Below are 229664 nucleotides of genomic sequence, written 5' to 3'. Positions count from 1 at the left end.
TCGGGCGAAAATTCAGGCGGGCCTGCCAGCGCCGGAAGAACGCAAACTGGCCGATGCGCCCTATTACAGCCTGCAAAGCAAGAACAGCGCGCCCGCCGATGTGGGTATTCTGCGCGAGGCAATCCGCACGCAGCAAGTGGTTGAGATAACTTACACAAACGCGGGTGGAAGCACCTCAACCCGCCGCCTGCGCCCTCTGGTGATCTGGAACCTGACTGACGGCTGGATGTTCTCCGCCTGGTGCGAACTGCGCCAGGACTTCCGCACCTTCCGCTTCGACCGCATCGCCCAGCTCACCGTCACCAACGAACACTTCATCGCCGACGAAGACACCAGCCTGACTGCCTTCATGGAACGAGAAGGCTGCGAGGAGCAGGTTTAGACAGTCACTAAGTTGGCTTCTTCAACATTGCTGTATTTTGAGTGCTGGTGGGAATACAGATTTCAGAATCCAAGACAGTCATGAATGGTAATGCTTCCAAAGAATGCATACCTTCTTCACCAATTGGGTGGACCTCTCGACGGATCTTTGAAGTAGCTACGGCTTTTCGCAAATGTTTGGCATCAGATGACGAACAAGTTAGTGAGCCCAGGCTTTGAGAATCTTCAAACAGCCACTTTTTGTAATCCTTCTTAAACTCATCAAATGTGATTACATCAATCACGGCCTGTTTTTGCTTGAACCAACTTGTACGGGGAGCAGTGTCTTTGCGATATACTATAACAATATCTGCACGCGGGCAGAGCATAGGGATGCCATCACCCCAAACAATGCCAGTCTTTAGTTCCCCATCAAACCTAAAGAAATCGATTTTGGGTACAAACAGGTCTTCGGATAAACTCGCAGTGAGGGCATCACGATTGAAATTCCATTCCCAGATAGAATCTAAGAGTTGCTTTGGACGTACCTGAGGCTTAGGCATCTCAGGGCTGGATTCAATCATTGCTGATAATGCACTTTGTGCGTGTTTGGCGTAAGGGGCTGTAAGTTGCTCAGCATTTATGAACTTATCATAAATGCTGTCCTGTTGAAGGTCATAGAACTGAACTGGAAGTGATTGGGAAAGAGCCAGAAGTTCTAACGCAGCTTCTTTGGCAAATGCTGTCGGACGGGCAAAGTTCAGGCGAAGATGCCCGATATCCTTTGCATGTATCGAGGTGGTCTCTTCATTTAGATCATCCTCATGATAGGGGGTGAAGATCCATTGAAAATGTACACCTGTTTCAGGATTCTCGTACATTATGTCATTGGTTGAAACTTCGTAATTTGGACGCGCTGAAAAGAAATCATAAACAAGTTTACGCATTTCCTCTCCTTTTTCAGAGAGTAAAATTACATCGTAGCTCAAGTTATCAATCCTTCCTGCAATCATCTTGGTGAATAATAATTTTTGTAGGAAAAGAGATGCCGAAGCAACTTTTAGTTGTCAAATAAATTGTAATAAAATCAGGAATTTAACTTCAGCTATGGCTGGATGTTCTCCGCGTGGTGCGAGCTGCGGCAGGACTTCTGCACCTTCCGCTTCGACCGCATCGCCGACGAAGACACCAGCCTGACAGCCTTCATGGAACGAGAAGGCTGCGAGGAGCAGGCCTAGTCCTTTTCGCAGATCAGTAGGTCTGTAGCCTACTTCACCATTTTGACATCGCTTGATTTTGTTCGTTTTTTTGTCTCGGCAATAGCCGCGTCGCCAATCTTCTTGGCCTGTTTGTTTTCATCGCCTTTCAGCGAGGCATAACTTCGGTCCATTTCGATATCAAAGGTTCCATTTGAAGCAGGAAAACCAACATCTTCATAGCGGAACGTCCAGACTGCCTTTTTACCAGCGCTTGAGGCGTTGTGGTAAAACTTGGGCTTAGATTGCTTTACAACTTTGACCGTGAATGATCCGGTTGGCAGCTTCAGGCCAGCGCTCAGCTTGTGCGCGGCTTCAAACAGTTTCATGACTTTTGGTTTGATGTCATCTGCTTGTCTTTGCTTGTTTGGATCAGCCCTCTTCGCATCAAAAAGCAAGAAATTTCCAAGCTTTTGTAATGCCAGATCTGCCAGTTTTCGGGCTTGTGAGTCTCCGGCCAGCTTTGCACGGGCCTGAAGGATCTTGATGCTTCTTCTGGCCTCATTCTCACTAGGAATATTACCGCTTGGCCAGCTTTTGGGGAGATCCGGTGCTTTTGTTAGTGTTGGCATCTTCAGCAACCTTTACGCAGACAATCCTCAAACAATCTCGTCTGAGCAACTGTCACTGCCTCCCCAACCATGTTCAAGAGGGCGGTTTCAGTTAAGCTTAAAGGCGGCAATTAGAGGTTTCTTTGAGTGAACCTGCGAGTGAGCTGATGAGTAAATGTCGGTTTCGTTCTGGGTGTACCGGCGATCAGGTGACTGCAACTGCGGCTTTACTCCTCCTCAACGCGATCCTTCTCATAGGTCTTGGAGACCGGAAATTCTGGCAACCAGTTTTCGCGGCGGGTGGTCCAGAGTTCGTAAGTTGGGACCATCTGGTTGGGCTCGTCCAGAATGCCCAGATGAACCTCCACCTCGCCTTCGCTGGTGGAATAGACGGATGAGCCGCAGTGTGGGCAGAAGAAGCGGCCTTGATAGCTGTTGGTCTCCCCCTCAACGCTCACAGCATCTTCCGGATAAATCGCCGAGGCATGAAACACCGCACCATGCTGCTTGCGACAGTCCATGCAGTGGCAAACACCAACCCTGTCCGGCTCCCCAGACGCCACGACCCGAACCGCCCCACACAAACAACTCCCTGTTATGCGTTCCATCTCAAATCTCTCCCGCTTTCCGGTGGGCAGGGTACTGCGGAAATGTGCAGCAGCCAACTACCCCCGTCTCATCGCCCATCTGACAATGAGGGCGGCTATGATCATTTCTAGCCAGGCGAGGGGTAGGGCGGTGAGGATGACTTGGGTTGGGGCGAGGTTCATGTTCCAGAGGCCGAGCCAAAGGATGACGAAGACCGTAGCCCAGATTGCGCTGCCTGCGTAAAGTGCGTTGCGGATGGTTGGGCCGAACCGCTCGAGCAGCACCCAGCTGAGGCCGGTTGCAGCGAGTACAAGCACCGTGTCCCACATACCCCACACCATAAACACCGGCAGGTTCATTGGCGCGACATCATGGATTTGCGGCAGTGCGCTGCGCATGAGCGGCATCACAAATGCAAAGTAGCGAAACACTTCGGAAGCGTTGATCCAGAGGAAGTTGAGCAACACGGCAAGCCAAAAGGCTCGCTTGGGGTTTGAGAGAGCGAGTGCGGTCATGGGGCGGTTATCCGTGTTTTGATTGTCTGTAAAAACTGATTTGCGCTGGTGCGCAGAAACTTGCCGTCTTTGGTGAGACGAGAGGTAGACCAGAGGCCATTGGTGAACACCACCAGCAGTCCAGCAAGCATTTCCAGCTCCTCGGGAGGCACATCTGGCTTCTCGTTGTTCAATGCATTGAGGAAGCCCTGCTTCAGGCGGGTGTTGTGTGCGTCCACCTTGGCATGCACCTCAGTGTCGTGCGGGGCGACTTCGGTGGCGGAGTTGGCAACAAGGCAGCCGGGGCCGGGAAGACCAGTTTCCTCTGCGCGGCTGATCTGAATTTCAAAGTAACTGGCAACTTGTTCCAGTGTCGCGCCGTCCTGTTCTACCTGTGCGAAGGCGGGGGAGACGACCAGATCCTGATAGCGCTGAAAGCAGGCCAGAAACATCTGCTTTTTTCCGCCAAATGCGCCGTAAATGGCGTGACGGGTGGCACCGGTTGATTTCACCAGATCATCCATGGAGGAGGCGTGGAAGCCGTTCTCCCAAAAATGCTCCAGTGCGCGGTCGGTCAAATCTTGTGTGCTGATATTGGCTTTTCTTGGCATGAATCAGTTTATATCAGAATGATCATTCTGATTCAAATGAGCCGCATTGATGCTGGTTTCATTAGCCAGCTCCACCCGATCACTCGGCCTTCATCGCCCCTGTGAGAAGCAGGGGGTGAGAAACGAAGGGCGATAAGGAAGAGGAATAGAATGCTGCTCTTGAAGAAGATCGTTGGTTGGCCTGCTGTGGCGCTGCTTGTGCTGGTGGTTGCGGCGTGTGGGTCCGTGGAAGATGATTATGAGATCGCGCGGTTTGATCGGCTGGGTGATGAGCTGGTGATGAATGGGGTGATCAGCACCTCTACACCGGATGACCTGCTGGTGGCGCTGCAAAAATACCCGAAAACCAAGCGCATCGTGATGCTGGATGTACCGGGGTCTGATGATGACTATGCCAATCTGGAAGCGGCCCGCATCGTGCATGAGCGTGGTCTGACGACTGTTATCCCGTCCAACGGCATCATCGCCTCTGGTGGAACGGACTTCTTCCTGGCAGGCAAAACCCGCGTTGTTGTGAAGGGCGCGCGCATTGGTGTGCATTCGTGGTCCTCTGATGAGTTCAGCGCGCTGGATTTGCCCAAGTCACACGAAGAGCACAACAAATATCTCAACTACTACAAGAGCATCGGCATTGATCCGCAGTTCTATTGGTACACGCTGGAAGCAGCCCCGCCAGAAGATGTGCATTGGATGACAGAAGCTGAAATGAAGCGCTACAGAGTTGGCACGCAGTATACGTCTGTGCTGTAAATCTGCATCGGGAGCCACGTGTCGGTGGCTCTCGTGTTTTATCTGTCTTGCGTCTCCCCCTGTTGCTTTTTAAGGATACTTTCCAGAGCAGAGGAGCGTGGGATGACTGGAACAGATCTGCAAACCAAAGGCATGCTGTGTGATCCGGGTGATCACTTCGTCGGAGCCTATGAGGTGGAGCGCAAATACGCTGTTGCCGACCTTGAGGTGATCCGCAGTCAGCTGGAAGCCCGCGGAGCCGTGCCCTTCACCCTTGGCAACACCGAGCAGGATATCTTCTACGATCTTGCCGACAGACGCCTTGCTCACAACGATCAGCAACACGTGCTGCGCATCATGCGCCCGTCAGGCCGTGCGCTCTGGATCAGCAAGGGGCCAGGGCCGGATAAGTGCGTTTCCATGGATCTGCCGGAGGCTGATCAGGCTCACAAGATGATCGTGTCTCTGGGCTTTGAGGAAGTTGAGCGGTTTGAGAAGAACCGCGATATCTATTTCCTTGGCAAGTTCCACGTAACCCTTGATGACGTGCCCGGCCTTGGCCGCTTTATTGAGCTGGCGATCATGACAGATGACGCCGATAAGCTTGCTGAGTATGAGCAGGAGATCGCCGATCTGGCGGATACCTTCTCCCTGTCCCCCGAAGCCCTGCAAACCCAATCCTACCGCGCGATGCAGCAGGCTTTGAAAGCCTAAAACGCTGCAAAATATGACGGTTTTGCCTGCCAAATGCACTGCGGGCTTTAGCTGGAACTGCATGCTTTCGCTTTATGCAACAGAAAAGTTGCATTTGACTATGCAACGAAATTGTTGCATAAGGGCGTATGACTGCATCAGATGATCATCTTAACGCACTGTTCAAAGCACTTGGCGATCCCACACGGCGGCGCATAATTGACGAATTATCTCGGCGTGACAGGCAATCGCTCTTCGAAATCCATACTCGGGTTTTACAGGAATACGGTGTCGACTTAACGAGGCAAGCCTTCTCGCGGCACCTTTCAGCATTAGAGGCAGCGGGCGTACTCACCATCGAGTGGCAGGGAACAACGAAGTTGCATTCGTTGAACACCAAGCCATTGGCAGAGTTGCGCTCCGGTTGGCTCGCTAGGTTTGGAGAGAATGAATGAAGATCTATGTCACAAGCGTCTTTGTCGATGATCAGCAAAAAGCGCTGGAGTTCTACACCGAGAAGCTCGGTTTTGAGACAAAACACGACATCCCTCTGGGCGAAAGCCGCTGGCTGACTGTGGTCAGCAAAGAGGATGAAAACAGCATTGAGCTGCTGCTGGAACCAAGCAGCCATCCGGCGGTTCCTCCCTTCAAGAAAGCGCTTGCGGCAGACGGCATTCCAGCGGCCTCTTTCAGCGTGGAAGATCTGGAGAGAGAGCACCAGCGCCTGCAAGATCTTGGCGTTACCTTTGTTCAGGCCCCAACTTCATTTGGTGAAGTAAAACTTGCAGTATTTGATGATACCTGCGGAAACCTGATCCAGCTGGTTCAGCTCGCCTGATTTCTGGTATTTGCGTGCCTCTGCAAATGGTTGTGGCGATCGCAAAACATCAAAGCCGCCAGAGCTTTAAGTAGGATAATGAGAATGGGCATCTGCCGGGCGCAAGGGGCTTTAAGGCTTCTGTGAACCTGTTCGGCTGCCCATTTTTGCCGTTTGACCCCACTTTTCTATGCGTAAAGGCTGAAAATATTCCCAAAGGTAATATTGGGGTTAAGTCAGGTTGTTTAGTTGATACTAAAAATATGCGCTAGGTATAAATGCATAATGAATTTAATTTTGGAATAGTTATGACTGGAATTTTAGATGCAATCAGAAGGGTCCTATTTGAATGACGGACATTTTCGCAAGTATTTTGATGCATCTGCCCCAATATACGTAAATAATGAAAATGTTTCCGCGATAATAAGTAATATAGAGTATAGCCAAGAGCTTCAGGTCAGAATTGCCAAAATACTTCCAAAGCGTGATTTTAGCGCTTGCTATACTTCCTTCAGAAACAAGGCATGTACAATATCAGGAAACTTTCTCCTGCAAGGTTCATTAGTTGCAACTGTAGCGGGTGTGGAGCAGTTCTCACTTAGTGCGGACAGAGCGAATCTAGTCAAATACGGACCGTCTACAACCAAGTTTCAGATTGCTCGTGGAACGGACCTGCAGATGCTCTCCTACTCCATTTCGGAGGAGTATCTGATGCGGGCGCTGGAGAAGGATCTTCCGGCGACTTTTTTGCCCTTTGTGAAAGAGGGGGATGAGGAGTTCAGCCTGCTGGAGTTTCGCCCCACACCCGAGATGCGGCGGCTGGTGCGCTCCGTCATCAGCAGCCCGCTGGTCGGGTCCATGCGCAGCCTTTTTATTGAAGGCGCGGTGCTGCAACTGATTGCCTTGAAGGCCAGCTTTCTCAGCAACCAGGTGTCCAGCAGTGGCAACCTGAATGAGTATGAGGTCGCCAGCGTGCAACGGGCCTACAAGCTGCTGATGGGCAGCCTCAGCACGCCGCTGTCTTTGAGTGAGTTGGCGTACAAGGTGAACCTTGGCGAAAAGCGCCTGAACAGCGGATTCAAGCGAATATTTGGCGGCACCGTGTTTGAGGTCTACCGCAATGAGCGGCTGGAGATTGCGCGCAAAACCATTGAGCAGAGTGATGCCTCGCTCTCCAAAATCGCGCAGCACATCGGCTACCGCCACTACAACAATTTCATCAGCGCATTCACGCGTCAGTTTGGCGTGTCTCCTGCAAAATACCGAAGGCACTCGCGGCATAACCAGAAAATGGAGTAGCCGCTCAACGACAAGCATAGGGGGTAGGTACATGGCGGAATTGGACTTTTTGAAAGAGGAAGGCTCCTCATTTTGTCAGGAGTTGGAAAGCCTGCAGCTTGCCTCCTGTCACCTGAACAACCTTGTTGAGGCACTCAACATCGTGCTGACCAACAGGCTGGAGCACACGCGGGAATACGACATGCTGCTGACCATCAATCAGGCCATTCTTGGTCACAATGATGAGCTGCAGCTCCGGTCCAACCGGGTTCTTGAGCTTCTCCAGCATCCCCACGCCGATTGATCTGATCGCAGCAGCACACCCCTGTGCCGGGTGGTGCGGAGAGGCCGTCAGCGGGCATACGGGCATCCCATCCTGCCTGCCCGCTGACACCCGCTTTTGCGAGATGAGGCAAAGCATTTGAAAAAGGATCGAGGCAATGACCCAGAACAACCCTCGGCAACAACAGCAACAGATTGAATCAAGCAGCATTCGTGTGCCCGGGCTGGTGGTGAGAGAGCAACCGCGCATCAATCGCATTCAGTTTATTTTTGATGAGCAGCCAGGCGAGGATATCTGCCGTATCTTGAAGAACCATGCCTTCCGCTGGTCTCGCCATGAGGATGCATGGCAACGGCAGCTCAGCGTCACCAGCCGCAAGCTGGCCGTGAAGGTGCTGCTGGAAATTCAGGAGCTCGCTAAAGCGAAGAACGGCGCTGGATAATCCGTGTCGCTTACTTCTGCTCTCCGGTTTCCACCCACCACTTGTGCATGGCGTGGAACATATCTGTCAGGGCTATGGCACGCTCAGTTGCGGAGTACTCCACGCGTGGTGGCACCTCTGCGTAGATCTTCCGAGACACCAATCCGTCCCGCTCCAGGGCACGAAGCTGGCTGGTCAGCATGGTCTGGGTGACCCCGTCAATCATCCGCCTCAGCTCGTTGAAGCGCTTGGTGCCCTTGAAAATCAAAATTTGCAGGACAATCAGTTTCCACTTGCCGCCGATGAGCTGAGCGATATCCGGCATCGGGCAAAGCTCTTCAGTTTCAGTAGGTTGGCATTCCGGTTCAGTTGTTTTCTCTGCGATTGTCATTGGGGACAAGTCCTCAATAGTATTGTTTTCCGTACTATCTACGAAAAAACTGCCTTCTTGCTCTATAATACCACAGGTCTATCTTTCTCCCCATAGCAAACGGGAGAAATAAGATGGTTTTATCATTGTACACGATCAGTGGAGCTCCTCGTGGCTGGCGGGTTTTATTGGGTCTCGCCTTTAAAGGACTTTCTGCTGACGTCATTTACTTAAAAGCCTCTGAAAAAGAACATAAGCAACCGGAATTCACGGCGCTCAACCCACGCGCAACCGTGCCGGTGCTGACCAGCGACCATGGGGTGCTGCGGGATTCCATCGCGATCCTCGCCTGGCTCGATCGTGCTTATCCTGAAAGGCCGCTGTTTGGCGACACGCCAGAGGCGGCTGCCGAGATCTGGCAACTGACGATGGAGTGCTGCGACTACCTGCGGGAAGCCAACCGGCAACTGCTTGTGCCCGTGTTTGCCGGAGATGGCAGCACGCCAGAGGCAGGCAGTGATGCGGCGAGGCAGCTGACCGCCGCCGCTGAGCTCGCCCACGCAGAGTGTCGCTATCTGGAAGGCATCCTCTCCGACGGCAGGGCGTATCTGTGCGGTGATGAGCCAAGCGCGGCTGATGCCATCGCGTTTCCTGAAGTCAGGCTCATCCAGCGGGCCGTGGAGACAAAGCCCGACCTGATGGTCTCCCTCGGATTTGGGCATCCGCCGGACCTCTACCCCTTTGTGGCGGCGTGGAAAGCACGGCTGAACGAGGACCCGCGTGTAGAGGCGACCATGCCGACCCATTGGCAGGCACCGCAACCAGCGCATTAACAGGAGATGACTGCAATGAAACCGACACTGATTGCATCACGAGAAGACTGGCTTTCTGCCCGCAAAGCCTTGCTGGAGCAGGAAAAAGAACTGACCCGCAGAAAAGATGAGATCACCCGCCTCCGCCAATCCCTGCCATGGGTTGCGCTGGAAAAATCCTATGTATTCCAGAGTGATAAGGGTAAGGTGCCCCTCGAAGATCTGTTTGAGGGGCGTGACCAACTCATCATCTATCACTTCATGTTTGGCCCCAAATGGAAGGCGGGCTGCGTCAGTTGCTCGTTCTGGGCTGATGGCTTCAATGGCCTCGATCCGCATCTGGCCGCCCGGGATATCGCCTTTGCCGCGGTCTCCAGCGCGCCTATGTCTATGATCACGCCGTTCAAAGAGCGGATGGACTGGGACTTCACCTGGGTCTCCTCAAATGGCACTTCGTTCAACCGAGACTTTGATGTAGGCTTTCCGGAGGACATGCCAGCAGATGAGCCCATCATCTACAACTTCCGCCAGTTGGAGAAAGCGCCTCATGATGAAATGCCGGGCGTCAGCGTGTTCGCGAAAGGGGAGGATGGCACGATCTATCACACCTACTCCGCCTATAGCCGCGGCCTCGACAGCACTAACGCAGCGTACACCTTCATGGACCTGACGCCGATGGGGCGCAATGAGCCAACCTCTGGCAACCCGATGGCATGGGTCCGCCACCACGACGCTTACTAGGCTCTGCGGTGTGTGCAGGCAAAGCTTCCCTTTGTCTGCACGCCTCATAAGCTTGACAGCAGCGCATCCATCCCTTCATCATTCCTAAAATTTTAAATATTTGAGGCGGTTTGCTTTTATAGGGCCGCAACCAAACTGCTTTAAGCGATACCTGCGTGTTTTACCCAGTCAATATTTGAGTTTTGAGCGAGACGCGCGCAAAGATTTGGGGTGAATATGATTGAGATTCCAACACTTCTGGACGCGCGAATGGTTCAATCGGCTCGGTTGAAAACACGGGTTCTGTTTTCCGGCCCTGAGGACGGCGTGCCGATCATCTTCGTTCATGGCAACCTTTCCGCCGCCACATGGTTTGAAGAGACCATGCTGCGCCTGCCGAACATCTTCCGCGCCATTGCGCCAGACTTGCGCGGGTATGGCGGCGCTGACCCGGCTGCACTGGTGGACGCCACGCGTGGCACCAAGGACTTCTCGGATGATTTGGCCGCGCTGATGGATGAGTTGGGCGTGAAAGCCGCGCATATGGTGGGGCATTCCCTTGGCGGCGGTGTGCTCTGGCAGTTCCTCGCCGATTACCCGCAGCGTGTGCTCTCCCTCACGCAGGTGAGCCCGTCTTCTCCCTACGGTTTCGGCTGCTCTAGCGCCGATGGAACACCGTGCTTTGAAGATGGTGCAGGCAGTGGCGCGGCAGCAGTAAACCCGGAGTTCGTGAAGCTGCTGATGTCGCAGGATACCAGCACAGACAGTGATTTTTCTCCGCGCAACATCCTGAACACGTTTGTCTGGAAGCCACCCTTTCAGCCTAAGCGGATCGCCGACTACATGGCCACCGTTTTCGCCCAGCATACCGGCGACAAATCCTATCCGGGAGATGTGATCCCCTCCGCCAACTGGCCGGGGGTCGCGCCGGGCAACTTCGGCAGCATCAACGCACTCGCCCCCAACCGGCAGGCTGATCCGCTGGGTTTTTGCCGGGTTCCGGTGAAACCGCCCATGTTGTGGGTGCATGGAGCAGATGATTTGGTGGTCTCTGATGCTTCCATGTTCGACCTCGGCTCACTGGGCAAACTGGGCTTCCTGCCCAGCTGGCCGGGAGAAGCCGTCTTCCCGCCGCAGCCCATGGTCACCCAAACCTCCAACGCGCTCGACCATTACGAGCAAACCGGCGGCACCACCGAGCGCCACACCATCCCCAGCTGCGGCCACACCGCCTACATCGAAAAGCCCAAAGAGTTCGATCACCTCTTCCACGCCTTCCTCCAAAAACACGCCAGCGTGGCTGAGGCGGGGTGAGGTGGAGCCTCGCAATACTATTGGGTTTCAGAGTTGAAATCTCGCCATTGAAAATAGTCTAGATAAATCATGATGTTGCTGGTCTGTTCCGGTCAGCATACGCTCACCAATACCACCCCTTTGCAAAGCAGCAGCACGCGCCAGTCCGTGCAATCGGAGAGGTTAGGCACTCCGACAGTAGCAAAGCCTGGTCAAAGGAGGTGGTGGTTAGGTGAGGTTTGAATTGAAACTCAAAATAAGGAAGGCCCGAAACAGACTGGTACTCTGGTTCCGGGCCATCATTAAAGTAACCTAACAACTGGGGCGGGGAGTTGAGGCTTCCCGCTCCTAGTCTCTCTAATATACCCTGTCTTCCCTAGTCCTTCAAGAAACCTGCCGGTCTTCCAGCCCCCTGAATGTTGCTGGGACAAGCTATACACCCTCGGCAAACTCTTCAAATTCGGGGCGGTCCCGCCAGGAGCCGTCGGGCCAGAGGGCTTTGAGGGCTTTGGCGATGGGATCGCTCCAGCCTTGTTTGCCTTGAGATTGTGCGTCCAGCAGTTCGTCGCCGATCAGGCCGGGGCAGGCTTGTTCCAGTACCTCAATCAGTGCCTTAGCCTGAGCTAGGTCCTTGGTGACCTTGGTGGCCGTATGCGTCCGCTTTTGTGAGAGGATGAGCTTGTGCACGGCGTAGCGGGCCGGACGCGGCACGAACACCGGAATGCCTGCGCCGTAAGGCAGAGCAGCGGGGGAAGCATCGTCGATCAGCCATGCCAGATACTGCAGGCTCATAGCACCAGCATCTAACCCTTGCAGCTCCAGTGGCTGTTTTTCGCCGCGTTTGCGTGTTGGCGTGAGCAGATCCACCACAAAGCCGATGCCAGAGCGAAAGCGCGAGGATTTAGCGCGCCCATCCAACTCCGGAATAGGCTCGAATGTGGGGTCGGCATCCTTCAGGATGGAGAGCATATCAATGCCTTCATCCGCTTTGATCGCCAGTGAGGCGGCCACGAGATCTGCGTCGTCTGTCGCCAGCTGAGTGGAGGGCAGCGTGCAGCCCAACAGCAGCGGGTAGCATTGATAAGCCAGCGTGCCCACCAGAATGGCGCCATTGCGGAACAGACCGTGATAGGCCATGGCATCCAGCACACGCCCGGCATAACTGTGGGTGGAAAGCACGCCAACTTTGTTCAGCACGCTCAAGTCTTTACGGCGTGCACGGGCACGCTCGCTGGCCTGTTTGATCCGCTCCACTTTGGCCTGCGTTTCCGGCTGCAAAGCTGGCCCCACATAGAGGCTCTTGCGTCCGGCACCCACGGGCATTTTGACGAAGACGTTCTCAACATTCCCCTTCGCTTGCTGATAAACCGAGCCCCGAAGAGCCCTGCTATCATCATGCGTTTTCTGAATGTAATCCGCAGCGAGGTTTTGATAAGCGAGAGGAAGATCTGTCATGGGAGTAGTATAGACAGTTTAATTTGAAAATGTCTATACCGCGATTAAGTGCCCAGAACAGTGTAGCAGGAATCGATTTTCTCAAGTAACATATTGCATGGCTTATGAGAATTCATGTGATTAATGCATGTATTATGATAGAATACCTGCACCTTTGATTACGTCGTTTTCTTAGAAATGGATTTCGTTATCAGGTTTGCTGCAGACTTTCGATGAAAGAGCATGAGGCTATTCTGCAGACTCGGATTAGCCGAGATGTCCCGTTGTTTCCAGAAAGGGACAGAAACATGAATTCTGTTGGTTTAAATAATAGTAGTGTCCAGCTTTTTGAGGCGCAAAACCCCACGCAGACACCCAACTCCTCTGCGGTTCAGCAAGATGCGGAGGAGGGCCTCAAGATTCTTCGAGAGAATGCAACAGGGATTGACTTTAAGCCTGTTGCAATGGGTGAAGGAACTTCGGATAGCCTGATTTCTGAAGAAACCAGAAATGTGCTGGCCGAGATGACGCTCAAGTATCATGCTGCGGAACTTCAGTTTGAGCTTGCCCCAGTTCGTGCTGCATTTACCGCGATGAACACATCACTTGCGGAAAATAATGGAAACTATTCAGAGCTTGCGGATCACCTCGAGAATTTTCAAGAAGGCGTCAACAGCCTGCTTGCGAATGGCATCGAGTTTAATCCAGCCAATCCCTTTCTCAAGGATGAAGAACTTCTCAACGCGCTGGTAGATATTCTGCCAGGCAGCACGGATGGTGAGCCAAACGACTTAACTGGCTTGCAGACTTGGGTTCTTCAAGGGGAAGCTGCTGAGAATGCAGGCTTGGCCGGGGTAAATATCCTTACCTTTGATTTCTCCGAGATGCTTGAGGGGGATGATGCTGAAAGCGTTGTAAGTGTTCTGGGAGAAGCCTTTGCTAACTGGCAAGGTGCACTTGATCAGGCTTACAACAAGATTGGTGCGATCCGCGATGAGAAGATTGCTGGGTTGTCTCAGCCAGCAGAATCTGTCGTTTCTGAGGCTGCCGCTAACGTTGAAAAAGACATGAACGTGGATCAGGCGCGGGAGAAAGCGCAACTGACGCAGTCTGAGCTCGCTAAGCAGGCCTTCTCTCTGGTCAACGCGACCTCTCCAAGCGCTCTGGCGTCCTTCAGCTTGTAAGATGCGTTGGACTGCGCTTGCCTCAGGTGAGCGCAGTTCTGAAACCGCCGAGGGTTCTACAAAGGGTTGGTATAGACAGTTTGGCTTGGAAGTGTCTATACCGTTTCTGGATGACTGCTTCTCCCAGCACCACCCGCTGCATCGCATGTCATATCTACCTATGCTTGTAATTTCTTCTTACCTCGCCAAATATTATTTATGCGGTGAACAGGGAGAAAGCTTTTGGAGAGCGATGGTGGAAAGAAGAGGCCGAGTAAAACGCTTATTGTTACAGGTGTGCTTGGTTGGCTCCTCTTTATTGGGGAATGCATCTACGCCCTCACACGCCTTCCTGTCCTAATAATACTGGCAGCAGGTGCTGGCTTCTTTGCTCTTGAGAAGACACTGGATGTCGTGCTTGGGCGCATCTTCCGGAGAAAGCCTAGGGAGCAAATTCCCCATAATCGTCGGAAGGATTAGAACTCCACCTTTGAATGGCTGACGGGGCTTGTGAAGTTCTGCTAGGCTTCTCCGTGCATTTTAGGGGAGGGGATAATGGCGGTTCATTTTGAGTTTGAGGGGACGACGGCGATCATCACGCTGGACCGGCCCGAGCGGCGCAATGCGGTGGATGGAGAGACGGCGCAGCTGCTGGTGGATGCCTTCACCCGTTTTGATCAGGATGATAGCCTTTCCGTTGCCGTGTTCACTGGATCTGAAGGCACATTCTGTGCAGGCGCTGACCTGAAAGCGATCTCTGAAGGCAACCTCAACATCTTGAAAGAAGAAGGTGACTTCGCTCCGATGGGTCCCTCCCGCATGCGGCTCTCCAAGCCCATGATTGCGGCTATTGAAGGCCATGCGGTGGCTGGCGGGCTGGAGCTGGCGCTCTGGGCGGATATGCGTGTTGCGGGAAGATCAGCAGTGTTTGGCGTTTATTGTCGCCGGTTTGGAGTGCCGCTGATTGATATGGGCACTATTCGTCTTCCGCGCCTGATCGGCCAGTCCCGTGCCGCGGATATGATCCTGACAGGGCGTAGTGTGAGCGGGGAGGAAGCGGTTGCCTTTGGTCTCGTCAACCGGCTCGTGGAAGATGGTGAGGCGCTCTCTAAAGCAAAGGAGCTTGCCACGCAGATCGCGCAGTTTCCGCAAATGTGCATGCGTAGCGACCGACTTTCCATGTTTGAGCAATGGGACATGACAGAGGCTGAGGCCATCAAAAATGAAATGCGACGTGGGCTTTCGGTCATTTCTAGCGGAGAGACTGTTTCCGGCGCAACGGCTTTCAGCCACGGCAAAGGGCGCCATGGGGCAGGCGTGGAAAGCTGATGTGCGTTGAGCAAAAGTAAACGGGCATACTGCAATTTTGCGGGCTGAGCTAAGCCTGCTTACACCTAAACTCAAACAAGCATTACTTAACGGAAAGCGTTTCTCTTAGCATGACACAATATGTCTCTCAGGACCGATTGTGGGAGGAACGCCGTGCCTGCTCAACCTCAAAACCCCGCTGGAAATCAGGAAAACCTGCCGCCAGAGCAAGAGCAATGGCTGGATGCCGTGGAACGGGCGCTGAATGTTCGTCTGGGTGAGATCCCGCCTCAGGGTGACAATGACGTCGAGCCTATGATTGTCGATGGGCCTGAGGAAGAGCGCGGCGAGTTCATGGCCATCGTTGAGGATGAAGAGCAGGAAAATATCGAGGAAGGCATCGAGCAGCGGGCAACGCATGATCAGCAAGGTCGTGTCATTGAAGAGCGGGGTGAGTTTCTGGCGCTTGGAGATGATGAGGACGAGCGCGATATTGAGCGGGGCATTGAGCAACGTGGTATAGACCTGCGGCAACCTGAAATCCCGTTCGAGGCCCCACCGCCTTACGATCCTCCGCCACCTTATGAAGCGGGCGAGCACGAGAATATGGAGGACGAGGAGTTTGAGGAGCTGGAACTGCCCGAGCATCGTGAGTTGCATCAGCATGACCCGCAGCCGGGTGATGGGGAGCAACCGCCTCAGCCTCGTGTTTACAACGAGATGCCGCAGGCCGGCAGTCCAATCCGTGTCAACCGCCGCAATGATGGCACCATGGTGATTGATCGCAGATCCGTGCCTGCAACCATCAAAGCAAGGCGTCAACGCCGGCGTGGGCAGCCTGATAAGGTGACTTATGAGCCCACACAGCATTCGATGAACATCGAAGGACTGATTACGCCGCCCAATCAGATAGAGAACGATCGCCTGCAAAGCGTGTTTGCCACGGGGGCGACGGGCTACCTGCAGAAGTTTCCGGATATCGAAGACTCCGTGATCAAGCGGTGCCATGCGATGAAAAACGGAGATGGCTCCTTGCAGTTTATCGGTGCCGACCAAGTGGTCCATGAGACCAAAATCCTCACGGCCCTCTCGCACTTTAAGGATGCCAAGGGAGCTGAAAACATCATCGAGTATCGCGGCTCGGGTATCTCGCAGTTTGGCGAACCGTTCCTGATTATGGAGGAGATGAACGGTGGCACGCTGGCAAATCGCATTCCTGATGATCGCGGTCTGGAAGAGCCTCAACTGAATGATTTTGCAAAAGGCGTGCTCTCCGGTATGGCGTTTTTGCAAAAGCGGAACATCATCCATCAGGACTTGAAGGCGGATAACATTCTGTTCCGTGACAATGAGAGCACTGTGCCGGTGATCAGTGATTTTGACACAGCCTCCGCCCATGAAGGCATTGCATCTGACAACGAGAATGGCCGGGACTATCGCTATAGAAGAGGTGGTTCTCCAGACATTCAGCCGCCGGAAGTTTATGATGCCAACGGGCAGGCAACTGGCAAAATCGACTCTTGGAATGGTGGCATTTTGCTGTTGCAAGCGGCAATCGGTAACGATGGACGGCAGGAATTTCTCGATGAAACGGCAGCGTTTCGTGCGCAAGACGGGCAAAGAGACCAGGGTGTCTACGATGCCTTTCTGGAGCCCCGCATCGCCAATGTGCCGCCAAACATTCAGGCAGTGATCAAGGGCTTGCTGAAGGTGGATCTCAATGAGCGTATGACCGCGGAGCAAGCACTGGCGTTGATTGAGGATGAGCCCGAGGAGGAGCAGCAGTAGCTGCAATTCTCATGATTTTGGTAGGTCCGCTTACACGCTGTTTTGGCTGTTTGCTTTTCAGCGCATGGGTGAACAACGATACTTCCCTTCACGGCAGGCTGAGAAGAGGAGATCTCGAGTGGTTCGCAAGGCCGGTGAAGTTCCCGGAGGTGACAATGGCTGATTATGACCAGTGGCTCAACGCCGTCGCCAAAGTGCTCAGTATCGACCTTCCGCCGGATCCCTCCGGAGCGGGCGGCAGCGTGCGCGGTGAACCTCGCGAAACCCCTCCTGATGACAGCCCAATCAGAGTGCAGAACAAGCCAGATGGCAGCATGGTGATTGAGCCCAGCTCTGTGCCCACCGCTTTCCAGCCCGGTAACACCAATGGTGGCAAGCAGCCTTATGGCAACATGTTCAGCATCTCTGAAGAGCATGCCGTGGATGTTACCGGCAAGGTGAGCCCGCCGATTACGGGCGGTGCAGCCAATGCTGAAAACGTGTTGTCCTATGATGCCTCCGGTGTGGTGCAGGACTATCCGCATATGGAAAATGCGGTGATCAAACGCCCCAATGCTTACGCCGCAGGACCGGATTCTCCGCCAACCTTTGTGGGGGCTGAGCTGCTGGTGCATGAGGCCAAGATCCTCACCGCGCTTGGTGAGTTTGACGAGGCGCCTGGCAGCGAAAACATCCTGAAGCTGAAAGGCGCTGGCCTCACCGAGTTTGGTGAGCCTTTTGTTATTCGCGAGAAGCTGAACGGTGGCTCGCTCGATGATCGCCTGCCGGAAGACAAAGGCATGGACGAAGAGCCGCTGAATGACTTTGCTGGTGGCTTGCTTGCCGGCGTCGCGTTTCTTCAAAAGCGTAACATCTTCCATCAGGATTTGAGCACCGACACCATCCAGTTTCGTGAAGACGAAGACACCTCACCGGTGATCACCAGCTTTGACTGTGCAACAGCGCATGAAGGGGTTGCAGCAGATTGTGAAGACGGCCAGCATTTTGAGCTGGAGATCGGCGGTACACCCAACAACCAACCACCCGAGCGCTTTGTTGATGGGGCGGAACTCTCCTCCAAAGTGGATTCTTGGGCAGGCGGCCTTGTGTTGGTGGCAGCGGCAGCAGGCAAGAACGCGCAGCAGGAACTGATTGAGGAGCTGCAGGAGTTCCGCAGTGGCAGCAGCACCGACCAGTCCGAACTGGATGAAAAGCTGGAGGCGCGGCTGAATGGCACGCCTGAAAACATCAAGGGTGCGATCAAAGGCCTGCTGAAGCTCTCACCAGAAGAGCGCCTTTCTGCAGAAGAAGCGCTTGGAGTTGTTGGCGAGCGTCCCGAATAGGCGGTTTGAAAATTTATTCCTGAAAGTAGTTACCTGAGGTTGGTCGTTAGATTATTCTTCTGTCAAAGGCCCTGATTGCGCTAAACGCTTTTATGCACTATGCCAAAGAAGCACGCATTTTTGAGGGCGTCTCGGGAGGGGATCATGACAACTGCTGCAGCCAACTGGATCGATCGGTTCCAAGGCCTTTCCAAACTGGAAAATCACATCAGAGAAATTCTGGTCAACCGCAGCACCATCGTTTCTGTCCCTGCTGGTACCGTCATCTTTGGCCCCGGTAAGGCCCCGGAAAACCTGCTTCTTTTGCTATCTGGTTCCGTGCGCGTGCAGCAACTCTCTGAAGGCGGACGCGAGATCATTCTTTACCGTGTGCATGCGGGCGAAAGCTGTGTGCTGACCACGGCATGCCTGCTGGCCTACGAGGATTACTCCGCAGAAGGCATCGCGGAAACGGACACACAGGCTGTCGCCATTCCGCGCATGGTGTTTGATGATCTCATCGCGCAATCCGAAACCTTCCGCCGCTTCGTGTTCTCAGCGTACTCCAAGCGCATCACGGACCTGTTTCTGGTGATTGAGGAAATCGCCTTCCAGCGCATGGATATTCGCCTCGCCCAGAAACTGCTGGAGCTTGCAGGCAGCGGCACTCAGGTCGCCACCACCCACCAGCAAATGGCCGCCGAACTAGGCACCGCCCGCGAAGTCGTCTCCCGCCAGCTGCGAGAGTTCCAACGCCGCGACTGGATCACCCAATCCCGCGGCACCATCGAAATCATCGATCGCTTAGGACTGGAAGTTCTGGCAAAGGCGTGATCTGACGCTTAGCTCTTGAGAGTAACCCTCGGATCGCGCGCCATCCATTTTTGGATTTCATGGTTCTCGCGATCATAGTCATGATCGGACCGTGCTTTTTCGGGCTCGATGTGATTGGTGTTTGTGGGCGAGGCGAAGAAATCAAAGCCGTAGATATCTATCTGCTTGTAACCGCCCAACTCCTCCAACAAGCACAGCAACCGGAAGCCTGTGCTGGGTTTTTTCTCGGTTCGGGCGTGATAGCGCTTCAGTTCCGCTGTCTTTAGCAGGTAGACAATGTCGCTGTGTTTGGCGAGCCAATGAGGCAGGGAGAAGCTGCGTTCTGCCGGTGTCCAAATGACCCGCTGTGTCCGCTGGCTATAGACAAAGCTTTTGGGAATATCGAGGCTGGTTGCCACCCATGACAGCTTCTGGCCGTGGCTTTTGATGTGCGGGATTGCACCGCGATTGATCCGGATAACGATGTCATGCTGATCAATCTCCGGCCCGTAATCCTTCGCGCACAATGATTGCGCGTTGCCAACCACGGCTATGCGTTTACCGGCAATGTCATTCTGCAGTTCGTGTTTCGGAACATGGCCTCTCAGCAAGCGCATGCGCAACATACGTAGGATGTGCTTGCGTTTGGCAACAGAGTGCGCCCGCCTGCGTTGGCGGTACACCATCTTCAGGTTCTGTCGTGCCTCAGCCGAAACATCCCAGGTGACATAGAACTGCTGGTCGTTGTTGATGCTGCGCAAGACCTCAACATAAGGGAAATGCTGGGCAAGTTTCTCCTGCCACCATACGGACGAGTGCACAGTGCAATGCGCGTTGGAGCCATCGGCCAGCAAAGCTGTGGCGTAGAGTGTCGGGATATGGAAGATCACATTCTCTGATTTAGCGCGAATGTCGGCCAGTACAGCATCCAGCTCCGTCTCCGGCACATGCTCCAGCACATCGGTGTTCAGCACAAGATCAAACGCTCCTTCGGGAGGCGTGCTGTATTCGGGAATGCAGGGATCATAGCGGTGGGAGGCACAGCCAAGCTGAGCAGCAAGCTCTTCTACCAACGAGCTTTTGCCGCAGCCATAGTCGAGAATTCTTGCTGGCTTGAGATCAGCGGCCAGTGGCAGGATCACGTCCATCAGGTAGGACGAGGATGTACCATAACCGGGGTTGGATTTATGAAGCTGCGTGTAAAAATCTTTGTTCGTGACGGAAACTTCGGTCAACTGGAACCCCAACTGCTTTCTGGCCCACATTCCGGGTCACAGCGCGTACCGCGCATGCAACCTTCGCCGCCATGCTAGCCAGAAAACGTATCTCTGAAACCTACGGATTGTTCTGGGATGGGCAGCTGGCATTATGAGCTGTAGGCATTTCGCGTTGATTTTTAAGGTGCTTCTACAAAAAGCAGCGATTGAGGCGGAGTTTGGTGACTTCGTCACTGAAGCGATAGAAAAGACTCGTTATCCGTTGAGCCACGTACCTGGAGGACGAGACTATGACGGCTAACGTTGGAACTATTGATCGCATTCTTCGTTTTATCATCGGTGTCGTGCTGATTGCACTGCCGCTGTCAACCACAATTTCTTTGTTTGCGCAGCCACTTTTCTTCTATGGCGCAATCATTGTCGGCATCGTAATGCTGCTGGTTTCCGTTGTGCGGATTTGTCCGCTCTACTCCATTTTCGGAATTAAAACCTGCCGCGTTTAAGCTTGCCCGCGGAGATCGCAAACTGATTTCCGACAAAAAATTATAATAAGAAAAGCTTAGGCGGCTGTGCAGGCGGTCGAACACGAAAACAACTTTGGTGCACGTACCATCGACCGCCACTGCGCACATGTTAACTTATTGAGGAAGTTATGACTAACTACCCCGTAAACATGGCTGTCGAGCCTGAAGTGAAGGCCTTTTTTGACCCGGCCACACACACGATCAGCTATGTTGTGAAAGACCCTGCCTCGTCGTCCGTTGCCATCGTGGATTCCGTCATGGATATCAACTATGCAGCGGGCCGCATCACCTATGACAATGCAGATGAAATCATCAAATACGTGCAGGACAACAACCTCACTGTTGAGTGGTTGATTGAAACCCACGTACATGCGGATCACCTTTCTGCTGCGCCTTACATTCAGCAAAAGCTGGGCGGTAAGATCGGCATTGGTGAGCACATCATTGTGGTTCAGGACACCTTTGGCAAGGTGTTTAATGAAGGAACCGAATTCCAGCGCGATGGAAGCCAGTTTGACAAGCTGTTCAAGGACGGTGACAGCTATCAGATCGGCACCATGACCGCGTTTGCAATTCACACGCCGGGCCACACACCAGCCTGTATGGTGCACGTGATCGGTAATGCTGCTTTTGCAGGTGACACCCTGTTTATGCCAGATGGCGGTTCTGCCCGTGCAGACTTCCCGGGTGGTGATGCTGGAACGCTCTACGACAGCATTCAGAAAGTGCTGACACTGCCAGACAAAATGCGTCTGTTCATGTGCCACGACTACGGCCCCAATGGCCGCGACATCGCGTGGGAAACCAGCGTCGGTGATGAGAAAGAGCACAACATCCATGTTGGCAAAGGCCATTCACGTGAGGACTTCATCAAGTTCCGTACAGAACGTGATGCGCAGCTGGATGTGCCGAAACTGATCATTCCTTCCTTGCAGGTGAACATGCGTGCAGGCGAAGTGCCGACCGATGAGGACGGTGTTCCAATGCTTAAAGTGCCAGTCAACGCACTTTGATCTGATGATGTGAGGAGGGGAAACATCATGGATATCAAGAGTATCAGCTCATCACTTTCTGTCTGTCCGCAGATCACTGCGCAAGACGTTCAGAAAATTGCGGACCTGGGCTTCCGCAGTATTGTTTGTAACCGCCCGGATGGGGAAGGTGCAGACCAGCCGGTGTTTGACGAGATTGAAGCAGCGGCGAAAAAGCTGGGTTTGGAAACTCGCTATCTGCCGGTGATCTCCGGCAAGGTGTCTGATGAAGATGCCGAGGCCTTTGGCAAGGCCATGAACGAAATTCCGCGCCCTGTGCTGGCCTACTGCCGCACTGGCACACGCTGCGCCACCCTTTGGTCTCTCAGTCAGGCTGAGACGATGACCGTGGCTGACATTCTGGCAGCGACCAAATCTGCTGGCTATGACATGGCAGGCGTTGTGCGCCGCATTGCCAATGGCGGCAGAACCCCGACAGATCGCGCGGATGCGTCCTATGACGTTGTGATTGTTGGTGGCGGAGCCGCGGGCATCGCCGTGGCAGCCAGCCTGAAATCCCGAAAGAGCGATCTTGATATCGCTGTTATTGATCCTGCTGATATTCATTATTATCAGCCGGGTTGGACCATGGTTGGCGGTGGCGTCTTTAAAGCCTCCCAGACCGCCAAAACCATGGGCTCCCTGATACCGCGAGGCGTGCACTGGCTCAAATCTGCGGTGGCCGCGTTTGAACCGCAAGACAACGCGGTCATTCTGGATGGCTGCCGTGTCGTGAAATACGATCGCCTTGTGGTGTGCCCCGGTCTGAAGCTGGACTGGCACAAGGTGGAAGGTCTTGTGTCCACGCTTGGCAAGCACGGCGTAACCTCCAACTACCGCTACGATCTGGCGCCCTACACCTGGGAGCTGGTCAGCGGCATGAAAGAGGGCCGTGCGATCTTCACCCAGCCGCCGATGCCGATCAAATGCGCTGGTGCTCCGCAGAAAGCGCTTTATCTTTCAGGCGATTACTGGCGCAAGCAAGGCGTGTTGAAGAACATCGACATCCAGTTCCACAACGCTGGTGGTGTTCTGTTTGGCGTGAAGGAGTATGTGCCTGCGCTGGAGAAGTACATTGATCTGTACGACGCAAACCTCAACTTCTTCAACAATCTGGTTGCCATTGATGGGCCAGCGAAGAAAGCGTGGTTTGATGTGGCCAAGCCGGATACGCCGGTGGAGCGGGTGGAAGTGGACTTCGACATGATCCATGTCTGCCCTCCACAGTCCGCACCGGATTTCATCCGCGTCTCGCCACTGGCTGATGCAGCAGGCTGGGTGGATGTTGACCACATCACCCTGCGCCACAAGACCTACACCAACATCTGGTCACTGGGTGATGTGATGAACGCGCCAAATGCCAAGACAGCAGCGGCTGCGCGTATGCAGGCACCGATTGTTGCAGAAAACCTTGTGGCCGATGTGGAAGGCAAGACACCATCTGCACAGTACAACGGCTATGGCTCCTGCCCGCTGACCGTTGAGCGGGGCAAGATCGTTCTGGCCGAGTTCGGGTATGGCGGCACTTTGCTGCCGAGCTTCCCCACATGGCTGCTCGATGGCACCAAACCAACTCGTGCTGCGTGGATCCTGAAAGAGCAGATCCTGCCACCGGTCTACTGGTGGGCGATGCTGCGCGGCAAGGAATGGATGATCAAGCCTGAGAAAGTTAGCGCAAGCTAAAATACAAGTTGCAGCCTTTGCTGAATCAATATCATGTATCCGGGGGAGCTTCTTCCCCGGATTAATCAAAAGCACTTTGAAGGCAGACCCATGTTTTCCTCGGCCTTTCGGCGATACCTGCCCGTTTTCGATTGGGGCAGAAACTATAATAAAGACAGTTTTTCCAATGACATGATTGCTGCAGTGATTGTGACGATCATGCTGATCCCGCAATCTCTTGCCTACGCTCTGCTTGCCGGTCTGCCACCGGAAATGGGGCTCTACGCATCCATCCTTCCGATTATTCTTTACGCCATTTTTGGCACCAGCCGCGCTTTGGCCGTTGGCCCTGTGGCTGTTGTTTCTCTGATGACTGCCGCTGCCATTGGCCAGATCGCAGAAAGCGGAACAGCCGGCTACGCCATCGCCGCGCTGACGCTTGCCATGCTCTCTGGCGGCATTTTGCTGCTGATGGGTGTGTTCAAGCTCGGCTTCCTCGCCAACTTCCTCTCCCACCCCGTGATCGCAGGTTTCATCACCGCCTCCGGTGTTCTGATCGCCAGCAGCCAGCTCAAGCATATTCTGGGCGTGGATGCCAAAGGGCATACGCTGGTGGAGATTGTGGTATCCATCTTTGAGCATCTGGGTGAGGTGAACCTAGCCACGCTCCTGATTGGTGTGTCCGCTACGCTGTTCCTGTTCTGGGTGCGCAAGGGCATGAAGCCTATGCTGCTGGAGATGGGACTGAAGCCACGTCTTGCTGATGTTCTCACCAAAGCTGGTCCAGTGGGTGCTGTTGTGGTGACAACTGCAGTTGTCTGGATTTTCGGGCTCGATCAGTCAGGCGTAAAGATCGTCGGTTCTGTGCCACAAAGCCTGCCACCGCTGACCATGCCAAGCTTCTCCAGCGAGTTGATCGGCGCTCTGTTTGTGCCAGCTCTGCTCATTTCCATCATCGGCTTTGTGGAGTCTGTCTCTGTTGCCCAAACGCTTGCTGCCAAAAAGCGCCAGCGCATTGATCCGGATCAGGAGCTGATCGGCCTCGGCGCTGCCAACATCGGTGCGGCCTTCACGGGTGGTTATCCGGTAACCGGTGGGTTTGCGCGTTCTGTGGTGAACTTTGATGCTGGTGCCGAAACACCTGCGGCGGGCGCTTACACAGCGGTTGGCCTGGCTATTGCGGCTGTTTCCCTCACGCCTCTCATCTTCTTCCTGCCCAAGGCAACATTGGCGGCGACCATCATTGTGGCTGTGCTGTCCTTGGTGGACTTCAGCATCCTCAAGCACAGCTGGAGCTACTCTAAGTCAGACTTCTCAGCGGTGGCTGCAACCATTCTGCTGACGCTTGGTTTTGGGGTAGAAACCGGTGTGTCTGCGGGCGTGATCCTGTCTATCGCGCTCTACCTCTACAAGACCTCGCGGCCTCACATTGCTGAGGTTGGTCTGGTGCCAGGGACTGAGCACTTCCGCAATATCAACCGTCATGAGGTGCTCACCAGCCCGCAACTGCTGACCATCCGCATCGATGAGAGTCTCTATTTCGCCAACGCGCGTTTTCTGGAGGATTACATCTATGATCGTGCGGTGGATGATGACTGCCTCAAGCATGTGGTGCTGCAATGTTCTGCGGTGAATGAGGTAGACTTCAGCGCTCTGGAATCTCTGGAAGCCATCAACCACCGCCTGCAGGATGCCGGTATCCAGCTGCACCTTTCTGAGGTGAAAGGCCCGGTGATGGATCGTCTGCAACGCTCGCATTTTCTGGATGAGCTCTCTGGCCGGGTGTTCCTCTCGCAATATCAAGCGCAAGAGGAACTCGCTTCCGTCTGTACCCGCCAAACAGCTCAAGCTCCTGCCTGATTAACCCCCCTTATCAGGCAGTGCTAAGAGACCCCGTGGATCCCCTCCACGGGGTTTTTGTGTGATAAGGAGTAGGTATCTACGAGGAAGATCGATGGCACCTGAAGCAGAATTACTCTCCAGCCTATGTTTTCAAGTTGCTCGTGTTTTGAATGAATCTCTCGTTGATCCTCAAGCAAAGGATGGTGCTGAAGATATATACGATTACGGTCAAGCACCTTACACGAGCGCTTGCTGGTTGTTGGTACGTTTTGATGTCCTTCAGGATGTCACCAACAACACGTTCAATGTCATTGTGCCTTTTGAAAAAATCAAAGAGCACCTCGATCTGGTCGATCCAGAAAAGCTCTTAAAAGAGAAAGACGAAATCTTCCGGATCTTTCTGCGCTGTATGCTGGATTATCGAGAGGATCTCTCCTCAGAACTAGATCCATTTGATGTTGCGACGATAATGGTGCCAACGATGGAGCTGTTAGTGCAGTGTGGCTATGCCGAAAAAATGCAGGATATGTATCGTTGGACGCCGGAAATCACGGATCATATGATTGCGGCACTCGAATGGGTTGAAGATCAAGGGCGTGCCTTTGCGCTTCGAGATGTAGATACGTCAATTAGGTGTGATGAAGTTTGGTTTCGTATCACACCGTGGCATCAGCATTTTTTGGCTTTGAAGTGTGCCACAATGAGCGATGATCAGCTTTGGGATTACATTTACAAGCGCCTGAGAACAGACCGGCTATGTTTCTTTGAGATCCCGGATGAGGAGCGATGCATACCACCTCGAAATCAAGATGAACTCGTTGCTGAACTGCGAGCGCGACTGGAAAAAGTAAGGTCACGCCAGCCGTTCTGGACGTGGCTCTAAGTTCAGTTAGGGATATTACCCGAATACCTCCCTTCGCCCACTTGCCGATCAGTGCTCCTGATTTATGCTGTGCGGCAAGATGTTAGGTGTGGATGGGCGTGGGAAGCAGCTGTGGGGCGTAAGAGCTTAAAGGTAGAGAACACCAACCGGATCCTCGATGCTTTTGAGAGATGCATTGAGGCTTACGGCTTACGCGGTGCGACGCTGGAAGTGGTTGCCAAACAGGCGGAGATGGACCGGCGCATGGTGCTTCACTACATCGGCAAGCGTGAAGCCCTGGTGACTGCGTTGGTGGAGCGGATTGTTGCCCGTTTTGAAGAAAATGCATTGGACTTTCTGCGGGATCAGCAAAGCGAAGATCTGCAAAGCGTTCTGCTGGAGTATCTGTTCAGCTCAGAGTTCAATACGCACCCAAGCACGCGACTGGTCGCGGCCTTGCTGCCGGAAGCGTTGCATGATGACCAGATCCGGCCTGCGGTGAAATCCATCTACGATGCCTTTCACCAAAGCGTCGCGGGTTTCCTTCGTGAGATTGCTCCCCAAGCAGACGAAAGCCGTTTGGAGCACACGGCATTCCAGATCATGTCACTCTCATTCGGTGGCGGCTGGATGACCAACATCGGCTTCCAGCCAACTCTGACCGAGGCAAACAAGGCATTGGCGAAAACACTGTTAGCCGATCTTGCTGCCTCTTAAGGCGTAATCAGTTCTTTTCCAGCTCTTCAGTTTGCGGGACGATGTTGTTCTCCCTAACCCATTGATCAAACTCGCGCATTGTGTTCTTGAGCTCTTTGCCCACCATCATCACGTGATCGGAGTCAGGCAGAACCACAAGCTTGCCGTTTTTCTTGTAGCGGTTGGCGGTGACGCGGGCGATGCGTGGGGCGACGACGCGGTCTTTGGCGCCGCCAAGGATGAGCACGGGAGTGGTGATCGCATCGACGTCCACCCAGGAAGAACGCTGCGGATCAAGGAACCAGAAGCCCATATCCATGTAGGCGCGGCCAGATTCCAGCTTGAGGGAATAGAAGAACTCTTTCGCCTTCTCTTCAGTCTGCTCGTTGACCACGGACCAGCGGAATTCCTCCCAATGTGGGTAGAGCGGTTTGCGCCAAAAGCCCCATTGCAGGAAGTGCTTGTAAAACGTGCGCAGCATGGATGGGTAGAACGGGAACATACCCCAGGCAGGTGCGGGGGAAAGCAGCAGAAGGCCTTTGTTTTCAACGCGGGCAGCCACAAGCTGAGCCAATAGGCCACCCATGGAAACCCCGCCAATGATTGGCGGCTCATCCAATGTTTTCACGAAGTCCACCAGATCATTCACATAGTCCATCAGCCGCACTGTGCCCAGTTTGAGCGCCCCTTCCCAAACGGGTAGATCATGATAGCGCAGAATAGGCGTGTGCACGGTGTAGCCTCGTGCTTCCAGCTCTGCGCGCATCTCATCCCAGTTGCTGGCATGCCCCCACGTGCCATGGATGAGAACAATCCCTTTCTTAGCCATCTCTTCGCCCCCTCCCAGTGCAAAGTTTATCCCATCAAGCTTAGCTTGTGCCCGTCCCAACAGGCAGAGCGATGCATAATAGATTCTCTATGATGGGAATTTATGCAGAAATGATGAGAAGGGTCAACAATACGCCAACTGATGCTAATGGTGCAGTCCGAGAGAATTGGCGGGTGTCGGGCATTGGTTGTGGCGGGGTAAGCTGGTGCCATTCGGCTGGGTTCAGCGTTTGTGGCAGGCTTCATTCTCTATGAAAGATAGCGAGACTTCTCAGCTTCAAAAAGGAGCAGCGGGCTGGTTTTTACTGGCAACGCTTGGGGTTTCCTATGTGATTTCGGGCAGCTTTGCGGGGTGGAACTTCGGGTTCGCAGTGACAAGCTGGTTCGGCATGATGATCGCCGTGGCGCTGATGGGGCTCATGTACTTCTGCCTCGTCCTGTGCCTCGCGGAGATGTCTGCGGCTTTGCCGAGCGCTGCGGGTGGTTATCGGATTTCGCGGAAGGTTATGGGCGATACTGGAGGCTTTGCGACGGCGCTTGCAGTTTTGCTGGAATACTCCATCGCACCCGCAGCCATTGTGATCTTCATCGGCCAGTACCTTGAAGCGCTGCTGGGGATCAATGGACCCGTCGTCTACGCCGTGTTCTATCTCCTGTTTATCGGAGTGCATCTGCTTGGCGTGGGCGAAGCCCTGCGGTTTATGCTGGTGGTGACAGCCTTTGCGGTGCTTGCCATCGCAATCACTCTGATCACCCTCGGCCCACACTTCAGCCTCGCCAATCTGGTGGTCGCTGACAGCACTGAACCGGCACAACAGAATCTTCTCGCGTTTGATGCGGTGTCCATTTGGACGGCGTTTCCGTTTGCGATGTGGCTGTTTCTGGCTGTGGAGGGGGTTCCGTTGGCAGCTGAGGAAGCCAAAGACCCTGCCGTTGATCTACCGCGTGGGATTATCGGGGCCATGCTCTTTCTGCTGATAAGCGCGTTTCTGATTGTCGTGCTCGTGCCCGGTGCCGCGACTTCTGAAGAGGTCGGCTATTATGGCGCCCCACTGGTGGATGCAATGAAGCATGTGCTGGGAGAGGACTCTGTTCTGGCAGACTTCGTCAATCTGGTTGGGCTTGCCGGTTTGATTGCCTCCTTCTTCTCCATCATCTTTGGTTACAGCCGTCTGGTCTTTGCCATGTCTCGTGAAGGGTATCTGCCACGCTTCATGTCTGCAATCAGCTCGCGAAAAGTGCCTCACTGGGCACTGATCATTCCCGGCGTGATCGGGTTCATTTGCTCGCTGACGGGGAAGGGCGAACTGATGATCAACATCGCTGTTATTGGTGCGACGCTTTCTTATGCGCTGCAAAGTGTCAGCTATATTTTGCTGAAGCGAAATCATGCTGATTTACATCGGCCTTACAGCGCTCCGGGCGGACAGAAGACGGCTTATGTCACGCTGGCACTCTCATTCTTAGCGCTCACTTCGTGCTTTGCGTATGATGTAGGCGCAGCCTTAATCGCGCTGGGGCTGATGGGGCTGGGTGTTGGCTATTATGTTGTGCTGGGCAGGCGGGCTTAACGCCGGTTACGCCGCTGGCTTGGAACCATAGAGCTTGATGGTTTTCACAGTGCCGGAAAGCTCGTTGACGGCTTTGGTCAGCATCACCTCTCTGGAAAGGCCCAGATGTTTGGAGAGTTCGTCCAGAGCGATCGGCAGTTCTTCTTCGATCAACTGCTTCAATGCGGCATCCTCATAAGTCATGCGGTCGAGTATTTTCAAGCCTGTGAGGCCAGCCTGATGAGCAAGCTCAAGATAAGCCGCCTCAGACACGGCGCCCGAAATGCAGGCGGAGAGAAGGTCCTGATGCAAATGCATCCAATTAGGCAGCGCCTCCGCAATCATGTCGGAGATCATGAGATGCCCACCGGGTTTGAGCACCCGGTAAACTTCCGCAAACACTGCAGGTTTGTCTGCTGACAGGTTGATAACGCAGTTTGAGATGACCCAGTCTATGGAGCTATCCGGGAAGGGGAGATCTTCTATAACACCCTGATGCAGTTCGATGTTCTGAAGGCCATGCTTGTCGCAGTTGCTTCTGGCCTGTGCGATCATATCTTCACTGACATCGATGCCGATTACTTTGCCTGATGGTCCGGTTTTCTCTGCTGCAAGAATCAGGTCAAGCCCTGCACCAGATCCTAAATCCAGTACTGTCTCTCCTTCTTTAATCTGAGAAAATGCCAGTGGGTTGCCGCAACCAAAGCTGGAGCCTAGGAGGTCCTCGGAGATTTCTTGAGCATCGTAATCCGGCGCAAGAACCTGCTGAAAGGTGTTCCTGCCTTTCGTGTCTGCAAGCTTCTCCGCATAGAACGCTTCGATGCTCGCGACATGAGCTGATTTTGCTTTGTGGCCGGTCATTGGCATCACCTTCCTGATGAGGTGGTAACTCCGCTTCGGTCTGGATGCATAGGTAATCTTAGTTTGCGCAAGGGTGAGCGGGCAAACGCCAAGCAATGTTAGGCAAAAGGAAGCGTTAAACACCGATGAGATCCACTCGGGGAATGCACTAAGCAGTTTGTGCGGGAGAGGATCGGGGGACGCGATGAAATTCCCGGCTTGATAGGCTCTTTCCAGCCACTTCCTTACGAAGCAGCAGCGCGTGTCAGTCCGCGCAATCGGAGAGTTAGGCACTCCGATCGAAGCAAAGCCTGGTAAGGAGGTGGTATGTTAGATGAACCTTGCAATAAAGCTTAAACTAAAGCTGAGCATGACAAGAGCCCGGAACCGACTGATCATCCTTTTCCGAGCTCTTATTCAAGTCGTCTAGCGACGGGAGTGGGGGGCGAGAGCCTCCCATTCCTATCTTCCTCAATATAAACCTCAAAGCTTAAGGCTTCAACCACGGGTCTTGGCAGGCAAAATCAGCCAGTTGTCTCGTCCGGCAGCAGCACTGCCATGCGTTTGGTGAACTCATCCCAGCTGCGGGTAAAGCCGATCAGGGAGTAATTCAGCGCCAGCTTTTTGCGGTCGCTGGACTTGGTGACCACAATGGACATAGCTTTGCCGCGTTTGAGGAAGTTGACGATGGCCTTGTTGGCGTTGAAGGCGGCCTCGCACCCGTCTGGCTGACAGGTGATCAGCTTTGCGTCGAACAAGGCATCATCATCGATACCAATCTGGATCCCACTGGGAATGTGAATTCCGAGCGGCAGCTTGAGAATTGCGGCGTAAACATCTTTATCAAGTTTGCGAAACATGATGGAGTTGATGAGAGCGCCGTTATCAAGCCGGATCTCAGCGTAGACTTCGCACAAGTCGCTGCTGCATTTGACGGACCAGTCCTCTTCATTGGAAGGCTCAGTGGTGCTGTACGCGCTTGCACTCTGAAAGAAAAAGAAAAGTGCCGCTGTCAGCAGGGTCCAGATCGGTTTCATGATCTACATCCTCGTTAGAAGGAGAAGCCCAGACCAGCGCCAGCAGTGACGTTGTTGCTGAAGTCTGTTGCCACAGATGCAGTGACAGCCATGTTTTCAGTTGGCCGGAAGGCAACCTTCAGAGCAGAAGCGCCTTTGCCTTTGAAGTGACCGAAACCGCCGGATACGGAGAAGCCATGCTTGCCACCCTGAAGGACTGGCGCGTTTGCAATCGCAACTGCCATGGCCACACCACTGCGCAGTTCATCAACATCGTTCTCCAGTGACACGATGCGATCGGTGTTGGAGGAGATGTTGGCAGCGTTGGTTGCGATGTTGGTGGTGTTTGTCGCGATGTTCTGCTCGTTCACACCAATACGGGAGGTATTAGACGCGATATTGGTGGTGTTGGTGGCGATGTTGGCTTTGTTCTGGTCGATGGAAGCCAGGTTGACTGCAATTGCATCTGCATTGGTTTTGATGTCGTCAACGTTGGTTTGGATGTTAGTTGCATTCAGCTCGTGTGCAGCTTTGTTTGAAGCGATTGCGGTTTTGTTGGTTGCAATATCGCTCAGGTTTGTGCTGATTGCAGACGCATTTGCGTCGATACGCAGCTTTTCTGCATTAAGCGCGCTCTGGTCAGCTTTGCCGTTGATCTTTGTTGCAAGTGCAGAGCTCAGATCCGACTCGTCAACGGAGTCGTTGATCTTCGCCTGAAGAGCACTGCTGAGGTCCGACTCATTAATATCACTTATGGTTGCAGTGATGCCGGTTGCTGAACCGGTCTGACCAGCAGTTGTTGAACCGCTTGCAGAGCCACTGGTGACGGAGCCACCGGTGGTGGTTACGGTGCCGTCAGATACGGTGATATTAGCGGCGTGAGCGGTGCTCATGCCTGCGATGAGGGCCACGGCAGTAGCGGAAAGCTTCAATGCGTTCATCTTCTTATGTCCTTTCAGATGGGTGAAGCTCGCGTGCGCGTCACCCGTTCCAAATTCTGTCAGGCGCGGCGTGTCGCTTGCCGGCCTGAACTGAAGACGAGTTTATTAGTTCCGCAAAATCAACGACTTGCAGATGGGGAATGCTCTAATATTCTCGATTTCCCAGAAGCATATGGCGCTGGTATTTTACCGGAGTGTCAAAAAGCACTTGCGTGAAACTGGGGAGGTTACCTTGGGACATAGGGCATAACCCTAGGGTGAAATTATCAAGAAAAATTCAGGCGGATCTTGCAAAGGTTAATATTTGTAAACATTCGTAAAATGGCTGGAAATGAGGTGACTCTGGGGTATTTTTCAGAAAATTCTGAGATGAGTGATTTTCTTATAATTTTAATTGATAAAATATGGGAATAGGTGTGGACAAGAAAAACCCCGCGGTTTCAAACCGCAGGGTTCTTGGATCTGAGCTGGTGACAGGCCCCGGATATCTCCACGTGCACTTGCACTTCACGCTTTGATGTCCAGTTATGTTGCCAGAGCTGTTTGAGGTGTTTGACCGTAACCAATCAAACAACCGTGCTCTTAGTGACCTTCTTTCAGCAGGCTCAGATCTGGTAGCTTGTGTGCGATGCCTTTGTGGCAGTCGATACAGGTCTTCTCGCCAGTTACGAGGAATTTCTCGTGCTGTTCAGAAGCCCTCACACTCTGACGTGTAAAGTCCATGGACTCTTCACTGTGACAGTTACGGCACTCGAGGGAGTCGTTGGCTTTGAAGCGAGCCCACTCGTGGCTTGCCAGCTCAAGACGCTTGCTCTCGAATTTCTCTGGCGTGCTGATTGTGCCAAAGATTTTGCCGTAAACTTCCTTGGATGCCTGGATCTTACGGGCAACCTTGGATGTCCAGTTGTGAGGCACGTGACAATCAGGGCAAGTCGCACGCACACCAGACCGGTTGGTATAGTGAATGGTGGTCTTGAGTTCCTGATAGACAGTGTTTTCCATCTCATGACAGCCAATACAGAATTCTTCTGTGTTGGTGACCTCCAGGGCGGTGTTGAAACCACCCCAGAAGATGATGCCGGCGACAAACCCGCCAAGTGTCAGAAAGCCGAGGCTGTAATGGACACTAGGTTTGCTGATGATCTGCCAGAACCGTTTGATAATTGAAATCATGCCTGGCGCTCCTACTTCTTAGCTTCGCCTTTGAGCACTTCATCAACGTCAACGAATGTGTTCTCAACCAAAGGCTTGGATTCGGTCTGAGGCACGTGACACTGGGTGCAGAAGAAGCGGCGAGGGGATACAGACGCCAGGAACTGGTTATCACGGTTCATGAAGTGCGTGATAGAGATCATTGGAGCCTGAGACTGCTCAATCGCTTTACGGCTGTGGCAGGTCATGCATTTGTTCAGACGCTTATCGATCTGGTAGCCGTCGATCTTGTGAGGGATCAGAGGTGGCTGCTCAGGGTAGTTACGCACCTGACGTTCGTCGCTGTTCACGACTTTCGGGATACGCGGTGCGGCATCCTGAGTCAGGATGTCCGCGTTGCGCAGTTCGTTGATGGAGTCAGCTGCAAAAGAGCTTGCTCCACCGAGGACTGAAAGTGCAAAGAGGCTTGCTACAACAAGTTTCAGAAGTTTCATGGCGTACCTCACACGGCTACGATCTTGACCGCGCACTTCTTGAAGTCGGTCTGTTTAGAAAGTGGATCGGTTGCATCCAGTGTCACCTTGTTGATGAGCTGGCTTGCATCGAAGAACGGTACAAACACGAGGCCTTTTGGCGGCTTGTTACGGCCACGGGTCTCAATGCGGGTGGTGATTTCGCCACGACGGGAGATCACGCGCACTTCAGAACCACGGCGCAGGCCTTTTGCTTTCGCATCATCCGGGTGCATGTAGCACAGAGCGTCTGGAACTGCTTTGTACAGCTCAGGTACGCGCTGGGTCATGGTGCCGGTGTGCCAGTGTTCGATCACACGACCGGTGCAGAGCCAGAAATCGTACTCTTCATCAGGCATTTCCGGTGGTGCTTCGTAAGGCAGTGCGAAGATGCGAGCCTTACCGTCTTTATGACCGTAGAACTCGTAACCTTTGCCCTTGCCAACGTACGGGTCAGAACCTTCGCGGAAGCGCCACTGGGTTTCTTTGCCGTTTACGACAGGCCAGCGCAGACCGCGCTCCTGATGGTATGTGTCGAAGTCTGCCAGATCGTGCGCTTTGCCGCGACCGAAGGTGGCGTATTCTTCGAACAGGCCTTTCTGAATGTAGAAACCGAAGTCTTTTGCTTCCTGGTTCTCGTAATCAGGGTTCAGCTGAGACACTGGGAACTTGTCAACCTGACCGTTTGCGAACAGGACGTCGAAGAGTGTCTTACCGCGGTATTCTGGTGCTTTTTCAAGCAGTTCTTCAGGCCATACGTCTTCAACTTTGAAGCGTTTGGAGAACTCAACAGTCTGCCAAAGGTCAGACTTTGCTTCACCCGGTGCGTTTACCAGCTGGTTCCAGAACTGGGTACGACGCTCAGCGTTACCGTATGCGCCTTCTTTTTCCACCCACATAGCGGTTGGGAGGATCAAGTCAGCAGCCATTGCAGAAACGGTTGGGTATGGATCAGAAACCACGACGAAGTTTTCTGGATTTCTCCAACCTGGGTAGATCTCTTCAACAACGTTCGGGCCAGCCTGCATGTTGTTGGTGACCTGGGTCCAGTAGAAGTTCAGCTTGCCGTCTTTAAGCATACGGGACTGCAGAACAGCGTGATAACCAGGCTTTGCAGGAATTGTGCCTTCTGGCAGTTTCCAGATTTTCTCTGCAATTTCACGGTGTTTAGGGTTCTTCACAACCATGTCTGCTGGCAGACGGTGTGCGAAGGTACCAACTTCACGTGCAGTACCACAAGCGGATGGCTGACCAGTCAGTGAGAATGGACCGCAACCTGGCTTGGAGATTTTACCGGTGAGCAGGTGGATGTTGTAGAACATCTGGTTGACCCAAACACCGCGTGTGTGCTGGTTCGCACCCATGGTCCAGAGGGACATAACCTTCTTGTTTGGATCAGCGTAAAGCTTCGCCAGTTCCAGCAAGCGGCTTGCAGGAACACCTGACATCTTCTCAGCGTATTCGAGAGTGTATGGCTTAACAAACTCAGCATACTCTTCGAAGGAGATCTCTTTAGAACCACCTGCTTTGTCTGCGTTTTTCGCAGCTTTCTGCAGTGGATGCTCAGGGCGCAGGCCGTAACCGATGTCTTGGTTGCCAAGACGGAAGTTGGTGTGCTTGCTGACGAAGTCCATGTCCACGGCTTCGTTCTCGATGATGTAGTTTGCGATGAAGTTCGCAATCACGAGATCGGTCTGTGGGGTGAAGACCATTGGGATGTCAGCAAGGTCAAAGCTGCGGTGTTCGTAGGTGGACAGAACAGCAACTTTAACATCCGGGTTGGACAGACGACGGTCAGTCAGACGGGTCCACAGAACCGGGTGCATTTCTGCCATGTTGGAACCCCAGAGCACGAATGCGTCTGCGTTCTCAAAGTCGTCATAGCAGCCCATTGGCTCATCGATGCCGAAGGTACGCATGAATGCGCCCACAGCAGAGGCCATGCAGTGACGTGCGTTCGGGTCAATGGTGTTGGAGCGGAAGCCGGCTTTCCAGAGCTTTGCAGCTGCGTAGCCTTCCCAAACAGTCCACTGGCCTGAGCCGAACATGCCTACAGAGTAAGGGCCGTTCTTTTTGATCGCTTCTTTGGCTTTGTCAGCCATGATGTCGAAAGCTTCATCCCAGGATACTGGAGTGAACTCGCCTTCTTTGTCGTACTTGCCGTCTTTCTTACGCAGCAGTGGCTGCTCAAGACGGTCCTTGCCGTACATGATCTTGGAAAGGAAGTAGCCTTTCACGCAGTTCAGGCCGCGGTTAACCGGGCTCTTCGCGTCACCATGTGTTGCAACAACGCGGCCGCCTTTGGTTGCCACCATGATGGAACAACCGGTGCCGCAGAAACGACAAGCAGCTTTAGACCATTTCAGGTCGGTTTTGCTGGAGTCAGTAACAAGGTTAGACGCTTGTGCCGGAAGGCTTGCCCCGGCCGCGGCTGCTGCAGCTGCAACGGCCTGCGCCTTGATGACAGCGCGTCTTGTTAGTTTAATCATGAGCAAGTCCCCTCGGGTTGAATGTCACCCTGATCAGAAATCACAATTGAATTGAGGTCGGTGGTGTCGGTCTGATGGAAAATGAGTGATGCGGTGATCACGTGATCCATTTTCTGGATCTCGGTCAGCGCATTGGCGATGTCGCGCTCGCTCGTGGTTTCCAACGTCACGATAATCTTTTCGGTGTCAGGCACATCCGCGATCTCAGCAGAAGGCATCTGTTCGATGGCCGCGCAAACCTGGTCCCGCTTTTCCGGGATTGCCTGGATCAGCACACTGGAAATGTGCCAGACCCCGGCAGGTTCTTCGCGCTCAACGGCTGTTGCATTACGCATTTGCTAAGCTTTCCTGGCTCGTGTTGCTTTGGTCGTTCAAACTGATGGCATCCACTGGGCAGGCCACGAGGCAAGCGCCGCAACCGCTGCACTGGTCTGCGTCCAGTTGGATCTGTCCTGCTGGTGGTGTGCGCAGGTCAAACCGGAGAGCTCTTGGGTCACAGCAGTCAGTGCAGGTCCGGCAGGAAACGCCTTTCTGCAGCAAGCAGGCCTCTTGCTTTAAGTCTGCTGTAAGTCTCCAGGGTGCTTCTGAAAGGTCGAAGAGACCGTCTTCAGGGCACGCTTTTGCGCACTCTTCACAAAATGTGCATTCGCCAACACCAGGTTTCAGAAATGGCCGGTTATCATCGCTGAACAGAATGCCTTCCGGGCAGGCTTTGACGCATTCAAAGCAACCGGTGCATTTGTCTTCAATCCGCTGTTCGCTGGTCCATGGCGGACGAAACGGGTTCGCCACTTCTGGTTTAGCGCTTAAACGGGTAAAGAAAGCTCTGCGAGATAGATTGGCCACTGTCACCTCTTAGAATGATGGTGGGCCAAGCAGGATCTGCGACATCCAGATAAGGAAACCATATCCGGCAACCGCTGCTGTCATCAGAACTGGAGCCAGGACAACTGCCAGCAACAAGAATGCTGCGCGCTCGCGACCTTTGCTCACTTCTGGAGTGGTAGTCTGGGTGTTTTGGCTTATGCCAGCCATTTGCGTACTCCGGTCTAACAGCTGCTTTTGGCAGCTATTGATTGGAGCAGACACCGTTACGTTATACGTGCCCGCTCGTACGCGCAGGAACCTAGAGGAATTGTAAAAAGTACAAATTGAGTGCAATCAATTTTGAATTAGTAGATTTTTTCTCTTTGATATTTCGCAATATATAAGTGCATGATGCATTTCTAATATATAATCTATATTAGTATATTCAAATATAGTGAAGTTTAACCTTTGAGGAATCGCTAATATATACTTAGTGGCGAAATTCTGCGGATTCACAGTGGGTTAAATAGCAGATTTCGCAAGGTAAGTCCTTAACAAAAAACGGCCTCCGCTAGGGGAGGCCGTATCGTAAGGTTCATTTAGGCTTTTTCTAGAGGGAAACCCTCAGGTTTTATATCTCCGTTATTCTTTGGGGATTTTTCTAAAATCGCCTGCTTTTCCTCTGCCTCGCGAGCCTCTTTTCGCTCCATTTGCGCATATTCCAATGCCTTATCGCGTTTGCCGAAGAAAAAGACGCGAATATCTTCTGCTGTGGCGACAAGTACTGGAATCAGGATCAAAGTAATAAGCGTCCCGAAAATCTCCCCGTAAGCAAGAGAGACAGCAGCCGGGATCAGGTACATGGCCTGCTCGGAGGTTTCGCTCATCAGCGGCATCAGACCAGCAACAGTTGTTGCCGTAGTCAGGAAGATCGCCTGGAAGCGATCCATGCCGCTGCGCTCCGTCGCCTCGATGTGCTCGACACCCTCCTCACGCAGATGAAGGTAATGAGTGACCATGACGAGGGAGTCGTTGACGATCACACCGATCAGCGCCAGCAAGCCGAAGATCGACATCATGCTGAACGGGATGCCGATGATGGCGTGGCCCAATATGGCCCCGACAACACCGAATGGCACCACGGACATAATGATCAGCGGCTTGAAGTAGGACTTCAGCGGGATCGCCAACAGCACAAAGATGAGGAAACAGGTGATGATCAAGGCGCGGTTCATGTTGCCTTTCACTTCACCCATTTCCTCCAGTTCGCCACCCTGCTTAATTTTCACGCCGGGATACTTCTGTTGTAGTTGGGGCACAACGGAGGTGAAGATATCCTGACCCAGCTCAGCAGGAGCAACGATCTGTTTGTTGATGTCAGCTTCGATGGTGGCGACCTGATCGCCGTTTCTGCGGTACACGAACCCGGGCACATATCGTGCCTCGATGTTGGCGACAGATTGCAGGGTGACCCAATCCCCGTTTGCGCTGCGCAAGCGGGATTGCAGCAGGTCTTCAATGGCGTCACGTGCGTCCAGTGTGTTCCGGACAATGACGCGGACCTCTGAGTTGCCACGCTGGATACGCTGAGCCTCACCACCACCAAACTGGTTGGAGACCTGACTTGCGAGCCGCTCAGCGGTAAAGCCGAGATGGCGTGCTTCAGGTTTCACTGTCAGACGCAGCTCTGGCTGGCCTGCCTTAAAGGTGTCGCGCAAGTTGCTGACACCGGCACGTTTGCCAAGCTGTTCCATCAGCTCAGCACTTGCCAGCTTTAATTGCTCTGCGTCTTCGCCAAACAGACGGATCTTGAAACCGCCACCGATTTCTTCAAAGCCCGAGAAGGTGAGTTTGGAAACACCTTCCAAAGTACCGGTACGGTCCTGCCATTCACGCAGAATATCTGCTGTCTTGGCTTCTCCGCGTTCTTCCAGAGGACGCAGCTCTGCGTAGATGGTCGCATTGGTGCTGTCCGAAACAATGCGGAAGATGTTCTGGATGACGCCACCCACATCCGGCTGTTCCTCGGCATATCGCCGATCTACCGCATGGGCCATGTCTTCGATCAGCGTGATGTTGCTCTGTGTCAGGTTGAACGGAGCCCGTGGATCCATCTCCATATTCACCACGATGTACTGTCCTGGAATTTCCGGGAAGAACACCGAATGGATTTTGCCCTTCCACATCAACCCAAACACGAGCGCGGCCACAGCAATGAAACCGACCAACACAGCATAGCGCTGGCGGATCGCCCATTTGAGGGTAGGAAAGTAGATGGTGTCACGGAACCAGAACAAGCCGCCGCGTGCCACACCCTGCACCTTGCCCCAGGAGCGGGAGAAGATGTTTTGCTTCTTCTCATCCAACGAGATGTAAGCAAGGTGTGCTGGCAGAATGAACTTACTCTCAAACAACGAGAACAGCAGCGCCAGAATGACAATGCCGGAGAAGCTGCCAAGGATCTTGCCGAGCTCGCTCTTCATCAGCAGCATCGGGAAGAAGGCCGCCGTTGTTGTCAGCACACCGAAGATGGTGGCAACAGCGACTTTATGGACGCCCTCAGCTGTTCCCTTCAGTGGGTTCGCATAGCGCTTGCGTTGTTCAAAAACGCTTTCCCCCACGACCACGGCATCATCGACGAGGATACCGAGGGCAATGATGAGGCCGAACGTGGTGATGTCGTTGAGCGAGTAGTCGATCCAGCCCGTGGTGGCCACAGCAAACGCACCAGCCAGCGAGATCGGGATCCCCATTGCAACCCAGAAGGCCAGCTTCATGTTGAGGAACAGCGACAACATCAGCAGCACAAGCGCCAGCCCCTGAAGGGCGTTGGAGCTGAGAAGGCTGAGACGATCCTCAATGTAATCACTGGAGTTGCCCCAGACATCCACCTTTACACCGCTTGGCAGTGTGCTGCGGAAGTCCGCGATGATGCTCTTCACATCCTCAGAGACATTAATAAGGTTGTCTTTGCGGCCAATCAGAACTTCCAGCCCGACAGACTCTTTGCCGTTGAAGCGGGCTTCCATATCAATGTCAGCAAACGCATCTTCTACCGTGGCGATATCGCCCAGAGTTGTCGTGGTACCATCTTCCCATTCGATGATCGGAATACGCTCGAAGTCGGCTTTATAATAGGCCTGACTGTCAGCGCGCAAAGAGATGTAGCCACCCTCGGTCTTCAGCGTGCCACCCGGGAAGTAAAGGGATGACGCGCGGATGCGGTTCATCACCTGCTCAGGCGTCAGGTTCAGGCGCTCAAGCGTGTACGGCTCCAGCCCGATCTTGATCTGCTCAGTTTGTAGGCCCCACTGTTTCAGGCGGGACACTTCCGGGCTGGCCAGCAGCTTGTTGCGCAGTTGACGTGCAATGCGCTGCAAGGTTTTGAAATCAGCATCCCCATAGACCTGCACAAACATGGCAGGCATATCCATGCTCTCTTTTTCAATAACAGGCCGCTCCGCTTTCTTCGGCAGATTGTAGATGCCGTCCACTTTGAGGCGGATGTCATCCAGAAGCGTGCTGAGTTTGGTGTCGCTGGTCTTCTTAACAGAGACAGTCGAGAGCCCCGGCTGCGAAAGTGAGCTGATGTGTTTGACACCGGCCAACCCTTCCAGCGCCTTCTCCACCTTGCGCGTGATCTGCTTATCAACCTGCTCCGTGTAGCCATTGGGTAGAACAGTGGTGATCGTCACCGTATCCGCAGGCAGCTTAGGGAAGCCCTCGATGCGGATGTTCATAAGAGAAGACACCCCGACAAGCAGGATGAACGCCATTATGAGATTGGCAGCGACCGGATTTCGGATGAACCAGTTTGTGAGCCACGACATGGGTTAGTGCCCCGCTGGTGTTGGGGCAACATGCTGACCCGGCAGGAATGCAGCCATTGGCAACTGAACAACGCGTTTTTCACCTAAATCGCGCAAAACGTCGGGCATATGAACGATGATGTCTGTGTCATCGCGGAAGATGACGTCAGCTTCAAAACGTTGCAGTTCGTCTTTGTTGTTCAGGAACCATATGAAGCCTTCCTGTGTCAGCGCCGTTGCTGGCAGCTTCAAGCTGTCTAGAACGGTTCGGCTTTGCAGTTCCACGGTGACGAACTCGCCCGGTAGAATGGAAGTCTCAGGCGTGTTGACCACTTCCAGAAACAGCTGATACCGGCGGGATTTAGGGTCAAGAAACCCACCTCCGCGCTGGATTTTGGCAAGGCCAACCATTTCCTTGCTGGAGTTATAGATCTTGGCCGGAAATTCCTGCCACGCCTTCTCCAACAGATCCCACTGGTCTTTATCCAGCGAAACGGTGATGTCCAGCTGCTCTGCGTCCAATAGAGTAAAGAGCGTATCACCCACAGAGATGCTTTGGCCGATGCTGACATGGCGCTTGGTCACAAAACCGCTGAACGGAGCTTTGATGGTGGTCGCGTTCACATCATACTGAGCGACTTTCACCTTCTGAACCGCGGCTTCCAGCGCTTTCTCAGCAACGCGTAACTCCGGAATGTGCACTGCCATTTCCGGCGGCTCTTCCTGCGGATTTACGGCACGCCAGTTTTTCAGCGCAAGTATGTGCTTGTTCTGCTTTTTCTTCAGATTGAATTCGGCGGTGGACTGCTGGTATCTGGCGTCTTCCAGCTGGGCTTCATAGGTATGCTTTTCCAATTGAGCCATGGCATCGCCTTTGGCAACCTGCTTGCCTTCCAGTGCCTGGGGAGCAACTGAGAGCAATTTGCCGGAGACCTGTGCTTTCAGGTCAGCCGTCCAGCGTGGGCGAACTTCCGCAAAAACAGAGATATGGCCGGTGTTGTCGTTTGCCTGTGCAGTCACATAGCTGACAACCGGCAGCGCAACTTCTTTTTCTTCAATGTCGACATCACTTGTGTCTTCGAGCGAAAGAACATAGGTACCAACAGCTCCCAGCAGCACCAGTGCCGCTGACAACCACACAATCCGCTTGGACATTCAGTGCTCCTGAGCAATAGGTTAAATGAGGCAGATTTCAGAGTTTGTTGAAGGCCTATGAAATGACCGGTTATCGCTGAGTGAACGCCTCGTGATCACACAGATCTTGATTTATGAGACGGGTGTGTATCATAATATTTACATGTGAGACAAGTATGTCTCATAAAATGAGGGTAAAAATGTTGTTGCGTGATAAAAGGGCTGTTAAGTCCCGCAGAGCCCTGATTGAAGCCGGACTGGCAGAACTGCCTGTAAATCCAACGGCTTCTCTCACGGAAATAGCGGAGATTGCCGGAATTGGCCGTGCCACGCTTTACAGACACTTTGCTTCTCGTGAAGCGCTGATTGAGGAAATTCTGGCGGTCAGCTTTGATGATTTGGTCAACGCGTTGATGCCGATGGAGAACGAAAACCTCCGCGGTAAAAAAGCCATGCTGCGTGCTGTGGAGCTGATGATGCCGCTGGCCAACAAGCTGCGCTTCCTCTCGACCTTCTGGGTGGAAGGAGAACGCGTTCTGAGCAAAGACCCTCGCTATGCGATGATGGAAAACGAGACCATCCTGGCCATTGAGCAAGCCAAGGAAGATGGTGACATCCGCAAAGATATGCCGACGCGGTGGGTGATGAACACCTACGACATGCTCATCTTTACTGCGTGGGATATGAACGCCAGAGGAGAGGCTAGTATTGAGGAAGTCACGCGGTTGCTGACAACCACGTTCTTTGAAGGGGTTAGCCCTAAGTCCTGACGGCTCAGGCGAGCCGCTTCACGTGCTCACGCATCATCAAGCCGTGCTACTCTTTGCGGGGCGCGCTTGAATGGGCCGGTTGCCGTGGCAATCAGCTGGTTCTTCTCATCAAACAGCTCTGCTTCAGCAAACAAGGTAGACTTGCCACCACCAATCACTTTGCCTTTGGCCACCAACCGCTTGCAGATTGCCGGGGCGACGAAGTTGACGGTGAGAGACAGCGTCACAAACGGCTGTTTCCCGGTTGGATCAACAGAGGCACTGCATGAGGCTCCGCAGGCGTTGTCCAGCAACATAGTCACGATTGCTCCGTGAACCACCCCGCTGCGGTTGGCGTACTTCGCATCGATATCCAACGCACAAATTGCCGTGCCTTCTTCTGGAAACAACTCCAGCTCATACCCAATAAACCGCTGAAACTCGGTCTCGTCGCGAATGGAAATGGATTTATCGGTGTTGAATGAGTATGTCACAGCAGCCTAGTTCCCCTCAGGTCCTAGGCATATCAGTAGCTTACTCTCTCTCAGAAATCCATCTGACCATCCGGCTACGGCATCAGGATTTCCATGCGTTTGTGGAACTCGTTCCAGTTGCGGGTGAAACCCATGAGGGAGTAGTTGAGGGCCAACTGCTTTCTGTCGCCTGCCTTGCGTACAAGGATTGACATCTTTTCACCGCGCTTAAGGAAGTCGACAACCGTCTGGTTCGCAGTGAATGCAGCTTCACAGCCATCCGGATTGCAGGTGATCAGCTTCGCCTGAATAATAGCAGCCTGATCTATGCCGATGTTGATGCCGCTTGGGATGTGAATGCCCAACGGCAGTTTTACAATGCCGGCGTAAGTGGTCGCGTTGAGTTTGCGGAAGGCGATGTTGTTGAACAGCGTTCCGTTTTGCAGGCGGATCTCGGCATACATCTGGCATTGCTGCCTGCTGCATTGCACGGACCACTCTTCTTTCGCTTGAGCGGAGGAAGGAGCGAGAAGACCCCCGCCATGGAAAACCATGGCGAAGGCGACACAGAGAAATGTGAGAAGTCGGCTCATTTGCCTCTCCTGCTAAATTAGAATGAGAAACCCAGACCAGCACCGGCTGCGACGTTGTCATCAAAGTCGGTTGCGACGGAGGCGGTGATTGCCATGTTGTCCATCGGCATGAACGCAGCTTTCATGGAACCCGCAGATTTGCCTTTGAAGTGACCGAAGCCGCCTGAGAGGGAGAGGCCATTATAGCCGCCCTGAATGATTGGCGCGTTGGCAATTGCGATTGCCATGGCGACACCTGCTTGCAGTTCGTCTACATCTTCTTCCAATGAGACGATGCGCGAGCTGTTGTTGGCGATAGCGTCGCTGTTAGCAGTAATCCGCTCTGCATTGCTGTTCACAGCGGCAACAACGCTGTTGCGTGCCGTGCCGGTGAAGGTTGAGTTCAGATCAGCCAGTGAACCGACCTTTTCGTTCAGCTTGGTGACTGCAGATACCACGGTGGTGTCTGCCGGTGTTGGAGCCTGAAGATCGCTTGGCAGTGTACTGATGTCGCCGATTTTGGCATCAACGGCGTTGAAAGAAGCCAGAATACCGTTCGCCAAGCCTTCGCCATTTGCCAGCGCCTGAGCGGTTGCGCGGCCTGATGCATTGGCACCATTTGCGGTGGTGAATACGCTATAGTCTTCGTGAGGCTGTTGCTCAGTGGTATAATCGCCGACAGCAGTCCCAAGTGCAGCCAGATCTGCGGCCATGTCAGCCGGCAAAGCGCCACTGGTGAAGTCAGCTGCTACCGGGTCCGCCGGGGCGTCCATGGTGATCTTTTCGCCGGCAGCTGCTTTGGCTTCCACGTGATCCAGATAGGCTTTCCATTCGGTCTTGGCTGTCGTTCCGTCTTTCAGCGCCCCTTCAATCGCACGGACATCTTCAACCGGCGTTCCGGTTGCATTTTTCAGCGGGTCTTTCACTGCATCCGAGATCGCTGCAGGGGCTGTTGTCTGAACAGTGCCGAACAGTTTTTCAAAATCGCTGATGGTCTGAGCGTTGTTTGCGATGTTCGCGGCGTTATCGTTGATCTCGTTTGCGAAGATGCGGTCGACCCTTTGGTGTTGAGTGAGTTGGGCTGCAGTGCTTTCATCAAAGGCGGTGGCCGCATTGTCGGAAGAGCCTGTGTAATGGGTCACCACATTGCTGCCGTCAGTGGTGATGGTAATTGTGCCCGCGTGTGCCATGCCTGCACTCGCCAATAACGCGATGAATGCACATGAGTATTTAAGATGAGTCATAGTATAAACCCTGTTTTAAACAATAGAAACTGAGTTAAATACTGCCGCCAGAACCTGTTGAGTTGGCATGCAGAAATTGTTCTGTCGCGTCAGGCGAGCAGTTGGTGGAATGCAATTTGTGTTCGTGTGAAAGAAACCTGTGATCAGCTGGCTTCATCATGTGCTTACTTATATTCTCAGGATCTGGCGAAGAATATTAGTGAAACAAAGCCAATATTATTTAGGGCTATTGTATTTAAGGAATAAGAAGCTAGAGATTTCCTGAATCTCAGTGGTGTCATCTTGAGGGAAATCTATGCTTTCAAAGACTTTCCATCGTTTATGGTCCGCCTGAATCGAGGGGGTATAGCTGACAGTAGGTGGTTTGGAATAACGCTGCTCAGCAAAAGCACGTGCGAGAAAATAAAAACCCCGCCTCATGGAGAGACGGGGCTTTTTGAGTGTGCGAGCGCCACATGAACATGTGCCCGATGTGGGGCCTATTATTGTTATTGTTCGTTCTTATTGTTTTTATTTGGCTCTAAATGGCTTCACCAATGGCAAAGCCGCTTAGATTAGTCGCCCGCAGGAAAGTTTTTCTGCACGTTGTCCAGATCAAGGACGGTCGGCAGAGAGGCCTCGTTGCCGAGGAACTGAATGGCGTGTGCAGAAGCCGCACGAGCCAGTTTGAAATGGTCTTCCCAGGTGCCTTGAGGATCTGCCAGATAGCCGTACACATAAGCGCCGTGGAAGGTATCACCTGCACCGTTGGTGTCGAGGACGCGTTCCTTTGGAACTTTCAGAGCAGGCAAGCGCTTGATTGGGCACTTGTCTTCGTACCACAGCAGGCCTTCTTCACCCTGTGTAACACCACCCACCTTCACACCTTTGGCACGCAGGTACTCAAGGGTGTCTTCTGGTGATTTGCCGAGCTGCTCGCAGAACAGTTCGGAGACGATCGCTACATCAATGTAGTCGAGCAGCTCTTCGGTGTTCTCACGAACGGCACCACCATCCAGAGAGGTGAGGATACCGTGCTTACGGCATAGCTTTGCGTAGTGCAGAGCAGCATGTGGGATGTGACCATCCACGTGCAATGCCTGACAGCCAGCAAGGTTCAGTTCAGGGAACGGATGCAGGAAGTCGTTGTCACGGCAGCGTACGATGGCACGTTTGCCGTCCTTTGGCATGATGAAGGAAAGGGAACTTTCCTTCACTTTAGCACCGTGGATCGGAATGGAATACTTGGCTGCCATGTCACGGAACATGCGTGACAGCCAATCATCTGCCATGGAGCACAGCAGATCTGGGGCGATGCCCAGTTTTGCGCAGACGAAGGCTGCAGTTACAGCGTTGCCACCAAAGCTGACAGCGTAATCCTGCGCAATTGCCTTTTCATCACCTTCTGGCATGGTTTCTGACAAAAAGGTCACGTCAATATAGGACTGGCCAATAAATAGCGCTTTCATCCTGTACTCCATTAAAGTCCGGGCCACACCCCCAACGTGTGGCCGGAGAGGTCATTCTTACTGCGCCAGAGATTTACCAGCGCTGCGAAGGTCGTCAAAGGCTTCTGTCAAACGAGTGATGATGCCTTGTTCACCTTCCCGCAGCAATTTGCGCGGATCGTAGACCTTCTTATAAGGTGTGCCGGTCTCTGGGTCGATCTGGTGTTTGAACGCATTTGGCGTTTCGAACACATAAGCGCCCGCTTTTTCAGAGAACGCGAACTGAGTGTCGGTGTCGATGTTCATTTTGAACACGCCATAGCCGAGGCTTTCCGCGATTTTCTCTTTTTCAGAGCCGGAACCACCGTGGAACACGAGTGGCAGTGGGTTTTCACCCAGGTTGTGGGTTTCGCGAACCAGTTTCTGGCTTTCACGAAGAATCTCAGGGCGCAGCTTCACGTTGCCTGGCTTGTAAACGCCGTGCACGTTGCCGAAGGAAGCAGCCACAGAGAAGTGACCCAGTGGGTTGAGGCGGTCGTACGCTTCCAGCACATCTTCTGGCTGGGTGTACAGTTTCGGGTTGTCTGCTCCGATGTCTTCATCAGAACCAACGCCGTCTTCTTCACCACCGGTGCAGCCCAGTTCAATCTCAAGGCTCATCTGCAGTGGAGCCATGCGCTTCAGCAGGCGCTCACTTTCAGACAGGTTGTGTTCCAGAGTTTCCTCTGAAAGGTCCAGCATGTGAGAAGTAAAGAGTGGACGGCCATTTGCACGGAAGTAGTCTTCACCGTGCGAGATAAGCGCTTCCAGCCAAGGCACCAGTTTACGGTTTGCATGGTCTGTGTGCAGAACAACGCAAACACCGTAGTGTTTTGCCAGCAGGTGCACGTGTTGGGCTGCAGATACTGCGCCAAGAACACGGGCCTGGAAGCTATCCGGCATGCCTGCACCAGCGTAGAACTGTGCGCCGCCGTTTGAGAGCTGTACGATTACGTCGGATTTGTTGGCTGCCGCAGCTTCGAGCACTGCGTTGATTGAGTTGGTGCCAACTACGTTTACTGCTGGAAGAGCGTACTGCCCTTCGCGTGCTGCCTGAATGAGGGTTTTGTATTCTTCGCCAAAAATGACGCCTGGACGCAGCTTCGTCACCTTAAAGGTCTCCCGATCGCATGTTGAGTGAGTAAAAAGCGAAGCCCGGGAGGAGGGAACGCTGCAATATAACAGCTGGGAACGAGCTTCGCTTTTACTCATGTGGTTCGGTTGTTACGCACCAGCTAAAAGGGGGTATAGCTGGCTGTAAGGCCCCGAATGAGGCTTGCCGAGGGTGGCGGCAAACCTTGCAGGTGAAAAACTTTTCACCGGGTGCAAAAAGATTTGACTGGAAAGTGCATCGAAACGCGTTGGAATGAAATAAGTAGGAATACGTATATGATGCAGGCGCATATCTGCGTGATTTGAGGAGATTATAACGATTTAAAATCCGCTCATATGACAAATCACAAAATGACTGAGGGGAATGTGCGGGTTAGTTGCAATATTATTTGTACCAAAGCGCTTTGGCGACACATATATCAGTATTACCTCGAGTAATAGGTATTGAACCCCATGACAGATTGTCGCCGAATATTGTGCGCTTTGGGGGAAAACCCGGGTGATTTTTCAGTTTCTCAGGCATTTTGCCGGAGCACTACAGAAAAACCACCCGAATTGACGATTAGGTCAACTTGGTGAGTCGCTTACTTTACTCGTTTGAACGACTCATATTCTCCACGTGTTTGCAGAGATAAAGTGACAGGGCTGTTAGTTCTGTTGCGCCAGAACCAACCATGGTTGCCATCAAATGCAGCTGTGAGCTCTCCCTCATCCTGCGGCACACCACGACCTTTCACGTAGGATATGGAGCGACCGCCTCCGTCACCGTGGGTGTCGTAATTCAAAACACTGCCGTTGGCGGTCCAGCGATAAGTCGCTGTCTTGCCTGCCTTCATCACCAGCTTGATCTCAATGCCTTGACCCGGCTCCAACTGAACCGTGGCCTGATCGCTTTTGAGTGCAGGCGTTGGGGCTGGAGCCTGAACTACGGGAGCTGTTGCAACTGCCGGAGCCGGAGCTGTTGGCGCGCTTTCGGCTGGATGACGAGTGGTCGATACACGTTCGCGTAGCTGTTGTTTCAGCATCACTTCAGCCAGCTTGCGCTCAATCTCATCCACACGGCTGGTCAGCTCCGGTGAGGTTGCTGCAACAGGTTGATTGATGGCAGAAGGAGCAGAGGCTGTTGTCGCAGCTGCATCGGCGGCGCTTTCTTCTGCCAACTGGGTTTTGATCTCACCCATTTCCGTCAGTCCCAGAACACGGCCCATTCCAGTGGCATCTACACCATACTCGGAGGGCAGGATCACCACGACCAGAATAACCAGTGCGGAAAGAGCGGCGATGATAGTGGAGCGTTTCAGTTGTGCAGAAGATGGTAGATCAGAACGCTTTGGTGGAGTTGTGTTGTACATGGAGCCTCACATTAAAAAGATAGGATGAGGCCCGTGAGCTGGTATCCAACCAGCGCAAAGCCTGCTGTCATCATGGTGGTGTTCAGAGAATAGGCGTAGCGCCAGAAAGTCTGCGTGCGCCGCCAATAGCCCATAACAATGAGAATGCCGCTCAGCGCCAGCAACTGCCCCAGTTCAACGCCCACATTGAAGGCCAGAAGGTTTGGCACCAGTCCATCCGGCGAGATCTCATACTCGAGGATCTTGGTGGACAGGCCAAAGCCATGAAAGAACCCAAAGATTAGCGTGGTGAGGCGGGTGTTCGGTTGATACTTAAACCAGACCCGATAAGCCCCCATGTTATCGAGTGCCTTATAAACCACCGAGAAGCCGATGATCGCGTCGATGATGTAGGCGTTGATGCCGATGTTGAAGTAGACCCCGAGCAGCATCGTTGTGGAGTGGCCGATCGCGAACAGGCTCACATAAATACCGATGTCCTTGGTCTTGTAGAGGAAGAACACGATCCCGAGCAGGAACAGGATGTGATCGTACCCCGTGACCATATGCTTGGCCCCAAGATACATGAAGGGGATGATGTTGATCCCAGAGATCTCTTGAATGTAGCCCTTGTCACCGGTCGCAATGCCGTGGGCCGCCGCAGGCAATGTGAATGTCAGCAGAAGAATGCAGGAAAGCAGCAGAAGACGCGTAAACGTCCACCGCTCAGCGCCTGCGCGCTGAAGATGTAAGTTCATGGAATATCCAACTGTAGTTTATGGGATTGGTGCTACAGAAGGAAAGGACGGGGAGGGCGCTCCAGCCGGGAAGCAAGATCAAACCGCAGGCTTTTGATGGGCAGAGCAGAATGCGTGCCTACTTCAGCGGTGATAACCAGGCGTGTGGAGACAGGTTCAGCGGGTGCTTCATGAGAGTGATCTGCGGAATTATGTCCGTGCAGGTGCCCAGAGATTTGCAGATCATCCTCCAACATATCGTGGCTATGATCCGCATCCTGATCATGCGCGTCTGCCATCATATGTTGCTGATAGGTTGTCTGTGCCAATGCATTCATATCATGCGACGGTGTTGAGCGGCCCATGACTGAAAACACGAGCATCAAAGTGATGCACGTGAGCAGGGCAGTTCTCAGCAATGACACAAGACGAAACGGCATGCAGCAGTCGTTCAACTCTCAAACAATGAATAGCGCTGATTAGTCAGAGGACTATGGCAATAGCATGGACTGAACATGAGAAAAAGACCGGAAAGTTGAGTGGCTTGGAAAACAAACGGTGTTGGGTTAGCTTGCAGCCATTACCTCATATTTATTGCCAGCATGAAGTTATAGAGCCATGTCGAAGAATAAGAAAAACAAGAGCACCGAGATCAGCAAGTTCCTTAGTTTTGTGTTGAGACACAAACCGCAGGAAATTGGACTGCAGCTGGATCCTGAAGGTTGGGCCAGTGTTGCTGAACTCATAGAAAAGGCCAGGCCTCAAGTTGACCTGACACCTGAAGTGATTGAGCAGATCGTGATTGAAAGCGATAAGCAGCGCTTTAAGTTGTCTGATGACAAAACCCGTATTCGCGCCAATCAGGGGCACTCAGTTCAGGTTGATTTGAAACTGAAACCAGTTGCTCCACCAGCAATTCTTTATCACGGCACTACGGAGCGAAACTGGTCTGCTATTTCCGAGCAAGGTTTAAAACCGCAGGCCCGTCATCACGTACATCTTTCCCAAGATACGGAAACCGCCACCAAGGTTGGCCAACGACATGGTAAGCCTATTGTTCTGATCATAAATGCAGAGCAAATGCACCAAAAAGGTATCGAGTTTTTCCAGTCTGATAATGGCGTGTGGCTGACTGAAGCTGTGTTGCCAGAGTTTATCTCGCGGTGAGTTTAGTATTATTATTTATCTCGCAACAGGTTTGCCTGATCTCGCAAATCTGAGCAGCATGCCTCTACATCTTTGAAATTTGTCTGCATAACCCACTGAGAGTGAGTGCGCTAAGATCAGGTGGCTGAACACATATGTAAGTCTCTAACGGCTTAAATGCGCGCACTCTGCTGATGTGTTTTCAAAGTATTGGGCAATAAGAATGATTGGTTATTTGGGTACCAACAACCTTGAGCAGTCTGCCTCATTTTATGATGAGGTGCTTGGCACAGTCGGCGGCAAACGAGTTGCAGAGGCTGATAGATACGTTGCATGGAGCATCTCATCGGATCTCCCCGAATTCATCCTTACAAAAACATATGACGGCGAACCGGCAAATCCGGGCAATGGCAATATGCTGGCATTGTTGCTCGACGACATTGAGAAGGTGCGGCTCATATACTCAAAAGCATTGGAGTTGGGAGCTCATGACGAGGGACAGCCTGCCGAAAGGGCTGCTGGCGGGTTTCGTGCTTACTTTAGAGATCTGGATGGAAACAAGTTTGGTGCCTTCCACTTTCCAGAATGATCTTTGATTAGGAGTAACAGCTCATGAGTTTTTCGCTTGCTGACGTCCCTTCTCAAAAGGGCAAGATTGCCATCATAACCGGGGCTAATGCTGGCTTGGGTTTTGAAAACACGCTCAGGTTCCTGCAAAAGGACATCAAAGTCATCATGGCCTGCCGGAGTGCAGAGAAAGCCCATACGGCCCGAGCCAAGCTCTTTGCGATCGTGCCAAATGCAGATCTGGAATTCTTGCAGCTCGATCTGTCTGATCTTGCGTCAGTAAGGAAGTTTGCGCAGGTCTATCGCTCAAAGTACTCTAAGCTGGATTATCTGGTGAACAATGCGGGCATTATGGTTCCGCCATATTCTAAAACAGTTGATGGCTTCGAAAGCCAGATGGCAGCAAACTATTTCGGCCATTTTCTACTGGTGTCATTACTGTTGGATCTTATGCCGGGCACTCCGGAATCCAGAGTTGTCTCTCTCAGCAGTATGGGGCACCGGCAGGGACAGAAAAGGATCTTCTTTGAAGATCTGCAATGGGAAAAACGCTACTCCAGCTCAGAAGCTTACCAGCAAAGCAAGCTGGCATGCCTCATGTTTGCTAATGAACTTGATCACCCCTTTAAAAAGGCAGGGAAGAAAATACTTTCAGTTGCCGCACATCCGGGGGCAACTTCGGGCACGGATCTTGTGCGGCATATTCCCAAGTTGCTCTATTTCTTCATAAAGCATCTCGTGATGCCTGTGATTTCCCATCGGGTTTCCAGCGGTGTGCAGCCTCAGCTTATGGCAGCTCTTTCACCTTCTGCTCAGGGTGGCGACTATTATGGACCGCAGAAATTTAATGAGATGAAGGGACCTCCCGGACTTGTGAGGAAACTTCCATACTCTGAAGATGAAGTAGTGATGCAAAAGCTCTGGGATATCTCTGTGAAACTCACAGGAGCCGATTATGGTGAGCTTGCGTGAAGAGGCGGCAACTGTTTTGCTCCAGACAAAGCTCTCCCACTCCTCCTGATACCCAACTTGACGAAACGCTCCCTGATCAGGCCTATTACCAGTTCTCGTCGCAGCTCAAAGAGTGTGTGATGCAATAAGAGCGCATGGGTTTAAGTGTGCCGGCAATCTTTCTCAGCAATGCAGCCGGAATCTTATGAGCAAACCGAATATCCTGATCTTCATGGTGGACCAGTTGAATGGAACCCTGTTTCCAGATGGCCCTGCCGAGTGGCTTCACACGCCGAACCTCAGAAAGCTGGCGGCGCGCTCAACCCGCTTCAGGAACGCTTACACTGCTTCTCCACTTTGTGCGCCGGGACGAGCATCGTTCATGTCTGGACAGTTGCCGAGTGCGACCGGCGTTTATGACAATGCGGCTGAGTTTGTCTCATCCTTGCCAACCTATGCGCATCACTTACGCCGTGCCGGATACCAGACCTGTTTGGCAGGTAAGATGCACTTTGTCGGGCCGGACCAGCTGCACGGGTTTGAGGAGCGGCTGACCACTGATGTCTATCCGCCTGACTTCGGCTGGACGCCGGACTATCGCAAGCCAGGTGAGCGGATTGATTGGTGGTATCACAACATGGGATCGGTGACAGGCTCAGGTGTCGCCGAGATTACCAATCAGCTGGAGTATGACGATGAGGTCGCCTATCACGCTAGGCGTAAGGTCTATGATCTGGCCCGAGGCAAGGACGAGCGGCCTTGGTGCCTGACCGTCTCCTTCACGCATCCGCATGATCCATATGTAGCGCGCAAGAAGTATTGGGATCTCTATGAGGACTGTGAGCATCTGTTGCCGCAGGTTCCGGCCATGTCCTATGAAGAGCATGACAGCCATTCAAAGCGGATCTTCGATGCCAACGACTGGCGATCCTATGACATAACTGAGGAAGACATTCGCCGGTCACGCCGGGCTTACTTCGCCAACATCTCCTATATTGATGACAAGATCGGTGAGTTGATGACCGCGTTGGAAAGCACGCGGCAGGAGGCAATCATTCTGTTTGTCTCTGACCATGGTGACATGCTGGGTGAGCGTGGGTTGTGGTTCAAAATGTCCTTCTTTGAAGGCTCATCCCGTGTGCCCTTGATGATCAGCGCACCTCAGATGCAGCCGGGCCTGATCTCCACGCCTGTTAGCAACATCGATGTATGCCCGACCCTTTGTGATCTGGCAGGGATCAGCATGGTGGAGGTGATGCCGTGGACGACTGGAGAAACTCTGGTTGGGCTCGGCCATGGGAGACAGCGGACCTCTCCTGTAGCCATGGAGTACGCGGCTGAAGCGTCTTATGCGCCCATGGTTTCTCTGCGCGAAGGCCGCTGGAAGTTCAACAAATGCTTGCTGGATGAAGACCTGTTGTTTGATCTGGAATCCGACCCGCACGAACTGCACAATCTGGCACAAGATCCCGAATACCAAGAGATTGCAGAAGCACTCCGAAAGAAGATCGCAGAGCGCTGGGATCTGGAACGCTTCGATGCCGACGTCCGCGCCAGTCAGGCCCGCCGATGGGTGGTCTATGAAGCTCTGCGCGAAGGTGGCTACTACCCTTGGGACTACCAACCCCTCCAAAAAGCCTCCGAACGCTACATGCGCAACCACATGGACCTGAACATACTGGAAGAAACACAGCGCTTCCCACGTGGGGAGTAGGCGAAGGCGTTAGCCTTGCGCAAACATCCCCTTCAGCACCTCACTGACACGTTGGAAGTCCGGGTCTAGGTCCGTTTCCAGTGGGGCGATGGTGAAGTAAGTACCTTTGCGTTTTTGGAAGCCGAAGGGTGCCCAGAGGCGGTGGTTTTTTATGGCTTCTGTCACAAGAGGGCGCGGGGCAATGGTTGGACCAAGGCCAGCTTCTGCACCCTGAAGGACGAGGTACATCTCGTCGAAATACGTAGTGTTGGCCGCGGGTGTGAGCGTCGAGCCGCTTTCAGCTACCCAGTTTTCCCAGATATGAGGGCGGTCCTTAGGGATCAGGCGATTGTAATTGGTGAGCGTTGCGGCAGGGTTCGGGCTGTCTAATGAAAGCAACAGTGGAGAGATTATCAATCCAAACTCTTCATCGGCCAATTTGAAGACTGTATTTGGTACATCCGGCAGCTCTTCAACTCGTAGGCTGAGGGAGTAAGAGGCGTCCACTGCGCCACGGTGGGTATCGTCGGCTACAAACTGTAATGGCCTGTCGCCGAGTACCTCCTGAATGAGGTGTGCGTTTGGAATGATCACGCGCAGCAAGCTGGTGGACGGAGCCGCCAGAACGAAGGGTTTGCTTGAAAGATCATGAGAAATGCTCTGCTCCGCCTGACGTAACAGCGCGAATGCACTTCGGGTTTCCTGAAACAGCTTTTCTCCGGCTGGAGTTGGCACGTTTCTGCGAGCAACACGGGTGAACAGTTTTGCGCCCAGCTCGGCTTCCAGCGCCTTGATGTGTTTGCTGACGGCACCCTCTGTCACGCACAGCTCATCGGCTGCCGCAGCTATGTTTCCGCACCTGACCGTTGCTTCAAATGCACGGAGAGAGGGCAGGCGTCCAAGTAAATTGACTTTCCTATTGCTCAAGTCAGAATCCTAAAAAATCGATTATCAGGCATATTATAGCAGCCTAATACTCAACTCATAAAGAGTAGGAGGCGAATTTGAATAAGCTCTGGATCGACACGGATACAGCATCTGATGATGCTGTTGCGCTGATGATTGCCCTGTCGCTGGCGCCAGAACGGGTGGCCGGTATCAGTACTGTGGCTGGCAACGTGCCGGTGCATCTGTCTTCTCGCAATGCTGCTTACACTGCCCGGCTTTGTGAGTTTGAGACTCTGATCCACGAGGGCGCTGCAAGCCCGTTGTGCCGCACGCTGGAAACGGCGCAGCATATCCATGGTGAGGATGGCATGGGGGATATCGGGCTGGATTTAGGCAGCGCCGACCTTTCCGGCATCCCAGCAGCCGTCGCTTTGGTGGAAGCTGCGCGCCAACATAAAGGGGAGTTGGAGGTGGTCACTCTTGGCCCGCTTACCAACATTGCTTTGGCGTTGAAACTAGACCCAAACTTTGCCAGCAATATCGCCAAAATGACGATCATGGGCGGCACCAGTGATTGCTATGGCAACGTGACGCCGGTTTCTGAGTTCAACATCTGGGCTGATCCTGAAGCGGCGGATGTAGTCTTTCGCTCTGCTATTCCCAAAGTGATGGTGGGGTGGGACATCTCCCGCAAGTACGCTGGGATCTCAAACACTGATGCTGAGGAACTGCTGGCTATCGGAACCTCCAAAGCAAAGGTCTCTGTGAACTCACAAAAAGTATTGCGCGAGTTCTGTAGCTCAACCTCGGGCGTTGATGGGTTTGATTTGCCGGACCCGATCACCATGGCAGCGGCATTGAACTCTTCTGTGATTACTGAGGTGAGGCCTTACGCTGTCAACGTTGTGTGTGGGGAGGGCCCGTCGCGTGGCCTGACGATCCTCAAAGACAGGCATTGCAATGATGAGCCAAAAACGACGCAAGTAGCGTTGACCGCTGACAGAACCATTTTCTGGCAAATGCTGCAGGAGGCTTTGAAATGACAAACACGTTGCATTCAATGCCGAAGGTGGAGTTGCACACGCATATCGATTGCAGTCTCGACTTCAAGACCGCCTCACTCTTGCGGCCGGGCATGAGCCTTACTGAGTATAAAGAAACATTTGTTGCGCCTGAAAAGTGCAAGGATCTGGTGCAGTTTCTGCAGTGTGTCGATCCAGCTTTGGCACTGATGCAAACCAGACTGGCATTGCAGGTGAGTGCGGATGGTTTGATCCGCCAACTTGCAGCAGACAACGTGCTTTATGCAGAGATCCGCTTCGCCCCACACCTGCACACTCGAAATGGTCTGCGGCCTGAAGAGGTGGTGGAAACCTTACTTGCTCAGATGTTTGAGAGCAGTGAGCGGGAGGGCATCTATTGCCGACTGATCCTGTGCACGCTGCGCCATTTCAGCAAAGAGCAAAGCTATGAGGTGGCAGATCTTGTCGCCCGCTATCAAACGCAAGGTGTTGTCGCGTTGGATCTGGCAGCTGATGAAGCCAACTTTCCATTAGATGAGCACATTGCTGCGTTCCGACGAGCCAACACGCTTGGCCTCAACACCATCGCCCATGCTGGTGAAGCGCGCGGTGCTGGCAGCGTTTTGGAGACACTGGAGAATCTCGGAGTCAGCCGTATCGGCCACGGCGTGCGTTCAGTGGAAGACCCACGCGTGCTGGAGAGGGTGGTGAAAGATAGCATACATCTGGAAGTCTGCCCGACTTGTAATATTCAGACGGATATTTTCTCAGAACTGAAAGCCCACAGTCTGGTGCAGTTGAAACAAGCTGGTGTGAAGTTCAGCCTCAACACAGATGCTCGCGCCACGACGGGTGTATCCCTGACGGAAGAATATGAGCGCGTTGCACGCACCTTCGACTGGACTGAACAAGACCTACTTACAAGTTCGCGAATGGCTCTCGACGCAAGCTTTGCTCCGGATGATATCAAACAAAGCATTCAGGAAAAGCTTGCGGTTTTCGAGGCAACACCAGTTGAGTGAGGGGATAGCTCACACCTCACTCAGCTCCAGCTTTTGCGTGGAGGCTAGCACGGCATGTACTTGTAACAAAATGAGCCCAAAGCATCCGATCGCGAAAACAAACCAGTAATAGTTTGAGGCTGGGAAACCAACGATCAGCATGGAGAGCAGGAAACCAAACAGGGTGCGCTGGATATACGTCAGGGAGCTGATGACAGAGAGATAACTGCCAAAAATGTCCTTCTCAACCATGCTCATCACATAGGTGTTGAAGGCAACGCGGATAGCGGAACCTGCTGCGCCAAGCAGGGCAGCGCCAATGAAGATGGTCGTGAAGGTTGGAAGCAGACTGATGGTGAGTAGCGTGGCTGTAAAGACGCTCAAACACGCTCGCATAATTGTTAACGCAGATTGAGTTGAGACAAACCGGCTGATGAGAAAGCCGGAGAGGGCGGCTCCCAAGCCATAAGAAATGGAAAGCTGTGCAAGTGCAGAAACATCCAGTTTGAGTACGCCGTTCAGATAGATCGGATGCACGACATTGAGCATCATGACAGACACAAACGAGATGTTGGCACAGACGCCAAGCAGAACAAGATCTTTCCGCTTCAGGATCGTTCGGAACACACGACGTGAGACTCGTGCACGAGCTGGCCTTTCCTGTTTCTTGTAGGGAATGAAGCAGAACATCAGTGCAGATATCACCAGCAGGCCGCTGTTCAGTTGCAGCAGGAACTGGAAGTCGCTGTTCTTTACGGCGTAGATCATCAGAAGGCCCACCACGAATGTGGAGGCCTGCATTTCCACCTGCATCCAGCCATTCACCTTGCCGCGTTCCTGTTCATTGAACACCTCCTGAATGAAGGCAGACAGCGCGTTGTAAAAGAACAGGAAGAAGACCTGAGACGCGAAGTAGAACACGCTCAGACTAGCGATCTTCAGAAACGCATTGCCATAGGTGATTGAGGAAATCTGAAGAACCAAAGCCATCCCCACAATGCACATCATCAACGTGGAGCGACGCGAGAATCTGTCGACTATCCTGCCGGAGATGGGGGCGAGAACGATGAGGATCGCAGTGGCATACGTCGCGGTGAAAGCAAGGACACGCTCACCCCCAAGAGACTCCGAAAGTTCCCAAGGCACAATGGTTAGCGCGATACCCATTGCGATGGATGCGATGAAGTTCGAGAAGGCCAATACGATCAGTTTCATTACAATATCCCCCCGCATTGCAATGGAACATATTTAGAAAGTAAAATCTATCTTTATTTGCCGCGACCTGTGTTAAACACTCAAATGTGATCGGAAAAATTGTTCTATTTTGCTCAATAGAACATGAGTTCGTGAACTGTTCAGCTTCAAGAAACCTATGGAGAGTATAGGCCGGTCTCCTCTATGCTTGGGGAGTGGAGTTGAGGATTTATCAAAATGGAACTTTGGATTCCGATCACGATCGCAGCGGCGTTTAGTCAGAACCTGCGGTCAGCGCTGCAGAAGCATCTGAAAGGCAAAATTGGAACGACCGGCGCGACCTTCATTCGCTTCGGATTCGGCTTTCCGATTGCCGTGCTTTATCTGGCGGTGATCCTCAAACTCACTGGCGAAGCGGTTCCGGCTGTTGGGACGGCCTTCTACTGGGCAGCTGCTTTGGGTGGTCTGGCGCAAATCTTCGGCACGTTTTTGCTGGTGCACCTGTTCTCCTACCGCAACTTTGCAGTCGGTACGGCCTATTCCAAAACGGAGCCGGTTCAGGCGGCGATGTTTGGGTTTATCTTGCTGGGTGAGCAGCTGACACCGCTTGGCATTGGCGCGATTGTGCTTGGCATTATCGGAGTGTTGTTCATCAGCTTTGGTAAGGAGCGCCCGTCAGGTTCTGTGGTTCTGTCTACGTTGATTGGCAAACCGGCCTTGATTGGGTTGGCGTCTGCAGCGTTCTTTGGTGCGTCAGCAGCGTTTTATCGAACCGCCTCGCTCTCTGTTGAAGCTGAGTCTTTCTTGCTGCAGGCAGCGTTTACACTGGTGTGTGTGACGACATTTCAAACTGCGGTCATGGGCAGCTGGATGACGGTAAGCTGTCCGGCAGAGTTGCGGGCCGCTATCAGAAACTGGAAGCTCTCCGGACTTGTAGGATTGGCGGGTATTGCAGGGTCCATCGGTTGGTTCACCGCCATGACATTGCAACAGGTGGCTTACGTGCGCGCACTGGCTCAGATTGAACTGGTCTTCACACTGGCGGCGTCCTGGATGTTCTTCCGCGAAAAGATCACGCCTGTCGAACTCGCAGGCTGTATTCTGGTCTCACTCGGCGGTGTTGGGATTGTTATCGCCGCCAGCTGAACTCAGCTGCCAATGTGTCCAACTGCATTGGTTGGGTTGCCATTCTGGAAGTTCTCCATATGAGAGACCAGCTGATCCCATAGGGTCTGCATAGCTTCTTCGGAAGCCCATGCCACGTGTGGGGTGACGATCACGTTTGGCCGGTCCAGAATGCTGAGCAACGGGTTGTCGGCTTGAGGTGGTTCTGTTGTCAGAACGTCGAAGCCAGCTGCTGCGATTTGCTGTTTGTCGAGCGCTTGCACCAATGCGGCTTCATCCACCAGACCACCACGAGAGGTGTTGATCAGGATCGGCTTTTGCTGCATGGCCTCGAACTCTGCGGCTGAGATCATACCGCGGGTTTCTGGCGTTAATGGTGTGTGCAGAGAGATGACATCGCTGGTGGTGATGACCTCTTGCCAATCAGTATAGCCCGGACGAACTTCAGCAGCGCCTTTGCGATCAGCGAACACCACGTCCATGCCCAATGCTTCACCGATGCGTGCTGTGCCTTTGCCCAGTGTGCCAGAGCCGATGATGCCGAGACGGGAGCCTGCCAGATCTTTGATCGGATGATGGAAGAAGCAGAACTTACCGGACTTTTGCCATTCGCCGTTGATCACGTCCTGCCGGTAGCCAACCAGTGAGCGGCGTAGGGCGAAGATCAGCGCGAAGGCGTGTTCTGGCACGGTGTTGACCGCATAGCCACGTACGTTGGAAACAACGATGCCCAGTTCATCACAAGTGGCGATGTCTACCTTGTCGTAGCCAGTCGCAGCAATGCAGACCAGCTTCAGGTCTGGCAATTGCTTCAACACATCTGCAGAAAGCGGAACCTTGTTGGTGATGCAAATCTGAACCTCTTGCAGCCGCTCCAGCACCTCATCAGGGGAGGTGTTGTCGTATTCCACCCATTCATGCTCAAAGGATGGTTTGGAGATTTGGACGGTTGGTCCAATAGTGCTGCGGTCCAGAAAAGCAATCTTCATGTAGTTATCCTGAAAATGTTGGAAGCAATGCGTCGAAGATGGAGGACGGCTCTGCGGCTTCATCGCTGTTGCCGTTGCGGGCCTGGCCCCAATCGCTCAGGGCATTGAGCACCGGAATGAGCGACATGCCATCTTTGGTCAGCGAATATTCCACGCGGACCGGCACTTCGGCAAACACCTCACGGCGCACGATGAAGTGCTCTTCCAGCTCTCGCAGAGAGCGAGTGAGCATTCTGTCAGAGGCGCCGGGCATCAGCTTCTTCAACTCGGAAAAACGCTTGGAGCCGGTTACGAGATGGTAGAGCAGGATTGGCTTCCACTTGCCACCGATAATAGCCACTGTGGCGGCGACTGCCTCTACTGAGCCGATGTGAGCTGTACTGTCACTTGTCATTTTTGCTTACACGCTTGTTCGTAGTACTCGTCATGCGGGTATGACGCACGCTTTCAGTTGCTATATCAGGTTTTAATCAAAATCAATTGAAGTTTCATAGAGCTAGAGCCCTATGGGTTAAGACTAGCAGTTAGGCTTGCCCAAGGCTTACGCTTACTGGCTTTGTACTGGACACATCCGGCAGTTGCCGTCACAATCCGTGGCTTCGTCTATTTGATTTGAACTGGGTGATCCTTTGACAAACTATCCGGAACTCTTTGTGCTTCGTCACGGCCAGACAGAATGGAACGTGGCGGGCAAATTTCAGGGGCACCAGAATTCACCGCTCACAGATCTGGGTCGGGAGCAGGCACAGCTGCAAAACAAGCTGCTTTCAGGTATTGATGCGTTGCCCACCAAGGCGTATGTCAGCCCACAGTTGCGCACAGTGCATACCTCTGAAATCGCGCTGAATTCTACCATTGAGAAGAAGCTGGATGACCGGCTGATGGAAATCAACTTCGGTGATTGGGAAGGGCTGACCAAGCAGGAAGTGAAGAGCCGGGTAGGAGAAGACTTCGAAAGCGGCCTCTGGCATTTCGCCAGCCCGCAAGGGGAGAGTTATGAGGCGATCTCAGGTCGCGTGCAGCATTTTCTGGAGGAGCTGACCGGCCCAGCCATCGTGGTCACGCATGGCATCACTTCTATCGTGCTTCGTGGGCTTTATCTGGGCCTTAGTCAACTTGAGTTGCTTCAACTCCCCCGCAAGCAAGGCTGCATCTATCATCTCTCTGAAGGATCTGAGCGGGTACTGGTCTGAGTGAGAGCTCATCAGGCAGAGTTGAGTGTGGCAGCAAAGTCGAAACTGTCGTGCTTACTTTCCCAGTCCAGCACGTGCTTGGCATAGCTGGGGTCGTAGACACGGTCGATTGAGTGGGGCAGTGCCCATCCATGAGACTGAAACAGCTGCACAACCTCTGGCGCTCTGCGGGCGATGACCGCTGGTGCGTTGGTTTTCAGCTCCTGCGTATCCTCGGGGCGAAATGGTGTTTTGCTGGAGATGATGAAGCGATCAAAGTCTTTGCCGTCATCACTGAGAGCTGCCATGTGAGCGGTGGCGACATCGCGTTTGTCGATCCCGCGATACAGCCTGTAAGCCGCCATGAGCGCTGGCTCTTCCGTGAAACAGCGTGACATGCGCAATGCTCTTATCTTGAAGGCAGAGCTGGCTAAAGGTGCCAATCGCTCTTCTGCCTCCTGCTTGGTGCGGTGATAGATTGTGCGGGGTCGAGGAACGGTCTGCTCGGTGATCCAGGCTGCTTCGTTTGCGGGCGTACTCGCATATCCATAAAGCGCTGTGGTGCTGGTGAAGATGAACCGCTCAACTCCCTCGGCACGCGCTGCTCTGGCGAGAGCTACGGTGCTTTCAACGTTGATGCGATGAAACTCGTTCTCTGAGAAAACACCCACATGAGGGGCGTGCAGTGCGGCTGAGTGGATCACCGCGACAGCACCTTGGCAGAGGCGTTGCATGGTGGAGGTATCAGAAATGTCGGCGATGCAGTTCGTGGCAGAACCAGCGATACGGTCTACGCCGATAATGTCGTAAGAGGGACTGAGAGCTGAGGCAATGGCACTCCCTATGCGGCCAGAACTTCCTGTTACGACGACTTTCTGCATTTCTGATGTTCCTTTGTTCAGCGCACCATCAGGTAGGCCCCGGCAATGAGCAGGACTGCGGCGAGCAGGCGGGAGAGATCTATGGAGCGGATGGGCAGGTCAAAAAGGCCGAAGTGGTCAATCACCATGCCAGCAAGCAATTGCCCGACGATGATCAGCAGCACAGCAGAGGTCGCGCCCAGCTTAGGTAGGGTCTGCGTGATGGTGAGGTAGAGGATGAGGCCAAAGACACCGCTGGCCAGCATGTACCACGGGATGGTACGCCACTCGCTGATCTGTTCCCCTTTGCGCACAAACAGCAGCGCAAGCGATGCGATCAAGCCGCCTGCGTGAATGATAACACTGGCCGCCGCGCCGCCAATCCGTTGGCCCATAACGCCGCCCATGGGCGCCTGTACGCCAACGGCGACACCGCCGAGCAGTCCGATAAAGCAAATCGCGAGTAATTCCAGCACAGACAGAGATCCGATTCTTCTTGAGATGAGAGCAGTTGCTCCCTTCTGTATCGGTCTCCATTTGCTCTGCCTATGCAGAAATGCTGATCAAACCCTATAGGTTCGCTAAACTGCCGAAGCGGTTTGCTTGCCTGTTTTCCAGTCGGCCTGGTCTTGAAGGTTTGTTCAGGTACCGAATGTTAGACTTCCGGCGCTCCTGAGCAGCTTTTATCTTCTTGCTCAGCTGAATGTGTATGATCTCCAACAGCAAACCAAAGGCCATCGCAAAGTAGACATAGCCCTTGTTGATGTGGATCTCGAAGCCCTCAGCCATCAGCAGGCCGCCAAGCAGAACCAGGAACAGCAGGGCCAGTGCTTTCAGGCCGGGGTGCTTAGTCACCAGCCGGTTGATCGCACCCGCCATCAGCACCATGAAAACCGCAGAGGCCAGAATAGCCGCAACCATGATGGGCAGGTCATCGGTCAGGCCAACGGCGGTAATCACTGAGTCCATGGAGAACACGGCGTCCATCGCTACGATCTGCAGCAATACAACTGTCAGGCCGTTTGCCAGGTGTGGGGCATGATCGGTCTCAGTCACCAGCAGAAGGTGCTTCAGCTCCGACACGCTCTTGGCCAGCAGAAAGGCACCACCGCCGATCAGGATCAGATCTCGACCACTGATATCAACGGTGCTGACCTGAAACAGCGAGTAGGTGAGCGACATCACCCAGCTGATGGAGAAGACAAGCCCAACACGGGCAAGCACAGCCAGTCCGATACCAAGGTTTCGGGCAATTGCACGTTGATGCACGGGAAGGCGTTCACACAGAACGGAAATGAACACGACGTTGTCGACGCCCAAAATCAGCTCTAGTCCGAACAGGGTGAGAAAGATTAGCCAAACCTCTGGCTCAAGAAGAAGCTCTATCATCGGCAAGGCTCCTGTTGCAGGACCTCACCGGTGCACGGTCGACCACCAGAAGCGTCGTCCATTGTTTTTTGTACCTCGACAAAGGAAGATAGCGATCATGTGCTGGCCCATTGGCTATCACCTATTGCTTCACTCGCCAGCGCCGGACATTTTGACGGAAATCCTATCAGTCATAAATAAGTGTAAATACGTAGTTGGTGACCGTAGAATTTTTGGTAATGAAGACCAGTGGTGAGTCAAACGACTGGCAATCTGCGAGAAGCATCGTTGGAATAGCACTATTCCGATTACGAAAAGACCAATGGAACCAACATGCAAGAGCTGCAGCATAAGTTGATGGAGTACCTGCGCCCGGACGTGACGCGAGTTGAGTTGGGCCGAAAAGCCTCTCTGCTTGATCAGGGGGAGGTGAGCCGGAAACTGCACTTCGTGGAAGCCGGATGCCTGCGCCTCTATTACGTTGATGAGGAAGGCGAAGACGTCACCCTGTTCTTCTTCATGGAAGGGGAAATGGTTGCGTCGTTTGAGAGCTTCCTAAATGCTGAAGCCAGCGAGTTCGGCATTGAAGCGGTGGTGCCGACTGTTGTTCAAGTGGTTGAAAAAGAAAGCGTTTTCAAAGCGCTTGATGAAAATCCAGAGTTCCGCAATCTCACCTTTGATATTCTTATCAGCCGTTTGGCATCCTACCAGCGTCTGTTTCTCAACACGATCAGGTTCAGCCCACAAAAGCGCTATGAGGAGCTGGTAAAGTCCAATCCCAAGCTCTTTGAAACGGTGCCTCAGCACTACATCGCGTCCTATCTGGGTGTCACTCCGGTCTCTCTCAGCCGCATTCGGAAAAAGTATGAAAGGCGTTAACAAAGGATAACGCGGTTTGCTGCTGCTCCAGTCTAGTTTTGCGAAAAAACAAGAGAGGAGCAAAACATGCGCGTCTTAATCGTCTTCAATCACCCTTATGAGGGCAGCTATTGCAATGCAGTGCTCGGCTCCGTCATGAAAGGGCTGCTCAGCAATGATCATGAGGTGGATCTGATCCATCTGGACAAAGATGAGTTTGACCCGGTGATGAGATCGAAAGATCTGAAAGCCTTCGTTTCTGCCAGAACTCAGCCGCAACAATCCGCTGAGTTGCTGGACCCGCAAGTGCAGAACTACAAAGAGCGCCTGCAACGGGCTGAGCATATCATCTTCATCTTCCCAATCTGGTGGGAGCTGATGCCTGCGCTCACCAAAGGGTTCATCGACAAAGTGATCTTTCCCGGCATTGCCTATGATTACAACGAGCACGGTACCCGCATGCTCTGCAAACTCTCTGGCCTGCGTGGTGTGACCATGATTACCACGATGAACACCCCAAGCATCGCCTATCGCCTGATCTTCGGCAACGCGATCAAGAAAGCTCTGCTGACCGGCACTTTCTGGAAGATGGGCGTCAAGAACCGCAACTGGATTAACCTGACTTACGTGAAGTTCTGCAAGGAAAGCAAACGCAAGAAATGGCTCTCTGAGATTCAACGCAGTATGGCCAAACTTGCGTGAGTTTGTCGGAGCCTACCTTGCCCGTTTTCGGGGTGCTATGTCGCATTGTGCAACCTGAGGTGAATCTTGGTATGATGGCCCTATAGTTTTGATTTTATTTTACGGAGGTAATTATGACTGCTCAGGAAACAAAGCTGCTTCTGGTGTGCGGAAAGATTGCCTCTGGTAAATCCACTTTGCTGGCACATCTGGTGAAAGACCACCGTGCAGTGTTGATCAGTGAGGATCACTGGAACGCTACACTCTTTCCCGATGAGCTGAAAACGCTGGAAGATTACGTCAAATATTCCGCCCGCGTACGGCAGGCAATTGGTCCGCACATCGTCAGCTTGCTTCAACATGGGGTTTCTGTTGCGCTGGATTTTCCCGCCAACACAGTGCGCAATCGCAAATGGCTGAAGAGCTTGTTTGAGGCTGCGAATGTGGCCCACGAGTTGCATTATCTCTCCGTACCTGATGAGGTGTGCAAAGAGCGTTTATGGGTGCGCAATGAGGCTGGTGAGCATCAGTTTACAGTGAGCGAAGAGCAGTTTGAGCAATTCACCAAGTACTTTGAAGCGCCAACGGTTGATGAAGGCTTCAATGTGATCCTGCACGACTTTCAGGCTGCCTGATGAGAAGGCCCCTCATCGGGTGAGGGGCCAGTTTGCTAAAGCCGTTTGTGCCAACAGCGACGCTCTCTCTGGGATGCTTAAGCTGTAACTTCCAGTGCTTGCGCAGGTGTGGCTGGTGCCTTGCCCCAGCGCAGGGAAGCTTCAGCAATGCGCTTGCCAAAGGATTCAGCCGTGCGATGGTCAGCGTTTGGCGGCGCCACCTCTGGCCCTTCATCCACGTTGGCCTGTGCCATCATGCCCTGATATGCGCCGAGGCGGTTGATGGAATCTGCGGTGCTGGTGCTGGAGTTGTTGCCCGGCTCATCATTGGCACCCACCCAGACCATGCCATGCTGAGCAGCAAAAACAGACATCTGGATGATGGTGCTCTGCTTGTCACCCGCTGGGGAGGCGGAAACCGTAAAGCCTGCTGCCAGCTTGTTCTGCCATCCGCGGTGCATCCAGATTTGACCGGTGGCATCCATGAACATCTTAAACGGCCCGCTGACAGAGCCCAGATAGGTTGGTGAGCCGAAGATGATCGCGTCTGCGTTGTCCAGAATCGTGAAATTATTATTCAGTCCAGTGACATCCACCAAAACGCCATCCGCGCCTTCAATGGCATTGATGCCGTTTACAACGGATTTTGCCAGTGTCTCGGTGTGACCAAAACCGGAATGATACGCAACAGCGACAGAAACTCTCTTATTCTGCATCTTTTGTTCCTTTGAAATTGAGAGTGTGTGTTCTGCCGAAACATGAGGGGCTGGCTTAATGAATTCAAATGCATTAATTTAATAAGAATCATGCAAAAAATGAATTATTTGGGCCTCGATGGCCGCGCTCTGATGATGTTGAAGTTGATCCATGAAACCGGATCAGTGACGCAGGCTGCCCAGATGATGGGGGTGAACCAGTCCACCGTCAGTCACGGTTTGGAGCGTGTGCGAGGTCTTTTGGGAGACCCGCTGTTCGTCAAGGCTGGTCGCAATGTGGTGCCAACAGAGCGTATGGATGCGCTCATGCCCATGGTCGAGGATCTGCTGCAAACGCTGGCGTTGATTGGTGAGCCATCCACCTTCGATCCGTCCACTGCGACCAACCGTTTCGTGATTGACTGCCGTGACGAAGACCATAATCTGCTGATCCCCTCTGTCATCAAGCGGTTGCGCAAAGAAGCACCCAACGTCACGCTCCGCTGCCGTCTGTCTCATCGTCATGAGGTGGCCTCGCTGGTGGATGGAGAGGCTGACCTGCTGTTCACGCCGCTGCCCCCACCGGACTCCCATGAGTTCGTTGCGCAGACGCTGTTTGATGATGAGTTCGTGGTGTTCTACGACCCCATCACTCGCGATGCCCCTGAGACGCTGGAGAAATATGTTGCCGCTCCACACGCCAACATGCTGGTAACGGCTGATGAGGTGACGTTCATTGACCGTGCTTTGGCTGAGTTGGGCCACAAGCGGCAAACGGTTTACTCCGCCCCCAGCTTCAATGCCCTCGCAGCCACACTGCCGGGCACAGACCTGATCGCTACTATGCCCCGCAAGCTGATCTGCGGTGGCATCAAATCCGGCCTCGCCTCCTGCAAATGCCCGGTGCCCGTCGTCGACGTCGGCATCAGCGCCATCTGGCACATCCGCAACCGCACCTCCCCCGCCCACAAATGGTTCCGCGACCTCGTGGTCTCAGAAGCTCAGGCACGGTTTGGGAGTTAAGTTCTCCCACCAGTCCTCCGAAACGTTCCCGGCCCCATGCCAAAGCGTTTTTTGAAGAGTTTGGAGAAGGAGGGGAGGGAGTTGTAGCCGCAGCGGGTGGCAATTTCTTCGCTGCTGAGGTTGGTGTCTGTCAGCAGGCTGCGGGCGCGCATCAGGCGCCAGTCGCGGACGTACTCCATGGGTGGCTTGCCAACGTGGCGGATGAAGTGGCGGGCAAAGCTGGCCCGCGACATGCCCGCGATCTCTGCCAGATGTGTGACTTGCCAATTCTGCTCCGGCGCACGGTGGATCTCCGTAATGGCGCGGGACAGGGACTTATCTCCCAAGGCTGCAATGAATCCAGCTTGCGCATCTTCGCTGGGGCGGGCGCTGAGTGTTCGCGTGCTTTGAATGACGATGGTCTCAATCAATCGGTTCAGGATCGCGCTGGACCCTTGCCCATTGAAGTTAGCTTCTAGTGCAATGAGTTTGAGTGTTGCAGCCAACCATGGCTCAGACCCTAGATCCTGCAGGCGAAGTCTTAGGGAAGCGGGCAGGCTGGAGAGAATGGGGTGATCCAACTCCTCATCAAACTGGCAGAACCCGCAGAGCAAGGAGGTCGTGTCAGCTCCTTCGCCAACATGCAGGCATCCATCACGCAAGGCGCCGCTAGTGAGGAGTTCACCCAGCCCAACCGACAGCAAAGCGGGGTCTGATTTGATCATCTGCGCCGCACCATTGGGAATCAGAGCTACGTCGCCTTCCTCCAGAAACACTGGTGGCTCACCTTCCATGCAAAGCCAGCAGGAACCGCGCAGGACAAGGTGAAACCGGATGCGCCGTTGCTCCGTGGGAATAGCGATGGAGAAGTCTCCGGCAAAGTGCGTTCTGAAGTAGGTATCACTTGAGATCCGCAGTCCGGTGAAAATCTCCGAGAGGATGTCGTTTCTATTCAGTTCCATGGTGATTGAGCGTTTTGGATAAAAAAGAGAGATGCGTAGACATTATGTTGGCGGCGCGAACCTGTCAAAGCTTGGGTCACAAAAAGGAGTGTTCCATGAGCTTTGAAAGTGCCCTCGCCCTGATGGGTTTTGCGTTTGTTATGTCCATTTCACCTGGTCCGGGCAACTTCCTGCTGCTGGCCTCTGGGGCAAATTTCGGGTTCAGCCGATCTTTGCCTTTAATGTTTGGCATCAGCCTCGGGTTTCTCTCCATGGTGTTTGGCGTGGGCGTTGGGCTTGGACAAGTGCTTGCTGAGTTTCCGGTGCTCTACACCGCGTTACGAACTATCTGCGCTGCTTATGTTTTGTGGCTGGCGCTCAAGATTGGCCGCAGCCGTGCGCTTGGTTCAGGGGAAACGGAAAAGATGGCAGAGCCGATCTCCTTTGTGCAGGCGTCTCTGTTTCAATTGCTCAACCCCAAAGCATGGGCGGTGGCGCTGATTGTGACTGTTTCCTACACCAGTGCGGAGAGTTACATGACCAGCCTGTTGTTGCTCATTGCGGTCTTCGCGGTGGTGAACATTCCGAGCATCAGCGTGTGGGCGCTTTCTGGCTCAGCCCTGCGCAACTTGCTCGCGAAGAGCAACCGGATTGCGGTGTTCAACATCGGCATGGCCCTGCTTTTGATTGCCAGCATGGCGCCTGTGCTGCTGATGAACTAAACCATACTGAGACCTTGTACCCGAGAGACGACCATGAGCAACCTGACAACAATCGGCTTCACCAAAACCACTGCAGAAAACTTCTTTGGCCGCTTGCAAGACGCGGGCGTGAAGAAAGTGATTGATGTGCGGCTGAACATCACCTCTCAACTGGCTGGCTTTGCCAAATCCAATGATCTCTCCTTCTTTCTGGAAGCCATCGGCGGCATTGGTTATGAGCATCAGCCCTTGCTGGCGCCGGATCAGGATATGTTCAAGGCCTTCAAAAAAGAAAAGGGTGATTGGACCATCTTCAAAGACCGGTTCATGGGCTTGCTTTCTGAGCGCAAGGTGGAGAGCAAATTCAAGGCAGACATGTTCGATGACGCCTGCCTCCTATGCTCCGAAAACCTCCCCCACGAATGCCACCGCTCCCTCGTCGCCGACTACCTCAACAGCCGCTGGGGGGGAACGCTGCAGGTGAAGCATTTGTGATCCTAAACCCCCACCGTTTCCCCCAACACCACCTCTCGTGTTACGCCGATATTCTCCAGAAACGTTGCATCGTGGCTGATGACGAGGAGGGCGCCGTTGTAGGTGGTGAGGGCGGATTCGATGGCCTCGATGGCGGTGAGGTCGAGGTGGTTGGTCGGTTCGTCCAGGATGAGCAGTTTGGGTGGTTGGGCGGCGCCCAGAACGCAGGCGAGGCCAGCGCGGAGCATCATGCCGCCGCTGAGGGTTTTAACCTGCTGTGTCGAGGCCTCCCCGCGGAAGAGAAAGCGGGCGAGGATGGCGCGGCAGGTGTTTTCATCCTGCTCCGGATTCAACAGCCGGAAGTTCTCCAGCACTGAAAGCTCCGGGTCCAACAGGCTGACGTGTTGATCCAGTACGCGGGCAGAGGGATCGAGCTGGCAGGTGCCGGAGAGCGGTGGCAGATTACCCACCAGCGTTTTCAGCAGGGTGGTTTTGCCTGAGCCATTGGCACCTTTGATGGCGACCCGTTCTGGCCCGGTGATGACCATCGAAAAGTCTCTCAGCAATGGCCGGTCAGTAGTGTAGCCGATGCTCAGGCTTTCAGCTGTCAGCACCCGTTGGCCATTGGCGATGCCGCAGGAGGCGATGGAGATGCTGAGGGGTTCCAGAACCTCAATCTTTTCCCGGGCAGCTTTGGATTGCTGCTCGGCATCCTCCCGCAACCGACTAGCCAAAACGGAGTTTTCACCGAGCGTGTTTTCCGCCTTGTTGCGCATGGCATTGAGGGCGATTTTGGGCTGGTCGCGCTTGGCACGGGCACGGTGGCCAGCGCCATCTTTGCGGGCTTTGCGCTCTGCCACACTCTGGATCTTGCGGTTTAGCTCTCCGATGCGCTTTTCAGCGGACGCCAGATCCTGCTCGGCGGCTGCCAGTTCAAGTGCTTTCTGCGCCTTGTAGAAGCTGTAGTTGCCACCAAAAACGGAAGTTCCCAGTGTGGTCAGCTCAACGATGCAATCCATCTGCTCCAGCAAGGCGCGGTCGTGGCTGATGATGATCGCGCCTTTTCGCCACTTGGCAAGAAAAGCCCCGAGAGCCTCCCGTCCATCGGCGTCCAGATTATTGGTGGGTTCATCGAGCAGCAGAAAGTCCACATCGTGAAACTGGAGGGCTGCCAAGCGGCAACGGGTGATTTGACCACCGGAAAGGGCTGCAAGAGGATGGTCCGCTGCGATTTCCAATCCCATTGAGGCAAGGGCTGCTTCCACCCGGCTTTCCAGCGTCCAGTCGGCATGCGCCAGTTCTTCCATGCTGGCCGTGCCCGCTTCTGCCTTTTGCAGAATGTGTAAAGCGTCGGAGATGCCAAACAGATCGGCCACTGTTTCCTGCGGTCCGCTTTGCAGCTGCTGTTTCAGCAGACCTATGGAACCGTTGACGGAAATGGAGCCGGACGCAGGCGTAAGCGCACCGCTGATGAGGTTCAGTAGCGTTGTTTTGCCCGTGCCATTGCGACCGATCAGGCCGGTGCGGAGTGGAGCAAACTGAAGGTTGAGATCAGAAAAAAGGGCTGTGCTGTCAGGAAGCGCCCAAGATACGTGGTTGAGGGAGATAGACAAAGGCATGATGATGAACTTTCACAGAAACAGGGCAGGTCGAATGGATTGTCCTGTTCTTGTTCATCGCTTTATCTCCTCACGTCTTGAATGCCGCAAAGACTATGCGGTTTGCACGGGAAGTCAAGACACATGCCGTGCTGCCCCTATCCACCCACATCCTGTGTTGCCTGCGTACCACGGCGTTGCATGCTGAGGATGAGCAGCAGGAGGAGGGAGATGAGGAGAACCATGGTGCCGGGGATGGCAGAGGCGGTGGAGAGGGTGAAGGCGGATATGAGGGCGCCGGTCATCAGGCTGCCGAGAGGTGCGCCGCCTTCATCACCCAGATACATGACGCTGAGCACGCGGGACTTGTGGGTGGACGGTGCTTGCTCCTGTAAAATGGTGCGGCTCATGTTGAGGCAGATACCGCCGCCAATGCCCCAGAAGAAGATGCTGGCGAGAAAAGCCCAGTAAGGTGGAGAGACAGCCCAGAAAAGCAAGGCAAACCCGCCAAAGCTGTAACCCACAATGAGCAGAGGCACAGGGTTTCGGATGGCTCCCGCTTTCAGCAGTAGGCCGCTGGAGCAGGCTCCGCCAATCATGAAGGTGGCGAAGGCCAGCGCAAAATCGAACCCTGTGGCCTGATAGGTATCCCGCAGGATGAGTGGCACCAGCACGGCGTAGGGTCCACCCAGAATAAGGCCTGCGGAGCTCATCAGAAGCACTGGTAATCTTAGTGTCTTGGAGGAGAGCACCAATCTGATCCCCTCCCGGATCTCACGAAAGATGCTGGGCCTGTCTGTTTTCAGTAAGGTCGGGGTGTCCGGCAAGCGCAGACTTGTGATGATGCTCTTTTTGCTGAATGCCAAGCTACTTAATATCGGCGTTTATCCGTCTAGTTTTTCTACTGCGCGCTTGCCCGTGAGAACTTAACTTCGCGATGAATTAAGAGAGGTTGTGCATCGTTGGTGCTATATTGCGGTTTATAGTCTTGTAGGCTGTCATAGTATGTTTTGAGCATGATTTTGTGCCGATAGTCATCAAGCAATGGTAGATACTCGTCAGCTCTTATGCCAACAACCGTTTCGACTATGATACGTTTGTATTTTCTTATATTTTGCGGATTCAACGTGTGAGGGAATGTCGGCACTTGAATAGTGACGGTTTTTCCCGGAGTGAAACTACCCTTCACATCTACTCCGGATCTTGCTGAATTTCTGAAGTTGGTTTCTTCCTCAACAAGTCCGTTATCATCAAACAGTTTGTAAGTTGTATAAAAGTCTACTGATGTCTTGCTGAACTCACGATCTGAACTATTGGTCAACATCATAAACCATGGATCGCCTTCATTTCTTGGTGCCCACTTAAAAGTTATCCTCGGAGAATTGGCTAGGTCGTTAGCGTAATTTGTTGTTTCGGCTTGCTGCCTTAGTTGCTTCTGACCGCGTTTTATTTCTTCTGAACTTTCGGCTAAACTTTGGCTTAGTGAGAGGATTTCAGTTGCCTGATCAGATATTTCTTGCTCGAAGGCGTCAGACTTTTCGTTTGCTCTTTTATCTTCAACCCCTTTAACCATCCACTGTGCAATACCAAGGATCGCTATCAACACTGTCAGGAATAGTATCATCAGTTGCAAGGTATTGGCTCTGACGTGATCTGCGATAATTTCAGCCACTTTGTGCATGCCCCCTCTGATCTTGAAACGCCTTTTATATACCTAAGTCGTAACAATGGCCTGTGGTAGGACTTCCTCTGCATTGCCGAAACGTATTTCGACTAACGACTTTAGAGGTAGTTTTCATTTGTGAAATTAGTAAGGGAGTTTTTGCATCTACACAATCAGCCAAATTGGGATCAATCCAGCCGGCCGCTTCATGTAGCAGCAATTCCAGCTTCCAGAGCACCGCGGACATGTTGGGGCGTCCAAGCTGTATGAATGGCGAAGGACAGCTTCGTTCTGCTAAACCCTTGTCAGTATGATACTATACTCCTCAGTCTGAGACTTTGATTACTCTCCTATAGGTGGGCGCTCTGCCGTGTCTTGGGGGTGGCAGAGCGCTGTGATCCGTTTAGATGCTGGATTCCACGGCGATCGTGAAGTTCGGCGGGATTACGTCTGTGCGGAGGTGTTTGATCTCCTGATATTCAGGGGAGTTCCAGAATGTCATGAGGGCTTCCATGCTTGGGAAGCGGAAGAGCGTCAGCTGTGCGTTGGTGTTCCATACGCCTTCCAGATGCTCAAATGGCTGGTCCGGGCCACCAAAAACAATGCACTCGCCGCCTGCAGCTTCAATAAGCGGAACGGCTTTTTCACCGTAAGCATCAATTGAGCCATGGCCTTTCGGCATAAAGCTGCTGGCAACAAGGTAGGCGGCTTTGGGTTCACTCATGTCGGTACTCCAGTCCTGTTGAGGGGGAGGCAAAAGCGCTGAGTTGCGCCAGATTTGGGGGAACAGCCTCCACCCGCTCGTGATGAGATGACAACTGGGTACTTCCTCAAGTTAAGTTGAGGTCAAGTGCTTTTTTCTGCAAAATGCACAATTTGGCTCAAAGTGTCGCAGCGGCTACCTGCGACATCAGATTACAGCAGTTTAACTTGATCTTGCCGCAGTGTGTGCATAGGGTGCGGGCATGTTTCGCGTATTGACCATTTTGCTGCTTGTGTTTGTAACGGCGCCCCATGCTTCCAGCATGCCGACGGCTCTGGCTGCACAGCAAACGGCGGATGCCCTGCAGATGGTGATGGTGCATGCGGAACAGTCTTCTCAGATGGCCAATCAGGAAATGCCGTGTTGCTGCTGTGAGGAAGATGGCGAAGCCACTGCCGCAGCTGTGGCCTGTATTGCCGCGATGGTTCTTGCACAAGATAGTGCTGCACCTTCACCAGCGTATGCTGCCATGTCGATAGACGTGCCTGCGCAAAATGGGCTGCTGGCGGCGCACCAATCTTCCATAGACCGACCTCCGATCCAATGGGCTGCGTAAGCAGCACCCTTCTGTAACATCCTAAATTAAAAACAGAATCTGGATTGGATAGATAATGATCTCCAAAAAGAACCTGCTGGCTGGCGTTTTCGCGGCTGCTCTCACCACTGGTGCATTCTCCTTCGCGGCCCATGCTGAGGGCGACAAGGACCTGACCATCTACAAATCTCCTTACTGCGGATGCTGCTCCCAGTGGTCTGATGCGCTTGAGGATGCTGGCTTCAACGTAACGGTTCGCGATACGGAAGATCTGGACACCGTGAAGCGCCAGGTGGGCGTTCCGGAAAATATGCAGAGCTGCCACACAGCTGTGGTGGATGGCTATGTGATGGAAGGCCATGTGCCGCTTGAAGCGGTTAAGCGCGTGCTGGCGGAACGCCCTGACATCAAGGGCCTGAGCGTGCCGGGCATGCCAATGGGCTCTCTGGGCATGGGTGAGCCGGATGCGGACACCAACTACACCGTTTACACCCTGCCAAAAGCATCGGGCGGCCAGCCGACTGTTTATCAGCAGGTTTCCGGCAAATAACTGCAAGTTTGAGCGGGCAGGAGCGCCGTGCTTCTGCCTGTTTCACTGATTGCTCCCCTCCAACAAATCCCAATGGAAATTGGGGAGATTGCGCTTGTCACTGGCCTGACAGACTCTTCCAAAATCGCCAAATCACAAGGATGCGAATTATGGATGAGAACTGGCTCCCAACACTACAAACCGCAACCCCGGAAGAGGGCTATGCTCTCGCCGTGAAACTTTCCCGCATGGCCATCAAATTCATGCAGCCGGACGCTGAAGTCCGCTCTGCCATGCGCCTCATGTACGAGTATGACTCCGAGGCCCTCATCGCCGCCTCGCAAACTGTTGCCGAACACTTCAGCACCATCGCAGCAGCCAACAACTACTGGAAGTAAGCACTGCCTGATGCCCGAAAACATCCCCGATGGCCCACCGCTTTCGGGGAGCGGCTGTGCTATGCGCCCACGAGAGCCGGGGACTTGAGCTCACACAGATTGCCGTCCGGGTCGGTGAAGGAAGCGATGGTGCAGACTCTCGATGGCAAAACTGGAGAGGCCTCACTCACCAGAGTAGGGCCTCACCTTCTCTTTGATATATTTAGAAGCGATAACCCATACGGCCATAAATCGAGGTCTCTCGCGTATCAGCGGAATACTCGCCCATATAACCAAGGCTGGCAGAGAATGCCTCACCACTTACACCAAGCGAAACACTCGCGGTGAATGAAGTACGTTCCTGCTCGCTCTCGACAACCGCAAAGCCATTCACGCCCGCCTGCATGGTGTTACTCAACTTGCCATCCGTCAGACGCTGACGCAGACCAGCCCCTAGATGCGGCTGAAGCGTCAGCTCTCCCATCTCGTAGGAGCCATACTAGGAAAGCTTCGCCTGCATATCCAGCTCATGATCATTGATCGCACCGTACGTAGTATCCGCAGCCACCTGATTATCCGTGGTGAATGCATCACTGTTGGTCCACTGATGTAGCAAGCCCAGTTCAGGCACCAGCAAATGACGTCCCAGCTCTGCTGTGTACTGCACATTCAAGGAAGACTGCATGCCCCGGCTGTTATAGCTCGCACTTTCCAAATTGGTCGCCGCCGCATCACGATAGTCATTTTCAGAAAAGGAGTAGGTTGAAAGCCCCAGCACCCGGAAGTTGCCTGTGGTGTAAGCAAACTGCGCTCCACCACCATACGCACTGGTCTCTTCAGAGCGCGCCTTATAGCCATTGCCCGTATAATCAATGTCACTGGAAGCATAAAAGCCGCTCACACCAACCGTCAGGTTCTCAGTCAGCTGATGGTTATAGCCAGCGATAAAGCCCGTGGTGCGCGCGCCATAACCAGCCGGGTTCGCATTCCCACTCTGCAAAGAGTGGTAAGGCGTCACAAAGATCTCACCAGAGGTCTCACGCTGATCACTAATAATGATGTTCGGCACCTGCGCCACATCCCGGCGCACCGCACTCGGCTCAGCACAAGCACTCAAAGCACTGCCACCCGTTACCGGCGCCGTAAACTTCCCATGCTGCTGCTGCAAAATCCGCTGAATAATAGAGCGACCACCCATCAGCACCTTAGCTTGAACCTGCGAAGACTGCTGAGGAGTAGAGGACTCAGGTGTGTAATTAAAGATGACCTGGCTGTTGTTCGAGCCTGCAACAAAATCTACCTCCCAATCACTCCCGGGAATAGCAGCTGCATCACGGCTCTCTTTCAACTCAATCTCGCCAAACGTCTGGTCTGCAATATCTCCACCGTCAACAAGGTTCGGCAGCACATAAGCTTTCCCTGCCCGCGTCTCATTGGTGGTATGCGCATAAAGCTTAGCCCCAGCCACAGAACTCGATAAATCAGCATTCTCGAAAACAACTGCATCTGCTTTGATAGCACCTACATACTCAGCAAGCGAAAGATCGCTTCCAAACGCTAATGAGTAGCCCGTAATTGTTGCATTCGTGCCTTCAACATAAACTTGATAGGTCTGTGATTGAGCATTTCCATCCACCTCGGCGCTTATCAAACCGCTACTATGGAGAGAAAGGTCATTTTCCGAGTAAATTCCATAAGCCGTAGCCTTTGCCTCTTGGACTACACCGTCAGTTACTTCACGCCCTGCTGTAGCACTGACTGCAATTCGAGAGCTATTGTTGATTGAGCTGGCAACGCCGCTTGCATCAACACCATATGCTGCTGCATCAGCAACAGCACTGCTATTTGGGTAAAATGTAACTGAGGCAGAACCGCCAATAGCGGTAACTATGATATCGCCCGTAATATTCTCTGCTTTGCCTTTCAGCCCATACGCTGTCGCATCTGCCTGACTTTGAGTTAGATTAAAGCCCCCCGATGATTTGTCGGTCGCTGCTCCACCTCTTGCCGTTACCTTGATTTCACCATGGCTATTCGTAGTGTCCCCATTAATACCGATAGCTTTTGCTGAGGCATTAAGATCATAGCCGTTGCCAAATTTCAGGAGGCCTGTACCACCCACGGCCTCAACTGTAATCCCACCAGAACTGGTTGTAGCACCCTCATAAATTCCAAAGGCTTCCGCCGAAACATCAATGGCAACTTCACCGACATCAGCCTCTCCGCCTTTAGCAAAAACCTCAATCTCTCCCAACTCGCCATGTGTCGTTAAGGCACCTTTAACCCCGTAGCTCTTCGCGTTTGAGACCTTCCCTTCGCCACCAATCGCACGAGCGATAATGATGCTACTGTTAGTTCTAACATCACCCTCAACACCATGGGCTTCAGCCACACCACTTGCAGAAGATACTTTGCTATCCCCTGTGTCTCCACCCTCTGCGAAGACCTCTATTTTGTTTTCATTGGTGTCAAGGTTACCGTCTACTCCCCAAGCGTGGGCATAGGCCTCTGTTCTGCCTGTACCGCCCTCAGCTTGAACAGTAATAGCGCCACTATTGAGACTAACATTCCCAGATGCTCCTCTGGCAATAGCTATCGCATCACTGCGGTTACTGTCGTGCGCATCTTTCCCAGAGGTCGAAACCGTCGCAATGCCAGCAACCGCCTTGACTGTTAAATCACCAGAGTTTTCAGCTGTGATACCCGAAACAATAATACCAGAGGCTGTCGCCTTGGCAAAAGCTTTAGCTGGATTGTCTTCTGCTGACACTGTTGTTGTCGCGCTACCGGCCCGAGCAGTAATGACGATCTCACCCGCATTTTTCGTCAGGCGTCCCCCAACCCCATAAGCACTGGCTGAAGCATTAGATTCAGTAGAAAAATGGGTAGCAGTATTTGAAGTATCCTTTGCTTCAGCAATTCCTCCCTCTGCAGTCACCGTAATTTTGGTGTCATTAGTTCCACTGTCGCCAGAAATTCCGTTCACTTTAGCTTCAGCTGCGGCTTTTCCATCTATTACCTCTTTGGTAACAGACCCTGCTTTTCCATACAGAGTGATATTACCCCCTGTTTCAAAGGCTTGTATTCCATACAATTCTAAGCTTTGATCATCACCTTGCGGGCCTTCATATCGCGATATGTACAAAGAAATATCGATATTAGAATATGAACTCTGCTCTGTATAAATACCTGCGATATGAAGAGTACCTGAATGCATATCGTAGGCATCAACATCCCATGCTTGATAGATACTAGGATTATCTTTCTGACCGTCCTTTATTTCTCCAGTGACATCAGATGCTGTTCCTATGTGGTAAACGGCGATATTATAAAGGTGATCACTTCCGTCATGACCATCGTAGGCAGGGTCTTCTGTCGGCTTTTTCAAAGTGGTCACAACGCCAATGTCATTAGCCCACGTGCCAGCGGGTATCATGATCAATACGCAGACCACAGAAGAAAGCAAAACAGCCCGCAAAGAAGGCCGCTCATATCGAGCAATGGCTAGATATTGCGGATGATAATTATGGACAGAGCTGACGAACATTTGTCACCAATTGAGCGTTTAATTTTAAAAATACATAGGTATAAATACCAAATGTAATTCTCAATTGATAAACGTGTTCCTATGAATAGACTAATACTTTGCTGGACAAGTTGGGTCATTTGCTGAGAAAATTTTCTTTTTGTTTGGAGTTTGTTCCCCAAATGGGGAATAGTGCTTATTACTAATGATTTTATTGCCTTTTTAAATATGAAGGCAAATTGAGGCTTTGGAACTGTTTTGCTCAAAACGAGACGTTTCTTGGGTTTTGTTAATTGCTTAGTAGATCTGCAAGACCACATTCACCCGCTGCCATTGCGGGTGAGATGTTTGGGGAGCCGAAACCCCAGCTCTTAGCCATCCAGCGGTTGCATGAAGATGGCTTCGCGCAGGACTTGCCAGCGGCCGTCTTCGAAGCGCCATTCGATGTTGCAGAGCAGCTTCATTTCCTGATTGTTCATCCCGCTGTGTTTGCGGGTGAGAACGGACACGCCTGTGTCGCCGAGAATATGAAAATCATGCCACTCGGCCCACGTGTTCAGCTGGTGTTTGCCAGCATCTGCCTGCTTGCGGAAATGCTCGATAAACTCCTGCTTGTTGAAGGTGGTCACGGTGCTGTCCGGTGCAACAAGGGTGGTGTGGAAGTCATCGTGATAGATGCTCTGCAGCGCATCAATGTCGTAGTTGGTGGCGCGGTCGATCAGGTGGTCCATTGCAGCGCGGATTGCTTCCACTGTGTGCGTCGCCTTAGTCATTGCTTTGTCTTTCTTCGTGTTTTCGCGGTTATCAGGGTGAGATCAAGGGTTCTCAGCTCATGTTGTGGCTGAGTTGGATCGTCCTATGGGGCGTTGTGTTACGTGGGTTTTACGAGGTGCGCGGTTACAGAAAACCGCTCAAAAAGCCTCGGATTTACTTAAACGTGCCGCGGATTGGATAGTTGTTCTCTGGCTTGCGGATGAACCCCAGTCCACTAATCAGCGCGGTCAGATCAGGCCGGGTAAACGGCGCGTTGGAAATGTCCACGAGCTGCAGTTCCTGCTTGTCATTCACCACAAACAGACCGGGCTCGGCGAACGGAGAAGGGGCTTCCTGCGCAGACCGAGGCTGGGAGATGTAAAGGCCCAGCTCCTGCATCTGCTCGATGCTCAGATCATATCCAACCGGGAAGTTTGGCTGCACCTCTGCCAACTGGCGCTGCGCGCGGTCCAAATTATCTGCGGAAACCGCAAGCACTTCGATCTTCAGCTGGTGGAACTCACTCAACATATCGTTGAGCTGCTTCAGATACCGGGTGCAAAGCGGGCAGTGGGCGCCGCGATACACCACAATCATTTGCCAGTCGAAGTCTGGTCCCGGCGTGCCGAGCGTCAGCTCACCACCCTCAACAGACTTGACGGACAGCTGCTGAAACACCTGTCCCGCAGCCAATGCTGTATGTTTCACAAAAGCCTCCTTGAGTTTTGTAATGAACGTTATTAAACTGGACTGCAAACAAGAGTCAATCGTTTTGTAATGGATGATACAAAATAAATGGGACGCCCAAGAAACTTCAGTCGCGATGAAGCCCTGCAAGCCGCCATCAATGTATTTTGGAAAAAAGGCTATGATGGTGCGTCCATGAAGGACCTCACCTCCGCCATGGGCATCAACAGCCCCAGCCTGTATGCGGTGTTCGGTGACAAGCATCAGCTTTATCTGGAGGCGATTGATCGCTACTCCAATGATGACGGCTGTGCACCGCTGGTAGCGTTTGAGAGTGAGCCGGATATCGAAAAGGCCGTGATCGCCTTCATGCGCTCCACCATCGATTACGCCAGCAACCACGAAAGCGGCAGCAAAGGCTGCTTCCTCGGCAATTGCGTTTCAACCACGGTGGGAGAGGTGGAAGGCACCACCGAGCGTCTTCAGGATGCCATCACCGGCGCCGATGAACGCCTTGCATCCCGGTTTGAGAAGGAAAAGGAACTGGGCAACCTGCCCGCCGACTTCCCCTCCCTGGAACGCGCCCGCCTGATGTTCGACCTGCGCCAAGGCCAAGTCCTCCGCGCCCGCGCCGAACTGGATCAGGACACCACGGAGGCAGGACTGGCCTTCCGCGCAAAGATGATATTGGCGATGTGAGGAGGGGGGGGACCAGCCTTGTGTTCGGAGTTTGAGGACACCCGGTGATAGAGTTTAAAGATGCGACTCGGTGAGGGGGAGCTTGCCAAAGCTCCTCGAGATGGGCAGAAATGTAGATATTTTAAATAGCGTTTTCATAGGGGCATCGGGTGAGCAGCATTGGAGTGAAAGCTAAACCCAATGAAATCTAAATTGAGTTCGTTTTCGCAGCAGTCAAGTAAAGCGGTTGCAAGCTGGCGCTGTATTATTGCTTGTTTTCTTTTTTTGTCGGGCTGCGTCAGAGATGATCCGAGGTACCCGGCTTATTATCGCTATGCCGTGGATGTAAAGGTTGATGGGCAACCGGTACGTATTGAGCGTGTCATAAAGTGCACAGGTACTTTGGTGAGTGGCGGTACCAATGAACCTGGGGTCACCACAGGCGGGACTTATGCGAATCCGCCAATTATGGGGGCATATGTGCCTGGCACAAAGCAGGCGGTCTATGTCCGTGTTACCCCAGCGTGTAGATGGGCTTCGGCCACTCAGGAAGAGCGTGAAGCTGATCGCAAAAAAAACTACCGTTTCCTGGATACAGCCTTCACCAAGCAGCACAGAACCCTTCAGCCCAACTCCATAGTTCCAGTGCTATGGGTCAATAATGACGAAACGCTGGATCAGATGGAGTATTACGTCAGCAAGCGAGCTTTGTCTGGCCAACATAGTCATGTGGAGTTTGTAAAAGCCCATCCGCCGGAAATTACCGATAAATCAGCCTTTCTGGCTTCGGAAAAACGCGCGGAGACCGAAAGCCCTGATCTGACGCCTTTTCTCTTCCCGCGAGATCAGAACACAGCCGACGAATATCAGCTGTATAAAGATCGGTTTGGTGGTCCTGGGCACGGTTTCCGGGTTGTCTCTATATGCCATGGGGCTTGGCGCATTCCACGAGCCGAATGGTCTTTAGTGCCCGGGATGACAGAATGGGTAGCCTCTCTTCCTAAAGATTCTGTCGGATACAAACTTCCGTCCGATCTTTGGTTAAAATTTCAAGACTTTGTACCTGGCGGAGGTGCCCGAAATAATTTCTCCTTGACGCCTATAAACCGGATTTCGGAGCGAGAACGTGAGTTCTCGGGCCGCTTTGCCACTCTTGATGCTATCCATCCAGTTATCCCAACTGAGCAAGGGGCATATGTAGATCTTAATCGGGCCGGTTTCTTTGCTTGCAACTATGATGTTCTTCATCCAAATCGCGAACCCCGCTGGGGTGGCGAAGGTTACATGAGAGATTTTTCTCCAAATGGTGGCTTCGCAGTGCGCTTTGAAGACCACAAGTTATGGGCCATGTTTGCGCCCAATACACCCGTTTTTGTCCCCTTACTTGATGATTTTTTTGTTTTTAGAGAGGCCTCATTGGGTGGTAGATCCATTGATGAGCCTGTAGTGAAAGGCTGGAAAGAATGACACAACGGAGGCCGGCCTGGCCTTCCGCGCGAAGATATTATTGGCGGTGTGAGGAGAGGGGGCAATCAGCTTGCTTCCCTTGATATTTGGAGCTTTGAAAACACCACTACATATGGAATTTAAGGAGTTGTGGTGACAGAGTTTTCGGGTGTAACCCAGAGAGAGGGACACGCCAAAGCTCCTTCGCATCTGTATCTGTCATATTTAACTTTGGCAATTTCTGAAATTTGAAATAACATAATAAAAATAATACCTTACCGCATAACCGTGCCGTTACCGTTTTTGTGAAATTCTGCTGCTGATATACCTTTCTCTCCGGGCCAAAGAGTTCTTATGTTATCTGCAAAAAAGCCGTTCACGCTGCTGTTGTTTTTGTCTGTTTCTGCTTGTTCCAGTTATCAGTCAAAGCACGGGTTGTTTGATAGTCCCTCTCACAATCAGGCTGCAGCCAATGAGGTTTCGTTAGAGCAAACGGGGCAGATGCCTGCTGCGTTTCGCAAGCTGGAGGAGCCGCCGAAATACTTCGCCGCTGCGGATCTTCTCTCAGTCCCCCTGAAGAGCGAGACCTACACCATCAGTGAGGACGCACCCAGCAATGGCCGGTTCGCGGTCTTTGCCATCAAAACCGAGGATGGTGCTTACACGGTGCAGGGCAGGCAGTTCATGGAGGATCACATCCACGAGCTGAACGCGCTGGCCGTTCTGCGTGAAAGAAACAAGGCGGTTGCCTTTGCCAAGAGTGCAGGCACAGCCGTCATCACGCCAATCAAATCGGTCTACACAACGGTGACAGCCCCCGTCACCGCTGCCAAGAATGTGTATGGCAATGCCAAAGGCATGGTGAAGTCGGTGCGCAAGGGCGTGGGCAAAGCGGCGACCTTTGTGAAAACACGCGGAAATATGCCGCAGGAAACCGCAGAGCGTGAGGAAGACGGTTTCATCAGCGGCTTCTTTGGCCGTCCGGATGCCATCCGCAAGATTGCCTTTGAAATGAAGGTGGACCCGTACACCCACTTCACCCCGCTGCGGGATGAAATGACAGAGCTGGCCAATTATCACGCCGCTGGTCAGTTTGGCGTGGATCAGGGGCTGGGCTTTGTGCCCGGTGTGGGCAGCATCATTATCACCAGCCTGAAGACAGCGGACAGCCTGACGAAGAAGACGCTTCTGAAAGATCCGGAAGCGATGGCCGACATCAACCGGGAGCGACTGGCGAAAGCAGGCATTGCTAAGGAAAGCACAGAACCGTTCTTGCTGAATGCGCACTTCACGCCAACGGAGAAAACCATCTTCACCGGCCTCGCCACAGAGGCGAAAGACCTTGAAGGTATTGATACTCTCATGAAGCACGCGTCTGGCGCCAAATCCCGCCCGCAAGCGTTTGCAGCGCTGATGCAGGTGGAGATGTTGGGCCGTCTGCATGAAAGCAGCAAGATCAAGAAGGTAGAAGTGCACCATGATGTGGTGGTGGCGTATCAAGCTGATAGCACGGTCAACGTGGTGCTGCCCTACGACTACCTGAGCTGGACCTCCTACAACGCCAAGACCATCTGGAAAGTAACCCGAAGCCTCGCGGCCAAGGATGTTAAGACCAGAGATGTCCGGTTCGTATTGGCTGGAGACCTTTCCAAAAACAGCCGCAAAGCACTGGAAAGCCGCAGATGGGGCGTGAAGAGAAATCTGATCGCAGATCTGCTCTGATCTAAGTGGACAGCGCCCCGCGCACAAATCCATCAAACGCGGTGATCCTTGGATTGCCGCGGTTGGAGGGATGGTAGAGCAGCCACAAATCGGTCTGATAGATGGCAGGCTGCTCACCAACATCTCGCAGGCCATCCAGAAGCGTTGGTATGTCGGGCAAGATGCCGACGCCCAGACCACTGCGGATGCCCCCGGCAAGCATCGCCATGCTGTCATAGCGGAGCATGCTGGCCGGTGAGGGCACCTTTTCACGAAACCACTCGGTAGCCGGATGCGCCTGCAAGCTGTCACCGGGGATCAACCAGGTCAGCTCCTGAAAGTCCGGCACCCCATCTCCCAAAGCATCCAGATAGCTTGGTGCAGCCACCAGCTTGTAATCGATGGTGCCCAGTCTCAGGCCGATCATATCTTCCGGCGGCTGGCTGGTGGGGCGCAGGGCCACATCATAGCGGCGCTCGCTCAGGTTCTCGAAATTGTTGGTGACGTTGAATTCCAGCTGCAGGTTGGGGTGGGCCTCACGAAACGCTGCGAGGTGAGGGTGGATCACGCTTTGCAGCAGTAGGTCCGTGGTCGTCACCCGCAGCGGGCCGGAAAGCCCGGTGTCTTCGCTGCCCAGCAGAGCATCGGCCGCAGAAAGGCCTGCATGAATCTGCTCGGCCTGCTCACACAGCGCCAGACCCAACGGCAGCGGCTTGAAACCGGCGCGGGAGCGGGTGAACAGCGGCTCGCCCACCTTGGTTTCAATGCGCTTGATACCGCGAAACACAGAGGAGGTGTCCTTGCCAAGCGCGAGGGCTGCGTTCTCCAGCGTTCGCTCGCGTGTCAGGTGCATAATCACCAGAAGATCGTCTGCGCTCAGTTTCATATGCATGTCCGCCCTTGTTCGCTGCAACTATGCATATTTCACAGGATCAAGGCAAACGCTAGTCTCTGTCTCACATCAAAAGCGCATCGCTTTACGCTCATAAAAACAGAGAGTTACGAGGAAGATCCATGTTCAAGACAGCCCTGAAAGCCATCAGTGCAGCCGCCCTTATCGCCCTATCCACCGCCGCGTTTGCTGGTGGAGATGAAGACCACATGACCCAGCTGAAAGACATTGAGTGGACCCAGTTTGGCAATACACCGCTGCACCTTTCCGTGTTGTGGGGCGATCGTGAGACTGGCCCCTATGGCATGTACCTGAAGATCCCGGGCGGTTTCCACGTGGGTGAGCACGGTCACACCAACACCTATTATGCGGTCACCATTCAGGGCCAGTGGGAACACACCCGCGCAGGCAAAAAAGAAGTGCTGCCGGTTGGCTCCTTCGTGATGCAGCCGGGCGAAGAGTACCACGATGATGCCTGCGTCGGCCCAAAAGACTGCATTCTGCTGGTCGTCCAAAACGGCAAAGGCGACGTCCTGCTGCCGCAGTAAGGTGCCCAGCCCAGCTAATGCTAGAGTTTCCGAAGAAAAATGGAGCCGTTACGGCTCCATTTTTGCGTTTGGGGGAGGTGCGCGCGCTCAGGTGAAACTGCCGTAGCGGAGTGCTGAAGTCCTAAGGAAATCAGAGGTTTCAGGGCGGTCGGTTTGGTTATCTGTTGTATTCAAAGGGATTATTGTACATCCGCTGATATTTCATGCAGTATGGGCCTACGTAATAATGCGAGTAGGCCACGCTCCAAAAATAATTTTCCAAAAAATCGGCCCGTTTCTTCGCAGATAAATTCCTGCCGTCCCGCGGCAACGCCAGACATTTGTGAGAGTAACCTGATGGTTTCTGAAGAAAAAAGCAGTGAGCCGACCCCGTCAAAACGCCATAACGCGCCGTCGTTGGATGACAAGTACACCCAGACCAGCGGTGTTGTGTTTCTCACTGGCAATCAGGCGCTGGTGCGCTTGCCGTTGCAACAGCGCATGCGCGATGAGCTGGCTGGGCTGAATACGGGTGCTTTTATCTCCGGTTACCGCGGGTCTCCTCTTGGGCGTTATGATATGGAGCTGTGGCGGGCGCAGTTGCATCTGGATAAGCACAGCATTGTGTTTCAGCCGGGCGTGAATGAGGATCTGGCGGCGACGGCCATCTGGGGCTCACAGCACGTGGGCAACATGAAGATGCGCAACAAGGATGGCGTGGTCGGCTTCTGGTACGGCAAAACGCCGGGCGTGGACCGCTCTGGTGATGCGTTCCGCCATGCCAACTTTGCCGGTACGCACCCCAAGGGTGGTGTGGTGGCGCTGTGTGGGGATGACCACGCAGCCAAGTCCTCCACCGTGGCAGGTCAGTCGGATCATATGCTGATCGCCTCAGGCATGCCGGTGCTCTACCCCGCCAACCCGCAGGACATTCTGGACTACGGCATTCTGGCGGTGGAGATGAGCCGCTACAGCGGATGCTGGGTGGGCATGAAGCTGGTGACCGATGTGGTGGAGAGCGCCTCCAGCGTGGAGGTGGATCTAGACCGCATTGAGGTGGTGAAGCCGGACCTTAAAGACCCGCAGGGCGGTGTCTGGATTCGCGAGATCGATCTGCCGGTGCAGCAGGAAAAGCGGCTGCTGGAAGAGAAGATTCCACGCGCGCTGGCCTTTGCGCAAGCCAACAACATCAACCAGATCACCCATGATGCGCATGAGGCAGAGGTTGGTATCATCGCCTCGGGTAAATCCTACTCTGATCTGCGTCAGGCTATGAACGAGCTGGGGCTGACGTCCCTTGAAACGGAAAAGCGCCGCATCCGCATCCTGAAGATCGGCATGGTGTGGCCGCTGGACCCGAAGATCATCGAGGACTTCTCCAAGGGCCTGAAGAAGATCCTCGTGGTGGAAGAAAAGCGCCCTGTTGTTGAGGAGCAGCTGAAATCCATCCTGTTTGATGCAGGCATCTCGCTGAAGGTGCAGGGCAAGGGCTTGCTGCCGAATTCTGGCGTGCTGGCGGCCAATCAGGTGGCCTCCGCCATTGCAGAGTTTCTGGAGGATGACGGGCTGAAGGCCAAAGTGCCGGTGCCGATCAAGCTGAAACCGGGGCCTGTGCGCCGTCCTTCGTTCTGCTCCGGTTGCCCGCACAACACCTCCACCAAGGTGCCCGATGGTAGCCGCGCACTGGCAGGTATTGGCTGCCACACCATTGCGTATTTCAATGACCCGGTGAAGACCAAGGCTCCCTCCCAAATGGGTGGTGAGGGTATGCACTGGGTGGGGCAGGCGCCGTTTACGGATGAGCCGCACGTGTTCGCCAACATGGGCGATGGCACTTACTTCCACTCCGGCTTTCTGGCCATGCGACAGGCCGTGGCCGCCAACGCGACCATGACTTACAAACTGCTGGTCAACGGCTTTGTTTCCATGACCGGCGGGCAACCCGTTGATGGCGAGCAGTCCGTGCCGCAGCTCATCACCGCCGCGCTCAATGAGGGTGTGAAGAAGGTGGTTGTGGTGACAGAGGATGTGGAGCGGGTGGAAGCCCAGTCCATTCCGGCAGGCGTTGAGGTGCACCACAGACGAGAGCTGGAAGCGGTGCAGCGGGACTTGCGTGAGATACAGGGCGTGACGGTGCTGATTTATGATCAGGCCTGCGCCACAGAACGCCGCCGCCTGCGCAAACGTGGCAAGTGGGAAGATCCGAAAGTCCGCACCTACATTCACCCAGATATTTGCGAAGGCTGTGGTGATTGCGGCGAGAAGTCGGGCTGTCTTTCTATCGAGCCGCTGGAAACGCCTCTGGGCCGCAAACGGCAGATCAACCAGTCCAGCTGCAACAAGGATTTCTCCTGCGTTGAGGGCTTCTGCCCCAGCTTCGTGACCATTCACGGTGCGGAGCCAAAGAAGGCGACCACTCCTGCAGAGCGTCAGGTGGAGAGCGTGGGCGATGAGATTCTGGCAGAGCCAGAGCTGCCTGCGATTGAAGGGTCCACTGGTTTGCTGGTGACGGGCATCGGCGGCACGGGCGTTGTTACCATTGGCGCGATCTTGTCTATGGCCGCGCATCTGGATGGCAGCCGTGTTTCCACGCTGGACCTGACGGGCCTTGCGCAGAAGTACGGCGCGGTGATGACACACATGCGTATCGCCAAATCCGCCGATGGCCTGCAAAGCGCGCGGCTGGCAGTTGGCGAAGCGGATGTAGTGATTGGCTGCGACTTGGTGGTGACGGCAGGTGATGAGACGCTGACAACCCTGCGCCAGGGGTCTGCTCAGGTGGTGGTGAACACGGAAGAAGTGCCGACCATCGACTTTTCCAAGAACCCGGATTGGGACATCAACACCCCCAACCTACAGGCACGGCTGCAAGAGGCTGTTGGTGATCGGCTGGCTTACTTCGACACCACGCAGGCGGCGAAAGACCTGTGCGGTGATGCGGTGATGGCAAACATGATGCTGTTCGGCGCCGCCTGGCAGCGTGGTCTCATTCCGGTGACGCTCGGCTCCATCCGTCAGGCCATCGAGCTGAACGGTGTTGCCCGCGACAAAAACTTCGAAGCCTTCAACTGGGGCCGCCTGATGGTGCTGGACCCGGAGCGTGTTGCCAAAGCACGGGCACCGGTTGCGCAGGTGGTGAAGCTGGATCGGCCTCTGCCACTGGAAGAGCTGATAGAAGACCGGGTGAACCGCCTGAAGGACTATCAGAGCGGTAGCCTTGGCAAACTTTACCGTCAGAGGCTGGTGGCGCTGAAAAAGGCCGGAGCAGGCGAACAGATACTTCGCACCGCTGCGACGCAATATTTCCGTCTTCTGGCGCATAAGGACGAGTTTGAGGTCGCCCGCCTGTTCACTCAGCCGCAGTTCAGGCAGAACCTGACGGACAGCTTCGAGGGCGATCTGAATGTGCGCTTCCACATCGGAGGTGGTCCCTTTGCACGAAAGGACCGTGTAACCGGTCTACCGGTGAAGACCGAATTCGGGCGGTGGATGATGAAGTTATTCTCCCTCCTCTCCAGCCTGCGGGGGCTGCGCGGATCGGTCCTTGACCCGTTCCGCAACAATGAGGAACGCGTTCTCGCAAATGAACTGCGCTCATCATATGAGGCAGACATGGATCTCGTCTGCACTCACCTGGCAGAGGCCGGTGAGAAAGCTGCGCATGATCTACTGAGCTGGCCGGTGAAAGTTCGCGGGTTTGGACACGTGCGTGCGGGCAATGCCGAAAAAGCGTTGAAGCTGCGCGAGCGACGCAAAACAGCGCTTAGCAACGCACAAATTAACGCAAAACAGGAAAAGGTGCCTGCGTAAGGCTAACCTGCTGGAATGATTGGATAAAACAGGGTGAAGTTTTCGAGCTTCGCCCCGTTTGCCTTTGTGGCGAAACATAGCAACGCAAAAACGGGTAGAAAGATTACTCCCCCTTCAATCCCCGTTTGGACGCCCTTGGCACGCGCAGCAGTTATCCCCCCAGTCCCAAATGATGCGGATCTGCGTCTTCGTAAGGCCGATGAAAGTTAGTCTCGTGATGAAGATGTAAGTACTATTGCTGCTGTATATTCGACTTTTTCAAAGATTAATTCCAAAATATGCATTATGCACTTATGGATAATCCCTAATAGTGATTGTAGTTTTGTTTTAGTACTGTTGAATAAATGGGTTCTATATCAGAAATAATATCTGACTTAAGCTTATCTATAACATGTATTGTGGGGCAATATCCAGTTAAATATTAACAAAACTATAATAATAGTGATTGTTGTATTTACGCAAGGAGAGCGGTAATCAACCTCAGGTGGTTGAATCCGGCGTCATATGAGTGGAAGATGGCGGAACCCATACTGAATTTTACAGTATGGCGAAGCAAAAAATGAAACTAAGTCATCGCATTGTTAGCGCATCCGCAGCGGTTCTTCTCGTTGCCTCATCCCTCGTAATTTCAATCGGGACATACCTCAGCATGCAAACCGCTGAGGAAGACAGCCGCGCTTTGTTCAACTCGGTCGCCTCCGGTCTGGCCGTTACTGCGCAGGATCTTTTAAAAGAGTCGCAGGTTATTTCAACAACGCTTGCAAACACTTACGGCGCCGAGATCAGCACCGGAGAAGCATCCCGCACCAACATTGCCCAGATGACCGAAGCTGCTTTGCGCGGCACCACGGACATTCTCGGCATCGCCGTCTTCCTGCAACCGGATGTTGCAGGCAAGGATGCGGATTACGTCGGCAAAAAGTACGCCTCTGATACGGGCCAGTTCGTTCCGTACTTCTACATGGAAAACGGCAGCGTCCAGTCCCTGACAGCAGACATTGGCCGCGCGGATGTTCAGCGCCGCATGCGCCGGGCCATGCAGCAGAAAAGTCAATTCGTAACAGAGCCTTACACCTTTGACGTTGAAGGCAAGACCATCCTCTCCGCTTCCGTTCTGGACCCGATCCTGAATGCCCGCGGCGAGCCTGTTGGCGTGGTCGTGATCGACGTGGATTTCGACAAGCTGCAAGAGAAAATGAGCGCTGCGCACTTCTATGAGACAGGCCGTCTGGCCGTGGTCAGTGAAGGCGGTCTCTGGGTCAGCCACAGTGACCGTGACGTTCTGGGCAAGAAGGTGCGTCCGGTGATTGAGACCATCATGAACGGCGTCCGCGAGAAGGCCAACGTGCAGGAAATCGGTGACCGCTTGTTTATTCTGGAGAAATTCCAGCTGGGTACAACGGATCAGTTCTGGTTTGCCGGCATGTCCGTCACCACGGACGAGCTGGGTGCAGGCGCACGCTACACCCGCGACATGGCATTGATTGCAGCTGTGAGCTCCGGTCTTATCGGCTGTCTCATCCTCTGGTTCATCGGCAATTCCATCGCTCGCCCAATCGTCAATCTGACACACCGAATGCAGTCTTTGGCAGATGGTAACGTGAAGGACGAAGTGCAGTATACAGACCGCTCTGATGAAATCGGCCAGATGGCTAACGCCTTGAAAGTGTTCGTCACTGCTGTTTCAGAACGTCAGACCTTGCAGTCTGAGGCGGAGAAGGAACATGAGCGTGAAGCCAATCGCCAGAAGGAAGCGGCCAAGCTGATCGAGGAGTTCTCTGGCACAGCAGAAACCGCTCTGGGTGTCATCCATAGCCGCTTTGATGAGCTGGAGCAGACCTCCAAAGAACTGGCGAATATCGCTGAGAACACCAACGTTCAGACCACCGCGACCTCCGCCGCTTCAGAAGAAGCCACTGCCAACGTGCAGACGGTGGCCTCGGCTTCTGAGGAGCTCTCCACCTCCATTGAGGAGATTGCACAGCAGATTGCCCGCACCAACAAGGTGATCACGCAGACCAACGATGCAGCACAGGCAACCAATGCCAAGGTGATGGATCTGGACGGCACGGCGCAGCGCATTGGTGAGGTGGTGAACCTCATCCAAGACATTGCCGAGCAAACCAACTTGCTGGCGCTTAACGCCACCATCGAAGCGGCTCGTGCTGGTGAGATGGGCAAGGGCTTTGCCGTTGTGGCAACGGAAGTGAAGGAGCTGGCGAGCCAGACCTCAAAGGCGACTGAGGAGATCTCCCAACAGATTGCTGAGATTCAGGGTTCTTCCAAGGATGCTGTTGAAGCCATTCAGGAAATCACCTCCAGCATCCGCCAGGTCAACGAGTTCGCCTCCAACATCGCGGCCTCTGTGGAGCAGCAGGGCGCAGCTACAGCAGAGATCACTGAGAACGTGCATCAGGCGGCAACGGGCACACAGAACGTTTCTGAAAACATGGTGCTGGTGGCGCAAGCGGCTGAAAAGACAAACCAGTCCTCTGATCTGGTCTCAAAAACAGCTTCTTCTGTCCGCGAAGAAGTGATCGGCTTGCGCGAACAGATCGACGACTTCCTGTACAAGGTGCAGTCCGTCTAAGGCTGTTGTGCACTTAGAAATCCGGCTGGCGAAGACCTGTGCTTTGCCAGCTTTTTCATGCGGGGAAATGGCGAACTATGTTCATCAAGTGATTGAATGGTAAAGTTTCAACTTGCCGCTATCTGCGGGTGCCGTTCGCATTAATTCAAGCCAGATCAATCCTGTTGAGAAGCTTCCCACTCGAGAAATGGGCCAATGTTTTCTTCAGGAAACCACGGTTCATCAAGCTCGGGCCAGCGTTTGAATTTGAAATATTTGAACTTTTCCGTGCTCAGGCGCTTGAAAACCTCATTAGAGACGTAAACGCCTATAACGCGTTGATAGTCGGAACACCAAAAATGGTGTCCCTTAATGCGAGAGGCACTCAGGTAGTTGGTATTGTCATTGTGAATGTTTAACTTAGGCTTGCCCGTAAAATCGTCTGGCTTTCCCCACCCCACTGGAGAGTGCTTGTTCAGCACCGCATCCAGACGTTTCCCGCAGTTGAAGATGTAAAAATTGCCATCAATCAGCTCACCTGACTTCTTAAACAGTGTGAGTGGGTAAAACTGATGAACTCTTGGTTCAAACTCTTCCACCAGATCCTTGAAGCGTTGAGAGACTGCATTCAGTCCCGGCATGGAAAAGATATCGGGAATGACCTTTTTCTTTGTTTCCTCTTTTGCTTTGGTCGGGAAACGGCTGGGATCAAGAATATTTCCACTGCTAAGTCCAAAACGCGGCTTATTTTTTGGTGCATCAAGGAACTCAAATTGAGGTTCTCTGTTGTTGTAATCTAAGTTAATCAAGTAAGCCATTTACGCATTTCCCCCGAATGGTAAAACTTGGGCGCGCCTGTCTTGTGGGGGCGCTGTACAATATAGATGGATGGCCAATAAAGGGTTTTGAGAAAGACACCCTACTTCAATAAATATGTTCTACCAAAATACTTGCATTGTCAGGACAATATGGTGCGAAGCAGAAAGAAAAGATCATCTATGATAAAGCGGCTTGCTCTCACCCACCGCTTCATCTGCGGGATAAGATCAGCTTGCGGCTTCGCTCGTGAAATAGCCTGACTTCACAACACCTTCTGTTTCTGAATGACCCGGAATGACGGTTGCAAAACCCTCGATGACCTGGCTGCTGAACTTTCTGAGTTCCACCATTTCCTCTGAGTTATAGAAGGTCAGAGCGGCCTCAAAACTCTCGAACTTGTACATCACCATGTTCGTATAAGGGGTCGGATCCGCAAGGGCTTTCATCGGGCTCGCGACGATCAACTCACCGCCATATCTTTCGAGAATTGGCATGGATCTTGGGCCGAGTTCCTCAATGCGAGACCTGTCGATAATTTTGTAGTGGTGAAGAACATAACCAGCCATTTGAAAATCCAAAAATTATAGAGGGGGCAACGCGTACCTTATTTCGCCTGCTAAGCAAAACCGTTGTGCTTAGATCGTGCTGACGAGCACGCTGACCGTTTCTTCTAGCTCTTCCAGCGGAGTGCCACCGCGGACCATGACGCGCAGGCCGAAGTAGCCGGCGGCGAGCAGGTTGGCCTTTTGCTTTCGCAGGGCCGCATCGCCTTTGTAAGGCTCGGAGACGGCGAGGGCGGTGTTGAACAGGTCTTGCGTGCTCTTGATGCCTTCCTGTGCATTCAGCTGGATTTGCGGATCATCATGGGCGTGCTCAATGGCGGAGTTGCACAGAAAGCAACCGCTGCGGTCGCCATTGCGTACCGGCTCCAGCACCGCCTCAAACAGATCCACAAAGCGCTGCTTTGCGTCCGGTGCCTTGCAGATCACCTGTGCCAGATGGGTGATGTCCCGTTCGTGGTAAAGCTTCAGCGCTCGCGCGTACATGGCGTCTTTATTGCCAAATTCCCGGTAGAGCGACTGCTTTTTCAGCTCGGTTATCCTCTCCAGATCCTGCATGGAGGTGCCGTGATAGCCTTTTTCCCAAAAAGCTCTCTGTATTCTGTCCAACGCAGTTTTAGGGTCAAATTCCCGAGGTCTTGCCATCACTCTATTCCCGCTCACAACAATGTTACCGATTAGTCCGTAATTCATTATGGACACATCGGTCCGTAATACATATACCTAAGCGCACAGGCTGGCAAGACCCGCCACAACACACTGCCAAATTCAACACAGGAGGTTGACATGACTGATCTTACTCACGCGACTGCAACACAATCAGAAGACAATGCCGCCCTGGGTGCTTTGTTCTCCGACATCGCGAAAAACGGAATCTTCGCGGCCCTTATTCTCGTGTTCCTCTGGTTTGGCGGAATGAAGTTTACGGCCTATGAGGCTGGAGCAATTCGCGGACTGGTCGAGAATTCTCCCTTTCTTGGATGGCTTTACACATTCCTGTCCGAAGGAGCTGTGTCCAAACTCATCGGACTTACTGAGCTGACCATCGCCGGGTTACTCGCCACCCGCTTCTTCGCTCCAAAGTTCGCGGTCTACGGTGCACTGGGCGCAATCGCGACATTCCTGGTGACCTTCAGCTTCTTCTTTTCCACGCCGGGCGTGTTCATTCCTGACACTGGCGTGCTCGCGATCTCTGTTATTCCGGGACAGTTCCTGCTGAAAGATATCGTCCTGCTGTTCGCATCCGTGTTCGCCCTGGGCAATGCCCTCAGTGCCACTTCAAAATAAAGATATACTCCTCACTGTGCACTGAAATGGGGGCGCCACTGGCGCCTCCATGGGGCTGTCTGCGCTCTGGTGATGGGAAAAGGGGAATTACTTCCCACCAGTCTTCATTCTGCTGCCCAGCACTTCCAGCGTAACATCAATCAATGCAAAGAGTTTTTCGCGTGGGGTGCCGAATTTCACGAGCTCGTAGAGGCCCTCGAAAACCATAATAAAGTAGGCAGTCAGGATCTCGATGTCTTCGGGGCTCTTCAGCTCATCCTGACACTGAGTCAACTTATCCCTGATCTGATCTTCCCAATCAAATTGCAGGTTCTGAAACTCCGCCCAAAGGCTCTCGTCGACGTAGCCAAGGTCCACAAGTGTCGGCCAGAAAAGGCCTTTTTCGGCTTTCAGGTCATCACAGCACAGTTCGGTAAACTCCATCAGCACCCCTTGCAGCGCCGAGTACGCATCCGAATGCATCGCCATTACCGACTGCATTTGCTGGCTGTATTTGAGGTAGTACCACCGCAGCGCAGAGACCGCCAACTCCCGCTTCGACCCAAAAGCAGCATTGAGCGTTTTCGTAGATACACCAACAGCTTCGGCCACATCGTCCATAGTGGCCGTTACTATTCCATTCCGCAAAAACACCCGGATGCTCGCATCAAACAGATTTTCGAGTTCGGGGATCGGAATGGCAGGATCAAATGGTTCGTCCGAGCTCATTTTGGAAATATAGATAAATCTCTATTCCCCTCAACAACGATGCTTGGCTTTAGAAAAAGAAACGCAAAGCCAATGGGCTAGATGAATTTCAATTTATGTCGATTGTGTTGAGTACCCGCGAGTGCTTTGCTCTGTATGGCGAATGTATGGCGCTCATATTTAAATATTCAAAATGTAATCATCGAGATTTTGTTTTGAGGTATTATGTCTACCATAGATTGACTTAAGGTTATAATGCGTACGTAGGGTTATAATAATTCGGTATGAGCTAAGTATAGCACCCAATTTACTTGTGTTTGTTTGCGTCCAACTATCACTGTATGAGGCGGGAAGGGCATTTCAGGCAACTCGACCGACAGGTGGGAGCTTTTCGCATTCTGCGCTTCATGAAGTGAGTCAATTGGAGGTTCAGATATGTCTATCAAAACAGTCGTCACCCTTACCGACACAACAGGCGATCAGGTCGCAACCCGCGTTGCCGTTGAACTCTCCAAGCTGACAGATGCCTATCTGATTGGTGTGGTCCCAAACTACGAGACCTCCTACTACCTGTGCACGGCAGGGCCGATGCCACCTGACTATGAGCAGCGCTTGCAGGAACAGTCTGCTGAGTTGCTCAATAAGTCATTGGAAGGCTTTGCAAAACACTTTGATGGCTCCGGCGTGGAAGGCGAAACCCGCACGACCAACATCACTCTGGGAGGCACGTTTGACGAACTGATGCATCTGGGCCGTTTGAGCGACGTCACCGTGATCCGTCAGGATGATCCCGCCAAGCCGGAACCCATGCGCTCTGCCATGATTGAGGCGATGGTGTTTGATACCGGTGTCGCGACACTTATTGTGCCACACGCATACGAAAAAGCGTTCGCACCCAAGAACATCGCTGTGGCGTGGGATGGGTCCGGTCCTGCCTCCAACGCAGCACATGCCTCCATGTCCATGCTGCAGGCAGCAGACACCGTATCCGTCGTGATGATCACCCCGCACGATGAGCCAAAGCATTCAGAACTCACGGATATCCGCAATTATTTCGAGCGCCATGGCGTCAACATTCATCTGGAAGTGATGAGCAATGTCTCCGGTTCCGTGTCAGACGCGCTGCTGAGCACCGTGGATCGCCTCAAGGCCGATATGCTGGTGATGGGCGGCTATGGTCACAGCCGCCTCGCCCAATACCTGTTTGGAGGGGCAACGCGCAAGGTTCTGCATGATATGAAGATCCCGGTTTTGATGACCCACTAAACCAAGCGGCAAAGGGGGCCTTCGGGCTCCCTTTTTTGCAGGCGCCTTGCCTCTCAAAATGTCCAATGCTGTTTTCTACAGGCAATCTGGCGTGATTTTCCCAAAAGAACGCGGTTTGATTGCTTGCCTACGGAAAACAAGTCAGTTTGGCGTCACCTTGTGCGGTCACCCTGCACCCTAACTGACGACATGGACTGCGCGTGCTGCTGCGCGCCCAATATTGGATATTGCACTGATGAAATTGAGAGAAACTGCCGGTTTGACAGGTCTTCTGGCAGTATTGATGTTGATTGCTTTGCCCGCTCAGGCTGCCGCATTTTCTACGGCACAAGCCAAGGCGGATTTCCTTCACGGTCTGTGGCACCCTCTGGGTGGGCTGGACCATATCTTGACCATGGTTGGCGTTGGTGTTTGGGCCGCGCTGGTACTGCACCAGAAGCGTCTGATCTGGCCACTGGTGTTTACGCTTGTCATGTTCATGGCGTTTTGGGCGCGCTACATGGGCGTTGTTGTGTCATATGTCGAGATGGGTATTCTGGCCTCCGTCATCGTGGTTGGCTTGCTTGTGGCGTTTGCTTTGAAACTGCCTGTGGTCGTGGGCGCGCTGATTGTTGGCGTGTTTGCGGTGTTCCACGGCGCAGCCCACGCTGTTGAGGCCAATGCGAACAGCCTGCTGATTTACGCGCTCGGCTTCTCCGTTTCCACGTTCGCGCTGGGTCTGGCTGGTATCGGGCTTGGTTCATTGACTGAGTGGAACAGCGGCCGCATGTTCCTGCGCGCGTTCGGAGCCATCACGGCGCTCTTCGGCCTCTATCTGATGTTCGTGGCCTAGTGTCTCATTAGAGCGACAGTTTTTGCGGGATTGCCTCGGTCTTGAGGCTTTCCCTTCGCAAGCTCACTCAGTTCTGCTTAAGTCAAGGTGCGGTCTCAACCACGCCTTTTTTATTGCTGATTTTTAAGTGTGATTGTGAGTTTCAATGAGTGATGACCGTTTGGTTATAGCGCCAGAAGTGGTGCGGAAGATGCTTGATGAGCAGTTCCCTGAATGGAAGGACCTGCCTCTCAGATGCGTTGAGAACGAGGGCTGGGACAACAAAACACTCCGCCTTGGCGATAAGCTGAAGGTGCGTCTGCCAAATGCTGCGGGTTATGTTCCGCAGGTTGAGAAGGAGTTTAAGTGGCTGCCAAAGCTGGCAAATCAGCTGCCCGTAGCCATTCCTGAGCCAGTCGCTCTCGGCAGGCCCTCAGCAGATTATCCGTGGCCGTGGTCTGTTTATCGCTGGATTGAGGGCGAAACGGTTTCCGCTGCCACCATCAGTGACATGAACACGTTTGCCAAAGACCTGGCAGACTATCTCCACGCGCTCTGGGCTGCGGACACGACTGGCGGGCCGATCGCAGGCGACCATAACTTCCATCGTGGCGGTGATCTGAGCGTTTATGACGAAGAGACCCGCTTGTGCCTTGCTGGCGTGACCGACGATATTGATGCCAAAGCCGCGCTGACGATCTGGGAGCGGGCTCTTCAGTCCAAATGGACAAAACCCGCCGTCTGGGTGCAGGGAGACCTCTCAACCGGGAACATTCTCACACGAAATGGCCGTCTCAGTGCAGTCATCGACTTCGGCTTATGCACCATTGGCGATCCTGCCTGTGACTTAGTTATCACCTGGAAGTTCTTCTCTGGTGCAAATCGGGAGCTTTTCAAAACCATGGTCGATATAGACCAACCTACCTGGCACCGCGCCATGGGTTGGACCCTCTGGAAAGCCATCCGCACCCTCTACTACGCTGAACAAGACAACATCGCAGAGGAGCAACAGGCCGCCAAAACAGTGATCGAGGCCGTGCTATCAGACGCAAACCTCGCGGGCATAAAGACTTAAGCCAGACCATAGACGAATTTCTGAGAGCTAGAGGCGCAAAGAAAATCGACCCTGAACCGTGTTCCGAGATGTATTCTTAGAAAAGCTGCCTGCGTAGTTGAGTGAGGCGGAAAAATTCCCTGAAGTGAGAGTGAGGCCTGCTGATGTGTTCAGATACGTCCGGTCTGCACCGAAAACTAACTCTTCTACTGCAGCTGCCTGATAAACTTCGCCGGCAACTTCATTGCTCGTAAGTGCATGAAGTACCCCCAGTTTTGCATTTGGCTGTACAACCCATTCTCCAAGATTGAAGTCGCGATTCCAACCGAGGTTGGCAGACAAATAAAGGTCATTCTCGTTCAGGTTGCTGTAACGAGTATCCAAGTGGCTTGTACCAGAGGTGGTGAAGTCATCTTGCTTGAACCACACATGAGTTAAAGCAACTTCGGGCGTAAAGCGGTTGCCAGTGAGTTCACTCTTGTACTTCAATGCCAATCTTGTCGTGAGAGTATCTGTTGTGAAAGAGCCTGTTCTGGATCCTGTGCTTGTGGCATTGGCAAAATCATTCTCAGAATGCGTGTACAGTGAGCTCAGGCCCAAAAGAGCCGAGCCATACTGATAGGATGCTTGCACGCCTGCTGCATAATTTTTGATATCTTCAGAGCCGCTCTCAAAGCCATTCCCGGTAAAATCAAGTTTCCCTTGGCCGTAGTAACCACTTGCTCCAACAAGGATATTTTCTGTGATTGTGCTATTCAGGCCGACAAGCAATCCCTGAGAGTAAACATTGTAACCCACGGGGTCATAGTTGGCAGCTTGCTGGGATAGGACACCCTGCATGTAAACCTGAGTTGTCTGTTCAAAGCCATCGCCATACATACCAGACGGTGCGGCTTTGTTAATCGCAGCTAGTCCCTCGCTCTTTGGAGCAACTGGCGCATAACTGTTGAGGGACTGTTCTGAATTAATTGAGGAACTCAGGCTGTTAAGCCAGAGGTTGTCCAGTTGCCCATCGACCAGATTTTGTAAGTTTAACGCCATTTGCCGGGTTGCCGCAGCAGATACAAGCGCAGCGGAACTCTCTGGAGCGTAATTGAAGATGATTTTCTGTTCACCTGCCGTACCGGTTTGCTCGACAAAACCAACAGTCCAGTCTGTGCCAAGTTGAGAACGAAGCACATCAATATTGGCGAAGTCCTCAAACTGACCTTCTGTCAGTGTCTTGTTCTCGACAAGGCTTGGTAGAGTATACTCACCTTCCCGCAAGTTGACTGGATCAACGTAGACGTAAAGATCTGCATTATCAAAGGTAACGTTGTTGCCGGTGTCCGACTGAATTGTTCCTTCATAATCAGTAAGCTGTAGATCTGAACCCAGTAGCATGCCGTAGTTCTCGATGCTCAGGTCAAAACCATCAGTATAGACTTGGTAGGCTTTACTATCCGTGTCTCCTGACGCGCTGGCAAGGATAAGTCCTTGAGAATCTAGTGCCAGATCGTTCTTAAGATAAATGCCGTAAGCGTTTGCTGTATCATTGTCTCCCCCATGCGAAATGGATTGCGCCATCGCAGAAATGACACCTGTGTTTGTGAGTGTTCCGGAGGCTTGTGCTACGCCATAGGCAGTTGCCTGGTCTCCATATGAAGTTGCGTCAGCCTTAATGATTGCACTGTTGCTTTCAAGACCTCCACTGACACTGTAGGCATAGACATACTCGGCTGGAGTGCTTGAAGCTGATGTCCCGCTGATTGCTTGAGCAATGATATCTCCGCTGTTTTCTCCAACATCAGCGCGAATACCATATGCATATGAGAAACGGGACTCACTTTCCGCTTTTGCATGAACCTGATGGCTATTCTTTGTGACCTCAGCACCTGCATCCCCCGCAATACCAGTTGCATAGACAAAGTCGTCTTTGGAGGTAGCAAGAGCCGTTACTTTTTCCCGGTTTTCGAGTGAAACCACATCATTGAGGCCGGTGGCATAGACAAAATCTTCAGAGTGGCTCTCAACATGGATCTGGCCCTCGTTTATACCAGTAGCGCCATTGATGCCGTAGGCGTAAGTGCCAGTATTGACAGTACCTGTATCGCTTGTTCCTGCACGTGCAAAGACAGTGATGTTTCCGGAGTTTACTTCAACGTCCCCATCAATGCCGTATGCTCTTGTCAACAGATCTCCGTTACTCAGGTTGTTAGCAGAAGTTCCATTGGCTTCTACGTAGATGTGGCCTGTGTTTTCGGTAATATTCGCCTGAACACCATAGGCTTGGACTGTGGCATCTGCATTGTGTGTGTTCGATGTACCTGTAACCAAGCCACCGTTTGCAAAAACCGTTATGTCGCCAGTGTTTTTCGCAATAGTGCCACGAATTGGATCATCTGAGTTGAAAGCGGTGAGTTGAATGCCATAAGCTTCTGCAGTGCTATTGATATCACGATCAGCTTCAACGATATCCCCGGATTCAGCTAATACCTCAATAATGCCAGTGTTTTCAGTAAGGTCACTTGGCGTAGAGCCTCCGTCAAAATCGTAGATCCCGTAGGCCCTACTGTAATCTGCCTGCGCGATTGAGATGGATGTTATGGCTCCGTGGTTGTTGTCCAACGGACCATCGATACCTTTCGCGCGAGTATAATCCTGCTCGGAAACGGCTTTCACATAGATATCGCCAGTGTTTGTGGTCAGGTTACCGTCTGTAAGATCGATACCCGTAGACTGAACATAGCTTTCCTTAGAAAAACCGCGAGCGCTGATCTTACCGCTATTGGTATCAATTGAGCCTTGAAAGATGTCGATACCTGTCGCCTGAACATACCGCTGCTCAGATTGTCCGTAAACTTCAATGGCTCCGCTGTTGGTGCCAATATCGCCTTCGTAAATGTCGATACCTGATGCCTGCACGTGGTCGGTACCTGAAATGCCTGTCACATTGATAGAGCCGGAGTTTGCAGTTAAATCGCCTTTGTATGTATCGATGCCGTAAGCGTGAACATAGTCCGCTGAAGACGCACCATGAACAGTTACGTCGCCATTGTTTGTGCCCACCGTTCCTCTGAGGCCAGAGGTTTGCACATATGAACTGACGGTACCGCCATCGTTCGTTCCCGCAACTGCCTTGACCCAGACAGTGCCGGAGTTTGTGGCAACGTTGCCTCTAATGCCATAGGCCTCTACAATCAGGTCCGCTTTGCTGGCTCCCTCAATGGAAGAGCCAGTTGCTGCTACCTTAATATCACCGGTGTTCGTGCCCACATTTGCGAGAACGCCAATTGCGTCTACCCGACCATTCTCCTCATTGATGTCAGAAGAACCTGCGAGCTCCGCACCGTTCACTGTGATCTCTATATTACCATGGTTTTCAGAGATGGCTCCGTAGATTGGATCGTCTGCATTGTAAGCCTCAAGAAATATTCCATAGGCTTTGGCAGAGGCGTGAATGTTGCCGTTCGTATCGTCTGTGTCACCAGCTGCTGCAACTACACTAATGTCACCGCTGTTTCGAGAAATGTTGTCAGGGGTATCTCCGCTTTGATAGCTGTGCAGGCCATAAGCTCGTGCAAATGTGCTGTAGTTATCAGTGCCAGCGAAAGCTTCAACTGAGATATCGGCATCGTTTGTGTTGACGGCACCACTGATGCCGAATGCTTGAGCATAATCATTGGTCGAGAGGGCCGAAACAGTGAGTGCCCCCAAGTTAGCGGCTGTATTGCCTTGCACTCCATAAGCGAAAGCTTGTTGAGCTCCACGAGCTGTGACCTGAATATTACCGCTGTTCGTAGTGACTTCGCCCTGAATGCCGTAAGCATACGCGTATGAGTTCTTGCTCACGCTCGTTGTGACCAAATCACCGGTATTGGTATCTGCTCCGCCTTGAATTGAGTAAGCATAGGCCTGTTCTTCCGTGCTTCTGGCCGTTGCGTGAATGTCTCCGATATTTTCGGTTACACCATTTTGAATGCCAAAAGCGTAGGCATAGTCCTCAACTGCAGTTGCTTCCGCTCTTATGTCGCCTTCATTCTTCTGAGTGTTTCCTTGGATGCCGTGAGCGTACGCAAAGCCTTCAGTGGTGGTGCTCTCAACTTCAATTAGTCCAGTGTTAGTGTCCACAACACCTTGAATTCCATAGGAATATGCGTAACTTTCTTCAGAAGTTGCAGAAATGGAGATCGAGCCTTCATTGGTCTCTGTCTGGCCTTTGATACCGTAAGCGGAGACGTCTTTTTTGGTGGATCTGGAGCTAACCTCGAGACTACCAGTGTTCTTTGTCGTTTCAGCCTCAATGGCATAGGCTCGAACGATGTCATCTCTGCTAATTGCGGAGATGTGAATATCACCGGAGTTCAGGTCGAGTGTTCCACTGCTTATGCCGTAAGCCTCGACCTTTTCATCTTCTGTTTCACTCAGAACGGTAATATTGCCGGTGTTGGTCCCCACCTGCCCACTGGTTGCGCGTATGCCATAGGTTTCGATGCGTTCGTGTGTTGAAGATGCATCGACAAAAAGTGTGCCCTCATTATTGCTAAGAGACCCACCATGAACATCGATTGCAGCAGCTTGAACCCGGCCATCAACAGCAACGCCAATGACGTTGATATCGCCAGTGTTTGTACCCACTGTTCCGTCATATGCATATATTCCGAAGAGCTGCGCGTTGTCTCCAGCCGTCCCGGAAATTGTAATATCACCGGTGTTTAGGGTTACTGTCTCTTCATACGCGTAGAGGCCACGGGCCTGAATAGTACCTGTTTCGGTAGAGGCAGTAACACTCAGTTCTCCGTGATTGGTAATCAAGTCGCCACGAATGCCGTAAGCGTATGCATCTGCGCTGACAAATCCTGTCGAGGCTTCGCCATTACCTGCAAGAGCTGTAATCGAAATCTTGCCTGAGTTTTCAATATTTGTGCCAATCAGTCCCGTAGCTTCAGCATTTGTAAATGCCTTGCTACCGGCTTTTGCGTTGCCACCGCGGGCCCAAAGAGTGATATCACCGGTGTTTTGAATATTCTCACCCTGGATGCCGGTTGCATCTGCTTTAGAAAACGCATCAGTGCTGGATGTCGTATCGCCAGCGGTCGCATCAATGAGGATGCTGCCAGAGTTGGTGATCTCATCATCTGTCTCAGACCATAAACCGACTGCATCGATTGACAGGCTCTCTGCGTCTGTCGATGTCTGACGTGTCAGATAGAGCGTGATGTCTACCTCAGAAGTAAATGGTGCAGGTGATGAGAGAGCTGCAAGGTATACTTCTTCAGTAAAGGCGTCAAAGGCATCTAGCCCATTCCAACTTTGCACTTCAGCAGGATCAGAAGTTGCTCCGGCATTGACACTGCCAGTCAAAGCATCTGTTGGGTTTGAGGTTTCACGGAAGTATAGAGCCCGTTTGTTACTGGTTGAACCATCAAAACCGGCATAATTGCCTTCAGGTCTCTGTAATGTAGTATTGTTTTCAATTGGTTCTGCATAAACAGACTGAACCATAAAATACAACAGACCGCTTAACGCAGTCGTAGAGAACAAACGCTTCACATACATCAGAAAAAATACCCACCCCAACACTTAATATGTAGGTAGCAGATAAATCGATAAATATGAATGCAAATGTATTACCGATTACATTTAAATACATATTTCATGTGCGCTATATCATAGGTTGTAGTATTTTATTGCATCTTTACTTTTACGTAAGGTGTAACTAATTCTCTGCTTTGAAAATTATTCTCGATTACATGTACCTGTCTGCTTGTGCCTATCGCTGCAGAGGGGCCACAAAGACTTAAGCCCCATCCCCTAGACTGGCTTTCATCTTGTTCCCGGTATCAAGGAAGAGCGGTGATGGAGAGGGACTTTGAGTTGTTGCTGACCAAGCGGATGTGGGAGGATCCAGCGTTTGCGGAGCTGGCGGAGAGGGATGCTGGGGCTGCTCTGAAGCAGTTGGGAGTGGAGGTTGATCCTTCTGTTAAAGTCCGGATTGTTCAGCAGCGTGAGGATACTCTGTATCTGACCATTCCACCTGCCAAGCCGGAGGATGAGCTGAATGTGACGCTGGATCTGAACCAGATGGATCTGTGGTCCAGCGGGGATATGTTTGTTTGGCTGTCTTCAGTTTACAACAAGGTCAAGCTGCTTGGCATTCGCTCTTCCATCGCAAAAGGGAAGGGGGACGCATGAACCAGCAGGACAACAACTCCTTCGCGGAGCGGGATTATCGGCGGATGATCAATGACCCTGATTATCGTCAGCGGTTGATCGAAGATCCGAAAGGAACCCTCTCAGAAACAACGGGTTACACGTTCCCAGAGGATGTGCGTGTTGAGGTGATTGAGCAGGAGCCGGATACCATCTGCATGATGATCCCCATCAGGCCGAAGGGGGATGAGGCGCAGGTTGAGCAGGCGCTGCACAAGTCTACCGAGCGGACGTTTGACCTGCTGTTCTCCTCGGGCATCGGCGGGTATTTTATCCCGAGTGATAAGCTGAAATGGGTGCTCCGCGATATGCGCCGCAGTTGGATCAGCAAGCTGGGGCTTAAGCTGTAAACCCCAGCAAATGCCTCAAATCAGTTCTCCAGGTTCGCCTGATAGATTGATCGCAGATGCGGGATGAACTCGGTGCAGAAGATGATGGACGCTTCTTCCGGATCATAAAACGCGTTGGGCTCGCCGCAGCTGTCGACCTTCACGATCACTTCACTCGGCAAAGACATATCCTGCTCAAGGTTTTTGACTTCCTCAGAAAGCACCTGATTGATCAGCTCGGCCTCTTTGCCGCTTCCCTCATGGAAGACCAGCGGAACGCCGGATTCCGGGGACATTTCGTCAAACACAGCCCCCCAACTGTTGGCAGCTTGCTCATACTCCACCGGGCACATCTGCGCGCGATCTTCCGGCAAGCCAAGGTCATAAGCCAGATCCTCGCGCTTTTCTGGATCAGCACCGTAAAACAGGCAGATGTGGTTGTAATAGCGCTGCTGGTCTGGGCCATGCAGATCCCACCATGCCACTTCTTCAACGCCATCCGGGTCATTGATGTAGCCAAACGCGCTGTTGAAAGCGAGTTCCTGCGCGGCCTCTTCCTCATAGAGCCAGTCGATCATCATTACGGAGAGCACGTCTGCCGCGTCTTCTTCCTGCCCGAAGATCGGCACCTGCATCTTGTCAATCACAGCATGTCCGATCTCGTGGTAGAAGATGGACAGGATGTTGGCTTCAACAAAGGCGTCCTCTGCTTCATCCGCCTGCGCGCCAAGAGGTGTGAGCAGTGAGACTGCACAGGTGGCAGTAAGAAGAAGTGAACGTAGCATTGGCGAATATCCTCAATGGCATTTGAAAGTATATCTTATTCAAATGCCATTTATAGGCAAGTTCGCCAAGCCTTTTGTGCTATGTGATACATCTGAGTTCAGCTAGCAGTGGAAGTTGAGCTTGTTGCCATCCAGATCCCGGCAGTAGGCTCCATAAAATGCCTCTCCGCGCGGGCCGGGAGGGCCTTCGTCTTTGCCTCCGAGTTGTAGGGCAAGTGCATGCAGGTTTTCGACTGTTTCGCGGTCTTCTACCCGCAAAGCCACCATGGTGCCATTGCCGATAGAAGCTTCCTGTCCATCGTAAGGTGTGTTGAGGACGATGAGTGGTTTGCCCTCGCCAAAGCTCCAGGCATAAAGCCGGTTGTTTTCAAAGACACGTGTCGCACCCATCTTGCCCAAAATGGCATCGTAGAACGAGCAGGCGCGCTCGAGGTCATTGGTTCCCAATGTAATGTAGCCGATCATATGGTGTCTTGATCCTAATCGATTGCGATGAATTGCAGCGCGTTCAAAATCTGTAGAGGCTGGAGTTTCGTTCCCCTAAGTAAACTACAGCGACAGCTTCAAGTAAATGCAGAAGAGCAAGAGGCTGATGCCCTTCGTCGCCCTAGGTGAAATACCTATTGCAATCGAGTGGGATCGCTGGTTTTTTCGGATTATCTAATATACGTTGCACTCGGGATTTCTGTATGGGAGGCTACCTTCAGCGCGCTGTTTATGCTGCGTTTTCTGTGATTGTGCTGCTTGCTCTGCATGTGGTGGCAGAACCTGTGTACGCGCAGTCTGAGATGGTGCGTGTGGGCATCCTCTCCTATCGCGGCAGCCTGGAAACGCAGCGCACATGGGCGCCGACCATTGAGCATTTGCAGCGCGAACTACCTGACGTTGAGTTCTCCTATCTGTCTTTGACCCTTCAGCAAATTGCGGAGCAGGCAGAGCAGCTGGACTTCATCATCACCAATCCCGGCCACTCTTTTCAGCTGGAACGCATTGCGGGCGTCAGCCGCATCGCCAGTGCGCGCTCGCACGTGAACAAAAGCGAGATGCAGGATCTCGGCTCCGTCATCTTCACTCGCACCGACAGTGGTATCTCAACCCTGATGGACCTGAAGGGCGTGACTGCCGGGGTTGTTTCAACAAAAGCGTTTGGTGGCTATCTGGCAGCTAAGCACAGCTTGCAAATGAGTCTTGGCAAGGAGGCAGAGCTGCAGGTGAAACCACTGGGCTTTCCGCAGCAAACAGTGGTGGATGCGGTGGTGAATGGAGGCGTGCAAGTGGGCATCGTCCGCGCTTGTTTGCTGGAGAGTATGAGTGCAGCAGGCAAGCTGGATAAATCCCAGATCCGCGTTCTTGGCCAGCAGTATGATCCAGAGTTCGCCTGCGCCAGAACCTCAGAGCTTTATCCGGGCTGGGCCTTCCTGAAAGTACCGGGCGTCTCGCCACAGTTGGCAACACGCATCACACAGGCGTTGCTTTCTATGCCAGATGGTGCGTGCACGGATGAATGGCTGGGCCACGCCAATTGGATTGCGCCGGTCTCTTACGCCGCCGTGGAACGGGTCTACCGTGATCTGGCGCTCTATCCCTACAACAAAGACTTGCGGCAGATCCTGAAGGATTGGGTGGAGCGGAACTACTTTTTGCTGGGCGTGGTGATCGTGCTGAGCGGTGCATTTCTGCTGCATGTGGGGCACGTGGAGTTTCTGGTGCGCCGTCGCTCTCAGCAGCTGGAAGCCGCGAGTGATAAACTGGCTGACGCTTTGCAGCGCAACCTGATGCTGGAGAACGAGCTGGCCCATGCAGGCCGTGTTTCTTCCATGAACATCCTCGCAGGCAGTCTGGCGCATGATCTGAAGCAACCGCTCGGTGCCATCTCCACCTTCGCCCATAGCTTGCGGAAGCGACTGGATCGGGGGACGGCGGACGAGGAGACCCTTCAAAAGCAGCTCACCCGTATTTCCGAGCAAGCTAATCGGGCCTCTGACTTCATCAACTCCATGCGCAGCTTCCTCAACAAACAACCGGAAGCGCGCCGCCGGGTGGATCTGCGTGAGCTGGTGGAGGAAACCGTGATGCTCATGCGCACCTTTGCCACCAAACACGACTGCCAGCTGCACTGGGAACCGCCCAAAGAGCCCGTGTTTGTCTGTTGTGATGATGTTCAATTGCGGCAGGTCATGGTGGTGCTGCTGCAAAACGCGCTTGATGCCACTGTAGAAGCCGGACTTGAGGGCGGGGTGATCTCCATCCTGCTGGAAAGCTCTGCTGGCAGCTGTGCGTTGATCGTGTGCGATCAGGGCTCTGGCATTCCAAAAGAGCTGGAGGAGAAGGTGTTTGAGCCGTTCTTTTCCAGCAAAGGCAGTCTGGGCCTGGGGCTGGCCACAGCACTCAGCATTGTCGACAGCCATGAAGGTGAGCTGACCCTGAGCCCTGCGCCACACGCTGGCACTTGCGCAACGGTGATGCTGCCACTGGCAGGCCCACAAACAGAGGGAAACCATGACACAACAACCAGCTAAGCCGCTTTATGGACCCGAGGCTGAGCCTGTGATCATCATCATTGATGATGACGATGCCATGCGGGAAGCGCTGGTGTGTCTGGTGGAGTCTGTCGGGCTCAAAGCCGTAGACTTTGAACGGGCCGATGACTTCCTGCAGTCTGACCTGCGCCCCTGTGTTGGTGTCATCATCACCGATATGCGCATCCCCGGCACCAGTGGCCTCGGTTTGCTGGAGAAGCTGCGCGCCTCCGGCCAGCACTTGCCGGTCATCGTTATCTCTGCTTTTGCCAATCTGCGTGATGGTGTCCGTGCCATGAGTCTTGGCGCGGTGGATGTTTTGGAAAAACCGTTCGACGAGCAAAGCCTGCTCGACAAGCTGCAGGATCTGATTTCCGAAACACGGGATCGTGCCAGCCAGTGCTGCCTGACTGCTCAGGCCAAAATGAAGGTTGATCGCCTCACCAACCGCGAACGTGAGGTGATGGGCTACCTCGCCCAGGGCCTGCAAAACAAAAGCATCGCCAATGCATTAGGTCTCAGCGTCAAAACCGTAGAGATCCACCGCCACAACGTCCTCACCAAACTGGAAGTCCAGACCCTCGTCGACGTCTACCAACTCACCCAAAGCGCCGACCGCGCCACGGGCTCAGGCCGGTGTTGTGGGGTAAACTCTTAAACCCATCCCCCAAACTTAACTCAAAATTTCAGGTTACCTTCAGGATCGCGTGGTGTTGTGTCGGCGTTACGAGGCGGCAACCGGGGTGCTGATGGCACTCCTGAAGCACAAGGCAAAGAATGAGTTGCTGCCATAAGAAGAACTGGCAGAAACTATGACTGATCAACAATATGTGCGCTCCGCCCGCATCCTTCACTGGTTGATGGCCCTTGGCTTTCTTTCCATGTGGACGACCGGATACATCATGAAGATGGACTCTCTGGAAGATACTCCGCTGGAAGAGAGCCTGTTTGATATTCACATTTCTCTGGGCGTGACCTTGTTGGGTCTGTTGCTGCTGCGCGTAGCCATTCGCCTGCTCAACAAGCCACCTGCACTGCCTGCTGGTCTGAGCTCCTGGGAGAAAATCGGCTCCCATCTGGGGCATCTGGGCCTTTATGTGCTGCCGCTGGTCACCATGCTGGTTGCGTGGGCGGAGGTTGATTTTGGCGGTCATGGTGTGAAGTGGTTCACCATCGCAATGCCAAAGATCTTCCCAACCATGGAAACCTTTGCAGGCATCAAACTGGAAGATGCCACAGCAACTGCGCACGAGCTGCTTGCATGGTCTTTGCTGGCACTGGTCGCCGTGCACGTGGCAGCTGTTCTCAAGCACAAATATTGGGATGGCCACGACGTGATGGGCCGCATGAGCCTGCTTGGCAAGAAGTAACAAGACGCGGGGGAGGGCTGGTCGCAGCCTATTGCCGAGGGCTTATTGGGGTAGGCCCTCGGTTTCCGCAGTTTCTCCGCCTAAGTCTGTTATGCTTTCCAAAATGGGAGGTTGTCGATGACATCAGGTTGGGTTGTTCTGCTCAATGGAGCACCGAGGGCGGGGAAGAGTTCCATCGTCTCCGCACTGCAAAGCTTTGCCGAAGAACCCTGGATGAACCTGGGCGTGGACGTTGTCGTCAAACACATGACACCGGACCAGCTGAAGCCGGGGATCGGGCTGAGGCCGGACGGGGAACGGCCTGATCTGGAAGACTTTGTTTTCCGCTCTTACACCGCGCTTTACAAAAGTATCGCCGCACACGCCGCGCTTGGCATGAACGTGGTCGCTGATCTCGGCCACCACAACAGCTACGCCACGCTGGATGGCCGTTGGGGACGCTACCTGCAGGAGCTGGAGGGGCTGAGCGTGTTGATCGTCGGGGTGTTTTGCCCTCTCGATGAAATCATGCGGCGGCGGGTGGAAAGTGAGGGAGACTATCTCACTGCCACTACTCAAGGAGATATTCCGCTCCCCGTTCAACACTGGCAGGACGAAGTTCACGAACCCGGGATTTATGATCTTGAGCTGGACACGTCCATCCTGTCTCCAGAGCAATGCGCTGCGGAGATCCTGCGTGCGATTGCTTCTGGCAGCGGGTTTGAGGCCAGAGATAAGCTTATTGCGTTGCCAGACTGAGGTGTTCGGCTTGCTGATCGACGGAGGTGAGCCGGGGGATGATGGTGTTGGGTTTCAGCAGCGTTCCAGGTGCAAGCACTGAGTTTGCGCCGACTTTGCTCCGGTCTCCAATCAGGGACCCGAACTTGATTGCGCCGGTTGGCAGTTCTCGTCTGTTTTCAATGAGCTTGATCTCTTTTTCCGCCCACTCATTGCGATGGTTCGCGACCACAACGCCTGCTTCCAGATTGACATACTCGCCCAGAATGGAATCTCCGAGAAACCCAAGGTGGGCCAGCTTGGAGCCCTTCAGTAGGAAGCTGGACTTAACCTCGCAAAACGGCCCAACCGCACAGCCCTCACTCATGTAAACACCGCCGCGCAGGTAGCTGCGGGAGGAGACAAAGGCACTCGGCCCAATGATCATCGGGCCTTTCAGCGTTGCCCCATCTTCCACCGTAGCGCTTTGATGAATGGCGATAGTGTTGGTGATGCGGTAGCCAACCGTAAGCTGAGGCAGCATCCCCTTGATGATATCAGCTGCGTTGCCGGTCAGCTCCCATGGTGAAGCGTCGATTCCAGCCAGTCCTGTTTGCTGCCAGTTGGCAAAATAGTCGCTGAGCTGGATCATCAGGAGGCTCCTTTGGGTTTCATCTTCAGCACCAGCGCGGCGAGGAGCAGGCCGATCATGAGGCCGTTGAGCAGGTGCCACATGAAGTGGGTGCCGAAGCTGATGGAAAAACAGAGGGCGATGTCGATGGTTCGGAAGGCCAGCGAGATTACAAAGGTGGCTGCTGCAAACGTGATGTACGTGCGGGCAGGGTGTTTGCGCAGGTGCATCAGCACGGTTGCGACGAGTAGTGCGACGACCGCAGGCAGATACTGCATGGAACCGTTGAGAGGATCAGGCCCAGCCTCCAGACCCGTCACCACAGCGCTTGAGCTGAACCAGAAGATGATAGCAGTCAGGCCCACTGCTATGGCGCTGGCACGTAGTGTGCGGAACAGGTTTTCACCAGTCGCGCGGTAAATCACCGTAATGATGTAGAATGCAACAAAGCTCCAGATCGGGATGACATCCGCCAGCTCTGACCATGTATTTGCAAATGTATGAAACAGGAATGAGCCGACACCAATAGCCGCTGCCAGAGTGATAAGCACAAGTTCCGCCAGATCCGCGTTGCCTCGCCTGCGCACCAGATACAGGGCCACCAGCGCTGCGACGAAAAAGCTGAGATTGCTCAGTGCGTTCAGCGGTTCATTCCAGAACCCCGGTGCTGTTCGCTCGCAGTAAAGATCGATGTAATCAGCAGGCAGCATAGTGAAACTCAAAGCAGGAGGCGGACCGCAAGGTTAGATCAGGTGTTGCGCGGATTGTAGTGCGCGGCTTGTGATACTCAAGGCATAATCATGGAAATGCCAGAGCCAGCCAGAACCAGATCGATCATACGGTCATGCTGTTTGGAGCTGAGCTTGTTGAGGATCGCCTTGGCGGCATACGTGCCAAGCGTGATGGACCCACCCACCAATGCCCCGCCGATCAGAATATCGGTGCTCATCACATTCAGATAACTGAAGGTCGCGGCTTTGGAGCCGAACACGAACAAAGACGCTGCCGCTTCCGTTGCAATCAATGCGCTTTTGACGAGGCCAAATGAGGAGAACACCGCAAGGCTCAAAGGGCCAGAGGAGGCAACGAGGCCGGTGAGAAACCCGATCAACGTTCCGCCAAGCACAAGGTGGGCTGGCTTGGAGCCGATGTTTCTGGAGCGCAGCAGATAGCGTACGGGGATGAGCACGAGGAAGAATAGCCCAAGGATGGTGCCACCAACGGATTCCGGTATGGCAATCAGCAGGTTCGCCCCTAGGGCTGCCATGGGAATGCTGGGCACGGCATAGAAAAACACGGCACGCCAGTTGATCTCACTCCACCACACAATCACGCGCCCGCAATTGGCGATCAGCGCCGCAATTGCCATGATGGGAATGGCCGCCTTGGTGCCAAACACAGCCACCAGAATAGGCAGCAGAATGATCGACGACCCTGTGCCAACAATGCCGGACAAAACGCCAGCGAACATGCCCGAAAGCACGATGATCAATATGCTCAAATGAACCCCCAAATCGGATGGGAGCAACCTACGGGCAAATTGTGGTGAGACCAAACTTCTCTGCTTTTTTGCTGTGAAGAGCGGTTTACGAAATTATCGATTGCTTACTCCCCGCCCCATCTAGGGGAACTCCCCTAAACCGGCAGATAACCTCCCCAATATTTTTGTTGCTGGCCGCCCGGTAGCTTGGGAACAACCCAAACCGTGACACTCCGGGGGGAGACATGAATTCAAGACGTGAGTTCCTCAAACTGGCTATGGCAGGCTCAACGGCTGCGGTGGCGGCGCCGGCGGCGGCAAATGCGCAGGCGAAGCCCAAGCGCTGGGGCATGCTGGTGGATCTGCGCAAATGTATCGGCTGTCAGGCCTGCACCGTGGCCTGCACCATTGAAAACGATGTGCCTGAAGGCCAGCATCGCACCGCTGTGCCAGTCTATGAGCTGGACGGTCCGGATGGCCCAAGTCAGGCCGTGTTGCCGCGCTTGTGCAACCACTGTGATGAGCCGCCGTGCATTCCGGTGTGTCCGGTCAATGCTACCTTCAAAACCGATGAGGGTGCTGTGGTGGTGGATGCTGAGCAATGTGTGGCCTGCGGCTACTGCGTGCAGGCGTGCCCTTATGAAGCGCGCTTCATCAACCACAAAACCGGCGTGGCGGATAAGTGCACGTTTTGTGTGCATCGCACCTCTGTCGGTTTGCTGCCGGCCTGCGTTGAAACCTGCGTGGGCAACGCCCGCGTGTTTGGGGATCTGAACGATCCGGAAAGCGATATCCGCAAGCTGATGGCGCAGCATGAAACTAAGGGTCTGCGCCCTGAGTTCAAGACAGGACCAAACGTCTATTATATCGGGCTGGATGACAGGCTTGCCTCAACCGTTGCGGTTGGCGGCGGTGCCCGTGATTTGCGCCAAGGTCTTGAAACGCCTGCACATGGGGAGGTGTGAGTTATGCCTGCTGTTGATCTGATGTCTTTTGATCATGAAGCCGTCTGGCGGCCTTGGGCGGTCGCGTACTTCCTGCTGGTGGGAACGGGTGCAGGGGCGGCCTTGCTGCTGGCTTATGCTCGTCTTGTGCGTGTTGCAGAAGCCAAAGGCGCTCTGATTGTCGCTGCCAGTTTTGCACTGGCCTCCGGTTTGCCGCTGCTGGCGGACTTGCACCAGCCTGCACGTTTTATGCACTTTTACAGTGGTGCTGCGCCCGGTTCCATCATGTGGTGGGGCAGCTGGTTCCTGCCGCTGTTCATCGGCTCTACACTTCTGCTGGCGTTCATGACAGGCCGCCGTGGTAATGCCCCCATGTGCGCTGGTGAACGTACGCTGACCATGATTGTTGGCGCACTAGCCCTCTGCATTCTGGGTTACACCGCCGGTGAAATGAGCGTGGTGGCTGCCCGTCCTGTCTGGAACACCCTCGGCTTCCCCGTGGTGCTTGTTCTGACAGCCCTGATGAGCGGTGCGGGTGCGACAATGGCCATTGATAGCCTCAATGGTGAAAAGGGCGAGGGCCGTTACATGCTGGTGGTCACAGGAGCCGCCACTCTGGTTGCCTTTGGCCTCTGGATGCTGATGGATGCCAGCCTTTCAACACTGGCCGCAGACTATGCCCCTGTTGGCTTGCTCGGTGGCTTCATCATCGCAGGTGTTGTGGTGCCGGTGGCGCTGGCCGTGAGTGCAAAGACCTACTTGCTGCTGCGCGGTGTGAGTGGAGCACTGGCTGTGTTTGGTGCATTGGCCTTCCGCTGGTCCACCTTCAACGGCGCGCAGCTCATGTCCAAAACTGAGACTGCATTTTACGGCTATGAGGCCGCCCTGTCTCAGGATGCTTTGCGCACGCTGGCCGGATCTGCGGGCCTGCTGATCCTCAGCCTGATCTTTGTCACCCTTCTCATCAACCTGCTGGCCGTGCGTGCCAGCAAGCAAACTCAAGCCTAAGGAGAGCCAGTTATGACTATTTCTCGCCGTGGTGTTCTTCAAGGCGCAACCGCTCTTGGCGCAGCTGGCGCTGCCTTCTGGGGCTTTGCTGAAACAGGTAAAAACTTCTATCAGGGAGTGCTGGGTGATGCGAAAGCCAAAGGCATTGCTGGAGGGGCCTTGCCACCGGAATACAAGGTGGACCCAGCCAGCGGAGAGGTAATCCTCAACCCGGACCAACGGGTCGGCTACACAATGTGCATGGGCTGCACCAGCGTTTGCGGCATTCGTGTGCGGGTCGACAAAGCCTCTGGCGACATTCTACGCGCCACCGGCAACCCATACAGCCCGCTCTCCACCAACCCGCACATTCCGTATGACACGCCCATCAAAGACGCGATCACCGGCCTGTCTGCTTATGGGGAACAAGGCCTTGCCGGACGCTCCACCGCCTGCGGTCGCGGCAATGCTGCCATTGCCAAGCAAAACAGCAAGGAGCGCATCCTCAAGCCGATGAAACGTGTGGGCGAGCGCGGCAGCGGCCAGTGGAAGGAAATCTCCTGGGATCAGCTGATTGAGGAGACCGTAGAGGGCGGCGATCTGTTTGGCGAGGGCCACGTGGAAGGCCTGCGCGCCATCCGCGACCTGAAGACCCCGCTGGATCCGGAAAATCCAGAATACGGCCCAAAAGCCAACCAACTGGTGGTGATCCCGGTCTTCAAAAACGGTCGCCTGATGATGGCCGCTCGCTTCGCCAAAATGGCTTACGGCACCCGCAACTTCGTGGGGCACCGCTCTTACTGCGGCCTGTCCATGCGCGCTGGGTATGCGGCCATGCTGGACAACCTGAAAAAGCAGCCACACCTGAAGCCAGACTATCGCCACGCCAAGTACATGCTGTTCATTGGCACTGCCCCCGGCAATGCAGGCAACCCGTACAAACTGCAAGGCACCTTGATGGGCGCTGCCCGTGGGCGTGATGGAGTGAAGTACGCGGTGGTGGACCCAGTGCTCACCAACTCTCAAAACCATGCGTTTGGCAAGGACAACACATGGGTTCCTATTAGACCAGGCACCGATGGGGCGCTGGTGATGGGCATGATCCGCTGGATCATGGAAAACGAACGATACGACGCCAAGTTTCTGGCTCAACCGTCCGGCGCAGCAGCAAAGGCGGCAGGGGAGGCCAGTTGGTCCAATGCAACGCATCTGGTCATTGATGACCCCGAGCACCCCAAAGGCGGCTCCTTCCTGCGGCAAGGAATGGTGACTGCTGATCTGGACGAAGATGCTCAAAAGGCACCTATGTGCCTGGATGCGGAAACAGGAGAGCTCTCTCCTGCAAAGGGCCGCCCTGCCACACTGTTCCATCAGGGAACCGTGAGACTTCTGGATGGCTCAACTGTGCCCGTAGCCACCAGCCTAAGCTTGCTGCGCCGGGAGGCACTGCGCAAAACACTCGCCGAATACTCTGCAGATTGCGGCGTACCGGAAGAACGTATCATCTCTTTGGCACGTGACTTCACCAGTGTTGGCAAACAGGCGGCAGCGGATTGCCACGGTGGCACCATGCACACCGCCGGGTTCTACACCGCCTATGCTATCGTCATGCTCAACGCCCTTGTGGGCAACCTCAACGCCAAAGGTGGCACCACTGCCGGTGGTGGTCGCTTCAAAGATGTGCAGAAAGGCCCACGCTATAACCTGCTCGCCTTCCCCGGCAAGGTGAAGGTGAAAGGCGTGGATGCAGGCCGCGGTGGCTTTGCCTATGAGAAAACCAGCGAATTCAAACGACTGGTCGCAGAGGGCAAGAACCCATACCCTGCACAAGCCCCATGGCATTCCTTCACCCAGCCCATGGGCGCGCAATGGCTCACCTCTGTGCTGGAAGGTTATCCTTACAAGGCTAAAGCTGTGATCACATGGTCCTCCAACCCGGTCTACGGTGTTGCGGGCATGGAAAACGATATTAAGGAGAAGATCAAAGATACCAAGCGCCTACCGCTGTTCATCGCTATTGATCCCTTCATCAACGAAACGTCACGCTTCGCCGATTACATCGTGCCAGACCGTGTGTTCTACGAGGCATGGGGCTGGGCCTCAGCCTGGGGCGGTGTGCCAACCAAGGTCTCCACAGCCCGCTGGCCGGTGGTGGATTGCCAGACCGGCACAACACCGGATGGCCGCCATATGGACATGGACAACTTCTTCATCGACGTTGCCAAGCGCATGGGCCTGCCGGGCTTTGGTGACAAAGCCATTCCGGATGCAGACGGCAACCTGCACCCGCTCCATCGCTCCGAGGACTTTTGGCTGCGCGCCGGTGCCAACGTGGCGTTTGATGGCGGTGCAGTGCCGGAAAGTGATGATGCCGATATGGCTATCACCGGTGTGGATCGCATCCGTGCTGATCTGGAAAGCACCCTGAAACCCGATGAATGGCGCCGGGTGGCCTACGTTTACAACCGGGGTGGCCGCTATGAAGATGCAGCGAAAACCTACAAGGGAGAGAGCTTCGCACGCTCCTATAAAAAGGGCATTCAGGTCTGGAACGAGACAGTGGGCATGGCGCGCAACTCCATGACAGGCAAAAAGTTTGTTGGCTGTCCCACATGGCAGGCCCCAAGCTTTGCAGATGGTACCAAGGTGGACAAAGCCTTCCCACCGGATCTGTGGCCGTTCCGCGTTGTCAGCACCAAATCCCAGCTGCGCTCTTCCAGCACCGGTGGCAATCCGTATCTGGATGATCTGAAGCTTTCCAACGCCATTGCCATCAACACGGTGGATGCTGAGCAGCTTTCCATAAAAACCGGCGACTGGATCAACGTGATCTCCCCGAGCAACCGCATCAGCGGCCAAGCTCTGGTGCGCCAAGGCATTGCACGGGGTGCTATCGGCATCGAGCACGGCTACGGTCACCGCGAACTGGGCGCGCGCACCCACAAGATTGGCAATGTCATTCTGGAAGGCCACTCCAACCGGGGCCTCGGCACCAACAGCAATGATCTCGGCTACACCGACCCAACCAGCCAACGCCCGGTCCTGCTCGCCGACCCCGTCGTCGGCAGCATAGCCCGCCAGGCCCTCCCAGCCCGCATTGAAAAGATGAGCTAGGGAAGGTTCATCCTCCTGGATCAGCTCTCATCCTTGGAGCTGGTCCAGCCACAAAACTTGGAACTGATCGTATAACTTGGAGCCGGCCGCATAACCAAAACCAAAGCGCCAGCTCCCCAACCCATCAGCCCCCGCCCCCCAGCGGCGCCTGATGCCAACACCAAACAGCCGAAGCCAAAGGCCCTCCAAACCGGTATGAGGCCACCACCCACCTAACACAGCTCCCGTGATGATGACGGGAGCTGTTTTTTGGGGGGATTGAGTTGTTGCGATTCTCAGAACGGCATCAAAGCTGCTCGAAACGTGTAAGACTCCGCCCTCTTCAACGCCGATTTCTTAACGCGATGCCACCCAACTATCCAATGAACCCCAGTCCGCTCAATAGCTTAAATGCAAAACTCTGCCGCCATCACCCACAAAGGCCATCATCAGCTTCAGACAAGACACCTGAGTCAGACTGCCTCTAACTGTTTTGTGTAATCGGATTCAATTCAATGGATACTAACCTTCGTTTCTCAATGCTCAATCGCGATTTGCCGGGCGCGAAAGAAAGAACGGCTAAAGATCCAGAAATTGCCCGTGAAATAAAATATTACGAAGAAAACTTTAGCAAGGTTGAGACGGTTGATGACCTTCTCAATGATTATCGTCTCTATAACTTCATGATGAAAACCATGGGTTTGGAGGACATGGCCTATGCGAAGGGCATGGTTCGAAAAGTGCTGGTTGAAGGCACTGACGACTCAGGTGCTCTTGCGAACACGCTGAAAGATAAGCGCTTCAAAGAACTTGCAGAAGCATTTCCATTTAACAAAGATGGAACGATCAAAGGCAAGTTTGATTGGGAGAGTGAAGGTTTGGACCCGAGAATGGTGCTCTGGTCCAACACTCCGGGAGAAGAAGTTGATGATGTCGATCGGTTAGCTGAGTATTTTACGCTCAAAATGCCAAGAGATGTCATCTTTACCACACAGATTCTGGCTGATCCTGCCCTCTATGAAGTTATCACGGTCGCATTTGATGTTCCGGAAGAAATTATCAATGGTCCGAAGAGTGAGCGTATTGATTGGTTCGACGAGAACATCGATATTGAAGCGTTGAAGAAGCCATCTGAGCTGAAGGATACAATCGCAAAATATCGCGATAATCTGGAAATACGTGAAGCGGACAGAACTAAAGGTATTGTAGAGCAATATATCCAGGTTAGCTTTGAAGAAGGTGAAGGCGAGCAAAACGAAGGCGTCAGGCTCGCACTCAACTTCCAAAGAACTGGCGGTAACATCACAAGCGCCTATGAAATTCTCGGCTCACCTGCGCTCTATCAGGTTGTTCGAACCGTACTTGGAATGTCCGAGTCTATGGTTGGCACCGATATCGACAATCAGGCTGCGGTGATCAATGAGAAGTTCGATATCAAGAAGTTTCAGGATCCTGAAGAAGTTGACAAGTTCGTCAAAAAGTTCGTCATCCTCTACGATGCACAAAATGGCATTGGCACAACTCCTTCAGTACAACTGTTCGCCAGCAATCCGGGCGTCGGAATTCCAGAAAACGTGCTAACTGCGGTGAATGCGCTGAAGTTTGGCGGTTAATCGAGACTAACCCCACCAAGAGGCGTAAAACCTACGCCTCTTCCATTCTTTTCCTCAGAGCGTATCTGACGAGTTTGTCGGGTTTGGTGAGGAGGGATTTTAGGTGGCGGCTTTTTGAGATTTCGCGTTGGAGTTTGTAGAGGATCTCGGCGCTTTCAGAGTCCTGGATGCGCATGGCTTGATCGAAAAGGAGTCCGAAAGCCTGGCCCAGGTCTTTTTTGTTGAACTTTTCCTTGTGGTTGAGCAAGAAGGCTTTGATCTGCTCTATGTCCATGGAGTTCAACGGCTTTCCGTCCACGAAGGCCTTTTTGTTGCAGTAGTAATCCTGCCGCGCTGACATCAGCCGCTCTCTCACCAGCCGCTCGTCGACAGCTTCCAGATCAAACTCATCGGTCATCTGATCAACCGGGTCGCGGTGTCCGGCGCGGCGTTGCTGCACGCTGATTTCTGCCAGCCTGGTGATGTAAAAGTGCTTCCAGAACCGATTGGTCAGATCGCGCTTATCCGGGAACCCGCGATAGGCCACAAGCCGTTCTGGCAGGTTGGCGAAGGAGTATCTGTCTTGCGCACGCAGCCAGAGGTCATAGTCCTGACAGATGCTGAAAATTTCCCGATACCCGCCAAGATCAACCAGAGCTTTGCGGCGGATCATCATGGAGGGATGCACAAAGGTGTTCTGCCCGCGGTCGAGCTGCGCTTTGATCTCGAAGTCGTCTTCGGGATATTCAAAGACCCCCGTGGTCTTGCCGCTTTCATTGATGTGGTCTGCGAAAGTTCCGAGGAAGGAGATGTCCGGGTTTTCTTTCAGAAATTCGATTTGCTTTTCAAAGCGTTCGGGCATGCACAGATCGTCGCCATCCATGCGGGCGATGTAAACGCCGCTGGCTTGTGAGATGCCGAAGTTCAAGGCGCCCGCCATGCCAAAATGCGGTGAGTGCAGCAGTTTGAAGCGATCATCGACGGACGCAATATCAGCGCACACATCCTCTGACCCGTCGGAGGAATGGTCGTTCACCATGAGCACTTCGAAATGTGGATAGCTCTGGTACTTTATGCTCTGCAATGCGGGCAGCAGATACTTTCCGCAATTGTGAACCGGAAGAACGACACTGATCTCCACAATACCAACCTCATTGAGTGTTCGGGAATCTGGCAATAGACATGCCGGGCAAATCTACCAGCTTCCGCAGCGGGTTTATTCTGGCAGATTTGCTTGGTTATTGAGCGAGGTATGATTTGTTCCGAGGGGGATAATGCGCAGCTTTAAACACCGGCAATCTGTGGCTTTTTGCCAAGGCAGGAAGACAGGCTTTGCCAATTCTGAAAGCTCTCTTTAAGAGAGATAGGAGATTTGCGGCTTGCTGATTTGAGGCGAATGGAAATGCGCACCTTTAAAGAGATGTTTCTTGATCCGATCCTGAGCGTGAAGGATGCTCTGGAGAACCTTTCTCCGGCCAAGCGCATCACGCCGGAAATGATCGAGCTGCGCAACACCTCTGATGCGGATCTGCTCTTTAAGGTCTGGAATGGGAATGGCGAAGACCTTTCCATGTTCACCGATGGATTCCTGTCGCTGGTCGGGAAAGAGGGACTGCGCCGGTCTCTGGAGGATGCGTTGGCGGCTTACGGATCAACGCAGGAAATCAGCAAAGAAACGCAAAAAAACGCATTTCTCGTCAAAACAACGCACTTTAACGTAACGGTGCTTCTGGAGCGAGAAAGATCAGGTAAAATCAAAGGCTTGTTTATTAAACCAGCGCTGTATCTGGTTGAGAGCCTGGAGGATTGCCTGTCGCGCATGCAGGAGGTGGCGTCCTCCTCCAGTCTGCTGATCCGGAAAGATGGCGTAGAATTTTTCAGCAAAGACGCTGACAAGCCGCTCGCGATTGGGCCTGCCTACAAACTGTTCGTGATGCAGGAACTGGTGCGCCGTGTGAAAAGCGGCGAGCTGAAATGGAACCAGAAAGTTCGGCTGGAAAGAGATCTGGAGTCTCATCCGGAGAGCAACCTTTACGCCAAGATGAAAGGCGGATTGGTTACTTTGCAGGCGGTGGCCCAGCACATGATGGCGGCATCAGACAACTCGGCTGCAGATGTTATTCTCAACCTCATTGGCACTAAGCCTTTGGAAACGTGTGAGGAACGGACACCGTTCCTGACATCGCGCCAATTCTATCAGCTCAAGGCAGACCGCAAGCTGGCGGAGAAATACGGGCAGGCGGATGTCGCTCAGCGGCGGAAAATTCTGGAGACAATCGAAGAACGCCCGCTGCCTGCTATTGAGGATGTGGCAGATCCTTATCTGACAGGTGTGGAGTGGTATGCAAGTGCTGAAGAGCTGTGCGATGTGATTGCTGATATCGCCGATGACAAGGCCATGCAGTTCAACCCGGGGCTTGCGGAAAAGACGGATTGGCAGCGGATTGCTTTCAAGGCGGGAAGTGAGATCGGTGTGCTCAATTTCACATATGATCTCAAAGGCTTGAATGGAACGCACTGGCAAGTGGCATTGACGTGGAACCACGAGGATATCCTGCCGGAAGGCACGCTGCTAGGGCTCACCAACGCGCTGCTTCAGGAGCTAAAAAAGCTATAGTTTGTGCTGCACCATGTCCTCTGGCTGCATCAACTCAATGCGGTTGCCAAAGGGGTCATGGGTGGTTTTTCTGATGTAACCGATGAACGTTGCGTCGTCGGAGACCTCATAGTCCGCGTCACGCAGACGCTGTGCCAGCTTGATGATATCATCCACCACAAAGGCTGGATGGCCGACCTTGTTGGCCACGAACGGGTCTTGCACGCTCAGGTGCAGATTGATGGAACCCACTGAAAACCAACCACCTGGCCGGTTCCGGATGCTCTCAGGTCGCTCAACTTCTTCAAAGCCCAACAGATCCACGTAAAACTCGCGGGCAAGTTTATCCCCCCCGGGCGCGATGGGAAGGTTGAAGTGTTGCAAACTGAGGATTGTCATGTGCGAAGGCTCCTGTGCCAAGGTGAGCTTGCGTGATAAACTCACCCTCTAACACACACAGGATATCGTGAGGTTGTCGAAAAGCGGAAGATTTTCCGTTTATTTATCAATGTCTAAAGAAGAAAAAGGAATTCTCTTTTTAGCGGGTGGTCTCAGGCGTTATGCCGTTTTCTGCATCAGCTCAATACGGTTGCCGAACGGATCTTCAGTGAACTTGCGAATGTAGCCCGGCAGCGGTTTGTCGTCCTTCAAAACAGCACCAGCAGCGGCGAGACGATCAACGGTTTCCTGCAGGTTGTCCAACAGGAATGCTGGGTGGCCTTTCTTGCTTGGGGTGAACGGTTCTTCCACGCCCACATGCAGGTTAACGGCACCCGCTGTGAACCAGACACCGCCACGACCTTGTAAAGACGCTGGTTTTTCCACTTCGGTGAAGCCAAGCAGGTTGATGAAAAAGGCGCGTGCTGCTTCTTCCTGGCCTGCTGGCATGGTCATCTGAACGTGATCGAGTGCAATAATACCCATCAGCAATCTCCTCAATTATGGTTATGGAAAGCGCCACAACCACCTGGGAGGAGGCAGGCACTATTTGAAAACGGGTGAACGTTTTTCTAGGAATGCGTTCAGGCCTTCGGTGTGATTTTCCGAGTTTCCAGCCCGACGCTGCATCTCCGCTTCGCGGACCAACTGGTCTTCCAGCGTGCTATCAGCAGATGCATGAATGAGGTGTTTGGTCATTGCATACGCCGATGTTGGGCCTTTTGCAAGTCCGGTTGCAATATCTAGTACTTCATCCTGAAGTTGGTAATCTTCAATGGCTTCCCAGATCAGCCCCCAATCCGCAGCTCGTTCCGCTGTGAGCGGCATGCCGGTGAGCATCAGGCCCTTGGCTCGTACCTCACCAACCATACGCGGCAGGTGGAAGGAGGCGCCTGCTCCGGGCACGAGACCTAACCGACTGAACGCGTGAATGAATTTGGCACTTTTGGCGGCAAAAACCATATCGCAAGCGAAGGCAAGACCCGCACCTGCACCCGTCGCTACACCGTTGACGGCACACAGAACCGGCTTCTCCATTTGGCGGATCGCATGAATGATAGGGCTGTAATGCTGGGTCAGAACATCTCCCAGATCCGGCTTCTCACCAGCGCTGTCCGGCAGGATGTCGTTGAGGTCCTGTCCGGTGCAGAATGCGCGGCCTGAGCCGGTGAGGATAACGGTGCGCACCTCGGGCGTATCGTGGGCATCTTTCAGTGCGGTGAGCAGTTCCTGACGCATCTCTGGGGTGAGGGCATTGAGTTTATCAGGGCGATTCAGGGTCAGCCTTAAAACACCGTCTAACTGTTCTTTTAAAAGGGTTTCCTGCGCCATTCTCTCTCACCCGTAGCCATGCAACTGCAAAATCTGCGGGGATACTAGCGAATTGCCGAGGGCGCGCCCATAAGCCATTTGGTCTTACTGACCAGCTTTTGCCGTTTCAACGATGTGTTGGATAAAAGCACGCGTCCGTTTGGGCCGATGCTTGCGGGCTGGGGTGACGATATAGAGAGGTACTTGGGGCACTTCCAGTGTGGTTTTGAGGAGGTGGAGCAGACCTTGTTCAACTTCCTGCTCGCAAAGAGAAAGCGGCAGAACGACAATGCAATCCCTTGATAATGCGAGCTGTTTCGTCAAACGGAAGTTTGTTGTTTCTATGAGGAGATCTGATGTTTTGCCCGCTGAGTACTCTGCGAGAAAACCGCCGGGGTCCAAAAGCGAGAGAGTACTGATGTTCTTTGCGGTGATGGTTCTCTGCGGTTTGCGGCAGAAAAGGCCAATGTGATCATAAGCATAGCGCCGTGCTATCAGCGCATCTTCCCCCGGCTTGCGGGCACGGATGGCCAGATCGAAATGCTCGGCGACCAGATCAACCGGACTGTCACTCATATCAACGTAGAACGACACCTTGGGATGCTTCTCAGTAAAGCTGCTGAGCAGGTGTTTCAATGTATGGGCAGGATAGTCTGTTGGAACTGAAAGGCGAATGTTTCCAGAGAGTTCATCCTTCTCCAGCAAATCACTCTCGGCCTGCTGCAAAGCCTCCAGAGCTGGCTCGCATTGCTGCATAAACCGCTCGCCTTCCAGCGTTAATGATACACGCCTTGTCGTGCGATGCAGCAGCTGAACGCCAAGCCGCTCCTCCAGTGCCTGCACGCGGGCGGTAACCGTTGAGCGCGGAATATGAAGGTGCTCTGCCGCCTCTGCGAAAGAGTTCAGACGAGCGACTTCCACGAAGGTTTGCAGCTGGGTGATGTTCGTCATTATGCAGCTCAATCGAATAATGCAGGCAATATTATCTGAATACTCCAACCTCACTGACTTTGCTAGACCTATGCTCATTCTTGAGATAGGTGAGATGATGAACAGACGGAAGTTTCTTGGTTTAAGCGGGACTACAGCGCTGGTCTCTGCGGTTGGTTTGCCTGTAATAGCACACGCGGAGACGCAGTCGAAGTCCTCTAACGAAACGGAGGTAGTGCTTCAAATACAATGGCTTGGCGGGGCGACGATGCTCATCAGCTTTGATGGCGTGACGTTCCTGACTGATCCGGCATTTGGTGTTGGTGAACAGGCGATTGTGATGCCAAACCCTAATGAGATGTTTGATCTTGCCAAGGGGCCAAATCTCAAACCACAGCCCCGGTTCGGGGTGTTGCCAGCATTTGATCTTAGCACGGTCACAGCCACGTTGATCAGCCATTCGCATCCAGATCATTTCGATGCCGCCGCTGAAGCGCAGATTGCCTCTGACATGCCGATGATTGCGACGGATCATGATAAGCAAGAGCTTGCCAGCAAAGGGTTTTCTAACATATCCGTCTTGCCTTGGGGCGAGCAGGTGGTGTTTCCAACGAAGTCAGGTCAGATCACCATCACAGCGGTGGAAGCCAAGCATTCAGAGGACCCCGAGATCCTGAAAGTGCTTGGTCCGGGCAATGGATACTTCATGGAGTTTGAAGCAGGGAATTACCGCAAGAGCCTATACTGGACGGGAGATACCTTCCCGGTCGATGATGTGATGATGCCTGTGCAAGCCCTTGGAGAAATTGACGTTCTCATCCCGCATGTGGGCGGTGTAGGCAGCACAGGCGCACTCGGCAAGATCAGCATGGACGCTGAGGATGTGGTGAAGATGGTGGATTGTCTCAAACCAAAGAGCGTTCTGCCAATCCATCACTCCACGTTTGGGCTGTTTCTCGAACCTATCTGGAAGCTGGTGCAGGCCATGGATGGACATGCGTCGGATTTGGATCTGATCGCAGAAGGAAGTCATATCCTGTACAAGTAGACGTAGATGTATGTGCGGTGACTATATTGTGTTGCCGCACATTTATATTAGTGGTCATGTGTTCATTCAGATGCCTGAAAGCAATTTGAAGATTTCACTCAGTGAAACTGCTTTGTATTCATATATAAATAAATGAGAATCTCTTGTTTCCCTCAGTTTGGTTGCCTAGGATCATCCGGATAATATTATTATTTGGAGGGGGAAATGAATATTATTAAGTCAATCGCGAGTATTGGTTCCATCGTCGGTGTCTCATTGCTGGCAGTATCTCAGCCGGTTTTCTCGGGTGAGGTGATGGACCGTGTCATGGAAACCAAGGTGATCCGTGTCGCAACCAACTCCGGTTATCCGCCTGCATCCTATCTTAATGCGGATGGTGTGTTTGAAGGCTATGACATTGATGTGTCTAAGGAAGTCGCCAAACGTATGGGTGCGAAAGCGGAGTTTCTGAACCCGGCGTGGGAGGCAATCACATCCGGCAAGTGGGGCGGACGTTGGGAGATGTCCATCGGCTCCATGACGCCAACACCGGCACGCGCTAAAGTGCTCGATTTTCCAGCCGTTTACTACTACACGCCAGCTGCGTTTTACGTGCACAAAGACTCTTCCTACGAGACGTTGTCTGAGCTGAACGGCAAGCGCATTGGGGCCAGCACCGGCTCTACATTCGAGTATTATCTGCAGCATGAACTGGAGCTGGATCCGGCTTACTCGCCAGCCTTCGAGTTTGCCGTGAAACCGGGTGAAGTCCGCACGTATGAAGCAGATTCCAACGTTCTGGATGATCTGCGCCTGGGGGATGGCAAACGACTGGATGCCGGGATTACATCGGTTCCGACCATTCTGGAGGCGATCAAAGCGAACTATCCGATCCGCATTCTGGGTGAAGCTGTTTTCTTTGAGCCGCTGGCTGTTGTAACGTCACGCGATGATCCTGAGTTCTCCAAGAAAGTTGGCGAAATCATTGAGGAAATGCGGGCGGATGGCACGCTGGTGGAGCTGTCCAAGAAGTGGTTTGGCGCTGATCTTGTGACCACGTCGCACTGATCGGCTGTCCTATGACATTGCTCGTAAACCTGTTTAGCCATGCGCCTTCCCGGCGCCTGGCTTTCTTCGTGGTTCTGGCCGCGCTGCTCATGGCGTTTGATCTGAGCAGCGTTGGTCAGTACCTGTCGACTTTGCTCAATCTGGATGTTGCGCCTGACACCGCCTCTGTACTAGCTGCCTTTGCTATCTCAGCCGTGATCACGGCGGATGTAGTGTTCGTCTCCAAACTGCCCATGAAGGTACAGGTGCCAATCTACTGGGCGCAGTTGCTGGCACTGTTTCTGGGCTTCTTTTACTCGTTCGATCTGTCGTTTCCGTTCATTATCGAGCGGTTGCCGATCCTGCTTTACAAAGGGCTGTTCTACACACTCTTCGTTTCGTTCGCGTCGATCATTTTCGCAAGCATTCTGGCATTTGCTGGTGCGTTGATGCGGCTTTCCAACTCAGGTCCGGCCTATGCGATTTCAACATTCTACGTCTCGTTTTTTCGAGGCACGCCGTTGTTGTTGCAGGTCTATCTGATTTATCTCGGTCTGCCGCAGCTTGGGATTACGCTGGATGCGATCCCTTCGGGTATCCTCGCGTTATCGCTGAGCTATGGGGCATATATGACGGAGATCTTCCGGGCTGGCATTCAGGCCGTGCCACGGGAGCAATCTGAGGCGGCGGCTGCGCTTGGCTTGCAGCCTTGGCAGACCATGTGGAAGGTGGTTCTGCCCCAAGCGATCCGCATCATTATTCCGCCGACTGGCAACAACTTCATCTCCATGCTGAAGGACAGCTCGCTCGTCTCAGCCATGGGCATCATGGAGCTCATGTATCTGGCGCGCACTCTTGGCCGCTCGGAGTTCAAGCACTTCGAGATGCTCATCAGTGCGGCTTTGATTTACTGGGCCGTGAGTTTTGTCTTCGAGATGATACAGGCGCGGCTGGAGAAGCGGTTTGCGACTTCGCAGAAGCGTGTTGGTTAGAAAGGAGAGGGAGGCCGCTCAGGCCTTCTTTCTGTCGCGTAGAAGGTCATGGCATTTGATGGCGCAGTAGTAGCCTATAGTGAAGAAGAGGCTCATGGAGAGCACTTGCAGATAGAACCGGTCAAACGTGTTCTTATGCAGCATCAGGTTAAGCGCGTGACCAACGTAAACGCCGAACATCATCATGGAAATCGCGAAGATATGGATGAGTATTTTCGCGCTTTTTGACCCTGCATGGCCTTTACAATGGTCAGCAAAGAAGCAGGTTATGATGCAAGCAAACACCATGATGAGGGTCATCCAGTTCAGATAAACCGCTGCAAGCGCAAGACTGTTCATCTGCTGCATGGCCAGGTCATGGTCGATGGACAGGTCGATCTGGTGGCCCACCATCATGCCAAATCCGCCATAGACAAAACCACTCCAGAAATAAGTAAAGAGATAGTCAGGCAATACTGTTTTTTGCAGGCTGACCATGCCAAAGAAGAATATGCTGAGAATGAACGCAACTTCAAAGACATGGAGCGTGTCAGGCCGTGTAATCAGTGAGACAACAATCAGCTGGAAGACAAGCATCATCCCATAGCCGACGGGGCTGGAAAGCAGAAAGTGGCTTAATGAAAAGCTGCGCATTCCTTTTGGCTTCCGCTCGTTGCTTGGGCTGATGCCGTCAATGTCGATCATCTGGTCTTATCGGTTCTTTGACCCGCTACTGATTGTTGTTCCAGTCGTCTTTTTCTTTCAGATCACGAACAACCTTCACATGCTGCATCATCCCGCCATCTTCGTGATAGAGCAGGTGGCAGTGCAACGGATACTTGCCGACGAAGTCTTTGAACCGCATGCGGAATTTCACATGCCCGTGAGGTGGAACCTGAATGGTATCAGCCCAGAAGGGAAGCTCCAGTGTGTAATCGAGCGGATCATCGCCTTCGATCTCATAGACATACATGGGGTTCACATGGATATGGATCGGATGAGGAAACTCGCTTTCGTTCTCCAGCGTCCATTCTTCTACGGCGTCCAGTTCAACCCAGTGATTGACCACCTCACAGCCGCCAAACTGGCCGTGATCGATGGTGACGTTCACCCCTCGATAGTACTTCTCAGGATTATCCAGCGTGTTGGCCTGGAACGTTAGCGTGCGTTTGTTGGTCACCTCTTCCGGACGGATCGGCTCAAGCAAACCACCGCGCAAGCTTTCCGGGAACGGAGGTGGTGTTGTGCGTTCGGCGGTTTCGGTTGGCATGTAGATCGCCGCACCAATCTCTTCACCACGCTCCACCTCAATCGCAAAGAGAGGTGGGTTGTTGTGGTACTTGTAGTGCGGAATGAACTGGTACTCGACCGAATTGTTCTGCACGTAATAGAAGGCGCCCGGAGTGGCTCCCTCGCTGATTTTAAGCAGCACAGACGCGCGATTGGCCGGGGCGAGGCTTACACCGCCCTGCCTGCGATAATTCTCTGTAGGGTTGCCGTCATAACCGTAGATGAACATCTGCGCAAAGAACGGGCACTCGAAGTTGATGGAAGATCGCGTTGTCGCGTTCAGTAGGCGCAGGTTGATCAGCTCACCCGGCTTTACCTTGATGATCGGGCAGTACTGGCTGTTGACGGTGATGTTGTATTCACTGTTGGGGAATTTGGCGACCTGCTTCTGGTCTTCCACCTTGCCTTCCGCATCCACGGCGATGTTCTGGAACACCATGCAGTATTCCTTCACCCCCATCTCTTTCAGCTGATCATCAAACGGGCCACGCACGATGATCATCCCTGCCATCCCGCTGCCCACCTGAAGAGCCACGGAGCCGTGTTTGTGAGGATGGTACCAGTAGACGCCCGGTGGATGGTCTGCGGGGATGTCGTACTCGTAGTGGTATTCCTCACCGGGGCGAATGGTCATGCAGACGTTGTCGCCGGGGGATTCCGGCGTCACATGCAGGCCATGGGTGTGGATGTTGTAGTTGTTGAAGCCGTAAGGGAAGTTGATGTCATCCGGCTCGGTTTGGTCCTGCTCAGGCAATTTGTTGTGCGTGTGGATCTGCAGCTTGGAGCCGGGGCGCACTTCAATCGTAGGGCCGGTGAGCGTATTGCCCGCTTCCTTGGTGATGTCGCTTGTGAAGACCCGCGTATGGGTGGGAACGTTGTGAGGCTTTTCGAAGCTGAAAACATTGTTGGTGTCGTATTCCACATCCAGCGTAACTTCCAGGTGCTTCTTGTCAGGGTCCATTACATAAGCTGGTGGGTTTTTGATAGGGCTCAGGAAGGAAAAGGGCTTCGCCTCACTCATGTAGCGGCTCCTCAGGTCGGGCAGCACTTGGGTGCTTGTTGTGGTTTTGCTTTAAACCTACTGAGGATGGAGGAGGGGTGGAATCTTTGCTTCGTAACGCGGTTAAAGTAACGTTAGGGTATTTGCTCGTTTCCAACGGGAGTTACGTTAAAACCCCAAACGCGCACTCCGTGCAGCTTTCTGAAGGGGGCAACTTGCCGTTGCCGAGAAGTAAATACCTGAATCAGAATCTCTTTCTCGGATTTAGAATGATTATTTGTTGTGGGAAGTCTACGTATTTCTTACCCAAGCGTGACCTATGTCAATTTGCCTAGAATATCACCACATCTGGTTGCAGTTCTGTGAAATTTCTACACACATCAACTTATTGATATATATAATAAAAAACACCTCTCACGAGTGCCTCACAATAACTTGACGATGGTCAATGTGAGAGACGAAAGGGCGAGCTTACATAACGATGCCGGGTAAGGTTCGTCAGCATTGGAGTTTATGGTGTCGTTTAAATCAATTCTCCGTTTTTCGGCTAACGCCGCGCAGCAATGCGCAGCCAACGCCGTTGCTGTAGGTGCTCACAAGAAGTGCGCAGCGATTGATGGCCATAATCTGAATTCTATAAGTGTCATCAAAGACGAACGCCTGATTACTCCTTCGGGCATGTTCTATGTCTCCAACACCTTAAAAGACATCGGTTCGGCAACACTCCAGATCACCAGGGGAGCTCCCGTTGCTCCTCTATTTTCGCCAGTTTCGATTTGAGGAATGAGTTATGAGAGGCATTGGTAAGGTCAGTCTGATCGGCGCAGGACCGGGTGATCCGGACCTCCTCACAGTGAAAGCTCTGAAGCGTATTCAAGACGCTGAAGTTGTTGTTTATGATCGTCTGGTTTCTCAAGAAATTATGGATCTGGTTCCTCCTAAGACCGCGCTTTACCCTGTTGGGAAGAAGCCGAAGAGCCATCCAATTCCTCAAGAGGAAATCAACCAGTTGCTTGTTGATCTCGCCAAAGAAGGTAAGCGCGTTGTGCGCTTGAAAGGCGGAGATCCATTTATTTTTGGCCGCGGCAGCGAAGAAGCTGCTGAACTGGTCACAGCCGGTGTCGAATATGAAGTCGTGCCGGGCATCACAGCTGCGCAAGGCTGTGCCTCAAGCCTCAACCTGCCACTCACGCATCGCGGTCTAGCAACGGGGCTGCGTTATGTAACCGGGCATTGCCAGAGAGATGTACCCCTCGATCTGGATTGGGCCAGCCTTGCGGACCCTAACACCACCCTTGTGATCTACATGGGCCTCGCCGCGATTGCGGAAATCTCCACCAAGCTGGTGGAGCACGGCATGCCAGCGGATATGCCAGCGGTCGCGATCTCCAAGGGCACCACGTCGGAAGAACAGAAAGTGTTTGGCACACTCACCACAATCGGTGAGCTGGCCAAAGAAGCCAAGCTGCCAGCACCAACTCTGTTCATGATTGGTGATGTTGTGGGTCTGAAAGAAACTCTGGAACTGCCAGAAATCACCGGCAGCGAAGGAAACTGGGGTGAGAAAAGACCTCACCTGGAGGTAATCAATGGCTAGGACAGAGCGGATGGCGCAAAACCCGCTGCGTTCTTTTCTGAAGGCCGGGTTGCTGGCGCTTCCGTTACTGACTGGAGTGCCAGTTGGAGCTCTCGCCGATGAAGAGGCTCTCAAGATCATCGATCGCGAAAAGCTGACAGACTTTGTGCAGCAGGACTGCGGGTCCTGCCACGGTCTGACGCTTGAAGGCGGTCTGGGCGGGCCAATCCTTCCGGAAAATCTGGAACATATGGACGCTGATGTCATTCAGGAAGTGATCCTTGGTGGATTGCCGGGAACGGCGATGCCTCCTTGGCGCGGCTTCCTCAACGAAACTGAAGCAGCCTTCATTGCTGAAGGTCTGAAAACAGGAGCATTCAAGTGAAGACGTTATTTGCTGCCGCAGCTTTAGGTGCGGGTCTTTTATTTGCTTCTGCAGCCAGTTCTGACGACCTGCGCGCCACGGGCGACTTGGGTCTGATCATCGAACGAGCCACAGGAACAGCCCTGATTGTTGAAAGCACAGACCGTACTGTGCTGGCGCAGGTGGAAGGGCTGGGCAACCTCTCGCACGCTTCTGTCGTGTATTCCCGTGATGAGCGCTATGCCTATGTGTTTGGTCGTGATGGTGGCCTGTCCAAAGTGGACATGCTCACTGGCAAGCTCGTCGGTCGCGTCATGCAGGCTGGTAACTCCATCGGTGGAGCTATCTCCGATGATGGCAAACTGATCGCTGTTGCCAACTACAAGCCAGGTGGCGTGAATGTGTTTGACGCAGATACTCTGGAGCTTATCTCCGAAGTGCCTGCAATCTACGACGAAGAAGGCAACCAGTCCAAAACCATCGGACTTGTGGACCTGCCGGGCCGTCGTTTTGCTTTCTCCCTGTGGGATGGCGAACAGACCTGGATCCTTGATTACTCTAAGGGCCTGAAGCCTGAAGTCACCAAACTCACCGATATCGGCGTCTTCCCATATGATGCGCTGGTGACCGGTGATGGCCGCCACTACATCGTTGGCCTGTTTGGCGAAGATGGTCTGGCTCATGTGGACCTTTGGAAAGAGCCACTGAAAGTCGAGCGCATTATGGACGGTTACGGCAAGGGTGAAGAGCCTCTGCCAGTCTACAAGATGCCTCACCTTGAAGGTTGGGCGAAAGCCAATGGCATGTTTGCACTGCCAGCAATTGGTCGTCACGAAGTGCTGTTCATGGATGAACGTGAGTTCACCGAAGTAGACCGTGTCGCCGTGCATGGCCAGCCAGTGTTTGCGATGGCGCGTCCTGATGGTCGCCAGATCTGGGTAAACTTTGCGCCTCCACATAACGACACCATTCAGGTGATCGACATTATGGATCGCAAGATCATCAAGACCCTGAAGCCAGGACCGGGCGTGCTGCACATGGAGTTCACTCCACGCGGCGAAGAAGTCTGGATGTCCGTTCGCGACAAAAATGAGATCCACGTCTACGACACAACGGATTTCTCCCTGAAAGAGGTTCTGCCAGCGGAAAAACCAAGCGGCATCTTCTTTACTTCACGTGCACACCAGCTGGGGCTTTAAGTCCCGGCTTTCCCAGGGCGGCGGTGGCCGCCCGAGCGATTGGGGAGTTTGCGATATGAGCGCACAGCTGAGTGATATTGATCTCGTACTGGTGGACAAGTGGCAGCATAATTTCCCACTTGTTCCAAAGCCATTCAATCTCATAGCCCGGGAAACCGGGGTGGACGCCCTGGATGCGATCAGCAGTTACGAACGGTTGGTGGCAAATGGCGTTATCTCGCGCATTGGTGCTGTGCTGGCTCCGAACACAGTCAGCGCGAGTTGTCTGGCTGCGGTTTCTGCGCCTCCACACTTTGTGGAAACCGCGGCACAGATCATCAATGATGAGCCGGGGGTCAACCATAACTACCTGCGTGAAAATGACCTGAACATCTGGTTCGTGGTTGTTGAACGAGACCGGGCGACCCTGGAGGCTACACTTGACCGTATAGAACGGACCACCAATCTCGTGGTTCACGCTTTTCGGATGGAAAAGGCTTTCCACCTGGATCTGGGATTTTCTTTAACAGAGCAGCGGTTGGAAAAGAAGACCCCGGTGCTCCCACCTGTCGACATGTCAGTGCTGGAGCCGGGTGACATCGGTCTGCTGGAAAAACTTTCTGACGGTATTCCGCTCTCAGATCGTCCGTTCCTGCGCATTGCGTTGAAGCTGGGTCGTTCGGAAACATCCGTTCTGGAGCGCCTCAAGATACTGCAGGATGCTGGCATTATTCGCCGCTTCGGTGTTGTCGTGCGGCACCGCTCTATTGGTTACAAGGCCAATGCCATGTCTGTCTGGAACGTGCGCGATGAGCATATCGATGATGTCGGCGCCATGTTCTCCGCCGATCCGATGGTCAGCCTTTGCTATCAGCGCAACAGAGAGATGCCGCTGTGGCCGTACAACCTTTACACCATGACCCACGCGAACAGCCGTGAAGAGGCGCTTGAGGTCATCAATCGGCTGTCCACCATGGCCACGCAGCATGTGATGAGCAGCGATGTGCTGTTCTCCACCAAGTGCTTTAAGCAGCGTGGTGCCCGTCTTGCCTACAACGCTGGAGTAAGCGCATGAGCTCAGACATTGCTCATTTGAATGAACCGGCGCGGGTGCATCTGGACGATCTGGATCGTAAGCTGATCAATCGTCTGCAAGATGGCCTCCCGGTCGTCTCCAAGCCGTACGCGGCTGTTGCCGAAGAGCTGGGCATTGAGGAAGACGTGCTCCTGAAGCGCCTGCAATGGCTGCTTGAGACGCGTATCCTGACCCGTTTCGGTCCCATGTTCGATATCGCCCAGATGGGTGGTGCGTTCTGCCTGTGCGCGATGGCTGTGCCAGAAGAGCGTTACGATGAGGTGACCGAGCAGGTGAATTCGCTGAGCGAGGTGGCACACAACTATGCCCGTGATCACGAACTGAACATGTGGTTCGTTCTGGCCACGGAAACCCCTGAAGAAATTGAGACTTGCGGGAAACGCATTGAAGAGCTGACAGGCATTCCTGTTCGGTTGTTCCCGAAAGAACGCGAGTTTTTCATTGAGTTTAAGGTCCCGGCATGAGCACGCATAATTTTGAAGAATTCTCTGAATTTGATCGTGCTCTGGTCGCAGCGCTGCAAGAAGGGTTGCCGCTGGTCTCCGAGCCTTATGCGCAGATTGCGAGCCAGCTTGGCGTTAGTGAAGAGCTGGTGCTGGAACGCGTTGCATCCATGAAAGAAAACGGTGCAATTCGTCGTATCGCAGCTGTGCCAAATCATCGCGCCCTGGGCATGCGTGCAAATGGAATGTCCGTCTGGAATATCGTTGATGAAGATGTTGAGCGTATTGGCCAAATTATGGGCGCGCTTGACTTCGTTTCCCACTGTTATCAGCGCCCCAGATGGATGCCCACATGGCCTTACAATGTGTTCGCCATGGTGCACGGAAAAACTCGCGAAGAGTGTCTGACTTTAGTCAAGGAAATAGAGGCTCTCGTGGGTTCATCATGCAAGGGACATGACGTCCTGTTTTCGACAAAAACCCTGAAAAAAACAGGACTTAGACTTCGTCGCAGAGGGGAGAGCCCGCGTGTTTCGTCTGACCCATTATCTCAAAGCTCTAGCGGATCCGTATCCACTTCCACCAGCGCGTAAACCTGCTGGACCGGTTGTAATCTGGAACTTGATCCGCCGTTGTAACCTGAAGTGCAAGCACTGTTACACAACCTCAGGCGATGTAGATTTTCCCGGCGAGCTTTCAACAGAGCAGGCCTATGAGGTCATTGATGACCTGAAAGGCTTCCGCGTACCGGTCATCATCTTCTCTGGTGGTGAACCGCTTATGCGCCCGGATATGCTGGAGCTCTCGGCACATGCCAAGCAGCTCGGCTTTTATACCGCCTTGTCCACCAATGGCACGCTCATCGACAAAGAAATGGCGCGCAAGATCGGCACCATCGGTTACGACTACGTTGGCATTTCGCTGGATGGCATCGGCAAGGTGCATGATGACTTCCGTGGCATGGATGGCGCGTTTGACCTGTCCTTGCAGGCTGTTCGTCACTTGCGTGAGGAAAACGTCAAAGTTGGCCTGCGCTTTACGCTGACAGAAGACAACGCCGACATTCTGGATGACTATCTGGAGCTGTGTGACCGCGAGAAAGTAGACAAGATCTACCTGTCTCACCTGGTGTACGCAGGCCGCGGTAACAAAAACCGTGGTGAAGATGCGCACCTGAATGTGACCCGCAAAGCCATGACCCGCCTGATTGAAAAGGCTTGGGAAGATGTGCTGGCTGGAAGCTCCAAAGAATACGTGACCGGCAACAACGATGCGGATGGCATCTTCCTGTTGCAGTGGGTGCGTGAGAATATGCCGGAGAAAGCTGGTTATCTGGAAGATATGCTGGAGCGCTGGGGTGGCAACGCTTCTGGTGTAAACATCGGCAACATCGACAACACCGGCAAGGTGCATCCGGACAGCTTCTGGTGGCACTACACCATCGGTAACGTGAAAGAGCGTAAGTTCTCCGAGATCTGGCAGGATGTATCTGATCCTGTGATGGCGGGCCTGAAGCAGACTCCACGTCAGATCAAAGGCCGCTGTGGTTCTTGCCAGTACTTCAACATCTGTAACGGCAACACGCGTGTAAGAGCGCTGCAGCTGACCGGCGATCCTTGGGCAGAAGATCCATCCTGTTATCTGACGGATGAAGAAATCGGCCTGGAGGATACAAACCACCAGCGCGTTGAAACAACACCATTCCGGGGAGCTCGTCATGAAGCCAAACACGTTTATGCCTAAACTCGCCGGTGTTTTATTGGCAACCTGCATGCTGGCAGGTACTGCTGAAGCGCGCGGTAAAAAGCTGGAACTCTATCCGGTTTCCGACGCCACCAAAGGCACCTATCAGGAACTCTGCGCGGAATGCCACGGCGGTGATCGCCTCGGCGGCATTGGCCCGGCACTGCTGCCGGAAAGCCTGAAGCGTCTACGCGCAAGTGCTGCGGCGTCCACCATCAAAGAAGGCCGCGTTCACACCCAGATGCCTGCGTTTGGTGATCAGCTGAACGATCAACAGATCGCAGATCTGGTGAACATGATCAAAACCCCGCTCGGCGCAATGCCGGTTTGGGGTGAGAAGGAGATCATGGAGACACGGATCTTCAACGAGGACTACAAGCCCGTTGAAAAGCCAGTCTACGAGTCCGATCCACTCAACCTGTTCGTGGTGGTGGAAACCGGCGATCACTACGCTACCGTGATGGATGGCGACACGTTCGAGCCTCTGACACGCTTCAAAACCCAGTTTGCGCTGCATGGCGGTCCTAAGTTCACACCGGACGGTCACTACGTGTACTTCATGTCCCGAGATGGTTGGATCACGAAGTACGATATGTGGGCGCTGAAAGTGGTTGGCGAAGTGCGTGGCGGCATCAACTCCCGTAACATTGCGCTTTCACGCGATGGCAAGCACATCGCGCTGGCAAACTACCTGCCGCACTCTTTGGTGATGCTGTCTGCTGAAGACCTGTCCGTTGAAAAGATCTTTGATGCAGAGTCACTGGGCGGTGAAACCACACGTGTTTCTGCGGTTTATCAGGCTCCTGAACGTGACAGCTTTGTTGTCGCCATGAAGGATACGCCTGAAGTTTGGGAGGTCTCAACCAATCCGAACGCTGAACCGGAATACGACGCTTACGTTGATGCTGAAAACTACGGCAAGGATGGTGCGAAACCAACTTCAGAAGGTCTGTTCGCTCTGCGTCGTATCCAAGTTGATGCGCCGATGGATGACTTCTTCTTCGATCAGTCCTACAAGCACCTGATGGGGTCTTCCCGTGATGGTAAGAGTGGTGTCGTGGTTGACATGGACGAAGGCTCCACCATCGCCAAGATCGATCTGCCAGGCTTCCCGCATCTGGGCTCCGGCATCAGCTGGGAATGGGAAGGCAAGCCAGTGATGGTGACCCCGCACCTGCGTGAGAGCAAGATTTCTGTGATCGATATGTCCAACTGGTCCGTACTGAAGACACTCGATACGGCTGGACCGGGCTTCTTCATGCGATCTCACGAAAATTCCAAGTACGCTTGGGCGGACGTCTTCTTTGGTCCAAACAAGGACCAGATGTACGTGATCGATAAAGAAACGCTTGAGATCGTAAAGACGCTGAAACCGCTCCCGGGTAAAACCGCTGCTCATATCGAGTTTGACCGTGATGGCAGCCACGCCATTCTCTCCATCTGGGAGAATGACGGCATGATCATCATCTATGACGCGAAGACGCTTGAAGAAGTTAAGCGTATTCCAATGAGCAAGCCATCTGGAAAGTACAATGTCTGGAACAAGATCACCTTCTCCGCTGGTACAAGCCACTAGCGATCTGGCACTTGTTCTTGCTGCTCATGGCGATTTGGGCGGCAAGGGCGCCGACAATACACCAGGCCACGTGCGCCTGAAGAATGCTCTGGCGCCCTTACTGCCCGAACTGGATGTGGTGAGTGGGGTGATGAAAGGGACCCCACCGCTGCAGGAAGTGGTCGAAATCCTCCCGCACGAGCGTGTGCTCGTGCTACCTCTCCTCTTAAGTAACGGCTACTTCTGCAAAACTGTCCTGCCTCGCAGATTGGGGCTGGACCCGGACCACCAACAACAGAAAGAAGGTGAATGGCAGAATCTGAACCGAAGTGGGCAGTACATCAAGCTGTTACCCCCTCTTGGTGTATTGCCTTTCCTACCTGATCTGGTTTCTGAAAGTATTCAAAGTACGCTGGCACCAAACAGCAAAAGTACCTTGATCAAACCGGACCTTGACCGGGAAGTGATGATTGTCGCCCACGGCTCCACGGTTGGGCCGGAATCACGGCTATGTGCACTTCAACTCAAGGATCAACTGGAAAGCCGTTACGGCTATAAAAACCTGCGTGTTGCGTTCCTCTCTGAGGAACCCTTTGTCGAAAAAGCCGTTCTCACGCTCTCTGAAGATGCGATTGTCGTTCCGCTGTTTGCTAGCGGTGGTCTGCATGGCCATGACGATATCGCTGAAATGATGAAAAGCGCGCCCTCTGGCTGCAAACTTGCACCCGTCATTGGTTGCGAGCATGCACTGGCTCAACATATTGAGAACTACCTGCATGAAACGGTACTGGTATCAGGGGCAAAACAACCCCTTGCAGCCTTAACCGGTAACACACCTCCAAAAGGTGGTGCGGATTACGGGCGAAGAGTTTCCTAGAACTCTGAGTACGGCGCAATTTTAGCTTAAGGTTCAGGCAGATAAAACGCCTGAACCTCTCTGTGTGCAGCCTTCTTTATACAGCCATGTCTTTCTTGGAGAAGTACCAGTCTACATAGTCGTAGCCGGCGGACTGGCGGGTTTTTGCTTCTTCAAGAGTTGCTGGGGGAGGCACGATAACCTGATCTCCCGGCTGCCAGTTTTCTGGAGTGGCGACCTTGTGTTCCTCTGACGTTTGCAGCGCTTTTACCAGACGCAGGAACTCATCTACAGAGCGTCCATTGGTCATTGGATAATACACCATAGCCCGCAATATACCTTCAGGATCGATGATGAATGTTGCTCTGACAGCAGATGTGTCGGAAGCGCCCGGCTGGATCATGCCATAGGCTTTAGCGACCTCCATGGAGAGATCGGCGATGATTGGAAATGGCACGTGCACACCAAACTTCTCTTCGATGTTCCGCGCCCATGCGATGTGGGAGTAGTGGCTGTCAATGGAGAGACCCAGCAAGGCCGTGTTGAGTTTTGCAAAGTCATCTGCAGCGTTGGCGAAGGCTATAAATTCGGTGGTACAAACCGGAGTGAAATCAGCTGGGTGGGAGAAGAGGATCAACCATTGCCCTTTGTAATCACTCAATGATTTGACGCCATCGGTTGTCGGTGCGGTAAAATCAGGAGCTGGTCTGTTAAGCTGTGGCAGTGTGATCATGGTTTCTTCAGTCATTTATTTTCCTCAAACTCATTTGATTTGATAAATGCAAGTTAGTGATCTAAAATAATTAGTAAAATTGATTTATTGGAAAACAGTAATCTGGAAAATCTATGAGTCATCTCCCAAGTTTGCGGCAGTTGGAGTTTCTGGTTGCGTTGGTTGAAGAGCAGCATTTTGGTCGTGCAGCTGAGAAATGTAATGTCAGTCAATCCGCATTGAGCACAGCTTTAAAGGAGCTGGAGCAGAACCTTGGTGTTCATCTGGCAGAACGGACCAAACGATCCGTGACCATTACGCCTTTGGGCAATGCGTTGGCAGATAGAGCGCGCCGCATTCTGCTTGATACAAGGGCTTTTGTAGACTTTGCTTCGGCAAACTCCAGGTTTCTGGCGGGTGATCTGAAACTAGGTGTCATCTCAACAGTCGGGCCTTACCTTTTGCCCGGTCTCATGCCGCACCTGCGCAAGAAGTTTCCGGAGCTACGCCTCTTTATCAAAGAGGGGATGACCAGCGATCTGCTCTTAGCCTTGCAAAATGGATATCTGGACGCAGTGTTGTTGGCCCTGCCATTCGAGATTGGTGACCTAGCTTATGAAATACTGTTTGAAGATGGGTACAAGCTTGCCGTTGGCCCAGACCACCCGCTTGCAAAACTAAAGCATGCTGATGGGGCGGACCTGGAAGGCACCAGAATGATGCTGTTGGAAAAAGGGCATTGTTTACAACAGCATGCCCTTTCCGCATTTACTCCAATCGGACCTGTACAAGACAGCACGTTCGAAGCGACCAGCCTTTCCACATTGGTAGGTATGGTGGCAGAAGGGCTCGGAACAACGCTTCTGCCTGACATAGCAATAAAGGCCGGGCTGACCGACAAGTATGATCTTCATCTCGTTGATGTTGACAAGGCACTGCCAAGAAAAATCACGCTTACGTGGCGAAAAAGCTCACCACGTGGAGAGGAGCTAAAACAGCTCGGAGAATTCATAAAGCAAATCTACAAGGGGCAGGAGACCTGACCCGGAAACCAAAATCAAAAAGATGACTTCATGCCTAACCGTGGCTTGAATGCATAACGACTGTGCGTTCCTGTTCTACCAGTGTGCGCAGAGCCTGAACGTTTGAAATGATAGCCCGGTTCTGTTTGACCTCAACGCCGTAGCTTTTCAGCTTCTGGAAGGCGCGGGACAGACTTTCCGGCTTCATTCCCAAACGACCAGCAATCAGAGCTTTATCGTATGGCAGCACCAGTGTGCAGGAACCGGCAGGTTCGGAGCTAAGGTTCAGGAGGAACTCAGCCACTCGCTGTGCACCGGTGTGTGTTTTTAGGCCCTCGATCTGCAGCACAAGCTGGTGCAGGTGCATGGACAGAGACGACATCATTGCCAGCGCGATGTTTGGATCAGCTGCAATAGATTTGGCCAAATGGGCAACAGGAATACAAAGCACAACACTATCGGTGACCGCTTCTCCGGAAGCAGGATAGTTTGAGTTTGTAAAGGCTGCTCCTTCTGCGAAGGTTTGCCCGCGGGTGAATACCCCTACAACGGCCTCATCGCCGCTGCTTGTCGCGCGAAAAACTTTGACCCATCCTTCCAGAACGATAAAAAACGCGTCTGCTTTATCGTCCTGAAAAAATATCATCTCACCGCGCGAGACAGATTTCTTAGTGGCACCCCGAAGCAGCTGTTCTCTTGCCTCGGTACTCAACCGTTTAAGCAAGGGAATTTCAGCGAGCTTCTCCACTTCACTGCTAACTATAGTAGTAGACATTTTTACAGACCTCTCCCACGATCAGCACAATCGTACTGTTGCGTAGATGAAGGACGTTGATCTAACGCAAGTGTTTTTGCGCAATCGGCATCTTGGAGTTGTCCTCTTGAAAACAAATGGACCTAACGAAAATCAAGGAGCTAGAGAACTCATGGGATTAGGGTCCATTTAAGGTAAAGTTTTCGCGTCGTGGCGAAGCTTGCCTTTTTGGCTCAAATATATGTTTAAAACTGTCTCCGGGAATATTTTTTGCCCGATGTTGACTGTGAAACAGAGCCTTCTCGATGGTGAAGACGCGTCCGGAATGGGAAACGGGCATCGGTTGCGTCTTCACCATCAAGTCCCTTTAGCACCACAGACTTTCCGGAAATAGAGAGATGCAACGCACACGTGTTGTCCGCGCAACAGGTGTGTAGGAGCGGGTGTGATGGGTGATCCTGCTGGCTTGACACTGCGCGCGATGAGCTTAACGTGAGAGTTCCTGAAGTGTCTCAGAGGAGTTTTGATGTCCCGGATCTGAGGGCTCGCAAAAAGAGCCCCTATGCATGTTTCAAACCATAAGACCGCATGACTTTGCGCGGCTGGTTTCGCATGCCTTTAATTCTCCGAACATCATAGGCCGCTCAGCGGCATGCTTCAGGATATTCCAATGATCCGTAAATTTGAAACTCGTGACACCGAGGCCATTGTTGACGTCTGGCTGAAGGCCAGCAAGCACGCGCATACCTTTTTGAGTGATGCGTTCCTCGCAAATGAGACCAACAACATCCGCAATGTGTATCTACCATCCGCTGATACATGGGTGGTGGAAGCAGATGGTTCTGTCGTCGGCTTCATCTCGTTGCTGGGCAATGAAGTGGGCGGACTGTTCGTGGATCCGGACTTTCACGGGCGTAAGCTCGGGAAGGCTCTGATGGATCAGGCTGTTTCTCTCCATAGCAGCGTCGAGCTGGAAGTCTTCAAACATAATCCCATTGGCCGCCGCTTTTATGCGCGCTACGGCTTTGAGGAGTTGCATGAAGTCTTTAGCGAAGAGACACAACAGCCCGTGATCCGGCTCAAATACTCAGCTTAACAACAATAGATGCAGGAGAGGGCGTAACGCTCTCTCCGGTTCTAGCGTTTGGCTTTGCGTTCTCCAAAGAGCACAGAGAACACAAGGGCCATCACAATTGCCATACCAACGTGCCCTACGAAGGAAGACTGAGTATAGGCGCCAAAGTCCATCATGAAGCTTCTGCCGATGAAGGGCGCAAGCATGCCCTGTGCGATGTACCAGAGCAGCACGCCCGCCACGACGCCGGCAATCATGAACTTCAGCCTGGTCATCAGATGCACGGCCAGTATGGCCACAGGGAAGGCGATAGCACCCACTGAGAAATGGATCGCAAACGCTGCACTGTAGGGGATGGACAGCCCAAAGAGTTTGGATGTGAGTGCGATGACGAGGTTTGCAGGTTCCAATACAGGCCCGAACAGGATTGGCGAGACGAACCACGCATAAGCTTCAAAAGCGAGCTCACCGACAACACCTGCTAGCACGACGGCGGGCAGGAGAACTCTGAGAGAGTGGGAGTTGGCGGCTGACGACTGCAGGGGCATGGGTGATCCTTCGAAGGCTCAAGGGGGGAGTGGGGAGCTCTCCTGAAGGTGTGCCCTGAATAGGGCTGCTACAAGGCTGAAGCCTGCATCTCATCATCACAATAATTTCAGCGGCGCGCGAGCATCTGCGAGGTGTGGCAACACACCGATGTCAGAAACGGTGGTTGTGCCATCGTCATGCATCAATGCAAGAAACTCAGGAAAAAAACCAGATTTGGCGCAATCTCAAACAAAATGCACATTGATCTGGACGCTGCGTCATTGTTTGCAACGCACCTGAAGATGTATACAAATGGAATAAGGTTTTAGTAAAAGCACGTATTAAGTGCATGACTTTACGAGGATGCATTTCTTGGGAGAGGTGGATCTCAAAAAAGGAGTTCAGCCAACGGAGATTTCGCAGCCTATTCCTCAGGCTGTGTTTTCTGTCGATGGTGTGGCTCCCGATGAGCGCTTCTCTCTCTGGAAAGAGAGCATTTCCTTCATGTTTCAGGTGGAAGCAGACCATGCCGTCAGGACGGATGATTTCACCGCTGAAGTTGATGCTCACATGTTCGGGCAAATTGTTCTGGCCCGGACAAAAAGCAGAAAACAGTTCTGGGAACGGAGTGAACTGACCATCGCAAGAGATGGGATGGACCATTTCATGATCCAGTTATTTGAAACCGGCGACATGTTCTATGAGCATGACGGCGCACAGCATTCTGTTGCACAAGATGGCCTTATCATTTTTGATTTAGCCAGGACGTCAAAATCCTGGACCAATACATTTTCAAACCTGTCCCTGATTATTCCCAGGGAGTTGCTTGAACCAAAGCTGGTTTATCCAGATGGGCAGCATATGAGGAGATTGCCCGCCTCGCAGCCCATGGTTCAGCTTCTGTACAGCCATATTAAAACGCTGAAAGAGTTGTCGGATCAGCTCAGCCTGTCTCAGGCAGCTGATGTTAATCCGGCAACTCTCTCTCTTGTTGCCGCATGCCTCAACAGCACGGCGGATGGTGTTGTTATTTCAGATGCCAACAGTCATGCCGCGCAGATCATGCTGGCAAAACGCGCAATCAATGAAAACCTGTCGAACCCAGCGCTTACGCCTGAGGTGGTGGCCTCCAAGGCAGGCATTTCGCGGTCCAAACTCTATGAAATGTTCCGCAGCTATGGAGGGGTAAAGAGCTTCGTGCTGGAGCAGCGACTGAAAGGTGCCATGATGGCTCTTATCAGCAACAGCAATGCTCACCGTTCCAATGCCGAAATCGCCTTTTCCTTCGGCTTTGCATACGAGAGCACCTTTAGTCGTGCCTTCAAGAAGCGTTTTTCCATGACACCGACAGAAGCCCGGAACTCCGCAGGCGTTGCATGGACACACGCTGCCGACATGCCGGATATTGACCGGCGCTACGAAGACTGGGTCAAGCGCCTGTAAGAGCAACAAAGGCGCTGCAGATATCGCCAGCGCCTTCCAGTTTGTTAAGCCACAGCCACGTCTTGTGGGCGGACGAACCAGCGCAGTTCCTCCACCTTTTCAGGCTGAACCACATTGTAGCGTTGCTCTGCACCGTGCGTGCGAAGCAGTTCGGCTTCTGCTGCTTTCATTGTCTCACTCAGTGATGGACGATCAGACTTGGGTGCCGGGGCAGGCATCGCGGTGAAGTTGAGCGTTTCGAGGGATGTTGCCAGTTCGGCCTTGTGGTTCTGATAGCGCCAGACAGCGCCATTGGGGTCAAACCTGTAGAACGGCAACAGCTTCCAACCGTGTTCTGCAACCAGTTCAATGGCGCGGACAAGGTACTCGAAAGTTTCCTCGTCAATGAAGTAATTGAAGTTGAGACGGATCCAGCCCGGACGCAGGATCATGTGGCCTTCAACCAACTGCTCCTCCAGTGCCTTGCTGTAATGCATATCCATGCCCAGCAGGGCGTGACCATAAGGGCCGGCACAAGAACAGCCACCGCGGGCCTGAATGCCGAACAGGTCGTTGAGCAGTGCCACGATAAAGCTGTAGTGCAGATCCTTGCCTTTGTGGGTGATCTTAAGCGAGGTGATAGCCAGGCGCGGCGCTTCAGTGTTGCCCAGGATCTCTATGTTCTCGCATTTTGACCAACGGGCCACGGCTCTTGAAACGAAGTCCTCTTCGCGCCGTTCAATCTCGTCTGTTCCAACTGCCTGTTGGAGCTTGAACACGAGGCCTGCGCGTACGGATTCCACGATGGCAGGCGTTCCGCCTTCCTCCCGGCGTTCTGCATCAGCCACGTAGCGATGATCCTCCGGCGTTACGTACATCACGGTGCCACCACCCGGCATGGCTGGCACGCGGTTCTTCAGGATAGCATCACTCACAATCAGCACACCCGGCGTGCCCGGTCCGCCGACAAACTTGTGTGGTGACAGGAAGATAGCGTCTTTGGAGCTGTCTCCCTCTTCCGTCTCTTCGCCCGCCATATCGATGCCAACATATGGGCCTGCTGCCGCGTAATCCCAGAAGGACAGAGCGCCGTGTTTGTGGAGCAGGCGAGCAACAGTGTTGACGTCAGTTTTTACACCAGTCACGTTGGAGGCTGCTGAGAAACTACCGATCTTAAGGGGGCGATCTGCGTATTTGATCAGCTGCTTCTCAAGATCGTCCAGACAGACCTGTCCGCCCTCACAAAGCGGAATGGAAACCACGTCTGCGATGCTCTCGCGCCATGGCAGTTCATTGGAGTGATGCTCGTAAGGACCGATGAAAACAACGGGGCGTTCTTCTGCTGGAATTTGCTGCTCAAACTTGTAGCGTGCGCTCAGGTCAGCAGGCAGTTTCAGGTTGAGAATGTCGATCAGCTTATGGATCGCAGAAGTTGCACCGGAACCGCAAAATATCACTGAATGATCGTCGTTCGCGTTCACCGCAGAGCGAATTTCCTGGCGGGCTTGCTCGCGCAGGGCTGTGGTCTGCGCACCGGTATAAGAAGTCTCTGTATGGGTGTTGGCATAGTAGGGCAGCACGTGATCGCGGATGTAGTCCTCAATCATGCTCAGGGAACGTCCTGACGCTGTGTAATCCGCATAAACCAATGGCTTACGACCAAACGCTGTGGTGATGGCCGCGTCCTCACCGATCACCGAGTTTCTGATTTTATCGATCAAATTACACATGCTCGTCCCGCTCTTTTCTGCTGCCTCTTCAGTTTTTGGTTCTGATGAACCCTCTCCAAGTTCATCGTGTTTGCTGAAAAGATCTCATATAAGAAACTACATGCTATAGATAATAGTCAAGTTAGAAAATGATACTCTAAATGAGATAATATGTAGAATGAGAATGGATTTGCTCAAGCGGTAAATGAAGACCGTCAAAAACCCACCAAAAAACGTAATTTTGATAATTAAATTTTAATTGTATCTATGGATTCGCAGTGCAGTTTTGCGATATGTGAGTCGCGCAGAAGCCAAACAGGGCTGAAAAGTATCCCGGGTTATGCACAGCACCGGGTAATCTTTCATCGCGACGACATAGATATGCAACGCGAAGTTGAAAAAAATTTCACAAAAGAAAATATTATTCGAAATAATATGCAAAAAGTGAAAAATTGATCAATAGCGCCTTTACGTCACCCCTGACATCGAGAAAACTAGCGATGCATGCTGCAGAAAATCATTCGGGCATATTGCAAAAATAAACGTTCGCCTTGGCTCCTGGCTCAAACTGGGAGGGGAGTGGCGAATACGGATAAGATGAACTGTAACGGGGTTGATACATGTTCAATTTCTTTCCTCGATTTAACTTCTACTCGATCAACGTAAAATTCGGCACGTGGTGGGATGACGTCATCAACGGCACCGATGGCATTGATTGGGTTTGGGGTTTCAACGGTAACGATACCATCTCCACATATGCAGGAAATGACTGGATCCGCGCAGGTAAGGGCAATGACCTTATTTTCGCTGGTGAAGGTAATGACCGCATCAGCGCAGCTGGTGGCGACGATGTCATCCACGGTGGTGCTGGCAATGACAGCATCAATGGTGGTCGTGGTTTCGATACAGCCGTTTATGAAGGCTCAATCGACGATTACTCATTCCAGCAGCGTGGTCGCTGGTGGAACCCGAAGACCAAAGTCATCGCAAACGACGGCTCTGAAAAAGACACCTTGATGAATGTTGAGGCGGTCTACTTCCAGGCTGACGATTACACCTACTATCTGGATGGTCGTAACAACGAGATCCGCGCTGGCGAAGATGCAGTTGCATCCGGCGATGAAGGTCTGGTTATTGACGCAGCAACACTGCTGGAAAACGACAAGGATTATGACGGCGACACCCTGTCTATCACTGGCGTTTCCGCAACCAGCACATCCGGCGCTACTGTTTCTCTCGAAAACGGTCAGGTCTCTTATAACCCAGGCAACGTGTTTGACAGCCTGCGTGAAGGTGAGACCGCTGAAGATACCTTCACCTACACAGTTACCGACGGCAACGGCAGCACCAAAGACGTCACCGTGACTGTAACCGTGACCGGTTCCAATCAGGCGCCTGTTCTGTCTGTGGCTTCCGAGGTTTCCATTGCAGAAAACACCACTGAAGTGGCAACTGCATCCGCAACCGACGTAGACAACACAGACCTCACTTACTCCGTTTCCGGCACTGATGCAGAGCTGTTCGAAATCGATGCTGAAACCGGCCAGCTGAGCTTTAAGACAGCACCTGACTTTGAAGCACCTACAGATGCAGACGGCGACAACGTTTATCAGGTTGAAGTCACTGTAACCGACGCTGACGGCGGCACCGATACGAAGAGCGTTTCTGTTACTGTTGAAGACGAAAACGAAGTGACTCGTGATGTCATCGCGTTTGACATGGTGGACTCTCAGAGCGAAGGTCTGGTGAGCTTCACCAACACAGCGCCTGATTTCTCCAGCGTTGCTGATGGCTTTGGCAAGTTCACTGCAGACAGCGCACCGTTCTCACTGGTCGACTCCACCAATGGCGGCTTTGAGAATGACGTTCTGGGTATCATCGATGAATCCACCAACTCTGGTGAGTTCTTCGGCGTAACTGACAGCATCAACGGCGATAACGACGGCGAACTAACTGCGTCCTGGATCTTCAACATTGCTGGTTACAAAGATCTTGGTCTTTCCCTTGATCTTGGTGCAATGGGCGACTTTGAAGGCACAGACACCTTTGTGATCCGCTATTCCATCGATGGTGGCGAAGAGCAGGTTCTGTACTCCTTCACATCTGACAATGATGGCGCTCAGACCTACACCCTTGCCAGCGGCAAGACTGTTGATCTGGATGACCCGCTCACCGATGCGGATGCAGGCATTGTGCTGACCAACCAGCTGCAGACCCTCGTGTCTGATCTGGAAGGCACTGGCTCTGAACTGACCATCAGCATTGAAGGTAAGTCTGACGGTGGTTCTGAAGCCTTTGCAATGCAGAACCTGAAGATCCTGGGCAACCCTGCTGTTGTGCGCGAAACCTTCGCGTTTGACATGGTAGACTCTCAGAACGATCGACTGATCGAGTACACCAGCACTGCGCCAGATTTCTCCAGCGCTGCAGATGGCTTCGGCAAGTACACCGCCGGTGATGCGCCATTCTCCATGGTCGACTCCACCAATGGCAGCTTCGAGAATGACGCAATTGGCGTGATCGATGAAGCGACCAACACTGGTGAGTTCTTCGGCCTGGCTGATACCGTCAACAATGACAACCCAGATGGTGACCCGCTGGTCGCAACCTGGCGCTTCGACATTTCAGATTACAGCAACATCAGCCTGTCTCTGGATGCCGGTGCAATGGGTGACTTCGAGTCCGACGATGTTGTGACCATTCGCTACTCCATTGACGGCGGTGAAGAGCAGACTCTGTTCTCCTTCACTTCTGACAATGATGGCGCGCAGACCTACACCCTTGCCAGCGGCAAGACTGTTGATCTGAACGACCCGATGGTTGAAACCACATCCGGTCTGGTTCTCACCAACGAACTGCAGACGTTGATGGCTGATCTGGAAGGTTCTGGCTCTGAACTGACCATCACCGTTGAAGGCTCTGCAAACGGTAGTGATGAAGCATTCGTGCTGCAGAACCTGAAGCTGGAAGGCGATACAACAGGTGGCGGTGGTACCTCCACAACCTACGCAATTGCAGCTGAAGCTGACTCCAAAGCTGAAGGCGACAGCGGCGTAACCTCCTTCGAGTTCACCGTGACCCGTGATGGTGATCTGACCGAAGCTGGTACTGTTGACTTTGCTATTGGCGGCGACGTTGATGCAGCTGACTTCGGTGGTACTCTGCCATCCGGCAGCATCGAGTTTGCAGCTGGCGAAACCACCAAGACCATCACAGTCAACATCACTGGTGATGAAACAACAGAACTGAGCGAAGCTCTGACCGTGACCTTGAGCAACCCAACCGGTGGCAAGATCACAACAAAGAGCGCAACCAGCACTGTTGAGAACGACGACACCGCGCCTACTCTCATCTCCACCATTCAGGGTGAAGGTGCAGAATCCGGCATGGTTGGTGAGTTCGTTTACGTCAGCGCGCTTGTTACCCGTTTGACCAGCAATGGCTTCTACCTTCAGGAAGAAACCACTGACAGTGATGGCAATGCAGCAACCTCTGAAGGTATCTTCGTTTACACCGGCGCGGCTCCAACCGTTGCTGTTGGTGATGCAGTGTCCTTCGGCGGTACAGTTGCTGAATTCGGCGGCCAGACCCAGCTGACAAACATTGCTGATCTGAATGTTCTGTCTTCCGGCAATGAACTTCCAGAATACATGCAGGTGCTTCTGTCTCCGACAAACCAGCATAACCTGGAAGCTCTGGAAGGTATGCGCGTCAGCATTGCTTCCGGCACAGACGATGCTCTGACAGTCATCGAAAACTTCAATTTCGACCGCTACGGTCAGATTACAGTTTCCGCTGGCTCCCAGTATCAGGCAACTCACCTGTATGATCCGCAGGACGAGCTGGACCAGATCATCGAACATCAGGAAATGAACCAGAACAACCGCATCCTCATCGATGATGGTTCTTCTGAGCAGAACCCTGATGAGTTCACCTACGTTCCTGTGACAGCTGAAAACGGCGACAACGGCAACGGTTATCTCGACAAGGACGACGACTTCTCTGCTGGCGCAACTCTGCGTCTCGGCACAGAAATCGATGCTCCGATCGAAGGTGTTCTGACAGAAGGCTTCGACGGTCATACTCTTGTTGTTGATGGTCAGCTGTCCATCGACGAGAGCACCAACTCCGGTGCACGTCCTGAGCAGCCTGCTGATGTTGGCGGTGAGCTGAAAGTGTCCAGCTTCAACGTGCTGAACTACTTCACCACCCTTGGCCAGCGCGGTGCGAGCACCGAGGCAGACCTTGCACGTCAGACCGACAAAATCGTCAAGGCAATGCTTGATATCGATGCAGATGTCTTTGGTCTTCAGGAACTGGAGAACAACGGCTTTGATGATGCATCTGCTATCAGCGCTCTTGTTGATGCCCTCAATGCGGAACTGACCGCTCAGGGCCGGACGGACGAGCTGTACACCTTCGTGAACCCGACTGATGGGGCTCCGATTGGGTCTGATGCGATCACCACTGGTATGATCTATCGTCCAAGCAAGCTGACAGTCATCGAGACAGAAACCTACACCTATCAGGAAACAAGTGCTGCGACGACTTACGCAATTGCGGACCGTCTGCAGGAGTTTGCTGATCGTTCATACGTAGGTGACTTCCAGCGTAACCGCCCAACCGTTGCAACCACCTTTGAGGATGCAAACGGTGAGCGCTTTACCCTTGCCGTCAACCACTACAAGTCCAAAGGCCCAAGCGGCCTGAGCGATCTGGTGGAAGACATTCAGGGTAAGCTGGATGCAGGTACTATCCCGGCAGCGGATGTTGCTCAGGTGCAGGCAGATCTTGATGCTCTGATCGCTGATCCAAACTACGATCAGGGTGACGGACAGGCGTTCTGGGCTCAGGCACGTGAAGACGCAGCAAAAGAGCTGCATGAGTGGCTGAGAACTGATTACGCAGGTGCGGGTCTTGATCCGGATATCCTCGTGATCGGTGACTTGAACACCTACGGCAAAGGCGACTCTGTACAGGAACTGATCGAAGGCGGCGACATGACCGATCTTCTGTCTCAGTACCTGGGCGATGAAGCATACAGCTTCGTGTTTGATGGTCAGCGCGGTTCTCTGGACCACGCTCTGGCATCCGACAGCCTTGCTGAACAGGTGACTGGTCTTGCTGAGTGGCACATCAATGCAGATGAGCCAGACCTGCTCAGCTACAACAGCCGCTTCACCGACGCTGGTTTTTACAACGACGACCAGTACGGCGCTTCTGACCACGACCCACTCATCATCGGTCTGGACCTCAGCAGCCCAAGCGAAATGCTGGTTTAAGCAAAAAAAAGAAGGCCCTCGCAGGTATGCGAGGACCTCCACAAGAACAGAAAAGCGGCTCTCAGAGCCGCTTTTTTATTGGCAAAACAGAAAGTCACTCCCAAAATCAGGGAGATAAAGATCGCGATGTTTGGTGGTAAGCTGGGTGTTCTTTGAGGGCGAAAGCAGCTGTGTTGTGCCAGCCAATGCATCGGACAAGATAGGCTTATCCGACTGAGGCAACAGCCTTGCCTTCAAACCGGAGGTGATGGGATGAGGTTATTCCCCATTTCACTCACGCTTAAAATGAAAAAGACCCGCAGTCGGCTGGTAATCGCGCTACGGGTCACTTTCAGCTTATAAGCAAAAGGGAGGGGACCTAAAGTTCCCTTCCTACTCCGGTATTTTAGTCCTCACGACCTCAAAAATCAATGAAGCCGCCCTCCGAGGAAGTAAGGGGCCCTTACTTCTCCTTGAGTGCATGAGCGATTTGGTCTTGGAGGGGTTTTACGAAGTAGGAGAGGACGGTGCGTTCGCCGGTCTGGATGAAGCCTTCGACGGGCATGCCTGGGACGAGGGTCTGGCCGTTGAGCTTTGGCATCTCGCTTTCCAGGATCTTCAGGCGGGCCAGATAAAATGGCTCGCCGGTGACCTCATCGCGGGTCAGGTCCGGAGAGACGTTGAGCACGGCAGCACCCAGCTCCGGCGTGGTGCGCTGGTCGAAAGCGGCGAGGCGCACGTAGGCGTCCTGTCCCACTTGCAGCTGATCCACGTCGATTGGCTGCACCCGGCTTTCGATCACCAGTTCGCTGTCTTCTGGCACCACCAGCATCAAGGTGTCGCCCGGTGCAATCACGCCGCCCACGGTGTGAACCGCAAGCTGATGCACGTAGCCGGACTGCGGCGCGCGGATGTCGATGCGCTTCAGACGGTCTTCAGCAGCAACTTCCTGTTCTTCCAGCTCTGCAATCTGGGAGCGGATGGTCTGCAGGTCAGAGAGCACCTTTTCGAGGAACTCTTCGTCCAGCTGCAGGATCTGCACGCGCTTTTCGCTGATGGCTTCCTTGGTCTGGGCGATCTGGGAGATCAGACCGCCGCGATCACCGATCAGCTCGGCACGCTCGCGCTTGATGGCAGTGACCTGAGAGGCGTTGATCAGGCGTTTCTCTAAAAGTGAGGAGAAGTCAGAAAGCTGCTGAGTGACCAGATCGATGCTTTCTGCCTTGGCATCGCGCTGCACCTGCAGGCCTTCAATCTGCTGCTCCAACTGAGCGATCTGCTCGCCAAGCTGTTTCTTACGGCCCTTGATGCCTTGCTGGCGGGCGTCAAACAGAGCCTGTTCCCCATCCAGAGCTGTAGCCGCGATCTCGTCGGTCTTGGCCAGCTCAACAAGAGTTTCCGGGAAGATCACACGCTGTTCGCGGCGCCATTCGGCGGAAAGACGGGCCTCCTGAGCCTGCATCTGGTGCAGACGCTTGCGGGTGATGGCAAGGTTGGCTTTGACCACGGTCTCATCAAGACGGAACAGCACGTCACCGGCTTTGACCTCATCGCCATCTTTGACGAGGATCTCACCGACAATGCCGCCTTCCTGATGCTGCACCTTCTTGGCCTGACCATCAACCGCGATGGAGCCGGAGGTGATCACCGCGCTGTTGATCTTGGCAACTGAGGCCCAGCCTCCAAGGCCGAGAACCAGAACGCCCACAAGAGCGATGCCCCAGCGCAGGTGTTTCTTACGAGAGGACTGAATGGAGGAAAGTGTTGTTTGCTCAGGCATGTGGCACCACGCTCAATGGTCCTGTTTTTGCAGCGGCAGGCGCTGGTTTAGCGCCGGGTGCCGGGGCACCAGCTGGTGCAGGCACGCCGGTTGGGGCGCTGATTTTGGGCAGGACTTCTTCTTTCGGGCCAAAGGCGGCCTGCTGGCCATCCTTTACAACAAGCAGCAGCTCAACGGCTGAGATTGCGCTTGGGCGGTGCGCCACAACAATCACGATGCTGCCGTTCTGGCGCATCAGTTTGATGGCGCGGGTCAGCGCCGCTTCGCCTTCTGCATCCAGATTGGAGTTTGGCTCATCCAGCACGATCAGGAACGGGCTGTCATAAAGCGCGCGGGCCAGACCAATGCGCTGACGCTGACCGGCAGAAAGCAGAGCACCGCCTTCGCCAACCTGTGTGTCATAGCCATCTGTCAGGCCAGTCACCAACTCATGCACATTGGCCAGCTGGGCGGCTTCGAGAATTTTCTCGTCATTGCGCTCAGGTGCAAAGCGCGAGATATTTTCAGCAATGGTGCCGTCGAACAGTTCCACGTCCTGCGGCAGGTAGCCGATGGCGGTGCCGAGGCGGTCCTCAGACCACTGGCCCAGCTCGGCGCCATCAAGGCGCACGGAGCCACGGTGGATCGGCCATACGCCGACAAGCGCGCGGACCAGACTGGTCTTGCCGGACCCGGACGGGCCGATGATGCCCATGCCATCTCCGGCCTTGAGCTCAAAGTTCACACCTGCCAGTGTAACCGCGCGGGCACCTGGAGGGGCTGTTGCGATCTGCTGCACATTGAGGGTCTTGCTTGGTAGAGGCAGTTCGGTTTCCGGTGCGCTCTCATCCAGACCTTCCAGCGCTTTTTCCAGACGGGCACGGGCCTGACGGGCAGCGATGAACACGCGCCACTGACCAACGGCCTGCTCAACGGGAGACAGGGCACGGGAGGTGATGATAGAGGCGGCGATCATGACACCCGGAGAGACTTCCTGAAGGATTGCCAGCCAGGCACCAACAGCCAGAACGGCAGAGCCGAGCAGGAAGCGGAAGGCTTTGATGGCAGTGGCAAACAGGGAAGCGCGGTCACCTGCCTTGGTCTGGGCATCATAAAAACGGGCGTTGGCTTCATCCCACTTGTTGGTGAGCGTGGAGCTCATGCCAAGGGCGCGCACCACTTCCGCATTGCGGCGGGCGCCGGTGCGGGTGTTGCTGCGCTGAGCGTTCTGCGCGGCCAGTTCCTTGGCAGGCGCGCGGCTCATGAACTCGTTGGCAAGCACAAGAGACAGGATGATCACGGCACCGGCCAGGGCCAGAATGCCGAGCCAGAAGTGCAGCACGAACACCAGACCCAGATAGATCGGCATCCATGGAATATCGAAGAGAGCGGCTGGACCCTGACCGCCCCAGAACTGGCGCATGGTCTCCAGATCGCGGATCGGGTCGACGTTTTTGCCGGTGTTGCCCATGCGCAGCGGCACGCGCAGATTGGCGAGGAACGCGGTGCGCGACAGGCGGGCGTCGATCTCCTGCGAGATGCGCGACAGGCCGCGGGCACGGATGCCTTCCAGCAGGGCGAAGAACAGGTAGAGGATACCGGCAAAGCTGGCGATGATCACCAGTGTTGGCACGCTGTGGCTGGCCAGAACACGGTCATAGATCTGCAGCATGAACATTGGGCCCGTCAGCATCAAAAGGTTGATGACCAGACTTAAAACCCCAACGCCCGCATACCCGGACCGCGACGCACCAAACGCCTCAGATACCAGCGGGCGCTTAGGCTGCCCGTTCTTCGTTGTACTCATGGATACTCCCGAAACCACCTGACCCCAACTCAAGTGCGCAGCATATTCTGACATGGTTGGTCAGAGGCCTAGATGCTGCAAAACTCGTGGTTATGCCCCAATAAAATTTGAGGTGCCTATAGTATGTAAATCGCACACTATTTGAAAGGGCAAAGACACTAAAATTTTTTCATCCATTCAAATTGAGGCGAACACCGCAAACTTATGATTTAATTAAATAATTATGCAACCTGCCATAGCGGCAGGTTGCACGTTTTTTGGGAGCTTACACGAAGACGAAATCGTCTGCGTTGATGACGCTGGAATCAACACCGGAAAGGGTGATGGAACCACCGTCATAGTTGATCACTGTGTCTGCACCAGTGTCCTGAATGGAGAGGTCTGCAAAGCTGTCCGCACCGCTTTCAAACTTCATGAAATCAAGGCCATTGGAGAAGTCGATGATCGTGTCTGCACCGCAGTTGATGTTGAACACGAAGGTGTCGCTGCCGGAACCGCCGGAGAGGGTGTCGTCACCGAGACCGCCTTCGAGGGTATCGTTACCAGCATTGGCATAAAGGCCGTTGTCAGCATCGTTACCGATCAGCTCATCGTTACCTGAACCAGAATAAGCATTCTCGATCACGGTATCACGCATGATGGTCATGTTACCAGTCAGACCGTTCACGTCAGAGTAGGTCTCTGCGACCAAAGAGATCTTCTGGTCAGCACGAACAGAGCTGAAGTTGATGCTGTCGTTGCCGCCATTGTCCATGATGGTGAATGTTGCCGGGTTCAGGTCAGCGATATCATCGTAGTACCCGCCAGCAGTGGAGTTTTCACCGTAAACGGTGGAACCGGTGCGCAGATCGGTTGCTGTGCCGTAGAGATCCTGCATGGCAAGAATGTCTGCGATCATCGGAGTCACCACATAGGCGCGACTTGCGTCCACGTTGGTGTTCTCCACCTGATCGAAGTAGGACATGATTGTCGCTTGCCAGGAGTCGTTGGAATAGTGGTTGTCTACACCATAGGTGGCTGCACCATTGTAGTTGCCAGCGTGACCAAGGCCGAGTGCATGGCCGATTTCGTGCACGTAGGTCTGGAACGCATAACCATCCAGATCAGTGCCGTAACGGGCAACCCAATCGGTGCTGACGTTCACAGTTGACGAAAGGATGGTGCTGCCGCGAGTGGTTGAGTTTGCGTAAGCGCCGCTATCGTTGTCGTCAAATGTGATCTGAGCACCAGAGCTGACAGTGCGGAACTCGATGCCGGTGACCATTGTCCAGGCTTCCAGAGCTTTGGTTGCAAGCTCACGACCAGAAGAGTTCAAGCCGTTGAGGTTCACGGTGAGGGACTCGCCTGGGCTCACGTCAAATGCGCGACGACCACGGCCTGTGCTGTTCCAGTATCCATCTGTCAGCTGAGCTGCAATCTGATCGTTGGTGAATGCGTTCGGATCGGTTGGTGGATCGGTTGGGCCGCCATCTGCATCAACAGAGATTCTGTAGTCGCCGCTGTAACGGTCGTTATAGGAAGCTGCGCCGATGTAGTAAGTGCCGGTGGTTGTTGCGGTGAAAGTGATTTCGGAGTTACGTCCGCTGCCACCGTCATCGTCTTTTGCAATTTCGTTGGCGTTGGAATCGTAAAGGTACAGGTATGTGTCGGAAACGCCCCCACTTCCGATACCATCCATAGAAATGGTGTAGGTTACCCCTGCCTGCACCTCGAGTTTGATTGCGTCTTTATCGCCGGAGAAACTCAAAGTTCCTTCAAAGGTATCTCCCGATGAAATGGAGTAAGGTGTTGATGTGCTGTAAGGCGCATCGCCACCTTCAATAACTCTGGCTTCCTCACCATGGTAATCTCTAAACATATTATCTCCCCTAGAGTAATATCAGTAGTAAACCATTTAAACGTATGAGACGTGCACTCGAAGGCAATATAGATTTTTGTCGGATTCACAGATGAAAGTAATATCAACACAATCAATAGTTGAAACCTTGACGAGTTTCAGGTGTGCAAATAGAATACGTGATATATTATTTCATGCTTAAAACATTTGATTTTTTCCGTAATTTCAATTCAATATCCTAATATAATTAGATAAAAACACTTTGCCGTCTGATAAAAAATTCTAAAAACTGACCAGTTGATCAAATAATTGTAGTATGTTTTTCTTACGGTCTATTCTAATAAATAGATATTTAATACTTAATTTTATTTAGTGATTCTGCAACTTTAGATTTTCCGGAACTACGTAAAATCGATAGAAATTCACAGGTCCGCCGGTGGATCTGAGTGGGGTTGACGGGGTAAGTCGGCACATTAACGGAGCTAATCCGGCAAAATGACCTTAAGGTAACTTGCGTTGCTGAAGCCAGCTAACAAAACACCCCGGTCAATGGGGCTTGACCAGGGTGAGTTGTGGGCAGGGTAATTTGCTACCCAGGGGAAATTTCTTTCCTGAATGGCTCAGAAAGGATTCTCCGCCCCTAAGGGCACTTTGTGAGTACGCGAACCCGAAAAAGTGCAGATGGAGGCGGGGCGGAGAGGGGTTTGCCTGTTTGCTGTGCGAATCTCCGACCCGTCTAGGGGTGCGAGCAGGGGAAATGCATCAGAGGCTCGCTAAGAACTCCTGGTTCAGATCAATGCCGAGACCCGGAGCAGTTGGTTTGGCAAAACCGCCGTCCACCAGTTCGGCTTCCGGAGTGACAAGATACTTACGCAGCTCGCCGTCAGAGAAGTCTGGATGCACGTACTCAAAGTATGGCGCATTGCCCACTGCGAACTGGTAATGGATCGCGGCAGCGGATGTGATGCCGGTTTTCCAGTTATGCGGCATCACCTGCACATTGTTGGCGGTTGCCATCTCGGTGATACGGCGCAGCTCTGTCAGGCCGCCGCAGCGGTTATAGTCTGACTGCAGCAGATGCACTTTGCCTTTGGTGATCCACTCCTCGGCTTCAAAGCGGGTAGTGCTCATCTCTGCGCCGCAAATGCGGGAGCGGGTGTTTTCTACCAGCTTGGCGTGGCCGCTGAGATCGTCATGCTGCAGCGTTGCTTCAGCGAAGTACAGATCCAGATCCTCGATGGAGTTGAGCAGGCGCGCCACTTCGTACCAGTCGGTAAAGCGGTAGAGGTAGTCCACCATCATATCGGTGTCGTGACCCAAGATGCCACGCAGCTCACGCAGATAATAGGCAACTTCCTTGGTGCTCCAGTCCGCTTTGATTGGCACGCACACTTTCACTGCACGGATCTTATGTGCCTTGGCTTTCTCCAGCAGCGGCGCGTAGCCTTTGATGGCCACGTCCAGAGACGCATCCACCGGAATGGCCGGGTAGAGGGTCAGATATGGATGGACCTTATCCTTGTTGGTACCGCCGAGCAGCTGGTACGCCGGGACGCCTAGCTGTTTGCCCGCAAGGTCGTAAAGCGCCATGTCGATGCCAGAAAGGGCGAACATGCCCAGACCGCGCATGCCTTGCCACTGCGTGGCGTCATACATGGCATCCCAGATGGCGTTGATTTCGATGGGTAGGCGACCAATCGCTTTTTCAGTGATGTTGGTCAGCCATTTGTGTTCTGTTTCGATGTTGGCGTAGGCGAGGATCGCGTCAGGGGATCCGTCAGCTTCGCCAAGGCCGTAGACACCGTTTTCGTCGGTTACTTTGACGACAACCGTGTTCTGGCTCCAGTTGCTGGCCTGATAATTGACCGGAATGAATTCGATGGATTTGATGGGCGCAACAGCAGGATTGAGTGCCAGTGACATTTTTGTAGCTCCTGTAAGAAAGGCGCCAGTTTTGTAACTGGCGCCCTCGTGTGCTTTTTATTTTTTGCGCATTGGAAGTTCGACGCCGTTGGCAATGTCGCTCTTCAGTTCCTTGATGAAGGAAAGAGCCACGATGCCAAGGATGACGACCATCAACAATCCACCAACCACGGTAGAGATCTGGATGGTACCAAGGTCACCACCAATCAGGTTGATCACGATTGGGATGATGCCGAGGAACAGTGCCCATACAAGGCGGTTCCACAATGCTGGGTCTGCACCATCTGGCAGTTCTTTGGTGGTCATCGCTGCAAGAGAGAAGGATGCCGCATCAAAGGTGGTTGCCATGAAGACGACTGCGGAAACGCAGAGGCCGATGATGAACAGGGTGCCCAGTGGCAGGTTCGCAAACATGTCGATGATCACGGTGAAGGAAGTCTGGCCGGAAGCCAGCGCTGCCGGTGCATCAAAGATGCCTGCGTCCAGAAGACCAATGCCGTAGTTGCCGAAGATTGCGAAGAACACTGCGGTGCCGAGGGAACCGAACAGCAGGGTGCCCAGAACCATTTCGCGGATTGTACGGCCACGGGAGATCTTCGCGAAGAAGAGACCCTGGAACGGACCGTAGGAAACCCACCATGCCCAGTAGAAGATTGTCCAGTCAGACACAAAGGTGGAGTTCTCTGCGTATGGCTCCATGTAGGTGCTCAAACGAACAAAGTTAGTGACCAGTGAACCAACTGAAGTGGTGAAGGACTTGATGGTGGTCAGGAAGTAGCCGCCGAAGAACAACACGAACACCAGAAGGCCAATCGCCAGGAAGATGTTGAAGTTGGAGAGCTTCGCCATGCCTTTTTTCAGGCCCAGTGCGGAGCTGATGGTGAACAGGCCAACAACGATTGCCAATGCAGCAAGGTTCATTGCGGTGCCGTGTTCCAGACCCAGCACTTTGGAGATGCCAGCAGCAACAACAGGTGTACCCAGACCAAGGCTGGTCGCACTTGCAGTCACCAGACCGATCATGATGAAGATGTCGACCACGTTGCCCAGTGGGCCTTTAGCGCGTGTACCCAGAACACCCTTACAGGATTCTGAAACCTTCAGAACAGGGTCTTTGCGAACGTAGTAGTAGTAACCGATGGTGATGGAGCAGACAGAATACAGCGCCCAAGCACTTGGACCCCAGTGGAACATGCCGGTTGTGATGGCCCATTCCTTTGCCAGCTCGGTGCCTGGCTCAAGGCCAAGCGGTGGTGTGGACATGTAATAGATCCACTCACTGGCACCACCCCAGAGGATGCCGGCGCCAATGCCCGCACTGAAGATCATGGCGACCCATGAAATCGTGCTGTATTCCGGCTTTTCATCCGCCTCACCAAGGACGATGTTGCCGTATTTGCTGAATGAGACGGCCAGACAGAAGATCAGCGACAGGATCGCTGCCCACATGTAGAACGCGCCAAATTCATTGGTCAGATAGCTCTTCAGAGAAGAGATGAACGCTTTACCCGAACCCGGTGCAGCAATGTCTGCTGCCAGAATGCCCATTGTCGGCAGAAGAACCGCAATGCCGCCGACGAAGAAGTTCGTCTTATCCAGTTGTAGTTTAGCCATGGATGCCCCCATTTATTATTCGAAGACGTAAGAAGCAAAGCTTGCTTCTTTCACTGCGTCCCAATCCATTTCCACGCCGAGCCCGTTGCCCGCCGGCGCGTGCACATATCCCTCTTTGTCTGTGCGGATTTGGGTCTTGCTCGCCAGTTCAAACGCCTCGTAAGGGTAGAACTGCTCGAAGAAGTTGCAGTTGTCGTGAGCCAGAGCGACATGCAGGTTGGCAGCCTGCGTAAGGGTGTAACCCATGCTCTGGATTTCCAGATTTTTGCTGTGGCCGGCCGCGATCGCGAAGCATTTGTTCAGTTGAGTAATGCCGCCGCAAACAGTTGCGTCCTGACGCACGTCTGACCACATCCCAGTGCTCAGTGCGTGCGTAACTTCCTGCAGTGTCAGCAGGCAGTTGCCATGGCTGGAAATTTCAAGATCCGTATTGGCGACAAGGCGCTGATAGGTCTTGAAGTCGTAATCGGAAACTGGCGCTTCTAGCCATTCCCAGTTATGGCGTTCCATCCACTTGGCCATTTTCATGGCTTGCTCAGGTGTATAGAAGCCCGCGGTATCCAGCATGAAACGGATGCCGGATGTGCCGTATTTAGCTTCAACAGCTTCCACCAGTGCCACGTCTTTGTCGTAGACGCAGTAGCAGTGCAGTTTGATTGCTGTGAAGCCGTGTTCAATGCAGTCGTCAATGTAAGGGAAGTACTCCTCTACAGTGTCGAACATTGGTGTGGAGGCGTAGGACTTGATTTTGGTCCGCGCGCCGCCAAGCAGCATGTAAAGCGGCATTCCGGCTTTCTTGCCTTTAATGTCCCATGCTGCAATGTCGATTGGAGACTTCGCTGGCAGTCCACCCCAGGTGCAGCGCGCTCCAAGCCAGTTGTTGAGTTCCTGAGTCATCAGCGGATTTTTGCCGATGAGACCCGGAACGATAGTCCGCAGAGATTCAATGATGCACCGATCAAAGAAGTTCTCTGTGTAGCTCATGGTTGCGCCCAGACCCTCGGTTCCATCCTCGGTGAACAGGCGTACAATGTTGTTGGTGTACAGCAGAGGTTCCTGATTATCCGCCCAGGGAATAGGGGGCGCATTCTCATCAGCCAAAGCATAAAGCTCGACACGGCTAATTCTGCAGTCTTCCATTTTTAACTCCCAGAGTGCCTTGAGGCACCTTCCTTATTGCCCGACTTGTTACAGAGCACTGCCAGCCGCACGCATCGCCTCGCGCAACTCTTTTGTGTCTACGTCTCTGTAATTGATCGCTTTTTCGATTTTCTGTTTTGTCGCCACAGCCGCCGCATGTCCCAGCTCAAAGCACTGGGCAGTAACGCGGGCAGAAGCGAGGGCTTCATGTTCAGCACTCAGGCACCGTCCCGCGACAATCACGTTGTCCAGCTCCTTCGGCACCAGCGTGCCGTATGGAACCTCATAGTAATCTTCCATCAGCCAGTGCAGTTTGCTCTTTTCACCGGCGTGCATTTCAATCGGCCAGGAGGAGCGCACCACGCCATCCTCTGGCTTGTCACAGTTCGCAACATGGTCGTTGGTCAGAGTGTTTTCGCCGCTGATGGTTCGTGTCTGGCGAATGCCCACTTCCGGTGGCATGTCAATCAACTGAGACTCTTCAAAGCCTTTGATCTTGTCTTTGAAGAAGCGGTGATACTCGCGGGCCTGACGACGGCCATAAACTTCCGCGTATGTGAAATCAGCAGGGTCCACCACGTTCAGCATGCGGTTGTCCTGACCTGCCAGACGGGTGCAGTTCATCAGGAACACGCCCTTCTGCGGGGTCGGGAACACCCAGACCTTGTTGCGGGGTGTGTCGTACTCCCTGCTTTCATAAGCAGTTTTCAGCTTATCCATCATGTCAGGTGGGCAGATGGTGTTCTGGCCGAAGTAATCGTAGAAATCGCTTTCCACCACGTCTGACAGACGGAAGATCATGGTTGGGTTCTGGATGGCACCATTATCGCCGAAGCTGTACGCACACCCCGCTTTCGTCACGAGAGCCGCATCTCCTGACGTATCAATGAATGCTTTTGCTTTGAGGAAGGTGCTGCCTGCTTTGGATTCCACACGGATCGCGGTGATCTCGTCTCCATCACGAACCACTTCGGTCATGTAGGTGTGGTAGAGGCACTGAACGCCGGACTCTTCAAGAAGGTCATCGGCTGCTTCCCGCCAGATCAGCGGATCAAAGGTCACCACGTGGGTATTGCCATAGATTTGTGGAGGCGTTGCACCGCCTTTTGCCTGCAGGCGAGCACGAAACTCTTCTGCGAAACCGAAAACGATTTGCTTGGCGTCTTTGTTTTCGATGTCGTCCTGGGTGAGGAACAGACCGCAGATAGTACCTGAGAGGCCAGCGACCGCTCCGCCTCCACAAAACCCGTTTTTCTCGATGAGGATAGTTTTCAAGCCGTTGCGTGCACTCATAACAGCCGCTGCAACACCAGATGGTCCGCCGCCACAAACAACAACATCTGCTTCAGCAAGAACAGGAGATGCGGTTTCTGCTAGGGCAGTCTCTTTCCAGTTTTTCATGGGCGCTTACCTTGTATGCCACGGTTTATGGCTGTTTGCTTTAGTTCTGAGTCCATGAGGACCGTTTGGGTAAACATATCCTCAAATCTGACATATTAGCAACCTTAAAAGCAAAATGAGGAGGCTGTGGCAATGGTAATAACCCTTAGAAATCGACGATTTTTGCCAAATATACGGCACTGATATGGCAATTGAATCTGCCTGACATGCCAGTGAAGTCGTGCCAGTTTCAGACTATCAAAATGCGATAAAGCGCTCATTACTTTGGCTTTTTCAGTTTGTCTCAAATCTGCAAAGCGCAGCAACTGCCGGAATTCTATGTAGTTTTCGCGTGACAGAATGACACAATGCTGGCAGCTGATAGATTACGGTATGTAAGAGGCGTCCAGGGCTGACATGTCAGGAGATTGCCAAAGGGCCGATAAGGGCCTGTTTCGCTGACATAGCAGGAAAAGAAAATAAGAGATTGCTGGCAAATCGGGAATGCACTGTGCTACACTGTGATACAACTGACGCAGAAATAACGCTTTTAAAACAGGGGGTAACCGTGCCTCACGAGAAAACGCAGGCGGAGCTTGCTCGCACGGAAATTGAGCGGAAACTGTTTTTCAACGAGCTTGATGTTTCAGCTCTTTACTCTGAAAACAAACTCGCCTCCCTGCTGGATCTGGGCAGAACGCCCGTCCGTGAAGCGCTTCAGGCTCTGGAGCAGGATGAGATGCTGGCCATCCATCCGCGCAAAGGCGTGCAGTTCCTCTCCATCACCGCAGAGCAGCAGTTGCAGCTGCTGGAAGTGCGCAAGCAGATTGAGCCGATCTGTCTGAGATTCGCTGCCATGCGCGCCTCAACCGACCAGCGCCGTGAAATGCTGGCGCTTGGATCGCTGATCGTGCAGAGCGCGAAGGATGAGGATGAGGTGGCGCTGCTTTCGAACCTGCAGGACATCCACCGCATCGTGACGGAAGCGACCAACAACCCGTACTTCCACCATTCACTCGCCCGCGTGCAAAGCCAGTCACGCCGGTTCTGGTTTGCCAACAAAGACAAATCCGACAACCTGCTGTGCTCCCGCTTCCACGAGGCCATTATGCGTTCTGTTGCCATGGGCAATGAAGAGGAAGCTGTCAAGCAATCCGGCCTGCTGCTCGAACATCTCACCGAATCCGCCTTCAAGGCTCCCAAGTTCGGTTAGTCCAAGCCGTCAGCGAACAGCAAACCATGAGCGGGCGAGTCGCAAGACAGCTCGCTTTTTTGTGTCTGAGCTCAGCTGCAAGTTAATCCAGCCCCTCCACAATCACCGTCTCCACATCGGCGATCCCGCGCCTGAAATCTCTGGCGACTCTGTATTCGGGAGAGTTGTAGCAGGTCATGGCAGCGTCCATGCTTTCGAACTCGGCAATCACGTGGCGGTGGTGTTTTTCGCCTTCCATCTGCTCGGCCTTTTCACCGCGAGCCAGAATGGTGCCGCCATACTTGCGCAGTATGCTTGGGGCAGCCTCGGTGTAGAACCGGTAGGTCTCTGGATCCTTGATGTTGATGCGGGAAACCCAATACGCTTTTGCCATCTGTTTTCGTTCTCAAAGCACCATTTTGCGTCTGCCGCCGGTCCATTCAAGTGACCAGAATGAGCGCAGATCTGCATGTCTTTACACAGTATAAGGCGGGCCTCTGAAACCAATCTTACTGGTTTTGGACCAATCAAAAATTCGGGTAAATCTGACGTTAGGGCGCTTTTCTAAAATGCGCTCAAATTCCGCAAAATGAAAAAATGCTCTTGATTAAACGGAAAGCTTTGCTAACCTGCTAACACGAATTAGCAATGGTTCGGCGCTGCATTTTCTTAGAGATTCAGGGGGCTGTCTCCCAAAGGGATTACCGGAACACTACAGCATCAGCCAAACACCGGAATCAGGGGGCAGAAACTCTCTCTGCTTCTTCATAGTACATTTATTTGCGGCGGACTTCTGAGCTTTCTTCAACCCTGTCAGTCGTCAGAAAGTTTGCTTTATCAGTCCGGCTTTGCCGGGCGTGTTGTGAGTGGGGGCTCAAGTGCTTAAAGGGATCAACCCGATCATTTTCCCGGAACTTTTAAAGATCCTGCACGAGATGGGGCATGGAGATGAGCTGGTACTCAGCGATGCGCATTTTCCGGCTTATTCCGTTTGCGACAAGGTGCTGCGCGCTGATGGGTGCGAAGCAACCGACCTTCTTCAAGCCATCATGCCTCTCTGGGAGTTGGACCAATACGACCCGGAGAACGTCATGATGATGGCTGCTGTAGAAGGCGACCAACTGCCGGATGGGCTGGTCGATGACTATCAAAACGCTTTGCCAGCGGGTGCGCAAATCACCTTTGTCGAGCGTTTTGCTTTCTATGAGAAAGCGAAGAAGGCGTACTGCGTGGTGGTAACAGGCACCACGCGAAAATATGGAAACGTCATCATCAAGAAGGGCGTGATCCAGGGCTAAAGCGCAGTTCTGCAAGTGGATCCGGTTTCGGATGGAACTGCGCGTGACATGAGACAGCGGTGATTGAGGCAAGGCTCGGGGAGGGGCCGCGTCATCAGTCAGGTAACAACCGGATGTCTCGGCCATATCATTTTGCTGATCTGCATACCGCAGCAACAGTTGGGATCTGTGCGTTCTCACTGAGGTGTGCATGCCAGCTCTGGGGGGAGAAAATAAATGAATACCATCGTCAGAATGACGGGTATTGAAAAGACGTTTCCGGGTGTGCACGCCCTTAAAAATGTGCAGTTTGATCTGCGTGCCGGCGAAGTTCACGCCCTGATGGGAGAGAACGGAGCGGGCAAATCCACCTTGATGAAAGTGCTTTCCGGCGTTTACACCCGTGACGGCGGCACTATTGAAATCAACGGAAAAGCGGCTGACCCAAAAGGGCCGCGTGAAGCGCAGGAACTCGGAATAGGCATCATCCATCAGGAACTGAGCCTGATGAATGATCTGACGGCGGCACAAAACATCTTCATTGGCCGTGAGCCGCGTCTGCGATTTGGACGTCTTGATGAGGCCGCCCTCAACCAGAAGACCGCTGAGATCTTCAAGAGCATGGCGCTGGACCTGCGCCCGGATGTGCTTGTCGGCAACCTGACCATCGCCAAGCAGCAGATGGTGGAGATCGCCAAGGCACTGTCCTACCGTTCGCAAGTGCTCATCATGGATGAGCCGACAGCTGCGCTCAATGACAAGGAAATTGCCGAGCTGTTCACCATCATCCGCCGCCTCAAGGCGGAAGGTGTTGGCATCATCTACATCAGCCACAAAATGGATGAATTGAAACAGATCTCCGACCGCGTCACCGTCATGCGCGATGGCGAGTATGTGGGCACGGTTCCTGCCGCTGACACCCCGGTCAACGAGATCATCTCCATGATGGTTGGCCGCGAGGTGAAGGACGAAGCCGTTGTGGTGCCGGACCTTTCTGCCGCAGACGTGGCGCTGGAAGTGAAGGGGCTCAACCGCGGCACTGAGATCCGTGATGTCAGCTTCTCGCTGAAAAAGGGCGAAATCCTCGGTTTTGCAGGCCTGATGGGTGCTGGTCGAACGGAAGTCGCCCGTGCTATCTTCGGCGCTGATCCGCTGGACTCCGGCGAGATCCGGGTGGACGGTCACACTTGCAAGATCAACAGCCCGTCTGATGCGGTGCAGGTTGGCATTGGTTATCTGTCAGAGGATCGCAAACACTTCGGGCTCGCCACCGGCATGGATGTGCGCGCCAACGTGGCCATGGCCAGCATGGACCAGTTCTGCAATCGCTTTGGTGTGCTGAATGAGGCTGGCATGGCAGAGGCCGCCGCCAAGTACATCAAGCAGCTGGAAATCAGAACACCATCCGACAAGCAGGAGCTCCAGTTCCTGTCTGGCGGCAACCAGCAAAAAGTGGTCATCGCCAAGTGGCTGCTGCGTGATTGCGACATTCTCATCTTTGACGAACCCACACGTGGCATCGACGTGGGAGCGAAATCCGAAATCTACAAGTTGTTGAACTCACTGGCAGAGCAGGGCTGTGCGATCATCGTCATCTCCTCCGAACTGCCAGAGGTGATGCGCCTCAGCCATCGCATTGCGGTGATGTGCGAAGGCCGTCTGACCGGCATTTTGCCCGGCGGCAGCTCAACAACCCAGGAAGACATTATGCGCCTCGCAACACAACGCGACCCGGCAGCGCAAATTGTGAGTGAAGTACAATGACAGACACCACCTTAACTCCGCAAAAGAACCTGATCGGTCGTTTTGTGAGCTCGGGCGCACACCAGAAGCTGCTCGCTTTCGCCAGCCTGATTGTCCTGCTTATCGGCTTTGGTCTGGCCTCGCCAAACTTCATGCAGATGTCCAACATGATCGCCATTTTGCAGGCGACCTCGGTCAACGGTGTTCTGGCCATTGCCGCAACGCTCATCATCATCACCGGCGGCATTGATCTGTCCATCGGCACCATGATGACCTTCTGCGCCGTAATCGCCGGTGTGGTGCTCACCTATTGGGGCATGCCGCTGCCGCTGGGTGTGGCAGCTGCCATTGCCACCGGTGCTTTCTGCGGCCTGTGTTCCGGCACATTCGTTGCCAAGATGAAGGTGCCACCGTTCATTGCAACGCTTGGCATGATGCTGATCCTGAAGGGCCTGTCGCTCGTCATTTCCGGCACACGCCCAATCTACTTCAATGACACTCCGGGGTTTGACCTCATTTCCCGTGGGTCCGTCATTGGCGCCATCATTCCGGGTCTTCAGATCCCCAATGGTGTGCTGATCCTGTTCCTTGTTGCGATTGCAGCCTCTTACATTCTGGGACGAACTGTACTGGGCCGCTACACCTTCGCACTTGGATCCAACGAGGAATCCGTGCGCCTGTCTGGCGTCAATACGGATGCCTGGAAGATGGGAATCTACGCGCTTGCAGGTGGGATCTGCGGCATCGCTGGCATTCTCATCGCATCCCGCCTCAACTCCGCACAGCCTGCGCTCGGCCTCGGTTACGAGCTGGAAGCCATTGCAGCTGTGGTGATTGGCGGAACGTCTCTTGCCGGAGGACGCGGCACCATCATGGGCACATTGATCGGAGCTCTGATCATGGCCGTGCTGACCAACGGTCTGCGCGTGCTCTCCGTTGCCCAGGAATGGCAGACGGTTGTAACGGGCGGCATCATTATTCTGGCCGTCTATGCGGACATGGCCCGCAAGAAAAAAGCTCATGCATAAGATTGGTTGGGGCGCCTTTGCCCCAGCTGCATATTTTTATCGGGAGGAAATACTCATGTTTACAAGACGTACATTGATTGGCGCATTGGCCTCAGCAACATTGCTTGCAACAAGCTCGCTCTCACTGGCAGCGGATAAGGTCTACATCCCGCTGATCTCCAAGGGCTTCCAGCACCAGTTCTGGCAGGCTGTGAAAGCAGGCGCTGACAACGCAGCAGCTGAGCTGAACGTTGAAATCACCTTTGAAGGCCCGGACAGCGAAGCCATGGTGGATCGCCAGATCGACATGCTGGCCGCAGCACTGGCCAAGAACCCGGCAGCTATCGGCTTTGCCGCGCTGGATAGTCAGGCCGCTATTCCGCTGCTGCGTCAGGCACAGTCCTCCGGCATTCCGATCATCGCGTTTGACAGCGGCGTCGACAGCGAAATCCCGCTGGCATTGGCTGCAACTGACAACGTGGCCGCCGCAAGCCTGGCCGCAGACAAAATGGCAGAGCTGATCGGCAAGAGCGGTAAAGTGGCTGTGGTCGCACACGACCAGACCAGCCGCACCGGCATCGACCGCCGTGATGGCTTCCTCAATCAGATGAAGAACTATCCGGAAATTGAAGTTGTGACCGTACAGTACGGTGGCGGTGACCAGCTCAAGTCCACTGAGCTGACCAAAGCAATCCTGACTGCGAACCCGGACATCAAAGGCATCTTCGGCACCAACGAAGGCTCCGCAATCGGTGTTGCCAACGGCGTGCGTGAAATGGGCAGCAAAGACGTTGTGATCATCGGTTACGATTCTGGCCGCGCCCAGAAAGACGCCGTCCGCAGCGGCCTGATGGCAGGCGCCATCACCCAGAACCCGGTCGGCATCGGCTATGAAACCGTCAAGGCAGCCTACATGGCCTCCAAAGGCGAAAAAGTCCCAGCCAACATCGACACCGGCTTCTACTACTACGACGCCTCCAACATGGACTCCCCAGAAATCGCAGCCGTCCTCTACGACTAATCCCTGCTGCATTTCCTCGGCGAACAAAGAAAGGCCTCTCACCACGAGAGGCCTTTTTTGCTGACCCGGGCAGTGTCCTGCCCGAGCTGGGGTTCGATTATGCAGTTAGGTCGAAGCGGTCGGCGTTCATGACCTTGGTCCATGTTGCCACGAAGTCGCGGACGAACTTTTCGTGGTTGTCGTCCTGGGCGTATACTTCCGCATATGCGCGCAGGACTGAGTTGGAACCGAACACAAGGTCCGCACTGGTTGCTGTCCACTTGGTCTTGCCGGTGTGACGATCACGGATCTCGTAGGTGCCATCCTTAAGCGGATGCCAGCTGTTGCCCATGTCCGTCAGGTTGACGAAGAAGTCGGTGGTCAGCTGACCTTCACGATCAGTGAAGACACCGTGCTTTGATCCACCGTAGTTGGCACCAAGAACGCGCAGGCCGCCAACGAGCACAGTCATTTCCCATCCGGTGAGACGGAGGAGCTGTGCGCGATCCAACATCATTTCTTCTGGGCTAACAGCGTACTCTTGCTTTTGCCAGTTACGGAAGCCATCAGAAATAGGCTCCAGTACAGAGAAGGATGCTGCGTCTGTCATCTCATCGGTTGCATCACCACGGCCCGGTGCGAATGGAACATCCACATTAAAGCCAGCTGCCTTGATGGCATTCTCAACACCAACGTTACCGCCAAGCACGATCACATCCGCCACGGATGCACCGGCTTCAGCTGCAATTGGCTCAAGCACGGCCAGTACCTTGGCAAGGCGGTCAGGCTCGTTGCCGACCCAGTCTTTCTGCGGAGCAAGGCGGATACGGGCACCGTTGGCGCCGCCGCGCATATCAGATCCACGATAGGTCCGAGCGCTGTCCCATGCGGTTGTGATCAGGTCTTCGTTGCTCAGACCACTTGCTGCGATTTTGGCTTTCACAGCAGCCACATCGTAGTTGGTGTTGCCTGCCGGAACCGGATCCTGCCAGATGAGGTCTTCTTTTGGTACATCTGGGCCAAGATAGTTTGCTCTCGGTCCCATATCGCGGTGGGTCAACTTGAACCATGCGCGCGCAAAAGTATCCCTGAAGTACTCAGGATCTGCCATGAACTTCTGGCAATACTCGTTGTAGATCGGGTCAACCTTCATCGCCATGTCTGCATCAGTCATGATTGGATTGTGGCGAACGGACGGGTCAGTCGGATCGACAGGTTTGTCTTCTTCCTTGATCTCGACAGGTTCCCACTGCCACGCACCGGCAGGAGACTTGACCTGATGCCATTCATGACCAAACAGCATATCGAAGAAACCCATATCGAATGTGGTTGGGTGTGTGGTCCACGCCCCTTCGATGCCAGAAGTAAAGGCATTTGTTGCCTTGCCGTCTTGTCCAGGGTTGGACCAGCCAAGTCCCTGTTCTTCCAGTCCGGCAGCTTCCGGTGCAACACCGATGTTGTCAACGGCACCGCGTCCGTGGGTCTTACCGACGGTGTGACCACCGCAGGTCAGCGCAGCTGTTTCCTCATCATTCATTGCCATACGAGCAAAGGTTTCACGAATCTGGTCGGCTGTTTTTTGCGGACCTGGAACGCCATTTACACCTTCCGGGTTCACGTAGATCAACCCCATATGGGTCGCGGCCAGAGGGTTTTCGAGCGTTGAAGGATCATCCAGATCGTCATAACGCTCTTCACTGCGGGCCAGCCATTCTTTCTCAGATCCCCAATAGGTGTCGATCTCTGGACCCCAGATATCCTCGCGACCAAATCCAAAACCAAAGGTTTTCAGACCCATAGAGTCGTAGGCGATTGTACCGGCGAGAATAATCAAATCAGCCCAGGACAGAGCGTTACCGTATTTTTTCTTGATAGGCCAAAGCAAGCGGCGTGCTTTATCGAGGCTTGCGTTATCAGGCCAGGAGTTGAGCGGCGCAAAGCGAATGTTGCCGGAACCGCCGCCGCCGCGACCATCTGCCAAACGATAAGAACCAGCTGTGTGCCATGAAAGGCGGATCATCAGACCGCCGTAATGACCCCAGTCGGCCGGCCACCAGTCTTGGCTGTCGGTCATGAGTGCGTGGACGTCTGCCTTCACTGCTTCAAAGTCGAGTGTTTTGACAGCGTCGTGATAATTGAATCCTGGGTCCATCGGGTTGGTACGCGCACCATGTTGATGGAGGATGTCGAGGTTCAAAGCGTCAGGCCACCATCGGGTGACTGGCTTATCCATCGATGTATTCGCGCCATGTACCACCGGACAAACGCCGGATGTCTTGACATCGTTGCCGTGCATAACTGTCTCCGTTACCTATGTTTGGCGATCACTGGGTCTTGACGTAGCGTTTACCTTAAGCGGTGAGACGAAACGATGCATCCAGCAAATCCTAGAATGAATGTAGGTACTGAAGTGTATTAAGTGAAATTGCATCTTTTGCATGCGGTGATAAGAATTTCTTATCAGTTAGATTTTGAGTAATGTCGGGGTTGGAACACGGCTGGTTTATGCATCCTCAACACTAAAGAAGCTGCTTCAAACTGATTGTCATTTGTGTAAAATATCACAGTGTTTTCTGGGGAGTTTGCATGAGCACGATCAGTCTTCTTAACTCAATCATTGGCCCTGTTATGAGAGGGCCTTCCAGCTCACATTCCGCTGCTCCCTATTTTCTCGGCAAAACCATTCAACAGCTTGCCGTTTGTGAGGGCGATAGGATTGTTGGTGTTGAAATAGCTTTTGATCCGGGTGGATCATTTGCGCAAGTGTACACCAACCAGGGCAGTGATGAAGGCTTTGCAGCGGGCCTTGTTGGCGAAGAGATCAACTCCCCGGCCTATCGACAAGCTCTGCCCAATCTTCTGAAGGGGCGACCATTTCCTTTGAAGATAAATATCCGGAAACTTGAGGTTGCTGATCATCCCAACCGGGTTGAGATTGCTGTCGCGGTGGAGGATCGCGAAGGAACACGTCGGCAAGATTGCTTTAAGGGCCTCTCGATCGGCGGAGGCATGTTCAAGGTCGATGGCCTGGACGGCTATGAAATTGGCGTCTCTGGAAGTGACTATGTGCTCTTGGTCGAGTGCGGGAACAACGCGGTTCCAGAACAGTTTCTGTCTGGCAAGAAAGTACAGGTTCATATTCGTCGATCGCCTGACAGAAATGCTCAACTTATTGAAATTAAATCCCCTTACCCATTCTCTCATGACGCTCCTTTCATTCAAGAGATACTGGATCAAAGCACCAGATTAAGATCCTGCGCACCTGTTCAGTTTCCGGTCAGAGATGAATCCCCTCTCTTCGCAAGCTCAGCAGATTTGATTGAGCAAGCAAGCATCAGCGGCAATCTCGCTGATCTTGCCTTGTCGTTAGAAGCCAAGCGGTTAGGCGTGAGCCAAAGTGAGGCCCGGCAGGCTTTTTCGGATCGACTTGATATGATGATGGAGGCAGTTCACTCCGGATTGGCACTGACAAAAGACAGCTCAAGTATGAAGTTTCTGGAGCCAGGTGCAAAACGGGTGGCTGCTGCTGATCCTGTGGAGGTGATAGGCTCGCCTTTCCTGCAAGGCGCTATCTCCGCTTCTCTTGCTGTTATGGATGCCAACGCCAACAGAGGAGTTGTTGTAGCAGCCCCAACGGCCGGGAGCTCGGGGATCGTTCCGGGAACGCTGTACTCCCTTCAGCAGCAGGGTATTGATCGTGAACGGATTATCGATGCACTCCAGGTCACAGCGCTGATTGGGGCTGTCTTTGCAGAGCACGGGAGCTTTGCCGCTGAAACCGGAGGATGCTCCGTCGAAACCGGCGCATCTGCTGCCATGATGTCGGCGGGACTTGTTCACTTGTTTGGCGGCTCTGCGCAGCAAGCCTTCAATGCTGCCTCTCTCTGCCTCATGAACACCCTTGGATTGGTATGTGACCCCGTTGGCGGAGAAGTTGAAATCCCGTGTCATGCACGAAACATCGCGGGGATTTCTCATGCCCAGTCAGCAGCCGTGGCAAGCCTTTCCGGCTTTGATGCCGTGTTGCCATTTGATGAGATGGTCGTGAGCACCCAAAAAGTTGGAGAGCAAATGCACTCCGACCTGCGCTGCACCGCCAGAGGCGGATGCGCAACCACTCCAACAGCCTGCAGTCTGTGCGGATAACGACAAATGCAACAGGCGCTTACCGGTGATGTCCTGATTTTTCCAGCTTTGACAGGTTGAAAATCTGGGCTTTAGTATGCGTGGTGAGCGTTGATGGAGGGGTGTTGGAATGGTGGTGGATGATGTTGAAGGGCTTTGGGAGAGGCTTGAGGGGGAGGAACTTCGCGGGGTTTTTATTGGGCTGAACCGGGAGCTGGTTGAAGAACTGGTTGTGGCCGCGCAAGTGCGGCGGACTTCTGGTGAGAAACTGAGCGCGATTGATGGAGAGTTGGTTGCGATCAAAGGGAATATTGCGCTGAAGGGGCACGAGACGACTGCCGGATCGGTGGCGTATTCCACCGAGATTGAGGATGAACATGCGCTGGTGGTGCAGCGGGTGATCGAGGCGGGCGGCATCCCCATTGGCCCTGCCAATCTGGCGGAGTTTGCCTATACCGGCATCGGCCTCAATCCGCATTACGGCAATGCACCCAACGGGTTGGACCGCGCGCGGGTGCCGGGAGGATCCTCCTCCGGCAGTGCGGCTGCGATCTCCAACGGTGTCTGTGATCTGGCGATTGGCAGTGATACCTCCGGTTCAACACGTGTACCCGCTGCCTTTCAGGGCATATGCGGGTATCGGGCGACCATGGGGCGCTATCCTATGGAGGGTGTTGTGCCGCTTGGGGCGAGCCTTGATGTGCTCGGCCCCATGGCGCGAACCGTTGAGGGCATCTGTGCGCTGGATGCTGTGATGTGCGGCAAGCATTCCTCTCATGATACGGCGGCAGAAGAACGCGCGTTCCGCCTTGTTGTGCCGGATCTGGATGGGCTGGGCATTTCCGCTGAGATCATGGAGATGTTTGAGCACAGCATCGATACGCTCTCGGCGGCTGGCATCCAGATTGTGCGGAGGGACTTGCGGCCAATCCTGAAAGCGCATTTGCTGTTTGCGGAGCATGGAACGCTGGTGAGCGTGGAAGCGCGAGAACAGATTGCTCAGTATGTGGACGTCAGCAAGGACAAGATTGATCCGCAGATCAAAGCCCGTCTGGAGCGAGCCTTGCCTATGACGCCCAAGAAACTGGCGTATTTGCGCCGGCAGCGGGCGGTGCTTCAATCCGAGATTGAGGTACAGTTGAAAGGTGACTTGCTGCTGATGCCGACAGTGCCGGATGTGCCGCCTCTTATCTCCGAAGTGGAGGAAAGCGTTGAGGCGTTTCAGGAAGCAAATGCGCTGGCCTTGCGGCTGACCATGATCACCGCGTTCCTCAACATGCCATCGTTGGCCTTGCCGGTTGATCTGGAAAAGCCATCTCACAGCATTTCCATCTGCGGGGCTGCGGCGCAAGATGAGCTGGTGTTGGCGGCTGGATGTGCAGTAGAGCGCGTGCTGCGGTAGCGTTGAAGCCATGCGCCTCCATGATCGGGCAGATGCTTTCACATGGAGGCGGTGGTTTGATTAGACCGTCGCTGTCTGGTCAGATGAGGCCCAGACTTCAACCGGATGTTCTGATCCATCTGAAACTTCGTAGAAGGTCTCTGTGATCTGTCCATCAAGAGTTAGCTTGATGAGAGCGAAGCCATTGCGGACCCGAGGTTCTTTATTTTTCAATGGCGTATGTGAGTAATAGCTGATGTTTGGTTTGCCATCCAACCCAGACGGTGCACCATTGGGGATGGCGGCATTGCCGGAACATCTGACTTTCGCAAACCGCCCATCCTTGCCTTTTGCCGCGGGCAGTTGGTCGCCGTAGACCACGCCGAGGTGCACGTGACCCCAATACCAATAGTCCGGTGTGCCGCCGAGATCATTCAGCATCTCATCCCACAAGGGTTCTTGTTTGAGGCCATCAAAGCTGATCGCGTTGTGATGGGTAAGGACGATGACGTCTTTACCTTTTCTGTCGCCAACCACCTGCTGCAACCAGTCCTTCTGAACGCTCGATTGGCTACCGCCCAAGGTGCCATCCATGAAGAGTGTGGAAGCGGAAGAATAGTAGGCGCTGTCGAGACCCAGCATCATCCAGTCGCCGAACTTCAATCCAAAGAAACTGGCTTTCTGCTGCTCGTTGAACGGGGTGCCCGCTGAGTCGAGCGCGATGTTGAAGTAGCCGTTCGCGCCGTCATACATTTCGTGGTTGGAGTTGAGGGTGAAAGACGTCCCAGCCTGCTTGCCATTAGAGAAGCGATCAGCGGGCCACATCTTTACAAGATTGGCTTCTTCTTCGCTGGATTGCGTGCCTGCGTAATAAACGTCTCCCACATGGATGATGTAGTCGGGATTATCGATCACAGGGCTGTTGCTGATGGCATCCATTACGGCTTTAGCGGGGCCACCATCGCTGGTGTAATCACCCGTGCCCCAGTCTCCAAGGATGGCAATGCTGATTTCGTCTTTGGACGTCTTCGCAGCCAGATCGATGACGCCTGCTGGCGTGGTGTTGAAGGGGGCTTTCTCACTTGGGAAGAGTTTGTAGTAAGCAACATAAGCGAGGCAGGTGGTCCAGCCGATATCAGCCATTTCGTATTTACCGGTGCCCAAAATCGAACCGTCGGACATGACATAGCCGCCCAGTTCGATTTGCTCTGTGATAGTGCTGTAGTCACCCTGCAGGGGCGCCTGCAGCTGTCCACCCGCTTCCCACTCCAGAAATTCTTTAATAACTGCAAGTTCATCCGCATATTCTTTGGGTGGGTTGAAGATCCAGTAGAGGGCCAGACCGAACTCGATGTTACCTCCCTCAAGATCTGTTTGTGGTGGGGCGGATTTCAAAAGGCCCTTTTGGTTGAGCTCGCCAAACAGCATGCGTTCGCTGGCTTGAAGGGCTTGATTCAGGCTTGGTCCTGCAACGGCTTTCGGTTTTGCATCCGTGCTTTTCAGATGTTGTAGGCGTTCTCTGATTTGGCTGATCTTGCTTTGAAGATCGTCGTTTGGTGTGTTCATGTGGTCCCCCAATTGAAACTGAAACGTGAAGTGGCCTCGCGTCAAAGCCGCTTCCTATATGCGTCATTCCCGTTGGTATTGGGGGACCTATGTATAAAGATTGCAATACCTGCATTCTCGCAGATAACCTGTTGAATTTACTCGTTTAGGAGAGCTTAATTCAGCTAAAGGCTTCGGTGAAAAAGATGAGTTTGTTTTTGTCCAGATCTCTCACATAAGCGGAGAAGTAGGGGCCGCGCTGGTTTGGTTCGCCTTCATCACTTCCGCCAAGCTCAATGGCCAGTTTGTGGAGCCGCTTGACTTCATCGGCAGAGCCTACCCCAAAGCCGACCATGGTGCCGTTTCCGTTTGTCGCGGGCTTGCCATCAATGGGCAGAGCGGTTGCGAAAGCGAACTCCTCGTTCTGCCAGTATGTGAGCCTGTCTGTTTCGGCAATGCGTTTTGGTCCAGCCTGCTCAAAGAGGGAGTCATAGAACTTTGTTGAGGCGTCACGGTCGTTGGTGCCTACTGTGAAATAACCAATTTTCATCCTGTGTTTCCTATGTGTTGTACTCAGGTCACCTCGACTTTATTGACAAATAGGACATTTAATGTCCTATTTTTTCGATGGCGCGCACAAATTCAAATGGCAGATTAAGACGGATGGAAATGCTGGCTGTTCAGCTGAAGCAAGAGGAGCTTTGCACGGTCAAAGATCTGGCGCTTCAGCATGAGGTCAGCGAACGGACGATCACCCGAGACCTTCAGCTGATGCGAGAGCAAGGCCTGCCCATTGATGCGGATCGCGGTCGTGGTGGCGGCGTTCGTCTGGACCGCAATTGGGGCGTTGGCCGGATGAACCTGGCTTACCCAGAAGCAGTCGATCTGCTGATCAGCATCGCGGTGGCGGAGCAGATGGACTCGCCCATGTTTCTGGCGAGCCTGGGGTCTGTCCGGCGGCAGCTGGTGGCGTCGTTCTCACCGGAAAAGCGGCATAAGGTGAATCGGCTGAAGGCGCGCATCCTGATTGGCTCCACAGCCTCCACCTATGTGCAGCGAACGATCAATCCGCCGCCCAAGCATGTCGTGCAAGCACTGCATCAGGCGTTCATTGATCAAGGTAGTTTGGTCATCAAGTACCAGCGTGAAGATCTGGCAGAATCCAAACGTACCATCGAACCGCACTACCTGATGCTCAATTATCCGGTTTGGTATGTGATCGCATTTGACCATCTGAGGAACGGGCCGCGGACATTTCGGGCAGACCGGATTTTATCTGCTGACATGACCGGAGAGCATTTTCGTCTGTTACCGAAGGATGCGTTTCAGGAGAATTTGGACAGAAACGGTCTCCTGATATGATTGCCCTGTCATTTAACGTAGGAACGCAGATTTCGCGTAAAAAACGCAAAACTGCGCAAAATCGCGCAAGCTGTTCGTTCTGTCATGCATTCATGAGAAAATTTCCGTCTCAGAGCGATGGTAAGCTGATCCCCCTACTTGAAAGACCTCATATACTCGATAAAATCTCTCAGCAATTTTAAGCATTTGTCGTTCCAGAGGATGATCCATGAAACTATTACATTCCTGCGTGGCTGCTGCAGCACTTGTCGCGTTTTCATTCAGTGCTCAAGCGGAAACCCGCGTTACTTATAAGTCAGCAAAAACCTCATCCTCTTATTACCAGATGGCGGTTCAGATTGCCGAAGCGATGAAGGAAGCTTCTAACGGGGATATCATCGTCACCGTTGAAGAAAGTCAGGGTTCTGTTCAGAACGTGATGGAAGCAGCCGTTCGTCCTGGCAACTACGTTTTCACCACTCCGCCAGTGCTGGTTAAGCTCGCCAAGGGCGGCAAGGCGATGTTTGAAAAGCGTGCCAATCCAAAGTTCGGTGAAATCCGCGCGCTGTTCCCAATCCCGTCTCTGACCATGCACTTTGTGGTTGGCGAAGACAGCGGCATTGAGAGCTTTGCTGACATGAAGGGTAAGAAAATCCTCATCGGTAAAGGCTCCTTTGGTGCAAAAGAAGGCGCTAAGTACCTGAAATTGTTTGGTCTTGAAGGTCAGGTGGAACTGGCAGATGTGGAACTTTCCAACGCAGTGCCTGCACTGAAAAACGGCCAGATTGATGGCTTTGTGACTGCAGGCTCCTATCCGGCACCAAACGTGATTGAAGCGGCTGCAGGGACTGGCGTGAATGTTCTGTCTCTTTCTGATGATCAGATCGCCCAGACCAAGCGCACCAAACTGGTGATCCCGGCTGGCACTTATGCTGGTCAGGATGCTGACATCACAACAACCTCTCTGCCAGTGGTGGCTTACACAACAACGCAGATGGATGATGATACCGCCTACGCGCTGACCAAGAGCTTCTGGGATCAGAAAGCAAAAATGGGCAAGGGCGCAGCATGGTGGAACGGCGTGGACAAGGATCTGCTGAGCAACATCAGCGGCAAGATCCATCCGGGCGCTCTGAAGTTCTACGATGAAGTTGGTTACACCATCACCGACGCACAGCGCTAAGCGCATTCATTTCATCAAACATTCAGGCCCGGAGTACACTTCGGGCCTTTCTCATTCTAGGTTATTTCGTTGAATAGAATTCACCGTTCCATCTGGCTGGTGCTCGGTCTGGCCACCGTGCTGTTTCATCTGGGTCTGATCTTCTCCGGTCTGGTTCCCAATCTGGTCAGCCGTCCTTTGCATATGGCACTGGCTTTGCCATGGGCGCTGATCCTGATGGCACGTAATCCCCTTGAAAAGGTGACGGGTTATGTGCTCACAGCCTTTGGTGTGTTTGCCGCTGGCTGGATTGCGTGGAACCACTCTGCCCTTGGCGATCAGTACGGCTATCTTATTGATGATTTTCAGGTTTATCTAGCTCTTGGCCTGCTGATTACGGTGCTTGAAATGGCACGGCGCGCCATCGGTTGGCCGCTGCCGCTGGTGGCTTTGATCGCGCTGGCCTATGGCATGTTTGGGCAACATATCCCCGGTGAGTTTGGCTACGCTGGCGTTCCGCTGGAGAGTTTCCTCGGCACGATGACCATTGCAGAAGGGGGATTATGGGGCAAGCTGACGGGAGTATCTGTCGGTGTCGTCGCGATCTTCGTGATCTTCGGTGCGTTCCTGAATGCCGGTGAAGCAGGCGCTGGATTCATGAATGTGGCCGCTGCCGCCGCTGGTAAGCTGAAAGGTGGAACGGCAAAAGTTTCAGTGATTTCATCGGCTTTGTTCGGTTCCATCTCCGGCTCTGCGTCTGCCAACGTGGCGTCTACCGGTGCAATCACACTGCCTGCCATGACCAAGCTGGGCTATCCGCGTGCACTTGCCGCCGCCGTGGAAGCTGTGGCTTCCTCAGGGGGACAAATCATGCCGCCGCTGATGGGGGCAGGGGCGTTTGTGATGGTGGAGCTGACCGGCGTGCCGTACACCGGCATTATGGCAGCTGCGATTTTGCCCGCATTCCTGTACTTTTTCGCGGTTTGGATGGGGATTAATGCCTTTGCCCGACGCTATGACCTGAAGGGACTGGCGCCAGAAGATCAGCCGGATACGCGCTCGGTTATCATCACGTCGCTGTTCTTCCTTGTGCCGTTTACGGTGCTGCTCTGGGCCATGTTCGTGCTGGGTTATACCCCTCAGTATGCGGCGTGCCTGTCCATTATGGTGGCTGTGGCGCTGCTGCTGATCGACAAGAACTTCAAGCTGGACCTGCGGAAAATCGGTGCGCGCTATGAGCAGGCGCTAATGAACTCCGGCAAACAGGTGGCGATGATCGCCTCGATTATCCTCTGTGCGTCCATCATCATCGGTACCCTTGGGGTGACGGGTCTTGGGGTGAAGATCACCTCACTTATCCTCTCCGGCTCCGGCGGTATGTTGTGGCCCGCACTGCTGCTGACAGCACTTGCCTGCATGGTATTAGGCATGGAAGTGCCAACAACGGCAGCCTATGTGATCTGCGTTTCCGTTGCTGGTCCGGCGCTGATTGATATCGGATTGGAGCCGCTGCAGGCGCACCTGTTCGTGTTCTGGTTTGCGCTCTTATCCACCATCACCCCTCCAGTTTGCGGGGCGGTGTTTATCGCCGCTGGGATGGTCAATGAGAACTGGCTGAAGGTGGCCTTGTTCGCCATGGCACTGGGGATCGGTCTCTATCTTATCCCATTGGGAATGATAGCAAATCCGACACTGATCACTCTGGTGAGCTCGCCGGCCTGGTCTCTGCTGGCAATGGTGAAAGTGGGGCTCGCGCTCTCTGCGATTTCTTATGGCGTGATTGCGCCGTTCTCACCACTTATCCGCGGTGGGCTGATCGGTGGCGGCGGGGTGCTGCTGTTCATCTGAGCACAAAAAAAACAGGCGCTGCTCTGGGTGAACAGCGCCTGCAAGTTTTGCTAACTCATTGACTACTCGGGAGATTAGGCGAACTGAGTTAGATTGGTGAGGTCCAGAACCTCATCGAAAACCTGTGGGGCAGCGCCCAATACAGGATACGGGGCGCTTGGGTTCTCAGCGACCGGAAATGGGAGAATTTTTCCGCCAGCCTCGATGATTAGGCAGTATGCAGCCATGCAGTCCCAGGCAGACATGCGCGGCTCAACGTAGCCAACCAAGCGCCCCGCAGCGACCCATGCCAACATTAATGCACCGGAGCCATAACGAGTGTAGCTCACGCCTGCGGACATAAGGTCTTCGAACATTTTACCGACCTGCGCAGGTGCCACGCGATCATTCGCGCCCACGCCCAGCATGCCGGTCTGCAGGTTAAATCGATCGGTCACCCGCACAGGGGAACCGTTGAGAGTGGTGCCTTTGCCGCGCATGGCCGCAAAGCGCTCCTTGAGGACCGGAACATCGATGATGCCGATGGCGGCACCGTCTTTGTCCATGACGGCGATGCACACGCACCACCCTGGTAAGCCATTGAGAAAAGGAGCAGTTCCGTCAATTGGATCGATGACCCAGGTGTAGCCGGTTGTTCCTTCCACGAAGCCGAACTCCTCACCGAGCAACGCATCCTCAGGGAAGTGCTCTGCGATCAGACCGCGGATTTTCTGCTCCACGGCCTTGTCAGCTTCTGAAACGACATCCTGAGGATGCCGCTTCGTGTCGATGTTCAGATCACCACGATTGGCGAAGTGTTCAAGCGCGAGCACTGACGCTTCATCAGCCATTTTCTGGGCTGCGTTGAAGCGTTTTTCCAGCTCTGCAGCTTGGTCTAGAACGGCATCTGTCAACATTACTTACCGCCAATCAGTGCAAGACCACGTGCATCAAAATCGATGCCAACAGAGGTTCCGTTGCCGAGCAGTTCATCGGTGTTGTTGTCAATCACGAACAGCTGACCAAGATCGCTGAGCACCTCGTACTGGAAGTGATCCCCCAGATAAGCCGCGCTCTTGATCTTACCGGTCAGACCACCGTTCACTTCTTTGCTCAGCTTAATGGAGTTCGCACGCGCTGCCAGCTTACCTTTGCCAACGCTATGGTTCCTGCTGCGCAGGTCAAAGCCTTTGCCACCAACAACAACATTCGCGGTGTCTGCATTCACGCTGCTGATGTCACAGTCGAGAATGTTTGCTTCGCCGATAAAGTCAGCAATGAACTCGGAAGCTGGGCTCTCGTAGAGCTCATAAGGCGTGCCGTCCTGCTCGATGATACCGTCGCGCATCACAACGATACGGTCGGAAACTGCAAGCGCTTCTTCCTGGTCGTGTGTTACGTAAACGGCTGTGAAATCAAGGCGCTGCTGGATTTCACGGATCTCGGTACGCACCAAACGGCGCAGGCGGGCGTCCAGGTTGGAGAGTGGCTCATCAAGCAGCAGAACCTGCGGCTCCAGAACGAGCGCACGCGCCACAGCCACACGCTGCTGCTGACCACCGGAAAGCTCGGAAGGAAGACGCGGTGCCTTTTCCCGGAGGCCAACAAGATCCAGCCCTTTCAGAGCCATCTCTTCTGCATCTTTGAAGCCGCTGGACTCCAGACCGTACTTCACGTTCTCCAGCACAGTCATATGTGGGAACAGGGCGTAGGACTGGAACACCATGGAAACGTCACGCTGGTTTGGTGGAAGACGGGTAACGTCATCCCCCCCAATCATGATGCGACCAGATGTTGGGGTCTCCAACCCTGCAATCATACGCAGGGTTGTTGTCTTGCCACATCCGGATGGCCCCAGAAGGGTTACCAGCTGGCCCGGTTCAATAACCAGATTGAGATCCGGGATTGCAGTAAAGTCGCCGTAGTTTTTGCCGACATTTTCGAAGCGGACCTGACCAAATTTTGCATGTGTCATGCTGCGGCTTCCTTCAGTTTACCCTGAGCAGGAGATTTTTGAGTAGTTTCTGGACGACGGAGTTTTCTTTCACCCACCAGAAGCTGGAAGATGAGAATGACGGTGACCATCACGAAGATGAGGACGGAGCTGTAGGCAATTGCCACGCCGTATTCGCCGTTTTCAACCAGACCGACCACATAGGCCGTCGCCATGTTGTATTTTGCGCTCACAAGGAAAATGACCGCAGAGATGGATGTGATTGCACGCACGAAGCTGTAAACCAGTGCCGCCTGAATGGCTGGACGCAGCAGCGGCAGGATCACTTTCTTCAGCGTGCGGGCACTGTTTGCACCCAGTGTCAGGGATGCTTCATCCAGGTTCTTATCCAGCTGGGACATCGCTGCCACACCGCCGCGTACGCCCACAGGCATGTTGCGGAACACGAAGCAGAAGATCAGGATCAGAGCTGTACCGGTCATCTGCAGCGGCGGCAGGTTGAACGCGAGGATGTAGCTGATACCAATCACGGTGCCCGGAATTGCAAAGCTCATCATCAGGCCAAATTCAAAGGCGGATTTGCCTGGGAAGTCCTGACGAACGATGAGCCATGCGGACAGGATGCCAACTGCGGCAGTCAAAGGAGCTGCTGCAAGAGCGATCCACATTGTGGTCCAGAAGCTATTCCACGCAACACCGGTGAAGGCAAAGCCATTTTCGAACGAGATGGAGAATGCGGTGATGTAGTGCGCCAGCGTCACGCTGTGGTCCAGACCCCAGACTTTCACGAAGCCACCGAACAGGATCAGGCCGTATACAGCTACAGTGAACAGGCTCCATAGAGCAACGATTGTGCCGACTGGGATAGAGATACGCTTTGGCAGTTTCGCATAGCGGCCACCATCGCCCTTACCGGTTACTGTCGCGAAGTTACGCTTACCAAGCCACATACGCTGCGCAAAGAACGCGGAGAGTGTGAAGCCAAGCAGGATGATCGCCAGAACGGCTGCACGGGATGGATCGCTCTGTGCACCAACAACCGCGAAGAAGATTTCAGTTGAGAGCACACCGCCGTTGCCGCCCAGAACCATCGGGTTGCCGAAGTCAGCCATGGACTCGATGAAGCCGATCAGGAAGGCGTTTGCCAGACCCGGTGCCATCAGCGGCAGGGATACTTTGCGGAAGGTTCTCCAGCGGCCAGAACGCATGGTCTGACTTGCTTCTTCCAGTGACGGGCTGATGCCTTCAACAACGCCAACCAGAACGAGGAAGGAGATTGGAGTGAAGCTGAGCATCTGCGCAATCCAGATGCCTGGCAGACCGTAAATCCAGCGGCCCAGCTCAAGTCCGGTTGCAGCTTCAATAGCTTCAGTCACAAAACCTGTACGGCCCAGCATCAGCGTCAGGGACAGACCAATCACGAATGGAGGGGTGATGATTGGCAGGATGCTGAGGATGCGCAGACCTTTGCGGAATGGCATCTGCGTACGTGTTACGATCAGCGCGAAGGCAAGACCCAGCAAGGTAGAGCCAGCAGCTGTCGCAAGAGCAAGGAACAGTGTGCGCCACGCGATGCCACAGGACTTGCCAGCCAGACAGCCGAGTGACCAGATCTGCGGATCAACGATGTTGCGGGCCACACCATCTGTCGAGAAGTTGCCGCGGAAGTCCTGAAAGGCGCCGGCGAACATAGACAGAATTGGATAGAAAACAAAGGTCGCTACAAGCAGGATCAAAAGGGAGACGGCAGTCAGAACGATCGCGTCGCCTTTGAGAGCGCCCTTTTCAGCAAGACCAAATGAAATGAAAGTGGTGAATGTGAGAGCAAGAAGAACCGCACCGGCACCGAACGCAGGCTGACCATCTACCTGGCCAAACATTGCCTCCAGCACGCTCCAGTTCCAGCCGCGCAGGCCGATGGAGAGACCTTCCAGCACCATCCAGAACAAGCCCAGAGCACCGATCATGGCAATGGTTTTGCCACGGCGACCCGGCTTAGCCTTCAAGCGCAGATAACCTGCAGCACCAACAAGAACAAACACTGGGAGCAATTGCAGCTTTCCAAGGAAAAGCTGGAAAAAGCCCGGCCAATAGCGCTCTTTGCTCAGGAAATCCAGAACCCATTCGCCGCCAAAAAAGCCGCTGCGAATGTGGAACCAAGGCAATATAAACAACCCAAGGACGCCGCATATGAGTGCGAGGTCCAGCCGACGATTTTCATTTGTCATTTGGAAAGAACCAGATTTTTTGGGGAAACGGGGCAGGCTTCAGCCCGCCCCGATCTCAATCAGTTTGCAGCAGCGCCAACTTCCATGTCCCAGCGTGCCAGCAGGTTTCTGCGGCGGTCGCTGCTTCCGTATTCAGCAAAATCGTAGTCGATCAGACGTACATTTTCGAGCTTCGGAGCTGCTTCTGGCTGAGTAGAACCCTTGTTGGATGGGATCTGGTAGGAACCAGTTTCAGCCATCAGGTTCTGTGCTTCTGGAGTGAGCACCCAATCGTAGAATACTTTTGCAGCATCTGGGTTTGGCGAACCATCGATGAGAGACATGGAGCCGATTTCGTAACCGGTGCCTTCACATGGCGCGACAACCTCGATTGGGAAGCCTGCTTCTGCCTGCTTTACAGCGTCGTGCATGAACACGATGCCGAGGCCTGCTTCACCGCGGGCTGCAGCCTTAACAGGTGCGGAGCCAGACTTGGTGTACTGTGAAACGTTCTTGCCCAGAGCCAACAGGTATTCGAAGGCTTCTTCTTCACCCATCAGCTGAACGAGAGTAGCAAGCGCGGTGTAAGCAGTGCCGGAAGAGTTAGGATCTGCAATAGAGATCTCACCCTTCAGAGCAGGGTTGAGCAGGTCAGACCAGCACTTAGGACCTTCAATGCCCTTTTTCGCGAGGATCTCTTTGTTGTAGCCCCAGCCAAGTGCGCCGGAGTACACGCCTACAGTGCGGTAGCCAGAAGTTTCTGCCTGAGCAACAGCCCATGGAAGAAGTTCTTCAAGCATTGGCGACTTGTAAGCCACTGAGAGCTGATCGTTTGCTGCCTGCAGATGCGGATCACCGGTACCACCCCACCATACGTCCGTCTGCGGATTGCGAGCTTCTGCACGGATCTTTGCATAAGCTTCACCTGAAGAAAGACGGATCATGCTGACGTCAGTACCTGTCTTTTCTTCAAACTTTGCTGCGAGCTTTTCACAAAGTGCGTTGTCAGCAGAACAGATCATGCTCAGTTCATCTGCTGAAGCCGCGCTTGCACCTGCACCCACAATAAGGGTTGCACCCAACAAAGCTGTCTTAATGGATTTCATAATAACTCCTCCCAAACACGTTGTGTACACGTGTACATAATATAGTCGGCTAAATTTTTGCAATGTCAACTTTATTCCAAGAAAGACTAATTTATTTTATGGATATTTCCTGATATGGAGATGCAACCGTGTACAAAAATCAGCGAAATTTGATGTCGGAAAAAGTGTCTTCAAGAAAGCAGCAGGTCAGGGCTGAGGACGTGGCGCGCCACGCAGGTGTCTCCCGTGTTTCAGTGTCCAGAACCTTCACTCCGGGGGCCAGTGTTTCCGCCGCTACACGCGCTAAGGTATTGAAATCCGCAGAAATACTAGGGTACCGCGTAAACCGCCTTGCAAGCAGCCTCAACCGCTCTGAGAGTGGCATCGTGGCGCTCATCGCAGCCGAGATTGATACGCCGCACCGCTCTGCGATGATCGCTGAACTCTCTGACAAGCTACAGGCCGCTGGCAAGGTAACAATGCTTATCAACACCAGTGGATATGAGGAGCGTGTGAAGGATGCTTTGCTGCAAGCAATCAGTTTTCGCACAGAAGCAGCGATCATTTTGTCTGGTGCACCGGACCCCTCCTTAGCCGACACATGTTTTAGCAATGGCATGAAGCTGGTGTTGATCAACCGTGAGGAAGACTTCCCCGGTTCTCTGCAGATTGGGCCAGATAACAGAGCTGCTGGTAAGACCGCGCTGAAGGCTCTTTTGCGTGCAGGATGCAAGCGAATCGCCCTTGCAAACTCCGCAAACGCGACCTGGAGCATTCTTGAACGCCAGAAAGGCTTTGTGGATGCAGCTGAAGAAGCTGGGGTTGAGGTTCTGAGCGAAGTGGGCGGCCTCACGTCCTATCAGGCCGGTCTGGAACTGGGCACTGCACTGCTGGATAGGGAAGACCGTCCTGATGGCATTTTCTGTACAACTGACCTGATTGCCTGCGGTGTGATTGATGCTGCACGTCAACGGTTTGGCCTACGCACACCAGACGATCTTTCTGTCATCGGCTTTGATGATATCGCGCAGGCAGAGTGGGAAGGGTACGATCTGACCACCTTCGCGCAGCCAACGGATCAGATCATCGAGAAGTGTCTTGAATGGTGCACTACAGAGCAGCCAGACACCGAAACGGTGAAACTGCCTGCCAAGTTTGTTTGGCGCAACAGCGTACAGAAAGCACGCATCCCGTTGAAGTAAGAGAGATCAGGCTTGCGGCGCGAGCCTGACATGCTCGTAGGCCTCATAAAACTCGGCGAACATCTGCTGAATGCCTCGCAGCGGAACTCCAAGGCTGTCGCGCTTGCTGAAGTCAAAGCGTGTCGGTGGTTCCGGGTCTTTGCCAAGCGGGGCAGGGAGTGCTTCCAGCGGCACGTACTCCGCAATCTCCTGATAAATCCGTGCCCAGCTCCAGCTTCCGCTGAGCGCAAAGTATCGGCCTGCTGCCTTTGGGTTCTCCAGTGCTGCCATAGACATCTTCGCCAGATCATCTGGTGAGGTCAGCGACATGGAGCCTGCTGGAACTGTGCTGTGCCAACCAGTTTTGCCGTGACGCAGTTTTGCAAGAAAACTGAGAACATGGCCTTTCAGGTGAGACGGCAAAAGCGGAGCACCCACCATCATGCTTGGCAAAAACGTACAAAGCCGCATGCCATGCTCTTCAGTGAAGGCTTCTGCGGTTGCCTCCATCACGGTCTTTTGGGCCTGAGCATATTTCCTCTGCTTGATCTGCATCTCAGCGTCAGAAATGTCTCTGTCCTCGTGCTTTTCAAAGGACGGTGTGGCTGGCTCTGCAGAAGCGGTGCTGGAGCAAAGAACAGCAGTCTTTGCGCCTTGTCTCTGCGCCGTGTTCAGGATACCCAAGCAGGCTTGCTCAGCTGGGCGAATGATCTCGCTCATGCCGCGCTCGCGGTCTAGTTCGGCGGCAGGTGTTCCATCCGCTCCATGTTTGAGCGTTGGAATGCAGGCGATGAACACCGCCTCAGCTTGCGTTAAAGGCGCATCAAAACTCTCAGGCTCTGAGGTGTCTGCTGAAAACAGGTGAAGCCGTTCTGCTGCGCCGGGCAAGCGCATTAAACCGCTGACTTTATCGAGCTGGGAGATGTCGCGCAGGGTGCCGTTGACACGGTAGCCGCGAGCTAGGGCTTCCTTGACCATATAGGCTCCGGCCAAACCGCTGGCGCCTGCAATGCAAATGGTTTTGACTTCCGCTTTCGACATCAAACCCTCCAGATCCAGCAGCCCTGCGGCTCTTGTTGAGCGGAACTGTGCCAGCACTACATTCTCATTGCACATCGGAAGTTCTGAGGCTGGGTATCAGAATTGCTGAGGGCTCGTCCTCAAGAAACCTGAGGAGAGCAATTCAAAGAAACAATTGGAATATCCCGCCTGATTTGAGGTCATCTGGCCCCAGAAAAAAGACACCGCGCGATGAGCTGGCTGAGCTGTACAACAACCTCCCCTAGGGTTCAGCAGACTCCGCAATGACGCCAATCGCGCGGGACCTCCATCATTTTGAAATGAATTTCTACAGAGAGGATATTTCCATGGTCACCAATGAGACACCCGACAAGGCCCGTATTTTGATCGGTGCCAGTGCATCTCTGGATGCAACACTACTGCCCAACTATCTGCGTGAAATCAAGAATTCGATTGATTGCTCGCTCACTGCCATGTTCACCCCCAATGCCATCAACTTTGTGAACATGGACAGCATCGCGCTGTTTGTGGACCGGGTGATATGCGGTGATAACCCAAAGGACTGGGCGACAGACAAGCCAGGCCGAATTGCAGCGGAGCACGACATTCTCGCCGTCATGCCAGCCACTGCGAACACGCTCTCTGCCGTAGCGCATGGTTCTTCCCTGAACCGCCTGACCACAGTCATTCTGGCAGCCGAGTTCCCTGTGCTGTTCTTCCCGGTTATGGGCGGTCCAATGTGGAAGAAGGCCTCTGTAAAACGCAACGTGGCGCAAATCCGTGAGGATGGCTATGAGGTGTGTGATCCGGTATGGCGGGAGAACTTTGACCCGCATATGGGCAAGATCCACGGCCACCAGTCGCTGCCTGATCCTGAAGTGGTGGTGGAGCAGATCAAAAAGCACCTGCCACAGTATCAGGTGCGCAGAGAGCTTGAGCTCAGTTAAGCGCTGAACCTAACCAGCAAAAAGCCCGCCGCTCCGAAGAACGGCGGGCTTTCTCGTGATCCTGAAACTATCAGGATGCGGAGGAAACAGGGGTCTCAACTGGTTTGAAAACCTTGGTTTGAATCCAAAACGCCACGTACATTCCCAGTCCGAATGAGAAATGCGTCATCAGGCTCTTCAGGCGAGCAAAGTCCGGGTTTGGACGGTTGGATGCCATAATGCCCGCGCCCAATGCTGGCTGCATGACGAAGAACGGAAACACGATCATGGCAACGCCGAACAAAATGGTCAGGATCAAAGAGGGTTTCTGTAGCTGATGCGTGCCGAAGATCATCACAAACGCGGCCACGAAAATAACGCCGATGATGTAATGTGCTGTCCAACCAATGGCGCTTTCTCCTGCAATGGGAGCGGCCCGGCGGATGCTTTCGTGCATGAACTGCCCATCCAGCATATGCCCCATCCAGCGGCCCACGACCGAGAAGTTGCTCTGCGGGATGCCAAAAAGGCTATCTGCTGCTACGGCCCAGATATCCATGAAGAGCGTGGCGCCAATGCCAACAAAGAGAATGCGGAGTGCTAAACCTGTTCGATTTTCCATAGTACCTGTTCCTTTAGATCTGCGGGTGCTTTGCCGGAAGTGGCGCTTGCATGTGCTCCCTTTTCTGGGGTGATAAAAAAAGCAGGCCGCGAGGGGATTGGAGTGCGGCCTGCGAGTGCAAGCTAAGTCAGGAGGAGCTGACTTAGCGGCTGCTTGCACATTTGTTTGTTGCGTTGATTGGTTTCAGCGGTTGCAGAGCCGTTTCAGCCACATAGGAGCCGATCTGGTAGCCCAGCATGTCGCCTACAGCGTTGGAACGGCGGTAGTGAACACCACCCAGTACGCGGGACTCTGACTCTTCCTCTGCAAATTGCTGGAAGCTGACATAGTCCTTGGAAAGGCCACCCTTGCCGTTGAAGGTGAAAGCCATTTCACCGTCGCCAAAGACAGATTCCAGAACCTCCTGAGCCGCACTGCCACTGGTGCAGTGCTGGCATGGATATTCAGGATGCATCGGTGCAGGAACCAGTGAGCTCCACTCCATATTGGTCTTCAGAGTTGGGTGCTTGTAGGTCTTGCCCAGAGCTTCCATAGCTGTCTGCGGACGCCACAACGCGTACTCATATTTTGCGTTGAAACCAGCCACCAGTGCGTCTGTTAAAGCCAGGTTGAGAAGCGCGAGGGTGCGGGCTTCTTCCAGCATGGACAGATCGCAAGACGCACTGCTTTTGCGAGCAATCTGGTTCCAAGCACCGGAGCCGGACCCCGCATGAAGCTTGGCGATGAAGACGTTCTCTTCGTTGGTCTGTGTTTCCTTGCCACCCAGCTCAACCACTTCGCTCAAACCGCGCTGATACTGCATGCTGTCCAGCGCTGGTGGCGGCGGCACGCGGAAGTGAGTTGCGGAAGCCAGGACAAATGGTGTCATCTCGCGGATCTTCGGAGCCACCATCTCGCGTGTGGAGGTGCGCTGATAGACGCCAGCTTCTGCCGGACCCGGAGTGTACTCGGTCGAAAAGTCGGCGTTGTCTGATGCGCGTGTAGCCAGAATTTGCTCAGCAACCGCTTGCCCCAATGCCATGCCGGACTGTGGGTTCTTCAGGTTTGCGAGGCGTTGCTTGGCAGCGGCCAGCAACTCGTCTCTGCGCTCTGGCATCAAGGTGGAGAGCACATGAACGGCAGCCTGGGTCACAGCTGCTTCTGCGGATGCATCCGGGTTGTTTGGACCGGTGTATGCATATGGGGTGTAGATGCCTTCGACTGCGTTTGCTGCGTCGAACATGGCGGTATGCAGAATAGCCAGTGTGCGCTGACGTTTGGCGCCCGGCCATTTCTCAGCGTTAAACAGTTCAATGGCGGTGCCTTGCCAGTCGGCAGCCAGTTCCGCCTTGGCGGCTCCGCCGGTAATCACAAGCGCCAGAGCGCCGCTGTAAGCAATTGTCTTCAACCATGTAAATCGGGTGGTCATACTAAAACCTCGCAATTTGAAAACGGCTATAGCTAGGGATGGAAATTCACTTTGCACAAATCGAAAGAATGGAAGGCGGGCCTCAGAATTTGTGTGGGCCCGCCTGCCGAGACCTAAAGAAAACCGAGCAGGTACCACCACATCAGATCGATGGGGACGAGCAGGAACAGGCTGATGACAAACAGCGTCAGGCACAGCTTGATCACGGCCTTCGGTGGCAGGTTGCCAACCTGAATGGCAGCCACCAGTGGAGGGGCCTGAAATGGCAGGAACACGTTGGAAAATGCCATCACCTGCGTCATCAAAACGGTCTGCAAAGGAAGGCCTGTCGCCTCTGCCAGATCACCTGCAACCGGTGTCATCACAGCAGGTACGCCCGGCAAGTTTGTTGCCATAGCAACCAGTGTGGACAGGCCGGTGAGGACGGAGAGGTTCCAGACTGGGCTGTCCTCAGAGAACCCTGCTTGTCCGCCAATGGTCTGAACGATTGCTTCTCCCAGACCGGCGACGGAGATCACCGCACCTAATCCCATAATACCTGCCACGAACATCAAAGAGCCGTAGCTGAGATCCTGATTGATGCAGGTTTTGGAGGTCAGCTTCGCATTTGGCCAGAAGCACGCCAGCGCTGCAGCAAGACCAACCCAGGCCGGACCAATCGGGTGCAGGCTATCCGTTAGCCAGAACAGCAGGCACAGCGCCAGAATGATCATCAATCGCCGTTCCTGCACACTAACCGGCGTTGCTTCCTCCGGATCCTCATGGGCGTCTTCAGGCAGTTTGTCCGGGAAGAGGACCAGCGTCAGCCCGATCAGAATGAGAGACTTGAGGATACCCAGAACAGGGAAGTTCAGGCGCAGATAGTCCCAATAGGAAATGCTGAGGTCGTAAAGGCTCTCACTCATCCCCGCGAGGATCATGTTGGGGGCGTTGGCCGGCAGGATTGTGAAGGCCGGTGCAAAGGTCGCAAACGCCGCTGCGCAGAGCATGCCGGTGCGTCCGTTGGAGCCGGGTTTGAACCCGATCTGAGCGGCAAGGGCTGAGATCACCGGCAACAGGATCATGATGCGGCCAATGGAGGAGGGCACCACAAATGCCAGCGCCACACTGAAGGCCACGATGCTGGAGATGAGCCCCGCATAACTGTTGAGCGGCAACCGCATCAGCAAAACGGCAGCGCGCTTATCAAGCTTGGTGTGCTTGATGGAGGCGCCGAGCACGAGGCCAGCAAACAGCAGCCAGAAGGTGGAGGTTTGAAAGCCGGAGAACACCACATCCGGCGGCGCGATGCCTATGACAATCGCCACGAAGAAGAAGGCAAGTGCCGTCCAGTATTCCGGCACCACGCCCGTGGCCCAAAGACCCAGACAGCCAACGGATAAGACCGCAGCAACGATCATACCTGCAGGCAGATAGGCGGAGGCAAGAAAGCCAGCAAGCGTTGCGGCAATGGCGACGCCAATGAACTGCCAGGTCTGCTTGTTGTTAAAGGGGGATTTGACGGTCTCCGGTGCAGGTTGAAGGCCGGAGGCCGGCTGCGGGTTGTGCTGGGTGTGATCTGTCATAGCGACCTGTGATTCTGAGTTAATCCTAATGAGGTGCCAGAACTATGTTTTTTGCCGCTGCCAATAATCCAATCGATTTATCAGAGGCATAGCCTCAGCATTTTCGAATATGCTGATCAAGGACGCCTCAGAAATTCTGAGGTAGGCTATCGGATAAATCGAATTTACTCGGATATCGTCTCCAAGTATCGATCTGGTGTTGAGGCGGGCTTTGGCTTTGGGGGCGTTAAGTGTTTAATTTTGCAACCTATTACGGCTTCAAAAAATGAGTAATCAGCAAGAGATCTCTATGTCTTCCAGCATTTCCCTGAACCCGGTTGGTTTCATCCGAACGGGATTTTCAGAGGTGCGCCAATGTCCAAAATCTAGCAGACGTAATCCTGACCAATGTCAGCTGGAAATCTCCTCACCTTATGCGGATGCGCTTTTGAACATCACCATGGCCTCCCATCTTTGGGTGCTGTACTGGCTGCATCATTCTGACGGGACTGCTCTGATCCGGCGGCCCCGTGGAGATGAAGCGGCCCGTGGTGTTTTTGCCAGCCGTTCACCCAACCGTCCCAACCCAATCGGGCTCAGTGCGGTTGAATTGATCAGACGGGACGGCAACGTTTTGACGGTGAGTGGAATGGATTGTGTTGATGGCACGCCTATTCTGGACCTGAAACCTTATGTCCCCATAGAAGACCACCAGCCAACTGCGCAGATTGCGTGGCAGCCATGATCAGGAACCTGAGGATGCGCATGTTGCCGTGCGTCCCGCTCAGAAAGTCTGAGACATGCACCTTATCCATCAACCCCTCGTGCGCGTTGCTGCCGCGACCCTCGCAGCTTTATTGCTGACCCTTGCAGCGGCTATGGCCGGACCCGTTGGCCAGCTCGTGATCACCGATGCCCGTGGCGACCGTGGTATGTTGGCGCCCTACATTCATGGCAAAAACGGCATCGGGTATCTTTACACCACCTACGTTTTTGACAGTCTGCTGAGCCAGAAGAAAGACGGGGATGTGACACCCGCTCTGGCCAAACGCTGGACCATTTCCCGCAATGGCCTCATCTGCGATATCTATATCGACTTGCGTGCCCATTGGCATGATGGAGAGCCGGTAACAGCAGAAGATGCTGCGTTTACCTTCAGCTATATGCAGGAACATCCTTATGTTTTTGCAGATGTGAGGAATGTGAAGGAGGCGAAAGTACTCTCTCACGATCACCTGCGTTTACAGCTCAAAAAACCGGATGCCGGATTACTGACTGGTATGCTGCTTTCCATGCCTGTTCTGCCTAAACATGTGTATGCAGACATTGCAGAACCGCAGCGCTTTGCTGAGCCAGAGGCTGTGATCGGGAGCGGTCCATACAAGCTGGCGGACTACAACAAGGCGCAGGGGCGCTATGTGCTGGAAGCGAATGCTAACTATTACCTCGGCACGCCTAAGTTCAAGCGCATTGCAATTGTGAAGATGGCGACGGACGCCGCACTTCGTGCAGCCAAGGCCGATGAGATTGATATCATCTCCTACCTGCCACCGGAGCGGCTGGAGCAAGCCGAAAAGAGTGGCCTCAATGTCGTAAAAGCGTTTAGCAATCACTCAGTTCGCTTAGGCTTTAATCATGCGGGTCGGTTTGGAAACAAAGACCTGCGTCACGCCATAGCTTACGCCATCAATCGGCCAGCACTGATCTCGACGGCTTATCAGGATACAGCAGATGTGGCTGATACTGGCTTCTTTCAGGAAGCATCGCCCTGGCACTCTGATGATGTTCATCCGCCGTATGCCTTCAGCCCACGCAAAGCAGCAGATTTGCTGACAGCACAGGGATGGGTCCGCGCAGAAGATCAGCTTTGGTACATGGATGGCGAGCAGGTTGTTTTGCGCGTGCTGGCCAGCAAACGAGAGACCAAGGCGGCAAAGGTTTTGGCAGAACAGCTGGAGACCTTCGGCATCAAATTGGATGTACGCATCATGGAGCGCGCGGCTTTGCAGGACAGTCTGAGCGAAGGCAACTATGATCTGGCGCTTTATGCGTCCAGTACCCTTGGTGACCCAAACGGCATTCTGCGCCGCGTTTTTGGAAAGAAGTGGGCAAGTGACAGGTATTCCGGCAAAAAGCTGAGAGCGCTTGCGGATGCCCAATCCGTAGCGACCTCTCGCCAGCAGCGTCAGGACATTCTGAATGAGTTTCAAGAGGTCTACTCGCAGGAGCTGCCAGCCTATGCCATCGCCAATCCGTACATGGTGACAGCGTATAACGACAAGCTTTCCTCTCTTGAGTTCATGCCGGGCGGCGTCGCGATTGGCGTGCCTTCGGCTTTGCATAAATCCTATCTGGTTGACTGACCAGCTTGGTTCACCCAACGCCAGCTGCCTTTGTGCAGCTGGCAAAAGGCAAACATAAAACAGGTAGGCCGTTCTTGTGGTTCCCCCGATACTTATAAATCTTCTTTCCGGTCTTAGCGTCCGTTTGCTGGTGTTCTTCCTGTTGGTTCTGCTTGTGTTTTTTCTGCCGCGCCTGTTGCCGGGCGATCCTGTTGCAATCTTCTTGTCCTCCGACCTTTCGCGGGATCTGAGCGGAAGCGAAGCGGAAGAGCTGCGTTCTCAATTTGGTGTGGCCGGCGGCTGGCTTCAGCAACTGGGGGAGTACCTGTCCAATCTGGTTGTCGGTGATTTGGGGTACTCTGTCCCTCATGCAGCGCCAGTCTCTCAACTGCTCAAAGCAGCGATCCCCTGGACACTGCTTTTGATCGCCTGCGCAGCGCCGCTGTTTTTGATTGCAGGAGCTGCCGGGGGTATCGAAGCGGGCAAAGCACCGGGGGCTTTGTTTGATCGTGTTGCCACGGGCACTGTCACTGTGATTGCCAGTATTCCGCCTTTTACCGCAGCCGTTCTGTTGCTGCTGGCCTTTGGCATTTTGTGGCCGGTGTTGCCTGCTGGTGGAGCGGAGCCTCTGTTCCCCAGTGATAACCCTTTACAACGTGACTTCGACGTTGCCCGCCACGCCATTCTGCCCGTGCTGGCGCTGTCGCTGCATGAGGTGTCCCGCTTTTACTTTCTGGCACGCGGAGAAGCGATCACGCTGTCTCAGCGGCCTTTCATTATTAATGCCTGTGGCCGCGGCATCAAAGGCTGGCGGTTGCGGACAGCGTATTACGGAAGAAGCCTGTTTCCAGTCTTCCTCGCCCGTATGAGTGACTCACTGACAGGTCTGTTCGGGGCAGTGTTGTTTGTTGAGATCGTCTTCTCTTATCCGGGCACAGGGCACTTGATCTACAACGCTATTTTGGACCGTGATTATGTGCTATTGCAGGGGGCGGTGATTGTGATGGCGGGGCTTGTACTGCTGCTCAACTGGATCATCGATGCGGTGGCAACAAGTCTGGCGCGGAGAGGTTGAGCTGATGCTTGGTTACTGGTCTCCCGTCACCCAAAGTGCAGGCTTTGTCTCCAAGGGCGCATTGGCTGCCTCCGTCATCCTGATGATGGCTGGTTTCACACTGTCGGAAAGCCTACCCGCTTACAAAACCAGCCCGGATGTGCTGCATCCTCCCAGTGCAGAGTACTGGCTTGGCACCAACGGTATCGGGCAGGATGTGTTCATCGGTCTGGTGCGCGCCGCGCCCGTCACAATCTTCCTTGCCTTGGTGACAGCAACGGCTGCATTGGCTCTGGCTCTGGCAGCTTCCAGTCTGGCGGCCTTTGGTGGTCCGGCGGTGCGCGGTGCAGTTCTGCGCGTGGTGGATGTGCTGCAAGTGATCCCATCCATTCTGTTGCTGCTGCTTTTGGCGGCCTGGATACAGCCCGGCTTCCTTGGGCTTGTGGTGCTGCTCGCACTGACGGGATGGCATGAGGATGTGCGTGTGGCACTCCCGATCTTACTGCGCGAACTGACACGCGAGAACGTGCATTTTGCGCGGCGGATGGGCGCCAGTCGCACCTACTGTCTGCGCCATCACATCCTGCCTGCCATCTGGCCTGCGATTGTGGGGCTGTTCCTGCAAAATGTGCGGCAGGCTGCTTTGAAAAGCGCGGGGTTTGGCTTCCTCGGCCTGACTGATCCACGCCTGCTCACATGGGGCAGCATGATGCAGGATGCGATGGAGCACCTCTATACAGATGCCTGGGCATGGTTGCTTCTGCCTCCCGCTGGCGCGCTTTCTCTCTTTCTCATCGGGATCCTCATAATTGGTGAAGGGTACTCGCAAAGCGGCGGGCTCACCGGAAAGGAACAATATGATCCGGGTTGAGCAACTGAATCTATTTTTCGGAGAGCGTCCGTTACTGCAAGATGTGTCCTTTGAGATTGGCCGAGGCCAGACGCTTGCGGTTATTGGTGAGCCGGGCGGTGGTAAGACGAGCCTTGCCCGATCGCTGATGGGATTGATCCAGGGGTGCAGACTGACGGCACAAGAAAAGCCGCTGCCCTCCAGCCATTTCAGCTGGAGTGGGGATGCGTGGCTTGGGGAGATGAACGTGCTGCGTTCTTCCCGTGCTCAACTGCAAGCGATGCGTGGACGGACGGCAGGCCTGATTGTGCAGGCACTTTCTGATGCCCTCAACCCGCACCTGACCGTGCTGCAGCATGTGCAGGAGATGTTAAGGGCCCATGGCTTGAGTGAGAGGGATGCCCGCGAAGAATGCGCCATCGGTAACATTCCTGACAGGCTTTTGCCACGCTACCCGACCGCCTTGAGTGGCGGCGAAATACAGCGGGTGCTGACTGTACTTGCCCTCGCGAACTCTCCTGAGTTTCTGATCATGGATGAACCCACAGCGGCGCTGGATAGCTTCAATCGGGAGATTGCGATCCGCTCCTTCCAAAACGGCTCTAAGCAGCGCTGCCAGATGTTGATTACCCACGACATCGAGTTGGCCCGGCGTTTGGCCACCCATGTTGGTGTGTTGCGCAAAGGTAGGTTGACTGAGATTGGCCCCTCTGAAGATGTGCTGGATAGACCGCGCAGCATTTACACGCAGCAACTCCTCAAACTCCGCCGCAATGCAGGCAATCTGGTACCACTGCCGGTTTCTTCCAGTGGTGATAATCCTGCATTGGAGGTGCGCTCCGGCAATGGGTTGGTCATGGATAAGCTCAGCCATTCCATTGAGAACAGAGGGCTACTCTCCAGGATATCCGCCTTTGTGCCTGTAGGGAGTTGCCTTGCTATTCTGGGAGGCAGCGGAAGCGGGAAAACCACGCTGGCGCGGTTGCTGAGCGGTTATGAGAAGGTGCAGGAAGGCTACGTTTACTGGCAAAACGGAACGGAGCGCGAGAAGTCTGTTATCGCCTTGATCCCGCAACACCCTCACCGGGCTATGGCAAGCCACTTCTCGGTGTCTGATGTGCTGAAAGAAGCGCTGATGTTGTCACGTGGAGATCAGGCCGAGGCAACCCGGCTGTTGGATCGGGTGGGGTTGCCAACAGATGCCGACTTCCTCAGCCGCAAAACGCGAGAGCTTTCTGGCGGTGAAGCACAGCGGCTGGTGATTGCCCGTGCCCTTGCCACACGTCCACAGTGTCTGGTGGCGGATGAACCCACTTCCGCGCTGGATATGCAGGCGCGCAGTCATGTGCTGGAGATCTTGCGGGGGGTGATGCGCAATCGCAAAACAGCGCTGGTTCTCTTCACGCATGACCAGGCGGCTGCGCGATCCCTTGCCGACAAGGTCTGCCATTTGGAGCAGGGCACTCTCATTTGCAGTGAAGCGCCCGCAACGAATGTGGCGAGTTGAAAAGTGCCGGCACGCCGCTGAAACTGGCGTACCGGGTTTATCAGGCTGTGATGACTTCCGAAGACTGTATTGTGCGTACGCGATCGGACAGCCAATCGAGATCTGGATCAGCAATGCCAAGCTCCCGCAGATGGTCAGCGGTGTTCCAGAGGTAATCGCAGTTCGGGCCTTTTTCGCCTGCTGCTGTGGCGATGATTTGCGCCTGCTCCTCAGCATTGAAGGAGCCGTATTGCTCATGCTCCCGGTTCACCACATAGGTCAATGCCTCAACTTGGCGTCCATCTTGCAGCTGAAGTGTTGTGATGATCTCCCGGTAAGCCGGATTAAACAGTTCTCGTGCCCGCAAACCTTCCAGCACTTCGTCCTGCTTGTCCTGCGGAATGCCCAGGGCAACGCCGCTGCAATAGGAGTCTGGTGCTGCATCAAGGGCAAGGACGAGGCCGTGCTGGTCAAAGGTGCCGCGGTAGCGCAGAGAGCAAAGGCAGAACCTCCGCTTCCAGCCATCCAGACGCGCTGGCACCTGCTCAACAGGCTCAAAACCGGGGTGCCAGATGAGGGAGCCATAGCCAAAGACCCAGAGAATGTTGGTCATTTCATTTCCCTTTCAGGGTTCAACGGAAAAGCAAAAAGGGCACCTTGTGAGGCGCCCTTTGGTATTCGTGGTCTGCCGGATCAATCCATGATCAACTGATAAGAGGCAACCAGACTGGTGTAAGGCGGCAAGAACACGGCCTTTGGCTCACCATTCAGCATGATCGTATCTTTGGCATCGAAGTGCAGATGGATCGGAAGCGGACCAAGCCAGTTGTTGGAGATCTTGCCAATGCGGCTGCCCTTGGCGATCTTGTCCATCGGCTTCACCTGAAGCGTCTTCATATCCAGATGCACGTAACGATACAGCGTACCAGTCGGGCTCTGAATGGTCACACCAAAGCGGCCCACATGAGCCACGATGCCATCTTCTGCCGCCACTGCCCAATGCTTGCTGGCTTCACAAGTTGCCGGGCGAATGTCCTGTCCCTGGTGACCACCTGAGGCACATAGCGGCAGATCAGCCTTGCGAAACTCGCAGAAGTTATCGCGCCATGGATAGGAGTAGTTGGCCGGATCACATTCTGACCCGCCATTGCCTTTGAACCCACCGGGCGCATAAGCGTGGGAGTTGGCATAGGCTGGCCCGGATTCCACCGGAAAGCGCATCTGCGGGAAGTAGATGGCGTGGCTGGCAACACCCTGACCGGTGTTCTCAATCAAATCTCCCGGCATCATGAAGCGGGACGCGTCGTCAGCCTGTGCAGAGAAACTAAAGGCCAGTGCCAGACAAAGAGAGATAAAACGCATCATTTGGCCGCTCCATTCACGACAAGAAGGGTCTGAACGACACTGTTGAGGAACTCCGGCTTACGACACCGCACATCCTTGATCGGGTTATCGCAGGTCAGGCGGATGGTGTAATGCGCGCCGTAGCGGTTTAGGTTGTAATCCGCACCGCTGCCGATGCTCTCATAGGCAACGGCTTGGTGATGGCCTGTCAGATCCTTTGTTCCTGTCAGCACGGTGTGCGAACCTAAAATGCTGACCTGTGCGCCTTCCAGTGTGTAGAAGGCGGCATAGGCTGAGTTCTGGTTGGCGAACTGTGGTGTTTCCATCTTGGCATCGCTGCCGAAAATCAGGACAGGCAGTTCAACGGTTCGCAGCTCGCCATTGGCGGCTGCAACGAACTTTTCGATGGCTTCCGGGTCACGTGCCAGCGACCGTTTTGCGGCAATCTTGGCGGCGGACCAGTCAATAGCAGTTGGCACCCGCTCTACGCCGTTCTTGGCGAGTGCAGGTGCTGTGGTTGTTGCTGCCAGAAGAGTGGCCGCAAGTGCGACTTTGGCAAATTCCATAAGTAACTCCTGTGAGCTCAAAGAAAGAGCAAAGCCCCGGCAATATCGGGGCCTGCCTGGGATCACGCTGTTTCCAGAATGCGCTCCTGCGGTGGCTCTGCTGCTTCTTTCGCAGCCTTGGCTTCCAATCGTTTCATCTGGCTGATGATGTTGCGGCGGTGCATTTCTTCGGTGCCGCCCACAGCGCAGAAAGCAAGTGCATCTCGGAGGAAAGTGGAGACTTCGCCCTGATGGTAGCCTTTGGTGCCGTAAAGCTTGAGAAGATCAATCGCGCCGCTGGTGATCGCCTCGGCGCCAACTAGTTTGGCGATCGAGCAGGTCATGCCTGCTTCCGGTGCGCCAGCCAGCAATTGTTGAAGCGCGCCATAGGCGGTCCACTTTGCAGCTTCTGCGGAGATGCGCATGTCAGTCAACTTTTTCTGCACGTACTGGAACTCAAGTACCGGCACCTCAAAGGTCTGGCGCTGCTGCGCATAGCTCATGGCTGCTTTCAGCATTGGTTCCACCAGCCACGCAGATACGAGGCCGTAATACAACCTGCCCAGAGATACGAAGGTGATGAGGTTGCGCAGGCCCTTGCCGGGAACACCAAGCAGGTCACCATAGTGAAGCGGGATATTGTTGAACTTCATCGGTCCTGTTGGCAGATCCAGATTGCCGAGCTTCTGGTCATACTCACCAACTTCAAGACCCTGCGTGCCAGAATCCAGCAGGATCAGCGAGATGCCATCGCGGGCATGTCCATCCAGCTTGCACACGACAAGCGTAAAGTCCGCCACAGGTGCATGAGCAATGTTGTACTTGGCGCCGTTGAGCACGAAAGTCTCGTTTGGTCCCGGTGTCAGGACGGAGGACGTGGAGCGCACATCCGTGCCCGTATCCGGGTCGGCAATCGCTGTTGCGCTCAGTTTGCCCTTCAGGATGCGGCCAAGATAGTCTCTCTTCTGCGCTTCCGTGCCAAACAGGTTGAGCGCATGCACCATGCCCGCCTGCGCGATGACGGAAAGCAGAATGCCGGGTGTGCGTACCGAGGAGGCTAGTCCCTCTAGCGCTGCTGTAAAGTCCCACCAATCGGTGCCTTCACCGCCATATTCGGCAGGCACAATGATCTTCCAGAGACCGGCTTCTAAAAGCCGGTCCCAAGTGTCCTGATCAAAAGCCTGTCTGCCAGCATGCAGTGCGGAGTGGTCAACCTGACTACCGATTTGGGCATACTTTGCCCGCAGAGCCTGTTGACGTTCATTCCATTGTAGATCCATCAGAGATCTCCAGATTTTGAGAAAAGTGACAGGTCTTATGCTGGCTGGTGCATGGCGACAGGTTCTTGAAGTTGAGCCACTGCAGCCTTGAAGTCATCCGGCACCGGATAGGTTGACTGCTTTTCGTAGTCGAACATCACGTGCGTAGAGGAGGCGTTGGCGACGACACGGCCATCCGCATCATCCAGACGCATTTCGTGCTGCATCTCAAAGCTCTTGCCACCAAACTTGGTCACGCGGCTCAGCACCACCAGACGATCGCCATAGAGCGCCTGAGAAACGTAGTCACAGGAGGTCTTCACCATGATGTGCGGCAGCTTCTCAGACTTTGGCAGTTTGAGCAGATCATGCATGTATTCCAGATAAGCGGACTGCATGTAATCGTAGTAGATTGGGCTGCTCACATGGCCCATGGAGTCAGTATCGCGATAGCGGATTTCGATCGGTGTTTCATAAGCTTTCTGTGTCATGAAATTCCCTCCTGTTGGGGTTTTGAAATTCACTCGTAAACGATGGGTGGGAGGCCGGGGTGGCTTGTAGTGGGCCGTGAATAGTGAAGCCCATGGGCACAGGACCGTGCTTTCTTAGGATTGTCAGTGAAAACTCGTTGGCAGCGCACAGCGTGGTGATGCAGCCATCCGCTTCGCCTTTGGCGCAGACAGCAGCAGCTTGCGCGTTGCTGGTGACGAACTTGCGCTCAATAGACGCTGGGATCAGCTTTTCAGGTGCCGGGTGTGTGGCGCAGAGCTTGGGTGTTTCGCCGGTAGAAGACGCCAGAACCATGTTGTCGGTGTTCATGATGAACACGTCCATCAGCTTCAGCTCACCGATGTGTTCGTAAATGATGGAATGCAGATGCGGGTAGGCCACCACACTCAGAAGAACGGATTTTCTGCATTTAGCAACGGCTTCTGCTGCCAGTTCCATCGTGGCATGAAGAAAGACCTCAGCATTCTTGCAATGGCGTGCAGCCCATCTCAGGGCAGCTCTCTCGCAGTTCGTGCCGGTGGGGCCAAGTGTGTGCACTTGTCGGACCCAATCAAAGGACAGTGGGGCTGTCCCTTTTGCCAAATATTCCGGTGTTTCAAGATGTGCATCCATAAATCCTCTGATCCTTCACCTGGAAAGAAAATCTGAAAAATGCCGGTTCAGGAGATGCGCATAGCGCGGCCCCTGACAAACTGCGTTGGCTTGTCATTTTTGTTATGCGTGGGCAGAGAAAGAGCGTTCACAGACCCGGTCGAATCTGTGCTGTGTCACTGCCGGTTGTGAGGTAGGTTTCGTCCCTCGCGTCCAATAATATTTTTTCGTGTGGCCCTATGGAGCCGGAAAGGATTGCTAAGAACAAGATGAAAATACTGATGGCTTCCCTCAGGATAGATGAGGCACCCTTCAGTAAACTTTATATCTGGCAAATTATTGATAATACAATGACTTGCACAAAAAGAAGGCATCGCAGAAAATGCGATGCCTTCTGAACATCTTATGGATTTTGCGTTGCCTGAAGAGTGTGCAGCGTTAGGCTGCGACTGCTTCGCTGACCGCTTTGCGGCCCACGCCCCCATGAAGATCGAGCATGCGTTCGAACCACATCTGGACAGGGTCCGTTGCTGCAAAAAATGGTTCAGCACAACAGACGTTGCACCACTGCAGCGTACCAAACAGAACATAGTCAGCATGCATGGCTTTCTCGCCGCCAAGCCAGTCTTGCGTTGCCAGCAGATCGCGCACCGGATTGAGCTTCTCCGGCAAGGTTGCCAGCTCCGCATCGCGATTGGCGTAGACGTCCTCCAGCGATTTTCCGAAGCGCTTTTCACGTGCAGTGCGGAAGTAAGCACGGTCCGCATCACTCATGATGTTGTACATGTCCATCACAGCTATCACGGCCAGTGTCGGATGCAGAACTGTTTTGCAATAGCTCTCCACGAAACGTGAGAGCTGCAGGCCGCCATCGCCATCAAACAAGCTAGGTGTGTCTTTGTAGATGGCTTCCAGATATTGCGCGATCTCGAAGCTGTCGCCGAGCAAGGTGCCCTGATCGTTGAGCACGGGTACGCTGCTATAGGAACCGTCTTCAATACTGGAAATATCGCCGAAGGATACGGGCTTCAGGTCAAACGTGAGTCCCTTGTGCTTCAGGGACATGATGATCTTCCAGACATGCGGGGAATAGTGCTGCCCGGAGGCACCGCTGAGGCTGTATAGAATTCTTTGCATGTGGCTTCTCCCGATGAGAATTAAAAATGAAAAATTCCTCAGTATTCCAGATTGTTGTTGTCTTTGACGCCAACTGGGGAGAGCAGCCATCCACCCAATCGGAAAGCAATGTGCAGCGGACTTCAGCCCAGAAGCTGGGCTGAAGTCGTGCGTGTTTGTTTTCTTGAAAAAGATCAGGAGGCGATCAGCGCCGCCTCTATGTTTTGGTCACTCTGAAACGGAATGCTGGTACAGTTGTCCGTTGCCAGAATGGAACGCACCGCCGCGATTACAGGATCGTCGATCCGACAGGACAAATGCGCAAACAACACGCGGGCTGATTTTTGCACCTGTGTCAGCAGAACGATATCGCCTTCCTGCTCCCGAGGGTTGGTTGAGTTGGCGTGCACGAGGCCGATGCCAACACCGCTGGCGATCAATGCGCGGGTGACCCCCTCGTCATCCACGTTGATCACGCGTTTTGGCCGGATGCCGTGCGTTTCCAACAGATCGCGCGCCAACCGTCCGCAACAGGAGTTGCAGCTGGGGTAGATCCACGGCACGTCTTCCAACGCCTTCCAGTTGACCTCAGAAGCCGACGGCACAAGATTGGCCGGTGCAGCGAGGTAGACGCAGAAGTTGGAGATCTCCAGCGTGGAGAGATCGGAATCATCCTCGCCGGTTTCCGTATAGAACCCTGCATCCAGACTTCCATTGCGGATGCCTTCCAGCACTTTGACAGAAGCCCGATGCTGGAGCTCCACCTCCACCTCGGGGAACTCCTGGGCCAAAGCTGCCAGAAGGTTGCTGACCACGCCGGTGCTGGAGTTGCGGCCCGCGCCGAGTGAAAGTTGCCCTGCCAGGCTGCCGCGCAGCCGGGAGGCTTCCTCCAGAAACTTTTGGTGCCTGTCGAGCAGCTGATGGGCTTCGTTCAGCAAACGCTGCCCGTCTGGCGTCACCGCCATGCCTCTTGGGGTGCGCTGGAACAGAGTGAGCCCCAGCGTTTCTTCCATGTTTTTTATGTGCGCACTAACAGCCGGTTGGCTTCGAAAAAGCAGTTCAGAAGCTTTGGTGATGCTGCCCTCACGAGCAACTGTCACAAAGGTTTTGAGTTGATGAATGTCCATCCTTTTCCTTCCAATAAGAAAAGAGTCTCTTGAACGTATTCGGCTCTGAAAAGGACAATAACTGTGCTCAGCCGTTGGCTTTGGGCTAGTATGCTGGCTCCCGCTAAAAGGGTATGCCCTGTCATCAGCCTACGATAACTCTGCAGCTACACCAAGCCTACTTTCGGGGACGTGCTCCGAAACGGGTGAGGTTCCAGCTTAGCTGTGAGGAACCTGCAGGCAGATTGGGTGCCGGTTATTGTGAACGCGGATTGATTCCATCGCGATAAGTAAAATAAATTGTGGTGTTGATGAATATTTTGAGTGATTACCATCATCTATGCAGTTTTGTTTCCGTAATTTCGATTAGTGATTTTAATTTTATTATGTTCATCCATGTAAAAATCTATTTTTATGACTACATGAGATTTATCTATTTAATATGACAATACATGACTTCAGAATATTGTATAGATTTAAAGTGGAATATTGATAATCACTTAGAGGAATTCTAATTTATTCTTGAGTTTATTAGGGCGATTTGCTCAAAAAAGCATCATGCATCTGACGAAATGACGGCTTTCGCAGCGCTCAACTGGCAATGTGTTTGCGAGCCTGTGTGATCTACTCAGAGATTATCCAAGGGCTTTGATAAGCCCGGCACATCCGTTGCTAGCGGATATGCATCGCTTGCATTTCAGCACTCAGCCAGTTGATGAAATCCCACACTTGAGCTGAGGGAATGGACGTTTCCGGCAGCACGAACTGGAAGGCCCGCTGGCAAGGGAGTGTTTCCCGGAATGGTTCGATGAGCGTGCCTGCATTCAACGCATCTATGACGTAAAGATCTCTAAGGATGGCAAAGCCACGCCCAGCAATGGCGCTTTGCAGGATCAGGTCGGTGTTGTTGAAGGTGAGCTGCGGGACCATCTGGCCGGAGAAGTCTGGCCAATAGGCTTCCAGATACTTCTGCCAATGAAACGCTTCGTCTTCATGGATAAAGTCCGCCTTCGCAAACAGCTCAACGGGGGCAGAATGCGGGGCTATTGGCTCGCCTGCCAGTGCTTCCAGATAACTGGGCGCACACACCACCCGCATCCGTTCCTGTGGCAGTGGGATGAGAGGGGAGGCCCCGAGATCTCCTTCCGGCTTCGGCAACAAGCGCAGAGCCACGTCCAGCTTCTCCTCCGCAAAATCAACGAAGCGGTTCGCAGCGCTGATGCGGATGGCCACGTTGGGATGCCGAGCGGAGAACTCGGCCAGACGTGGGACGAGCATAATGGAGGCTAAAGAGGGAGCGATGCCGATTGTCAGCTGTTTTCGCGCTGTCTGGCTGGCAAGCAGGTATGAGAGATTCTCTATACCATTGTTGATTGCAGAGACTTCGGAAAGAATATCCTGCACCAGCTCCGTCTGCTCCAGATTACGCCCGTTCATGCGGAACAGTTTGACATCCCAACGCTCTTCTAACTGCTTGATATGATAAGATATAGTTGGTTGAGAGACATTCAGTTCCCGCGCGGCAGCAGAGATGGATTTGTGCCGAGCAACAGCATCCAGTGCGCGTAATTCCTGAAGGGTGGGGACGAAACGTCGGGAGATAGCCATAGGTTATATATAGAGTTTTTCTATACATGGATCAATCAGACTGATTTGTCTTGCTTTGAACCGCACCTATAAACTGCCCAAAATTTTGAAAATTGTCCGTCAAAATGACGAAATTGGGGGTTGGGATGTTTAAAAATACCGGAAAAGCCATCATTGGGGCTGCATTGTTTGTCTCTGTAAGTGTTGTTGGTCTGAGCGCACAGGCTGGAGAGGCTCTGGACGCGATCATGAAGAACAAGACGCTGGTTGTGGGGTCAAACTCTGATTATCGCCCGAACGCGTTCATGGGAGATGACAACCAGCTGCAGGGCTTCGATATCGATGTCTCCAAAGAGATTGCTAAGCGACTAGGCGTGGACGTGCAGTTCGTCACCCCAGGTTGGGAAGTGATGACCGCAGGGCGCTGGCACGGCAGATGGCACATGGTGGTTGGCTCCATGACCCCAACCAAAGCCCGCGCGCAGGTGCTGGACTTCCCGGCTGTCTACTACTACACCCCGGCGGCGTTTGCGGTTCATAAGAACTCCAAAGCCACCTCACTGGCGGACCTGAACGGCAAGGTCATCGGCGTAGTGGGTTCCTCCACCTACCACAAATATCTGGAGCACAAGCTTGAGATTGATGCGGTTGGCGCGCCATCCTTTGAGTACGCCGTGACACCGGGCGAGATCAAACTTTACAGCGACATCAACGAGTTCGATGAGCTTTCCCTTGGTGACGGTGTGCGTCTGGACGCGCTGGCGCAGTCCGTTCCTGTCATTCAGCAGGCGATGAAGAAGGGCCTGCCGATCAAACAGCTGGGTGATCCAATCTTCTATGAGCCGCTGGCGATTGCGATTGACAAGGGTGATAAGGAACTTAACGACAAGTTAGCTGCTATCGTGGATGAGATGAAGAATGACGGCACGCTCGCCGAGCTCTCCAAGAAGTGGCACGGTGCGGATTTGGTAAGCGTTAAGTAAGACCATGATCACACTCACCAATGGTGCTTTCAGGCAGGGGCCAGCCCGCCTGAAAGCTGCAGCAACGCTCGGACTGCTGGCCTTCGCACTGGCGTTTGCTCTGGCTTTCAATCAAGGCCTGATTGGCTCGTTCCTGCGCCCTGCAATGAACGAAGAAACACTCTCCGGCTGGTGGGGGCGCTTTTCTGTATCCATGGTGATTTTCCTGGCAGTCTCAGGCTTTGGCTATCTGGTCCTGAGCCTGTCCCGCCGGGCACAGCTGATAACGGTCTGGCTGTTACTGGCAGCTGGGGCGTTTGGCTTCTTTTTGAGTTTTGAGTTGAGCTTTGAGTTCATTGGTAGGAAACTGCCCTTCCTGCTGGGCACGGGAGCGTTCACCACACTCTACGTCTCTGCCATTTCCATTTCGCTGGCCTTTGCGTTTGCGCTCATGGGCGCCACGGCGAAACTCTCAGGCATTGGCGTGATTGAAGGTGTGGGGGCGTTTTACACCTCCTACTTCCGCGGTGTGCCGCTGCTTGTGCAGCTCTTCCTGATCTACCTAGGCCTGCCACAGATTGGCTATGTGATCTCGCCGGTGCCTGCCGCCATCATCGCTCTGTCGCTAGTGTACGGGGCCTACATGACCGAGATTTTCCGCTCTGGCATTCAGTCCATTTCAGTCGGCCAGTGGGAAGCTGCGGATGCGCTCGGGCTGCAACGCTTGCTAACCTTCAGAAAAGTCATTCTGCCTCAAGCCATGCGGGTTATTGTGCCGCCAACGGGCAACCAGTTCATAGCCATGCTCAAGGATTCCTCGCTGGTTTCCGTGGTTGGAGTTTGGGACATCATGTTCATAGCCAGAACGCAGGGGCGGTCTGACTTCAAGATTTTGGAGATGCTGATCACAGCCTCCATCATCTACTGGGTGATGTCTGTTATGCTGGAGTTTGTGCAACAGCGGATCGAAAACCACTACGCCAAATCGCTGAAGCGATAACTATACTTTCAATGATTTCAGAGCGCGACTGCGCAGATATTTAGTGCCCTGAAGGGATACGCTTATGACAAATAACAGTGGCATCACCACTCTGCCGAGTGCGGTTGCTGAAAAAAGACCTATTGTCGGCATCCTGGCGAATTCCTCCGAAGAGGCCGGTCTGACAACACAGACCATCGACGATAAGTACCTGACTGCCGCCATGCAGGCTGTTGGAGCTGTCCCAGTCATCCTGCCAACACTGCTGAGTGACGCAGAACTGGCGCATGTCCTGTCACTGGTGGACGGCATTATTCTGACAGGCGATGCCTCTAACATTCAACCGTCTTACTACCGTCGCGGTGGCACGGTTGAAAGCCACGGCCCATTTGATGACAAGCGGGATCGTGCTGCCTTTGCGCTGATCCGTGCCACGTTTGCAAAGAACATCCCGCTGCTCGGTATCTGCCGTGGCATGCAGGAGATGAACGTGGCCTTTGGCGGCACTATCCGCAACGATCTTTATGAAAACAAAGCCTTCGCGCTGCACCGCCCCATCGACTACAAGCTGCCTCCAAAGCAGCGTTATGATGCAGCCCATCAGCTTTGCCTTGAAGAAAATGGGCTCCTTCGTGACATCCTTGGTGATGGCACCCACCATGTGAACTCACTGCATGAGCAGGCCGTGGACACGTTGGGGGACGGCCTCATGCTGGATGCGACTTCTGAGGATGGGGTGATTGAAGCCTTTCATCATCCAGAGAAGGAGTTCTTCCTTGGCATTCAATGGCATGCGGAGTTTGAGGCGGTAAACAATCCGGTATCAACGCGCATTTTTGCAGCCTTTGCTGAGGCCATGCAATGCACAGAACGGGTGAAGGCCTTTCTGTAATTCCTGCGAATTCAAAGAGGATTGCATCAAAATACCTAGGAGAATTCGAACCAATCTCCACTAAGTCTTATCGGATCACCCAATTGTTCTGCTGAGTGGTTGAGACAGGGTTGTATCATTGTGAAAAGGTTCATTGACGAGTGGAAGGGCTATTTTGGGGACTTACCTCCCTACAGCCATTATCTCCGCAATGTGATGCCTGAAAGGTGGGTCAGGTTCCACGCCTTACCAGATGCCAAGCGCTATGCCGAGACACCGGAAGAAGAGGCAATCGTCTTCGACCGGGGCCGCATTCTGGGCAACCGGATCTTGAAGGAGGGGCAAAAATGCCTCTTCGTTGAGTACTTTCCCAACTTTGAAGAGTACCCCTTGCCCTACAGCCATAAACTGCTTGATCAGTTTCGGCTGAAATACTGGTTCAAGTGGAAGTATGAGGAAGACCCGTTTGGTGAGCAGGAGACAATTGGCTTCTATGGAAATGAAGTCCGGTGGTTTCCTGAGGTCTATCGAGGCGCCTTTAAAGATGCAGCACATGATGACGAGCGCTTCTTGCTGATGAACCGCGAGAGCTCCCGGATTCTCGCGCCTTATGATGGCGGTTTCGACTGCTTTTTGCTGAATGCGGAAGAGGTGACACGCCTTAAGTCTGAGTTTGAAGAATGGCTTTCTCCCTGTAGCTCTGGTCTATAGTATTTCAAAGAGCTGCTGCACCATATGAGGGATGGGACTGATGAAATTTATTGAAGCCGGGGTGCTGAACGTTGCCTATATGGATGTGGGACCGAAATCAGGTGTTCCTGCCATCCTGCTCCACGGCTTTCCTTATGACGTGCACAGCTATGATGAAGTCTCCGTTATCCTCGCCAATCGCGGTTTCCGCTGCATCGTGCCTTACCTGCGCGGCTACGGCCCAACGCAATATCTTTCCCCCCAGACCCCACGCTCAGGCCAGCAAGGGGCACTGGCGTTTGACCTGCGCTCGCTGATGGTAGCGCTCGAAATTCCGCAGGCGATCCTTGCCGGATATGACTGGGGTGGCCGTGCAGCCTGCATCGCAGCGGCTCTGTGGCCGGAAAAGGTGAGGGGGCTGGTCAGTGGCGGTGTAGCCTACAACATCCAGAACATCCCGGCAGCCTATCGCCCAGCTTCGCCGGAAGATGAGTATCTGTGGTGGTATCAATACTACTTCCACACCGAGCGTGGGCGAAATGGTTTGGCTGAGAATAGGGAAGACCTAACACGGCTGCTCTGGCAGCAGTGGTCCCCGACCTGGGAGTTCTCCCGCCGCACGTTCCGTGAAACCTCCGAGAGCTTCGATAACCCGGATTTCGTGGATACGGTGATCCATTCTTACCGGCACCGCTTTGGCCTCTTAGAGGGCGATCCGGCCTATGAGAAGATTGAGGTTCTGCTGACTGCACAGCCCAAGATCAACGTACCAACCATTGCTTTGCTTGGTGCAGATGACGGTGTAAGTCCGCCGCGCCAAAGCCGGGGGCATGAAACCAACTTCAATGGATACTATGATGCCCGTGTGATTGATGGCGTGGGCCACAATCTGCCTCAGGAAAGCCCGGAGGCGTTCGCGGCAGCGATAATTGAGATTGCAGACCGGACAGAGCCCTAAGCTTCGCCACAAGGGTGGGGAGAGAGGGATGGGCCTCTCTCCAATCGCTGGATCAGGCAGCTGATAAGGTCAGCGCGTCCAGCTCTTCAAACGGCAATCCAACATACTCTTCTGCCAAAGCCCTCTGCTGGGTCTCGTTTTGCAGCAGCAACTCATAGCTATTCTGCTGGATCTTGGCATCAAAGCCATTCATCTCCGGGAATACATGCATCAGCTGTGTCATCCGCCAGGAGAAGTTCTCGGAGCTCCAGACCCGGCGCAGGGCCAGTTCTGAGTAGCGCTCCAGATGGGTCGAGCGATTGCTCTTGATCTGCTCAATCAACCCGCGTGAGAGATAGAACACATCAGAAGCTGCCAGATTGAGTCCTTTCGCGCCTGTTGGCGGCACGATATGCGCTGCATCTCCAGCAAGGAACATACGCCCGTACTGCATAGGCTCTGCCACGAAGCTGCGAAGCGGCGCGATGGACTTTTCGATGGAAGGGCCGGTGACAATCTCTGATGCGACTTCCGCCGGGAAGCGGGCCAGAAGCTCTTCCCAGAACCGCTCATCAGACCAGTCCATAACGCTGTCTGTCAACGGACACTGAATGTAATAGCGGCTCAGCAGCCGGTTGCGCTGTGAGGCAAGGGCGAAGCCGCGCTCATGATAGGCATAAACCAGATCCGGCAGCGGTGGCACTTCCGCCATGATACCCAGCCAACCAAACGGATAGGCACGCTCATAGGTGCGCAAAATGTCCGAGGGGATCGTCTTGCGGCTCACGCCATGGAAGCCATCGCAACCTGCAATGTAATCACAGTCCAGACGATGTGCTTGCCCGTCTTTCACATAGGTCACATAGGGCGCGTCTGCTGTGACATCATGCAGGGTCACATCCGCAGCTTCGTTGATGACATTGCCGCCCGCTTTCTCACGTGCGTCATACAAGTCTTCGGTGATGTCGGTCTGGCCGTAGACCATCATCTCCTTGCCCGTCCATTTGTGCGTATCAATGAAATGGCTCGGGAAGCCCTGCCGCGTAATCCATGAGCCTTTTTTACTCTTCCCGTTTTTGTCCATGCGTTCTGCCAGGCCGTAATCGCGCAGCAACTGCACAGTGCCTGTTTCCAGCAGACCCGCCCGGATGCGAGAGAGAACATAATCCTTGGTGCGTTGTTCCAGAACAACGCTATCGATGCCGTTTTTGCTCAGGATGTGAGACAGTAATAAACCAGCCGGACCGCCGCCGATAATCGCAACCTGAGTACGATCTCTATGGTAGGTCATGAAAAATTCCTTAGGTTCAAAACATCTGTCAGATCGCGGCAATTGGGATATGCGCTAAGTCAGAAGTAAAATGGATTGCGAATACACGTTTGAATAGTACTCAGTGTTGCCGTTTATGATTGCTATGTAAAATTGATTTATCAGCAAAAATCATAGCAAAATTGCTATGTGAGCCTTTGGGAAATTGATGAGGTGCTCTCGATGTTAGTTGGCCCCTTGAAGATGGCAAACATCATTGAGCCTTACCACTCTGGAACAGCCATCTTCATCACGTTTCAAATGTGTAATGCTGCAGGGCCTGATGTCGTACATAATGTTCTGCAGGTGGGTGTCACTTGAAAGACCAAGCCACCAGTTGATCATGCAAATTATCGAGTTTGCATGGCTAACAACCACTGCCCTCTCAATATTGGCCGCATCCAGTTGGTTCAGGTACTGTTCAATTCTGCTGTATAGCATCCTCCAGCTTTCTCCGCCGTCATACGGAATCCAATCAAGGATTGGCTGAGTTGGAGGAACTCGGATTTTATCGGCTTCAGCTTTAGGTAGATCCTTTGCTGCCCCGTAGTTCAGCTCGCGTAGTTCTGGGGTTTTGACGAGTTGGCCCCCAGTTCTTGCGGCTATCCATTTGCTCGTCTGGGATGCGCGCTTCAGGTCACTCGTAAAAATCGGAGTGGAACGAAAGCGAGCATCCTCTGCCAGATACTCAGCCGTTTGCTTTGCCTGATCAATGCCATGAGGTGTTAGGGTGGTATCAGTCCAACCACCCACAATACCCTGCAGCAAATGCTCACTTTCGCCGTGTCTCAAAAGGATGAGTTCGTTTAACATATCAATCCATGGTGACTTAGCGAATGTTTAGGAAAGCAGTTTCGGCAGCCAGAGGGTTAGGGCTGGGAAGCTGACCAGGATGGCGACGCGTACCAGTTCGGCTCCGAAGAAAGGTGCTACGCCTTTGAAAGTCTGGCTCATTGGCGTGTCTTTGGCCAGAGCTGAGATGACGAACACGTTCATACCCACTGGTGGCGTGATCAACCCAAGCTCGACCACAATCAGCGCCAGAATGCCAAACCAGATTTTCAGGTCTTCCGTGCTCATGCCATATCCGGCACCGTCTGCACTTTGATACATCCCGCCGTTCAGTTCCATCAGAACTGGCCAGAAGAACGGGATCACCAGTAACATCATAGACATACTGTCCATCAGGCATCCAAGCGCGATCAGAGCCAGCAGGATCAGCAGCATCACCGTCATCGGCTCCAGACCAGACCCTGCAATCCAGGCAGCGGTCTCTTGCGGAAGGCCAATGCGAGACATGAAGATCTTGAGCAGCTCAGCCCCGAGCAGGATCAGATAGATCATACCTGATGTGGCCGCGGTCTCCTTCAGCGCTTCGATCATGTCTCCAAACGCCAGATTGCGCTGGAGCAGGCCGAACATCATCACGAGGAACACACCCACCGCAGCAGCAGGTGTCGGATTATAGAAGCCGAAATAGATGCCCCCGATGACAAGTCCGAAAACGGTCAGCACAGGCAGCACGCCGAGGGAGGCAGCGAGGAACTCTTCGCGCGTTCCAGCGCCGCCAGCAGGGCCGGAGGAGGGGCTGACGAAAACGTAGAGCGCGATGACCGCTAAGAACAAAAGAACGGCCAAAATACCCGGAATAAACGCAGCAACGAACATAGTAACGATGTTCGCTTCCACGATCACTGCATAGATGATCAAAACAACGCTTGGCGGGATGAGAATGCCCAGAACTCCGCCAGCGGCGAGCGTTCCAGTTGCTAAAGCACCTGAATAACTATAACGCTTCAGCTCTGGTAGAGCCACTTTGCCCATGGTTGAGGCGGTCGCGAGCGAGGATCCGCAAACTGCGCCAAACCCAGCGCAGGAAGCGATGGCGGCCATCGCAGTACCGCCTTTCATCCAGCCCAGCCACGCATTGGCCGCTCTGAACAAGGACTGGCTCAAGCCGGTTTTCGAGGCGAGCGCTCCCATCAGAATAAACAGCGGAATGACGGAAAGGTCGTAAATGGCGAACTGGCCATAAGCCAATGTTTTCAATTGGCTAAGCAACAGCATCGGGCCGTTGATCAGCGCAATCCCGACCCCGCCAACAAGGATCATGGCGTAAGCAATCGGGATACGGATAACAATAAGGAACACCAAAACGGCGAGGGCACCAAAGCCCATAAAAAGACTAGCCGCCATCAGGTTCTCCGGATCAGATCTCTGGAGTTTTCACTCAAGGTGATGATTGCGCCAATGCTCAGCAGGAAAAGCGAAATCAAAACAGGTACATACGCATACCAAACAGGGATCTGCAAAATTGCGGTGGTGTATTCGTATTCTCGTTGATCAGACATACCATAGTACATGCGCCACAACAGCAGCAGCCCAAACCCAAACGCAATCACAGACGCGATCAATGCAAGAAGCGCTTTCAAACGAGGCCCGGCTTTGCTGGTAAAAATGTCTGCTGTGACATTGGCATCGGTGATCTGGCAGAACGGCAGGAAGGAGAAAACTGCGATAGCAACGCCGATCTCAGTGAGCTCAAAATCTCCGGGAAATGGAGCGGCCCACATGTTGCCAAGGGTGGAGTAGATATTGACTGCGACCACTGCCAGCAGAACCAAACCACCGGCAAGTGCCCATGCTACAATAAGTTTTTCGAAAGCACCGGCAATGCCGGTGCGTCCGAGTTTTTGAAAGGCGCCCATAGCTACTCGCTGTGCTTGGAAATCAATGCCTGTGCTTTTGCAACCATCGCGTTGCCATCAATGCCTTTTTTGGAAACTTCCGAGGTCCACTTTTCAACCACTGGAGCCAGAGCTTCTCTAAAGACAGCTGTTTCTTCGTCAGAAAGGGTGATGTGTTTGTTGCCTGACTTTACAGCGAGGCCGATGCCAAAGTCATCTGTCGCGCGCCAAACTTCACCAACCTTTGCCCACCACTCAGGGCCAGACGCATCGCGGAAGGCTTTCTGAATATCAGCAGGCAGGCCTTCCCAACGGCCTTTATTCATGGAAACCTGGAAGACAGAAGTACCAAAGCGCGCTTTGCCAGCACCTTCGATCTGGTATTCGGTCTGTTCCTGAATTTTTAGCGGTGGGATGATTTCCCAAGGAATGAACGCAGCATCAATCACGCCCTTCTGCAGAGCCGTCGGCAGTTCCGGAACCGGCATTGCGGCTGGAGATGCGCCGAGTGCTTCAATCACCCATGCACCGGTGCGCGATGGCGTGCGAATGCGCATGCCTGCCATATCTGCCGGGCTGCGCACTTCTTTATCACGTGTTTGCAAGCCGTTACCCGCATGCACGTGCAGGAACATCACTTCAAGGCCTTTGTAGTCAGCCTTAAGATCGCTCTCGAACATGTCGTAGAGCGCAAGGTTTGCAGCGCGAGGGTCATCTAGGAAAACAAACGGCAGTTCCATCACTTCAGTGCGTGGGAACAGGCCTGGTGTGTAGCCATTCAGGGTCCAGACCAGATCAACCACGCCGTCACGTGCCTGGTTTACAAGCTCAGGCGGGCGACCACCCAGTGACATGGATGGGTAGATCTCGATTTTGACCTGACCACCGGAATTCTCTTCAACGGCCTTTGCCCATGGTTCCAGCATCTTGGTCTGTGCGGGTGCCTTCGGGCTTAGAAAATGGTGAAGCTTAAAAGTGTATTCTGCCGCGCCTGCCATGGAAACACTGGCAAGCAGAAGCGCTGTTGAAGCGCAAAGGCCTTTGAAATTACCAAACATAAGTATGTGACCCTCCTGAAGAATGGTCTAAACCAGACATGCCTTCCTGATCCTGCACTTGGGACAGTCTCAGCTCCCGAAGGCTGTCGAATTCTTAATCACGATCCGGATGATCCGCCAAGGGAATTCTTAGGAATCACCACTGTGAATTCGGAGAATTACATACACTTTTCAAAATGAATAATGAAAAATACCGTGCTTTTCATGTCGCATTGGGTATCAATATGCACTCCAAAATGACTTCCCTTCAATAGGCTGGAGCGTGTGTTTCTTCTCGTTCGCTCAGATCCATCAGAATCTCCGCAAAGCATTGAGCAGCGCTGTCCAATGTCTCGCCTGCACGCATGTTGAGGCCGACTGATCCCACCGTTGCGCGGGTATCAATGGGCAGTTCCACAAACTGGCCGCACTCGATCTCACGGGCGATCACGCCGCGAGAAATGATCCAGATCGCGTTGTACTCCTGAGTGAACGCTCTGCCGAAAGAGTCAGATACCGTCTCGATCGCCTGTTCTGGTTCTGGGATGCCATGTTCGATGAACAGACGGTCCACGAAAGGGCGGATAATCGAGGCTGCGGAAGGCATTAGGACCGGAAAGGCATCCAGCTCACTCACGCTGATTTGTGGCTTACCTGCCAGAGGATGGTTCTTGTCGACGGCAAATACGACACGCTCACGGTAATGCGGTTCAAACACCAATCCCTGCATGTTTTCAGGTGCGGGGAGGCGGCCCATAACCAGATCCAGCTCACCATTTCGCAGCTGATCCAGCAGCACGTGGTTCTCACCAGTTACAATATGAAGTCGGTTGCGTAGCCCTGTATCGAGGAAAGCTTTGACGGCTTGTGGGATGAGTGAAGCGGCGACAGTTGGCAGCGCGCCGATACGCACCATTGGTCCATCACTATAGCTGAGCTGAGATAATGCATTGATGCCGTTGCGGGCAGCAGCCAGACTGGTGCCTGCATGGCGCAGGAACACCTCACCATAGTGGGTGATGCGAATGCCGCGCCCGTCTTTTTCTATGAGCGGTTGGCCGCAGATTTCTTCCAGTTCTCGGATAGTCCGCGTCACAGCGGGTTGGGTCAGGTGAAGAACCTCCGCAGCGCGGCTCACGCTGTTCTGGCGGGATACCTCAACAAAAGCTTCCAAATGCCTGAGCTTTAATCTGCGCAAATTATTCATAACAATCTCAATATGATTAATCTGGATAATATCATTATTCATTTTGAAAAGGGCATGCAATTTATCCGTTTAGGGGGATGTGCATGCACTTCATAGACTTAAACGCGACCACGCTTCACTTCAAAAAGACCAGTTCAGACACAGCTGCTCCAGCGCTTGTTCTGATCAATTCATTGGGAACGGACTTTCGCATTTGGGATGAGTTTCTGCTTCATCTCGGGCATCAAGGCGAAGTGCTGACCTATGATAAACGCGGGCATGGTCTTTCTGGTGTCGGGGACGCGCGTTACTCCATTGATTTGCATATGCGAGACCTTGCTGCACTCATGGACAGTCAGGGCATCAAGAATGCGGTGATTTGCGGTGTATCTGTAGGGGGAATGATCGCAATGGCGTTGCAGGCAGCCCGACCAGACTTGGTCAGAGGGCTCATCCTGTGTGACACCGCACCGCGCATTGGTGATCCTCAGGGGTGGCAGGACCGCATCGACGCGATTGAGGCCAACGGGATGGAGGGGATCGCCAACGCGGTGATGTCCCGTTGGTTCTCAAAAGGCTTTCAAGATGAGATGCCTGCTTCTGTCGCAGGTTATCGCAACCTGTTGTGCCGGACACCAGTGGAGGGATACCTCGGCACTTGCGCAGCCATTCGTGATGCAGATCTGACATGCTCGGCAGCTCAGATCGACGTACCTGTTCTGTGCATCGCAGGGGAGGATGATCAGTCCACGTCACCAGAGCTGGTGGAAGAGATGGCAAACCTCATCCCGAACGCCAAGTTTGAGCGGGTTCGTAACTGCGGACACCTGCCGAGTATTGAGCAACCTGAGTATCTAGCGCATCTGGTTCGGCAGGCAATTTCGCGTTGGCCGAGCAACGTTGATCAGCGTGAACAGCGTCAAACTGAAATCTACAAACAGGGAATGCAAACACGTCGCCGGGTGTTGGGGGATACTCACGTGAACGCGGCTGAAGTGCAAAAGAACAGTTTTGACGCGCCATTTCAGGAACTTATCACGGAAGCAGCATGGGGCCATGTATGGTCTAGGCACAACTGGACATTGCGGGAGAGGTCCATTGTAACTATTGCGCTTCTCGCTGCGTTAGGGCACCTAGATGAAGTGGCCATGCATGTGCGGGCTGCAAGAAACACCGGGGCAACACGGGAAGATATAAGCGAAGCTCTGCTGCATACCGCAATTTATGCCGGTGTGCCAGCCGCAAACAGCGCCATCAAAGTCGTAAAAAATGTGTTCGCGCAGCTTGATGCGTCAGGGGAGTGAGATGAGCAAGCCAACGACCAATGCTGGTCCGTTCTTTCCGCGAGATCGAAACTGGCACCCGCAGGCATTGTCGCCCAATTACAAAACGAGTGTGTTGCGGTCTCCGCAAAAAGCACTTTTGTCATTCGGAAATACAATCAGCGAAACCACTGGGCCGGTGTTCGGTCACAATATGCTTGGTGAGCTGGATCATGATCTGGTGTTGAACTACGCAAAGACCGGTGAAAGTGCGTTGGGAGAACGCATCATCGTGCATGGCCACGTTCTGGATGAAGAAGCCAGACCTGTGCCAAACGCGCTGGTGGAGGTGTGGCAGGCCAATGCAGGTGGTCGCTACCGTCACAAGAAAGACGGCTATTTGGCACCGCTTGACCCGAACTTCGGAGGATGTGGCCGCGTGATTACGGATGAGAACGGCTACTATGTCTTCCGCACCATTCGTCCCGGCCCATATCCATGGCCAAACGGGGTAAATGACTGGCGCCCTTCACACATTCATTTCTCTCTGTTCGGGTCTGGCTTTGCGCAGCGTCTGATCACACAGATGTACTTTGAAGGTGATCCGCATATTCCGATGTGCCCGATTGTTCGAACCATCAATGATCCTGCAGCCATTGAGATGCTTGTTGCCAAGCTGGATATGAACCACACCGTGCCAATGGATGCCCGCGCCTATCGATTTGATATTGTTCTGCGCGGACGTCGCTCGACCATGTTTGAGAACCGTATGGAGGGCAATTGATATGACTAAGCTGGAGTATCTGAAAGAAAGCCCAAGCCAGACGGCTGGCCCTTACGTTCACATTGGCTGCACACCGAACTTCATCGGCAATACGGGGATTTTTACGGAAGACCTTGGTGCCCGCATGGTGAATGAGCAGACCAACGGGCAGCGCATCACCATTAAAGGTCGCGTGTTTGATGGAACCGGCACACCGCTAAAAGACGCTATGCTAGAGATCTGGCAGGCAGACAGTGAGGGCCTGTTCAACAGCCCGTCTGAAACGCGTGGAGATGCAGATCCAAACTTTACAGGGTGGGGACGTCAGCCGGTTGATCTGGAAACTGGTGAGTTCTGCTTTGAAACTGTGAAACCGGGTTCTTTGCCGTTTCCTGATGGCAGAGTGCAAGCGCCGCATATCAACTTCTGGATCGTTGCGCGTGGGATAAACATCGGCCTCAACACGCGCATGTACTTCCCGGAAGAGGAAGAGGCCAATGCCGCGGATCCGGTTTTAGGCCGTATTGAGCATCGCGTTCGCGTCCCAACGCTGATCGCCAAGCAATCCGGCGACACCTACACCTTTGATATTTACATTCAGGGTGAAAACGAAACCGTCTTCTTTGATATCTGATTGATAAACATGGCTGAATTTCTGTCTCTAAAAGATGCGGTCAAGAAATACCTCAAAAGCGGCGATATGGCCGCTTTTGAAGGTTTTACGCACCTCATCCCCCACGCTGCTGCCCATGAAGTCATTCGGCAAAGCATTGATGAACTCACCATCGTCCGCATGACGCCGGATCTTATCTATGATCAGCTCATCGGCATGGGTTTGGTCAAAAAGATGATCTTTTCCTATGCCGGCAATCCGGGAGTTGGTTTGCTGCGCCGAGTGCGAGATTCAATCGAAAACAGTTGGCCGCGGTCCATTGAGATTGAAGAGCATTCTCATGCTGCTCTTGCCAATGCTTATGAAGCTGGTGCCGCGGGACTGCCATGTGCGATCTTTCGTGGGTATTTGGGAACAGAACTTCAGCGTGTGAATCCGAACATCAGAAGCGTGACCTGTCCCTTTACAGGTGAAGAACTAGCAGCCGTTCCATCCATTCGGCCAGATGTCGCTTTCATCCATGCGCTCAAAGCAGATCGCAAAGGCAATGTGCTGATTGAAGGGATTGTAGGTGTGCAGAAAGAAGCTGTTCTGGCGGCTACACATTCCATCGTGACAGTTGAAGAAGTTGTCGACGAATTGGACACGCATATGAACGCTTGCATCCTGCCTCACTGGACAGTCTCCGCCATTTGTGAAGTGCCAGGTGGAGCACATCCATCTTACGCGCAAGGATACTACGGCAGAGACAATAAGACCTACATCGACTGGGATCCAATCGCTGCAGATCGCGAAAAATTCCAGGCGTGGATGGAAGAGCATGTGCTGAAGCAGGGGCCTGATGTGTTTGCTGGCCGCATCAAAGGGCTGGAGGTGACGTCATGACTGAGCAAGACTTTACCCCGGACGAGATGATGGCCATCGCCGCGTCCCGTGCCTTGAGCAATACAGATGTCTGCTTTGTCGGCATCGGCCCTCCATCTGCGGCTTGCAACATCGCGCGCCTCACGCATGCGCCTGATATCACGTTGATCTATGAGAGCGGGACGATTGGCACTGCGCCAGATGTTCTCCCCCTTTCCATCGGGGATGGTGAACTCTGTGACACAGCGCTGACAACCGTCTCCGTAACCGAGATGTTCCGCTACTGGCTGCAAGGTGGAAAGATTACTGTCGGTTTTCTGGGGGCAGCGCAGATTGATCGCTTCGCCAATATCAACACAACGGTGGTGGGTGACTACGACAATCCAACAGTGAGATTGCCGGGCGGTGGCGGTGCACCAGAGATTGCGTCGTCCTCTCAGGAAATCTACATCACCATGAAACAAAGCAAGCGTGGTTTTGTTGAGAAACTGGACTTTTTTACCTCCTTCGGACACGGGGAAGGCGGTGACCACCGCGCACGTATGGGCATCACGACAAAAGGCCCGACACTGCTGATTACAGACCTTGCCATCTGGAAACCTGATCCTGTCACTAAAGAGTTGACAGTGGTTTCCCTTCATCCGGGTACGACCAAAGAACGGGTGCAACAAACCGTGTCTTGGGCTGTACGTTTCAGTGATGATTTGCAGGAGACCCCTGCGCCGACTGAGGAGGAACTGTCTGTTCTGCGCGCATTGAAGGCGCGAACAGCGGCGGCGCATGCGGGTAACAAAGTGGAGACGGCCTGATGTCAGAGGCATATATTTGCGATTATATTAGAACACCAATTGGTCGTTATGGAGGCGCGTTGTCTTCAGTTCGGGCGGATGATCTGGGTGCTCTGCCAATCAAGGCACTGATGGAACGTAACCCTTTCGTGGATTGGGAAGCGGTTGATGAAGTGTATTACGGTTGTGCCAACCAGGCGGGTGAAGACAACCGCAACGTTGCGCGCATGGTTGCTCTGCTGGCGGGCCTGCCGGAAGCTGTTCCGGGGACAACACTGAACCGCCTGTGTGGCTCTGGCATGGATGCCGTGATTGCGGCGTCTCGTGCCATCAAGACAGGTGAATGCGATCTTGTGATTGCTGGCGGTGTGGAATCCATGTCCCGCGCGCCCTTTGTGATGCCAAAGGCAACTACACCTTTTTCTCGCGCTAACGAAGTGTTCGACACCACCATTGGCTGGCGCTTTGTGAACCCTAAGATGAAGAAGCAGTTCGGCATCGACAGCATGCCGGAGACTGGTGAGAACGTTGCCGAAGATTTTGGCATCTCCCGTGCAGATCAGGATGCCTTTGCTGCCCGCTCTCAGGCGAAAGCTGCCGCCGCTCAGGAAAATGGTCGTCTTGCCAAAGAGATCATCGACGTAACAATCCCACAGCGCAAAGGCGATCCGATTATCGTCTCAGCTGACGAACACCCACGTGCAGGAACGACCGCTGAAAAACTTGCAAAGCTGCCAACACCATTCCGCGAAAACGGCAGCGTCACCGCGGGCAATGCATCTGGTGTCAACGATGGTGCTGCAGCATTGATTGTTGCGTCTGCTGAAGCAGTCAAGAAATACGGCCTCACGCCAATCGCACGTGTGTTGGGTGGAGCAACAGCTGGCGTATCTCCGCGCATTATGGGTATTGGGCCTGCGCCTGCTGCGAAGAAGCTCTGCACCCGCTTGGACCTGCAACCATCTGATTTCGACATCATTGAACTGAACGAGGCCTTTGCAAGTCAGGGTATCGCTGTCCTTCGCGAATTGGGCCTTGATGAAAGCGCTGAGCACATCAATCCGAATGGCGGTGCAATCGCATTGGGTCATCCACTCGGCATGTCTGGTGCACGTATCACTGGCACCGCTGCTCTCGAGTTGAGCCTGCAAGGCAAAAAACGCGCACTGGCGACCATGTGTATTGGCGTTGGTCAGGGCATCGCAATCGCGCTTGAAAGGGACTGATGTGGTTGTGAGCCTCTTCACAGACCCGGTGTGGAGCGGATTGTTTGGAGATGAGGAGGTGCAAAGTGCCTTCTCACTCGAAGCAACATTGCGCCACTATCTGGCTTACGAAGTGGCTCTCATCAATGCTTTGAGCGAACAGGCGCTCATTTCAGCGGAGGCAAAAGAGGCTGTACTCAAAGGCAGTGAAGGTTTTGAGCCAGACCTTGCTGCACTGAAAGCAGGCGTTGCCAAAGATGGTCTGCCGATCCCGGCTTTCATTGCACAGTTGCGTGCCCGCATTGGTGAACCTCACGCTTCCGAATGCCATAAAACATCCACCAGTCAGGATGTTATGGACACGGCACTAGCTTTAGCTCTTAAACAAGTCTCTCAAGTTTTGGCCACTCGTCTGGCAGCAGTGGTGGGCGCACTCGAGACGCTAAAGTCAGCAAATGCCGATCATACGCTTATGGGCAGAACCCGCATGCAAGCTGCCTTGCCAATCACAGCAAGTGATCGCATAGCTACGTGGATCGCACCGCTGAAGCGTTATCAGCAGAAGCTGGAAGATGCTGCAAAGCAGGTTTCGGTGCTTCAGTACGGCGGCCCTGTTGGAACTTCAGCAACACAAGGCGAGCATGCTGAGGCCATTGCCGCACAAATGGCGGCTGAGTTGGAACTGGGAGTGCCCAATCTGTCATGGCACACACAGCGGGATAATCTGGTTGATTATGCGAATGTGCTTTCCATGATCTCCGGTAGTCTCGGCAAACTGGGTGCGGATGTAACACTGATGGCTCAACAGGGTGTTGGTGAGATTAGACTTTCTGGCGGAGGCAGTTCGTCTGCCATGGCTCACAAACACAATCCAATCAATGCAGAACTGTTGGTTACGCTGGCGCGCTACAACAGCACGCAAGTATCCGCCATGCATGGCACGCTGGTACATGAGCAGGAGCGTTCAGGCGCTGCGTGGGTATTGGAGTGGATGATCTTGCCCGGCATGTGCATGGCGACGGGTGCCGGTCTTCAGAGTGCATTAAAGCTGCTGCAACAAACAGAGTGGATTGGAGCTCCCTTAAGTGATTAACTGCGCCAACTGAGTTTAGAGGGAGAATGAGAATGTCCAGTCGCAATGAAGCCATCCAACGGGCGGAAACCTACTTCGACAGCGGCGCATTCCTCAAAGACCTGGCACGATTGATTGCAATCCCGACTGAAAGCCAGGAACCTCACTCCAAGCCTCAACTGATGCGTTACCTGAAAGAAGAGATGCGCCCTCTGCTCGAACGCCTCGGCTTCAAAACGCACATATTCGACAACCCCAACCCAGCCGGTGGACCTTTCCTCTATGGCGAGCGGATTGAAGATCCATATCTCCCTACAATCCTCACTTATGGCCATGGTGATGTGGTGCGAGGACAAGCAGGCAACTGGATGGGTGGCAGAGATCCCTTCGTTCTGGAAGAAGATGGTGATCGCATCTATGGCCGTGGGACGGCCGACAATAAATGCCAGCACCTGATCAACCTGCAAGCTTTGGGCTGTTTGCTTCAGGAAAAGAAGCAACTGGGCTTCAATTGCAAAGTGATCATCGAAACCTCTGAGGAAACTGGCTCTGCTGGTCTTCAGGAGTTTTTCGAAGAACACAAGAGAATGCTGGCCGCAGATGTGCTCATCGCTTCCGATGGTCCACGATTGCAAGCTGATACGCCAACCGTTTTCACAGGTGCCCGCGGCGCACAGACCTTCACCTTGCAAGTGAACCTGCGTGATGGTGCAAACCATTCTGGTAACTGGGGGGGGCTGCTTGCCGATCCTGCGATCATTCTTGCTAACGCAATCTCTTGCATTGCTGATGCTCGGGGACAGATCCAGATTCCGGGCTGGCGTCCAACCAGCCTGACGCCGGACATTCGTGAAGCGCTCAGCGAGTTGCCTGTTGGGGATCCTCAGGGGCCGACAATCAGCGAGAACTGGGGTGAAGAAGGGCTGACACCTGCCGAGCGTGTGTTCGGTTGGAACTCCTTTGCTGTATTGGCCATGAAAAGCGGCGTTCCGGAAGCCCCCGTCAACGCCATTGACGGCTACGCTTTCGCTGTCTGCCAACTGCGCTATGTGGTAGGAACGGACGTTCAAGGCCTTATCCCGGCACTGCGCGCTCATTTGGATGCGAATGGCTTCAAGGATGCCGAGATCAGACAAGAAGACCGTGGCTTCTTTCACGCGACCCGTCTTTCTCCAAATAATCCGTGGGTGAGAATGGTTTCTGCTTCCTTAGAGGAAACAAGCGGTAAGAAACCACATGTACTGCCAAACCTCGCAGGCTCATTGCCCAATGAGTGTTTTGCTGAAACTTTAGGAATGCCAACAGTTTGGGTGCCTCACTCTTATGCTGGATGCTCACAGCATGCTCCTAACGAGCATATTCTCAAGCCCGTTGCGCGAGATGCACTGCGTAACATGGTGGCTTTGTTCTGGGATATTTCCGAAAATGGAGCACCCAACTGACAGGTGAAGGTCAACTAAGAACCCTTAAAGCCGATCAAAGCTGCTAAAAGTGCTATGATTTAAGGAGCTTACGATTTTTTGTTGAGTGGGCAGTGGAGAAATCAGATTTCTTTGAAAAAAATGCATTTGCCCGCTGGACAGGAGAAATCTGGCACCCTATAAGACGCTCACCTTCGCGGGACGGAAAACAAACCGCCCCAGCAGAATGTGCCCGGATAGCTCAGTTGGTAGAGCAGCGGATTGAAAATCCGCGTGTCGGTGGTTCGAATCCGCCTCCGGGCACCACTTATCTCCTTGAAATTACTAGATAATAAACCGAGCATTCGCTCAGCTTTCTCAAGGTTTGACACTTTTTCCGGCATGGTTTGACACTTTTGCTCTAACTGCTTGCTGAACTTTTCCCCGCGCAGAGTTATTTCCTTCTCAAATCGGACAGCAATATCCGACATGCTTTTGCGCAAATCAGCTCCTTTGGCATAAAGCCGTGCCATCGCTTCTGTCTCATGTCCCAGCGCAGCGGCAAGGTCTCTGTCATTCAGCCCAATCTCCCGCAAAATGGTCGCCACCGTATGCCGCAGACCATAAAGAGTAAGGCCCGGCTCAATCAGGCTCTTGTCTTCTAATTGGATGCGTAGTTTGCGCCATGATGCTCTGAACCCCGAGACAGTCCATGATTGCCCTCTGGAGTTTGCGCAAAGCGTTGGCGCTTCGTGATCTGGCGCTTCATCAAGAGCTGCTTTCAAAGGTGCAATGACAGGCCAAAAGACCGGAGCCCCTGTTTTGGCTCTACGGGTTGAGATGAAGCCATTTTGGTATTGTTGCTTGGAAAGCGTAAGCGCGTCTTGAGGACCAAGTCCCGTATACATCATCAAGGTAAGGGCAGGGACCATTTGAGGAGATGCGTGTTTTAAAACGATCCTGCGCTCATCATCCGTCCAAGGCCTGTTGGCGATTGGAGCATTCTTAGGTTTGCGAATGGATTTGACCCCAAGCGCAGGGTTTTCTTTGACGAAGCCACGCTCTTTGCCCCATGAAAACAGAACAGAAAGCACCTGCTTCACATAGTTTGCAAAACGCCGCTTACGCTGCTCCTCTGCTTTATCTCTGAGTTTGACAATGAAGGGTGAGGTAAAGCGGGTGAGGGGGGTGTTGTTGATTGGTGCCAGATAATCAAAGACCTTTTGATAGTCCGACTTGGTGCGCTCAGCCAACTCAAAAAAGGCAGAGCTGGCGCGATACTTGTCAATCAGATTGCCGAGCGTGCCCGGCCTGCTGGTATCAGCCACTGACATCAAGCTTGTCAGTCGCTCGCATTCTGCCAGAAAGGCAGCACTGCCAATTGGCGCTTTTTCCAGATTGATCGCCTCTCCAGTCTTGCGATGATAACACCGCAGCTTGCCATGCTGGTCATTGAAGATCTTGAAGCCTTTGACCCGGATTATCGTCATATCAGGCTCCCAGCTGATTGAGGAGATCATCATCCGATGGACGGCTGTCTTCCTTTAAGCCTTCAATCCAACGATCCAAATCCTTGACGTCCCAGACCTTGCGCCCTCCAGGAAGAAGAACAGCGGGAACCGGGCAATTGGCCAGGAAGCTGGTTGCACTTAGTCCGCAATAAGAAGCCGCATCAGCTCTCTTCAGCATGCGATACGGCTGGATACTCAAGTTCAACTGCGCTCTCGCCATATCGATCCCCTATTGATCTTGGTCTGCAGCAAGTGAATTGTCTTGGATGTAATGTTGGGATCTATTGCCCAACTCAATGGAGTGAGAACTAGGTGGTTTGCTCTTTTTGGAGCTCGTCATAGGCGTCTAGCATTTGGACAATCAATGCCGTGCAGTCGACAACATGAAAAGCGGGTTGCCGCTCTGCCGTATGAATAAAGTCAGCTATTGCATTCTGAACAGCTTCCAAGCCGTGATACAACTCGATGGACAAGCTCTTATCATCTGCTGACATGTTGCAGATGCAAAATACGCCTTCTTCTATGTCTAGAAGCTGCGGCCAGTTTTTCTCCACTCTCATAGAAATGGTACCAGCGATCATTTCCGCCATTGCGTTTGTACAGTGGGCACGCACAAGTGTGTTGTAAGTTGCAACGACCATGAGATCGCCGAAGGTGTATCGTGTCCAACCTTCGCCTTCCCCCTCTAGTACAAACTGCTTCCTCCTTCGCCACACACGCAAAGTTTCAATGTTCATGCCGATGAGTTTGGCAACTTCTGATGCAGTGAAAGTTCGATTGAATACGTCTGTTGTAGGTTCCATAGCCGACTCGCCTCTACTAATGGGACAAATGTACCATTTTGAATAAATGGGTCAAGTGGAACATTTTTTGAATTGGGGCCACTTAAGGTGAAATTTGGGACTTACTTGTGTTTTTGTGGGGGGAGTAACTCAATATTTTCATCCCCTTAGCTAGTAGAGCCAAGGGGATGAAATGCTTTCTATTAGACAAGTTGGAAATCATCAGAATGAAGGTTTGACTTCGATACATTGTTCAAAATGACTGAGTTGTCAGAAGCCAGAGCAATGACAACATTACTTTTCCTTATCGGTTACTGTAACGAGTACAGCATCAAAGCCAGCAAAAAACGTTGCTATAGAAACGGATAATATCTTCAGAACCTGTGTTACCGCTTATCGTTTGAGAATGAGATCCGCTAAAGATTACATCATCGTCTCCTGTTCCGATCAGTTCCAACAGGCCATCATCATGTAATTTGATCTCACTCAAACTGGTTTCATCTGCGAACTTAAAGTGCTCGATATGACGGCTAAGATCTTAAAACTTGATAGACTCAAATATGTCACTCTTTGACCAGCTCATCAGCAGCGCATCGTGCTTCTCGCTTTTATTGTCTCTTCCTTAGAACGTGCTAAAGGTGAAGTCGGAAAGCGGCAGGTTCTTGAAAATGACCTTGTCGGTTTCCCAACCGTCATACTCGATATGGGAGCTTAAAGGTACGTGGCCCGCTTCTGTGCCGTTGTGGTAGGTATTGTTTCCTTGCTTACCCTTCAGATACTGCTTCCCACCAGGGTGACCGCCTGTATCCAGTATATCATCACCGGCAAATCCGCGAGTTGTATCTCTTAGGTTGCTGCCAGTTATGGTCTCTCCGGCATCGCTAGCCTTCAGTAAGAGATTAGAGCCATCCCAAAATGTGAGATCAATCCTACTCAGCACACTGCTATCAACAAACTCAAAGCGCTTGATATGGATTCCATGTCGGACATAAAGAGTGAATCAGATTAGTCATCCTTATCCCACTGTTGACGCAAGGCTTCTTTATAGTTCACGTGGTCGTAAGTGCTGAGTATTAGATCCTTGAAGCGAACGGTATCGTTGCCGCTATCATTCCTGGAGGCGTTAACTTAAGCATGTAAGTCTCAAAATTTGTTGGTGTTTTCGTTGTTTTTGGCAGTTCTCAAACACTTCTCCAGAATGTACGATATTGATTAGTGACATGATTCAAGTCCCCAAAACCTGAATGGTTGAAATCAATAACTGATTTGGCTGTTTATACATGAGCCAGACGGAAGGGCTGCAGCCCGTTCGTTCTCCTTCTTGGGCGCTTGTTCCTACAGATCCTTGCTTTTGCACTCACTCAGAAGGGCCAGAATAAGATTTGCAAAATTGTAAGCTAAGAACGCGCAAAACAGAAACCCCGGAGAAAATCCCCAGGGTCACTTGGATCTAGTTTGAAGTTACGAGATTTGAACAAACCATAAAATCAGAAAAACTGGAAGTCATCTTCATGTAGGTCTGCTTTTGAAACGCCCATCAAGGTGATGGAGTTCTCGTCATCTAGCTTGATTACCGTATCTTCACCAATGTCATTTGTGGCAGCGAGTATTGATGTAAAGTTTGCGAATAGTTCTGCATCAAATCTGATGATATCATTTAAACCTGCACCTGTAGCAAAATCAGAAACCTTGTCTTGGCCAAAGCCATGCTCAAACACATAGATATCATTGCCAGTGCCTCCTCTCAGGAAATCATCACCTGCGCCACCAATGATCGTATCATTGCCTGCATTGCCATAAATAGTGTCGTTTCCATCTCCGCCATCGATGCGTTCACCGTAGTGATCGTCACCGGTGATAACGTCATCGGTAGAGGTTCCAAGGAGTACAGCATGGGCACGCATAGTGTTCTGGTCCCATATCGTCCCATCAGCAAACTCAATAAAGTTCACACCTTGGTTCTTACCAGCCCCATTCTCTCGATAACTGAGCTCTAATGTGACAGTCTCACCTGTCGTTTTATTGGTGATCACATAGTCTCGAGGATTGGTTAGGTTTTGAGTAAATTGCAGGTCCGATGCATTCAGATCTCTCAGCTTTAACCTGTCGGATCCATGATCATACCCCTCAGATACTATATCATTTCCGTCACCTGCTCCCCAGATGAAGACATCATTGCCAGTGCCTCCTCTCAGGAAATCATCACCTGCGCCACCAATGATCGTATCATTGCCTGCATTGCCGATGATATGATCATCGTGATTACTTCCAATGATCAGCTCTGAACCAACGTTTCCAGAAAGTTCTAAGCGGCCATCTGTTAAGACTTTGATTTTTGCAATATCATTCCCATCTGCGAAAGCAAAACGCTCAATTTGAGTGCTATTTTTGATGGTGAGAACGTTTTTAATATCTTCAATTGGCTGGTCTGGTTTGGAAGGATCGATGAGATAGAACTTCAAATCACCGTTTACGTTGACAATTTTCAGATCAGACAACGTGATGCCATCCTGAAAACGGATTATGTCAGTTCCTGAGCTATCAGAAACCTCGTCTTGGCCGAAACCATGCTCAAACACATAGATATCGTTACCGGAGCCTCCTCTTAAGAGATCATCTCCGGCACCACCAATAATTGTATCGTTTCCACGGAGGCCGTTAATGGTGTCGTCTCCATCTCCGCCATCAATGCGTTCACCGTAGTGATCGTCACCGGTGATAACGTCGTCGGCAGAGGTTCCAAGGAGTACAGCATGGGCACGCATAGTGTTCTGGTCCCATATCGTCCCATCAGCAAACTCAATAAAGTTCACACCTTGGTTCTTACCAGCCCCATTCTCTCGATAACTGAGCTCTAATGTGACAGTCTCACCTGTCGTTTTATTGGTGATCACATAATCTCGAGGATTGGTTAGGCTTTGCGTAAATTGCAGGTCCGATGCATTCAAATCTCTCAGCTTTAACCTGTCGGACCCATGATCATACCCTTCAGATACTATATCATTTCCGTCACCTGCTCCCCAGATGAAGACATCATTGCCAGTGCCTCCTCTCAGGAAATCATCACCTGCGCCACCAATGATCGTATCATTGCCTGCATTGCCATAAATAGTGTCGTTTCCATCTCCGCCATAAAGCAGGTCATTACCATTGCCACCCGTGATGGTGTCATCACCCTTGCCGCCAAAAGCCGCCTCTTGAGTTGAGACATGAATGGTGTCATCGGTATCATCTCCAATGAGCGCTCTCATGTCATTGGTGGAGATG

General features: G+C 53.4%; 215 protein-coding genes, 1 tRNA gene and 1 pseudogene (1 of these 217 running past the window's edge). 111 read left to right on the top strand and 106 right to left on the bottom strand.

Annotated features, from left to right (window positions below; all coding sequences use genetic code 11):
- Window positions 1–382: the 3' portion of a helix-turn-helix transcriptional regulator gene (locus tag AC3CB2_RS19285; RefSeq protein ID WP_352936041.1), read on the top strand. It extends 302 nt beyond the left edge of the window; the window shows 382 of its 684 coding nt (coding positions 303–684); its start codon lies off the left edge, out of view; it ends in the stop codon at window positions 380–382.
- A gap of 7 nt (window positions 383–389) precedes the next feature.
- On the opposite strand, the gene AC3CB2_RS19280 is transcribed toward AC3CB2_RS19285, so the two are convergent.
- Window positions 390–1349 (bottom strand): hypothetical protein, encoded by a 960-nt coding sequence (locus AC3CB2_RS19280; protein ID WP_352935592.1) that lies wholly within the window; start codon window positions 1347–1349, stop codon window positions 390–392.
- 126 nt (window positions 1350–1475) lie between these two features.
- On the opposite strand from AC3CB2_RS19280, the gene AC3CB2_RS19275 reads away from it, so the two are divergent.
- Window positions 1476–1598, top strand: coding sequence for a hypothetical protein (locus AC3CB2_RS19275; protein WP_488389900.1), 123 nt, complete (start codon window positions 1476–1478; stop codon window positions 1596–1598).
- A gap of 29 nt (window positions 1599–1627) precedes the next feature.
- Here AC3CB2_RS19275 and AC3CB2_RS19270 read toward each other — a convergent pair whose 3' ends face one another.
- The 4 genes from AC3CB2_RS19270 to AC3CB2_RS19255 form a co-directional block, all read right to left on the bottom strand.
- The gene (locus tag AC3CB2_RS19270) at window positions 1628–2188 is read right to left on the bottom strand and encodes a hypothetical protein (RefSeq protein WP_352935595.1); all 561 of its coding nucleotides are present in this window, start codon (window positions 2186–2188) and stop codon (window positions 1628–1630) included.
- A gap of 206 nt (window positions 2189–2394) precedes the next feature.
- Window positions 2395–2775: a GFA family protein gene (locus tag AC3CB2_RS19265; protein ID WP_352935598.1), complete on the bottom strand. Its 381-nt coding sequence runs from the start codon at window positions 2773–2775 to the stop codon at window positions 2395–2397.
- 57 nt (window positions 2776–2832) lie between these two features.
- A complete protein-coding gene (locus tag AC3CB2_RS19260; RefSeq protein ID WP_352935600.1) occupies window positions 2833–3270 on the bottom strand; it encodes a hypothetical protein in 438 nt (145 codons plus the stop codon).
- On the bottom strand, window positions 3267–3827 hold the full coding sequence (locus tag AC3CB2_RS19255) for a TetR/AcrR family transcriptional regulator (protein WP_352935601.1): 561 nt from the start codon (window positions 3825–3827) through the stop codon (window positions 3267–3269). Before AC3CB2_RS19255 ends, AC3CB2_RS19260 begins: the two co-directional genes overlap by 4 nt.
- A 183-nt stretch (window positions 3828–4010) precedes the next feature.
- On the opposite strand from AC3CB2_RS19255, the gene AC3CB2_RS19250 reads away from it, so the two are divergent.
- The 7 genes from AC3CB2_RS19250 (at window position 4011) to AC3CB2_RS19220 (ending at window position 8102) form a co-directional block, all read left to right on the top strand.
- Complete coding sequence (locus AC3CB2_RS19250; protein WP_352935603.1) at window positions 4011–4610, top strand: COG3904 family protein; 600 nt, start codon at window positions 4011–4013, stop codon at window positions 4608–4610.
- A gap of 102 nt (window positions 4611–4712) precedes the next feature.
- On the top strand, window positions 4713–5303 hold the full coding sequence (gene cyaB, locus AC3CB2_RS19245) for a class IV adenylate cyclase (protein ID WP_352935605.1): 591 nt from the start codon (window positions 4713–4715) through the stop codon (window positions 5301–5303).
- 128 nt (window positions 5304–5431) lie between these two features.
- Window positions 5432–5737 carry an ArsR/SmtB family transcription factor gene (locus AC3CB2_RS19240; protein WP_037036644.1) on the top strand — a complete coding sequence of 102 codons (306 nt, stop codon included), beginning with the start codon at window positions 5432–5434 and terminating at the stop codon, window positions 5735–5737.
- Window positions 5734–6120: a VOC family protein gene (locus tag AC3CB2_RS19235; protein WP_352935607.1), complete on the top strand. Its 387-nt coding sequence runs from the start codon at window positions 5734–5736 to the stop codon at window positions 6118–6120. Before AC3CB2_RS19240 ends, AC3CB2_RS19235 begins: the two co-directional genes overlap by 4 nt.
- Before the next feature lie 303 nt (window positions 6121–6423).
- Entirely contained in the window at window positions 6424–7398 is a 975-nt protein-coding gene (locus AC3CB2_RS19230) for a helix-turn-helix transcriptional regulator (protein ID WP_488389899.1), read from the top strand.
- Window positions 7399–7429: 31 nt separating this feature from the next.
- Entirely contained in the window at window positions 7430–7681 is a 252-nt protein-coding gene (locus tag AC3CB2_RS19225) for a hypothetical protein (protein ID WP_128647376.1), read from the top strand.
- Window positions 7682–7817: 136 nt separating this feature from the next.
- On the top strand, window positions 7818–8102 hold the full coding sequence (locus AC3CB2_RS19220; RefSeq protein ID WP_352935611.1) for a hypothetical protein: 285 nt from the start codon (window positions 7818–7820) through the stop codon (window positions 8100–8102).
- Window positions 8103–8112: 10 nt separating this feature from the next.
- Here the strand turns inward: AC3CB2_RS19220 and AC3CB2_RS19215 are convergent, their stop codons facing one another.
- Complete coding sequence (locus AC3CB2_RS19215) at window positions 8113–8472, bottom strand: winged helix-turn-helix transcriptional regulator (RefSeq protein ID WP_352935614.1); 360 nt, start codon at window positions 8470–8472, stop codon at window positions 8113–8115.
- Between the two features lie 113 nt (window positions 8473–8585).
- Here AC3CB2_RS19215 and AC3CB2_RS19210 point away from each other — a divergent pair, with 113 nt between their 5' ends.
- From AC3CB2_RS19210 to AC3CB2_RS19200, 3 genes are all read left to right on the top strand, one after another.
- The gene (locus AC3CB2_RS19210) at window positions 8586–9284 is read left to right on the top strand and encodes a glutathione S-transferase family protein (RefSeq protein WP_352935617.1); all 699 of its coding nucleotides are present in this window, start codon (window positions 8586–8588) and stop codon (window positions 9282–9284) included.
- Window positions 9285–9299: 15 nt separating this feature from the next.
- On the top strand, window positions 9300–10004 hold the full coding sequence (locus tag AC3CB2_RS19205) for a DUF899 domain-containing protein (protein ID WP_352935620.1): 705 nt from the start codon (window positions 9300–9302) through the stop codon (window positions 10002–10004).
- Between the two features lie 216 nt (window positions 10005–10220).
- Window positions 10221–11297 carry an alpha/beta hydrolase gene (locus AC3CB2_RS19200; RefSeq protein WP_352935623.1) on the top strand — a complete coding sequence of 359 codons (1077 nt, stop codon included), beginning with the start codon at window positions 10221–10223 and terminating at the stop codon, window positions 11295–11297.
- Between the two features lie 411 nt (window positions 11298–11708).
- Here AC3CB2_RS19200 and AC3CB2_RS19195 read toward each other — a convergent pair whose 3' ends face one another.
- Window positions 11709–12731 (bottom strand): GSU2403 family nucleotidyltransferase fold protein, encoded by a 1023-nt coding sequence (locus AC3CB2_RS19195; RefSeq protein WP_083417320.1) that lies wholly within the window; start codon window positions 12729–12731, stop codon window positions 11709–11711.
- A 287-nt stretch (window positions 12732–13018) separates the two neighbouring features.
- On the opposite strand from AC3CB2_RS19195, the gene AC3CB2_RS19190 reads away from it, so the two are divergent.
- From AC3CB2_RS19190 to AC3CB2_RS19170, 5 genes are all read left to right on the top strand, one after another.
- Window positions 13019–13894 (top strand): glycoside hydrolase family 18 protein, encoded by an 876-nt coding sequence (locus AC3CB2_RS19190; protein WP_352935625.1) that lies wholly within the window; start codon window positions 13019–13021, stop codon window positions 13892–13894.
- Window positions 13895–14428: 534 nt separating this feature from the next.
- Window positions 14429–15202: a crotonase/enoyl-CoA hydratase family protein gene (locus AC3CB2_RS19185; RefSeq protein WP_352935628.1), complete on the top strand. Its 774-nt coding sequence runs from the start codon at window positions 14429–14431 to the stop codon at window positions 15200–15202.
- A gap of 153 nt (window positions 15203–15355) precedes the next feature.
- Complete coding sequence (locus AC3CB2_RS19180; RefSeq protein WP_352935631.1) at window positions 15356–16969, top strand: protein kinase domain-containing protein; 1614 nt, start codon at window positions 15356–15358, stop codon at window positions 16967–16969.
- A gap of 155 nt (window positions 16970–17124) precedes the next feature.
- A complete protein-coding gene (locus tag AC3CB2_RS19175; protein WP_352935634.1) occupies window positions 17125–18291 on the top strand; it encodes a protein kinase domain-containing protein in 1167 nt (388 codons plus the stop codon).
- Between the two features lie 144 nt (window positions 18292–18435).
- Window positions 18436–19104 (top strand): Crp/Fnr family transcriptional regulator, encoded by a 669-nt coding sequence (locus tag AC3CB2_RS19170; protein ID WP_352935637.1) that lies wholly within the window; start codon window positions 18436–18438, stop codon window positions 19102–19104.
- A gap of 8 nt (window positions 19105–19112) precedes the next feature.
- On the opposite strand, the gene AC3CB2_RS19165 is transcribed toward AC3CB2_RS19170, so the two are convergent.
- Window positions 19113–20318, bottom strand: coding sequence for a glycosyltransferase family 29 protein (locus AC3CB2_RS19165; protein WP_352935640.1), 1206 nt, complete (start codon window positions 20316–20318; stop codon window positions 19113–19115).
- 272 nt (window positions 20319–20590) lie between these two features.
- Here AC3CB2_RS19165 and AC3CB2_RS19160 point away from each other — a divergent pair, with 272 nt between their 5' ends.
- The 6 genes from AC3CB2_RS19160 (at window position 20591) to AC3CB2_RS19135 (ending at window position 26938) form a co-directional block, all read left to right on the top strand.
- Window positions 20591–20803 carry a YgaP family membrane protein gene (locus AC3CB2_RS19160; protein WP_008549161.1) on the top strand — a complete coding sequence of 71 codons (213 nt, stop codon included), beginning with the start codon at window positions 20591–20593 and terminating at the stop codon, window positions 20801–20803.
- Window positions 20804–20952: 149 nt separating this feature from the next.
- Window positions 20953–21837 carry an MBL fold metallo-hydrolase gene (locus AC3CB2_RS19155; protein ID WP_352935643.1) on the top strand — a complete coding sequence of 295 codons (885 nt, stop codon included), beginning with the start codon at window positions 20953–20955 and terminating at the stop codon, window positions 21835–21837.
- 27 nt (window positions 21838–21864) lie between these two features.
- Window positions 21865–23538, top strand: a complete 1674-nt coding sequence (locus tag AC3CB2_RS19150) for a bifunctional protein tyrosine phosphatase family protein/NAD(P)/FAD-dependent oxidoreductase (protein WP_352935646.1) — start codon at window positions 21865–21867, stop codon at window positions 23536–23538.
- Between the two features lie 90 nt (window positions 23539–23628).
- Entirely contained in the window at window positions 23629–25377 is a 1749-nt protein-coding gene (locus AC3CB2_RS19145; protein ID WP_008548908.1) for a SulP family inorganic anion transporter, read from the top strand.
- A 94-nt stretch (window positions 25378–25471) separates the two neighbouring features.
- On the top strand, window positions 25472–26242 hold the full coding sequence (locus AC3CB2_RS19140) for a hypothetical protein (RefSeq protein WP_352935650.1): 771 nt from the start codon (window positions 25472–25474) through the stop codon (window positions 26240–26242).
- 111 nt (window positions 26243–26353) lie between these two features.
- On the top strand, window positions 26354–26938 hold the full coding sequence (locus AC3CB2_RS19135) for a TetR/AcrR family transcriptional regulator (protein WP_352935653.1): 585 nt from the start codon (window positions 26354–26356) through the stop codon (window positions 26936–26938).
- Between the two features lie 7 nt (window positions 26939–26945).
- Here AC3CB2_RS19135 and AC3CB2_RS19130 read toward each other — a convergent pair whose 3' ends face one another.
- A complete protein-coding gene (locus tag AC3CB2_RS19130) occupies window positions 26946–27746 on the bottom strand; it encodes an alpha/beta hydrolase (RefSeq protein ID WP_352935656.1) in 801 nt (266 codons plus the stop codon).
- A 250-nt stretch (window positions 27747–27996) separates the two neighbouring features.
- Here AC3CB2_RS19130 and eat point away from each other — a divergent pair, with 250 nt between their 5' ends.
- A complete protein-coding gene (gene eat, locus AC3CB2_RS19125) occupies window positions 27997–29316 on the top strand; it encodes an ethanolamine permease (protein WP_352935659.1) in 1320 nt (439 codons plus the stop codon).
- Window positions 29317–29322: 6 nt separating this feature from the next.
- Here the strand turns inward: eat and AC3CB2_RS19120 are convergent, their stop codons facing one another.
- The 11 genes from AC3CB2_RS19120 to AC3CB2_RS19070 form a co-directional block, all read right to left on the bottom strand.
- On the bottom strand, window positions 29323–30156 hold the full coding sequence (locus AC3CB2_RS19120; RefSeq protein WP_352935662.1) for a methyltransferase domain-containing protein: 834 nt from the start codon (window positions 30154–30156) through the stop codon (window positions 29323–29325).
- Between the two features lie 503 nt (window positions 30157–30659).
- Window positions 30660–31172 carry an invasion associated locus B family protein gene (locus AC3CB2_RS19115; protein ID WP_352935665.1) on the bottom strand — a complete coding sequence of 171 codons (513 nt, stop codon included), beginning with the start codon at window positions 31170–31172 and terminating at the stop codon, window positions 30660–30662.
- A 14-nt stretch (window positions 31173–31186) separates the two neighbouring features.
- Complete coding sequence (locus AC3CB2_RS19110; protein ID WP_352935668.1) at window positions 31187–32092, bottom strand: YadA-like family protein; 906 nt, start codon at window positions 32090–32092, stop codon at window positions 31187–31189.
- Window positions 32093–32674: 582 nt separating this feature from the next.
- On the bottom strand, window positions 32675–33265 hold the full coding sequence (locus tag AC3CB2_RS19105; protein ID WP_008549330.1) for a cytochrome c3 family protein: 591 nt from the start codon (window positions 33263–33265) through the stop codon (window positions 32675–32677).
- Window positions 33266–33276: 11 nt separating this feature from the next.
- A complete protein-coding gene (locus AC3CB2_RS19100; RefSeq protein WP_008549041.1) occupies window positions 33277–33738 on the bottom strand; it encodes a nitrate reductase cytochrome c-type subunit in 462 nt (153 codons plus the stop codon).
- Window positions 33739–33746: 8 nt separating this feature from the next.
- Window positions 33747–36245 (bottom strand): nitrate reductase catalytic subunit NapA, encoded by a 2499-nt coding sequence (napA, locus tag AC3CB2_RS19095; RefSeq protein ID WP_008548986.1) that lies wholly within the window; start codon window positions 36243–36245, stop codon window positions 33747–33749.
- The gene (locus tag AC3CB2_RS19090) at window positions 36242–36580 is read right to left on the bottom strand and encodes a chaperone NapD (RefSeq protein ID WP_008549174.1); all 339 of its coding nucleotides are present in this window, start codon (window positions 36578–36580) and stop codon (window positions 36242–36244) included. The genes napA and AC3CB2_RS19090 overlap by 4 nt, the downstream gene beginning before the upstream one ends.
- Window positions 36573–37091 carry a ferredoxin-type protein NapF gene (locus AC3CB2_RS19085; RefSeq protein ID WP_008549417.1) on the bottom strand — a complete coding sequence of 173 codons (519 nt, stop codon included), beginning with the start codon at window positions 37089–37091 and terminating at the stop codon, window positions 36573–36575. Before AC3CB2_RS19085 ends, AC3CB2_RS19090 begins: the two co-directional genes overlap by 8 nt.
- A 9-nt stretch (window positions 37092–37100) precedes the next feature.
- Entirely contained in the window at window positions 37101–37280 is a 180-nt protein-coding gene (locus AC3CB2_RS19080) for a periplasmic nitrate reductase, NapE protein (RefSeq protein WP_008548957.1), read from the bottom strand.
- 371 nt (window positions 37281–37651) lie between these two features.
- Complete coding sequence (locus AC3CB2_RS19075; protein WP_352935675.1) at window positions 37652–40882, bottom strand: efflux RND transporter permease subunit; 3231 nt, start codon at window positions 40880–40882, stop codon at window positions 37652–37654.
- 3 nt (window positions 40883–40885) lie between these two features.
- Window positions 40886–42016 carry an efflux RND transporter periplasmic adaptor subunit gene (locus AC3CB2_RS19070; RefSeq protein WP_352935677.1) on the bottom strand — a complete coding sequence of 377 codons (1131 nt, stop codon included), beginning with the start codon at window positions 42014–42016 and terminating at the stop codon, window positions 40886–40888.
- 179 nt (window positions 42017–42195) lie between these two features.
- Here AC3CB2_RS19070 and AC3CB2_RS19065 point away from each other — a divergent pair, with 179 nt between their 5' ends.
- Window positions 42196–42765 (top strand): TetR/AcrR family transcriptional regulator, encoded by a 570-nt coding sequence (locus AC3CB2_RS19065; RefSeq protein WP_352935680.1) that lies wholly within the window; start codon window positions 42196–42198, stop codon window positions 42763–42765.
- Between the two features lie 26 nt (window positions 42766–42791).
- On the opposite strand, the gene AC3CB2_RS19060 is transcribed toward AC3CB2_RS19065, so the two are convergent.
- The 8 genes from AC3CB2_RS19060 to AC3CB2_RS19025 all read right to left on the bottom strand — a co-directional run bounded on the left by AC3CB2_RS19060 (window position 42792) and on the right by AC3CB2_RS19025 (window position 50120).
- A complete protein-coding gene (locus AC3CB2_RS19060) occupies window positions 42792–43238 on the bottom strand; it encodes a PaaI family thioesterase (RefSeq protein WP_352935683.1) in 447 nt (148 codons plus the stop codon).
- A 74-nt stretch (window positions 43239–43312) separates the two neighbouring features.
- Complete coding sequence (locus AC3CB2_RS19055; RefSeq protein ID WP_352935686.1) at window positions 43313–43810, bottom strand: invasion associated locus B family protein; 498 nt, start codon at window positions 43808–43810, stop codon at window positions 43313–43315.
- Window positions 43811–43827: 17 nt separating this feature from the next.
- The gene (locus tag AC3CB2_RS19050) at window positions 43828–45033 is read right to left on the bottom strand and encodes a YadA C-terminal domain-containing protein (protein WP_352935689.1); all 1206 of its coding nucleotides are present in this window, start codon (window positions 45031–45033) and stop codon (window positions 43828–43830) included.
- A 554-nt stretch (window positions 45034–45587) separates the two neighbouring features.
- Window positions 45588–46481 (bottom strand): sugar kinase, encoded by an 894-nt coding sequence (locus tag AC3CB2_RS19045; RefSeq protein WP_014284785.1) that lies wholly within the window; start codon window positions 46479–46481, stop codon window positions 45588–45590.
- A gap of 57 nt (window positions 46482–46538) precedes the next feature.
- Window positions 46539–47609 (bottom strand): class II fructose-bisphosphate aldolase, encoded by a 1071-nt coding sequence (fbaA, locus tag AC3CB2_RS19040; RefSeq protein ID WP_008549066.1) that lies wholly within the window; start codon window positions 47607–47609, stop codon window positions 46539–46541.
- Window positions 47610–48196: 587 nt separating this feature from the next.
- Window positions 48197–48964 carry a hypothetical protein gene (locus tag AC3CB2_RS19035; protein WP_352935693.1) on the bottom strand — a complete coding sequence of 256 codons (768 nt, stop codon included), beginning with the start codon at window positions 48962–48964 and terminating at the stop codon, window positions 48197–48199.
- A gap of 11 nt (window positions 48965–48975) precedes the next feature.
- Window positions 48976–49701: a HupE/UreJ family protein gene (locus tag AC3CB2_RS19030; RefSeq protein ID WP_352935696.1), complete on the bottom strand. Its 726-nt coding sequence runs from the start codon at window positions 49699–49701 to the stop codon at window positions 48976–48978.
- 32 nt (window positions 49702–49733) lie between these two features.
- A complete protein-coding gene (locus AC3CB2_RS19025; RefSeq protein ID WP_352935699.1) occupies window positions 49734–50120 on the bottom strand; it encodes a hypothetical protein in 387 nt (128 codons plus the stop codon).
- A 178-nt stretch (window positions 50121–50298) separates the two neighbouring features.
- Here AC3CB2_RS19025 and AC3CB2_RS19020 point away from each other — a divergent pair, with 178 nt between their 5' ends.
- The 4 genes from AC3CB2_RS19020 to betC all read left to right on the top strand — a co-directional run bounded on the left by AC3CB2_RS19020 (window position 50299) and on the right by betC (window position 54058).
- Complete coding sequence (locus tag AC3CB2_RS19020) at window positions 50299–50847, top strand: RNA 2'-phosphotransferase (RefSeq protein WP_352935702.1); 549 nt, start codon at window positions 50299–50301, stop codon at window positions 50845–50847.
- 202 nt (window positions 50848–51049) lie between these two features.
- A complete protein-coding gene (locus AC3CB2_RS19015) occupies window positions 51050–51415 on the top strand; it encodes a VOC family protein (RefSeq protein ID WP_352935704.1) in 366 nt (121 codons plus the stop codon).
- 23 nt (window positions 51416–51438) lie between these two features.
- The gene (locus tag AC3CB2_RS19010) at window positions 51439–52365 is read left to right on the top strand and encodes an oxidoreductase (RefSeq protein ID WP_352935706.1); all 927 of its coding nucleotides are present in this window, start codon (window positions 51439–51441) and stop codon (window positions 52363–52365) included.
- Window positions 52366–52549: 184 nt separating this feature from the next.
- Entirely contained in the window at window positions 52550–54058 is a 1509-nt protein-coding gene (gene betC, locus AC3CB2_RS19005) for a choline-sulfatase (RefSeq protein WP_352935708.1), read from the top strand.
- A 9-nt stretch (window positions 54059–54067) separates the two neighbouring features.
- Here betC and AC3CB2_RS19000 read toward each other — a convergent pair whose 3' ends face one another.
- Window positions 54068–54964 carry a LysR family transcriptional regulator gene (locus tag AC3CB2_RS19000; protein ID WP_352935710.1) on the bottom strand — a complete coding sequence of 299 codons (897 nt, stop codon included), beginning with the start codon at window positions 54962–54964 and terminating at the stop codon, window positions 54068–54070.
- A gap of 77 nt (window positions 54965–55041) precedes the next feature.
- Between AC3CB2_RS19000 and AC3CB2_RS18995 the strand changes: the two genes are divergently transcribed.
- Window positions 55042–55968: a nucleoside hydrolase gene (locus tag AC3CB2_RS18995; protein ID WP_352935712.1), complete on the top strand. Its 927-nt coding sequence runs from the start codon at window positions 55042–55044 to the stop codon at window positions 55966–55968.
- The gene (gene add, locus AC3CB2_RS18990) at window positions 55965–56969 is read left to right on the top strand and encodes an adenosine deaminase (protein WP_352935714.1); all 1005 of its coding nucleotides are present in this window, start codon (window positions 55965–55967) and stop codon (window positions 56967–56969) included. Before AC3CB2_RS18995 ends, add begins: the two co-directional genes overlap by 4 nt.
- Window positions 56970–56978: 9 nt before the next feature.
- On the opposite strand, the gene AC3CB2_RS18985 is transcribed toward add, so the two are convergent.
- Window positions 56979–58163, bottom strand: coding sequence for an MFS transporter (locus AC3CB2_RS18985; protein WP_352935716.1), 1185 nt, complete (start codon window positions 58161–58163; stop codon window positions 56979–56981).
- Window positions 58164–58379: 216 nt separating this feature from the next.
- Between AC3CB2_RS18985 and AC3CB2_RS18980 the strand changes: the two genes are divergently transcribed.
- Window positions 58380–59288: an EamA family transporter gene (locus AC3CB2_RS18980; protein WP_352935719.1), complete on the top strand. Its 909-nt coding sequence runs from the start codon at window positions 58380–58382 to the stop codon at window positions 59286–59288.
- A 2-nt stretch (window positions 59289–59290) separates the two neighbouring features.
- Here the strand turns inward: AC3CB2_RS18980 and AC3CB2_RS18975 are convergent, their stop codons facing one another.
- Together AC3CB2_RS18975 and AC3CB2_RS18970 are read right to left on the bottom strand one after the other, a co-directional pair.
- A complete protein-coding gene (locus tag AC3CB2_RS18975; protein ID WP_352935721.1) occupies window positions 59291–60256 on the bottom strand; it encodes a D-2-hydroxyacid dehydrogenase in 966 nt (321 codons plus the stop codon).
- 4 nt (window positions 60257–60260) lie between these two features.
- A complete protein-coding gene (locus AC3CB2_RS18970) occupies window positions 60261–60650 on the bottom strand; it encodes a winged helix-turn-helix transcriptional regulator (protein ID WP_014284797.1) in 390 nt (129 codons plus the stop codon).
- Window positions 60651–60885: 235 nt separating this feature from the next.
- Between AC3CB2_RS18970 and AC3CB2_RS18965 the strand changes: the two genes are divergently transcribed.
- Window positions 60886–61449, top strand: coding sequence for a histidine phosphatase family protein (locus tag AC3CB2_RS18965; protein WP_352935723.1), 564 nt, complete (start codon window positions 60886–60888; stop codon window positions 61447–61449).
- Between the two features lie 11 nt (window positions 61450–61460).
- On the opposite strand, the gene AC3CB2_RS18960 is transcribed toward AC3CB2_RS18965, so the two are convergent.
- The 3 genes from AC3CB2_RS18960 to AC3CB2_RS18950 form a co-directional block, all read right to left on the bottom strand.
- Complete coding sequence (locus AC3CB2_RS18960; RefSeq protein WP_352935726.1) at window positions 61461–62309, bottom strand: NAD-dependent epimerase/dehydratase family protein; 849 nt, start codon at window positions 62307–62309, stop codon at window positions 61461–61463.
- 17 nt (window positions 62310–62326) lie between these two features.
- Entirely contained in the window at window positions 62327–62764 is a 438-nt protein-coding gene (locus tag AC3CB2_RS18955; protein WP_352935729.1) for a DMT family transporter, read from the bottom strand.
- 94 nt (window positions 62765–62858) lie between these two features.
- Window positions 62859–63677: a TerC family protein gene (locus tag AC3CB2_RS18950; protein ID WP_054783753.1), complete on the bottom strand. Its 819-nt coding sequence runs from the start codon at window positions 63675–63677 to the stop codon at window positions 62859–62861.
- Between the two features lie 312 nt (window positions 63678–63989).
- Between AC3CB2_RS18950 and AC3CB2_RS18945 the strand changes: the two genes are divergently transcribed.
- The 3 genes from AC3CB2_RS18945 to AC3CB2_RS18935 all read left to right on the top strand — a co-directional run bounded on the left by AC3CB2_RS18945 (window position 63990) and on the right by AC3CB2_RS18935 (window position 65830).
- Complete coding sequence (locus AC3CB2_RS18945; RefSeq protein ID WP_352935733.1) at window positions 63990–64535, top strand: Crp/Fnr family transcriptional regulator; 546 nt, start codon at window positions 63990–63992, stop codon at window positions 64533–64535.
- Between the two features lie 66 nt (window positions 64536–64601).
- Window positions 64602–65216 (top strand): NAD(P)H-dependent oxidoreductase, encoded by a 615-nt coding sequence (locus tag AC3CB2_RS18940; RefSeq protein ID WP_008548915.1) that lies wholly within the window; start codon window positions 64602–64604, stop codon window positions 65214–65216.
- A gap of 113 nt (window positions 65217–65329) precedes the next feature.
- Complete coding sequence (locus tag AC3CB2_RS18935) at window positions 65330–65830, top strand: P-loop nucleotide/nucleoside kinase family protein (protein ID WP_352935737.1); 501 nt, start codon at window positions 65330–65332, stop codon at window positions 65828–65830.
- A gap of 77 nt (window positions 65831–65907) precedes the next feature.
- Here AC3CB2_RS18935 and AC3CB2_RS18930 read toward each other — a convergent pair whose 3' ends face one another.
- A complete protein-coding gene (locus tag AC3CB2_RS18930; RefSeq protein ID WP_352935740.1) occupies window positions 65908–66525 on the bottom strand; it encodes a flavodoxin family protein in 618 nt (205 codons plus the stop codon).
- 99 nt (window positions 66526–66624) lie between these two features.
- Here AC3CB2_RS18930 and AC3CB2_RS18925 point away from each other — a divergent pair, with 99 nt between their 5' ends.
- Window positions 66625–67527, top strand: coding sequence for a LysR family transcriptional regulator (locus tag AC3CB2_RS18925; RefSeq protein WP_352935742.1), 903 nt, complete (start codon window positions 66625–66627; stop codon window positions 67525–67527).
- Here the strand turns inward: AC3CB2_RS18925 and AC3CB2_RS18920 are convergent.
- A complete protein-coding gene (locus AC3CB2_RS18920; RefSeq protein ID WP_352935744.1) occupies window positions 67524–68468 on the bottom strand; it encodes an AraC family transcriptional regulator in 945 nt (314 codons plus the stop codon). The genes AC3CB2_RS18925 and AC3CB2_RS18920 overlap by 4 nt on opposite strands.
- Before the next feature lie 95 nt (window positions 68469–68563).
- On the opposite strand from AC3CB2_RS18920, the gene AC3CB2_RS18915 reads away from it, so the two are divergent.
- Together AC3CB2_RS18915 and AC3CB2_RS18910 are read left to right on the top strand one after the other, a co-directional pair.
- Window positions 68564–69169, top strand: a complete 606-nt coding sequence (locus AC3CB2_RS18915; RefSeq protein WP_352935746.1) for a LysE family translocator — start codon at window positions 68564–68566, stop codon at window positions 69167–69169.
- Window positions 69170–69202: 33 nt separating this feature from the next.
- On the top strand, window positions 69203–69643 hold the full coding sequence (locus AC3CB2_RS18910; protein WP_352935748.1) for a DUF488 domain-containing protein: 441 nt from the start codon (window positions 69203–69205) through the stop codon (window positions 69641–69643).
- A gap of 2 nt (window positions 69644–69645) precedes the next feature.
- Here AC3CB2_RS18910 and AC3CB2_RS18905 read toward each other — a convergent pair whose 3' ends face one another.
- The 4 genes from AC3CB2_RS18905 to AC3CB2_RS18890 form a co-directional block, all read right to left on the bottom strand.
- The gene (locus AC3CB2_RS18905) at window positions 69646–71241 is read right to left on the bottom strand and encodes an ABC-F family ATP-binding cassette domain-containing protein (RefSeq protein WP_352935751.1); all 1596 of its coding nucleotides are present in this window, start codon (window positions 71239–71241) and stop codon (window positions 69646–69648) included.
- Window positions 71242–71378: 137 nt separating this feature from the next.
- Window positions 71379–72047, bottom strand: a complete 669-nt coding sequence (locus tag AC3CB2_RS18900) for an MFS transporter (RefSeq protein ID WP_488389903.1) — start codon at window positions 72045–72047, stop codon at window positions 71379–71381.
- 74 nt (window positions 72048–72121) lie between these two features.
- On the bottom strand, window positions 72122–72892 hold the full coding sequence (locus tag AC3CB2_RS18895) for an SNARE domain-containing protein (RefSeq protein WP_352935757.1): 771 nt from the start codon (window positions 72890–72892) through the stop codon (window positions 72122–72124).
- Between the two features lie 394 nt (window positions 72893–73286).
- Window positions 73287–73607: a DUF1330 domain-containing protein gene (locus tag AC3CB2_RS18890; RefSeq protein WP_352935759.1), complete on the bottom strand. Its 321-nt coding sequence runs from the start codon at window positions 73605–73607 to the stop codon at window positions 73287–73289.
- A 241-nt stretch (window positions 73608–73848) separates the two neighbouring features.
- On the opposite strand from AC3CB2_RS18890, the gene AC3CB2_RS18885 reads away from it, so the two are divergent.
- From AC3CB2_RS18885 to AC3CB2_RS18875, 3 genes are all read left to right on the top strand, one after another.
- Entirely contained in the window at window positions 73849–74202 is a 354-nt protein-coding gene (locus tag AC3CB2_RS18885) for a hypothetical protein (RefSeq protein WP_352935761.1), read from the top strand.
- A gap of 55 nt (window positions 74203–74257) precedes the next feature.
- Window positions 74258–74731: a DUF411 domain-containing protein gene (locus AC3CB2_RS18880; RefSeq protein WP_014284816.1), complete on the top strand. Its 474-nt coding sequence runs from the start codon at window positions 74258–74260 to the stop codon at window positions 74729–74731.
- A 149-nt stretch (window positions 74732–74880) separates the two neighbouring features.
- Window positions 74881–75108 (top strand): hexameric tyrosine-coordinated heme protein, encoded by a 228-nt coding sequence (locus tag AC3CB2_RS18875; protein WP_008549435.1) that lies wholly within the window; start codon window positions 74881–74883, stop codon window positions 75106–75108.
- Window positions 75109–75310: 202 nt separating this feature from the next.
- Here AC3CB2_RS18875 and AC3CB2_RS18870 read toward each other — a convergent pair whose 3' ends face one another.
- The 4 genes from AC3CB2_RS18870 to AC3CB2_RS18855 all read right to left on the bottom strand — a co-directional run bounded on the left by AC3CB2_RS18870 (window position 75311) and on the right by AC3CB2_RS18855 (window position 80074).
- Window positions 75311–75571: a hypothetical protein gene (locus AC3CB2_RS18870; RefSeq protein ID WP_352935764.1), complete on the bottom strand. Its 261-nt coding sequence runs from the start codon at window positions 75569–75571 to the stop codon at window positions 75311–75313.
- A gap of 15 nt (window positions 75572–75586) precedes the next feature.
- Window positions 75587–78634: an autotransporter family protein gene (locus AC3CB2_RS18865; RefSeq protein WP_352935767.1), complete on the bottom strand. Its 3048-nt coding sequence runs from the start codon at window positions 78632–78634 to the stop codon at window positions 75587–75589.
- A gap of 350 nt (window positions 78635–78984) precedes the next feature.
- Window positions 78985–79386, bottom strand: a complete 402-nt coding sequence (locus tag AC3CB2_RS18860) for a nuclear transport factor 2 family protein (RefSeq protein ID WP_352935769.1) — start codon at window positions 79384–79386, stop codon at window positions 78985–78987.
- Window positions 79387–79540: 154 nt separating this feature from the next.
- Complete coding sequence (locus AC3CB2_RS18855) at window positions 79541–80074, bottom strand: peroxiredoxin-like family protein (protein ID WP_352935771.1); 534 nt, start codon at window positions 80072–80074, stop codon at window positions 79541–79543.
- Window positions 80075–80161: 87 nt separating this feature from the next.
- Between AC3CB2_RS18855 and AC3CB2_RS18850 the strand changes: the two genes are divergently transcribed.
- From AC3CB2_RS18850 to AC3CB2_RS18840, 3 genes are all read left to right on the top strand, one after another.
- The gene (locus AC3CB2_RS18850; RefSeq protein WP_352935774.1) at window positions 80162–80752 is read left to right on the top strand and encodes a TetR/AcrR family transcriptional regulator; all 591 of its coding nucleotides are present in this window, start codon (window positions 80162–80164) and stop codon (window positions 80750–80752) included.
- Window positions 80753–80932: 180 nt separating this feature from the next.
- Window positions 80933–82198, top strand: a complete 1266-nt coding sequence (locus AC3CB2_RS18845; RefSeq protein ID WP_352935777.1) for a hypothetical protein — start codon at window positions 80933–80935, stop codon at window positions 82196–82198.
- 333 nt (window positions 82199–82531) lie between these two features.
- Window positions 82532–83899 (top strand): hypothetical protein, encoded by a 1368-nt coding sequence (locus tag AC3CB2_RS18840; protein WP_352935779.1) that lies wholly within the window; start codon window positions 82532–82534, stop codon window positions 83897–83899.
- A 1-nt stretch (window position 83900) separates the two neighbouring features.
- On the opposite strand, the gene AC3CB2_RS18835 is transcribed toward AC3CB2_RS18840, so the two are convergent.
- Entirely contained in the window at window positions 83901–84764 is an 864-nt protein-coding gene (locus tag AC3CB2_RS18835; RefSeq protein ID WP_352935781.1) for a LysR family transcriptional regulator, read from the bottom strand.
- A gap of 128 nt (window positions 84765–84892) precedes the next feature.
- On the opposite strand from AC3CB2_RS18835, the gene AC3CB2_RS18830 reads away from it, so the two are divergent.
- The 3 genes from AC3CB2_RS18830 to AC3CB2_RS18820 all read left to right on the top strand — a co-directional run bounded on the left by AC3CB2_RS18830 (window position 84893) and on the right by AC3CB2_RS18820 (window position 91697).
- Complete coding sequence (locus AC3CB2_RS18830; protein ID WP_352935784.1) at window positions 84893–85318, top strand: cupin domain-containing protein; 426 nt, start codon at window positions 84893–84895, stop codon at window positions 85316–85318.
- A 336-nt stretch (window positions 85319–85654) separates the two neighbouring features.
- Window positions 85655–89107, top strand: coding sequence for an indolepyruvate ferredoxin oxidoreductase family protein (locus AC3CB2_RS18825; protein WP_352935786.1), 3453 nt, complete (start codon window positions 85655–85657; stop codon window positions 89105–89107).
- Between the two features lie 559 nt (window positions 89108–89666).
- A complete protein-coding gene (locus AC3CB2_RS18820; protein ID WP_352935789.1) occupies window positions 89667–91697 on the top strand; it encodes a methyl-accepting chemotaxis protein in 2031 nt (676 codons plus the stop codon).
- A 155-nt stretch (window positions 91698–91852) separates the two neighbouring features.
- On the opposite strand, the gene AC3CB2_RS18815 is transcribed toward AC3CB2_RS18820, so the two are convergent.
- From AC3CB2_RS18815 to AC3CB2_RS18805, 3 genes are all read right to left on the bottom strand, one after another.
- The gene (locus AC3CB2_RS18815) at window positions 91853–92494 is read right to left on the bottom strand and encodes an imm11 family protein (protein WP_352935792.1); all 642 of its coding nucleotides are present in this window, start codon (window positions 92492–92494) and stop codon (window positions 91853–91855) included.
- Between the two features lie 228 nt (window positions 92495–92722).
- Entirely contained in the window at window positions 92723–93061 is a 339-nt protein-coding gene (locus tag AC3CB2_RS18810) for a DUF1330 domain-containing protein (protein ID WP_352935795.1), read from the bottom strand.
- A gap of 69 nt (window positions 93062–93130) precedes the next feature.
- Window positions 93131–93700, bottom strand: coding sequence for a TetR/AcrR family transcriptional regulator (locus AC3CB2_RS18805; RefSeq protein ID WP_208990066.1), 570 nt, complete (start codon window positions 93698–93700; stop codon window positions 93131–93133).
- A gap of 141 nt (window positions 93701–93841) precedes the next feature.
- Between AC3CB2_RS18805 and AC3CB2_RS18800 the strand changes: the two genes are divergently transcribed.
- On the top strand, window positions 93842–94342 hold the full coding sequence (locus tag AC3CB2_RS18800) for a DUF417 family protein (protein WP_008549172.1): 501 nt from the start codon (window positions 93842–93844) through the stop codon (window positions 94340–94342).
- A gap of 87 nt (window positions 94343–94429) precedes the next feature.
- On the opposite strand, the gene AC3CB2_RS18795 is transcribed toward AC3CB2_RS18800, so the two are convergent.
- Window positions 94430–95050, bottom strand: a complete 621-nt coding sequence (locus AC3CB2_RS18795) for a TetR/AcrR family transcriptional regulator (RefSeq protein WP_352935799.1) — start codon at window positions 95048–95050, stop codon at window positions 94430–94432.
- Window positions 95051–95464: 414 nt separating this feature from the next.
- Here AC3CB2_RS18795 and AC3CB2_RS18790 point away from each other — a divergent pair, with 414 nt between their 5' ends.
- From AC3CB2_RS18790 to AC3CB2_RS18780, 3 genes are all read left to right on the top strand, one after another.
- Window positions 95465–96295: a universal stress protein gene (locus AC3CB2_RS18790; RefSeq protein WP_352935802.1), complete on the top strand. Its 831-nt coding sequence runs from the start codon at window positions 95465–95467 to the stop codon at window positions 96293–96295.
- Between the two features lie 235 nt (window positions 96296–96530).
- Window positions 96531–97127, top strand: a complete 597-nt coding sequence (locus AC3CB2_RS18785; protein WP_352935805.1) for a HupE/UreJ family protein — start codon at window positions 96531–96533, stop codon at window positions 97125–97127.
- Between the two features lie 145 nt (window positions 97128–97272).
- A complete protein-coding gene (locus AC3CB2_RS18780) occupies window positions 97273–98181 on the top strand; it encodes an aminoglycoside phosphotransferase family protein (RefSeq protein ID WP_352935808.1) in 909 nt (302 codons plus the stop codon).
- Between the two features lie 27 nt (window positions 98182–98208).
- On the opposite strand, the gene AC3CB2_RS18775 is transcribed toward AC3CB2_RS18780, so the two are convergent.
- The gene (locus tag AC3CB2_RS18775) at window positions 98209–103644 is read right to left on the bottom strand and encodes an autotransporter outer membrane beta-barrel domain-containing protein (protein ID WP_352935811.1); all 5436 of its coding nucleotides are present in this window, start codon (window positions 103642–103644) and stop codon (window positions 98209–98211) included.
- A gap of 354 nt (window positions 103645–103998) precedes the next feature.
- Between AC3CB2_RS18775 and AC3CB2_RS18770 the strand changes: the two genes are divergently transcribed.
- Complete coding sequence (locus AC3CB2_RS18770) at window positions 103999–104334, top strand: hypothetical protein (protein ID WP_352935814.1); 336 nt, start codon at window positions 103999–104001, stop codon at window positions 104332–104334.
- On the top strand, window positions 104331–104702 hold the full coding sequence (locus tag AC3CB2_RS18765) for a nitrile hydratase subunit alpha (protein WP_352935816.1): 372 nt from the start codon (window positions 104331–104333) through the stop codon (window positions 104700–104702). The genes AC3CB2_RS18770 and AC3CB2_RS18765 overlap by 4 nt, the downstream gene beginning before the upstream one ends.
- Window positions 104703–104722: 20 nt before the next feature.
- On the opposite strand, the gene AC3CB2_RS18760 is transcribed toward AC3CB2_RS18765, so the two are convergent.
- Together AC3CB2_RS18760 and AC3CB2_RS18755 are read right to left on the bottom strand one after the other, a co-directional pair.
- Window positions 104723–105466, bottom strand: coding sequence for a DUF4344 domain-containing metallopeptidase (locus tag AC3CB2_RS18760; RefSeq protein WP_352935818.1), 744 nt, complete (start codon window positions 105464–105466; stop codon window positions 104723–104725).
- A 102-nt stretch (window positions 105467–105568) separates the two neighbouring features.
- On the bottom strand, window positions 105569–105931 hold the full coding sequence (locus tag AC3CB2_RS18755; protein WP_008549070.1) for a VOC family protein: 363 nt from the start codon (window positions 105929–105931) through the stop codon (window positions 105569–105571).
- A gap of 224 nt (window positions 105932–106155) precedes the next feature.
- On the opposite strand from AC3CB2_RS18755, the gene AC3CB2_RS18750 reads away from it, so the two are divergent.
- From AC3CB2_RS18750 to AC3CB2_RS18735, 4 genes are all read left to right on the top strand, one after another.
- Complete coding sequence (locus AC3CB2_RS18750) at window positions 106156–107985, top strand: sensor histidine kinase (protein WP_352935820.1); 1830 nt, start codon at window positions 106156–106158, stop codon at window positions 107983–107985.
- Window positions 107966–108643 carry a response regulator transcription factor gene (locus AC3CB2_RS18745; RefSeq protein WP_054783786.1) on the top strand — a complete coding sequence of 226 codons (678 nt, stop codon included), beginning with the start codon at window positions 107966–107968 and terminating at the stop codon, window positions 108641–108643. The genes AC3CB2_RS18750 and AC3CB2_RS18745 overlap by 20 nt, the downstream gene beginning before the upstream one ends.
- A gap of 154 nt (window positions 108644–108797) precedes the next feature.
- Window positions 108798–109355 (top strand): cytochrome b, encoded by a 558-nt coding sequence (locus tag AC3CB2_RS18740; RefSeq protein ID WP_008548919.1) that lies wholly within the window; start codon window positions 108798–108800, stop codon window positions 109353–109355.
- A 117-nt stretch (window positions 109356–109472) separates the two neighbouring features.
- Entirely contained in the window at window positions 109473–110093 is a 621-nt protein-coding gene (locus AC3CB2_RS18735; RefSeq protein ID WP_352935823.1) for a chloramphenicol phosphotransferase CPT family protein, read from the top strand.
- Here AC3CB2_RS18735 and AC3CB2_RS18730 read toward each other — a convergent pair.
- From AC3CB2_RS18730 to AC3CB2_RS18720, 3 genes are all read right to left on the bottom strand, one after another.
- Entirely contained in the window at window positions 110074–110703 is a 630-nt protein-coding gene (locus tag AC3CB2_RS18730) for an LbetaH domain-containing protein (RefSeq protein ID WP_352935825.1), read from the bottom strand. The two genes, AC3CB2_RS18735 and AC3CB2_RS18730, sit on opposite strands and share 20 nt — an antisense overlap.
- Window positions 110703–111392: a ceramidase domain-containing protein gene (locus AC3CB2_RS18725; protein WP_352935828.1), complete on the bottom strand. Its 690-nt coding sequence runs from the start codon at window positions 111390–111392 to the stop codon at window positions 110703–110705. The genes AC3CB2_RS18730 and AC3CB2_RS18725 overlap by 1 nt, the downstream gene beginning before the upstream one ends.
- A gap of 77 nt (window positions 111393–111469) precedes the next feature.
- Window positions 111470–112183 (bottom strand): TSUP family transporter, encoded by a 714-nt coding sequence (locus tag AC3CB2_RS18720; protein ID WP_352935831.1) that lies wholly within the window; start codon window positions 112181–112183, stop codon window positions 111470–111472.
- Between the two features lie 224 nt (window positions 112184–112407).
- Between AC3CB2_RS18720 and dsrO the strand changes: the two genes are divergently transcribed.
- The 4 genes from dsrO (at window position 112408) to AC3CB2_RS18700 (ending at window position 118799) form a co-directional block, all read left to right on the top strand.
- Complete coding sequence (gene dsrO, locus AC3CB2_RS18715; protein ID WP_352935834.1) at window positions 112408–113127, top strand: sulfate reduction electron transfer complex DsrMKJOP subunit DsrO; 720 nt, start codon at window positions 112408–112410, stop codon at window positions 113125–113127.
- Window positions 113128–113130: 3 nt separating this feature from the next.
- The gene (gene nrfD, locus AC3CB2_RS18710) at window positions 113131–114114 is read left to right on the top strand and encodes an NrfD/PsrC family molybdoenzyme membrane anchor subunit (protein WP_352935836.1); all 984 of its coding nucleotides are present in this window, start codon (window positions 113131–113133) and stop codon (window positions 114112–114114) included.
- A 12-nt stretch (window positions 114115–114126) separates the two neighbouring features.
- Entirely contained in the window at window positions 114127–117207 is a 3081-nt protein-coding gene (locus tag AC3CB2_RS18705; protein ID WP_352935839.1) for a molybdopterin-dependent oxidoreductase, read from the top strand.
- Window positions 117208–117701: 494 nt separating this feature from the next.
- Window positions 117702–118799 (top strand): DUF1217 domain-containing protein, encoded by a 1098-nt coding sequence (locus AC3CB2_RS18700; RefSeq protein ID WP_352935842.1) that lies wholly within the window; start codon window positions 117702–117704, stop codon window positions 118797–118799.
- A 31-nt stretch (window positions 118800–118830) separates the two neighbouring features.
- Here the strand turns inward: AC3CB2_RS18700 and AC3CB2_RS18695 are convergent, their stop codons facing one another.
- A complete protein-coding gene (locus AC3CB2_RS18695; RefSeq protein ID WP_352935845.1) occupies window positions 118831–119955 on the bottom strand; it encodes a glycosyltransferase in 1125 nt (374 codons plus the stop codon).
- A gap of 225 nt (window positions 119956–120180) precedes the next feature.
- Here AC3CB2_RS18695 and AC3CB2_RS18690 point away from each other — a divergent pair, with 225 nt between their 5' ends.
- Window positions 120181–121395: a serine hydrolase gene (locus tag AC3CB2_RS18690; protein WP_352935848.1), complete on the top strand. Its 1215-nt coding sequence runs from the start codon at window positions 120181–120183 to the stop codon at window positions 121393–121395.
- Here the strand turns inward: AC3CB2_RS18690 and AC3CB2_RS18685 are convergent.
- From AC3CB2_RS18685 to AC3CB2_RS18670, 4 genes are all read right to left on the bottom strand, one after another.
- Window positions 121390–121773 carry a VOC family protein gene (locus tag AC3CB2_RS18685; RefSeq protein ID WP_037036667.1) on the bottom strand — a complete coding sequence of 128 codons (384 nt, stop codon included), beginning with the start codon at window positions 121771–121773 and terminating at the stop codon, window positions 121390–121392. The two genes, AC3CB2_RS18690 and AC3CB2_RS18685, sit on opposite strands and share 6 nt — an antisense overlap.
- 159 nt (window positions 121774–121932) lie before the next feature.
- Window positions 121933–122298 (bottom strand): VOC family protein, encoded by a 366-nt coding sequence (locus AC3CB2_RS18680; protein WP_352935850.1) that lies wholly within the window; start codon window positions 122296–122298, stop codon window positions 121933–121935.
- 60 nt (window positions 122299–122358) lie between these two features.
- The gene (locus AC3CB2_RS18675; RefSeq protein WP_352935852.1) at window positions 122359–123144 is read right to left on the bottom strand and encodes an enoyl-CoA hydratase-related protein; all 786 of its coding nucleotides are present in this window, start codon (window positions 123142–123144) and stop codon (window positions 122359–122361) included.
- A gap of 84 nt (window positions 123145–123228) precedes the next feature.
- Window positions 123229–124074 (bottom strand): LysR family transcriptional regulator, encoded by an 846-nt coding sequence (locus tag AC3CB2_RS18670; RefSeq protein ID WP_352935855.1) that lies wholly within the window; start codon window positions 124072–124074, stop codon window positions 123229–123231.
- A gap of 214 nt (window positions 124075–124288) precedes the next feature.
- On the opposite strand from AC3CB2_RS18670, the gene AC3CB2_RS18665 reads away from it, so the two are divergent.
- The 3 genes from AC3CB2_RS18665 to AC3CB2_RS18655 all read left to right on the top strand — a co-directional run bounded on the left by AC3CB2_RS18665 (window position 124289) and on the right by AC3CB2_RS18655 (window position 127119).
- Window positions 124289–125101 carry an MBL fold metallo-hydrolase gene (locus tag AC3CB2_RS18665; RefSeq protein ID WP_352935858.1) on the top strand — a complete coding sequence of 271 codons (813 nt, stop codon included), beginning with the start codon at window positions 124289–124291 and terminating at the stop codon, window positions 125099–125101.
- Window positions 125102–125305: 204 nt separating this feature from the next.
- Complete coding sequence (locus AC3CB2_RS18660) at window positions 125306–126148, top strand: transporter substrate-binding domain-containing protein (protein ID WP_352935861.1); 843 nt, start codon at window positions 125306–125308, stop codon at window positions 126146–126148.
- Between the two features lie 11 nt (window positions 126149–126159).
- Window positions 126160–127119, top strand: a complete 960-nt coding sequence (locus AC3CB2_RS18655) for an amino acid ABC transporter permease (protein ID WP_054783798.1) — start codon at window positions 126160–126162, stop codon at window positions 127117–127119.
- Window positions 127120–127137: 18 nt separating this feature from the next.
- Here the strand turns inward: AC3CB2_RS18655 and AC3CB2_RS18650 are convergent, their stop codons facing one another.
- Together AC3CB2_RS18650 and AC3CB2_RS18645 are read right to left on the bottom strand one after the other, a co-directional pair.
- The gene (locus AC3CB2_RS18650; protein ID WP_352935864.1) at window positions 127138–127803 is read right to left on the bottom strand and encodes a hypothetical protein; all 666 of its coding nucleotides are present in this window, start codon (window positions 127801–127803) and stop codon (window positions 127138–127140) included.
- 25 nt (window positions 127804–127828) lie between these two features.
- A complete protein-coding gene (locus tag AC3CB2_RS18645; RefSeq protein ID WP_008549006.1) occupies window positions 127829–129409 on the bottom strand; it encodes a multicopper oxidase family protein in 1581 nt (526 codons plus the stop codon).
- A 495-nt stretch (window positions 129410–129904) separates the two neighbouring features.
- Here AC3CB2_RS18645 and AC3CB2_RS18640 point away from each other — a divergent pair, with 495 nt between their 5' ends.
- Genes AC3CB2_RS18640 through AC3CB2_RS18595 form a run of 10 tightly spaced genes read left to right on the top strand, consistent with a single transcriptional unit; the run spans window position 129905 to window position 138220 of the window.
- A complete protein-coding gene (locus AC3CB2_RS18640; RefSeq protein WP_143111110.1) occupies window positions 129905–130168 on the top strand; it encodes a hypothetical protein in 264 nt (87 codons plus the stop codon).
- Window positions 130169–130178: 10 nt separating this feature from the next.
- Window positions 130179–130985, top strand: coding sequence for a uroporphyrinogen-III C-methyltransferase (cobA, locus tag AC3CB2_RS18635; RefSeq protein WP_352935867.1), 807 nt, complete (start codon window positions 130179–130181; stop codon window positions 130983–130985).
- Window positions 130978–131349 (top strand): c-type cytochrome, encoded by a 372-nt coding sequence (locus tag AC3CB2_RS18630; RefSeq protein ID WP_008549007.1) that lies wholly within the window; start codon window positions 130978–130980, stop codon window positions 131347–131349. The genes cobA and AC3CB2_RS18630 overlap by 8 nt, the downstream gene beginning before the upstream one ends.
- Window positions 131346–132527 carry a cytochrome D1 domain-containing protein gene (locus AC3CB2_RS18625; protein ID WP_054783800.1) on the top strand — a complete coding sequence of 394 codons (1182 nt, stop codon included), beginning with the start codon at window positions 131346–131348 and terminating at the stop codon, window positions 132525–132527. The genes AC3CB2_RS18630 and AC3CB2_RS18625 overlap by 4 nt, the downstream gene beginning before the upstream one ends.
- 55 nt (window positions 132528–132582) lie before the next feature.
- Entirely contained in the window at window positions 132583–133581 is a 999-nt protein-coding gene (gene ahbB / locus AC3CB2_RS18620) for a siroheme decarboxylase subunit beta (protein ID WP_008549039.1), read from the top strand.
- Window positions 133578–134066 carry an Lrp/AsnC family transcriptional regulator gene (locus tag AC3CB2_RS18615; protein WP_054783801.1) on the top strand — a complete coding sequence of 163 codons (489 nt, stop codon included), beginning with the start codon at window positions 133578–133580 and terminating at the stop codon, window positions 134064–134066. The genes ahbB (AC3CB2_RS18620) and AC3CB2_RS18615 overlap by 4 nt, the downstream gene beginning before the upstream one ends.
- Entirely contained in the window at window positions 134063–134638 is a 576-nt protein-coding gene (gene ahbB, locus AC3CB2_RS18610; protein WP_008548901.1) for a siroheme decarboxylase subunit beta, read from the top strand. The genes AC3CB2_RS18615 and ahbB (AC3CB2_RS18610) overlap by 4 nt, the downstream gene beginning before the upstream one ends.
- A complete protein-coding gene (nirJ, locus tag AC3CB2_RS18605) occupies window positions 134574–135788 on the top strand; it encodes a heme d1 biosynthesis radical SAM protein NirJ (RefSeq protein WP_054783802.1) in 1215 nt (404 codons plus the stop codon). Before ahbB (AC3CB2_RS18610) ends, nirJ begins: the two co-directional genes overlap by 65 nt.
- Entirely contained in the window at window positions 135763–137364 is a 1602-nt protein-coding gene (locus AC3CB2_RS18600) for a cytochrome D1 domain-containing protein (RefSeq protein WP_352935874.1), read from the top strand. Before nirJ ends, AC3CB2_RS18600 begins: the two co-directional genes overlap by 26 nt.
- Window positions 137321–138220, top strand: a complete 900-nt coding sequence (locus AC3CB2_RS18595) for a CbiX/SirB N-terminal domain-containing protein (protein ID WP_352935877.1) — start codon at window positions 137321–137323, stop codon at window positions 138218–138220. The genes AC3CB2_RS18600 and AC3CB2_RS18595 overlap by 44 nt, the downstream gene beginning before the upstream one ends.
- A gap of 76 nt (window positions 138221–138296) precedes the next feature.
- On the opposite strand, the gene AC3CB2_RS18590 is transcribed toward AC3CB2_RS18595, so the two are convergent.
- Complete coding sequence (locus tag AC3CB2_RS18590) at window positions 138297–138947, bottom strand: peroxiredoxin (RefSeq protein ID WP_352935880.1); 651 nt, start codon at window positions 138945–138947, stop codon at window positions 138297–138299.
- 98 nt (window positions 138948–139045) lie between these two features.
- Here AC3CB2_RS18590 and AC3CB2_RS18585 point away from each other — a divergent pair, with 98 nt between their 5' ends.
- A complete protein-coding gene (locus AC3CB2_RS18585; protein ID WP_352935883.1) occupies window positions 139046–139954 on the top strand; it encodes a LysR substrate-binding domain-containing protein in 909 nt (302 codons plus the stop codon).
- Window positions 139955–139988: 34 nt separating this feature from the next.
- Here AC3CB2_RS18585 and AC3CB2_RS18580 read toward each other — a convergent pair whose 3' ends face one another.
- On the bottom strand, window positions 139989–140708 hold the full coding sequence (locus AC3CB2_RS18580) for a Crp/Fnr family transcriptional regulator (RefSeq protein ID WP_208609206.1): 720 nt from the start codon (window positions 140706–140708) through the stop codon (window positions 139989–139991).
- Window positions 140709–141357: 649 nt separating this feature from the next.
- Here AC3CB2_RS18580 and AC3CB2_RS18575 point away from each other — a divergent pair.
- Window positions 141358–141783, top strand: coding sequence for a GNAT family N-acetyltransferase (locus AC3CB2_RS18575; protein WP_352935886.1), 426 nt, complete (start codon window positions 141358–141360; stop codon window positions 141781–141783).
- Window positions 141784–141824: 41 nt separating this feature from the next.
- Here the strand turns inward: AC3CB2_RS18575 and AC3CB2_RS18570 are convergent, their stop codons facing one another.
- Complete coding sequence (locus AC3CB2_RS18570) at window positions 141825–142310, bottom strand: hypothetical protein (RefSeq protein ID WP_352935888.1); 486 nt, start codon at window positions 142308–142310, stop codon at window positions 141825–141827.
- Window positions 142311–142653: 343 nt separating this feature from the next.
- Here AC3CB2_RS18570 and AC3CB2_RS18565 point away from each other — a divergent pair, with 343 nt between their 5' ends.
- Entirely contained in the window at window positions 142654–143733 is a 1080-nt protein-coding gene (locus AC3CB2_RS18565; RefSeq protein ID WP_054783807.1) for a helix-turn-helix domain-containing protein, read from the top strand.
- Between the two features lie 44 nt (window positions 143734–143777).
- Here AC3CB2_RS18565 and AC3CB2_RS18560 read toward each other — a convergent pair whose 3' ends face one another.
- The gene (locus AC3CB2_RS18560) at window positions 143778–145442 is read right to left on the bottom strand and encodes an aminotransferase class V-fold PLP-dependent enzyme (RefSeq protein ID WP_352935891.1); all 1665 of its coding nucleotides are present in this window, start codon (window positions 145440–145442) and stop codon (window positions 143778–143780) included.
- A gap of 599 nt (window positions 145443–146041) precedes the next feature.
- On the opposite strand from AC3CB2_RS18560, the gene AC3CB2_RS18555 reads away from it, so the two are divergent.
- Window positions 146042–150703: an ExeM/NucH family extracellular endonuclease gene (locus AC3CB2_RS18555; protein WP_352935894.1), complete on the top strand. Its 4662-nt coding sequence runs from the start codon at window positions 146042–146044 to the stop codon at window positions 150701–150703.
- Between the two features lie 442 nt (window positions 150704–151145).
- On the opposite strand, the gene AC3CB2_RS18550 is transcribed toward AC3CB2_RS18555, so the two are convergent.
- From AC3CB2_RS18550 to AC3CB2_RS18520, 7 genes are all read right to left on the bottom strand, one after another.
- On the bottom strand, window positions 151146–152462 hold the full coding sequence (locus AC3CB2_RS18550; protein WP_352935897.1) for an HlyD family type I secretion periplasmic adaptor subunit: 1317 nt from the start codon (window positions 152460–152462) through the stop codon (window positions 151146–151148).
- A complete protein-coding gene (locus AC3CB2_RS18545) occupies window positions 152455–154248 on the bottom strand; it encodes a type I secretion system permease/ATPase (RefSeq protein WP_041768322.1) in 1794 nt (597 codons plus the stop codon). The genes AC3CB2_RS18550 and AC3CB2_RS18545 overlap by 8 nt, the downstream gene beginning before the upstream one ends.
- A 265-nt stretch (window positions 154249–154513) precedes the next feature.
- A complete protein-coding gene (locus AC3CB2_RS18540; protein ID WP_014284889.1) occupies window positions 154514–156106 on the bottom strand; it encodes a M10 family metallopeptidase in 1593 nt (530 codons plus the stop codon).
- A 741-nt stretch (window positions 156107–156847) separates the two neighbouring features.
- On the bottom strand, window positions 156848–158008 hold the full coding sequence (locus AC3CB2_RS18535) for a mandelate racemase/muconate lactonizing enzyme family protein (RefSeq protein ID WP_352935901.1): 1161 nt from the start codon (window positions 158006–158008) through the stop codon (window positions 156848–156850).
- A gap of 57 nt (window positions 158009–158065) precedes the next feature.
- Window positions 158066–159622: a BCCT family transporter gene (locus AC3CB2_RS18530; protein ID WP_008549295.1), complete on the bottom strand. Its 1557-nt coding sequence runs from the start codon at window positions 159620–159622 to the stop codon at window positions 158066–158068.
- Window positions 159623–159637: 15 nt separating this feature from the next.
- Window positions 159638–160762, bottom strand: coding sequence for a mandelate racemase/muconate lactonizing enzyme family protein (locus AC3CB2_RS18525; RefSeq protein ID WP_008549394.1), 1125 nt, complete (start codon window positions 160760–160762; stop codon window positions 159638–159640).
- 48 nt (window positions 160763–160810) lie between these two features.
- A complete protein-coding gene (locus AC3CB2_RS18520; protein WP_014284892.1) occupies window positions 160811–162163 on the bottom strand; it encodes an FAD-dependent oxidoreductase in 1353 nt (450 codons plus the stop codon).
- 547 nt (window positions 162164–162710) lie between these two features.
- Here AC3CB2_RS18520 and AC3CB2_RS18515 point away from each other — a divergent pair.
- Complete coding sequence (locus AC3CB2_RS18515) at window positions 162711–163355, top strand: GntR family transcriptional regulator (protein WP_054784090.1); 645 nt, start codon at window positions 162711–162713, stop codon at window positions 163353–163355.
- A gap of 82 nt (window positions 163356–163437) precedes the next feature.
- On the opposite strand, the gene AC3CB2_RS18510 is transcribed toward AC3CB2_RS18515, so the two are convergent.
- A complete protein-coding gene (locus tag AC3CB2_RS18510) occupies window positions 163438–163728 on the bottom strand; it encodes a DUF1330 domain-containing protein (protein ID WP_014284894.1) in 291 nt (96 codons plus the stop codon).
- Between the two features lie 484 nt (window positions 163729–164212).
- Here AC3CB2_RS18510 and fucU point away from each other — a divergent pair, with 484 nt between their 5' ends.
- From fucU to AC3CB2_RS18490, 4 genes are all read left to right on the top strand, one after another.
- On the top strand, window positions 164213–164632 hold the full coding sequence (gene fucU, locus AC3CB2_RS18505; RefSeq protein ID WP_041768324.1) for an L-fucose mutarotase: 420 nt from the start codon (window positions 164213–164215) through the stop codon (window positions 164630–164632).
- Window positions 164633–164848: 216 nt separating this feature from the next.
- The gene (locus AC3CB2_RS18500; protein ID WP_352935908.1) at window positions 164849–166375 is read left to right on the top strand and encodes a sugar ABC transporter ATP-binding protein; all 1527 of its coding nucleotides are present in this window, start codon (window positions 164849–164851) and stop codon (window positions 166373–166375) included.
- Window positions 166372–167382 (top strand): ABC transporter permease, encoded by a 1011-nt coding sequence (locus AC3CB2_RS18495; protein WP_008549151.1) that lies wholly within the window; start codon window positions 166372–166374, stop codon window positions 167380–167382. Before AC3CB2_RS18500 ends, AC3CB2_RS18495 begins: the two co-directional genes overlap by 4 nt.
- A gap of 55 nt (window positions 167383–167437) precedes the next feature.
- Window positions 167438–168382, top strand: a complete 945-nt coding sequence (locus tag AC3CB2_RS18490; RefSeq protein WP_008549402.1) for an ABC transporter substrate-binding protein — start codon at window positions 167438–167440, stop codon at window positions 168380–168382.
- 97 nt (window positions 168383–168479) lie between these two features.
- Here AC3CB2_RS18490 and katG read toward each other — a convergent pair whose 3' ends face one another.
- Window positions 168480–170657, bottom strand: coding sequence for a catalase/peroxidase HPI (katG, locus tag AC3CB2_RS18485; protein ID WP_352935911.1), 2178 nt, complete (start codon window positions 170655–170657; stop codon window positions 168480–168482).
- A gap of 290 nt (window positions 170658–170947) precedes the next feature.
- Between katG and AC3CB2_RS18480 the strand changes: the two genes are divergently transcribed.
- Both AC3CB2_RS18480 and AC3CB2_RS18475 read left to right on the top strand, forming a co-directional pair.
- Window positions 170948–172507: an L-serine ammonia-lyase, iron-sulfur-dependent, subunit alpha gene (locus tag AC3CB2_RS18480; RefSeq protein WP_352935914.1), complete on the top strand. Its 1560-nt coding sequence runs from the start codon at window positions 170948–170950 to the stop codon at window positions 172505–172507.
- A gap of 109 nt (window positions 172508–172616) precedes the next feature.
- Window positions 172617–173888, top strand: a complete 1272-nt coding sequence (locus AC3CB2_RS18475) for an amidase family protein (RefSeq protein WP_352935917.1) — start codon at window positions 172617–172619, stop codon at window positions 173886–173888.
- 60 nt (window positions 173889–173948) lie between these two features.
- On the opposite strand, the gene AC3CB2_RS18470 is transcribed toward AC3CB2_RS18475, so the two are convergent.
- Window positions 173949–175433, bottom strand: coding sequence for a metallophosphoesterase family protein (locus AC3CB2_RS18470; RefSeq protein ID WP_352935918.1), 1485 nt, complete (start codon window positions 175431–175433; stop codon window positions 173949–173951).
- A 160-nt stretch (window positions 175434–175593) separates the two neighbouring features.
- Window positions 175594–175962 carry a VOC family protein gene (locus AC3CB2_RS18465; RefSeq protein ID WP_075699125.1) on the bottom strand — a complete coding sequence of 123 codons (369 nt, stop codon included), beginning with the start codon at window positions 175960–175962 and terminating at the stop codon, window positions 175594–175596.
- Window positions 175963–176075: 113 nt separating this feature from the next.
- Between AC3CB2_RS18465 and AC3CB2_RS18460 the strand changes: the two genes are divergently transcribed.
- From AC3CB2_RS18460 to AC3CB2_RS18450, 3 genes are all read left to right on the top strand, one after another.
- A complete protein-coding gene (locus AC3CB2_RS18460; RefSeq protein ID WP_352935920.1) occupies window positions 176076–176774 on the top strand; it encodes a helix-turn-helix transcriptional regulator in 699 nt (232 codons plus the stop codon).
- A 208-nt stretch (window positions 176775–176982) separates the two neighbouring features.
- On the top strand, window positions 176983–177936 hold the full coding sequence (locus AC3CB2_RS18455) for a TAXI family TRAP transporter solute-binding subunit (protein WP_352935922.1): 954 nt from the start codon (window positions 176983–176985) through the stop codon (window positions 177934–177936).
- A 69-nt stretch (window positions 177937–178005) separates the two neighbouring features.
- A complete protein-coding gene (locus AC3CB2_RS18450; RefSeq protein WP_352935924.1) occupies window positions 178006–179763 on the top strand; it encodes a TRAP transporter permease in 1758 nt (585 codons plus the stop codon).
- Between the two features lie 74 nt (window positions 179764–179837).
- Here the strand turns inward: AC3CB2_RS18450 and AC3CB2_RS18445 are convergent, their stop codons facing one another.
- Genes AC3CB2_RS18445 through AC3CB2_RS18430 form a run of 4 tightly spaced genes read right to left on the bottom strand, consistent with a single transcriptional unit; the run spans window position 179838 to window position 185000 of the window.
- Window positions 179838–180659 carry an inositol monophosphatase family protein gene (locus AC3CB2_RS18445; protein WP_352935926.1) on the bottom strand — a complete coding sequence of 274 codons (822 nt, stop codon included), beginning with the start codon at window positions 180657–180659 and terminating at the stop codon, window positions 179838–179840.
- A complete protein-coding gene (locus tag AC3CB2_RS18440; RefSeq protein ID WP_008548949.1) occupies window positions 180659–181717 on the bottom strand; it encodes an ABC transporter ATP-binding protein in 1059 nt (352 codons plus the stop codon). The genes AC3CB2_RS18445 and AC3CB2_RS18440 overlap by 1 nt, the downstream gene beginning before the upstream one ends.
- On the bottom strand, window positions 181714–183924 hold the full coding sequence (locus tag AC3CB2_RS18435; RefSeq protein ID WP_352935929.1) for an ABC transporter permease: 2211 nt from the start codon (window positions 183922–183924) through the stop codon (window positions 181714–181716). Before AC3CB2_RS18435 ends, AC3CB2_RS18440 begins: the two co-directional genes overlap by 4 nt.
- Window positions 183925–183983: 59 nt before the next feature.
- Window positions 183984–185000 carry an ABC transporter substrate-binding protein gene (locus AC3CB2_RS18430; protein WP_488389902.1) on the bottom strand — a complete coding sequence of 339 codons (1017 nt, stop codon included), beginning with the start codon at window positions 184998–185000 and terminating at the stop codon, window positions 183984–183986.
- A 161-nt stretch (window positions 185001–185161) separates the two neighbouring features.
- On the opposite strand from AC3CB2_RS18430, the gene AC3CB2_RS18425 reads away from it, so the two are divergent.
- Window positions 185162–186190: a LacI family DNA-binding transcriptional regulator gene (locus AC3CB2_RS18425; protein WP_352935932.1), complete on the top strand. Its 1029-nt coding sequence runs from the start codon at window positions 185162–185164 to the stop codon at window positions 186188–186190.
- 6 nt (window positions 186191–186196) lie between these two features.
- Here AC3CB2_RS18425 and AC3CB2_RS18420 read toward each other — a convergent pair whose 3' ends face one another.
- A complete protein-coding gene (locus tag AC3CB2_RS18420) occupies window positions 186197–187210 on the bottom strand; it encodes an NAD-dependent epimerase/dehydratase family protein (RefSeq protein ID WP_352935935.1) in 1014 nt (337 codons plus the stop codon).
- Between the two features lie 326 nt (window positions 187211–187536).
- On the opposite strand from AC3CB2_RS18420, the gene AC3CB2_RS18415 reads away from it, so the two are divergent.
- Window positions 187537–188136 (top strand): flavoprotein, encoded by a 600-nt coding sequence (locus AC3CB2_RS18415; protein WP_352935938.1) that lies wholly within the window; start codon window positions 187537–187539, stop codon window positions 188134–188136.
- 70 nt (window positions 188137–188206) lie between these two features.
- Here AC3CB2_RS18415 and AC3CB2_RS18410 read toward each other — a convergent pair whose 3' ends face one another.
- From AC3CB2_RS18410 to AC3CB2_RS18400, 3 genes are all read right to left on the bottom strand, one after another.
- The gene (locus tag AC3CB2_RS18410; RefSeq protein ID WP_352935940.1) at window positions 188207–188737 is read right to left on the bottom strand and encodes a DUF2938 domain-containing protein; all 531 of its coding nucleotides are present in this window, start codon (window positions 188735–188737) and stop codon (window positions 188207–188209) included.
- Window positions 188738–188879: 142 nt separating this feature from the next.
- Window positions 188880–190145, bottom strand: coding sequence for a vanadium-dependent haloperoxidase (locus AC3CB2_RS18405; protein ID WP_352935942.1), 1266 nt, complete (start codon window positions 190143–190145; stop codon window positions 188880–188882).
- A 113-nt stretch (window positions 190146–190258) separates the two neighbouring features.
- Window positions 190259–191710, bottom strand: a complete 1452-nt coding sequence (locus AC3CB2_RS18400) for an SLC13 family permease (protein ID WP_352935945.1) — start codon at window positions 191708–191710, stop codon at window positions 190259–190261.
- A 289-nt stretch (window positions 191711–191999) separates the two neighbouring features.
- On the opposite strand from AC3CB2_RS18400, the gene tsaA reads away from it, so the two are divergent.
- From tsaA to AC3CB2_RS18375, 5 genes are all read left to right on the top strand, one after another.
- On the top strand, window positions 192000–192434 hold the full coding sequence (tsaA, locus tag AC3CB2_RS18395) for a tRNA (N6-threonylcarbamoyladenosine(37)-N6)-methyltransferase TrmO (protein ID WP_008549072.1): 435 nt from the start codon (window positions 192000–192002) through the stop codon (window positions 192432–192434).
- Between the two features lie 55 nt (window positions 192435–192489).
- The gene (locus AC3CB2_RS18390; protein WP_352935948.1) at window positions 192490–194052 is read left to right on the top strand and encodes an ABC transporter substrate-binding protein; all 1563 of its coding nucleotides are present in this window, start codon (window positions 192490–192492) and stop codon (window positions 194050–194052) included.
- A 76-nt stretch (window positions 194053–194128) separates the two neighbouring features.
- Window positions 194129–195106 (top strand): ABC transporter permease, encoded by a 978-nt coding sequence (locus AC3CB2_RS18385; protein WP_352935951.1) that lies wholly within the window; start codon window positions 194129–194131, stop codon window positions 195104–195106.
- Window positions 195072–195956 carry an ABC transporter permease gene (locus AC3CB2_RS18380; RefSeq protein ID WP_352935953.1) on the top strand — a complete coding sequence of 295 codons (885 nt, stop codon included), beginning with the start codon at window positions 195072–195074 and terminating at the stop codon, window positions 195954–195956. Before AC3CB2_RS18385 ends, AC3CB2_RS18380 begins: the two co-directional genes overlap by 35 nt.
- Entirely contained in the window at window positions 195943–197442 is a 1500-nt protein-coding gene (locus AC3CB2_RS18375) for an ABC transporter ATP-binding protein (RefSeq protein WP_352935955.1), read from the top strand. The genes AC3CB2_RS18380 and AC3CB2_RS18375 overlap by 14 nt, the downstream gene beginning before the upstream one ends.
- Window positions 197443–197482: 40 nt before the next feature.
- Here the strand turns inward: AC3CB2_RS18375 and AC3CB2_RS18370 are convergent, their stop codons facing one another.
- The 9 genes from AC3CB2_RS18370 to AC3CB2_RS18330 all read right to left on the bottom strand — a co-directional run bounded on the left by AC3CB2_RS18370 (window position 197483) and on the right by AC3CB2_RS18330 (window position 205500).
- Window positions 197483–198034 (bottom strand): gamma-glutamylcyclotransferase, encoded by a 552-nt coding sequence (locus AC3CB2_RS18370; protein ID WP_352935958.1) that lies wholly within the window; start codon window positions 198032–198034, stop codon window positions 197483–197485.
- Window positions 198035–198114: 80 nt separating this feature from the next.
- Window positions 198115–198786: a M23 family metallopeptidase gene (locus tag AC3CB2_RS18365; protein ID WP_352935961.1), complete on the bottom strand. Its 672-nt coding sequence runs from the start codon at window positions 198784–198786 to the stop codon at window positions 198115–198117.
- On the bottom strand, window positions 198783–199331 hold the full coding sequence (locus AC3CB2_RS18360; RefSeq protein WP_352935964.1) for a hypothetical protein: 549 nt from the start codon (window positions 199329–199331) through the stop codon (window positions 198783–198785). Before AC3CB2_RS18360 ends, AC3CB2_RS18365 begins: the two co-directional genes overlap by 4 nt.
- A gap of 62 nt (window positions 199332–199393) precedes the next feature.
- On the bottom strand, window positions 199394–200590 hold the full coding sequence (locus AC3CB2_RS18355) for an acyl-CoA dehydrogenase family protein (protein WP_352935967.1): 1197 nt from the start codon (window positions 200588–200590) through the stop codon (window positions 199394–199396).
- 35 nt (window positions 200591–200625) lie between these two features.
- Window positions 200626–201060 (bottom strand): acyl-CoA thioesterase, encoded by a 435-nt coding sequence (locus AC3CB2_RS18350; RefSeq protein WP_008549314.1) that lies wholly within the window; start codon window positions 201058–201060, stop codon window positions 200626–200628.
- Window positions 201041–201691: a prephenate dehydratase gene (locus tag AC3CB2_RS18345; protein ID WP_352935971.1), complete on the bottom strand. Its 651-nt coding sequence runs from the start codon at window positions 201689–201691 to the stop codon at window positions 201041–201043. Before AC3CB2_RS18345 ends, AC3CB2_RS18350 begins: the two co-directional genes overlap by 20 nt.
- Window positions 201692–202108: 417 nt before the next feature.
- On the bottom strand, window positions 202109–202807 hold the full coding sequence (locus AC3CB2_RS18340; RefSeq protein WP_352935974.1) for a glutathione S-transferase family protein: 699 nt from the start codon (window positions 202805–202807) through the stop codon (window positions 202109–202111).
- Between the two features lie 173 nt (window positions 202808–202980).
- Window positions 202981–203913 (bottom strand): LysR family transcriptional regulator, encoded by a 933-nt coding sequence (locus tag AC3CB2_RS18335; protein WP_352935976.1) that lies wholly within the window; start codon window positions 203911–203913, stop codon window positions 202981–202983.
- Window positions 203914–204564: 651 nt separating this feature from the next.
- Window positions 204565–205500 (bottom strand): LysR substrate-binding domain-containing protein, encoded by a 936-nt coding sequence (locus tag AC3CB2_RS18330; RefSeq protein WP_352935979.1) that lies wholly within the window; start codon window positions 205498–205500, stop codon window positions 204565–204567.
- Window positions 205501–205625: 125 nt separating this feature from the next.
- Between AC3CB2_RS18330 and AC3CB2_RS18325 the strand changes: the two genes are divergently transcribed.
- The 5 genes from AC3CB2_RS18325 (at window position 205626) to AC3CB2_RS18305 (ending at window position 209939) form a co-directional block, all read left to right on the top strand.
- Window positions 205626–206462 (top strand): transporter substrate-binding domain-containing protein, encoded by an 837-nt coding sequence (locus tag AC3CB2_RS18325; protein WP_352935982.1) that lies wholly within the window; start codon window positions 205626–205628, stop codon window positions 206460–206462.
- A gap of 4 nt (window positions 206463–206466) precedes the next feature.
- Window positions 206467–207441 carry an amino acid ABC transporter permease gene (locus tag AC3CB2_RS18320; protein WP_352935984.1) on the top strand — a complete coding sequence of 325 codons (975 nt, stop codon included), beginning with the start codon at window positions 206467–206469 and terminating at the stop codon, window positions 207439–207441.
- Window positions 207442–207505: 64 nt separating this feature from the next.
- The gene (locus AC3CB2_RS18315; protein WP_352935986.1) at window positions 207506–208312 is read left to right on the top strand and encodes a gamma-glutamyl-gamma-aminobutyrate hydrolase family protein; all 807 of its coding nucleotides are present in this window, start codon (window positions 207506–207508) and stop codon (window positions 208310–208312) included.
- Between the two features lie 120 nt (window positions 208313–208432).
- Window positions 208433–209002 carry a DUF3885 domain-containing protein gene (locus AC3CB2_RS18310; protein ID WP_352935989.1) on the top strand — a complete coding sequence of 190 codons (570 nt, stop codon included), beginning with the start codon at window positions 208433–208435 and terminating at the stop codon, window positions 209000–209002.
- Between the two features lie 40 nt (window positions 209003–209042).
- Window positions 209043–209939, top strand: a complete 897-nt coding sequence (locus tag AC3CB2_RS18305) for an alpha/beta fold hydrolase (protein ID WP_352935992.1) — start codon at window positions 209043–209045, stop codon at window positions 209937–209939.
- A 52-nt stretch (window positions 209940–209991) separates the two neighbouring features.
- Here the strand turns inward: AC3CB2_RS18305 and pobA are convergent, their stop codons facing one another.
- From pobA to pcaQ, 6 genes are all read right to left on the bottom strand, one after another.
- Window positions 209992–211209: a 4-hydroxybenzoate 3-monooxygenase gene (gene pobA, locus AC3CB2_RS18300; protein ID WP_352935995.1), complete on the bottom strand. Its 1218-nt coding sequence runs from the start codon at window positions 211207–211209 to the stop codon at window positions 209992–209994.
- A gap of 204 nt (window positions 211210–211413) precedes the next feature.
- Complete coding sequence (locus tag AC3CB2_RS18295; RefSeq protein ID WP_352935998.1) at window positions 211414–212040, bottom strand: histidine phosphatase family protein; 627 nt, start codon at window positions 212038–212040, stop codon at window positions 211414–211416.
- A 27-nt stretch (window positions 212041–212067) separates the two neighbouring features.
- Complete coding sequence (locus AC3CB2_RS18290; RefSeq protein WP_352936001.1) at window positions 212068–213423, bottom strand: TRAP transporter large permease; 1356 nt, start codon at window positions 213421–213423, stop codon at window positions 212068–212070.
- Complete coding sequence (locus AC3CB2_RS18285) at window positions 213423–213935, bottom strand: TRAP transporter small permease (protein WP_054784124.1); 513 nt, start codon at window positions 213933–213935, stop codon at window positions 213423–213425. Before AC3CB2_RS18285 ends, AC3CB2_RS18290 begins: the two co-directional genes overlap by 1 nt.
- Before the next feature lie 2 nt (window positions 213936–213937).
- The gene (locus tag AC3CB2_RS18280) at window positions 213938–214972 is read right to left on the bottom strand and encodes a TRAP transporter substrate-binding protein (RefSeq protein WP_352936005.1); all 1035 of its coding nucleotides are present in this window, start codon (window positions 214970–214972) and stop codon (window positions 213938–213940) included.
- A gap of 247 nt (window positions 214973–215219) precedes the next feature.
- Window positions 215220–216158, bottom strand: a complete 939-nt coding sequence (gene pcaQ / locus AC3CB2_RS18275; RefSeq protein ID WP_208982279.1) for a pca operon transcription factor PcaQ — start codon at window positions 216156–216158, stop codon at window positions 215220–215222.
- 83 nt (window positions 216159–216241) lie between these two features.
- On the opposite strand from pcaQ, the gene pcaDC reads away from it, so the two are divergent.
- The 9 genes from pcaDC (at window position 216242) to AC3CB2_RS18230 (ending at window position 224431) form a co-directional block, all read left to right on the top strand.
- Entirely contained in the window at window positions 216242–217441 is a 1200-nt protein-coding gene (gene pcaDC, locus AC3CB2_RS18270; protein WP_352936008.1) for a bifunctional 3-oxoadipate enol-lactonase/4-carboxymuconolactone decarboxylase PcaDC, read from the top strand.
- Window positions 217425–218183 (top strand): protocatechuate 3,4-dioxygenase subunit beta, encoded by a 759-nt coding sequence (pcaH, locus tag AC3CB2_RS18265; RefSeq protein ID WP_352936011.1) that lies wholly within the window; start codon window positions 217425–217427, stop codon window positions 218181–218183. The genes pcaDC and pcaH overlap by 17 nt, the downstream gene beginning before the upstream one ends.
- Before the next feature lies 1 nt (window position 218184).
- A complete protein-coding gene (gene pcaG / locus AC3CB2_RS18260; RefSeq protein ID WP_352936014.1) occupies window positions 218185–218796 on the top strand; it encodes a protocatechuate 3,4-dioxygenase subunit alpha in 612 nt (203 codons plus the stop codon).
- Window positions 218797–218805: 9 nt separating this feature from the next.
- Window positions 218806–219660: a CoA transferase subunit A gene (locus AC3CB2_RS18255; RefSeq protein ID WP_352936017.1), complete on the top strand. Its 855-nt coding sequence runs from the start codon at window positions 218806–218808 to the stop codon at window positions 219658–219660.
- Window positions 219657–220448 carry a CoA-transferase subunit beta gene (locus AC3CB2_RS18250; RefSeq protein ID WP_352936020.1) on the top strand — a complete coding sequence of 264 codons (792 nt, stop codon included), beginning with the start codon at window positions 219657–219659 and terminating at the stop codon, window positions 220446–220448. Before AC3CB2_RS18255 ends, AC3CB2_RS18250 begins: the two co-directional genes overlap by 4 nt.
- Window positions 220448–221653 carry a 3-oxoadipyl-CoA thiolase gene (gene pcaF, locus AC3CB2_RS18245; RefSeq protein WP_352936023.1) on the top strand — a complete coding sequence of 402 codons (1206 nt, stop codon included), beginning with the start codon at window positions 220448–220450 and terminating at the stop codon, window positions 221651–221653. The genes AC3CB2_RS18250 and pcaF overlap by 1 nt, the downstream gene beginning before the upstream one ends.
- Window positions 221640–222725 (top strand): 3-carboxy-cis,cis-muconate cycloisomerase, encoded by a 1086-nt coding sequence (locus AC3CB2_RS18240; protein ID WP_488389897.1) that lies wholly within the window; start codon window positions 221640–221642, stop codon window positions 222723–222725. Before pcaF ends, AC3CB2_RS18240 begins: the two co-directional genes overlap by 14 nt.
- Before the next feature lie 32 nt (window positions 222726–222757).
- Window positions 222758–224146 (top strand): M20 family metallopeptidase, encoded by a 1389-nt coding sequence (locus AC3CB2_RS18235; protein ID WP_352936027.1) that lies wholly within the window; start codon window positions 222758–222760, stop codon window positions 224144–224146.
- A 209-nt stretch (window positions 224147–224355) separates the two neighbouring features.
- Window positions 224356–224431 (top strand) — tRNA-Phe (locus tag AC3CB2_RS18230).
- Between the two features lie 194 nt (window positions 224432–224625).
- On the opposite strand, the pseudogene AC3CB2_RS18225 reads toward AC3CB2_RS18230, so the two are convergent.
- From AC3CB2_RS18225 to AC3CB2_RS18205, 5 genes and pseudogenes are all read right to left on the bottom strand, one after another.
- Window positions 224626–225015: pseudogene (locus tag AC3CB2_RS18225) on the bottom strand (tyrosine-type recombinase/integrase); the annotation flags it as partial.
- A 580-nt stretch (window positions 225016–225595) separates the two neighbouring features.
- Window positions 225596–225835 (bottom strand): hypothetical protein, encoded by a 240-nt coding sequence (locus AC3CB2_RS18220; RefSeq protein ID WP_208609212.1) that lies wholly within the window; start codon window positions 225833–225835, stop codon window positions 225596–225598.
- An 88-nt stretch (window positions 225836–225923) separates the two neighbouring features.
- The gene (locus tag AC3CB2_RS18215; protein ID WP_352936029.1) at window positions 225924–226418 is read right to left on the bottom strand and encodes a MerR family transcriptional regulator; all 495 of its coding nucleotides are present in this window, start codon (window positions 226416–226418) and stop codon (window positions 225924–225926) included.
- 601 nt (window positions 226419–227019) lie between these two features.
- The gene (locus tag AC3CB2_RS18210; RefSeq protein ID WP_352936031.1) at window positions 227020–227337 is read right to left on the bottom strand and encodes a hypothetical protein; all 318 of its coding nucleotides are present in this window, start codon (window positions 227335–227337) and stop codon (window positions 227020–227022) included.
- A gap of 547 nt (window positions 227338–227884) precedes the next feature.
- Window positions 227885–229664, bottom strand: a 1780-nt coding sequence (locus AC3CB2_RS18205) for a calcium-binding protein (RefSeq protein ID WP_352936033.1), incomplete at its 5' end; no start/stop codon positions are given.

Source organism: Pseudovibrio sp. SCP20 (assembly GCF_057774105.1).
The sequence above is the reverse complement of the archived record's forward strand: the minus strand, read 5'-3'. Positions and strand labels throughout refer to the sequence as shown.

Coding starts and splice junctions, on each gene's coding strand:
- AC3CB2_RS18680 (WP_352935850.1), bottom strand. CDS start 122,298: ATGGGTATTATTGCACTCGATCACGTTCAGATGACCATGCCAGCAGGC.
- AC3CB2_RS18600 (WP_352935874.1), top strand. CDS start 135,763: ATGAAGCCAAACACGTTTATGCCTAAACTCGCCGGTGTTTTATTGGCA.
- AC3CB2_RS18890 (WP_352935759.1), bottom strand. CDS start 73,607: ATGAGTGAACCCAAAGCCGCCTACCTTGTTGCCAGCAGCTTTATGCCG.
- AC3CB2_RS19055 (WP_352935686.1), bottom strand. CDS start 43,810: ATGAGCCGACTTCTCACATTTCTCTGTGTCGCCTTCGCCATGGTTTTC.
- ahbB (WP_008549039.1), top strand. CDS start 132,583: ATGAGCGCACAGCTGAGTGATATTGATCTCGTACTGGTGGACAAGTGG.
- AC3CB2_RS18355 (WP_352935967.1), bottom strand. CDS start 200,590: ATGGATCTACAATGGAATGAACGTCAACAGGCTCTGCGGGCAAAGTAT.
- AC3CB2_RS18945 (WP_352935733.1), top strand. CDS start 63,990: ATGCAAGAGCTGCAGCATAAGTTGATGGAGTACCTGCGCCCGGACGTG.
- AC3CB2_RS18745 (WP_054783786.1), top strand. CDS start 107,966: ATGACACAACAACCAGCTAAGCCGCTTTATGGACCCGAGGCTGAGCCT.
- AC3CB2_RS19065 (WP_352935680.1), top strand. CDS start 42,196: ATGTTGTTGCGTGATAAAAGGGCTGTTAAGTCCCGCAGAGCCCTGATT.
- AC3CB2_RS19140 (WP_352935650.1), top strand. CDS start 25,472: ATGGCACCTGAAGCAGAATTACTCTCCAGCCTATGTTTTCAAGTTGCT.
- AC3CB2_RS18670 (WP_352935855.1), bottom strand. CDS start 124,074: ATGACGAACATCACCCAGCTGCAAACCTTCGTGGAAGTCGCTCGTCTG.
- napA (WP_008548986.1), bottom strand. CDS start 36,245: ATGATTAAACTAACAAGACGCGCTGTCATCAAGGCGCAGGCCGTTGCA.
- AC3CB2_RS19025 (WP_352935699.1), bottom strand. CDS start 50,120: ATGCCGTTTCGTCTTGTGTCATTGCTGAGAACTGCCCTGCTCACGTGC.
- AC3CB2_RS18510 (WP_014284894.1), bottom strand. CDS start 163,728: ATGGCAAAAGCGTATTGGGTTTCCCGCATCAACATCAAGGATCCAGAG.
- AC3CB2_RS18365 (WP_352935961.1), bottom strand. CDS start 198,786: ATGATGCGTTTTATCTCTCTTTGTCTGGCACTGGCCTTTAGTTTCTCT.
- AC3CB2_RS19070 (WP_352935677.1), bottom strand. CDS start 42,016: ATGTCCAAGCGGATTGTGTGGTTGTCAGCGGCACTGGTGCTGCTGGGA.
- AC3CB2_RS18435 (WP_352935929.1), bottom strand. CDS start 183,924: ATGACAAATGAAAATCGTCGGCTGGACCTCGCACTCATATGCGGCGTC.
- AC3CB2_RS18370 (WP_352935958.1), bottom strand. CDS start 198,034: ATGACCAACATTCTCTGGGTCTTTGGCTATGGCTCCCTCATCTGGCAC.
- AC3CB2_RS19035 (WP_352935693.1), bottom strand. CDS start 48,964: ATGTACAACACAACTCCACCAAAGCGTTCTGATCTACCATCTTCTGCA.
- add (WP_352935714.1), top strand. CDS start 55,965: ATGACAAACACGTTGCATTCAATGCCGAAGGTGGAGTTGCACACGCAT.
- AC3CB2_RS18495 (WP_008549151.1), top strand. CDS start 166,372: ATGACAGACACCACCTTAACTCCGCAAAAGAACCTGATCGGTCGTTTT.
- AC3CB2_RS18295 (WP_352935998.1), bottom strand. CDS start 212,040: ATGTTAAACGAACTCATCCTTTTGAGACACGGCGAAAGTGAGCATTTG.
- AC3CB2_RS18500 (WP_352935908.1), top strand. CDS start 164,849: ATGAATACCATCGTCAGAATGACGGGTATTGAAAAGACGTTTCCGGGT.
- AC3CB2_RS18535 (WP_352935901.1), bottom strand. CDS start 158,008: ATGTCACTGGCACTCAATCCTGCTGTTGCGCCCATCAAATCCATCGAA.
- nrfD (WP_352935836.1), top strand. CDS start 113,131: ATGCCTGCTGTTGATCTGATGTCTTTTGATCATGAAGCCGTCTGGCGG.
- AC3CB2_RS18320 (WP_352935984.1), top strand. CDS start 206,467: ATGATCACACTCACCAATGGTGCTTTCAGGCAGGGGCCAGCCCGCCTG.
- AC3CB2_RS18825 (WP_352935786.1), top strand. CDS start 85,655: ATGGTTTCTGAAGAAAAAAGCAGTGAGCCGACCCCGTCAAAACGCCAT.
- pcaG (WP_352936014.1), top strand. CDS start 218,185: ATGACTAAGCTGGAGTATCTGAAAGAAAGCCCAAGCCAGACGGCTGGC.
- AC3CB2_RS18830 (WP_352935784.1), top strand. CDS start 84,893: ATGTTCAAGACAGCCCTGAAAGCCATCAGTGCAGCCGCCCTTATCGCC.
- AC3CB2_RS18960 (WP_352935726.1), bottom strand. CDS start 62,309: ATGCAGAAAGTCGTCGTAACAGGAAGTTCTGGCCGCATAGGGAGTGCC.
- AC3CB2_RS18415 (WP_352935938.1), top strand. CDS start 187,537: ATGGTCACCAATGAGACACCCGACAAGGCCCGTATTTTGATCGGTGCC.
- AC3CB2_RS18850 (WP_352935774.1), top strand. CDS start 80,162: ATGGGACGCCCAAGAAACTTCAGTCGCGATGAAGCCCTGCAAGCCGCC.
- AC3CB2_RS18865 (WP_352935767.1), bottom strand. CDS start 78,634: ATGTTCGTCAGCTCTGTCCATAATTATCATCCGCAATATCTAGCCATT.
- AC3CB2_RS19115 (WP_352935665.1), bottom strand. CDS start 31,172: ATGAAACCGATCTGGACCCTGCTGACAGCGGCACTTTTCTTTTTCTTT.
- AC3CB2_RS19050 (WP_352935689.1), bottom strand. CDS start 45,033: ATGACTCATCTTAAATACTCATGTGCATTCATCGCGTTATTGGCGAGT.
- AC3CB2_RS18905 (WP_352935751.1), bottom strand. CDS start 71,241: ATGCCTTTGTCTATCTCCCTCAACCACGTATCTTGGGCGCTTCCTGAC.
- AC3CB2_RS18935 (WP_352935737.1), top strand. CDS start 65,330: ATGACTGCTCAGGAAACAAAGCTGCTTCTGGTGTGCGGAAAGATTGCC.
- AC3CB2_RS18930 (WP_352935740.1), bottom strand. CDS start 66,525: ATGCAGAATAAGAGAGTTTCTGTCGCTGTTGCGTATCATTCCGGTTTT.
- AC3CB2_RS18540 (WP_014284889.1), bottom strand. CDS start 156,106: ATGTTTAGAGATTACCATGGTGAGGAAGCCAGAGTTATTGAAGGTGGC.
- AC3CB2_RS18815 (WP_352935792.1), bottom strand. CDS start 92,494: ATGGCTTACTTGATTAACTTAGATTACAACAACAGAGAACCTCAATTT.
- AC3CB2_RS18235 (WP_352936027.1), top strand. CDS start 222,758: ATGTCCAGTCGCAATGAAGCCATCCAACGGGCGGAAACCTACTTCGAC.
- AC3CB2_RS18660 (WP_352935861.1), top strand. CDS start 125,306: ATGAATATTATTAAGTCAATCGCGAGTATTGGTTCCATCGTCGGTGTC.
- AC3CB2_RS18840 (WP_352935779.1), top strand. CDS start 82,532: ATGTTATCTGCAAAAAAGCCGTTCACGCTGCTGTTGTTTTTGTCTGTT.
- AC3CB2_RS18675 (WP_352935852.1), bottom strand. CDS start 123,144: ATGGCGCAGGAAACCCTTTTAAAAGAACAGTTAGACGGTGTTTTAAGG.
- AC3CB2_RS18425 (WP_352935932.1), top strand. CDS start 185,162: ATGTCGGAAAAAGTGTCTTCAAGAAAGCAGCAGGTCAGGGCTGAGGAC.
- AC3CB2_RS19145 (WP_008548908.1), top strand. CDS start 23,629: ATGTTTTCCTCGGCCTTTCGGCGATACCTGCCCGTTTTCGATTGGGGC.
- AC3CB2_RS18595 (WP_352935877.1), top strand. CDS start 137,321: ATGTCTGGAACAAGATCACCTTCTCCGCTGGTACAAGCCACTAGCGAT.
- AC3CB2_RS18920 (WP_352935744.1), bottom strand. CDS start 68,468: ATGGAACTGAATAGAAACGACATCCTCTCGGAGATTTTCACCGGACTG.
- AC3CB2_RS18280 (WP_352936005.1), bottom strand. CDS start 214,972: ATGTTTGGTAATTTCAAAGGCCTTTGCGCTTCAACAGCGCTTCTGCTT.
- AC3CB2_RS18465 (WP_075699125.1), bottom strand. CDS start 175,962: ATGAAAATTGGTTATTTCACAGTAGGCACCAACGACCGTGACGCCTCA.
- AC3CB2_RS18315 (WP_352935986.1), top strand. CDS start 207,506: ATGACAAATAACAGTGGCATCACCACTCTGCCGAGTGCGGTTGCTGAA.
- AC3CB2_RS18470 (WP_352935918.1), bottom strand. CDS start 175,433: ATGAACACACCAAACGACGATCTTCAAAGCAAGATCAGCCAAATCAGA.
- AC3CB2_RS18555 (WP_352935894.1), top strand. CDS start 146,042: ATGTTCAATTTCTTTCCTCGATTTAACTTCTACTCGATCAACGTAAAA.
- AC3CB2_RS18440 (WP_008548949.1), bottom strand. CDS start 181,717: ATGACACATGCAAAATTTGGTCAGGTCCGCTTCGAAAATGTCGGCAAA.
- AC3CB2_RS18255 (WP_352936017.1), top strand. CDS start 218,806: ATGGCTGAATTTCTGTCTCTAAAAGATGCGGTCAAGAAATACCTCAAA.
- AC3CB2_RS18615 (WP_054783801.1), top strand. CDS start 133,578: ATGAGCTCAGACATTGCTCATTTGAATGAACCGGCGCGGGTGCATCTG.
- pcaF (WP_352936023.1), top strand. CDS start 220,448: ATGTCAGAGGCATATATTTGCGATTATATTAGAACACCAATTGGTCGT.
- AC3CB2_RS18690 (WP_352935848.1), top strand. CDS start 120,181: ATGCGCACCTTTAAAGAGATGTTTCTTGATCCGATCCTGAGCGTGAAG.
- AC3CB2_RS18970 (WP_014284797.1), bottom strand. CDS start 60,650: ATGACAAGTGACAGTACAGCTCACATCGGCTCAGTAGAGGCAGTCGCC.
- AC3CB2_RS18835 (WP_352935781.1), bottom strand. CDS start 84,764: ATGAAACTGAGCGCAGACGATCTTCTGGTGATTATGCACCTGACACGC.
- tsaA (WP_008549072.1), top strand. CDS start 192,000: ATGTCTTCCAGCATTTCCCTGAACCCGGTTGGTTTCATCCGAACGGGA.
- AC3CB2_RS19045 (WP_014284785.1), bottom strand. CDS start 46,481: ATGAAAGCGCTATTTATTGGCCAGTCCTATATTGACGTGACCTTTTTG.
- AC3CB2_RS18950 (WP_054783753.1), bottom strand. CDS start 63,677: ATGATAGAGCTTCTTCTTGAGCCAGAGGTTTGGCTAATCTTTCTCACC.
- AC3CB2_RS18570 (WP_352935888.1), bottom strand. CDS start 142,310: ATGCCCCTGCAGTCGTCAGCCGCCAACTCCCACTCTCTCAGAGTTCTC.
- AC3CB2_RS19090 (WP_008549174.1), bottom strand. CDS start 36,580: ATGCGTAATGCAACAGCCGTTGAGCGCGAAGAACCTGCCGGGGTCTGG.
- AC3CB2_RS18285 (WP_054784124.1), bottom strand. CDS start 213,935: ATGGGCGCCTTTCAAAAACTCGGACGCACCGGCATTGCCGGTGCTTTC.
- AC3CB2_RS18845 (WP_352935777.1), top strand. CDS start 80,933: ATGAAATCTAAATTGAGTTCGTTTTCGCAGCAGTCAAGTAAAGCGGTT.
- AC3CB2_RS19120 (WP_352935662.1), bottom strand. CDS start 30,156: ATGACCGGCCACAAAGCAAAATCAGCTCATGTCGCGAGCATCGAAGCG.
- AC3CB2_RS18780 (WP_352935808.1), top strand. CDS start 97,273: ATGAGTGATGACCGTTTGGTTATAGCGCCAGAAGTGGTGCGGAAGATG.
- AC3CB2_RS18910 (WP_352935748.1), top strand. CDS start 69,203: ATGAGCAACCTGACAACAATCGGCTTCACCAAAACCACTGCAGAAAAC.
- AC3CB2_RS19195 (WP_083417320.1), bottom strand. CDS start 12,731: ATGACAGATCTTCCTCTCGCTTATCAAAACCTCGCTGCGGATTACATT.
- AC3CB2_RS18885 (WP_352935761.1), top strand. CDS start 73,849: ATGTTTCGCGTATTGACCATTTTGCTGCTTGTGTTTGTAACGGCGCCC.
- pobA (WP_352935995.1), bottom strand. CDS start 211,209: ATGACCTACCATAGAGATCGTACTCAGGTTGCGATTATCGGCGGCGGT.
- AC3CB2_RS19150 (WP_352935646.1), top strand. CDS start 21,865: ATGGATATCAAGAGTATCAGCTCATCACTTTCTGTCTGTCCGCAGATC.
- AC3CB2_RS18980 (WP_352935719.1), top strand. CDS start 58,380: ATGGAACTTTGGATTCCGATCACGATCGCAGCGGCGTTTAGTCAGAAC.
- AC3CB2_RS18785 (WP_352935805.1), top strand. CDS start 96,531: ATGAAATTGAGAGAAACTGCCGGTTTGACAGGTCTTCTGGCAGTATTG.
- AC3CB2_RS18360 (WP_352935964.1), bottom strand. CDS start 199,331: ATGGAATTTGCCAAAGTCGCACTTGCGGCCACTCTTCTGGCAGCAACA.
- AC3CB2_RS18685 (WP_037036667.1), bottom strand. CDS start 121,773: ATGACAATCCTCAGTTTGCAACACTTCAACCTTCCCATCGCGCCCGGG.
- AC3CB2_RS19075 (WP_352935675.1), bottom strand. CDS start 40,882: ATGTCGTGGCTCACAAACTGGTTCATCCGAAATCCGGTCGCTGCCAAT.
- AC3CB2_RS18520 (WP_014284892.1), bottom strand. CDS start 162,163: ATGAAAAACTGGAAAGAGACTGCCCTAGCAGAAACCGCATCTCCTGTT.
- AC3CB2_RS18765 (WP_352935816.1), top strand. CDS start 104,331: ATGAACCAGCAGGACAACAACTCCTTCGCGGAGCGGGATTATCGGCGG.
- AC3CB2_RS18870 (WP_352935764.1), bottom strand. CDS start 75,571: ATGGGAGAGCTGACGCTTCAGCCGCATCTAGGGGCTGGTCTGCGTCAG.
- AC3CB2_RS18380 (WP_352935953.1), top strand. CDS start 195,072: ATGCGGTGGCAACAAGTCTGGCGCGGAGAGGTTGAGCTGATGCTTGGT.
- AC3CB2_RS19200 (WP_352935623.1), top strand. CDS start 10,221: ATGATTGAGATTCCAACACTTCTGGACGCGCGAATGGTTCAATCGGCT.
- AC3CB2_RS18455 (WP_352935922.1), top strand. CDS start 176,983: ATGAAACTATTACATTCCTGCGTGGCTGCTGCAGCACTTGTCGCGTTT.
- AC3CB2_RS18590 (WP_352935880.1), bottom strand. CDS start 138,947: ATGACTGAAGAAACCATGATCACACTGCCACAGCTTAACAGACCAGCT.
- AC3CB2_RS18490 (WP_008549402.1), top strand. CDS start 167,438: ATGTTTACAAGACGTACATTGATTGGCGCATTGGCCTCAGCAACATTG.
- pcaH (WP_352936011.1), top strand. CDS start 217,425: ATGCGTCAGGGGAGTGAGATGAGCAAGCCAACGACCAATGCTGGTCCG.
- AC3CB2_RS19190 (WP_352935625.1), top strand. CDS start 13,019: ATGAATTCTGTTGGTTTAAATAATAGTAGTGTCCAGCTTTTTGAGGCG.
- AC3CB2_RS18940 (WP_008548915.1), top strand. CDS start 64,602: ATGCGCGTCTTAATCGTCTTCAATCACCCTTATGAGGGCAGCTATTGC.
- AC3CB2_RS19170 (WP_352935637.1), top strand. CDS start 18,436: ATGACAACTGCTGCAGCCAACTGGATCGATCGGTTCCAAGGCCTTTCC.
- AC3CB2_RS18325 (WP_352935982.1), top strand. CDS start 205,626: ATGTTTAAAAATACCGGAAAAGCCATCATTGGGGCTGCATTGTTTGTC.
- AC3CB2_RS18350 (WP_008549314.1), bottom strand. CDS start 201,060: ATGACACAGAAAGCTTATGAAACACCGATCGAAATCCGCTATCGCGAT.
- AC3CB2_RS18740 (WP_008548919.1), top strand. CDS start 108,798: ATGACTGATCAACAATATGTGCGCTCCGCCCGCATCCTTCACTGGTTG.
- AC3CB2_RS19030 (WP_352935696.1), bottom strand. CDS start 49,701: ATGAACTTACATCTTCAGCGCGCAGGCGCTGAGCGGTGGACGTTTACG.
- AC3CB2_RS18335 (WP_352935976.1), bottom strand. CDS start 203,913: ATGGACATTCATCAACTCAAAACCTTTGTGACAGTTGCTCGTGAGGGC.
- AC3CB2_RS18725 (WP_352935828.1), bottom strand. CDS start 111,392: ATGCTGCCTGCTGATTACATCGATCTTTACTGCGAGCGAACAGCACCG.
- AC3CB2_RS18575 (WP_352935886.1), top strand. CDS start 141,358: ATGATCCGTAAATTTGAAACTCGTGACACCGAGGCCATTGTTGACGTC.
- AC3CB2_RS19155 (WP_352935643.1), top strand. CDS start 20,953: ATGACTAACTACCCCGTAAACATGGCTGTCGAGCCTGAAGTGAAGGCC.
- AC3CB2_RS19100 (WP_008549041.1), bottom strand. CDS start 33,738: ATGAAACTTCTGAAACTTGTTGTAGCAAGCCTCTTTGCACTTTCAGTC.
- AC3CB2_RS18480 (WP_352935914.1), top strand. CDS start 170,948: ATGAGCACGATCAGTCTTCTTAACTCAATCATTGGCCCTGTTATGAGA.
- AC3CB2_RS18985 (WP_352935716.1), bottom strand. CDS start 58,163: ATGAAACTGATCGTATTGGCCTTCTCGAACTTCATCGCATCCATCGCA.
- AC3CB2_RS19225 (WP_128647376.1), top strand. CDS start 7,430: ATGGCGGAATTGGACTTTTTGAAAGAGGAAGGCTCCTCATTTTGTCAG.
- AC3CB2_RS18755 (WP_008549070.1), bottom strand. CDS start 105,931: ATGATCGGCTACATTACATTGGGAACCAATGACCTCGAGCGCGCCTGC.
- AC3CB2_RS18290 (WP_352936001.1), bottom strand. CDS start 213,423: ATGGCGGCTAGTCTTTTTATGGGCTTTGGTGCCCTCGCCGTTTTGGTG.
- AC3CB2_RS18375 (WP_352935955.1), top strand. CDS start 195,943: ATGATCCGGGTTGAGCAACTGAATCTATTTTTCGGAGAGCGTCCGTTA.
- AC3CB2_RS18220 (WP_208609212.1), bottom strand. CDS start 225,835: ATGGCGAGAGCGCAGTTGAACTTGAGTATCCAGCCGTATCGCATGCTG.
- AC3CB2_RS18820 (WP_352935789.1), top strand. CDS start 89,667: ATGAAACTAAGTCATCGCATTGTTAGCGCATCCGCAGCGGTTCTTCTC.
- AC3CB2_RS19175 (WP_352935634.1), top strand. CDS start 17,125: ATGGCTGATTATGACCAGTGGCTCAACGCCGTCGCCAAAGTGCTCAGT.
- AC3CB2_RS19130 (WP_352935656.1), bottom strand. CDS start 27,746: ATGGCTAAGAAAGGGATTGTTCTCATCCATGGCACGTGGGGGCATGCC.
- pcaQ (WP_208982279.1), bottom strand. CDS start 216,158: ATGAATAATTTGCGCAGATTAAAGCTCAGGCATTTGGAAGCTTTTGTT.
- AC3CB2_RS18645 (WP_008549006.1), bottom strand. CDS start 129,409: ATGAGTGAGGCGAAGCCCTTTTCCTTCCTGAGCCCTATCAAAAACCCA.
- AC3CB2_RS19215 (WP_352935614.1), bottom strand. CDS start 8,472: ATGACAATCGCAGAGAAAACAACTGAACCGGAATGCCAACCTACTGAA.
- AC3CB2_RS18585 (WP_352935883.1), top strand. CDS start 139,046: ATGAGTCATCTCCCAAGTTTGCGGCAGTTGGAGTTTCTGGTTGCGTTG.
- AC3CB2_RS19265 (WP_352935598.1), bottom strand. CDS start 2,775: ATGGAACGCATAACAGGGAGTTGTTTGTGTGGGGCGGTTCGGGTCGTG.
- AC3CB2_RS18545 (WP_041768322.1), bottom strand. CDS start 154,248: ATGAGTACAACGAAGAACGGGCAGCCTAAGCGCCCGCTGGTATCTGAG.
- AC3CB2_RS18730 (WP_352935825.1), bottom strand. CDS start 110,703: ATGATCCAGCTCAGCGACTATTTTGCCAACTGGCAGCAAACAGGACTG.
- AC3CB2_RS19205 (WP_352935620.1), top strand. CDS start 9,300: ATGAAACCGACACTGATTGCATCACGAGAAGACTGGCTTTCTGCCCGC.
- AC3CB2_RS18810 (WP_352935795.1), bottom strand. CDS start 93,061: ATGGCTGGTTATGTTCTTCACCACTACAAAATTATCGACAGGTCTCGC.
- AC3CB2_RS19235 (WP_352935607.1), top strand. CDS start 5,734: ATGAAGATCTATGTCACAAGCGTCTTTGTCGATGATCAGCAAAAAGCG.
- AC3CB2_RS19160 (WP_008549161.1), top strand. CDS start 20,591: ATGACGGCTAACGTTGGAACTATTGATCGCATTCTTCGTTTTATCATC.
- AC3CB2_RS18250 (WP_352936020.1), top strand. CDS start 219,657: ATGACTGAGCAAGACTTTACCCCGGACGAGATGATGGCCATCGCCGCG.
- AC3CB2_RS18880 (WP_014284816.1), top strand. CDS start 74,258: ATGATCTCCAAAAAGAACCTGCTGGCTGGCGTTTTCGCGGCTGCTCTC.
- AC3CB2_RS18700 (WP_352935842.1), top strand. CDS start 117,702: ATGGATACTAACCTTCGTTTCTCAATGCTCAATCGCGATTTGCCGGGC.
- AC3CB2_RS18580 (WP_208609206.1), bottom strand. CDS start 140,708: ATGTCTACTACTATAGTTAGCAGTGAAGTGGAGAAGCTCGCTGAAATT.
- AC3CB2_RS18330 (WP_352935979.1), bottom strand. CDS start 205,500: ATGGCTATCTCCCGACGTTTCGTCCCCACCCTTCAGGAATTACGCGCA.
- AC3CB2_RS19260 (WP_352935600.1), bottom strand. CDS start 3,270: ATGACCGCACTCGCTCTCTCAAACCCCAAGCGAGCCTTTTGGCTTGCC.
- AC3CB2_RS18525 (WP_008549394.1), bottom strand. CDS start 160,762: ATGGAAGACTGCAGAATTAGCCGTGTCGAGCTTTATGCTTTGGCTGAT.
- AC3CB2_RS19010 (WP_352935706.1), top strand. CDS start 51,439: ATGAGTTTTTCGCTTGCTGACGTCCCTTCTCAAAAGGGCAAGATTGCC.
- AC3CB2_RS18805 (WP_208990066.1), bottom strand. CDS start 93,700: ATGGCAAGACCTCGGGAATTTGACCCTAAAACTGCGTTGGACAGAATA.
- AC3CB2_RS18735 (WP_352935823.1), top strand. CDS start 109,473: ATGACATCAGGTTGGGTTGTTCTGCTCAATGGAGCACCGAGGGCGGGG.
- AC3CB2_RS19185 (WP_352935628.1), top strand. CDS start 14,429: ATGGCGGTTCATTTTGAGTTTGAGGGGACGACGGCGATCATCACGCTG.
- AC3CB2_RS18915 (WP_352935746.1), top strand. CDS start 68,564: ATGAGCTTTGAAAGTGCCCTCGCCCTGATGGGTTTTGCGTTTGTTATG.
- AC3CB2_RS18790 (WP_352935802.1), top strand. CDS start 95,465: ATGTCTATCAAAACAGTCGTCACCCTTACCGACACAACAGGCGATCAG.
- AC3CB2_RS18405 (WP_352935942.1), bottom strand. CDS start 190,145: ATGACCACCCGATTTACATGGTTGAAGACAATTGCTTACAGCGGCGCT.
- AC3CB2_RS18420 (WP_352935935.1), bottom strand. CDS start 187,210: ATGTCGAAAGCGGAAGTCAAAACCATTTGCATTGCAGGCGCCAGCGGT.
- AC3CB2_RS18215 (WP_352936029.1), bottom strand. CDS start 226,418: ATGGAACCTACAACAGACGTATTCAATCGAACTTTCACTGCATCAGAA.
- cyaB (WP_352935605.1), top strand. CDS start 4,713: ATGACTGGAACAGATCTGCAAACCAAAGGCATGCTGTGTGATCCGGGT.
- AC3CB2_RS19210 (WP_352935617.1), top strand. CDS start 8,586: ATGGTTTTATCATTGTACACGATCAGTGGAGCTCCTCGTGGCTGGCGG.
- AC3CB2_RS18800 (WP_008549172.1), top strand. CDS start 93,842: ATGACTGATCTTACTCACGCGACTGCAACACAATCAGAAGACAATGCC.
- AC3CB2_RS18975 (WP_352935721.1), bottom strand. CDS start 60,256: ATGAAGATTGCTTTTCTGGACCGCAGCACTATTGGACCAACCGTCCAA.
- AC3CB2_RS18655 (WP_054783798.1), top strand. CDS start 126,160: ATGACATTGCTCGTAAACCTGTTTAGCCATGCGCCTTCCCGGCGCCTG.
- AC3CB2_RS19230 (WP_488389899.1), top strand. CDS start 6,424: ATGCAATCAGAAGGGTCCTATTTGAATGACGGACATTTTCGCAAGTAT.
- AC3CB2_RS18750 (WP_352935820.1), top strand. CDS start 106,156: ATGGGAGGCTACCTTCAGCGCGCTGTTTATGCTGCGTTTTCTGTGATT.
- AC3CB2_RS19015 (WP_352935704.1), top strand. CDS start 51,050: ATGATTGGTTATTTGGGTACCAACAACCTTGAGCAGTCTGCCTCATTT.
- AC3CB2_RS18400 (WP_352935945.1), bottom strand. CDS start 191,710: ATGACAGATCACACCCAGCACAACCCGCAGCCGGCCTCCGGCCTTCAA.
- AC3CB2_RS18445 (WP_352935926.1), bottom strand. CDS start 180,659: ATGTTGACAGATGCCGTTCTAGACCAAGCTGCAGAGCTGGAAAAACGC.
- AC3CB2_RS18530 (WP_008549295.1), bottom strand. CDS start 159,622: ATGGCTAAACTACAACTGGATAAGACGAACTTCTTCGTCGGCGGCATT.
- dsrO (WP_352935834.1), top strand. CDS start 112,408: ATGAATTCAAGACGTGAGTTCCTCAAACTGGCTATGGCAGGCTCAACG.
- AC3CB2_RS18860 (WP_352935769.1), bottom strand. CDS start 79,386: ATGACTAAGGCGACGCACACAGTGGAAGCAATCCGCGCTGCAATGGAC.
- AC3CB2_RS19110 (WP_352935668.1), bottom strand. CDS start 32,092: ATGAACGCATTGAAGCTTTCCGCTACTGCCGTGGCCCTCATCGCAGGC.
- AC3CB2_RS18305 (WP_352935992.1), top strand. CDS start 209,043: ATGAAATTTATTGAAGCCGGGGTGCTGAACGTTGCCTATATGGATGTG.
- AC3CB2_RS18795 (WP_352935799.1), bottom strand. CDS start 95,050: ATGAGCTCGGACGAACCATTTGATCCTGCCATTCCGATCCCCGAACTC.
- AC3CB2_RS18460 (WP_352935920.1), top strand. CDS start 176,076: ATGGAAATGCTGGCTGTTCAGCTGAAGCAAGAGGAGCTTTGCACGGTC.
- pcaDC (WP_352936008.1), top strand. CDS start 216,242: ATGCACTTCATAGACTTAAACGCGACCACGCTTCACTTCAAAAAGACC.
- AC3CB2_RS18760 (WP_352935818.1), bottom strand. CDS start 105,466: ATGCTACGTTCACTTCTTCTTACTGCCACCTGTGCAGTCTCACTGCTC.
- AC3CB2_RS18925 (WP_352935742.1), top strand. CDS start 66,625: ATGAATTATTTGGGCCTCGATGGCCGCGCTCTGATGATGTTGAAGTTG.
- cobA (WP_352935867.1), top strand. CDS start 130,179: ATGAGAGGCATTGGTAAGGTCAGTCTGATCGGCGCAGGACCGGGTGAT.
- AC3CB2_RS18410 (WP_352935940.1), bottom strand. CDS start 188,737: ATGGAAAATCGAACAGGTTTAGCACTCCGCATTCTCTTTGTTGGCATT.
- AC3CB2_RS18565 (WP_054783807.1), top strand. CDS start 142,654: ATGCATTTCTTGGGAGAGGTGGATCTCAAAAAAGGAGTTCAGCCAACG.
- AC3CB2_RS18340 (WP_352935974.1), bottom strand. CDS start 202,807: ATGCAAAGAATTCTATACAGCCTCAGCGGTGCCTCCGGGCAGCACTAT.
- AC3CB2_RS19240 (WP_037036644.1), top strand. CDS start 5,432: ATGACTGCATCAGATGATCATCTTAACGCACTGTTCAAAGCACTTGGC.
- AC3CB2_RS19270 (WP_352935595.1), bottom strand. CDS start 2,188: ATGCCAACACTAACAAAAGCACCGGATCTCCCCAAAAGCTGGCCAAGC.
- AC3CB2_RS18390 (WP_352935948.1), top strand. CDS start 192,490: ATGCACCTTATCCATCAACCCCTCGTGCGCGTTGCTGCCGCGACCCTC.
- AC3CB2_RS18705 (WP_352935839.1), top strand. CDS start 114,127: ATGACTATTTCTCGCCGTGGTGTTCTTCAAGGCGCAACCGCTCTTGGC.
- AC3CB2_RS19020 (WP_352935702.1), top strand. CDS start 50,299: ATGTCGAAGAATAAGAAAAACAAGAGCACCGAGATCAGCAAGTTCCTT.
- AC3CB2_RS18770 (WP_352935814.1), top strand. CDS start 103,999: ATGGAGAGGGACTTTGAGTTGTTGCTGACCAAGCGGATGTGGGAGGAT.
- AC3CB2_RS18345 (WP_352935971.1), bottom strand. CDS start 201,691: ATGGATGCACATCTTGAAACACCGGAATATTTGGCAAAAGGGACAGCC.
- eat (WP_352935659.1), top strand. CDS start 27,997: ATGAAAGATAGCGAGACTTCTCAGCTTCAAAAAGGAGCAGCGGGCTGG.
- AC3CB2_RS18550 (WP_352935897.1), bottom strand. CDS start 152,462: ATGCCTGAGCAAACAACACTTTCCTCCATTCAGTCCTCTCGTAAGAAA.
- AC3CB2_RS19250 (WP_352935603.1), top strand. CDS start 4,011: ATGCTGCTCTTGAAGAAGATCGTTGGTTGGCCTGCTGTGGCGCTGCTT.
- AC3CB2_RS19080 (WP_008548957.1), bottom strand. CDS start 37,280: ATGGCTGGCATAAGCCAAAACACCCAGACTACCACTCCAGAAGTGAGC.
- AC3CB2_RS18560 (WP_352935891.1), bottom strand. CDS start 145,442: ATGTGTAATTTGATCGATAAAATCAGAAACTCGGTGATCGGTGAGGAC.
- AC3CB2_RS18475 (WP_352935917.1), top strand. CDS start 172,617: ATGGTGGTGGATGATGTTGAAGGGCTTTGGGAGAGGCTTGAGGGGGAG.
- AC3CB2_RS18875 (WP_008549435.1), top strand. CDS start 74,881: ATGGATGAGAACTGGCTCCCAACACTACAAACCGCAACCCCGGAAGAG.
- AC3CB2_RS18630 (WP_008549007.1), top strand. CDS start 130,978: ATGGCTAGGACAGAGCGGATGGCGCAAAACCCGCTGCGTTCTTTTCTG.
- AC3CB2_RS19220 (WP_352935611.1), top strand. CDS start 7,818: ATGACCCAGAACAACCCTCGGCAACAACAGCAACAGATTGAATCAAGC.
- AC3CB2_RS18775 (WP_352935811.1), bottom strand. CDS start 103,644: ATGGTTCAGTCTGTTTATGCAGAACCAATTGAAAACAATACTACATTA.
- AC3CB2_RS18650 (WP_352935864.1), bottom strand. CDS start 127,803: ATGATCGACATTGACGGCATCAGCCCAAGCAACGAGCGGAAGCCAAAA.
- betC (WP_352935708.1), top strand. CDS start 52,550: ATGAGCAAACCGAATATCCTGATCTTCATGGTGGACCAGTTGAATGGA.
- katG (WP_352935911.1), bottom strand. CDS start 170,657: ATGCACGGCAACGATGTCAAGACATCCGGCGTTTGTCCGGTGGTACAT.
- ahbB (WP_008548901.1), top strand. CDS start 134,063: ATGAGCACGCATAATTTTGAAGAATTCTCTGAATTTGATCGTGCTCTG.
- AC3CB2_RS19105 (WP_008549330.1), bottom strand. CDS start 33,265: ATGATTTCAATTATCAAACGGTTCTGGCAGATCATCAGCAAACCTAGT.
- AC3CB2_RS19275 (WP_488389900.1), top strand. CDS start 1,476: ATGTTCTCCGCGTGGTGCGAGCTGCGGCAGGACTTCTGCACCTTCCGC.